224 protein-coding genes, 1 other RNA gene and 1 riboswitch (2 of these 226 only partly in view) are annotated in these 221,929 nt (G+C 68.9%); of the genes, 90 read left to right on the forward strand and 135 right to left on the reverse strand.

Features of this window, described 5'->3' with window-relative positions; all coding sequences use genetic code 11:
• The 6 genes from BOSE46_RS16500 to BOSE46_RS16525 all read left to right on the forward strand — a co-directional run.
• Positions 1-577, forward strand: the 3' portion of a protein-coding gene (locus tag BOSE46_RS16500; protein WP_159541269.1) for a LysR family transcriptional regulator. Its footprint begins 320 nt before the window's first position; only the last 577 of its 897 coding nucleotides appear in the window; its start codon lies off the left edge, out of view; its stop codon occupies positions 575-577.
• A gap of 89 nt (positions 578-666) precedes the next feature.
• The gene (gene dmpI / locus BOSE46_RS16505; protein WP_159541270.1) at positions 667-849 is read left to right on the forward strand and encodes a 4-oxalocrotonate tautomerase DmpI; all 183 of its coding nucleotides are present in this window, start codon (positions 667-669) and stop codon (positions 847-849) included.
• Between the two features lie 8 nt (positions 850-857).
• On the forward strand, positions 858-1,277 hold the full coding sequence (locus BOSE46_RS16510) for a nuclear transport factor 2 family protein (protein ID WP_159541271.1): 420 nt from the start codon (positions 858-860) through the stop codon (positions 1,275-1,277).
• A gap of 35 nt (positions 1,278-1,312) precedes the next feature.
• Positions 1,313-1,497: riboswitch (cobalamin riboswitch) on the forward strand.
• 56 nt (positions 1,498-1,553) lie between these two features.
• Positions 1,554-2,615, forward strand: coding sequence for an ABC transporter substrate-binding protein (locus tag BOSE46_RS16515; RefSeq protein ID WP_201299655.1), 1,062 nt, complete (start codon positions 1,554-1,556; stop codon positions 2,613-2,615).
• On the forward strand, positions 2,612-3,652 hold the full coding sequence (locus tag BOSE46_RS16520; RefSeq protein ID WP_159541272.1) for an iron ABC transporter permease: 1,041 nt from the start codon (positions 2,612-2,614) through the stop codon (positions 3,650-3,652). Before BOSE46_RS16515 ends, BOSE46_RS16520 begins: the two co-directional genes overlap by 4 nt.
• Positions 3,649-4,419, forward strand: a complete 771-nt coding sequence (locus BOSE46_RS16525; protein ID WP_159541273.1) for an ABC transporter ATP-binding protein — start codon at positions 3,649-3,651, stop codon at positions 4,417-4,419. The genes BOSE46_RS16520 and BOSE46_RS16525 overlap by 4 nt, the downstream gene beginning before the upstream one ends.
• A gap of 185 nt (positions 4,420-4,604) precedes the next feature.
• On the opposite strand, the gene ssrA is transcribed toward BOSE46_RS16525, so the two are convergent.
• The 13 genes from ssrA to BOSE46_RS16590 all read right to left on the reverse strand — a co-directional run bounded on the left by ssrA (position 4,605) and on the right by BOSE46_RS16590 (position 16,394).
• Positions 4,605-4,973, reverse strand: a transfer-messenger RNA (tmRNA) gene (gene ssrA, locus BOSE46_RS16530).
• A 111-nt stretch (positions 4,974-5,084) separates the two neighbouring features.
• Complete coding sequence (locus BOSE46_RS16535) at positions 5,085-6,461, reverse strand: MFS transporter (protein WP_159541274.1); 1,377 nt, start codon at positions 6,459-6,461, stop codon at positions 5,085-5,087.
• A 79-nt stretch (positions 6,462-6,540) separates the two neighbouring features.
• Positions 6,541-7,416 carry an amidohydrolase family protein gene (locus BOSE46_RS16540; protein WP_159541275.1) on the reverse strand — a complete coding sequence of 292 codons (876 nt, stop codon included), beginning with the start codon at positions 7,414-7,416 and terminating at the stop codon, positions 6,541-6,543.
• 2 nt (positions 7,417-7,418) lie between these two features.
• Complete coding sequence (smpB, locus tag BOSE46_RS16545) at positions 7,419-7,892, reverse strand: SsrA-binding protein SmpB (RefSeq protein ID WP_159541276.1); 474 nt, start codon at positions 7,890-7,892, stop codon at positions 7,419-7,421.
• Between the two features lie 29 nt (positions 7,893-7,921).
• Positions 7,922-8,398: an SRPBCC family protein gene (locus tag BOSE46_RS16550; protein ID WP_159541277.1), complete on the reverse strand. Its 477-nt coding sequence runs from the start codon at positions 8,396-8,398 to the stop codon at positions 7,922-7,924.
• A 6-nt stretch (positions 8,399-8,404) separates the two neighbouring features.
• A complete protein-coding gene (locus BOSE46_RS16555) occupies positions 8,405-9,652 on the reverse strand; it encodes a M23 family metallopeptidase (RefSeq protein ID WP_159541278.1) in 1,248 nt (415 codons plus the stop codon).
• A gap of 108 nt (positions 9,653-9,760) precedes the next feature.
• Entirely contained in the window at positions 9,761-10,675 is a 915-nt protein-coding gene (gene ftsX, locus BOSE46_RS16560) for a permease-like cell division protein FtsX (protein ID WP_159541279.1), read from the reverse strand.
• A gap of 9 nt (positions 10,676-10,684) precedes the next feature.
• Positions 10,685-11,374 (reverse strand): cell division ATP-binding protein FtsE, encoded by a 690-nt coding sequence (ftsE, locus tag BOSE46_RS16565; RefSeq protein ID WP_159541280.1) that lies wholly within the window; start codon positions 11,372-11,374, stop codon positions 10,685-10,687.
• A gap of 300 nt (positions 11,375-11,674) precedes the next feature.
• Positions 11,675-12,277 (reverse strand): ClpP family protease, encoded by a 603-nt coding sequence (locus tag BOSE46_RS16570; protein ID WP_159541281.1) that lies wholly within the window; start codon positions 12,275-12,277, stop codon positions 11,675-11,677.
• Positions 12,274-12,885 carry a ClpP family protease gene (locus tag BOSE46_RS16575; protein ID WP_159541282.1) on the reverse strand — a complete coding sequence of 204 codons (612 nt, stop codon included), beginning with the start codon at positions 12,883-12,885 and terminating at the stop codon, positions 12,274-12,276. The genes BOSE46_RS16570 and BOSE46_RS16575 overlap by 4 nt, the downstream gene beginning before the upstream one ends.
• A gap of 75 nt (positions 12,886-12,960) precedes the next feature.
• Entirely contained in the window at positions 12,961-13,719 is a 759-nt protein-coding gene (locus tag BOSE46_RS16580) for a 2-phosphosulfolactate phosphatase (RefSeq protein ID WP_159541283.1), read from the reverse strand.
• A 13-nt stretch (positions 13,720-13,732) separates the two neighbouring features.
• Positions 13,733-14,533, reverse strand: coding sequence for a phosphatase PAP2 family protein (locus tag BOSE46_RS16585; protein ID WP_159541284.1), 801 nt, complete (start codon positions 14,531-14,533; stop codon positions 13,733-13,735).
• A 139-nt stretch (positions 14,534-14,672) separates the two neighbouring features.
• Entirely contained in the window at positions 14,673-16,394 is a 1,722-nt protein-coding gene (locus tag BOSE46_RS16590) for a helicase HerA-like domain-containing protein (protein ID WP_159541285.1), read from the reverse strand.
• Positions 16,395-16,442: 48 nt separating this feature from the next.
• Between BOSE46_RS16590 and BOSE46_RS16595 the strand changes: the two genes are divergently transcribed.
• Positions 16,443-16,748, forward strand: a complete 306-nt coding sequence (locus BOSE46_RS16595; RefSeq protein WP_159541286.1) for a type II toxin-antitoxin system VapB family antitoxin — start codon at positions 16,443-16,445, stop codon at positions 16,746-16,748.
• A gap of 79 nt (positions 16,749-16,827) precedes the next feature.
• Positions 16,828-17,343: a LytR C-terminal domain-containing protein gene (locus BOSE46_RS16600; protein ID WP_159541287.1), complete on the forward strand. Its 516-nt coding sequence runs from the start codon at positions 16,828-16,830 to the stop codon at positions 17,341-17,343.
• Positions 17,344-17,449: 106 nt separating this feature from the next.
• Here BOSE46_RS16600 and BOSE46_RS16605 read toward each other — a convergent pair whose 3' ends face one another.
• On the reverse strand, positions 17,450-18,940 hold the full coding sequence (locus BOSE46_RS16605; RefSeq protein ID WP_159541288.1) for a potassium/proton antiporter: 1,491 nt from the start codon (positions 18,938-18,940) through the stop codon (positions 17,450-17,452).
• Between the two features lie 100 nt (positions 18,941-19,040).
• Between BOSE46_RS16605 and BOSE46_RS16610 the strand changes: the two genes are divergently transcribed.
• Positions 19,041-19,760 (forward strand): S9 family peptidase, encoded by a 720-nt coding sequence (locus BOSE46_RS16610; protein WP_159541289.1) that lies wholly within the window; start codon positions 19,041-19,043, stop codon positions 19,758-19,760.
• A 56-nt stretch (positions 19,761-19,816) separates the two neighbouring features.
• Here the strand turns inward: BOSE46_RS16610 and BOSE46_RS16615 are convergent, their stop codons facing one another.
• Genes BOSE46_RS16615 through BOSE46_RS16625 form a run of 3 tightly spaced genes read right to left on the reverse strand, consistent with a single transcriptional unit; the run spans position 19,817 to position 21,667 of the window.
• The gene (locus tag BOSE46_RS16615; protein ID WP_159541290.1) at positions 19,817-19,990 is read right to left on the reverse strand and encodes a CsbD family protein; all 174 of its coding nucleotides are present in this window, start codon (positions 19,988-19,990) and stop codon (positions 19,817-19,819) included.
• A 59-nt stretch (positions 19,991-20,049) separates the two neighbouring features.
• Positions 20,050-20,481 (reverse strand): hypothetical protein, encoded by a 432-nt coding sequence (locus BOSE46_RS16620; protein ID WP_159541291.1) that lies wholly within the window; start codon positions 20,479-20,481, stop codon positions 20,050-20,052.
• A gap of 43 nt (positions 20,482-20,524) precedes the next feature.
• Positions 20,525-21,667 carry a MalY/PatB family protein gene (locus tag BOSE46_RS16625; protein WP_159541292.1) on the reverse strand — a complete coding sequence of 381 codons (1,143 nt, stop codon included), beginning with the start codon at positions 21,665-21,667 and terminating at the stop codon, positions 20,525-20,527.
• A 122-nt stretch (positions 21,668-21,789) separates the two neighbouring features.
• Here BOSE46_RS16625 and BOSE46_RS16630 point away from each other — a divergent pair, with 122 nt between their 5' ends.
• The 3 genes from BOSE46_RS16630 to BOSE46_RS16640 are packed head-to-tail and all read left to right on the forward strand — an operon-like array spanning position 21,790 to position 24,514.
• A complete protein-coding gene (locus tag BOSE46_RS16630) occupies positions 21,790-22,878 on the forward strand; it encodes a ferredoxin reductase (protein ID WP_159541293.1) in 1,089 nt (362 codons plus the stop codon).
• Between the two features lie 32 nt (positions 22,879-22,910).
• A complete protein-coding gene (locus tag BOSE46_RS16635; protein ID WP_159541294.1) occupies positions 22,911-24,098 on the forward strand; it encodes an acyl-CoA desaturase in 1,188 nt (395 codons plus the stop codon).
• Positions 24,095-24,514: a hypothetical protein gene (locus BOSE46_RS16640; protein WP_159541295.1), complete on the forward strand. Its 420-nt coding sequence runs from the start codon at positions 24,095-24,097 to the stop codon at positions 24,512-24,514. The genes BOSE46_RS16635 and BOSE46_RS16640 overlap by 4 nt, the downstream gene beginning before the upstream one ends.
• Positions 24,515-24,525: 11 nt before the next feature.
• Here BOSE46_RS16640 and BOSE46_RS16645 read toward each other — a convergent pair whose 3' ends face one another.
• On the reverse strand, positions 24,526-25,389 hold the full coding sequence (locus BOSE46_RS16645; protein WP_159541296.1) for an aldo/keto reductase: 864 nt from the start codon (positions 25,387-25,389) through the stop codon (positions 24,526-24,528).
• Between the two features lie 84 nt (positions 25,390-25,473).
• Between BOSE46_RS16645 and BOSE46_RS16650 the strand changes: the two genes are divergently transcribed.
• Positions 25,474-26,268, forward strand: coding sequence for an SDR family NAD(P)-dependent oxidoreductase (locus tag BOSE46_RS16650; protein ID WP_159541297.1), 795 nt, complete (start codon positions 25,474-25,476; stop codon positions 26,266-26,268).
• 1 nt (position 26,269) lies between these two features.
• On the opposite strand, the gene BOSE46_RS16655 is transcribed toward BOSE46_RS16650, so the two are convergent.
• Positions 26,270-26,707 (reverse strand): nitroreductase family deazaflavin-dependent oxidoreductase, encoded by a 438-nt coding sequence (locus tag BOSE46_RS16655; protein WP_159541298.1) that lies wholly within the window; start codon positions 26,705-26,707, stop codon positions 26,270-26,272.
• A gap of 61 nt (positions 26,708-26,768) precedes the next feature.
• Between BOSE46_RS16655 and BOSE46_RS16660 the strand changes: the two genes are divergently transcribed.
• From BOSE46_RS16660 to BOSE46_RS16670, 3 genes are all read left to right on the forward strand, one after another.
• Entirely contained in the window at positions 26,769-27,746 is a 978-nt protein-coding gene (locus BOSE46_RS16660; protein ID WP_159541299.1) for an aldo/keto reductase, read from the forward strand.
• A gap of 151 nt (positions 27,747-27,897) precedes the next feature.
• Positions 27,898-28,152 carry a hypothetical protein gene (locus tag BOSE46_RS16665; protein WP_159541300.1) on the forward strand — a complete coding sequence of 85 codons (255 nt, stop codon included), beginning with the start codon at positions 27,898-27,900 and terminating at the stop codon, positions 28,150-28,152.
• 22 nt (positions 28,153-28,174) lie between these two features.
• Positions 28,175-28,831 (forward strand): class I SAM-dependent methyltransferase, encoded by a 657-nt coding sequence (locus BOSE46_RS16670; protein ID WP_236551780.1) that lies wholly within the window; start codon positions 28,175-28,177, stop codon positions 28,829-28,831.
• On the opposite strand, the gene BOSE46_RS16675 is transcribed toward BOSE46_RS16670, so the two are convergent.
• The 20 genes from BOSE46_RS16675 to BOSE46_RS16770 form a co-directional block, all read right to left on the reverse strand.
• A complete protein-coding gene (locus BOSE46_RS16675) occupies positions 28,790-29,866 on the reverse strand; it encodes a prenyltransferase (protein WP_159541301.1) in 1,077 nt (358 codons plus the stop codon). The genes BOSE46_RS16670 and BOSE46_RS16675 overlap by 42 nt on opposite strands.
• Positions 29,866-30,609 carry a class I SAM-dependent methyltransferase gene (locus tag BOSE46_RS16680; RefSeq protein ID WP_159541302.1) on the reverse strand — a complete coding sequence of 248 codons (744 nt, stop codon included), beginning with the start codon at positions 30,607-30,609 and terminating at the stop codon, positions 29,866-29,868. The genes BOSE46_RS16675 and BOSE46_RS16680 overlap by 1 nt, the downstream gene beginning before the upstream one ends.
• Positions 30,596-31,861 (reverse strand): glycosyltransferase family 4 protein, encoded by a 1,266-nt coding sequence (locus BOSE46_RS16685; RefSeq protein WP_159541303.1) that lies wholly within the window; start codon positions 31,859-31,861, stop codon positions 30,596-30,598. The genes BOSE46_RS16680 and BOSE46_RS16685 overlap by 14 nt, the downstream gene beginning before the upstream one ends.
• Before the next feature lie 88 nt (positions 31,862-31,949).
• Positions 31,950-32,729: an SDR family oxidoreductase gene (locus BOSE46_RS16690; RefSeq protein ID WP_159541304.1), complete on the reverse strand. Its 780-nt coding sequence runs from the start codon at positions 32,727-32,729 to the stop codon at positions 31,950-31,952.
• A gap of 23 nt (positions 32,730-32,752) precedes the next feature.
• Positions 32,753-33,646, reverse strand: a complete 894-nt coding sequence (locus BOSE46_RS16695; RefSeq protein WP_159541305.1) for a 3-oxoacyl-ACP reductase — start codon at positions 33,644-33,646, stop codon at positions 32,753-32,755.
• 76 nt (positions 33,647-33,722) lie between these two features.
• Positions 33,723-33,923, reverse strand: coding sequence for a ferredoxin (locus BOSE46_RS16700; protein ID WP_159541306.1), 201 nt, complete (start codon positions 33,921-33,923; stop codon positions 33,723-33,725).
• Between the two features lie 51 nt (positions 33,924-33,974).
• Positions 33,975-34,766 carry a hypothetical protein gene (locus BOSE46_RS16705; RefSeq protein ID WP_159541307.1) on the reverse strand — a complete coding sequence of 264 codons (792 nt, stop codon included), beginning with the start codon at positions 34,764-34,766 and terminating at the stop codon, positions 33,975-33,977.
• 2 nt (positions 34,767-34,768) lie between these two features.
• Positions 34,769-35,275 (reverse strand): hypothetical protein, encoded by a 507-nt coding sequence (locus tag BOSE46_RS16710; protein WP_159541308.1) that lies wholly within the window; start codon positions 35,273-35,275, stop codon positions 34,769-34,771.
• Complete coding sequence (locus BOSE46_RS16715) at positions 35,272-36,405, reverse strand: MCE family protein (RefSeq protein WP_159541309.1); 1,134 nt, start codon at positions 36,403-36,405, stop codon at positions 35,272-35,274. Before BOSE46_RS16715 ends, BOSE46_RS16710 begins: the two co-directional genes overlap by 4 nt.
• Positions 36,402-37,727 (reverse strand): MCE family protein, encoded by a 1,326-nt coding sequence (locus BOSE46_RS16720; protein ID WP_159541310.1) that lies wholly within the window; start codon positions 37,725-37,727, stop codon positions 36,402-36,404. Before BOSE46_RS16720 ends, BOSE46_RS16715 begins: the two co-directional genes overlap by 4 nt.
• Positions 37,727-38,929, reverse strand: coding sequence for an MCE family protein (locus tag BOSE46_RS16725; RefSeq protein ID WP_159541311.1), 1,203 nt, complete (start codon positions 38,927-38,929; stop codon positions 37,727-37,729). The genes BOSE46_RS16720 and BOSE46_RS16725 overlap by 1 nt, the downstream gene beginning before the upstream one ends.
• The gene (locus BOSE46_RS16730; RefSeq protein ID WP_159541312.1) at positions 38,926-39,912 is read right to left on the reverse strand and encodes an MCE family protein; all 987 of its coding nucleotides are present in this window, start codon (positions 39,910-39,912) and stop codon (positions 38,926-38,928) included. Before BOSE46_RS16730 ends, BOSE46_RS16725 begins: the two co-directional genes overlap by 4 nt.
• Complete coding sequence (locus BOSE46_RS16735) at positions 39,912-40,979, reverse strand: MCE family protein (RefSeq protein WP_159541313.1); 1,068 nt, start codon at positions 40,977-40,979, stop codon at positions 39,912-39,914. The genes BOSE46_RS16730 and BOSE46_RS16735 overlap by 1 nt, the downstream gene beginning before the upstream one ends.
• Entirely contained in the window at positions 40,976-42,118 is a 1,143-nt protein-coding gene (locus tag BOSE46_RS16740) for an MCE family protein (protein ID WP_159541314.1), read from the reverse strand. Before BOSE46_RS16740 ends, BOSE46_RS16735 begins: the two co-directional genes overlap by 4 nt.
• Positions 42,119-42,121: 3 nt before the next feature.
• Positions 42,122-42,961, reverse strand: coding sequence for an ABC transporter permease (locus BOSE46_RS16745; protein WP_159541315.1), 840 nt, complete (start codon positions 42,959-42,961; stop codon positions 42,122-42,124).
• The gene (locus BOSE46_RS16750) at positions 42,961-43,683 is read right to left on the reverse strand and encodes an MlaE family ABC transporter permease (RefSeq protein ID WP_371415526.1); all 723 of its coding nucleotides are present in this window, start codon (positions 43,681-43,683) and stop codon (positions 42,961-42,963) included. Before BOSE46_RS16750 ends, BOSE46_RS16745 begins: the two co-directional genes overlap by 1 nt.
• Positions 43,684-43,724: 41 nt before the next feature.
• A complete protein-coding gene (locus BOSE46_RS16755) occupies positions 43,725-45,320 on the reverse strand; it encodes an FAD-binding protein (RefSeq protein ID WP_159541317.1) in 1,596 nt (531 codons plus the stop codon).
• A complete protein-coding gene (locus BOSE46_RS16760) occupies positions 45,317-46,375 on the reverse strand; it encodes a ferredoxin--NADP reductase (RefSeq protein ID WP_159541318.1) in 1,059 nt (352 codons plus the stop codon). Before BOSE46_RS16760 ends, BOSE46_RS16755 begins: the two co-directional genes overlap by 4 nt.
• The gene (locus tag BOSE46_RS16765; RefSeq protein WP_159541319.1) at positions 46,368-46,703 is read right to left on the reverse strand and encodes a hypothetical protein; all 336 of its coding nucleotides are present in this window, start codon (positions 46,701-46,703) and stop codon (positions 46,368-46,370) included. Before BOSE46_RS16765 ends, BOSE46_RS16760 begins: the two co-directional genes overlap by 8 nt.
• Positions 46,703-47,848, reverse strand: a complete 1,146-nt coding sequence (locus tag BOSE46_RS16770; protein WP_159541320.1) for a Rieske 2Fe-2S domain-containing protein — start codon at positions 47,846-47,848, stop codon at positions 46,703-46,705. Before BOSE46_RS16770 ends, BOSE46_RS16765 begins: the two co-directional genes overlap by 1 nt.
• Positions 47,849-47,908: 60 nt before the next feature.
• Between BOSE46_RS16770 and BOSE46_RS16775 the strand changes: the two genes are divergently transcribed.
• From BOSE46_RS16775 to BOSE46_RS16785, 3 genes are read left to right on the forward strand one after another with little or no spacing between them, the layout of a single operon-like run.
• Positions 47,909-49,093: an acyl-CoA dehydrogenase family protein gene (locus BOSE46_RS16775; RefSeq protein ID WP_159541321.1), complete on the forward strand. Its 1,185-nt coding sequence runs from the start codon at positions 47,909-47,911 to the stop codon at positions 49,091-49,093.
• An 8-nt stretch (positions 49,094-49,101) separates the two neighbouring features.
• A complete protein-coding gene (locus BOSE46_RS16780) occupies positions 49,102-50,187 on the forward strand; it encodes an acyl-CoA dehydrogenase family protein (protein ID WP_159541322.1) in 1,086 nt (361 codons plus the stop codon).
• Entirely contained in the window at positions 50,184-51,737 is a 1,554-nt protein-coding gene (locus BOSE46_RS16785) for an AMP-binding protein (protein WP_201299657.1), read from the forward strand. The genes BOSE46_RS16780 and BOSE46_RS16785 overlap by 4 nt, the downstream gene beginning before the upstream one ends.
• Positions 51,738-51,922: 185 nt before the next feature.
• Here BOSE46_RS16785 and BOSE46_RS16790 read toward each other — a convergent pair whose 3' ends face one another.
• Together BOSE46_RS16790 and BOSE46_RS16795 are read right to left on the reverse strand one after the other, a co-directional pair.
• A complete protein-coding gene (locus tag BOSE46_RS16790; RefSeq protein WP_159541324.1) occupies positions 51,923-53,026 on the reverse strand; it encodes a nitronate monooxygenase family protein in 1,104 nt (367 codons plus the stop codon).
• Positions 53,016-54,650 (reverse strand): acyl-CoA synthetase, encoded by a 1,635-nt coding sequence (locus BOSE46_RS16795; protein ID WP_159541325.1) that lies wholly within the window; start codon positions 54,648-54,650, stop codon positions 53,016-53,018. Before BOSE46_RS16795 ends, BOSE46_RS16790 begins: the two co-directional genes overlap by 11 nt.
• Before the next feature lie 46 nt (positions 54,651-54,696).
• On the opposite strand from BOSE46_RS16795, the gene BOSE46_RS16800 reads away from it, so the two are divergent.
• Positions 54,697-55,491 carry a crotonase/enoyl-CoA hydratase family protein gene (locus BOSE46_RS16800; protein ID WP_159541326.1) on the forward strand — a complete coding sequence of 265 codons (795 nt, stop codon included), beginning with the start codon at positions 54,697-54,699 and terminating at the stop codon, positions 55,489-55,491.
• 211 nt (positions 55,492-55,702) lie between these two features.
• Here BOSE46_RS16800 and fadD8 read toward each other — a convergent pair whose 3' ends face one another.
• Genes fadD8 through BOSE46_RS16815 form a run of 3 tightly spaced genes read right to left on the reverse strand, consistent with a single transcriptional unit; the run spans position 55,703 to position 58,580 of the window.
• Positions 55,703-57,271 (reverse strand): fatty-acid--CoA ligase FadD8, encoded by a 1,569-nt coding sequence (gene fadD8 / locus BOSE46_RS16805; RefSeq protein WP_159541327.1) that lies wholly within the window; start codon positions 57,269-57,271, stop codon positions 55,703-55,705.
• A 2-nt stretch (positions 57,272-57,273) separates the two neighbouring features.
• Entirely contained in the window at positions 57,274-58,122 is an 849-nt protein-coding gene (locus BOSE46_RS16810) for an SDR family oxidoreductase (RefSeq protein ID WP_159541328.1), read from the reverse strand.
• Positions 58,119-58,580: a nuclear transport factor 2 family protein gene (locus BOSE46_RS16815; protein WP_159541329.1), complete on the reverse strand. Its 462-nt coding sequence runs from the start codon at positions 58,578-58,580 to the stop codon at positions 58,119-58,121. Before BOSE46_RS16815 ends, BOSE46_RS16810 begins: the two co-directional genes overlap by 4 nt.
• Positions 58,581-58,658: 78 nt before the next feature.
• Here BOSE46_RS16815 and BOSE46_RS16820 point away from each other — a divergent pair, with 78 nt between their 5' ends.
• From BOSE46_RS16820 to BOSE46_RS16830, 3 genes are read left to right on the forward strand one after another with little or no spacing between them, the layout of a single operon-like run.
• Entirely contained in the window at positions 58,659-59,618 is a 960-nt protein-coding gene (locus BOSE46_RS16820) for a Zn-ribbon domain-containing OB-fold protein (protein ID WP_159541330.1), read from the forward strand.
• Positions 59,615-60,673: a thiolase domain-containing protein gene (locus BOSE46_RS16825; protein WP_159541331.1), complete on the forward strand. Its 1,059-nt coding sequence runs from the start codon at positions 59,615-59,617 to the stop codon at positions 60,671-60,673. Before BOSE46_RS16820 ends, BOSE46_RS16825 begins: the two co-directional genes overlap by 4 nt.
• Entirely contained in the window at positions 60,670-61,836 is a 1,167-nt protein-coding gene (locus BOSE46_RS16830) for a thiolase domain-containing protein (protein ID WP_159541332.1), read from the forward strand. The genes BOSE46_RS16825 and BOSE46_RS16830 overlap by 4 nt, the downstream gene beginning before the upstream one ends.
• Positions 61,837-61,938: 102 nt before the next feature.
• Here the strand turns inward: BOSE46_RS16830 and BOSE46_RS16835 are convergent, their stop codons facing one another.
• Positions 61,939-63,183 (reverse strand): cytochrome P450, encoded by a 1,245-nt coding sequence (locus BOSE46_RS16835; protein WP_159541333.1) that lies wholly within the window; start codon positions 63,181-63,183, stop codon positions 61,939-61,941.
• A gap of 102 nt (positions 63,184-63,285) precedes the next feature.
• On the opposite strand from BOSE46_RS16835, the gene BOSE46_RS16840 reads away from it, so the two are divergent.
• From BOSE46_RS16840 to BOSE46_RS16850, 3 genes are read left to right on the forward strand one after another with little or no spacing between them, the layout of a single operon-like run.
• Entirely contained in the window at positions 63,286-64,449 is a 1,164-nt protein-coding gene (locus BOSE46_RS16840) for a steroid 3-ketoacyl-CoA thiolase (protein ID WP_159541334.1), read from the forward strand.
• A 14-nt stretch (positions 64,450-64,463) separates the two neighbouring features.
• A complete protein-coding gene (locus tag BOSE46_RS16845; RefSeq protein WP_159541335.1) occupies positions 64,464-66,083 on the forward strand; it encodes a GMC family oxidoreductase in 1,620 nt (539 codons plus the stop codon).
• Entirely contained in the window at positions 66,080-67,639 is a 1,560-nt protein-coding gene (locus BOSE46_RS16850) for a succinic semialdehyde dehydrogenase (protein WP_159541336.1), read from the forward strand. Before BOSE46_RS16845 ends, BOSE46_RS16850 begins: the two co-directional genes overlap by 4 nt.
• Before the next feature lie 44 nt (positions 67,640-67,683).
• Here the strand turns inward: BOSE46_RS16850 and BOSE46_RS16855 are convergent, their stop codons facing one another.
• From BOSE46_RS16855 to BOSE46_RS16870, 4 genes are read right to left on the reverse strand one after another with little or no spacing between them, the layout of a single operon-like run.
• Positions 67,684-68,151: an SRPBCC domain-containing protein gene (locus tag BOSE46_RS16855; protein WP_159541337.1), complete on the reverse strand. Its 468-nt coding sequence runs from the start codon at positions 68,149-68,151 to the stop codon at positions 67,684-67,686.
• Positions 68,148-68,924 carry an SDR family oxidoreductase gene (locus BOSE46_RS16860; RefSeq protein ID WP_159541338.1) on the reverse strand — a complete coding sequence of 259 codons (777 nt, stop codon included), beginning with the start codon at positions 68,922-68,924 and terminating at the stop codon, positions 68,148-68,150. Before BOSE46_RS16860 ends, BOSE46_RS16855 begins: the two co-directional genes overlap by 4 nt.
• Positions 68,921-70,069, reverse strand: coding sequence for a sulfotransferase (locus BOSE46_RS16865; RefSeq protein ID WP_159541339.1), 1,149 nt, complete (start codon positions 70,067-70,069; stop codon positions 68,921-68,923). Before BOSE46_RS16865 ends, BOSE46_RS16860 begins: the two co-directional genes overlap by 4 nt.
• Entirely contained in the window at positions 70,066-71,157 is a 1,092-nt protein-coding gene (locus BOSE46_RS16870; RefSeq protein ID WP_159541340.1) for a DUF1214 domain-containing protein, read from the reverse strand. The genes BOSE46_RS16865 and BOSE46_RS16870 overlap by 4 nt, the downstream gene beginning before the upstream one ends.
• A gap of 81 nt (positions 71,158-71,238) precedes the next feature.
• Here BOSE46_RS16870 and BOSE46_RS16875 point away from each other — a divergent pair, with 81 nt between their 5' ends.
• Genes BOSE46_RS16875 through BOSE46_RS16885 form a run of 3 tightly spaced genes read left to right on the forward strand, consistent with a single transcriptional unit; the run spans position 71,239 to position 73,301 of the window.
• Positions 71,239-72,024 carry an SDR family NAD(P)-dependent oxidoreductase gene (locus BOSE46_RS16875; RefSeq protein WP_201299658.1) on the forward strand — a complete coding sequence of 262 codons (786 nt, stop codon included), beginning with the start codon at positions 71,239-71,241 and terminating at the stop codon, positions 72,022-72,024.
• A 45-nt stretch (positions 72,025-72,069) separates the two neighbouring features.
• On the forward strand, positions 72,070-72,552 hold the full coding sequence (locus tag BOSE46_RS16880; protein ID WP_159541341.1) for a carboxymuconolactone decarboxylase family protein: 483 nt from the start codon (positions 72,070-72,072) through the stop codon (positions 72,550-72,552).
• Positions 72,549-73,301: an SDR family NAD(P)-dependent oxidoreductase gene (locus BOSE46_RS16885; protein WP_159541342.1), complete on the forward strand. Its 753-nt coding sequence runs from the start codon at positions 72,549-72,551 to the stop codon at positions 73,299-73,301. The genes BOSE46_RS16880 and BOSE46_RS16885 overlap by 4 nt, the downstream gene beginning before the upstream one ends.
• Positions 73,302-73,318: 17 nt before the next feature.
• On the opposite strand, the gene BOSE46_RS16890 is transcribed toward BOSE46_RS16885, so the two are convergent.
• From BOSE46_RS16890 to BOSE46_RS16905, 4 genes are all read right to left on the reverse strand, one after another.
• Positions 73,319-74,707 carry an LCP family protein gene (locus BOSE46_RS16890; protein ID WP_159541343.1) on the reverse strand — a complete coding sequence of 463 codons (1,389 nt, stop codon included), beginning with the start codon at positions 74,705-74,707 and terminating at the stop codon, positions 73,319-73,321.
• A 134-nt stretch (positions 74,708-74,841) separates the two neighbouring features.
• On the reverse strand, positions 74,842-75,312 hold the full coding sequence (locus BOSE46_RS16895) for a nitroreductase family deazaflavin-dependent oxidoreductase (RefSeq protein WP_159541344.1): 471 nt from the start codon (positions 75,310-75,312) through the stop codon (positions 74,842-74,844).
• A 9-nt stretch (positions 75,313-75,321) separates the two neighbouring features.
• Positions 75,322-76,209 carry an SDR family oxidoreductase gene (locus tag BOSE46_RS16900; RefSeq protein WP_159541345.1) on the reverse strand — a complete coding sequence of 296 codons (888 nt, stop codon included), beginning with the start codon at positions 76,207-76,209 and terminating at the stop codon, positions 75,322-75,324.
• Positions 76,206-76,973: an SDR family oxidoreductase gene (locus BOSE46_RS16905; RefSeq protein WP_159541346.1), complete on the reverse strand. Its 768-nt coding sequence runs from the start codon at positions 76,971-76,973 to the stop codon at positions 76,206-76,208. Before BOSE46_RS16905 ends, BOSE46_RS16900 begins: the two co-directional genes overlap by 4 nt.
• 37 nt (positions 76,974-77,010) lie before the next feature.
• On the opposite strand from BOSE46_RS16905, the gene BOSE46_RS16910 reads away from it, so the two are divergent.
• The 5 genes from BOSE46_RS16910 (at position 77,011) to BOSE46_RS21490 (ending at position 81,213) form a co-directional block, all read left to right on the forward strand.
• Entirely contained in the window at positions 77,011-77,793 is a 783-nt protein-coding gene (locus BOSE46_RS16910; protein ID WP_159541347.1) for an enoyl-CoA hydratase family protein, read from the forward strand.
• Entirely contained in the window at positions 77,790-78,662 is an 873-nt protein-coding gene (locus tag BOSE46_RS16915) for a CoA transferase subunit A (protein WP_159541348.1), read from the forward strand. The genes BOSE46_RS16910 and BOSE46_RS16915 overlap by 4 nt, the downstream gene beginning before the upstream one ends.
• Positions 78,659-79,417: a CoA-transferase subunit beta gene (locus BOSE46_RS16920; RefSeq protein ID WP_159541349.1), complete on the forward strand. Its 759-nt coding sequence runs from the start codon at positions 78,659-78,661 to the stop codon at positions 79,415-79,417. The genes BOSE46_RS16915 and BOSE46_RS16920 overlap by 4 nt, the downstream gene beginning before the upstream one ends.
• Positions 79,414-80,481, forward strand: a complete 1,068-nt coding sequence (locus BOSE46_RS16925) for a nitronate monooxygenase family protein (RefSeq protein WP_159541350.1) — start codon at positions 79,414-79,416, stop codon at positions 80,479-80,481. Before BOSE46_RS16920 ends, BOSE46_RS16925 begins: the two co-directional genes overlap by 4 nt.
• Before the next feature lie 369 nt (positions 80,482-80,850).
• The gene (locus tag BOSE46_RS21490) at positions 80,851-81,213 is read left to right on the forward strand and encodes a dihydrofolate reductase family protein (protein WP_236551781.1); all 363 of its coding nucleotides are present in this window, start codon (positions 80,851-80,853) and stop codon (positions 81,211-81,213) included.
• Between the two features lie 7 nt (positions 81,214-81,220).
• On the opposite strand, the gene BOSE46_RS16935 is transcribed toward BOSE46_RS21490, so the two are convergent.
• The 3 genes from BOSE46_RS16935 to cysD are packed head-to-tail and all read right to left on the reverse strand — an operon-like array spanning position 81,221 to position 84,725.
• Positions 81,221-81,979 carry a 3'(2'),5'-bisphosphate nucleotidase CysQ gene (locus tag BOSE46_RS16935; RefSeq protein WP_159541351.1) on the reverse strand — a complete coding sequence of 253 codons (759 nt, stop codon included), beginning with the start codon at positions 81,977-81,979 and terminating at the stop codon, positions 81,221-81,223.
• Positions 81,976-83,814 carry an adenylyl-sulfate kinase gene (gene cysC, locus BOSE46_RS16940; protein ID WP_159541352.1) on the reverse strand — a complete coding sequence of 613 codons (1,839 nt, stop codon included), beginning with the start codon at positions 83,812-83,814 and terminating at the stop codon, positions 81,976-81,978. The genes BOSE46_RS16935 and cysC overlap by 4 nt, the downstream gene beginning before the upstream one ends.
• Complete coding sequence (gene cysD / locus BOSE46_RS16945; protein WP_159541353.1) at positions 83,814-84,725, reverse strand: sulfate adenylyltransferase subunit CysD; 912 nt, start codon at positions 84,723-84,725, stop codon at positions 83,814-83,816. Before cysD ends, cysC begins: the two co-directional genes overlap by 1 nt.
• Before the next feature lie 97 nt (positions 84,726-84,822).
• Here cysD and BOSE46_RS16950 point away from each other — a divergent pair, with 97 nt between their 5' ends.
• On the forward strand, positions 84,823-85,608 hold the full coding sequence (locus tag BOSE46_RS16950; protein WP_159541354.1) for an SDR family oxidoreductase: 786 nt from the start codon (positions 84,823-84,825) through the stop codon (positions 85,606-85,608).
• Here the strand turns inward: BOSE46_RS16950 and BOSE46_RS16955 are convergent.
• Entirely contained in the window at positions 85,605-86,039 is a 435-nt protein-coding gene (locus tag BOSE46_RS16955) for an SRPBCC family protein (protein WP_159541355.1), read from the reverse strand. The genes BOSE46_RS16950 and BOSE46_RS16955 overlap by 4 nt on opposite strands.
• Before the next feature lie 107 nt (positions 86,040-86,146).
• On the opposite strand from BOSE46_RS16955, the gene BOSE46_RS16960 reads away from it, so the two are divergent.
• From BOSE46_RS16960 to BOSE46_RS16970, 3 genes are all read left to right on the forward strand, one after another.
• A complete protein-coding gene (locus BOSE46_RS16960) occupies positions 86,147-86,686 on the forward strand; it encodes a transcriptional regulator (protein WP_159541356.1) in 540 nt (179 codons plus the stop codon).
• Positions 86,683-87,972: an MFS transporter gene (locus BOSE46_RS16965; RefSeq protein WP_201299659.1), complete on the forward strand. Its 1,290-nt coding sequence runs from the start codon at positions 86,683-86,685 to the stop codon at positions 87,970-87,972. The genes BOSE46_RS16960 and BOSE46_RS16965 overlap by 4 nt, the downstream gene beginning before the upstream one ends.
• A gap of 92 nt (positions 87,973-88,064) precedes the next feature.
• Positions 88,065-88,403 carry a hypothetical protein gene (locus BOSE46_RS16970; RefSeq protein ID WP_159541357.1) on the forward strand — a complete coding sequence of 113 codons (339 nt, stop codon included), beginning with the start codon at positions 88,065-88,067 and terminating at the stop codon, positions 88,401-88,403.
• Between the two features lie 119 nt (positions 88,404-88,522).
• On the opposite strand, the gene BOSE46_RS16975 is transcribed toward BOSE46_RS16970, so the two are convergent.
• Genes BOSE46_RS16975 through BOSE46_RS16990 form a run of 4 tightly spaced genes read right to left on the reverse strand, consistent with a single transcriptional unit; the run spans position 88,523 to position 92,244 of the window.
• Positions 88,523-89,677 (reverse strand): acetyl-CoA C-acetyltransferase, encoded by a 1,155-nt coding sequence (locus BOSE46_RS16975; RefSeq protein ID WP_159541358.1) that lies wholly within the window; start codon positions 89,675-89,677, stop codon positions 88,523-88,525.
• Positions 89,674-90,258 carry a TetR/AcrR family transcriptional regulator gene (locus BOSE46_RS16980; protein ID WP_159541359.1) on the reverse strand — a complete coding sequence of 195 codons (585 nt, stop codon included), beginning with the start codon at positions 90,256-90,258 and terminating at the stop codon, positions 89,674-89,676. The genes BOSE46_RS16975 and BOSE46_RS16980 overlap by 4 nt, the downstream gene beginning before the upstream one ends.
• Before the next feature lies 1 nt (position 90,259).
• Positions 90,260-91,063: an SDR family oxidoreductase gene (locus tag BOSE46_RS16985; protein WP_159541360.1), complete on the reverse strand. Its 804-nt coding sequence runs from the start codon at positions 91,061-91,063 to the stop codon at positions 90,260-90,262.
• Entirely contained in the window at positions 91,060-92,244 is a 1,185-nt protein-coding gene (locus BOSE46_RS16990; protein WP_159541361.1) for an acyl-CoA dehydrogenase family protein, read from the reverse strand. The genes BOSE46_RS16985 and BOSE46_RS16990 overlap by 4 nt, the downstream gene beginning before the upstream one ends.
• 92 nt (positions 92,245-92,336) lie before the next feature.
• Between BOSE46_RS16990 and BOSE46_RS16995 the strand changes: the two genes are divergently transcribed.
• The 5 genes from BOSE46_RS16995 to BOSE46_RS17015 are packed head-to-tail and all read left to right on the forward strand — an operon-like array spanning position 92,337 to position 97,876.
• Positions 92,337-93,854: an AMP-binding protein gene (locus BOSE46_RS16995; protein WP_159541362.1), complete on the forward strand. Its 1,518-nt coding sequence runs from the start codon at positions 92,337-92,339 to the stop codon at positions 93,852-93,854.
• The gene (locus tag BOSE46_RS17000) at positions 93,851-94,717 is read left to right on the forward strand and encodes an enoyl-CoA hydratase (protein WP_159541363.1); all 867 of its coding nucleotides are present in this window, start codon (positions 93,851-93,853) and stop codon (positions 94,715-94,717) included. Before BOSE46_RS16995 ends, BOSE46_RS17000 begins: the two co-directional genes overlap by 4 nt.
• Positions 94,714-95,847, forward strand: coding sequence for an acyl-CoA dehydrogenase family protein (locus BOSE46_RS17005; protein WP_159541364.1), 1,134 nt, complete (start codon positions 94,714-94,716; stop codon positions 95,845-95,847). The genes BOSE46_RS17000 and BOSE46_RS17005 overlap by 4 nt, the downstream gene beginning before the upstream one ends.
• On the forward strand, positions 95,844-96,794 hold the full coding sequence (locus BOSE46_RS17010) for an acyl-CoA dehydrogenase family protein (RefSeq protein ID WP_159541365.1): 951 nt from the start codon (positions 95,844-95,846) through the stop codon (positions 96,792-96,794). The genes BOSE46_RS17005 and BOSE46_RS17010 overlap by 4 nt, the downstream gene beginning before the upstream one ends.
• Positions 96,791-97,876, forward strand: a complete 1,086-nt coding sequence (locus BOSE46_RS17015; protein WP_159541366.1) for an acyl-CoA dehydrogenase family protein — start codon at positions 96,791-96,793, stop codon at positions 97,874-97,876. The genes BOSE46_RS17010 and BOSE46_RS17015 overlap by 4 nt, the downstream gene beginning before the upstream one ends.
• A gap of 6 nt (positions 97,877-97,882) precedes the next feature.
• Here the strand turns inward: BOSE46_RS17015 and BOSE46_RS17020 are convergent, their stop codons facing one another.
• The 3 genes from BOSE46_RS17020 to BOSE46_RS17030 are packed head-to-tail and all read right to left on the reverse strand — an operon-like array spanning position 97,883 to position 100,017.
• Entirely contained in the window at positions 97,883-98,614 is a 732-nt protein-coding gene (locus tag BOSE46_RS17020; RefSeq protein WP_159541367.1) for an NADP-dependent oxidoreductase, read from the reverse strand.
• A 48-nt stretch (positions 98,615-98,662) separates the two neighbouring features.
• Positions 98,663-99,058, reverse strand: coding sequence for a DUF6069 family protein (locus BOSE46_RS17025; protein ID WP_159541368.1), 396 nt, complete (start codon positions 99,056-99,058; stop codon positions 98,663-98,665).
• Positions 99,055-100,017, reverse strand: coding sequence for an RNA polymerase subunit sigma-70 (locus BOSE46_RS17030; protein WP_236551782.1), 963 nt, complete (start codon positions 100,015-100,017; stop codon positions 99,055-99,057). Before BOSE46_RS17030 ends, BOSE46_RS17025 begins: the two co-directional genes overlap by 4 nt.
• A gap of 227 nt (positions 100,018-100,244) precedes the next feature.
• Between BOSE46_RS17030 and bglX the strand changes: the two genes are divergently transcribed.
• Complete coding sequence (bglX, locus tag BOSE46_RS17035; RefSeq protein ID WP_159541370.1) at positions 100,245-102,560, forward strand: beta-glucosidase BglX; 2,316 nt, start codon at positions 100,245-100,247, stop codon at positions 102,558-102,560.
• Here the strand turns inward: bglX and BOSE46_RS17040 are convergent.
• Positions 102,532-103,176 carry an alpha/beta family hydrolase gene (locus BOSE46_RS17040; RefSeq protein WP_159541371.1) on the reverse strand — a complete coding sequence of 215 codons (645 nt, stop codon included), beginning with the start codon at positions 103,174-103,176 and terminating at the stop codon, positions 102,532-102,534. The genes bglX and BOSE46_RS17040 overlap by 29 nt on opposite strands.
• A gap of 38 nt (positions 103,177-103,214) precedes the next feature.
• Here BOSE46_RS17040 and BOSE46_RS17045 point away from each other — a divergent pair, with 38 nt between their 5' ends.
• Complete coding sequence (locus tag BOSE46_RS17045; protein ID WP_201299661.1) at positions 103,215-103,706, forward strand: nuclear transport factor 2 family protein; 492 nt, start codon at positions 103,215-103,217, stop codon at positions 103,704-103,706.
• Here the strand turns inward: BOSE46_RS17045 and BOSE46_RS17050 are convergent.
• A complete protein-coding gene (locus BOSE46_RS17050) occupies positions 103,687-104,538 on the reverse strand; it encodes an LLM class F420-dependent oxidoreductase (RefSeq protein WP_159541372.1) in 852 nt (283 codons plus the stop codon). The two genes, BOSE46_RS17045 and BOSE46_RS17050, sit on opposite strands and share 20 nt — an antisense overlap.
• A gap of 35 nt (positions 104,539-104,573) precedes the next feature.
• On the opposite strand from BOSE46_RS17050, the gene BOSE46_RS17055 reads away from it, so the two are divergent.
• Positions 104,574-105,740: an NADH:flavin oxidoreductase gene (locus BOSE46_RS17055; RefSeq protein WP_159541373.1), complete on the forward strand. Its 1,167-nt coding sequence runs from the start codon at positions 104,574-104,576 to the stop codon at positions 105,738-105,740.
• A gap of 33 nt (positions 105,741-105,773) precedes the next feature.
• Here the strand turns inward: BOSE46_RS17055 and BOSE46_RS17060 are convergent, their stop codons facing one another.
• Positions 105,774-106,409, reverse strand: a complete 636-nt coding sequence (locus BOSE46_RS17060; protein ID WP_159541374.1) for a hypothetical protein — start codon at positions 106,407-106,409, stop codon at positions 105,774-105,776.
• Positions 106,410-106,417: 8 nt separating this feature from the next.
• Positions 106,418-107,638, reverse strand: a complete 1,221-nt coding sequence (locus BOSE46_RS17065) for a DUF262 domain-containing protein (protein ID WP_159541375.1) — start codon at positions 107,636-107,638, stop codon at positions 106,418-106,420.
• Positions 107,639-107,794: 156 nt separating this feature from the next.
• On the opposite strand from BOSE46_RS17065, the gene BOSE46_RS17070 reads away from it, so the two are divergent.
• From BOSE46_RS17070 to BOSE46_RS17085, 4 genes are all read left to right on the forward strand, one after another.
• Positions 107,795-108,286 carry a hypothetical protein gene (locus tag BOSE46_RS17070; RefSeq protein ID WP_159541376.1) on the forward strand — a complete coding sequence of 164 codons (492 nt, stop codon included), beginning with the start codon at positions 107,795-107,797 and terminating at the stop codon, positions 108,284-108,286.
• A gap of 244 nt (positions 108,287-108,530) precedes the next feature.
• Positions 108,531-109,019, forward strand: a complete 489-nt coding sequence (locus tag BOSE46_RS17075; protein ID WP_159541377.1) for a hypothetical protein — start codon at positions 108,531-108,533, stop codon at positions 109,017-109,019.
• A 4-nt stretch (positions 109,020-109,023) separates the two neighbouring features.
• Positions 109,024-109,644, forward strand: coding sequence for a hypothetical protein (locus BOSE46_RS17080; RefSeq protein WP_159541378.1), 621 nt, complete (start codon positions 109,024-109,026; stop codon positions 109,642-109,644).
• Between the two features lie 195 nt (positions 109,645-109,839).
• Positions 109,840-110,856, forward strand: coding sequence for a PIN domain-containing protein (locus tag BOSE46_RS17085; RefSeq protein ID WP_159541379.1), 1,017 nt, complete (start codon positions 109,840-109,842; stop codon positions 110,854-110,856).
• On the opposite strand, the gene BOSE46_RS17090 is transcribed toward BOSE46_RS17085, so the two are convergent.
• Positions 110,853-111,236, reverse strand: a complete 384-nt coding sequence (locus BOSE46_RS17090) for a hypothetical protein (protein WP_159541380.1) — start codon at positions 111,234-111,236, stop codon at positions 110,853-110,855. The two genes, BOSE46_RS17085 and BOSE46_RS17090, sit on opposite strands and share 4 nt — an antisense overlap.
• Before the next feature lie 351 nt (positions 111,237-111,587).
• On the opposite strand from BOSE46_RS17090, the gene BOSE46_RS17095 reads away from it, so the two are divergent.
• On the forward strand, positions 111,588-112,046 hold the full coding sequence (locus tag BOSE46_RS17095; protein ID WP_159541381.1) for a MerR family transcriptional regulator: 459 nt from the start codon (positions 111,588-111,590) through the stop codon (positions 112,044-112,046).
• 68 nt (positions 112,047-112,114) lie between these two features.
• A complete protein-coding gene (locus BOSE46_RS17100; protein ID WP_159541382.1) occupies positions 112,115-113,155 on the forward strand; it encodes an NAD(P)-dependent alcohol dehydrogenase in 1,041 nt (346 codons plus the stop codon).
• A gap of 65 nt (positions 113,156-113,220) precedes the next feature.
• Here BOSE46_RS17100 and BOSE46_RS21620 read toward each other — a convergent pair whose 3' ends face one another.
• The 7 genes from BOSE46_RS21620 to hsaA all read right to left on the reverse strand — a co-directional run bounded on the left by BOSE46_RS21620 (position 113,221) and on the right by hsaA (position 120,151).
• Complete coding sequence (locus BOSE46_RS21620; protein ID WP_159541383.1) at positions 113,221-113,868, reverse strand: hypothetical protein; 648 nt, start codon at positions 113,866-113,868, stop codon at positions 113,221-113,223.
• A gap of 95 nt (positions 113,869-113,963) precedes the next feature.
• On the reverse strand, positions 113,964-115,073 hold the full coding sequence (locus BOSE46_RS17110) for a hypothetical protein (RefSeq protein WP_159541384.1): 1,110 nt from the start codon (positions 115,071-115,073) through the stop codon (positions 113,964-113,966).
• On the reverse strand, positions 115,070-116,560 hold the full coding sequence (locus tag BOSE46_RS17115) for an NAD(P)/FAD-dependent oxidoreductase (protein WP_159541385.1): 1,491 nt from the start codon (positions 116,558-116,560) through the stop codon (positions 115,070-115,072). The genes BOSE46_RS17110 and BOSE46_RS17115 overlap by 4 nt, the downstream gene beginning before the upstream one ends.
• 8 nt (positions 116,561-116,568) lie before the next feature.
• Complete coding sequence (locus BOSE46_RS17120) at positions 116,569-117,189, reverse strand: flavin reductase family protein (RefSeq protein WP_236551783.1); 621 nt, start codon at positions 117,187-117,189, stop codon at positions 116,569-116,571.
• Positions 117,190-117,204: 15 nt separating this feature from the next.
• Entirely contained in the window at positions 117,205-118,101 is an 897-nt protein-coding gene (hsaC, locus tag BOSE46_RS17125) for an iron-dependent extradiol dioxygenase HsaC (protein ID WP_159541386.1), read from the reverse strand.
• Positions 118,098-118,985: a 4,5:9,10-diseco-3-hydroxy-5,9,17-trioxoandrosta-1(10),2-diene-4-oate hydrolase gene (hsaD, locus tag BOSE46_RS17130; protein ID WP_159541387.1), complete on the reverse strand. Its 888-nt coding sequence runs from the start codon at positions 118,983-118,985 to the stop codon at positions 118,098-118,100. The genes hsaC and hsaD overlap by 4 nt, the downstream gene beginning before the upstream one ends.
• Positions 118,985-120,151 carry a 3-hydroxy-9,10-secoandrosta-1,3,5(10)-triene-9,17-dione monooxygenase oxygenase subunit gene (gene hsaA / locus BOSE46_RS17135; protein WP_159541388.1) on the reverse strand — a complete coding sequence of 389 codons (1,167 nt, stop codon included), beginning with the start codon at positions 120,149-120,151 and terminating at the stop codon, positions 118,985-118,987. The genes hsaD and hsaA overlap by 1 nt, the downstream gene beginning before the upstream one ends.
• A gap of 130 nt (positions 120,152-120,281) precedes the next feature.
• Here hsaA and BOSE46_RS17140 point away from each other — a divergent pair, with 130 nt between their 5' ends.
• Together BOSE46_RS17140 and BOSE46_RS17145 are read left to right on the forward strand one after the other, a co-directional pair.
• Complete coding sequence (locus BOSE46_RS17140) at positions 120,282-121,181, forward strand: DUF1295 domain-containing protein (RefSeq protein ID WP_159541389.1); 900 nt, start codon at positions 120,282-120,284, stop codon at positions 121,179-121,181.
• Positions 121,178-122,290 (forward strand): NAD(P)/FAD-dependent oxidoreductase, encoded by a 1,113-nt coding sequence (locus tag BOSE46_RS17145; RefSeq protein WP_159541390.1) that lies wholly within the window; start codon positions 121,178-121,180, stop codon positions 122,288-122,290. The genes BOSE46_RS17140 and BOSE46_RS17145 overlap by 4 nt, the downstream gene beginning before the upstream one ends.
• A 381-nt stretch (positions 122,291-122,671) precedes the next feature.
• Here BOSE46_RS17145 and BOSE46_RS17150 read toward each other — a convergent pair whose 3' ends face one another.
• Complete coding sequence (locus BOSE46_RS17150; RefSeq protein ID WP_159541391.1) at positions 122,672-123,928, reverse strand: HNH endonuclease signature motif containing protein; 1,257 nt, start codon at positions 123,926-123,928, stop codon at positions 122,672-122,674.
• A 140-nt stretch (positions 123,929-124,068) separates the two neighbouring features.
• Here BOSE46_RS17150 and BOSE46_RS17155 point away from each other — a divergent pair, with 140 nt between their 5' ends.
• Both BOSE46_RS17155 and BOSE46_RS17160 read left to right on the forward strand, forming a co-directional pair.
• Complete coding sequence (locus BOSE46_RS17155) at positions 124,069-124,857, forward strand: isocitrate lyase/phosphoenolpyruvate mutase family protein (protein WP_159541392.1); 789 nt, start codon at positions 124,069-124,071, stop codon at positions 124,855-124,857.
• A 103-nt stretch (positions 124,858-124,960) separates the two neighbouring features.
• Positions 124,961-125,239, forward strand: coding sequence for a cyclase (locus BOSE46_RS17160; RefSeq protein ID WP_159541393.1), 279 nt, complete (start codon positions 124,961-124,963; stop codon positions 125,237-125,239).
• 1 nt (position 125,240) lies between these two features.
• On the opposite strand, the gene dmpG is transcribed toward BOSE46_RS17160, so the two are convergent.
• The 3 genes from dmpG to BOSE46_RS17175 form a co-directional block, all read right to left on the reverse strand.
• Positions 125,241-126,281 (reverse strand): 4-hydroxy-2-oxovalerate aldolase, encoded by a 1,041-nt coding sequence (dmpG, locus tag BOSE46_RS17165; RefSeq protein ID WP_159542900.1) that lies wholly within the window; start codon positions 126,279-126,281, stop codon positions 125,241-125,243.
• 109 nt (positions 126,282-126,390) lie between these two features.
• The gene (locus BOSE46_RS17170; protein ID WP_159541394.1) at positions 126,391-127,287 is read right to left on the reverse strand and encodes an acetaldehyde dehydrogenase (acetylating); all 897 of its coding nucleotides are present in this window, start codon (positions 127,285-127,287) and stop codon (positions 126,391-126,393) included.
• Positions 127,288-127,291: 4 nt separating this feature from the next.
• Complete coding sequence (locus BOSE46_RS17175) at positions 127,292-128,116, reverse strand: 2-keto-4-pentenoate hydratase (RefSeq protein WP_159541395.1); 825 nt, start codon at positions 128,114-128,116, stop codon at positions 127,292-127,294.
• A gap of 49 nt (positions 128,117-128,165) precedes the next feature.
• On the opposite strand from BOSE46_RS17175, the gene kstD reads away from it, so the two are divergent.
• From kstD to BOSE46_RS17190, 3 genes are all read left to right on the forward strand, one after another.
• Positions 128,166-129,833 carry a 3-oxosteroid 1-dehydrogenase gene (gene kstD, locus BOSE46_RS17180; protein WP_159541396.1) on the forward strand — a complete coding sequence of 556 codons (1,668 nt, stop codon included), beginning with the start codon at positions 128,166-128,168 and terminating at the stop codon, positions 129,831-129,833.
• Positions 129,833-130,702: a MaoC/PaaZ C-terminal domain-containing protein gene (locus BOSE46_RS17185; RefSeq protein ID WP_159541397.1), complete on the forward strand. Its 870-nt coding sequence runs from the start codon at positions 129,833-129,835 to the stop codon at positions 130,700-130,702. The genes kstD and BOSE46_RS17185 overlap by 1 nt, the downstream gene beginning before the upstream one ends.
• Positions 130,703-130,923: 221 nt before the next feature.
• Positions 130,924-131,520, forward strand: coding sequence for a bifunctional 2-polyprenyl-6-hydroxyphenol methylase/3-demethylubiquinol 3-O-methyltransferase UbiG (locus BOSE46_RS17190; RefSeq protein WP_159541398.1), 597 nt, complete (start codon positions 130,924-130,926; stop codon positions 131,518-131,520).
• Here BOSE46_RS17190 and BOSE46_RS17195 read toward each other — a convergent pair.
• The 4 genes from BOSE46_RS17195 to BOSE46_RS17210 form a co-directional block, all read right to left on the reverse strand.
• Positions 131,508-132,008 carry a pyridoxamine 5'-phosphate oxidase family protein gene (locus BOSE46_RS17195; protein ID WP_159541399.1) on the reverse strand — a complete coding sequence of 167 codons (501 nt, stop codon included), beginning with the start codon at positions 132,006-132,008 and terminating at the stop codon, positions 131,508-131,510. The two genes, BOSE46_RS17190 and BOSE46_RS17195, sit on opposite strands and share 13 nt — an antisense overlap.
• A gap of 20 nt (positions 132,009-132,028) precedes the next feature.
• A complete protein-coding gene (locus BOSE46_RS17200) occupies positions 132,029-132,466 on the reverse strand; it encodes a VOC family protein (protein ID WP_159541400.1) in 438 nt (145 codons plus the stop codon).
• A complete protein-coding gene (locus BOSE46_RS17205; RefSeq protein WP_159541401.1) occupies positions 132,463-133,038 on the reverse strand; it encodes a dihydrofolate reductase family protein in 576 nt (191 codons plus the stop codon). Before BOSE46_RS17205 ends, BOSE46_RS17200 begins: the two co-directional genes overlap by 4 nt.
• Positions 133,039-133,171: 133 nt before the next feature.
• Complete coding sequence (locus BOSE46_RS17210; RefSeq protein WP_159541402.1) at positions 133,172-134,419, reverse strand: MFS transporter; 1,248 nt, start codon at positions 134,417-134,419, stop codon at positions 133,172-133,174.
• 73 nt (positions 134,420-134,492) lie between these two features.
• On the opposite strand from BOSE46_RS17210, the gene BOSE46_RS17215 reads away from it, so the two are divergent.
• Positions 134,493-135,356 (forward strand): LysR family transcriptional regulator, encoded by an 864-nt coding sequence (locus BOSE46_RS17215; RefSeq protein WP_159541403.1) that lies wholly within the window; start codon positions 134,493-134,495, stop codon positions 135,354-135,356.
• A 2-nt stretch (positions 135,357-135,358) separates the two neighbouring features.
• Here the strand turns inward: BOSE46_RS17215 and BOSE46_RS17220 are convergent, their stop codons facing one another.
• The 3 genes from BOSE46_RS17220 to BOSE46_RS17230 are packed head-to-tail and all read right to left on the reverse strand — an operon-like array spanning position 135,359 to position 139,994.
• Complete coding sequence (locus BOSE46_RS17220) at positions 135,359-136,525, reverse strand: lipid-transfer protein (protein ID WP_159541404.1); 1,167 nt, start codon at positions 136,523-136,525, stop codon at positions 135,359-135,361.
• Positions 136,522-137,814, reverse strand: a complete 1,293-nt coding sequence (locus BOSE46_RS17225; protein ID WP_159541405.1) for an OB-fold domain-containing protein — start codon at positions 137,812-137,814, stop codon at positions 136,522-136,524. Before BOSE46_RS17225 ends, BOSE46_RS17220 begins: the two co-directional genes overlap by 4 nt.
• Complete coding sequence (locus tag BOSE46_RS17230; protein WP_236551786.1) at positions 137,811-139,994, reverse strand: acyl-CoA dehydrogenase; 2,184 nt, start codon at positions 139,992-139,994, stop codon at positions 137,811-137,813. The genes BOSE46_RS17225 and BOSE46_RS17230 overlap by 4 nt, the downstream gene beginning before the upstream one ends.
• A gap of 87 nt (positions 139,995-140,081) precedes the next feature.
• On the opposite strand from BOSE46_RS17230, the gene BOSE46_RS17235 reads away from it, so the two are divergent.
• Positions 140,082-141,017, forward strand: a complete 936-nt coding sequence (locus BOSE46_RS17235) for an alpha/beta fold hydrolase (protein WP_159541406.1) — start codon at positions 140,082-140,084, stop codon at positions 141,015-141,017.
• A gap of 142 nt (positions 141,018-141,159) precedes the next feature.
• Here BOSE46_RS17235 and BOSE46_RS17240 read toward each other — a convergent pair whose 3' ends face one another.
• Positions 141,160-142,557 carry a wax ester/triacylglycerol synthase family O-acyltransferase gene (locus BOSE46_RS17240; protein WP_159541407.1) on the reverse strand — a complete coding sequence of 466 codons (1,398 nt, stop codon included), beginning with the start codon at positions 142,555-142,557 and terminating at the stop codon, positions 141,160-141,162.
• A gap of 54 nt (positions 142,558-142,611) precedes the next feature.
• Between BOSE46_RS17240 and BOSE46_RS17245 the strand changes: the two genes are divergently transcribed.
• Positions 142,612-143,838: an alpha/beta hydrolase gene (locus BOSE46_RS17245; RefSeq protein WP_159541408.1), complete on the forward strand. Its 1,227-nt coding sequence runs from the start codon at positions 142,612-142,614 to the stop codon at positions 143,836-143,838.
• Positions 143,839-144,027: 189 nt separating this feature from the next.
• Here BOSE46_RS17245 and BOSE46_RS17250 read toward each other — a convergent pair whose 3' ends face one another.
• Entirely contained in the window at positions 144,028-146,073 is a 2,046-nt protein-coding gene (locus tag BOSE46_RS17250) for an acyl-CoA dehydrogenase family protein (protein ID WP_371415517.1), read from the reverse strand.
• A 178-nt stretch (positions 146,074-146,251) separates the two neighbouring features.
• Here BOSE46_RS17250 and BOSE46_RS17255 point away from each other — a divergent pair, with 178 nt between their 5' ends.
• Positions 146,252-146,845: a TetR family transcriptional regulator gene (locus BOSE46_RS17255; protein WP_159541410.1), complete on the forward strand. Its 594-nt coding sequence runs from the start codon at positions 146,252-146,254 to the stop codon at positions 146,843-146,845.
• A 5-nt stretch (positions 146,846-146,850) separates the two neighbouring features.
• Here BOSE46_RS17255 and BOSE46_RS17260 read toward each other — a convergent pair whose 3' ends face one another.
• The 3 genes from BOSE46_RS17260 to BOSE46_RS17270 are packed head-to-tail and all read right to left on the reverse strand — an operon-like array spanning position 146,851 to position 149,179.
• Positions 146,851-147,318, reverse strand: a complete 468-nt coding sequence (locus BOSE46_RS17260; RefSeq protein ID WP_159541411.1) for a hypothetical protein — start codon at positions 147,316-147,318, stop codon at positions 146,851-146,853.
• On the reverse strand, positions 147,315-148,382 hold the full coding sequence (locus BOSE46_RS17265; RefSeq protein ID WP_159541412.1) for a diacylglycerol kinase: 1,068 nt from the start codon (positions 148,380-148,382) through the stop codon (positions 147,315-147,317). The genes BOSE46_RS17260 and BOSE46_RS17265 overlap by 4 nt, the downstream gene beginning before the upstream one ends.
• Positions 148,379-149,179 carry an SDR family oxidoreductase gene (locus tag BOSE46_RS17270; protein WP_159541413.1) on the reverse strand — a complete coding sequence of 267 codons (801 nt, stop codon included), beginning with the start codon at positions 149,177-149,179 and terminating at the stop codon, positions 148,379-148,381. Before BOSE46_RS17270 ends, BOSE46_RS17265 begins: the two co-directional genes overlap by 4 nt.
• Positions 149,180-149,268: 89 nt before the next feature.
• Between BOSE46_RS17270 and BOSE46_RS17275 the strand changes: the two genes are divergently transcribed.
• From BOSE46_RS17275 to BOSE46_RS17285, 3 genes are read left to right on the forward strand one after another with little or no spacing between them, the layout of a single operon-like run.
• Positions 149,269-150,111, forward strand: coding sequence for a thioesterase family protein (locus tag BOSE46_RS17275; RefSeq protein ID WP_159541414.1), 843 nt, complete (start codon positions 149,269-149,271; stop codon positions 150,109-150,111).
• Between the two features lie 34 nt (positions 150,112-150,145).
• The gene (locus BOSE46_RS17280) at positions 150,146-151,174 is read left to right on the forward strand and encodes an alpha/beta fold hydrolase (protein ID WP_159541415.1); all 1,029 of its coding nucleotides are present in this window, start codon (positions 150,146-150,148) and stop codon (positions 151,172-151,174) included.
• A 49-nt stretch (positions 151,175-151,223) separates the two neighbouring features.
• Complete coding sequence (locus BOSE46_RS17285; RefSeq protein WP_159541416.1) at positions 151,224-151,958, forward strand: isoprenylcysteine carboxylmethyltransferase family protein; 735 nt, start codon at positions 151,224-151,226, stop codon at positions 151,956-151,958.
• A gap of 143 nt (positions 151,959-152,101) precedes the next feature.
• On the opposite strand, the gene BOSE46_RS17290 is transcribed toward BOSE46_RS17285, so the two are convergent.
• Positions 152,102-153,175: a HAMP domain-containing sensor histidine kinase gene (locus tag BOSE46_RS17290; RefSeq protein ID WP_159541417.1), complete on the reverse strand. Its 1,074-nt coding sequence runs from the start codon at positions 153,173-153,175 to the stop codon at positions 152,102-152,104.
• Positions 153,168-153,863 carry a response regulator transcription factor gene (locus BOSE46_RS17295; RefSeq protein ID WP_159541418.1) on the reverse strand — a complete coding sequence of 232 codons (696 nt, stop codon included), beginning with the start codon at positions 153,861-153,863 and terminating at the stop codon, positions 153,168-153,170. The genes BOSE46_RS17290 and BOSE46_RS17295 overlap by 8 nt, the downstream gene beginning before the upstream one ends.
• Positions 153,864-153,979: 116 nt before the next feature.
• On the opposite strand from BOSE46_RS17295, the gene BOSE46_RS17300 reads away from it, so the two are divergent.
• A complete protein-coding gene (locus tag BOSE46_RS17300) occupies positions 153,980-155,095 on the forward strand; it encodes a peptidoglycan bridge formation glycyltransferase FemA/FemB family protein (protein ID WP_159542906.1) in 1,116 nt (371 codons plus the stop codon).
• Here the strand turns inward: BOSE46_RS17300 and BOSE46_RS17305 are convergent.
• From BOSE46_RS17305 to BOSE46_RS17325, 5 genes are all read right to left on the reverse strand, one after another.
• Positions 155,092-155,323: integrase core domain-containing protein (locus BOSE46_RS17305; RefSeq protein ID WP_236551787.1), on the reverse strand; the 232-nt coding region annotated here is incomplete at its 5' end. The genes BOSE46_RS17300 and BOSE46_RS17305 overlap by 4 nt on opposite strands.
• 129 nt (positions 155,324-155,452) lie before the next feature.
• Positions 155,453-157,093 (reverse strand): DUF563 domain-containing protein, encoded by a 1,641-nt coding sequence (locus tag BOSE46_RS17310; RefSeq protein WP_159541419.1) that lies wholly within the window; start codon positions 157,091-157,093, stop codon positions 155,453-155,455.
• A 44-nt stretch (positions 157,094-157,137) separates the two neighbouring features.
• Complete coding sequence (gene purH, locus BOSE46_RS17315; protein WP_159541420.1) at positions 157,138-158,691, reverse strand: bifunctional phosphoribosylaminoimidazolecarboxamide formyltransferase/IMP cyclohydrolase; 1,554 nt, start codon at positions 158,689-158,691, stop codon at positions 157,138-157,140.
• Positions 158,684-159,346, reverse strand: a complete 663-nt coding sequence (gene purN / locus BOSE46_RS17320) for a phosphoribosylglycinamide formyltransferase (protein WP_159541421.1) — start codon at positions 159,344-159,346, stop codon at positions 158,684-158,686. The genes purH and purN overlap by 8 nt, the downstream gene beginning before the upstream one ends.
• A complete protein-coding gene (locus BOSE46_RS17325) occupies positions 159,240-160,454 on the reverse strand; it encodes a DUF6350 family protein (protein WP_159541422.1) in 1,215 nt (404 codons plus the stop codon). The genes purN and BOSE46_RS17325 overlap by 107 nt, the downstream gene beginning before the upstream one ends.
• 67 nt (positions 160,455-160,521) lie before the next feature.
• On the opposite strand from BOSE46_RS17325, the gene BOSE46_RS17330 reads away from it, so the two are divergent.
• On the forward strand, positions 160,522-162,333 hold the full coding sequence (locus BOSE46_RS17330; RefSeq protein WP_159541423.1) for an RNA polymerase sigma factor: 1,812 nt from the start codon (positions 160,522-160,524) through the stop codon (positions 162,331-162,333).
• Positions 162,334-162,614: 281 nt separating this feature from the next.
• Here BOSE46_RS17330 and sucD read toward each other — a convergent pair whose 3' ends face one another.
• Together sucD and sucC are read right to left on the reverse strand one after the other, a co-directional pair.
• Positions 162,615-163,511, reverse strand: a complete 897-nt coding sequence (gene sucD, locus BOSE46_RS17335) for a succinate--CoA ligase subunit alpha (RefSeq protein ID WP_159541424.1) — start codon at positions 163,509-163,511, stop codon at positions 162,615-162,617.
• Position 163,512: 1 nt separating this feature from the next.
• Entirely contained in the window at positions 163,513-164,679 is a 1,167-nt protein-coding gene (gene sucC, locus BOSE46_RS17340; protein WP_159541425.1) for an ADP-forming succinate--CoA ligase subunit beta, read from the reverse strand.
• Positions 164,680-164,818: 139 nt separating this feature from the next.
• On the opposite strand from sucC, the gene BOSE46_RS17345 reads away from it, so the two are divergent.
• The gene (locus BOSE46_RS17345) at positions 164,819-165,709 is read left to right on the forward strand and encodes an alpha/beta fold hydrolase (protein ID WP_159541426.1); all 891 of its coding nucleotides are present in this window, start codon (positions 164,819-164,821) and stop codon (positions 165,707-165,709) included.
• Here the strand turns inward: BOSE46_RS17345 and BOSE46_RS17350 are convergent.
• The gene (locus BOSE46_RS17350) at positions 165,666-165,950 is read right to left on the reverse strand and encodes a cobalamin B12-binding domain-containing protein (RefSeq protein ID WP_159541427.1); all 285 of its coding nucleotides are present in this window, start codon (positions 165,948-165,950) and stop codon (positions 165,666-165,668) included. The two genes, BOSE46_RS17345 and BOSE46_RS17350, sit on opposite strands and share 44 nt — an antisense overlap.
• Before the next feature lie 284 nt (positions 165,951-166,234).
• Between BOSE46_RS17350 and BOSE46_RS17355 the strand changes: the two genes are divergently transcribed.
• Positions 166,235-166,909 carry a M23 family metallopeptidase gene (locus BOSE46_RS17355; RefSeq protein WP_159541428.1) on the forward strand — a complete coding sequence of 225 codons (675 nt, stop codon included), beginning with the start codon at positions 166,235-166,237 and terminating at the stop codon, positions 166,907-166,909.
• A gap of 843 nt (positions 166,910-167,752) precedes the next feature.
• Positions 167,753-167,986, forward strand: coding sequence for a hypothetical protein (locus tag BOSE46_RS21750; protein WP_371415527.1), 234 nt, complete (start codon positions 167,753-167,755; stop codon positions 167,984-167,986).
• Positions 167,987-168,052: 66 nt separating this feature from the next.
• On the opposite strand, the gene pcrA is transcribed toward BOSE46_RS21750, so the two are convergent.
• Both pcrA and BOSE46_RS17370 read right to left on the reverse strand, forming a co-directional pair.
• A complete protein-coding gene (gene pcrA / locus BOSE46_RS17365) occupies positions 168,053-170,419 on the reverse strand; it encodes a DNA helicase PcrA (RefSeq protein WP_159541429.1) in 2,367 nt (788 codons plus the stop codon).
• Between the two features lie 58 nt (positions 170,420-170,477).
• Positions 170,478-171,377: a hypothetical protein gene (locus BOSE46_RS17370; protein WP_159541430.1), complete on the reverse strand. Its 900-nt coding sequence runs from the start codon at positions 171,375-171,377 to the stop codon at positions 170,478-170,480.
• 31 nt (positions 171,378-171,408) lie between these two features.
• On the opposite strand from BOSE46_RS17370, the gene BOSE46_RS17375 reads away from it, so the two are divergent.
• Genes BOSE46_RS17375 through BOSE46_RS17385 form a run of 3 tightly spaced genes read left to right on the forward strand, consistent with a single transcriptional unit; the run spans position 171,409 to position 172,437 of the window.
• Positions 171,409-171,876 (forward strand): GNAT family N-acetyltransferase, encoded by a 468-nt coding sequence (locus BOSE46_RS17375; protein ID WP_159541431.1) that lies wholly within the window; start codon positions 171,409-171,411, stop codon positions 171,874-171,876.
• A complete protein-coding gene (locus tag BOSE46_RS17380; RefSeq protein WP_159541432.1) occupies positions 171,873-172,229 on the forward strand; it encodes a GntR family transcriptional regulator in 357 nt (118 codons plus the stop codon). The genes BOSE46_RS17375 and BOSE46_RS17380 overlap by 4 nt, the downstream gene beginning before the upstream one ends.
• A gap of 34 nt (positions 172,230-172,263) precedes the next feature.
• Entirely contained in the window at positions 172,264-172,437 is a 174-nt protein-coding gene (locus BOSE46_RS17385; RefSeq protein ID WP_159541433.1) for a hypothetical protein, read from the forward strand.
• Between the two features lie 3 nt (positions 172,438-172,440).
• Here BOSE46_RS17385 and zwf read toward each other — a convergent pair whose 3' ends face one another.
• Positions 172,441-173,877 carry a glucose-6-phosphate dehydrogenase gene (gene zwf, locus BOSE46_RS17390; RefSeq protein WP_159541434.1) on the reverse strand — a complete coding sequence of 479 codons (1,437 nt, stop codon included), beginning with the start codon at positions 173,875-173,877 and terminating at the stop codon, positions 172,441-172,443.
• Positions 173,878-173,924: 47 nt separating this feature from the next.
• Positions 173,925-175,616 (reverse strand): sodium:proton antiporter, encoded by a 1,692-nt coding sequence (locus BOSE46_RS17395; RefSeq protein ID WP_159541435.1) that lies wholly within the window; start codon positions 175,614-175,616, stop codon positions 173,925-173,927.
• A gap of 104 nt (positions 175,617-175,720) precedes the next feature.
• Here BOSE46_RS17395 and BOSE46_RS17400 point away from each other — a divergent pair, with 104 nt between their 5' ends.
• Together BOSE46_RS17400 and BOSE46_RS17405 are read left to right on the forward strand one after the other, a co-directional pair.
• Positions 175,721-176,698, forward strand: a complete 978-nt coding sequence (locus BOSE46_RS17400) for an ATP-binding cassette domain-containing protein (RefSeq protein WP_159541436.1) — start codon at positions 175,721-175,723, stop codon at positions 176,696-176,698.
• On the forward strand, positions 176,695-177,504 hold the full coding sequence (locus tag BOSE46_RS17405; RefSeq protein ID WP_159541437.1) for an ABC transporter permease: 810 nt from the start codon (positions 176,695-176,697) through the stop codon (positions 177,502-177,504). Before BOSE46_RS17400 ends, BOSE46_RS17405 begins: the two co-directional genes overlap by 4 nt.
• A gap of 56 nt (positions 177,505-177,560) precedes the next feature.
• Here BOSE46_RS17405 and BOSE46_RS17410 read toward each other — a convergent pair whose 3' ends face one another.
• Positions 177,561-180,668 carry a BTAD domain-containing putative transcriptional regulator gene (locus BOSE46_RS17410; protein ID WP_159541438.1) on the reverse strand — a complete coding sequence of 1,036 codons (3,108 nt, stop codon included), beginning with the start codon at positions 180,666-180,668 and terminating at the stop codon, positions 177,561-177,563.
• A 58-nt stretch (positions 180,669-180,726) separates the two neighbouring features.
• Positions 180,727-181,335: a TetR/AcrR family transcriptional regulator gene (locus BOSE46_RS17415; protein WP_159541439.1), complete on the reverse strand. Its 609-nt coding sequence runs from the start codon at positions 181,333-181,335 to the stop codon at positions 180,727-180,729.
• Between the two features lie 56 nt (positions 181,336-181,391).
• Here BOSE46_RS17415 and BOSE46_RS17420 point away from each other — a divergent pair, with 56 nt between their 5' ends.
• Together BOSE46_RS17420 and BOSE46_RS17425 are read left to right on the forward strand one after the other, a co-directional pair.
• The gene (locus BOSE46_RS17420; RefSeq protein ID WP_201299663.1) at positions 181,392-182,435 is read left to right on the forward strand and encodes a DUF3533 domain-containing protein; all 1,044 of its coding nucleotides are present in this window, start codon (positions 181,392-181,394) and stop codon (positions 182,433-182,435) included.
• Complete coding sequence (locus BOSE46_RS17425; RefSeq protein ID WP_159541440.1) at positions 182,425-183,585, forward strand: DUF4185 domain-containing protein; 1,161 nt, start codon at positions 182,425-182,427, stop codon at positions 183,583-183,585. Before BOSE46_RS17420 ends, BOSE46_RS17425 begins: the two co-directional genes overlap by 11 nt.
• Here BOSE46_RS17425 and BOSE46_RS17430 read toward each other — a convergent pair.
• Positions 183,582-184,379 (reverse strand): AraC family transcriptional regulator, encoded by a 798-nt coding sequence (locus BOSE46_RS17430; RefSeq protein ID WP_159541441.1) that lies wholly within the window; start codon positions 184,377-184,379, stop codon positions 183,582-183,584. The two genes, BOSE46_RS17425 and BOSE46_RS17430, sit on opposite strands and share 4 nt — an antisense overlap.
• 49 nt (positions 184,380-184,428) lie before the next feature.
• Between BOSE46_RS17430 and BOSE46_RS17435 the strand changes: the two genes are divergently transcribed.
• On the forward strand, positions 184,429-184,857 hold the full coding sequence (locus tag BOSE46_RS17435) for a DUF2000 domain-containing protein (protein ID WP_159541442.1): 429 nt from the start codon (positions 184,429-184,431) through the stop codon (positions 184,855-184,857).
• 100 nt (positions 184,858-184,957) lie between these two features.
• On the opposite strand, the gene BOSE46_RS17440 is transcribed toward BOSE46_RS17435, so the two are convergent.
• Both BOSE46_RS17440 and BOSE46_RS17445 read right to left on the reverse strand, forming a co-directional pair.
• Positions 184,958-185,599: a response regulator transcription factor gene (locus BOSE46_RS17440; RefSeq protein ID WP_159541443.1), complete on the reverse strand. Its 642-nt coding sequence runs from the start codon at positions 185,597-185,599 to the stop codon at positions 184,958-184,960.
• Positions 185,596-186,858 (reverse strand): ATP-binding protein, encoded by a 1,263-nt coding sequence (locus BOSE46_RS17445; RefSeq protein ID WP_159541444.1) that lies wholly within the window; start codon positions 186,856-186,858, stop codon positions 185,596-185,598. The genes BOSE46_RS17440 and BOSE46_RS17445 overlap by 4 nt, the downstream gene beginning before the upstream one ends.
• A gap of 130 nt (positions 186,859-186,988) precedes the next feature.
• On the opposite strand from BOSE46_RS17445, the gene BOSE46_RS17450 reads away from it, so the two are divergent.
• From BOSE46_RS17450 to BOSE46_RS17460, 3 genes are read left to right on the forward strand one after another with little or no spacing between them, the layout of a single operon-like run.
• Positions 186,989-188,161 carry a PspC domain-containing protein gene (locus BOSE46_RS17450; RefSeq protein WP_159541445.1) on the forward strand — a complete coding sequence of 391 codons (1,173 nt, stop codon included), beginning with the start codon at positions 186,989-186,991 and terminating at the stop codon, positions 188,159-188,161.
• Positions 188,158-188,439, forward strand: a complete 282-nt coding sequence (locus tag BOSE46_RS17455; RefSeq protein WP_159541446.1) for a hypothetical protein — start codon at positions 188,158-188,160, stop codon at positions 188,437-188,439. Before BOSE46_RS17450 ends, BOSE46_RS17455 begins: the two co-directional genes overlap by 4 nt.
• Complete coding sequence (locus BOSE46_RS17460; RefSeq protein WP_159541447.1) at positions 188,414-188,677, forward strand: PspC domain-containing protein; 264 nt, start codon at positions 188,414-188,416, stop codon at positions 188,675-188,677. Before BOSE46_RS17455 ends, BOSE46_RS17460 begins: the two co-directional genes overlap by 26 nt.
• Here BOSE46_RS17460 and BOSE46_RS17465 read toward each other — a convergent pair.
• Together BOSE46_RS17465 and BOSE46_RS17470 are read right to left on the reverse strand one after the other, a co-directional pair.
• Entirely contained in the window at positions 188,628-189,641 is a 1,014-nt protein-coding gene (locus BOSE46_RS17465) for a glycerophosphodiester phosphodiesterase (protein WP_159541448.1), read from the reverse strand. The genes BOSE46_RS17460 and BOSE46_RS17465 overlap by 50 nt on opposite strands.
• 7 nt (positions 189,642-189,648) lie before the next feature.
• On the reverse strand, positions 189,649-191,148 hold the full coding sequence (locus BOSE46_RS17470) for a gamma-glutamyltransferase (protein WP_159541449.1): 1,500 nt from the start codon (positions 191,146-191,148) through the stop codon (positions 189,649-189,651).
• A gap of 102 nt (positions 191,149-191,250) precedes the next feature.
• Here BOSE46_RS17470 and nhaA point away from each other — a divergent pair, with 102 nt between their 5' ends.
• Positions 191,251-192,516 (forward strand): Na+/H+ antiporter NhaA, encoded by a 1,266-nt coding sequence (nhaA, locus tag BOSE46_RS17475; protein WP_159541450.1) that lies wholly within the window; start codon positions 191,251-191,253, stop codon positions 192,514-192,516.
• 159 nt (positions 192,517-192,675) lie between these two features.
• Here the strand turns inward: nhaA and BOSE46_RS17480 are convergent, their stop codons facing one another.
• The 4 genes from BOSE46_RS17480 to BOSE46_RS17495 are packed head-to-tail and all read right to left on the reverse strand — an operon-like array spanning position 192,676 to position 195,041.
• Positions 192,676-192,999, reverse strand: coding sequence for a PRC-barrel domain containing protein (locus BOSE46_RS17480; protein ID WP_159541451.1), 324 nt, complete (start codon positions 192,997-192,999; stop codon positions 192,676-192,678).
• Positions 192,986-193,378 carry a PRC-barrel domain-containing protein gene (locus BOSE46_RS17485; RefSeq protein ID WP_159541452.1) on the reverse strand — a complete coding sequence of 131 codons (393 nt, stop codon included), beginning with the start codon at positions 193,376-193,378 and terminating at the stop codon, positions 192,986-192,988. The genes BOSE46_RS17480 and BOSE46_RS17485 overlap by 14 nt, the downstream gene beginning before the upstream one ends.
• On the reverse strand, positions 193,378-194,607 hold the full coding sequence (locus tag BOSE46_RS17490) for an NRAMP family divalent metal transporter (RefSeq protein WP_159541453.1): 1,230 nt from the start codon (positions 194,605-194,607) through the stop codon (positions 193,378-193,380). The genes BOSE46_RS17485 and BOSE46_RS17490 overlap by 1 nt, the downstream gene beginning before the upstream one ends.
• Entirely contained in the window at positions 194,604-195,041 is a 438-nt protein-coding gene (locus BOSE46_RS17495) for a hypothetical protein (protein WP_159541454.1), read from the reverse strand. Before BOSE46_RS17495 ends, BOSE46_RS17490 begins: the two co-directional genes overlap by 4 nt.
• A 236-nt stretch (positions 195,042-195,277) precedes the next feature.
• Between BOSE46_RS17495 and BOSE46_RS17500 the strand changes: the two genes are divergently transcribed.
• Together BOSE46_RS17500 and BOSE46_RS17505 are read left to right on the forward strand one after the other, a co-directional pair.
• Positions 195,278-196,222, forward strand: coding sequence for an iron-containing redox enzyme family protein (locus BOSE46_RS17500; RefSeq protein ID WP_159541455.1), 945 nt, complete (start codon positions 195,278-195,280; stop codon positions 196,220-196,222).
• A complete protein-coding gene (locus BOSE46_RS17505; protein WP_159541456.1) occupies positions 196,219-196,428 on the forward strand; it encodes a CDGSH iron-sulfur domain-containing protein in 210 nt (69 codons plus the stop codon). Before BOSE46_RS17500 ends, BOSE46_RS17505 begins: the two co-directional genes overlap by 4 nt.
• Here BOSE46_RS17505 and BOSE46_RS17510 read toward each other — a convergent pair.
• Positions 196,425-197,903 (reverse strand): FAD-dependent oxidoreductase, encoded by a 1,479-nt coding sequence (locus tag BOSE46_RS17510; RefSeq protein ID WP_159541457.1) that lies wholly within the window; start codon positions 197,901-197,903, stop codon positions 196,425-196,427. The genes BOSE46_RS17505 and BOSE46_RS17510 overlap by 4 nt on opposite strands.
• A gap of 59 nt (positions 197,904-197,962) precedes the next feature.
• On the opposite strand from BOSE46_RS17510, the gene BOSE46_RS17515 reads away from it, so the two are divergent.
• Positions 197,963-198,796, forward strand: coding sequence for a hypothetical protein (locus BOSE46_RS17515; RefSeq protein WP_159541458.1), 834 nt, complete (start codon positions 197,963-197,965; stop codon positions 198,794-198,796).
• Here BOSE46_RS17515 and BOSE46_RS17520 read toward each other — a convergent pair.
• From BOSE46_RS17520 to BOSE46_RS17535, 4 genes are read right to left on the reverse strand one after another with little or no spacing between them, the layout of a single operon-like run.
• On the reverse strand, positions 198,786-200,384 hold the full coding sequence (locus BOSE46_RS17520; protein WP_159541459.1) for an NAD(P)/FAD-dependent oxidoreductase: 1,599 nt from the start codon (positions 200,382-200,384) through the stop codon (positions 198,786-198,788). The two genes, BOSE46_RS17515 and BOSE46_RS17520, sit on opposite strands and share 11 nt — an antisense overlap.
• Positions 200,381-201,325: an SDR family oxidoreductase gene (locus BOSE46_RS17525; protein WP_159541460.1), complete on the reverse strand. Its 945-nt coding sequence runs from the start codon at positions 201,323-201,325 to the stop codon at positions 200,381-200,383. Before BOSE46_RS17525 ends, BOSE46_RS17520 begins: the two co-directional genes overlap by 4 nt.
• Positions 201,322-202,503, reverse strand: coding sequence for a zinc-dependent alcohol dehydrogenase (locus BOSE46_RS17530; RefSeq protein ID WP_159541461.1), 1,182 nt, complete (start codon positions 202,501-202,503; stop codon positions 201,322-201,324). Before BOSE46_RS17530 ends, BOSE46_RS17525 begins: the two co-directional genes overlap by 4 nt.
• Complete coding sequence (locus tag BOSE46_RS17535) at positions 202,503-202,979, reverse strand: SRPBCC domain-containing protein (RefSeq protein WP_159541462.1); 477 nt, start codon at positions 202,977-202,979, stop codon at positions 202,503-202,505. The genes BOSE46_RS17530 and BOSE46_RS17535 overlap by 1 nt, the downstream gene beginning before the upstream one ends.
• Positions 202,980-203,113: 134 nt before the next feature.
• Here BOSE46_RS17535 and BOSE46_RS17540 point away from each other — a divergent pair, with 134 nt between their 5' ends.
• The 3 genes from BOSE46_RS17540 to BOSE46_RS17550 are packed head-to-tail and all read left to right on the forward strand — an operon-like array spanning position 203,114 to position 205,425.
• Positions 203,114-203,728, forward strand: coding sequence for a flavodoxin family protein (locus tag BOSE46_RS17540; protein ID WP_159541463.1), 615 nt, complete (start codon positions 203,114-203,116; stop codon positions 203,726-203,728).
• A 45-nt stretch (positions 203,729-203,773) separates the two neighbouring features.
• Positions 203,774-204,325, forward strand: a complete 552-nt coding sequence (locus BOSE46_RS17545) for a hemerythrin domain-containing protein (protein ID WP_159541464.1) — start codon at positions 203,774-203,776, stop codon at positions 204,323-204,325.
• 2 nt (positions 204,326-204,327) lie between these two features.
• Entirely contained in the window at positions 204,328-205,425 is a 1,098-nt protein-coding gene (locus BOSE46_RS17550) for a glutamate--cysteine ligase (protein WP_159541465.1), read from the forward strand.
• Here the strand turns inward: BOSE46_RS17550 and BOSE46_RS17555 are convergent.
• The 11 genes from BOSE46_RS17555 to guaB form a co-directional block, all read right to left on the reverse strand.
• A complete protein-coding gene (locus tag BOSE46_RS17555; RefSeq protein ID WP_159541466.1) occupies positions 205,416-206,054 on the reverse strand; it encodes a hypothetical protein in 639 nt (212 codons plus the stop codon). The genes BOSE46_RS17550 and BOSE46_RS17555 overlap by 10 nt on opposite strands.
• Before the next feature lie 48 nt (positions 206,055-206,102).
• The gene (gene guaA / locus BOSE46_RS17560) at positions 206,103-207,662 is read right to left on the reverse strand and encodes a glutamine-hydrolyzing GMP synthase (protein WP_159541467.1); all 1,560 of its coding nucleotides are present in this window, start codon (positions 207,660-207,662) and stop codon (positions 206,103-206,105) included.
• Positions 207,663-208,032: 370 nt separating this feature from the next.
• Positions 208,033-209,724 (reverse strand): GMC oxidoreductase, encoded by a 1,692-nt coding sequence (locus BOSE46_RS17565; RefSeq protein ID WP_159541468.1) that lies wholly within the window; start codon positions 209,722-209,724, stop codon positions 208,033-208,035.
• A gap of 75 nt (positions 209,725-209,799) precedes the next feature.
• Positions 209,800-211,371: a succinic semialdehyde dehydrogenase gene (locus BOSE46_RS17570; protein WP_159541469.1), complete on the reverse strand. Its 1,572-nt coding sequence runs from the start codon at positions 211,369-211,371 to the stop codon at positions 209,800-209,802.
• Between the two features lie 58 nt (positions 211,372-211,429).
• Positions 211,430-212,722, reverse strand: coding sequence for an iron uptake transporter deferrochelatase/peroxidase subunit (gene efeB / locus BOSE46_RS17575; RefSeq protein WP_159541470.1), 1,293 nt, complete (start codon positions 212,720-212,722; stop codon positions 211,430-211,432).
• A gap of 9 nt (positions 212,723-212,731) precedes the next feature.
• Complete coding sequence (gene efeO, locus BOSE46_RS17580) at positions 212,732-213,859, reverse strand: iron uptake system protein EfeO (RefSeq protein WP_159541471.1); 1,128 nt, start codon at positions 213,857-213,859, stop codon at positions 212,732-212,734.
• Positions 213,860-213,976: 117 nt separating this feature from the next.
• Positions 213,977-214,783 carry an MOSC domain-containing protein gene (locus BOSE46_RS17585; protein ID WP_159541472.1) on the reverse strand — a complete coding sequence of 269 codons (807 nt, stop codon included), beginning with the start codon at positions 214,781-214,783 and terminating at the stop codon, positions 213,977-213,979.
• Positions 214,783-215,247 (reverse strand): GNAT family N-acetyltransferase, encoded by a 465-nt coding sequence (locus BOSE46_RS17590; protein ID WP_159541473.1) that lies wholly within the window; start codon positions 215,245-215,247, stop codon positions 214,783-214,785. Before BOSE46_RS17590 ends, BOSE46_RS17585 begins: the two co-directional genes overlap by 1 nt.
• A gap of 92 nt (positions 215,248-215,339) precedes the next feature.
• Complete coding sequence (locus BOSE46_RS17595) at positions 215,340-216,446, reverse strand: GuaB3 family IMP dehydrogenase-related protein (RefSeq protein WP_159541474.1); 1,107 nt, start codon at positions 216,444-216,446, stop codon at positions 215,340-215,342.
• A gap of 35 nt (positions 216,447-216,481) precedes the next feature.
• The gene (locus BOSE46_RS17600; protein ID WP_159541475.1) at positions 216,482-217,588 is read right to left on the reverse strand and encodes an NYN domain-containing protein; all 1,107 of its coding nucleotides are present in this window, start codon (positions 217,586-217,588) and stop codon (positions 216,482-216,484) included.
• A 166-nt stretch (positions 217,589-217,754) separates the two neighbouring features.
• The gene (guaB, locus tag BOSE46_RS17605; protein ID WP_159541476.1) at positions 217,755-219,266 is read right to left on the reverse strand and encodes an IMP dehydrogenase; all 1,512 of its coding nucleotides are present in this window, start codon (positions 219,264-219,266) and stop codon (positions 217,755-217,757) included.
• 111 nt (positions 219,267-219,377) lie between these two features.
• Here guaB and BOSE46_RS17610 point away from each other — a divergent pair, with 111 nt between their 5' ends.
• A complete protein-coding gene (locus BOSE46_RS17610; RefSeq protein ID WP_159541477.1) occupies positions 219,378-219,980 on the forward strand; it encodes a TetR/AcrR family transcriptional regulator in 603 nt (200 codons plus the stop codon).
• Here the strand turns inward: BOSE46_RS17610 and BOSE46_RS17615 are convergent.
• Positions 219,977-220,963, reverse strand: a complete 987-nt coding sequence (locus BOSE46_RS17615) for an ABC transporter substrate-binding protein (protein WP_159541478.1) — start codon at positions 220,961-220,963, stop codon at positions 219,977-219,979. The genes BOSE46_RS17610 and BOSE46_RS17615 overlap by 4 nt on opposite strands.
• A protein-coding gene (locus BOSE46_RS17620; protein WP_159541479.1) for an ABC transporter substrate-binding protein crosses the window boundary here: on the reverse strand, positions 220,960-221,929 show its 3' portion. Its footprint extends 11 nt past the window's final position; 970 of the gene's 981 nt are visible here — the last part of the coding sequence; its start codon lies off the right edge, out of view; the stop codon is at positions 220,960-220,962. Before BOSE46_RS17620 ends, BOSE46_RS17615 begins: the two co-directional genes overlap by 4 nt.

A 221,929-nucleotide genomic window follows, 5' to 3' on the forward strand; every position in this document is an offset into this window, starting at 1 on the left:
GCTGGAGACGTTGAAGCGGACCGATCCCGACATCGCCGTGGAGCTGGGAACGTACGCGACGGCCACCCGGTTCGACCGGGTCCGGACCGGCCAGCTGAACGCGGCGTTCGTCCGTGGGGTTGGCACCGCAGCCGACCTCGACGTCGTTCCGGTCTGGGACGACCCACTGGTGATCGCTGTCCCATCCACGCATCCGACAGCGGGTCAGGACGCGATCGACCTCGCCGACCTCGCGTCGCTGCCGTTGTGGCTCGTGCCACGCAAGGCGAATGCGCCGCTGGTCGACCTCGTCATGTCGGCGTGCGCGGCCGCCGGGTTCGAGCCGACCCTCGGCCCGCACACGTCGAAGCTGCCGGAGACCTTGGCATCGATCGGCAACGGGGATGGCTGGACGATCCTGTACGAACCGCACGCCCAGCAGCTTCGGCACACCCGGGTGGTGTTCCGCCCGGCTCTGCCTGAGCTCTCGATGACGACCTCTGTCGCGGTGCCGGCGGGATCACGCTCTCCCCTGCTGACCCGCCTGCTCGCGGCGTGCGCCGAGGTTCGTACGCACGGCAGCAATCATCGCGCGTGATCGTTGCGATCTGCTGATCGCCATTGATGGTCCTGCGGACCGCACGTGGAATGGGTGGACACAAGAGTCACCCAACCCAAGGAGTCATCATGCCGATCGTCACCGTCCTGCAAGGACCCCGCGCCGTCGAGCAGAAGCGCGCCCTCGTCAAGGACATCACCGACGCATTCGTCGACGGCTACGGGATCCCGGCCGAGACCGTCCAGGTCTGGATCCTCGACACCCCGACCGACAGCTGGGGTGTCGCCGGCACCCTCACCGCGGATCGGTAGGCCGCGACATGACAACCCGCACCTCCGATGCCCGAGCCGTCCTCGAGCGCTACCTCGACGCCCTGACCGAAGGCCGTCTCGACGCGATCGCGGACAGCTTCACCGAAGACGCCACCTGGTGCCTGCACGGCGACCTCCCGCTGTCCGGCATCAGGTGGGGCCGTGAGGACATCATGTCGTTCCTCGTCGGCGCCGGATCCCTGTACGAGCCAGGCACGCAGCAGTTCGACTTCGGCACGCTGATTGCCGAGGGCGACACCGCGGTCCTGGAGTGGCGAGTGCGTGGCATCGCCTCGGCCACGGGACTGCCGTACGACAACGAGTACTGCGGCATCTTCGAGATCGTCGACGGACGCATCTCGGCGGTCCGGGAGTACCTCGACTCGCTGCACGCGTCGGAGGTGCTGTTCACCCCTGAGCGGGTGTGAGTCCCGACCACTGAGCCAACTTAGGCCACCCTTTGCTAGGCTGCGAGCGAACCAGTCGTACCCAGTCGTTTGGGTCAGGGAATCCGGTGAGACTCCGGAGCTGACGCGCAGCGGTGAGGGGGACGGGGGTGGCATCGGCCACTGGATCGTGAGATCTGGGAAGGCGCCACCATCCGGTCGAACCCGAGTCCGAAAACCTGCTGGTTTGCGGCCGACATCTGTCGGCCGGATCATTCGTCAGGCTCCGCGCAAGAGCCTCAGATCACAGGACATCAGATGCCCCTCCCTACCCTCCTACGCCCGGCCGCGTTCCTGGCCACTGCCATGCTGGCCGCCTCGGTCCTGGCCGCCTGCGGAACCAGCGACTCCCCCAGCACCGGGACCACCAAGCTCGCCGCCACCGAAGGCCGTACGACATACCCGCTGACGATCAAGAACAACTGCGGGATGGACGTCACGATCGACAAGGCTCCGCGGCGGGCCGTCTCCGTCAACCAGGGCTCGACCGAGATCCTGCTGTCACTCGGCCTCGAGGACCGCATGGTCGGCACGTCGACCTGGACCGACGCGATCCGCCCCAACCTGGCCAAGGCCAACGCCAAGGTTCCCCGCCTGGGTGACAATGCCGTGTCCTACGAGCGAGTGCTCCAGGAAGAGCCCGACATCGTGACGGCGTCGTTCGGCGGTTCGCTCAACGACGAGGACCCCGACCGCCGCCAGCAGTACGCCAAGCTGGGGGTACCGACGTACGTGGCGCCCTCGCACTGCGACGGCCGTACCGACGAGAGCGGTGACGGGCCCCGCGACCATCCCCTCCAGATGGACGTCATCTATCAGGAGATCACCGAGCTCGCCGAGATCTTCGACGTCCCGTCGCGCGGCGAGAAGCTCATCGCCGACCTGAAGGCCCGGATGACCAAGGCGGCGCAGAACGCACCTGACACCGACGTCTCGGTCGCGTACTGGTTCGCCAACACCGAGCTGCCCTACATGGCCGGCTGCTGCGGCTCGTCGGGCGTCATCTCCCGCACGGTCGGCGTGAAGAACGTCTTCGCCGACACGCACACCGAGTGGCCGCAGGTCAGCTGGGAGACCGTGCTCGACCGCGATCCGACCGTCATCGTGCTCGGCAACCTGCGGCGCAAGTCGCAGACCGGCGACAAGCTCGAGGACAAGATCCGGTTCCTCGAGTCCAACCCGGTCACCAAGCGCCTGACCGCGGTGCGCAAGAAGCGCTACGTCATCATGAACGGCGCTGACATGAACCCCTCGATCCGCACCGTCGACGGCACCGAGAAGCTCGCCAAGGCGCTGGTCGCTCTTGGGCTCACGCGTTGAGCCACGTCGTACGGGCCGCCACGGTCCGGGGTGCCCGAGGGGCGCTCTGGGCCGTGGGCCTGGCGGCGCTGACGCTGTCGGTCGCCGTCGCGATCACGATCGGACCAGCGCAGGTGTCGGTGCGCGACGTGTTCGGCGTCGTCGCGCAGCACCTCGGGTGGGGCGACGCCGGGGTCTCGCGCATACGTGACGGCATCGTGTGGGAGCTGCGCTTGCCGCGTACGCTCCTGGCTGCCGTGTGCGGGGCGGGCCTCGCGATCTGCGGCGCCATCATGCAGTCCCTGCTGCGCAACCCGCTCGCCGATCCGTTCGTGCTCGGCATCTCCTCGGGAGCATCCACTGGTGCCGTGCTCGTCGTGATCCTCGGTGTCGGCGGCGGGGTCATCTCGCTGTCGGCCGGCGCTTTCCTCGGCGCGGTCGTGGCGTTCACGATGGTGCTGCTGCTCGCCGCGGGAGCCGGCGGCACCCCCGACCGCGTCGTGCTCGCGGGAGTCGCCGCGACGCAGCTGTTCTCGGCCCTCACCTCGTTCATCGTCACCTCCTCGGCCGATGCCGAGCAGACCCGTGGCGTGCTGTTCTGGTTGCTCGGGTCGCTCAGCGGCGCCGGCTGGACCGACGTGATCACCTGCGGGATCGTGTGCGGTGTCGGGCTCGTGGTCTGCATCGCCCTCGCGCCCGCACTCGACGCGTTCGCATTCGGCGAGGACGCCGCCGCATCGCTCGGCATCTCCGTGCGATGGGTGCGGCTCGTGCTCCTCGTGGTCACGGCGCTCATCACCGCGACGCTCGTCAGCGCCGCCGGCGCGATCGGCTTCGTGGGGCTCGTGCTGCCGCACGCCGCCCGCGCCGTCGTCGGCCCCGGTCACCGGCTGCTGCTCCCGGCGACAGCGCTCATCGGTGCGATCTTCCTGGTCTGGGTCGACACGGTGGCCCGAACGGTCTTCAGCCCGCAGGAGCTCCCGGTCGGCGTCGTCACCGCGCTGGTCGGAGTGCCCGCGTTCGCCGTGATCCTCTCTCGACGCAGGAGGCCCGTATGAGTCTCGCAACGCGCCACGCATCGTGGAGCGTCGGCGGCCGCCAGGTCGTCCACGACGTCACGCTCGACGTCACACCCGGCACGACGCTGGGCCTGTTGGGGCCCAACGGCTCGGGCAAGTCGTCGCTGCTTCGGCTGCTTGCCGGTGTGCGCAAGCCTGCGAGTGGTCGCGTGCTGCTCGACGGCGCCGACCTGCACGGCATGCGCCGGCGAGACGTCGCCCGGCGGATCGCCGTCGTCGAGCAGCATGCGCAGACCGAGCTCGACCTCACGGTGTCCGATGTCGTGAAGCTCGGGCGCATCCCGCACCGATCGACGTGGGCGGCCGAGGACAGCGACGACCGGGCCGCGGTCGCCGAGGCACTCGCGCGCGTCGAGCTCACTGACCTGGCGGATCGCTCATGGCACACACTGTCCGGCGGCGAACGTCAACGCGTACACATCGCTCGCGCTCTGGCCCAGGCCCCACAGGAGCTGCTGCTCGACGAACCGACCAACCACCTCGACGTGCACCACCAGCTGGATCTCCTGGGCCTGGTGCGCCGTCTTCCGGTCACCTCTGTCGTCGCCCTCCACGACCTCAACCTCGCGGCGATGTTCTGCGACCAGCTCGTCGTGCTGTCTGCTGGCGCGGTGGTGGCCATCGGCGCTCCTTCGGAGGTGCTGACGCCGGATCTGATCGCTGAGGTCTACCGGGTTCACGCCGTCGTCACCCCGGACGGGCCCGGCGGCGTCCCGGCGGTGCGTTTCCTGCCGGGAGCGGCGTAAGGGGCGTTCGGGGATCCCTCGGTGGAGCTGCGCGGATCCTCCGGTGGAGCTGCCGGGATCCCTTGTCCGGCGGCGCCTGACGGCGGCTTCGCCGCGAAAAAGGCGCCGCGTGTCAGGGGCCCACTCGATTCCCGGCAGCTCCACGACGAAGGACCTCCGCCCAGTGGGCGGAGGTCCTGTCTTCGTCGTGGAGCTGCCGGGAATCGAACCCGGGTCCTATGGCGCTGAGTCAGGGCTTCTCCGGGTGCAGTTCGTCTATCGCTTTTCTCGGCCCCGACGCTCGGACGAACGCGTCGCCGACAGGCCCAGTCGCAGAAAAGTCCCGATCACACGCTGCGACGCCGTGTGATCAGCAAGTCCCCTAAATGAGACTGGCGATCCGGAGCGGGAACGCCCCCGGGCCAGCCCTTCACCTATCGCTTAAGCAGCGAGGGCGAAGTCAGTGCGCTTTGAATCGGCACTTGTTGGTTTCCAGAGATCGTTTAAGAGATAACCCTGGATCCTCTACCCGCTTCACCTGAATCGAACGACCTTAGTCGAAACCGATCAGCCCCTCTTGAGTTTTCAAACGCTGCCGAAGCAACGCCACCATCCTACCCCTGTACAACCTCCGGACCGTTCCAGGAATTCCGAAACCACCTGAACATCGGCTGTTCCAAGGCTCGTCAGTCCTCGGCGAGCAGGGCTTCTGGGGTGACGGCCTTGCCGTGGATCAGGGCCGCCGCGCAGGCGCCCGCCACCAGCAGCATGCCGACGCAGATCAGCGTGCCCATGCGGAAGCCCGGGTCGAACACATCCGGGTCAGCGAAGTCCTTGCCGGCGATCCCCGCGATCGGCGGGATCGCGGCGACAGCCAGGAGCGAGGCCGTGCGAGCCACGGCGTTGTTGATGCCCGACGCGATGCCGCTCTGCATGTCGGGCGCTGCCGCCAGCACGGCCGTCGTCAGCGGAGCGACAAGCAGCACCAGGCCGAGGCCGAACACGATCGCACCCGGCAGCACGTCGATCCAGAAGTTGGTGTGCTCGTCGACCATGAGCCAGAGGAGCAACCCGCCGGCCGACACGACAGGTCCGAACGTCATCGGCCAGCGAGGGCCGATCCGGGTGGCGAGCGCACCGGCCTTGGACGAGAACAGAAGCATCAGGATCGTTGCCGGGATCGTCGACAGACCCGCCTCGAGCGGCGAGAACCCGGCGACATACTGCAGCTCGAGCACGAGCAGGAAGCCCGACGCGGCCAAGGCGCCATAGATCGCGAACGTGCAGATGTTGGCGGCGGTGAACACCCGGTTCGCGAACAGTTCGAGCGGCACCAGCGCGTGCGGCGTCAGCTTCTGGTGAACGACGAACGCCGCCAGCACGACGAGCCCGCCGACCGACCACATCCACGACTTCTCAACCAGCCCGTACGTCAGGAAAGCCAGGCCGGCCGCCGTCAGCGCCGCTCCGCCGAGATCGAGCTTCTTCTGCTCGCCGGTCGTCTCCGGCACGTGCTTGATCGACAGCCAGACGACCACCGCGGCGAGCGGCACGTTGATCCAGAAGATCGACCGCCAGCCGACCATGTCGACCAGCCAGCCGCCGACCAGCGGCCCGATCGCCGTCGTCACGCCCGCGAGGCCGGACCACACGCCGATCGCCGGGCCGCGGTCCTCCGGCACGAACGACGCCGAGATGATCGCCAGGCTGCCCGGCGTCAGCAGCGCGGCGCCTATGCCCTGCAGCCCGCGAGCAGCGACGAGCACCTCGATCGTCGGGGCCACGGCGCACAGCACCGACGCCATCGCGAACCAGGTGACCCCCACGACGAACACCTTGCGGCGACCAAGCTGGTCGCCGAGCGACCCGCCCACGAGGATCAGCGCAGCGAGGGTGAGCGTGTAGGCGTTGACCGTCCACTGCTGGCCCGGCAGGCCACCGCCGAGGTCGCGCGTGATCGCCGGCAGCGCGAGGCCGACGATCGAGCCGTCGAGGAACGCCATGCCGGAGCCGAGGATCATCGCGGCCAGCAGCCACTTGCCCTGCGCGCTCGCCAGTCTCATGCCGCCACCCGCAAAAGAAGCTCACGATACGCAGGCGACGGCATGACTGCTGCCACATGATTCCCTCGCTGGCGCTCGGTCATGCGGCAACCCCGAACAGCTTCGCGCCGTTGTGCCACAGCACGTCCTTCATCCAGTCGTCACCGAGGTCGAGCCGCTCCAGCACCTCGACCTGGTGCGCATAGGCGTACGGGATGTTGGGGAAGTCCGTGCCGAACAGGATCTTGTCCTGCAGCGCCGCGAGGCGGGGCACGACGCCGTCGGGGATCGGCAGCCCCCAGAAGTCGACGAATGCCATCGTGGTGTCGAGTCGCATGTTCGGGTAACTCTCTGCAAGGTCGAGGAATTCCGAGATCTCCGGCATGCCGAGGTGCGCGATGATCAGCGCAAGGCTCGGATGCCTCGACATGACGTCGGCAACCGGACTGGGGCCGGTGTGCGTGCCGGGCGCCGGTCCGGACCCGGCATGCAGGACGATCGGCGTCCCGCTCTCGGCGAGCGCGCTCCACACCGGTTCGAGCAGAGGGTCGTTCGGCGCGAAGTCACCGACCTGCACGTGCGCCTTGAACACCTCGACCCCGTCCGCGATGAGCTTGGGCACGTACGTCGCTGCCTCGGGCTCGGGATAGAACGTCGCCGAGCGCAGCGCGTCGGGCGTACGAGCCGCAAACTCGGTCGTCCAGTCGTTCATGAACCCGGCGATGCCGGGCTTGTGGGCGTACGACAGCGCCGAGAACTTCTTGACGCCGATCGCCCGCAGCTGCTCGACGCGTTGGTCGTCGCTGCCCCGATAGGTCACCGGCCACGGCCGCCCGAGCAAGGGTCCGGCCGAGTCGAAGTAGGCCCACACCTTGGCGAGAATCGCCGGCGGCATGAAGTGCGTGTGGACGTCGACGATTCCGGGGATGCCAAGCCTCGCGGCGTACGCCGGCAGGTCGGCATCCTCCCAAGCCACCGCTACATGCCCTTGAGCCGACGCCCGAGATCCCGTTCTGCCTCGCGGGTCGCGTCGCGCTCGGCGATGGCGTGCCGCTTGTCGTACGTCTTCTTGCCCTTGGCCAGCGCGATCTCGACCTTGGCGCGACCATCCTTGAAGTAGAGCGACAGCGGGACGATCGTCAAGCCCTTCTCGGACGTACGCCGCTCGATGCGGTCGATCTCCTGCCGGTTGAGCAGCATCTTGCGCCGCCGGCGGGTCTCGTGATTGGTCCAGGTGCCCTGCGTGTACTCCGGGATGTGGACGTGCAGCAGCCATGCCTCGCCGCGCTCGATCTCGCCGAACCCGTCGACGAGGGATGCGCGACCGGCACGCAACGACTTCACCTCGGTGCCGCTGAGGACCAGTCCGGCCTCAAACGTGTCTTCGATGTGGAAGTCGTGGCGCGCCTTCTTGTTCTGCGCAACGAGCTTGCGCCCGGTTTCCTTGGCCACCCCACCATTGTGACACCCCGGTACGACGTTCAGGCGCGTACGGCCGCCAGCACCACCGGATCGGCACATCCGCGAGCGAATCCGGCGATGCGCCGGTCGATGTCGCGTTGCAGCACCCGCGCCCCGATGCGTTCGGCGATCGGGGCCAGCCACCTCGGCCTGCAGCGGATGTTGTAGCGCCACGTGGCGCGCGTCCCGCCACCCGGTTCGGGCGCGAACCGCCATCCGCCGGCGAACGACTCGAAGAACCACGGCCCGTCGAGCATCTTCATGCCGACGTTGGTCGGCGGGTTGAACGACACGTACTCGCTGGTCATCCGCAACACCTTCAGGCGGTGCCGCGTCGCGGTCCGTACGCCCTTCGCAGGCGTCGTCGCACCGTCGAGCAGGTGCTGCTCGTGGATGAACGGGTCCCACCGCAGCCGGGTCTCACCGGTCGTCTGCGACACGGCGAACGCGGTGGCGTGGTCGACCGCCACGACGACGCTCGACTCGACGACCGGCATGCGCTCCTACAGCCAGCCCATGGGGTTCACGGTCGAGCCGTTGACGAGCACCATGAAGTGCAGGTGGCAGCCGGTCGAGTAGCCGGTCGTGCCGGAGTAGCCGATCGTCTGGCCGCGCTTGACGTGCTGACCGGGGCTGACGATCCAGCGGGTCAGGTGGTTGTACGTCGTGACGACGCCCTTGCCGCGCATCCGGCCGTTGTTGAGGATGATCCGGTTGCCGTAGCCCCCGTTGTAGTACGTCTGCAGGACCGTGCCACCGGCAGCTGCGCGCACCGTCGTCCCGCAGGGGGCGCCGAAGTCGGTGCCGTCGTGGAGCTTCCAGACGTGCAGCACGGGGTGAAAGCGCATCCCGTACGGCGAGGTGATCGGGTATCCGCTGACGGGGTACGACAGCGTGCCGCCGCCGTCACCGCCGGCGTCCTTGACCTGCTTGGGGGTGAGGGCGCGGATGCGGGCCTCGAGGCTGTTGCGCTCGGACTCCAGCGAGGCGAGCTGCTTCTTGTCCTCGGCACGCAGTCTGGCAGCGGTGCTGCGGGCGCCCCGTCGCGCGGTGACGAGCTGCGCCACCTGGGCCCTCTGGGACTCGGCTGCCGCTTCGAGGTTCTGCTTGCGTACGAGGTTGGCGGCGGCGGCTTCGCGCTGCGCCTTGACCTGGTCGCGCAGCTTGGTCACCCGGTCGCGGTTGACCTCGAGGATCACGCGCGTGGCCGCGAGGGTCTGCATCGTCGCGAGCTGGTCGTCGCTGACCGCGTCGTTGAGGCTCATCTGCTCGGAGAACTGGTTGGGGTCCTCGCCCTGCAGGAGGCTGCTGAACGCCCGCATGCCGGGGTCGCCCTGCTCGATGTTCTGCACCGCGAACTGCTCGACCTTGGACTCCGAGCTGCGCAGCTCGGTCTTGCCCTTGCTGAGCCGCGCGACAGCGGCGTCGAGCTCGGCCTCGGTCGAGGTGAGCTTGGCCTGCATCTCGGTGTCGCGGGCCTTGGCCGTCGCGAGGGCACCGCGGGTGTTGCTGAGCTTCGACTGCGCGGCGTCGAGCTTGCCCTGGGCGAGCTTGAGGGCCGCGACGGCGTTGGCATACTTCTTGGTCGAGAGCTCGAGATCCTTCTTGGCGTCGCCGATCTTGCCGCTGACACCCTTCTTCTGCTTCTCGAGGTCGTCCTTCTTGTCGGCGAACGACGGGGTCGCCAATGCGGCGATCAGCGATGCCATCAACAGCACCGCCATGGCGGCCTTGCGGGTGGTGGAAAACATGAACTCGACCTCGGGGAAGAGCCTCCCGAGGGAGGGCGCGTCGGTTGTCTCTTCCGCACCTTACGTCACATGAGTCACACCAAGAAGCATTTCGCCTCCCGGGAGTGGCTAGACGTCGAGGTACTTGCGCGTCATCACGAGGGTCGGGATCAGGGCCAGCACCATGGCGAGCGCCGTCGTCCATCCGACGACGATCACTGCTTCGTGCCAGCCGACCCACGTCGTGAGCGACCCCAGGGTGTGCCGCAGGTACTGGTAGACGACGAAGTACATGAAGGCGGCGAGCCCGGCAGCTGCCAACATGGCCGAGAGCAGCGCCGCGATCAGCGACTCGAGGACGAACGGCAGCTGGATGTGCCAGCTCGATGCGCCGACGAGCCGCATGATGCCGATCTCGCGCCGTCGGGCGTACGCCGTCATGCGGACGGTGTTGGAGACCTGCAGGATCGCCGCGACGATCAGCAGGAGGGCGACACCGATCGATGCCCACTTCATGTTGTTGAGGAAGTCGAACAACGGGCCGAGGAGCTTCTTGAGCGAGTTGACGTTGCCGACACCGTCCATGCCCGAGACCTGGCTGACGACACCGTCGTACTTGTCGGCGTCCTTGAGGGTCACGAAGTACGACTCGGGGAACGACTCGGGGCCGAGGGTCTCGAGCTGCTTGCGGCCGGTGTCGGACTGGCCGAGGAGCGCGCGCGCCCGCTCGTAGTTGTCGTTGGGCGTGCGTACGTCGAACGACTTGACCTCGGGGTTCTCCCGCAAGGCCTGCTGCACGGCCTTCTTCTGGTCATCCGTGGCGACACCGCCGATGCAGTTGGAGCTCGGCGAGTTCTTGGTGCACAGGTTGACCTGCAGCTGGAGCTTGGAGCCGAAGTACTTCTCCGTGCGGTCGGCCTGCTGCTGGATCAGCAGACCCAACGCCACCAGCAGCAGCGAGACGGTCATCGTGACGACCAACGAGATCGTCATGGACTTGTTGCGGGACAGGCTTTGGCGCAGCTCACTCAAGGTGCTTCGCATCGACGTCTCCTAGTTCTGGTAACCGTAGATGCCGCGGGCCTCGTCACGGACGATGAGTCCGTTGTCGAGCTCGATGACGCGCTTGCGCATCTGGTCGACGATCGACGAGTCGTGCGTGGCCATGACCACGGTGGTGTCGGTGCGGTTGATCCGGTCGAGCAGCTTCATGATGCCGACGCTGGTGGCGGGGTCGAGGTTTCCGGTCGGCTCGTCGGCGATGAGGATCATCGGCCGGTTGACGAACGCGCGAGCCACGGCGACGCGCTGCTGCTCGCCACCCGACAGCTCGTCGGGCATGCGGTGCCCCTTGCCCTCGAGGCCGACCATCTCGAGCGTCTCGGGGACGAGCTTGTTGATCTCGCTGCGCGACTTGCCGATGACCTGCAGCGCGAACGCGACGTTCTCGGTCACGGTCTTGTTGGGCAGCAGGCGGAAGTCCTGGAACACCGTGCCGACCTGGCGGCGCAGCTTGGGCACCTTCCAGCTCGACAGCTTGTTGATCTCCTTGCCTGCGACGTAGACGCGCCCGGTCGTGGGGCGGGCCTCGCGGAGGATCAGGCGCAGGAACGTCGACTTGCCCGAACCGGAGGAGCCGACAAGGAAGACGAACTCGCCCTTCTCGATCTCCAGGTCGACGGCGTCGAGCGCAGCGCGCTTCTGGCCGGGGTAGGTCTTGGTGACCTTGTCGAATCGAATCACCCGTCGAGTGTAGGTGGGTGGACCCACCGGGCGTCGGACCCGGCTGCCTAGGTGTACCCGGTCAGGACGTTGGTAGCGGGAATGGCTTGACGTGAACGAGAACCTCCGGGTGGGGTGTGGCTTGTCGAAGGCCCACATCCACCACGGAGGTTCTCGTGTCCCACGGTAATGCTCGCACCGCATTACCGTGGGACACGAGAACCTCCGTGGTGGATGTGGGCCTTCGACAAGCCACACCCCACCCGGAGGTTCTCGTTCACGTCAAGCCATTCCCGCTACCAACGTCCTGACCGGGTACACCTAGGCCGCCACAGCCGTACGCCGTTGCAGCACCTCGTCGGCCAGCCCGTACGCGATGGCCGCCTCAGCGGCGAACACGCGATCGCGGTCTGTGTCGGCACGCAGCGCCTCGACTGTCTGGCCCGTGTGGCTCGACAGGATCGACTCGATCGCGGCGCGGATGCGGACGACCTCGTCGGCTTGCAGGATGAGGTCGGGGATCGCGCCGCGGCCCTGGACCGCAGGCTGGTGGAGGACGACCCTGCTGTGCGGCAGCACCGAGCGGCGCCCGGGCTCACCGGCGGCGAGCAGCACGGCGCCGGCGGCGATGGCCTGACCGACGCAGGTCGTGGCCACCGGAGCCTGGATGAACTGCATCGTGTCGTAGATCGCCAGCATCGCGGTCTCGTCGCCGCCCTCGCAGTTGATGTAGAGGTTGATCTCCTGGCCGGGGCCGTCCGCCTCGAGGTGCAGCAGCTGGGCGATCAAAGCATTGGCGACGCCCGAGTCGATGCCGGTGCCGAGGTAGATGATGCGCTCCGCGAGCAGGTGCGAGTAGACGTCCATGACCCGCTCACCCCGCGGGTGCTGCGCGATGACGTTGGGGATCGTGTAGCTGCTCATGCGTTGACCCCCATCGCGAGGTGCTTCCGGGTCGGCATGACCTGCTCGAAGTTGTCGACGATGGCGTCGACGAAGCCGTAGTCGACAGCCTCCTGGGCGGTGTACCACCGGTCGCGCAGGGAGTCCTCGAAGATCCGCTCGACCGGTTGCCCGGTGTCCTCGGCGATGATCCCGAGCACCGTGTCGCGGGTGTAGCGCAGGTCCTCGGCCTGCAGCTCGACGTCGACCGCGGATCCACCGATGCCGGCCGACCCCTGGTGCATGAGGATCCGCGAGTGCGGCAGGGCGTATCGCTTGCCCTTCGTCCCTGACGACAGCAGGAACTGTCCGGCGCTGCACGCGAGGCCCAGCGCCAGGGTCGCGACGTCGCACGGCACCAGCTTCATGACGTCGCGGATCGCGAGCATCGACGGCACGGAGCCGCCCGGCGAGTGGATCCAGAGCACCGCATCCGCGACCGGGTCCTCAGCCGCCAGCGAGAGCAGCTGGGTCGCCAGGAGCGTGCCGTTGTCGTCGTCGAGGGCCCCATCGAGCACAAGGACGCGTCGGTGCAGCAGCTGTTGCCGCATCTGTCCGGAGAAGAGAGTGGTCTTGTCGTTGTCAGCCATGTGACCATCGTGCGGACCCGCGAGACCCGGCAAAAGGTTTGCTGCTGCAGGCGGATCAGCCCAGAGCAGACGCCGTCAGGGGGCGGCGATGAAGCCGCGGTCGCTCAGCAGCGGGACCGTGCGGCTCGAGCCGACCTCGGCGGCCACCGCGACGTCGGCGGCGAAGCCCGCGCCGACCAGCTCCTGCCCGCCGGCGCAGGCCATCAGGTGCGACTCCTCGCGACCCGCGATCAACCGGTAGGCGTCGGCCGCCTGCGCCGCCTCGGGCGACAGGCCTGGCCAGTCGTGGTCCTCGAGCGCGGCGAGGACCGCACCGGCGCCCCACAGGTCCTCGACGGCCGGGCGCAAGGAGCCGTCGGGCCACCGTTCGCCGGCAGCGACCACCGCGATCGACGCCGACTCGGCGTCGTGCTCGCGGGCGATCCAGTCAGCGACCGCGGCGGCGTTGCGCAACGACGCCCCCACGACCGTAGTGACGGCCGACGCCAGGTCGACCGAGATGGCCGAGCCGTTGGGCGACGGCAGCACGAGCCGCTCCATGGGTGCGGCCGCTCGTATGCTGGCCGGCGAGAGGCTCACCTCCCCCGGCTGCGCGACGCTGCGACCCACCGCCAGCGTCGCGCGATGCTGTGCGGCGTAGGTCGGCGCGTCCTCGGCCTCCCAGGGATAGGCCAGCACGACGATGCCGAGGTCAGCGGCGACGCTGAGTGAGGTCGAGAACGACAGCACGTCGACCACGACCGCGACGTCAGCTCCATCGGCGATCGCCCGGCCGCCCGTCGCACCCCAGTCGAACCTGACTCCGTGCGAGGACTGGTGGAGGACAGAGTTCACAGGGTCGACTGTGTCAGACCGGGATGTGTGCGTCCTCGTGGGCGACGACCGGACTTCGTCTCTCCCATGCGATGACGCCACCGAAGGCAGCGAGGACGACGATCCAGCCGACGATCGCGTCGAGGACCCAGTGGTTGCCGGTGCCGACGATCACGATCGTCATGATGCCGGCGTAGGCCAGCCCGAGGGCCTGGATGATCTTGTGGACGTTGGCGCGGATCAGCACGATCGCGACCCACAACGCCCAGCCGGCGTGCAGCGAGGGGAATGCCGCGAGCTCGTTGGTCATGCCGCCGAGTCCCTTGGGCGCCGATGCGTCGGTGCTCCACCAACCGGCCGCCGAGTGCAGGCTGAGCACGTCGACGTACATGCCGCTGATCATGCGCGGCGGCGCTGTCGGCATCACGAGGTAGAACGACAGGCCCATGATCGTCGCGAACACCAGAGCACGGCGAGCCGTGACGTATTCCGAGGCGCTGCGGCGGTAGATCCAGATCAGGACCACGGCGGTGACGATGTAGTGCGTCGTGGCGTACCAGTAGCTGCCGAACAGGCCGAGCCAGTCATATTGCACGAACTTGTCGTTGAGCCACGACTCGGCGTCGATGCGCCACGACTTCTCGAACGCGAGCACGTCGAGCGCACGGCCGCGGGCCGGGGCAAAGTCGTTGGAGGCAAGCAGTCGCGAGGCGCTGTAGCCGACGTAGAGGATCGCAAGGAACGTCAGCTCGATCGCGCCGCGCTTGAGGCCGAGGGGCAGACCAGATCGGCGCACGACTTCGGTACGCCCTGTCTGCTGTGACGACTGCGTCATCACGCCTCCTGCACCTCTTTGCCCGGCCTGAGCCCGGCAGAAGGCGCCCAGGTGCGCCTTCGTTTATTCACTCTGTATGTCTGCTGTCACCTGTGGCAACCAGAGACAACCCTGATTTCTTCCCTGAGACTACCGTCGATCACCGACGTTTTTTGAACAAGTTCTTGATGAGCTCGCGGGCCAACGTGCGGCTCGCCTCGCCCACGGCGCGATCCACGGGCGACATCCGCCGCGATCTGGGCCTGCTCGGAGCCTTCTGCCTCGCCAGGCGATCGGCCTCCTTCTGAAGGCGCTCGGCCTCCTTCTGCTCCCACTGCTTGCTGGTCTCCTCCGCCGAGGCGGCCACCTCCGCGTCAGCCTTCGCGCCGAGAATCTCGCTGGCCGACTGAGGATTGACTGCCGTGCCGTACTTGGCCAGCAGGGGTGATGCCGTGACGGCGGCCTGAATCTGGTCGGCCGGCGTCGGGTCCATCGAACCCTGTGGCGCCCTGAGCCGCGTCCACGCGACGGGAGTCGGCGCACCCTTGTCGCTCATCACGGTCACGATCGCCTCACCGATGCCGAGGGACGTCAAGACCTCCTCGAGGTCGTACGTCGTGTTCGGATACGTCGAGACGGTCGCCTTGAGCGCCTTCGCGGCATCGGGGGTGTGCGCCCGCAGCTGGTGCTGCACCCGCGATCCCAGCTGCGCCAACACGTCGCTGGGTACGTCCTTGGGGGTCTGCGTGACGAAGAAGATGCCGACGCCCTTGGACCGGATCAGGCGTACGGTCTGCGTGATCGTCTCCAGGAAGTCGTCCGACGCATCGGCGAACAGCAGGTGCGCCTCGTCGAAGAAGAAGACCAGCCTGGGCTTGTCGGCGTCGCCGACCTCGGGCAGCTCGGTGAACAGCTGCTTGAGCAGATACATGAGGAACGTCGAGAACAGCGCCGGCTTGTCCTGCACCCCGGGCACCTCGAGGAGCGACACGATGCCGCGGCCGTCGGGCGCCGTGCGCAGGAAGTCGGACACGACGATCTCCGGCTGGCCGAAGAACTGGTCGGCGCCCTCGTCGGCGAATGCGATCAGCTCGCGGAGGATCACGCCGACCGTGGCGGCGGACAGGCCCCCGAGGTTCTTGAGCTCGGCCTTGCCCTCGTCGCCCGTGAGGTGCGTCAGGACGTCGCGCAGGTCGTTGAGGTCGACCAGCGGCAGCGAGGCGTTGCGGGCGTAGTGGAACACCAGTCCCAGGGACGACTCCTGGGTGGCGTTGAGGCCCAGCACCTTCGACAGCAGGGTCGGGCCGAACCCGTCGATCGTGGCGCGCACGGGCAGGCCCATGCCGATGCCGCCGAGGGCGAAGTACTCCGTCGGGGTGGCGACGGACTGCCAGTCCTGGCCGATGCTCCTGGTCCGTTCGAGCAGCTTGTCGTTCGACGTTCCGGGCGTCGCGATGCCGGACAGGTCACCCTTGATGTCGGCCGCGAACACCGGTACGCCGTTGGCGGCGATCTGCTCGGCGAGCACCTGCAGCGTCTTGGTCTTGCCCGTGCCGGTGGCGCCAGCGACGAGTCCGTGCCGGTTGAGCATGGCGAGCGGTATGCATACCTGGGCCTCGGGGACTGGGGTGCCGTCGACCAGGGCGCCCATCTCGATCGCGGTGCCCTCGAAGGCGTAGCCGGCCTTGATGATCTCGACGATCTCGCTGGCTGCGGGACTCGCCTTGGGCTCCTCGGCCTCGGCCTCGCTCGCCACAGCCTCGCGCGCTGCGGCCGCGAGCTCGTCGGCCTTCTTCTGCGCCGCGTCCGCCTCGGCCTGGGCCTCCTGAGCCGCCTTCGCAGCCTCTGCGGCGGCCGTCTGAGCGTCGTCGTCGGTCGTCATGGCCATACGCTACCTCCGGCCATCGGGCAGCCTGTCTACACTGACCGGGTGATCTTCAGGAGGGTGAGCGAGGGACGCCCCTATCCGGACCACGGGCTGACTCAGAGCACGTGGGCCGAGATCTCGCCTTCGCAGGTGCGGCTCGACGATCTGACGACCACCAAGACCCAGCTCGACCTCGAGCACCTGCTGGATGACGACTCGACCTACTTCGGCGACCTGTTCGCCCACGTCGTGAGCTGGCGGGGCGAGCTGTTCCTCGAGGATGGCCTGCACCGCGCGCTGCGCGCCGCCCTCCAGCAGCGCAACATGCTGCATGCCCGCGTCCACTCGATCGACAAGTCGGCGACCTGATGAGCGAGCGCAGCGAGCGAAGCAACAGCGCACTCATGACGGCACCTCCGTATCGTGGCTTTTTCACGGAGGTGACGCCATGAGCCGCGCATACCGGGTGCTGACGCTGGTCGTCGCCGCTGGCATCTTCGCCTTCGGCGGCATCACGGGCTTCCGTCTCCTGACGTCGAGCGCCGACACTGTCGATGCGGCCCCCACCTGCACCAACAAGACGGTCAAGAAGGGCGAGAAGCTCGACAGCAACCTCGTCACGGTCAACGTCTTCAACTCGTCGACCCGCTCGGGCCTGGCCAACCGCGTCACGATCAACCTGCAGACCAACGGCTTCCTCGGCGGCGTGATCGGCAACAACGAGAGCGCCACCAAGCCGAGCCGCGTGGCGATCCTGACCGACGACCCGAGGGATCCGCGCGTACGCCTGGTGGCGAGCCAGTTCAAGGACAAGGTCGCCTATCGCAAGCCCGACGTGACGGTCGACGGCGGCGTCGTCGTCATCGTGGGCGACGACTACGCGGGCCTGCGCAAGAAGGCCCCGACCCGCATCACGTCAGACCGCGAGATCACGGCCTGCGTCCCCACGACGCCCCTGCCGTAGGAACCCTCCCCACGTCAGCGGGTCGACTCACGAGGTTTCGTCATCGGGCGGCTTCGCCGCGATCGCTCAACCTGGGTTCGGCGCTCGGCCGCGGGCGGCCTCGACCTCACCCACCCTCGATGCCCCAGCCGGCCAGCCGGCCGTGGCGGCCGACAGCCCGCAGGCGGTTCTCGGCCTGCTCGCGTACGGCTCGGTCGGCGACGATCAGCAGGTCGTCGTGGATCGCGATCCGGTCGGTGCGATGCGGTACGAACGTCGCCCCGTCACGGACCACCAACGACACCGAGGCGCCCACCGGCAGCCGCAGCTCGCCGATCTCGACGCCGGCGAGCTTGGAGCCGCTCGGCACCCGGATCTGGAGCAGGTCGGCCGAGACGCGCTCGAGCGGCGCCGCCTCGACCTCGACGTCGCGCGCCTCGTCACTGAGCACCCCGCACCAGGCGGCCAGCCGGGCGAGCGGAGCGGCCTGCACCAGCGTGTAGACGACGACCGCGACGAAGACCACGTTGAACAGGTCGCGCGATCCGTCCACGTCGGCCGCGAGCGGGATCGTGGCGAGCACGATCGGCACGGCGCCGCGCAGGCCGGCCCAACCGATGAACAGCTGCTCGCGGAGATCGCGTTTGAACCACACCGCGCAGGCGAAGACCGACAGCGGACGCGCGACGAACGTGACGATCGCCCCGGCCGCGAGCCCGTGCCAGACGTGCCACCAGCGCAGCTCGTCCGGCGTGGCCAGCAGGCCGAGCATCACGAACAGGCCGATCTGGGCGAGCCAGCCGATGCCCTCGACGAACGACCGCGTGGCGACGCGGTGCGGGAGCTCGGTATTGCCGAGCACGAGCGCCGCGACGTAGACCGCCGCGAACCCGCTGGCGTGCAGGTAGGCGGCCGAGCCGTACGCCAGCACTGCGAACGCGAACACCACGAGGGGATAGAGGCCGGATGCCGGCAGGGCGACTCGGCGCAGGCCGTTGGCGCCGATCCAGCCGATCGCGAAGCCGATGAGACCGCCGGCGATGAGCTCGAAGACGATCAGCCCGATCAGGGCCAGCACCCCGTGATCGAGCGCATCGTGGGCGCTGATCGCGACGACCAGCACCACGATGGGGGCGTCGTTGAGGCCGGACTCGGCCTCGAGCGTGCCGGTCACCGAGTGGCGCAAGGGGACCGTGCGCAGGACCGAGAACACCGCCGCGGCATCCGTCGGTGTCAGCACCGCCGCCAGCAGGATCGAGAGCTCCCAGTCGAGGTCGAGCAGGAAGTGCGCGCCTGTGGCGACCACCGTGACGCTGATGACCGAGCCGAGAGTCGCCAGCAGCAGGCCGTAGCCGAGGTTGGGTCTGACGTGCTCCCACTTGGTCGTCAGACCACCCTCGGCGAGGATCAGCACCAGCCCGCCGAATCCCAGCGCGTGCGCGAGGTCGGCATCCGCGAACTGGATGCCGAATCCGGAGCTGCCGAGCAGCAGGCCGAGGAACAGGTAGACGAGCAGCGACGGGAGCCCGGCCGTGACCGAGACGCGCACCGCGAGAATCGCCAGCACCAGGACGCCGGAACCGATCAGGAGGACCTGGTCGAGCTGGTCGGCATCCACGAAAGGTTCCTCCCAGGGTGTCGACGGACCCTGATTCTATCGGTCCTCGAGCGTGCACCTGACCGCTCGCATACGATGCGGGACGACGAAGGAGGCCGGCGTGGAACACGTCCGCTACGGCGACGATGACTCACAGTTCGGCGAGCTGACCCGTGCCGCCGGCCCGGCCAAGGGAGTCGTCGTCGTGATCCACGGCGGATTCTGGCGGGCCGCGTACGACCTGGCGCTCGGCCGCCCGCTTGTCGCGTCACTCGTGGAGCACGGCTGGACGGCGTACAACCTGGAGTACCGCCGCGTCGGCAACGGCGGCGGCTACCCGCAGACACTCGACGACGTCGCGGCCGGCATCGACGCGCTCGCGACCGTCGCGGGCCTCGACACCACGACGGTGATCACGCTCGGGCACTCCGCCGGCGGGCATCTCGCCGTCTGGGCCGCCGGCCGGCCGAAGCTGACCGGTACGTCGTGGGCAGACCCGGCGGTGCCGGTGACCGCGGCGATCTCGCAGGCGGGCGTCCTCGACTTCCACACCGCCGTGCATCTCGGTAGCGGGGCCGCAGCGGCATTCATGGGCGACCACGACGAGATCGCGTATGCCGATCCGACCGCCCAGATCCCCCTCGACGTACCGGTGCGCTGTGTCCACGCCGCCGACGACGACACCGTGCCGATCAGCCAGTCGATCGAGTACGCCGACCGCACCAACGCGACCGGCGGCGACGCAGAGCTGGTGGAGGTCACGGGAGGTCACTTCGACGGGATCGACCCCTCGTCGGCCGCATGGGCCCGGACCTTGCAGGTCGTGGACGACCTGCGCTGACACACAGAAGGAGTGCCCCGACCGATGGTCGAGGCACTCCCTGTGTGAGCGGGTGCTCAGTGCTTGAAGGCGTCCTTGACGTTCTCGGCCGCATCCTTGAGATCGGCCTTCGCCTGGTCGCCCTTGCCTTGGCGCTCCAGCTCTTCGTCGTCTGTGGCTCCGCCGACGGCCTCCTTGGCCTTGCCCTTGGCGTCCTCGGCGGCGTTGCTCAGCTTGTCATCCAGTCCCATGAGGAACTCCTTTCATCGGCTACCGGTCGACGTACCCGGTTCGCGGCGTCGTAACCACCTCAGTCGGGTGTCGCCTCGTGGTGCCGGCGGCCGTGCGTACGGCGCTCCTCCTTCATCTCCGCCTCGAACAGGTGCGTGCGGCCGTCCGCGAGGGCCTCGCGTGCTGAGCGCTCGTGCTCCCGGAACGCGGCGTAGTAGCCCGCGTCGTACTCCTCGATGACCTGGAACGTCCAGCGACCCTCCAGCACGTTGCGGCCGATGAGCTCGGTGTCGAGGCGGTCGGCGATCTCGTCATGACCAGCCTTGCGGAACAGGTCGACGGCCCCGTCGAGCGCCAGGTCGGCTTCGCCCGTACGGCGGTGGAACGTGTAGAGCTGGCCGCGCGCCTCCTCGATGATCTCGAGTGCCTCGCTGAGCTTGCCGAGCGCCTCGACCGTGACATCGTCGACGCCGTCGGGCCGCGTGTGCTCAGGCTTCGGTTGATCTCCCATGGAGCCACGCTAGAACGGCGGCCCGACCTCGGCACGTCGAGCGCTACGCCCTCCCGACGACCCGGCCCATCCGCTCCAGCGCCTCCGCGAGTATCTCCGGGGTCGTACCGAAGTTGAGCCGTACGTGCCCCTCGCCATGGTGGAACGGCAGGCCGGAGTTGACCGCGACCCGGCCGTGCTCGAGGAAGGCGGCCGCGGGGTCGTCGCCGAGCCCCAGCTCGCGGCAGTCGATCCAGGCCAGGAACGTCCCGGGACCGCCGCCCCAACGGGCGTCGGGCAGGTGCTTCGCCAGCAGGTCGGCCAGCAGGACCCGATTGGCCGCGAGGTCGGTGTGCAGCGCGTCGAGCCATGCTCCGCCCTCGCGGTACGCCGTGGTGTGTGCCAGGACGCCGAAGTGGCTGGGCCCGTGACCCACGACCTCGGGCAGTCGAGCGAGGTCAGCAGCCGCATCCTCACCGGCCACGAGCAGCGCAGCCTTCATGCCGGCGAGGTTCCACGCCTTCGACGCCGAGACCAAGGCGAACGCGTTTCCCGTCCCGTCGAGGCTCAGATAGGGCACGAACCCGTCCGCCACCAGCGGGCCGTGGATCTCGTCGACCACGACCCTCACGTCGTACGTCTGCGCGAGGGCCGCGACACCACGGAGCTCCTCGGTCGTGTGGACGATCGCGGTCGGGTTCTGCGGGTTGCACAGCAGGTACGTCACCGGGCGGCCGCCGGAACGGGCGTGGATGAAGGCAGCCTCCAGCGCGTCGAGATCGAGTCGGCCACCCTCACCGAGCGGCGCCTCGACGACCTCACGGCCGGCGTGCTCGACGAACCCGAAGAACGGGGGGTAGACCGGTGGGTTGACCACGACCGGATCGCCGGGCGAGGACACCACGCCGAGCGCCTCGACGATGCCCGTCATGACGTCGGCGACCAAGGACGTACGGCTCGGGTCGACGCCGCCCCACGACCACCGCTCGGCGGCGAACGCAGCGAAGGCCTCGGCATAAGCCGTGCCGTGCGGATAGCCGGTGTCGCCCTCGGCCACCGCTTGCGACACCGCACGCGCGATGGGGTCGGCGAGGCGTACGTCCATCTCAGCCACCCACAGGGGCAGCACATCCGGGTCGTGCTCCCGCCACTTGATGCTCGTGCGGCGCCGCAGGTCCTCGAGGGTCAGCTCACGGAGGGGATGCATGTAGCCATCATGGTCGGCTGCACGCAATGCGCATCACACGGCCGTATCCCTTGCGGGTTCAGTGAACACGTGTGACCCTAGAAATGTAACCCAGAGTTACACCCTCGATCCGGAGAGTCCCGATGCCCGAGCCACTCACCGAACGAACCCCCGCGCTGCAACGTCTGCGCAGGGTCGCCGCGACCCTCACCACGCCGCTGGCCCCCGACGACTACCTCAAGCTGATCAACCCGCTGTGGTCCCAGCGCGAGCTGCGCGGCCGGGTCGAGAAGGTCATCCCGGAGACCGAGCGCGCCGCCACCTTGGTGATCAAGCCCGGATGGGGCTGGTCCTGGGATCATCACCCCGGCCAGTACATCGGCATCGGCGTCGAGCTCGACGGCCGCTTCCACTGGCGGTCGTACTCGCTGTCGTCGGTCCCGCTCAAGGAGAACGGCACGGTCAGCATCACCGTCAAGGCCATGCCGGAGGGATTCCTCTCCGAGCACCTGGTCAACGGCCTCGCGCCGGGCACGATCGTGCGCCTCGCGGCGCCGCAGGGCGACTTCGTGCTGCCCGACCCGCCACCGGAGAAGGCCCTGTTCCTCGTCGGAGGCAGCGGCATCACCCCGGTCATGTCGATCATCCGGACCCTCGACCGTCGTGGCTCGATGCCTGATGTCGTGCTGGCCTACTCCGCGGTGCACCCCGAGGACATGATGTTCCGCGACGAGCTGCGACAGCTCGCCGAGACCCACGAGAGCTTCGCCCTGTACGAGCGGTTCACCGACACCGACGGCATCCTCACCCCGGAGCAGCTCGACGACGTGTGCCACGACTGGATGGACCGCGAGACCTGGGCCTGCGGCCCCGGCCCGATGCTCGACGCGTTCACCGATCACTACAAGCGCCTCGGCCGCGACGAGCACATCCACGTCGAGCGCTTCACCCTCAACACCGCCGGCGGCGAGGCCTCGGGCGGCACCGTGACGTTCGGCGTCGGCGGGCCCTCGATCGAGGTCGACGGCGCCACCACATTGCTCGAGGCGGGCGAGCAGGCCGGCGTCAACATGCTGTTCGGCTGCCGCATGGGCATCTGCCACACGTGCGACGTCCCCCTGGCCTCCGGCCGCATCCGCGACCTGCGCAGCGGCGAGGAGCACGACAACCCCAACGAGTACATCCAGACCTGCATCTCGGTCGCCGCCGGCGACTGCACCCTGACCCTCTAGCCGGCCCACCCTCCACACAGAAGGAGAGACACATGGCATTCGCAGACGTACGTGAGTACACCCACCTGACCGACGAGGAGATCGAGGCCATCGGCCGCGAGCTCGACGAGATCCGCGCCGAGGTCGAGGCCGACCGCGGCCAGGCCGACCGTGACTACGTCACCCGCATCATCACGCTCCAGCGGCGCCTGGCCGCCGCAGGCCGCATCACGCTGTTCGCGAGCTTCTTCCCGCCGGCCTGGCTCCTCGGCACTGCGATGCTCGGCTCGGCCAAGATCCTGGAGAACATGGAGATCGGCCACAACACGATGCACGGCCAGTGGGACTGGATGAACGACCCCGAGATCCACTCCAGCAACTGGGAGTGGGACACCACCCAGCCCGCCGAGCAGTGGAAGCACTCGCACAACTACATCCACCACCAGTTCACCAACGTGCTGGGCCACGACAACGACATCGGGTACGGCATCCTGCGGATGTCGCGCGACCAGAAGTGGACGCCCTACAACCTGGGCCAGCCGGTCTACAACTTCCTGCTCGCCGCGTTCTTCGAGTGGGGCGTCGCCCTGCACGACCTCGACATCGAGGCGATCCGCAAGGGCAAGAAGGACCCCAAGCTGCTCAAGAAGCAGCTCAAGCAGATCGGCGAGAAGGTCGGCAAGCAGGGCTTCAAGGACTACCTCATGTATCCCCTGCTTACGGGTCCGTCGTTCTTCAGCACGCTGAGCGCCAACTTCACGGCCAACCTCATGCGCAACTTCTGGTCGTACATGATCATCTTCTGCGGCCACTTCCCCGACGGGGCGGTGCACTTCACCGAGGAGGAGCTCGAGGACGAGACCCGCGCGGAGTGGTACCTGCGCCAGATGCTCGGCTCGGCCAACTTCGAGGGCGGCAAGCTCCTGCACGTCATGAGCGGACAGCTCGGCTACCAGATCGAGCACCACCTGTTCCCCGACCTGCCCAGCAACCGCTACGCCCACATCGCCGTCAAGGTGCGCGACATCTGCAAGCGGTACGACATCCCCTACACGACCGGTCCGCTCCACAAGCAGTACGGACAGACGCTGCGGACGATCATGAAGCTGTCACTGCCCAACCGGCGCACGAGCGACAACCCGGCCCCGCTGTCGCCCCGCAAGCGTCGTCGGCTCGACGATGCCGAGCGCCCGGTACGCCGCACGGAGCTCGGCAAGTGGTCGGGCGCGGCCTCGGCATGAGCACGCTGCTCGACGGCCGCCCGAAGGCCGGCGGGCTGCCCGTGCCGTTCGCGTGCGAGGACGACGGCGGGGCGCTCGACCACTCCCGGGTGGTCAAGCGCCGCGCCATCCGCTGTGCACTGAGCCGGATCTGCGGGATCTGCGGCGAGACCCTGTCCCGGCCCGTCACGTTCATCGGTCCGGAGGCAGAGGCGGCCGACGGGTTCTTCACCTTCCCGCCGACCCACCTCGCGTGCGCCGAGGCCGCGCTGGCGCTGTTCGTGCCGATCGGAGGACGCCACCTGGGTCAGTCCGAGGTGCCGCTGCGGTGGTCGCTCGTCACGACCGGCGGCTTCGACCTGGTCAGGCCCGACGACCGCGGGGGCGTCGTGCGGTTCCGTCCCAACTCCGTGCTGGAGACCAGGACGTACGACTGACGCCCGCCGCGTCAGACGGCGTCGGACAGGGCGCGGAACTGCTCGTCGGTCAGCTCGATGCCGGCGGCACCGACGTTGTCCTCGAGGTGCGAGACGGTCGACGTGCCGGGGATCGGCAGCACGACCGGGGAACGCTTGAGCAGCCAGGCGAGCGCGAGCTGCGACGGAGTCGCACCCTGCTCCTTGGCGATCTCGGCAAGCGGTCCGCCGTCCTCGACGAGGCCACCGGTCGCGAGCGGGAACCACGGGATGAAGCCGATGCCCTTCGCCTCGGCGTGGTCGAGGAGCGCCTCGGCCCGGCGGTCGGCGAGGTTGTAGAGGTTCTGGACCGACACGATCTCGGCGGTCTTCTGCGCCTCCTTGAGCTCGTCGACGGTGACCTCGCTCAGGCCGATGTGGCGCACCTTGCCCTGCTTCTGGAGGTCCGCGAACGCGCCGACCTGCTCGGCCACCGGCACCTGCGGGTCGATGCGGTGCAGCTGGATCAGGTCGATGCGCTCGACACCGAGGCGGCGGAGGCTGAGCTCGACCTGCTGCTTGAGGTACGCGGGCCGGCCGACCGAGATCCACGCTCCCGGACCGGTGCGCACGAGGCCCGCCTTCGTCGCGACGACGACGTCATCGGCGTACGGGTGGAGGGCCTCGCGGATGATCTCCTCGGACACGTTGGGGCCGTAGGAGTCCGCCGTGTCGATGAACGTCACGCCGAGCTCGACCGCCCGGCGCAGCACGCGGATCGCCTCGTCGCGGTCGCGTGGCTCACCCCACACCCCGGTCCCGGTGATCTGCATGGCGCCGTAGCCGAGGCGGGTGACGGGCAGGTCGCCGCCGATCTGGAACGTGCCGGACGTGGTTGCGGAGAGTGAGGAAGTCATGCCGTGATCAAGGAGCGCCGATGCCGGCTTATTCCGCTCACCATCCGTGGGGGGCCGTTGTCGTGGCGTGCCAGAGTGGTTCGCATGCAGATCGACCTCGGCGGACGCACCGCTCTCGTGACCGGATCGACGCAGGGCATCGGCCTGGCGATCGCCACTGCCCTCGCCAGTGCCGGAGCGCGGGTGGGGGTGAACGGTCGCAGCGACGAGTCCGTCTCCCGCGCCGTCGCCGAGATCCGCGAGTCGTTGCCGGACGCCGATCTCGTCGGCGTCGCCGCCGACGTCACCACGGAGGCCGGTGTGGCCCACGTCGTCTCGCTGCTGCCCGAGATCGACATCCTCACCAACAACCTCGGCATCTTCGAGGCCCGCCCGGCGCTCGAGATCACCGACGAGGAGTGGCAGCGCTACTTCGACGTCAACGTCATGAGCGCGGTCCGCCTCATCCGTACCTATCTGCCCGGCATGATGGCGCGAGGCTGGGGACGCGTGCAGAACATCGCCAGCGACTCCGCCGTCGTGATCCCGGTCGAGATGGTGCACTACGGGATGTCCAAGACCGCGCTCCTGGCCGTCTCGCGTGGGTTCGCCAAGGAGGCGGCCGGCTCCGGCGTCACGGTCAACTCCGTCATCGCCGGGCCGACGCACACGGGCGGCGTCGAGGACTTCGTCCGGTCCCTGGTCGGCGACGACCTGCCATGGGACGAGGCGCAGGCCGAGTTCATGCGGGTCCACCGCCCGCAGTCACTGCTGCAGCGTCTGATCGAGCCCGAGGAGATCGGCAACCTCGTCGCCTACCTCAGCTCGCCGCTGGCATCGGCGACCACGGGTGCTGCCGTACGCGTCGACGGTGGCTACGTCGACTCGATCGTGCCCTGACTCAGTCCACCGGGGTGAGCAGGATGACGGGGATGAGCCGCTCGGTCCTGGTCTGGTAGTCCGCATAGTCCGGCCAGGTCTCGACGGCCCGCTTCCACCAGATCTCGCGCTCCTCGCCGCTGAGCTCGCGCGGCGCGTAGTCCTTGCGCACCGGGCCGTCCTGGAGCTCGACGAACGGTGCGCCGACGACGTTGTGATACCAGGTCGGGTGCTTCGGCGCCCCGCCGCGCGACGCGACGATGGCGTACTCGCCGTTGTGCTCGACCCGCATCAGCGGGGTCTTGCGGAGCTTGCCCGACGAGGCGCCGATCGACGTCATCAGGACGATCGGCCGACCCTCCAGGGTGTTGCCCTCCGCGCCGTTGGTTCGTTCGAACAGCTCGGCCTGCTCGCGGGCCCAGTCGGACTGGCTTGGTGCGTACTCTCCGGTCAATGGCATGCCTCAAGCCTGTCAGAGACCTCCCAGCCCTCCGCGTGCCGTCTCACGGCATGATCGAGTCATGGACCACGTGAAGCTGGGCACCAGCGATCTCGACGTCTCGGCGATCATCCTCGGCTGCATGAGCTACGGCGACCCGGACCGCGGCACGCATCCATGGACGCTCCCGGAGGAGCAGAGCCGGCCGTTCATCCAGCAGGCCATCGAGGCCGGCATCACGACGTTCGACACCGCCAACATGTACTCCGACGGCAGCAGCGAGGAGATCATCGGCCGCGCGCTCTCCGACTTCGCCCGACGCGAGGACGTGGTCATCGCGACCAAGCTGTTCTACCCGATGGGCGACGATCCGCAGAGCGGTGGCCTGTCGCGCGGAGCCGTACGCACGCAGATCGACGCGAGCCTCCGCCGGCTCGGCACGGACTACGTCGATCTCTACCAGATCCACCGCTGGGACCCGGACGTCCCGATCGAGGAGACGATGGAGGCGCTCGACGAGGTGGTCCAGGCCGGCAAGGCGCGCTTCATCGGCGCGTCCTCGATGTATGCCTGGCAGCTCGCGCAGGCGCAGCACGCGGCCGACCTCAACGGCTGGACGCCGTTCATCTCGATGCAGGACCAGTACAACCTCGTCCAGCGCGAGGAGGAGCGCGAGATGCACCCGTTCTGCCTCGACGAGGGCATCGGCGTCATCCCGTGGAGCCCGCTCGCCCGCGGCCGCCTGACCCGCGACTGGGACGACCTGAGCACGAGCCGCAGCGCCGGCGATGCCGTCGCCAAGGGCTACTACCAGCAGGCCGAGGACTCCGACCGTGCCATCTCCGCGGCGGTCGGCGAGATCGCCACCGAACGCGGGGTGTCACGCGCGCAGGTCGCCCTCGCGTGGGTGCGTCAGCACGAGGTCGTCACCGCGCCGATCGTCGGCGCCACGAAGGCCCTGCACCTCACGGACGCGGTCGCCTCGCTCGAGATCACCCTCAGCGACGACGAGATCGCCAGGCTCGAGGCCCCGTACGTCCCCCGGCAGCCCGAGTTCTGACGATCGTCACCCTGCGACCCCGTCCGTTGGTGTGATCTTCGGCCCAAGTTCGGCAGTCCGCCTCCATGGACGGGCAGCATGAAGCACACTTGTGCCGGGAGGGTTTGAAGGGGCGAGCCATGCTTGCAGTCGTGACACCTGGCGGTCGACGATGCGCTATTACGTCCTGACGGCACCCGGCGGCGAGGAAGTCGTCCGCGTCAGCCAGGGAACCTCGATGTACTTCGACGCAAGGACCGGCCGCTGGGTCCCCGATCCACTTCTGGCGCTCGAGGTGCGGATGAGCACCGACTGGCGCGAGGTCGCCTCGCACGAGCTCCCCCTCGGCCTGGCCCATGGCGGCGAAGGGGACACCCGGACGCGGAGGTTCGGCGCGATCCGCCGCGGCCGTCACTCGCGCAAGTGACGCGGACGGCAGACTGTCCCTCATGACCTCGGCGATGCCCCCAGACCTGCTCACGCACGCCCTCGCCGCCAAAGGGTTCATGCCCGCGGACGAGGGTGAGTTCCTGCATCGCACGGCCCGCGAGCGACTCCCCCATGGACCGGCGCTGGAGATCGGGACCTACTGCGGGAAGTCCGCGATCTACCTCGGCGCCGCTGCGCGCGAGGTCGGCGGCGCGGTGCTCACGGTCGACCACCATCGCGGATCCGAGGAGAACCAGGCCGGCTGGGAGCACCACGACGCGACGCTCGTCGACGACGAGCTGGGGCTCATGGACACGCTTCCGGTGTTCCGGGCGACGATCGCGCGCGCAGGCCTCGAGGACCACGTGACTGCCGTGATCGGCCGCTCGACCAGTGTCGCGACCTGGTGGCGCACCCCGGTGAGCCTGCTGTTCATCGACGGCGGGCACGCCGAGGTGCACGCGCAGGGTGACTACTCCGGGTTCGCGCACTGGCTCATGGCCGGCGGCATCCTGGTGATCCACGACGTCTTCGAGCGACCCGAGGACGGCGGCCAGGCCCCGTTCCACGTGTGGCAGCGCGCCGTCGAGTCGGGCTGCTTCGAGCCGCGCGAGACGGTCGGCTCGATGCGGACGCTAGTGCGTACCCGGGGAGATGCCGGCGAACCGGTCGGATGACGAGCAGCCGCACTCGAGCATGATCTCGCCGAAGTCCACGCCGATCTCGTGTCCGGTCATCACGCCGGCGCCGGGGGTCGTCCCGGTCAGGACGTCCCAGGCGAGGATCACCGCGGCCGCGGTGTAGGTCGTGTGCTCGGCCGGCCAGTTGACGTTCTCGGGGAAGACGAAGCCGGTCCAGTAGGCACCGCCGTCGCCGCGCAGGTGCTGCATGTCCGCGAACAGCTGCTCGGCACGAGGATCTCCGACGGCCTTCAACGCCATCACCAGCTCACAGGTCTCCGCACCGGTGACCCACGGATTGGTGCTGACGCATCGGATGCCCAGCCCGTCGACGACGAACGTGTCCCACTCCGAGGCGATCATGGTGTCGGCGGCTGCTCCGCGCACGGCGCCACCCAGCACCGGGTAGTACCAGTCCATCGAGAATGTCGACTTGTCGAGGAACTGGTCACGGTGCTCGCGCAGCGCGTGCCCGAGCCGGCCGCCGGCGAGCTCCCACTCCGGCTGCGGCTCCCCCACCAGCTCGGCGAGCGCGACGCCGCACCGCAGGGCCTGATGGATGCTGGAGCTGCCCGCGAGCAGTGCTTCGCGATTGATCGTGGCCGGACCGTTGGCGTCCCACTCCCGCGACCAGGCGATGCCGCCGAACGGCAGTTGCAGGTCGACGACCAGGTCGAGCGCGCGCCGGACGACCGGCCACATGCGCTGGAGGAAGGCCCGGTCCTGCCGGATGCGCCAGTGGTGCAGCACGCCGACGGCGATGTAGGCGGCCATGTTGGACTCGGTGCTCGAGTCGTCGATGCGACCCTGCACGATCTTCATCGGCCACGAGCCATCAGGCCGCTGGGTGCGGGCACACCAGTCGTACGCCGCCTCAGCCGCAGCTAGCTCGCCGCCCACCACGAGCGCCATCGCGCCCTCGACGTGGTTCCACGCGTCGGTGTGCTCGCCGGTGGTCCAGGGAATGGCGCCGTCCGGCTCCTGCATCGCGGCGATGCTGGCCGCCGTCTCGGCGACCTGGTCCGGCGTCATCAAGCGTCGTCTCCGGGCGGCACCATCGGCTTGCGGAGGTAGAGCACCATGCTCTTGCCGATCAGCGGGTTCAGCGCGCGCTCGGCCAGCCGCGTCGCGGTGCTGTAGCCACGGGTCTTCATGATGTCCCAGACCAGGACCTGGTGGTACGCCTTGACGAGCGGGTTGTCGTCGTTCTTGACGCCAACAGCGCACTTGAGCCACCAGTAGGGCGAGTGCAGGCCGTGTGCGTAGTCGATGCCGTCGAACGTCATGCCGGCGTTCTCGAGCTTGCCGATCAGCTCCTTGTCGGAGTAGATCCTGATGTGGCCGCCCGGCGTGTTGTGGTAGTCGTCGGACAGCTTCCAGCACACGATCTCCGGCAGCCAGCGAGGCACCGTGACCGCCATCGTGCCGCCGGGACGCAGGACCCGGACGAGCTCGTTGATCGCCTGGATGTCGGCCGGTATGTGCTCCAGCACCTCCGACGCGACGACGCGGTCGAACTCGCCGTCGGCGAACGGCAGCGCGAGGGCGTCGCCCTCCTTGATGTCGGCGGAGGCACCCTCGGGGACCTCGCCGGCCTCCTTCATCGCGCCGAACAGGTCCAGCACGTTGGAGAGCTCGTCGGCGTCCTGGTCGAACGCGATGACGTCGGCGCCGCGGCGGTACATCTCGAACGCGTGCCGGCCGGCGCCGCAGCCCATGTCGATGACCCGGTCGCCGGGACGCAGTCCCAACCGGTCGAAATCAACGGTCAGCATGGTTCTTCTCCTCTGGTGCGGACGCCGCACTCGCAGCGATCACTTCTTCGTACGCCGCGGCGGTGGCAGCCGCCACCGCACGCCAGCTGAACATCTCCAGGACTCGCTGACGGCCGGCGCGGCCCATCGCGGTGCGCCGCTCCGGGTCGTCCAGCAGCTCCACGATCGCGGCCTCGAGCTCGCCGACGTCGCCGGGCGGCACGAGGATCGCGCACGCGCCGTCGTCGCCGACGACCTCGGGGATCGCGCCGGCCCGGCTGACGACCAGGGGGGTCTCGCAGGCCATGAGCTCGGCGGTCGGGAGCGAGAAGCCTTCGTACAGCGACGGCACGCAGGCGACCTCGGCCGAACCCATGACGTCGACGAGCTCGGCGTCGCTGATGCCGTTGACGAACCTGACGTCGTCGGCGATGCCCAACTCGTCGATGAGCCGCTCGGTGCGGCCACCGGGCTTGAGCGTCGTGACGAGCAGCAGCTCGACGTCGCGCTCGGTTCGCAGCTTGGCGAACGCCTCCAGCAACGTGGCGATGCCCTTCATCGGGGCATCGGCGCTGGCCATCGCGACGATCCGTCCGGGCACGCGAGGGGCGGTCGGCGGGACGAACACGTCGTCGACGCCCAGCGTGATGACCTCGAGCCGCGACGGGTCGACCCCGAAGTCGGTGATGATGTCGCGCCGGCTGGACTCCGACACCGTGAGGATCTTGGGGAGCTGCCGGGCGACCTTCTTCTGCATGCCCAGGAAGCCGTACCAGCGACGCAGGCTGAGCTTCTTGCGCAGCGTCGGCGCGTTGGCGATGTCGATGCGGCGGTCGAACGTGATCGGGTGATGGATCGTGGTGATCAGCGGGAAGCCCTGCTCGGCGATGTCGAGCATGCCGAAGCCGACGGTCTGGTTGTCGTGCACGATGTCGAAGTCGCCGCGGCGGCCCTTGAGGAGTCGCGCCACGCGCTTGCTGAACGTCTTGGGCTCGGGGAAGCCGGCGGTCCACATCGTCAGGACCTCTTCGACGTCGATGAGGTCGCGGAACTCCTTGGGTCGCGGCGTGCGGAACGGATCGGGCTCGCGGTAGAGGTCCAGCGAGGGGACCTTGGTCAGCGCGACCCCTTCGTCGAGCTCCGGATAGGGCTGGCCGGAGAACACCTCGACGGTATGACCGAGGGCCACCAGCTCACGACTGAGGTGGCGGACGTAGACGCCCTGACCGCCGCAGTGTGGCTTGCTGCGGTAGGACATGAGTGCGATGCGCAAGTGCCGCCTCCGGTTACTGGCTGGTAGTGAAGTTGTATCACCCGGCGCCGCATCAGCGATGACGCGCCTTGTCGAGGACGCCGTCATCTCACGAGCGAGCGCCCTGGCCGCTGTTGCCGGGATAGAAGGAGTGGGTCGCGGTGACGCCGCCGTCGACCGCGAACTCGCCGCCGGTGGTGTAGCCGCTCTCGTCGCCGGCCAGGTAGACGTACAGCGGCGCGACGTCGTCGGGGGTGCCGACCCGCTCGAGCGGGACTCGGGTCGCGCCCCACTGCATCGCGGCCTCGCCGCCGACCTCGCGGGTCATGCCCGTGTCGATCATGCCGGGGTGCACCGAGTTGACCCGCACGCCGTACGCCCCGAGCTCGACCGCGGCCGCCTTGGTCATGCCGCGGATCGCGAACTTCGTCCCGGTGTATGCCGTGAGGGACGCCATGCCGGCCAGGCCCTCGACCGACGAGCAGTTGATGATCGACCCCTGCCGGTGCTGCTTCATCGACGCCGCTACAGCCCGCATGCCGAGGAAGCAGCCGCGCATGTTGACGTTGATCAGCAGGTCGAGATCGTCGAGCGGCATCGTGTCGACCTCGCCGAAGCGCAGGACGCCGGCGTTGTTGACGAGCACGTTTATCGGCGCGCCGAGCTGCGCCTCGGCCTCGGCTACCAGCCGGTCCCACGACGCCGGGTCGCTGACGTCGTGGTGGCTGTACGACGCCGCGTCGCCCAGCTCGTCGGCGAGGGCAGATCCGTCCGCGACGTCGGCGATGACGACCCGCGCACCCTCGGCGACGAACGCGCGGGCGATCGCCGCGCCCTGTCCTTGGGCGGCGCCCGTGATGATGGCGTGCTTGTCCTTGAGGCGAGACATCGTTCTCCTTGTGCGTACGGGGGTCAGAGCGTGAGGATCGAGTCGGCAGCGAACGAGACCTCTGGATCGCGGCCGGCGAAGAAGTCGCCGAGGGACCGGTCGAGCTCGGCGGTCGACCAGACATCGGCCTCGGTGTCGAACCGGCGCTCGACGACCGGAGCGGCCAGGACCGCCACCATCCCGCCGTAGACGACGAACACCTGTCCGCTGATGCGCGCCGCAGCCGGCGAGGCGAGGTAGGCGACCAGGGGCGCCACGTGGTCGGGGCTGTAGGGATCGATCGCGCTGCCGGACTCGTCGGGGCCGAACACGTCGGCGGTCATCGCCGTGCGGGCTCGCGGGCAGATGGCGTTGGCGCGTACGCCGATGCGGGACAGCCCGCGTGCGGTCGACAGGGTCAGCGCGGTGATGCCGCCCTTGGCCGCCGCGTAGTTGGCCTGACCGGGCGAGCCGGTGAGGAACGCCTCGGAGGCGGTGTTGACCACGCTTGCGTCGACGCTCGTGCCGGTCTCCTTGGCGACCTGGCGCCAGTGCGCTGCGGCGTTGCGCGAGAGCAGGAAGTGACCGCGCAGGTGGATGCGGATGACGAGGTCGAACTCCTCGTCCGACATGTTGAACAGCATCCGGTCACGAGTGACGCCGGCGTTGTTGACGAGGATGTCGATGGCCCCATACGTCTCGAGGGCGGTCTGCATGATCAGGTCCGCGGTCGACCGCTCGCCGACGTCACCTGCTGCGACGGCCACCTCGGCGCCCAGCGCCTTGATCTCCGCAGCGGTCTCGTCAGCGGCGCCCGGCAGGTCGTTCAGCACGATCCGGGCACCCGCCCCGGCGAGCGCGAGGGCCTCGGCACGGCCGAGTCCTGCACCTGCGCCGGTGACGACGGCGACCTTGCCGTCGAGCGACGTCGAAGTCATGCCGTCACCTCCGTCAAAAAGGCACCGTACGGACGCAACGGCATGACAGCCTCTCGTTTCGCTCGCTGGCGCTCGCTCATGCGCCGTCGGCGATGCGCAGGGCCGACTTCGGGCACGACGCGACTGCCCGCTCGACGCGTGAGCGGTTCTCGTCGGTCACCGTCGGGTCCTCGACCTGCAGCTGGTCGTCGTCATCGACGAAGAACATGTCCGGTGCCGTCGCCTCGCACAAGGCGTTCGCCTCGCAGACGTCGTAGTCGACCTCAACCCTTGCCATCAGTGACCCGCCTCCTCGCTCGCTGAGCGTAGAACTAGAACGTGTTCTAGCCTAGCCCAGGGCGGTGAGTTTGGATATGGCCCAGTCGCCATCTCCCCTGGTGAGCGTGACGACCAGGCTGTTGCGGCTCGTCTGCTGGTTGGCCTTCTTGCCCGTCCCGGCCGTCGTCGTCTGGTTGAGGAACACCAGGACCTTGGCCCGGTGCTCGGTCGCCTTGATGATCGCCGAGGACACCGCGACGGCCTGAAGCACGATCTTGTTCTTGGTCGTGTTGGCCCGCACCTGGCTCATCGTGGAGTCGTACTGCTTGCGGAACGTCGGTGTCATCCGGGCGCGCGCGACCTCCATGTCGTTCGCGAGCGTCTTGTAGTCGTACGAGAGGGTCCGCTGCGCGAGATCGGCGGCGGTGACCAGCACCTCGGTGCGGGCGTCCTCGCCGACCAGGACGCCGCCCGGAGCGACCGACGCCGAACCCTGCTCGGCGTGCCACCACGCCAGGCCGACGCCCGCTCCGGCGAGCAGGACCAGCACCGCCAGCACCAAGGTCAGCCGGCGCAGCACGAACGAGCGGACGTCGCCGAGGCTCGGCACGGCCACGCCCCGGCGACCGGTGGACTCCTCGACGAGCTCGGTCTCAGGTTCGGTCTCGAGCTCGTCCGGCTCCGACACGGGCTCGGGCTGCGCGGGGGCCTTCGAGCGGACCTTCGGCTCGGGCCGGGCCTCCGGCTCGGGCCGCAGGACCGGGGTCACGTTCGAGTGGCAGAACCGGCAGCGTGTGGCGGCAGCCTTGATCGTCTCGGCACAAAAGGGGCAGACGCGCTCGTCGCGCTTCAGCTTCGCCATGATCAGCCCACGAACTCGAGCTGGGAGATGAGCCAACGGCTGCCTTGTTTGACCATGGTCAGCTTGATGCGCCAGAACCGGTCCTCGACCTTGCCCTTGGTGCCCTTGTTCTGCACCTTGCTGCCCGCCGCCACGAACACGGTCGCCGAGCTCGGCTCGACCTCGCTCAATCCGATCTCGTCGACCCGCCCCTTGGAGATCGACTCCTGGCTGACCGCGGTCTCCTTGAGCGACTTGAGCGAGGCCTTGTACTGCTTCTTGAAGGTCCCCGTCGCGCCGGACAGCACCCGATCGGTCAGCTCGTCCATCTTGGTGTGGTCGACCGCCAGGAACGCCAGCGTCTCGGCGCGCGCCGCGCGGGTGACATCGGAGTAGCGGCCGGCAAGCTCCTCGGTCGGCGTGCTGCCGGGCGCGGCCTCGCTGCCTCGTACGGCGAAGAGCACCAGCCACGCCAGCAGGCCCACGAGGGCGACCCCGAGCGCAGCGTTGATCGCGGACGTACGGTTCACGAGTTCCCTCCGGCCGACGCGCCCCTCCAGTCGTAGAGCGGCGGCGCATACTTCATACCACGCATGTTCACGGGTGATCCGGACGTGCACTCGGCGGGGTAGTACGGCACGAAGCTCTCCTGTGTGGTGGGGCGCCACTGCCCGGGCGGCAGGTAGCCCTCGGTGCAGGCGGGCGGGGTCTGGTTCAGGTTGAGGTGGACCCGGCCGAACTTCTGGTCGCCCGGTGTCAGGGCCGACGGGCCGGCCGAGATCAGTCGCGGGAACGTGACCAGCAGCTGTTCGAGGGCCGGCAGACGCGCGTCGAGGACCTCGGTCACGTTGACGAGGTGCAGCAGCATCGGCGGCAGCACGGTGCGCAGCGTGCTGACCAGCTTCGTCAGCTCATGGGCCGCAGGGCCGGCGCGGTCGAGGATGCGCTCGACGTCGGCGTTCGAGTCGGCCAGCGTGCCGGTCACGTCGGCGAGGTCGCGGGCGAAGCCGCGGATGTTCGCGGCGTTGTCCTGCTGGGTCTGCAGGACCGTCTTGGCGTTGTCGAGCAGGGCGATCGTCGACGACTCGTTGGCGGCGGCCGCATCGACGAACTTCTGCGTGCTATCGACCATCGAGCGCAGCGGGTTCGCGTTGTCGCGGAACATCGTGCCGAGCTCGCTCACGACGGTGTTGAGCTCGGTGCCGTCCAGGCTCGAGACGAAGCGGCTGAGATCCTGCAGGAGCACGTCCTCCCCGAGCGGGATGCTGTCCTTGTTGCCGCGGACGGTGTCGCCGTCCTTGAGCATCGGGCCCTTCTTGGAGCCGGGCTCGAACGAGATGTACTGCTCGCCCACGACGCTGAGGTTGTGCACGAAGACCGGTGAGTCCGCCGGTACGTGGGTGTCGTCCTCGAGCGCGACGTCGACCCGCAGGCCATCGGCGTCGACGTCCATCGCGGACACCTTGCCGATCTTGACGCCGCGATAGGTGACCTCGCTGCCCTGGTAGAGACCGCCGGACTCCGGCAGGAGCACGTGGACCGTGTAGCCACGGCCCAGCGCCTGGTCGACGAACCCGAGGTAGGACGCACCGACGTAGACCATGCCCATGGCGCTCAGGATCACGAAGGCGAGCAGCCTGACCTTGATTCCGCGCCTCATGACGAGCCACCCCCCAGCAGACCCGTGAGCAGCTGGACCAGCGGATCGTCCGATCCGCTGCCCGTCGCATCGGGCGGTGGTGTGGTCGTGGCGTCCTTGTCAGGTGTGGACGGCGGGGTCGTCGAGCCGCCCGGCGTCTCGAGCTTGCCGAGGGTGTCGGCCACCTCGTCGACGGTCGACTCCTTGCACAACGGCAACGTGCCGAGCAGGGCACAGATCTGCTCGACCGCATCGCCAGCAGGTGAGCAGATGGGCGCCGCCGGTGTTGCCTTGCACAGCGTTACGAGGTCCTGCAGCGTCGTCGGCAGGAGTCCGCCCTGGCTGACCGGCGTGAGCTTGATCTGCAGCTTGAAGATGACGTTGGCGAAGTCGCCCTTGATGGCATCCGCCGCGTCGATCGGGAACGGGTAGCTGGCCGCCGCGACCAGGCCGGGCACCAACGAGTCGCCGCTGTCGGACAGCTCGCGGAGCACGGGCTCGAGGTGGCGCAGCTCGGCGATCAGGTCGTCCTTGGTCTCGTTGACGACCCGCGTGCCGACGCTTCCCAGCTTGTCGAGCTCCGACAGCATGCCGACGAGCTGCGTGTGCTGGTCGCGCAGCACGGTGATCGCGGGGCCGGCGGCATCCAGCGCGTCGCCGATGGTCTTCTTCTCCGCGACGAGCGTCCCGGTCAGCCCGTTGAGGGACTCCAGCGCCTGCACGATGTCGCCCTTCTGGGAGTCGAGCGTGCTCACGAGGGTGTTGACCTGGCTGAGGACGTCACGGATCTTGCCGGTACGCCCGTCCATCATCTCGTTGAGCTCGTGCGTGATGGTCTGGATCTGGCCGACGCCGCCGCCGGTCAGCACGAGTGACAAGGCGCCGAGAACCTCTTCGACCTCTGGGTTGCGGCCCGTGCGGTCCATCGGGATCACGTCGCCGGGTCCGAGTCGCCCGGTGCCGGCGGTCTTGGTGCTCGCACTCGTGGCGCCGGCGGTCGCCGTCGGCGCCGACAGCTCGACGTACTTCTCACCGAGCAGGCTGGTCTGGCGGATCTCGGCCTTGGCGTCGGCCGGCAGCACCACGTCCTTGCGGATGAGCATCTTGATCCGGGCGTGCCAGCCGACACGGGTCACGGACACGACCTGCCCGACGGGCACGTCGGCCACCATGACCGAGGAGCGCGGCACCAGGTTGAGGGCGTCGGCGAAGTCGGCACTGACCTCGAAGCCGTTGTCGGCACTGACCTTGTTGCCGGGCAGCGGCAGGTCGTAGACGCCGTTGAACGTGCAGCCGCTCACCAGGAGCAGCAGCACCGTCCCGACCACCATGCGGAGCCGCATCACAGCGCACCACCGCCGAGCAGGTCGAGAAGGGTCGGCAGCTTGCCCGTCTCGCCGGACGGCGCCGGGTTGGCGGAGGTCTCCGGCACGACGGGAGCGGTCGTGCCCGGCTGCGGCACGCTGGCGGCCGGGGCCGACGACGCGGGCAGCAACGGCTTGAGCAGGTCGGTGAGCATCGTGCAGGCCGCCTCCGGGGTGCCGATGCTGACCAGCGTCTGGCACAGGAACTGATCCGGACGGAACTGGAGGCCCGGGGTGATCTGCACGCGCGACCCGTACGTGCCGGTGCTCGAGTCGAACGCCAGGGCGAGGTTGCCCATCGCGAGCGAGCCCTTCTGGACGATCAGGCCGAGGGCGTCCTTCTGGTTGTCGACCCGCTCGAGCAGGCTGCTCAGCAGCTTGACATCCTTGCCGAGGACCGCCCGGTTCTCGTGCACGAAGCCCTTGACCGTGCCGAGCACCTTCGCCAGGGAGGCGAGCACGTCGCGCAGCTCGTCACGCTCTCCCGCGAACTGGCCGGACACCGAGGACAGCTCCTTGAGGAACGCCTGGACGGTCTTGTCGTTCTCCGCCAGCGTGTCGGTGATGTTGGCGAGCGAACGGACGTTGTCGAACAGCGGGCCGCGGTTGTCCGCGAACACCTCCGCCGCCTGCGACAGGTCTCGGATCACCCTGGACCCCGCCTCGCCGTTGCCGCCGAGGGCCTTCGCGCTCGCCGAGAGCAGGTTGTCCAGCGCGCCGCTGGTGGAGCCTGCCTTGGGGCCGAGCGTCGTGGCGAGGTCGTCGAGCGACTTGAACATGCGGTCCAGCTCGATGGGTGTCTTGGTGCGCGACATCGGGATGTCGGCGTGGTCCCGCATGACCGGGCCCGTGGAGTACGCCGGGAAGATCTGCACGTAGCGGTCCGCCACCAGCGTGGGCGTGACGACCGCGGCGCCGGCATCGGCCGGCAGCTTGTACTCCTTGTCGTACGTCATCTCGACGCGAACGCTGTCGCCTTCGGGCACGACCGAGGTGACCTCGCCGACGCGGACTCCCATGACTCTGAGGTGGGTGCCGGGATAGACCGCGACGGCCCGGTCGAAGTGCGCCGTGACGGTCTGCGACCCGCCCTCGCGGGGATAGACCAGGAAGGTCAGCAGCAACAGCGCGACGGGCACGGCCGCCGCGATCCATTGAGCCCTTCTGCTCCAGCCGGTCATCCGCCACCTCCCGGCTTGTTGAGGCCGAACTCGCCCGTGAAGACACCGGTGATGTTGGGGACGTAGGCGTCGAACCATGGCCCGCTGCCCACGATGTTGCCGAGGATGCTGACGTACGGGCCGTAGTTGTGCAGGAGCGTCTCGATCTGGTCCTCCCGCGCGTGCAGGAAGGACAGCACGTTCTCGAGCTTGTCCAGCGTCGGGCGCAGCTGCTCGCGGTTGTCCTTGACCACGCCCTGGAGCTCGACCGCCAGCTTGTTGGCGTTGACCAGGAGCTCGTGGATCGTCTGCTTGCGCTGGTTGAGCTCCTGGAAAATCAGGTCGGCCTTCTTCATCAAAGTCACCAGGTCGCCCTTGCGCTCGTCGAGCAGCTGGGTGACGTTGCTGGAGCGCCGCAGCAGCTTCTCGATCTCCTCGTCGCGCGAGGCGATCGTCGTCGACAGGCGGGACAGTCCGCTGAAGCTCGAGCGCACCTCGGGCGCGGCCGAGTCGACGACCTCGGCCAGCGAGTCGAGCGCCTTGGTGAGATTGGCCTTGTTGGTCTCCTCGGTCTGCGTCGTCAGCTCGCCGAGCGTCCCGACGATGTCGAACGTGACGTCGGTGCGGGACATCGGAATCGTGGCACCGGCCGCCATCGTGCCGGAGCCTTCCGGCTTGATGTTGAGGAACTTCTCGCCCAGGAGGCTCTTGACCTCGACGCTGGCGCGGGTCGAGCGGCCGAGGGTCGCGCCGGAGACGTCGAAGTCCGCGATGACCTTGGTCTTGCCGATCCGCAGCTTGTTGACCCGGCCAACCCGGACGCCCGCGACCTGGACCTCACTCCCGGTGCGCAGGCCGCTCGCGTCGCTCAGCTCGGCGTGATAGGTCGTGCCGCGGAGCCAGGGCAGCTTCTGGATGTTGAACGAGCCGACCATCACGAGCAGCAGCAACGCCAGCGAGATGATGCCCATCTGCAGGATCTGCGAGTCGCTTCGACGTGCCATCAGCGGCACCTCTTGGCATTGCTGTAGAGCGTGAAGTCCGACATCTGCTTCTGGACGTCCGCCGGCAGGGTGTCCATCAGTGCGCTGGGCAGCACGACGCCGCCGTGGAACTCGCAGAGGTAGTAGTTGTACCAGGAGCCGTAGACGCCGATCCGGGTCTGCTTGGCGAGCATCGACGGGAGCAGGTCGAGCGTCTCGTCGAGGTACGCCTTGTTCTCCGGCTTGGCCAGGACCGTGAACAGGCGCCGCAGCTGGGCGACGTCCGCCTTCAGCAGCGGGCGGCCCTCGGTCAGCAGGTCGGCGACCGACTTGGTGACCTGGGAGATGTTGGTGAGGGACGAGCCGATGACCTTGCGGTCCTTGGCCAGATCGCCGAACCAGGACCGCATGCTCGTGAGCAATTCGTCGAGCTGCTGGTGGTGGTCGTCGACCGTCGTCATCAGCGAGGTGAGGTTGGTGATGACGTCGCCGATGAGCTCGTCGCGATCGGCGAGCGTGCTGGTGAGGGAAGCGGTGTGGGAGAGCAGCTCCTGCACCGTGCCGCCTTCGCCCTGGAGCACCTGGATCAGGTTGAGCGAGAGCTTGTTGACGTCCTCGGGCCGCAGCGCCGCGAACAACGGCTGGAAGCCCTGGAACAGCTCGGTCAGGTTGAGCGCCGGGGTCGTGCGGTTGAGCTGCAGGGTCGAGCCGGGCTTGAGCCGTGGCGAACCTTCCTTGCCCTGCTCCAAGGACATGTAGCGGTCACCGATCAGGTTGAGGAAGCGGATGCTCGCCCGGGAGTCCTGCGTGAGCGGCACCCCGTCCTTGACCTTGAAGGTCACCATGGCCTCGGTGCGGTGGTGGATCTTGACGTCCTTGACCTTGCCGACCACCACACCCGCGATGCGTACCTGGTCGCCGGCCGTCAGCTCCGACGCGCTGGAGAACACGGCCTTGTACTCGGTCTGGGAGCCGAGCCCGAACCCGCCCATGATCACGACGAGCATGCCCGTCACGATCACCGAGACGAGGGTGAAGATGCCGAGCTTGATGGCCGCGACGGTGAACGCGGTGTCCCGAGAGTTCATCCGAGACCGCCGTCGGGATCGTCCTTGTCGGACCCGTCCTTCAAGGGCTCGAACGGGGCCGGTACGTCGTAGTTGTCCGGCAGACCGAGGCACCAGGGTCCGTGGCCGACCTCGCCGAACTCGGGGGCGTCCGCCTCGGTGTAGGCGCCGCGCTGGGGCGCGCCGAGCTCGAGGGTCTGGTGGATGATGCCGCCGTTGAAGACGTTGCTGGCATTGGGTCGCTGCCGGTCGAGGCCGACCAGCACGCACTTGAGCTCCGGCGAGTACGTGTCGAGGAGCGACAGCAGCGGCCGGCCCGACCGGGTCTGGGCGATCAACGCGTCCTCGTTCTCCGACAGGGTCACGCGGGTCGTGCGCGCCAGGCCGGTCAGGCTGCCGAGCGCCCGGTTGAGGTCACCCTGCTTCTGGGTGAGGGTGCGCGCGGTGACCGTGGCGTTGCGCAACAGCCGGATCAGGTCGGGGGCGGCCATGTCGTACGTGTTCGCGACCTGCGACAACAGCTTGAGGTCGGTGCGCAGCGTCGGCAGCTCGACATTCATCCGGTTGAGGTAGTCGTCCAGCGTCTCGAGGGTGTCGCCGAGCTGCTTGCCCTTGCCCTGGAGGGCGTGCGAGAGCGCGTACAGCGTGGAGTTGAGGTCGGCGGGACGCACCGAGCGCAGCAGCGGGAACAAATTGGCGAGGATGCTCTGCAGCTCGACGTTGGTCGTGACCCGGTTCGCCGGGATGATCGAGCCGTCGCGCAGGGTGCCGCCGGCGGACACCCCGGACTTGGGCGGGACCAGCTCGAGGTAGTTCTGGCCGAAGAGCGTCGTCGGCAGGATCTGCACCGCGACGTCGCCGGGGATCGTCCGGGCCGCGTCCGGCTTGAGCGACAGCGTGATCCTGGCCCGCTTGCCGTCGCTCTCGATGCCCTTGACGTAGCCCACCAGCGCGCCGTGGAGCCGCACGTCGCCGAACCGGGCCAGCTGAAGGCCCGCGCGATCGGCCATGACCGTGACATCGGTGCTCGACGTGAACTTCTTCTCGTACATCGCGATGCACAGCCAGATCAGCAGGCTGACCGACAGGAGGTACGCGATCCCGGCGAACCACAGTCGGTGATGTTCGCGCGGGGTGTCGTGGACGAGGCTCGCGAGCATCGGCTACCCCGTGATCCGCACGGTGGTCGTCGATCCCCAGATGGCGAAGCTCAGGAAGAAGTTGACGACGACGACCGTGACGATCGATGAGCGGATGGCGCGCCCGACGGCGACGCCCACGCCGGCCGGGCCGCCGGAAGCGGTGTAGCCGTAGTAGCAGTGGATCAAGATGATCAGGACCGCCAGGACGATCATCTTGCCGAACGACCAGAGGATGTCGACGGGCGGCAGGAACTGGCGGAAGTAGTGGTCGTACGTGCCGACGGACTCGCCGTAGACCATCGTGGTGATGAGTCGTGGCGAGAGGTAGGACGCGAGCAGCGCGACCGTGTAGAGCGGGATCACCGAGACGAATCCCGCGATCATCCGCGTCGTCACCAGGAACGGGATCGAGGGCACGCCCATGACCTCGAGGGCGTCGATCTCCTCGGAGATCCGCATGGCGCCGAGCCGCGCGGTGTAGCCGCAGCCGACCGTGGCGGCCAGCGCGATCGAGGACACCAGGGGCGCCACCTCGCGGGTGTTGAAGTACGCCGAGATGAACGCCGTGAACTTCGCGACGCCGATCTGGCTCAGCGAGGCGTAGCCCTGCAGCCCGACCTCGGTGCCGGCGAAGAACGCGAGGAAGGCGATGACGCCGACCGTGCCGGCGATGACGGAGAGGGCACCGACACCGAACACGACCTCCGCGAGGGTCTTGGCGACCTCCTTGCGGTAGCTGCGCAGCACGTGCGGGATCGACCCCAGTGCCTTGGCGTAGAACAGCAGCTGGTCGCCCATCGTCTCCAGGCGGGTGCGCCCGGACTTGACGGCCGAGGTGCCGAGCTCGGTAAGGACGCTCATCACAGGCCTGCCTGGGGGACGAACTGGAAGTAGAGCGCCGTGATGATCGAGTTGAGCAGGAACAGCAGCATGAACGAGAGGATGACCGACTCGTTGACCGCGCGGCCGACACCGGCGGGGCCGCCGCCTGCGCTGAGTCCCTTGTAGGACCCGACGATCGCCGCGAGGAAGCCGAACGTCGCAGCCTTGATCATCGAGACGTAGATGTCGGGCAGGGTCGCCAGCGCGGTGAACGAGGCGAGGAAGGCACCGGCGGAGCCGCCCTGCACGATCACCGTGAAGTAGTAGCCGCCCGCGATGCCGGCCGTGATGACGATGCCGTTCATCAGCATCGCCACCGTGACGGTCGCCAGTGCGCGCGGCACGACGAGTCGCGCGATCGGGTCGATGCCCAACGTCTCCATCGCATCGATCTCCTCGCGCATCTTGCGTGCGCCGAGGTCCGAGCAGATCGCCGAGCCGGCCGCGCCCGCGATGATGAGGGCCGCGGCGATCGGTGCCGCCTCTCGCACCGTAGCGAGCACCGCGGTGGCACCGGCGAACGACTGGGCACCGAGCTGACCAGTGAGGTTGCCGACCTGCAGCGCGATGACCGCGCCGAACGGGATCGACACCAGGATCGTCGGCATCAGCGTGACGCTGGCGACGAACCAGGCCTGCTCGACGAACTCGCGCAGCTGGAAGCGGGTCGTGAAGGTGAGCTTCGCGACGTCCCACGACATCGCGGCGACCTGACCGGGGCCGCGCACCACCGAGGCAAGACTCAGGCCCATGTCTCCTCCTGGTGGCCATCGACTCCGCTGCGACGGGACCCTGGCGGGGCAACGTGTGTCTTTTCGGCGGCCGGCGTGACTTCAGAAGAGTAACGACCCGGTGTGATCTGCGTTACGTTTTCAGGGGTTCTGGTGGCGGCATGCCGCCCGGCACGACGGCCGAAGAACGACGCCTCCCCGAGCTGGGTGCCCGAGGCGTAGCCACGCCCGTCGACCGCGATGTTGGAGGCGCAGGCGCCCGCGGCGTACAGGCCGTCGACGGCCGAGCGGTCCTCGCGCAGCACGCGACCATCGGGGTCGACGGCGAGTCCACCGCACGTGAACCCCGAGTAGAAAGCGTGGCCGGGGGTCAGGTCGTACGCGCCGTAGGGCGGGACGTCGAGCGGCACGACGTACTCCGCGGCCTTGCGGAACGCCGGGTCGGCACCGTCGCGGGCTGCCGCGTTGTAGTCGTCGAGCGTGCGGGCCAGCGATCCGGCCGGCACGCCGAGCCCGACCTCCATCTCGGCGACCGTCTCCCACCCGTCGACCAGTGGCTGCAGCCCGTATGCCGGCTCGGCCATCTGCACCGAGTCCAGGATCAGCCACGCCTTCTGGCCGGGCTGGTCGAAGACGAAGGCCGACGTGCGGGAGTGGTAGGAGTCCTCCGCGACGAACCGCTCGCCGTGGCTGTTGACGCAGATCCCCGAGACGAGATGACCGGGCGGGTAGAACGGGGCGGTCAGGAACGCGCCGTCCATGTGCTCGGTCGCGGCACCGACCGACTCGCCGAGCCGGATCCCGAGCCCGTCGTCGTACGTGTTGCCGAGCGCCATGCCCCGGGCCAGCAAGGCCTCGAGGGGCGACGCGAACGCATGCACCATCTCCGGGTTCATGACGAAGCCCCCGGCGGCGATGACCACGGCTCCCGCACGAACGGCGCCGGTCTCGCTGAAGCGCTTCCAGGTCACCCCGACCACCCGGTCACCGTCGGTCACGAGCGCCGTCGCGCCGGTGTCGAAGCGGACCTCGACGCCGAGCTCGTCGAGCCGCTTCAGGGCCAGGTCGAGCACGAGCGCACCGCCGCCGGAGTCACCCACGACAGGTGGCTGGTGGCCACGGGGCGCCGGCTTCGCGATGTCGTGGAACGGCCACACCTTCTCGTTGCCGGTGAACATCACGCCCTGCGTGCCCGGCGCCATGACGCTCTTGTCCGGGTAGAACGAGCGCTCGAACTCGAAGCCGAGCGACTCGAGCCAGCCGAAGTGCTCGACGCTGCCCTCGCTGTAGAGCCGGATCTTCTCCGGGTCGCACTCGGGCGAGACGGCCTGGAGATACTTCGCCATCTCCTCGGGGGTGTCCTCGTAGCCGCTGACCTCCTGGCAGGGCGTGCCACCGCCGAGGTAGAAGTGTCCTCCGGCCATCGCGCTGGTGGCCGACAGTCGGCCACCGCGGTCGACGACCAGCACCCGCGCGCCCGCAGTCGCCGCCTCGATCGCAGCGGCTGTGCCGGCCATGCCGGCGCCGATGACGAGCACGTCGACCTCGTCGGACCACGAGGCGACCTCGTCGGCCGGCACCTGATCCGGGATGTCCATCGCGGTCATGAGTACGTCACCCGGACCTTCTCGGACGCCGGCTCGCTCTGGCACCCCAGACGTATGCCGTCGGCCAGGTCCTCGTCCTCGAGCACGTCGTTGGCGCGCATCGTGACCTCGCCCTCGAGCAGGCGGATCGCGCAGGCCGAGCACTCGCCCTCGCGGCAGGAGTATGGCGCCTTCACGCCTTTGCTCTCCAGGTGCTCCAGCAGGGTCGTGCCGGGCCGCCAGTCGTCGTACTCGTAGTCGACACCATCGAGCTCGACCTGCAGGTGCACCGAGGGACCCGCCGGAGCGGCGGCCGGCTCGTCCTCGTCGGCGCCGGGCTCGCGCTCGGCGGCCGTCTCGAACGGGTTGCCGCCCAGCGATACGAACTTCTCCTGGTGACGGCGGTCCCGGGGGAACTCGAGCTCCTTCAGTGCGGCCACGGTTGCCGCCATGAACGGCGCCGGTCCGCAGACGAATGCGTCGCGCTCGACGTACTGGGCGGCGAACGCACGCAGCTGGTCCTGCGAGGGCAACCCCTGCACCGACTCGAGCCAGTGGACGACCTGCAGGCGGTCGGGGTGCTCGGCCGCGAGCTCCTTGAGCGCTGCGCCGAAGATCACCGAGCGCTCGTCGCGGTTGGCGTAGAACAGCACGATCCGGCCCGACCCGCGGGCCAGGGACGTACGGATGATCGACATGACAGGCGTGATGCCGCTGCCGCCGGCGAACAGCAGCAGGTCGGCGTCGAGGTCCTTGGGCGTGAAGATGCCGCTCGGCGGTAGCACCCGGAGCCGGTCGCCCGGCCGCAGCTCGGAGCAGATCCAGCCCGAGGCGTAGCCGTCGGGTGTGCGCTTGACCGTGATCGTCAGGGGTCCGTCGTCGACCGGCGTCGAGGAGAGCGAATAGCTGCGCGCCACCAGGCCCGTACGGTCGCTCGGCACGGCGACGGTGAGGAACTGTCCCGGCGTGTAGGCGAAGTGCTCCCGGTGCTCGCCCGGGTCGAGGACGACCGAGCGCGCGTCGCCGGTCTCCTCGATGACGTCGAGCACCTCGAGCTCGAAGGAACTCTCACTCATGGGAGTTGCGGTCCCGGTCCAGTCCGACCGGATCGACTCCTGCGCCGACCGTGACCATGCCTTCACTGACGGCGTACTCGATCGACGCCAGCAGCTGGGGGCAGGCCGAGTGGACCGGCCGGCCGTCGTCCTGCTGGTCGAGCTCGGAGAAGACCGCACAGGTCTCGACGGCTTCCCGCGTCCACTGGATCGACGTGTGGTGCTCGCTGTTCTTGCGCACCATGACCTGTGCCTGGCACTGCCGGCAGGTCACGTCCGACAGGTTGCCCTGCGTGTAGAGCTCGCGGTCATCGAGCGTCTCCGCCCGCGTCGGGACGATGTACGCCATCAGGCGTCCGCCGTCTCGGCCTGGCGGTCCTCCGCCGCCTTGCGGGCAAGGTTCTCGGCGACCTCGGCGCGCCAGTTCTCGTTGGCCTTGGTCGTGTCGACCTCGAACTCGAACCGTTCGACCATCTCGGGCTCGACGTCGGCCTTGTCGACGTAGAACTGCTCGTACCAGCGGCGCAGCTGGTAGACCGGGCCGTCCTCCTCGCACAGCAGGGGGTTCTGCACCGGCGCCTTGTTCTGCCAGATCGCGACATCCTGCAGGAAGCCCTGCTCGAACGTCTCGGCGTACTTGTCGCCGATGTACTTCGCCGTGGCCTCGTCGACGCCCTCCGGCTTCTCGACGCACAGGCCGTACTGCAGGTTGAACGAGTTGGGGCCGGTCGGGATGTGGCAGTTGATCAAGATGACCTTGGTCAGGAAGCCCTTGTAGTCGGTGTCGAGCCAGTTGATCATGTACGACGGCCCGAAGTACGTCGCCTCGGACTTGAGCACGAGGTCCTCGTCGCCGTAGCCCTCGGCCTTCATGTCCGGGCGCCCGGTGGACTCCATGAACTGGGTCGCCTTGTCGCCCTCGAAGACATTGCGGAAGTTGGTGGGGAACGCGAAGTGGATGTAGAAGAAGTGCGCCATGTCGACGACGTTGTCGATGATCTCGCGGCAGTGGGCGTTGTCGACCTCGATGACGTTCCAGGTCCACTCGGTGTACTTGTCGGTGCCGACGCCCTCGAGCTCGGGCGGCAACGCGTCCAGGTCGGCCGGGCTGCCCTCGGGGTCGTGCCAGATCATCAGCATGCCGTTGCGGACGACGCTCTCGTAGCGCTGAGTGCGGGCTCGCAACGGGACGCGCTTGGCGTACGGGATGGCCTTGCACTTGCCGTCGCCGCCCCAGCGCCAGTCGTGGAACGGGCAGGCGATCTCGTCGCCCTTGACGGTGCCCTGCGTCAGGTCGCCGCCCATGTGCCGGCAGTAGCCGTCGAGCACGTGCAGCGCACCCTCCGAGTCGCTCCACACCACGAGCTTGCCGCCGAACGCCTGCACCGAGTGTGGCTTGCCGTCGGTGAAGTCCCGCTCGAGGCCGAGGCAGTGCCAGCCACGGGCGAATCGCTCCGGGACGGTGCCGATGTCGAGAACGCGGGTCTCACTCACGATTGCCTCCGATTGCGGTCCATGGTGGACCAAAACGAGAACACGTTATAGTTTTACCACATGTACGTCGCCCTGACAGCCGACCAGCTTCGCCTTCGTGACGAGCTGAAGGGCTACTTCTCCGAGCTGGTCACCCCCGAGCGCCGGGCCGCCCTCGCCGCCTCCTCCGGGGAGTTCGGCGACGCCACGGTCTACAAGGACGTGATCCGCCAGCTCGGCGCCGACGGCTGGCTCGGCATGGGCTGGCCCGAGGAGTGGGGCGGGCAGAACCGCTCGATGGTCGACGAGCTGATCTTCACCAATGTCGCGGCCGTCGCCGGGGTGCCGATCCCCTACCTGACGCTCAACACCGTCGGCCCGACGATCATGAAGTACGGCACCCAGGAGCAGAAGGAGTACTTCCTCCCCCGGATCGTCCAGGGCGAGCTGCACTTCTCGATCGGCTACTCGGAGCCGGGGTCCGGCACCGACCTGGCCTCGTTGCGTACGCGCGCCGAGCTCGACGAGTCGACCGGCGAGTGGGTCGTCAACGGCCAGAAGATGTGGACCTCCCTGATCCAGTACGCCGACTGGATCTGGATGGCGTGCCGCACCGACCCCGACCTGCCCCGGCACAAGGGCCTGTCGATGATCCTCGTCCCGGCCGACGCCGAGGGCTTCTCCTACACGCCGGTGCACACGATCGCGGGCGTCGGCACGAGCGCGACCTACTACGACAACGTCCGGGTGCCGGCCGACAACCTCATCGGCGGTCGCGGCGGCGGCTGGGCGCTGATCACCAACCAGCTCAACCGCGAGCGGGTCGCGCTGACCTCGTCGGCGCCGCTCGTCCACTCGATCGAGCTCGTCACCGACTGGGCGCGGCAGACCAAGGACGCCAACGGCGTACGCGTGATCGACCAGCAGTGGGTGCAGATCCTGCTCGGCCGGGCGCAGGCCCGTACCGAGGCGCTGACCCTCATGGGCTGGAAGCTCGCCACCGAGATCGACACCCTCTCGCCCGCCGATGCGTCGGCCATCAAGGTCTACGGATCCGAGCTGGCGATCGAGGTCTACCGATCATTGATGGAGGTCGTCGGGCCCGCAGCCGGCATCGCGGCGGACTCGGCCGGCGCCGTGCTCGCCGGCCGGCTGGAGCGTTACTTCCGCTCGTCGCTCGTCATGACGTTCGGCGGCGGCACGAACGAGATCCAGCGGGACATCATCGGCTACGTCGGGCTCGGCCTGCCGGCAGCGAAGCGTTAGGGACTGCCATGGACTTCACGTTCTCCCCCGAGGCCGACGACGCCGCTGCCCTGGCGGCGACGATCCTGGGCGACCACACCAAGCCGGCCCGGCTGGCAGAGGTCGAGGCCGCAGGCAACCGCTTCGATCCCGAGCTCTGGGCCGCGCTGCGCAGTGCGGGGCTGTTGACCCTGACGACGCTCGAGGCGCACGACGGCGCGGGCCTCGGCTTCGTCGAGCTGTGCCGCGTGCTGGTCGAGGCCGGCCGCACGGTCGCTCCGGTGCCGCTGGCCGCGGACTCCGTCGCACGTCTGTGGCTCGGCGAGCACGGCAGCGACGAGCAGCAGCGCATCGGGTTCGCCTCCGACGTGCTGAGCTGTGCGATCGCCGAGGAGCACGAGCACGCCCCGACCACACCGACGACCACCGCGGCCGACGACGGCGGCACGTACGTGCTGACCGGCACCAAGTACCTCGTCCCAGCCGCCACGGTCGCCACCGCCTTCCTGGTGACCGCGACGACGACCGCCGGGACCGCCGTCTTCCTCGTCGACGTCAACGAGGTGGGCGTTCGCGAGCAACGCCTCAGTGACGGCGACGTCACCGGCATGATCGAGCTCGAGGGCGTACGGGTGGCCGCGGACCGGCGCGTCGGCGATTCCGCTGCGGCGCAGCGACTGCTGGACCTGCTGACCGTGGCCTCGTGCGCCGTGCAGCTCGGCATCACCGAAGGCGCCGTCGCGCTGACGGCGGAGTACGCCAAGACGCGCGAGCAGTTCGACCGGCCCGTCGCCACGTTCCAGGCCGTCTCGCAGCGCCTCGCCGACGGCTACATCGACACCCGCTTCCTGGCGCTGACGGTCTGGCAGGCGGCATGGCGACTCGCCGAGCACCTGCCGGCGGAGGAGGCCGTCGCCACGGCCAAGCTCTGGGCCGCCGATGCCGGCCACCGCATCGCGCACACGACGGTGCACATCCACGGTGGTGTCGGCGTCGACCTCGACGGGGTGGCGCACCGCTACTTCACCGCGGCCACGCGCTACGAGTTCCAGTACGGCGGCGCGACGGAGCAGGCGCTGCGCCTCGGCCGGCGCCTCGCAGCAGAACCCGCGTGACGATCCGGGACCTCCTCCTGGCCCGCGCCGAGCAGGACACGCCGGCACTGCTGACCCACGGGCGTACGTGGTCATGGCGCGAGCTCGTCGCCGACGCGTCGGCCCGCGCTGCCGCGGTCGGTCGTCTGCTGGACCCGGAGCGGCCGCCGCACGTCGGGCTGCTGATGGACAACACCGCCGAGATGCTGCTCGGGCTCGCCGCCGCGGGCCTCGGCGGGCACGTCGCGGTCGGCGTCAACAGCACCCGCCGCGGTGAGGCACTCGTGGCAGACCTGCGCCGCGCCGATGTTCAGGTGCTGCTGACCGACGCGACGCAGCATGGGCTGCTGGAGGGCCTCGACCTGACGGGCATACAGGTCGTCGACGCTGATGACCTTTCGACAAGCTCAAGGACCGACATGGCCGGTGAGGCTCCTGACGCGTCGCTGGCTGACGACTCTCTCTTCATGCTGATCTTCACCTCGGGGACGAGCGGCCGGCCCAAGGCCGTGCGCATCACCCACGAGAAGGTGACCTACCCCGGCGCGTACCTCAGCGAGCGCTTCGGCCTCACGGGCGACGACGTGCACTACGTCGCGATGCCGCTGTTCCACTCCAACGCCGTGATGGCGGGGTGGGCGCCGGCGCTCGTGACCGGTGCCGCAGTGGCGCTGCGCGAGAAGTTCTCGGCGTCGGAGTTCCTGTCGGACGTACGCCGGTTCGGTGCGACGTATGCGTCATACGTCGGCAAGCCGCTGACGTACGTCCTGGCCACGCCCGAGCTTCCCGACGACGCGGACAACCCGCTGAGACTCGTCTTCGGCAACGAGGCCGGCGACCGCGACATCCGCGCATTCGCGGAGCGCTTCGGCTGCACCGTGATCGACGGGTTCGGCTCGACCGAGAACGCTGTCGTCGTCAGCAAGCTCCCCGGCACGCCGTCCGGCGCCCTGGGCTGGCCGGCCGACGGGGTTGCCGTGCACGACCCCGAGACCGGTGCGGAGTGCGTACGCGCTGAGGTCGACGCGGCCGGGCGGGTGGTCAACCTCGACGAGTGCGTCGGCGAGCTCGTCAACACCACCGGCGCAGGGCAGTTCGCCGGCTACTACAACGATGACGAGGCAACCGCGGAGCGCATGCGCGGCGGCATGTACTGGTCCGGCGACCTCGCCTACCGGGATGCCGAGGGGTGGGTCTGGTTCGCCGGGCGTACGGCCGCCTGGCTTCGCGTCGACGGCGAGAACCTCGCCTGCGCGCCGATCGAGCAGATCCTGCTGCGGCATCCCGCGATCGACCAGGTCGCGGTCTACGCGGTGCCCGACGAGCGCTCCGGCGACCAGGTCGCGGCCGCGCTGGTGCTGCGGGACGAGCTGGGGCCGGACGACCTCGAGCGCTTCCTCGACGAGCAGGCCGACCTGTCGCCCAAGGCGCGGCCGCGCTATGTCCGCATCGTCGATGCGCTGCCCCGCACGGCGACGCACAAGGTGCTCCACCGCGAGCTCACGGCAGCCAGCATCGCCGACGCCACCTGGACAAGAGCAGAACGCGGAACGGCCTATTCCGCTCCCTAGCGACGAGCTCTGCTGGGGGTCCCCCCACGAGCTCTGCGAGTAGGGGGCGGAGCGGGAGGGAGCGCCAGCGACCGAAGGGGCGTGCGACGAGAGGCTCGAGCGATCCTGCAACCTCACTACCCTTCGCTCGCAGAGCTCGCTCCCGGTCGGCCGCTGGCGGCCTCCCTAGGGGGCGGGTTCCCTCGTTACAGCGACGACAGGCGCTTCACGGTTTCTTCGTATTCGTTGATCAGGTCGGCCATGACGTCGGCGACGGGGCGCACGGAGTTCATCGAGCCGACGATCTGGCCCACCGGCATCGAGATGACGTCGGGGTTGCCGGCTGAGTTCATCCGGCTGTGCGCGTCGGCCACGAGCAGGTTCTGCAACGGCATCGGCAGCGGCGAGGGCGCCTCCTCGGTGTCCCAGGCCTGGGTCCACTTGGTCTTGAGCAGCCGCGCCGGCTTGCCCGTATATATACGTGTCCGCACGGTGTCCGCGCTGGATGCCCGGAGGAACGCCTCGGTCATGCCGGCGTTGGTGTTGAGCTCCTGGTACTCCTCGGTCGTCAGCCACACCGAACCGGTCCAGACTCCTTGCGCGCCGAGGGCGAGAGACGCGGCGACCTGCCGGCCGCGACCGATCCCACCGGCACCCAGCACGGCGACGTCGGGTCCGACCGCGTCCACGATCTCCGGGGTCAGCACCATGCTGGCGATCTCGCCCGTGTGACCGCCGGCCTCGTAGCCCTGCGCGATGATGATGTCGACGCCGTTGGCGACGTGCGACAGCGCGTGCTTCGCCGCTCCGGCCAGCGCGGCGACCTGCACACCTGCTTCGTGGGCCTGGTCGATGATGTCCTTCGGCGGCGAGCCGAGGGCGTTGGCGATCAGCACCGGCCGGTGCTTGCCGCTCAGCGCCACGTCGACGTGCGAGCGGGCGACCGAGTGCAGCCAGCCCAGGACGCCGGCGCGACCCTCTCCCTCGGGCAGCGGCGGTACGCCGAGCTGCTGCAGGGTCCGCTCCACGAACGAGACGTGCTCCTCGGGGATCATCGCCTGCAAGTCGATGGCCTTGCCCTCGGTCGGCACCTTCATCGGCATCACGACGTCGACGCCGTACGGCTTGCCGTCCGTGTTGTCGTCGAGCCAGTCGAGGGTGCGGTCGAGCTCGTCGGCCTCGTTGAACCGGACGCAGCCCAGCACGCCCAGACCGCCGGCGCGCGAGACCGCGGCGGCGACGTGCTCGGACGGGGTGAACGCGAAGATCGGGTACTGGATCCCGAACCGGTCGCAGAGCTCAGTGTGCATCGGCGACGGCTCCCCGGTGAGTGGCTTCGGCGATCTCCTTGGCGGCGGGGTAGTTCGCCTTGCCCGTCGCGGTGCGCGGGATCTCGTCGACGTACGCGACGGAGCGCGGCAGCTTGTAGCCCGAGAGCAGCTTGCGCAGGTGCGTCTGCAGGTCCTCGAGGGTCGGCGGCTCGGTGGACCGCGACTGGATCACGGCCGAGACGTGGTGGCCCCACTTCTCGTCGGGCAGGCCGACGACGAGCGCGTCATAGACGTCGGGATGGCTCTTGAGCGCCATCTCGACCTCCTCGGGGTAGACCTTCTCACCGCCGGTGTTGATGCAGTTGGAGCCTCGGCCCAGCAGCGTCACCTTGTTGTCCTGCTCGATGCGCGCGTAGTCGCCCGGCACCGAGTAGCGCTTGCCGTCGACCTCGAGGAACGTACGCGCCGACTTCTCGGGATCGCGGTAGTAGCCGATCGGCACGCTGCCGGAGCGGGCGAGCCGGCCGATCGCGCCGACGTTGGCCGAGTCGATGACCTGGTTGTGGTCGTCGAGCACCACGGTCTCGGCGCCGAGCGCGACGACGGGGCCCTGGCCCTGGATGTTCTCGCTGTCCTGCAGGCCGGTGCCGGAGAACCCGGTCTCCGACGAGCCGATCGAGTCGGTGAAGAACGCGTTGGGGAACGCCTTCATCCAGACCTCCTTGACCGGGCGGCTGAAGATCGCGGCGCTGCTGGCGACGGCGACGAGTGAGCTGCCGTCGTAGCTGCCGGTCTCGTACGCCTCGATCAGCGGTCGCGCCATCGCATCGCCGGTCATGAAGATCAGCTGGACCTTCTCGCGGTCGATGATGCGCCACGTCTCCTCGGGGTTGAACCCGGGCTCGAGGATCGTCAGGTGCCCGGCGAACAGGTGCATCAGCATCGCCGCCTGTGCGCCGCCGTGCATCAGCGGGCTGAGCGGGAACGTCACCATCGGGTCGGTGGTCTTGGCGGTCTCGGACTGCGTGAACTCCTCGATGCGGTTGCCCGTCATGAAGTCGATGCCACCGCCGAGCACGCGCCAGAAGTCCTCATGGCGCCACATCACGCCCTTGGGGAAGCCGGTCGTGCCGCCGGTGTAGACGATGTAGAGGTCGTCGCCGCTGCGTGCGCCGAAGTCGCGCTCGGCACTCTGCCCGGCCAGCGCCTCGTCCCAGGTCATCCCGCCGAACAGCGAGAGGTCGGCGTCGCTGTCGGGCGCCGTCGGGTCGGGCATCGCCACGATCGTCTTGAGCGCCGGGTGCTGCGGGGCGGTGGCCGCGACCATCTCGGCGTACGGGCGCTCGTGCAGCAGCGCGACCATGTCGGAGTTCTCGATGAGGTAGCTGAGCTCGGCCTCGACGTACCGGTAGTTCACGTTGATCGCGACGGCCCGGATTTTGAAGATCGCGAGCAGCGCCACGACGTGCTCGATGCTGTTCTTGGCGTAGATCCCGACGTGGTCGCCGGCCCCGATGCCCCGCCAGGCGAGGAAGTGCGCGAGCTGGTTGGACTGCGCCTCCAGCTCGGCGTATGTCATCTTGCGGCTCCCGACCTGGAGGATCGGGCGGTCGGGTACGGCATCGACGGCGTGCTCGAACAAGTCGGCAATGTTCAGTGGCATGCGCCCAAGACTAGAACACGTTCTCGTTTTTGACTACGCTCTCCTCATGTCCACCAACGCTGCCCACTGCCTCGTCGAGCTCCACGGCAACACTCTCGTCGTCACGATGAACCGGCCCGAGGCGCGCAACGCCCTGTCCGGCGAGATGCTCGGGATCATGGGCGAGGCCTGGGACCGGACCAACTCCGACCCCGATGTCAAGGTCGTGATCCTGACCGGGGCGGGCGGCTACTTCTGCGCCGGCGCCGACCTCAAGTCGATGTCGTCCTCCTCGCCCTCGGACAAGTTCGAGTCCGGCGAGTTCGACCCCACGATCATCAAGCCGCTGCTCAAGGGCTTCCGGCTGACCAAGCCGCTCATCGCGGCCGTCGAGGGACCGGCGATCGCCGGTGGCACCGAGATCCTGCAGGCCACCGACATCCGCGTCGCGGGCGAGTCCGCCCGGTTCGGCGTCTCCGAGCCGAAGTGGGGCCTCTATCCCCTGGGCGGTTCGGCCGTACGCCTGCCGCGCCAGCTCCCGTACACCGTGGCGGCCGACCTGCTGCTGACCGGCCGGCACATCAAGGCGCCGGAGGCCAAGGAGATCGGGCTCATCGGACACGTCGTGCCGGACGGCGAAGCGCTCGCCAAGGCGCACGAGATCGCCGACCTGATCGCCGCCAACGGACCGCTCGCGGTGCAGGCCGTGCTCAAGACGATCCGCGACTCCGAGGGCAAGCACGAGGACGACTGCTGGAAGGCCGATGCCGAGGTCGGCGCCGCGGTGTTCGCGTCCGAGGACGCCAAGGAAGGCCCCCGCGCCTTCGCCGAAAGACGTACCCCCAACTTCCAGGGCCGCTAACCGCTCGCTAGGCCCGGCCCCTAGCGACGAGCTCTGCTGGGGGTCCCCCCACGAGGTCTGCGAGTAGGGGGAGGAGCGGGAGCGAAGCGAAGGGGCGCATGGCGAGAGGCTCACTCGAGCCATCGAGGTCACTACGCTTCGGTCGCTCGTTCCTCGCTCCCTCCCGTTCGGCCGCGGGCGGCCTCACTAGCGAGCGAGTGGGGTAGCCGGTCTAGCCGACGTGGCGGTCTCCGGTCCAGAACTGGGCTCGCAGGGCCTTCTTGTCGGGCTTGCCCAGCGCGGTCAGCGGCAGTGAGTCCGCGACGATGACCTCCTTGGGCGACTGCACCGCGCCCTTGCGCTCCTTGACCGAGGCCTGGATCTCCGTCTTCAGCTGGCTGAGCGAACGACCGTCGCGCTTCGCGTCCTCGCGGAGCACGACGATCGCGGTGACGGCCTCGCCGAACTTCTCGTGCGGCGTGCCGATCACGCCGACCTGGGCGACGGCCGGATGCTCGGCGATGACGTCCTCGACCTCCCGCGGGAAGACGTTGAAGCCACCGCTGACGATCATGTCCTTGACCCGGTCGACGATGAACCAGAAGCCGTCCTCGTCCTCGCGGGCGATGTCGCCGGTGTGCAGCCAGCCGTCGTGGAACGCCTCCGCGGTCTCCTCCGGCTTGTTGAGGTAGCCGCCCGCGAGCACCGGCCCGGCGACGCAGATCTCGCCGGGCTCACCAGGAGCCACAGGCTTGCCATCCTCGCCCAGCAGGGCCGTACGCAGGAAGGCACTCGGGCGGCCGCAGCTGGCCAAGCGCTCGGGTGTGTGATCGGCCTTGGCGAGGTAGGAGATCACCATGGGGCACTCGGACTGGCCGAAGAACTGCGCGAAGATCGGCCCGAACCGCTCGATCGCCTCGGCCAGACGCGTCGGGTTGATCGGCGCCGCGCCGTAATAGACGGTCTCGAGGCTCGACAGGTCACGTGTGTGCGAGTCCGGGTGGTCCATGAGGGCGTAGAGCATGCTCGGCACCAGCATCGTCGCGCTGATCTTCTGCTCCTCGATCGTGCGCAGCACCGTCGCCGGGTCGAAGCCGGGCAGCACGACCAGCCGGCCACCCTTGGCCACGGTCGGCGCGAAGAACGCGGCGCCGGCGTGGGACAACGGCGTGCAGATGAGGAACGTCGGCGTCTCCGGCCACTCCCACTCGGCGAGCTGCACCTGCGTCATCGCGGCGATGCTCGAGGCCGTGCCGATCACGCCCTTGGGCTTGCCGGTCGTGCCGCCGGTGTACGTGATGCCGACGACGTGGTCTGGCGCCAGCTCCTTGGCCACCAGCGGCTGGGCGTCGTACGTCGCCGCCTTGGCGGCCAGGTCGTCGATCGTGATGACGGTCTCGAGCGACGGCACCTTGTCCTTCAGCGCCTCGGCCCGCTCGAGGAACGTCGGGATGTTGTCGACGATCAGCGCCGTCGCGCCGGCGTCGTCGAGCACGTACGCGTGATCGTCGAGCGAGCCGAGCGGGTGCAGCGCGGTACGCCGGTAGCCCTGGGTCTGCCCGGCGCCGATCAGGAAGAGCACCTCCGGGCGGTTGGCTGCCAGCAGGCCCACAGCCGCACCTGTGCCAGCGCCCAGCTCCTCCAGCGCGCGGACGTACCGGCTCATCTGGTCGGCCATCTCCTGGCCGGTGATGCTGCGGTCTCCGAGCTGGAGCACGGGGACGTCACGGTGCCGCTTGAGCGATCCGAGGAGCATCTCCCCCGAGTGTGGTCCGCGGTGGATGTCGGCGTCGAGTGTCATGTCTAGCGTGCTCCCTTGCCCGGGCCCTTGACCCGCGGATCGTCCTTGAAGTTGATCGCGTCGCGCTCCGAAGCGCCCACGGTGTTGATCGTGATGCCGCCGTCGACGTCGAGGATCGTGCCGGTGACGTACGACGACGCGTCCGAGGCGAGGAACAGCGCGGCGTCGGCGATGTCGGCGTGCGTGCCCCAGCGGCGCAGCGGCGTTGATGCGGTGATGTGCTCCTTGATGCCGGGCATCGTGGCGATGACGTTGTCCATGCCCCAGGTGTCCTCGATCGGGCCGGGGCTGATGCCGTTGACACGTACGCCTGCAGGGCCCCACTCGATCGCGAGGCACTTGGTCAGCATGTTGACCGCTGCCTTGGACGCGCAGACGTGACTCTGGAATGCGAGCGGCTTGACCGCCTCCGGGGCGGTGATCGCGATCAGCGACGCACCTGGTGCGCGGAGGTGCTCGAAGCTCGCGCGGTAGAGGTTGAACGTGCCCATGAGGTCGATGTCGACGACGGACTGGAACGCCTTGGACGACATGCCGAGCGCCGGCGCGTAGAAGTTGCCGGCCTGGCCCGCCACGACGATGTCGATGCCGCCGAACGTGTCGGCGGTCTCCTGCATCGTCTCGGCGATCCGGTCGTAGTCACGCGCATCGGCGGGGAGCCCGAGGGCCTCGCCGCCCGCCTCCGTGATCTCCTTGGCGGCCGAGGCGCAGCGCTCGACGTCGCGGCTCATCACCACGACCTTGGCGCCCTGCTCGGCATACCGCTTGGCGATCGCCAGGTTGAAGCCGCGCGTGCCACCGGCGACGTACGCGACCTTGCCCTCGAGGATGTTCTCTCCGAAGACCGTCATGCCGACTCCCCTTTGGTGAAGGAGGCCATCGCGCGTTCGGGTTCCCAGTACGCCTTCATCGACGCCACCCGTCCGTCGTCGTGCACGACGTAGACCATGATCAGGTCGGTCGTGCTGTGGCTGCCGTCACCGAACGTCGTCCTGATCCGGCCGATGTTGGCGCAGGTGTTGCTCCCCGGGTTGGCGAACGAGTCGTTGATCTCGAACGCGAACCGGTCGATCGGGGCGATCGCGGCCTCCCAGAACGCGCGTATGCCGTCGTGGCCGCGGTGGCCCTTGCCGTCCGGGTCGAACATCGACGGGCCGACCGGGTCCTCGATCACGGCATCCTCGGCATACACCGTGAGCCACTCGTCGAGGTCACCCTTGGCGACGGCGGAGTACGAGCGTTGCGAGGCGGCGCGGGCGGGATGCGGGTCGTTGGGGGCGTTCCAGGTGATGGCGTCCGACGAGATCATGTCCGCGATTCTAGAACGTGTTCCACTTTGAGCGATAGGGCTCTTGCAGGCAAAACTAGAACATGTTTCACTTTCACCATGACAGACGTCGGGACCCTGCACGCGCCCATGAAGGTCGAGTTCGACTACACGAGGTCCCTCGGGCCCACCCTTTCGGAGTTCATGACCGGCCTCAAGCGTCGTCAGATCCTCGGCGGCACGCTCTCCGACGGGACGGTCGCCGTCCCTCCGCCGGAGTACGACCCACACACGTACGACCCGGTCACCGGGCTGGTGCCGGTCAGCGACGAGGGCGTCGTGCAGACCTGGGCCTGGGTGCCCGAGCCGGTCCCGGGCCAGCCGCTCGACCGGCCGTTCGCGTTCGCGCAGGTCGTGCTCGACGGCGCCGACCGGCCCCTCCTGCACGCGGTCGCAGTCGACTCGGCCGACCAGATCGAGACCGGCATGCGCGTGCGAGCGCGCTGGGCCGACGAGACCCTCGGCGCGATCACGGACATCCGCTGGTTCGAGCCGCTCGACGACTCCCCCGCCATGACGCCCGACGCCGAGAGTGGCGAGCCGGTCACCGGCATCATCTCCCCGGTGCACCTCGCGTACGACTTCGCCGCGTCGCCCGAGGAGTCCGCGTTCTTCCGCGGTCTCGCCGAGGGGCGCATCCTCGGCCAGCGCTGCCCGGTGTGCGAGAAGGTCTACGTGCCGCCGCGTGGTGCCTGCCCCGTCGACGGGGTGCCGACGACGACCGTCGTCGAGGTGCCCGACACCGGCATCGTCACGACATTCTGCATCGTCAACGTGCCGTTCCTCGGCCAGAAGATCACGCCGCCGTACGTGTCGGCGTACATGTTGCTCGACGGCGCCGACATCGCGTTCCTGCACCTGTTGCTCGGAGTCGACCCCGCCGACGTACGCATGGGGATGCGGGTCAAGGCGGTCTGGAAGCCACGGGACGAGTGGGGCACGACGATCGAGAACATCAGCCACTTCGAGCCGACCGGGGAACCGGACGCCGACTTCGAGACGTACAAGGTGCACCTATGAGAGACGTAGCGGTTGTCGGCTTCGCCCAGCGGCAGATGAAGGAGTTCGACGGCTCCCCCACGTGTGTCGAGCTGCTCGTGCCGATCTTCGCGGAGCTGTTCGAGCAGACCGGCTGGACCAAGTCCGACATCGGGTTCTGGTGCTCGGGGTCGAGCGACTACCTCGCCGGGCGCTCGTTCTCGTTCGTCTCGGCGGTCGACGCGATCGGCGCGCTGCCGCCGGTCATGGAGTCGCACGTCGAGATGGACGCCGCCTGGGCGCTCTACGAGGCCTGGGTCAAGATCCAGACCGGCCTCGTCGACACCGCTCTCGTCTACGGCTTCGGCAAGTCCAGCGCGGGCCAGCTGCGCCGCATCATGTCCCTGCAGATGGACCCCTACACCGTCACCCCGCTCTGGGCCGACGCCGTGTCGGTCGCCGCGATGCAGGCCCGGTCGGGCCTGGAGTCCGGCGCCTGGGACCAGGACCAGATGGCCGCCGTCGTCGCCCGCTCGATGAGCGACGCAGCCGACAACCAGCACGCGATCCGGTCCCGGACCACGTCCGTCGAGGACGTCCTGGACCAGCCGATATATGCCGACCCGTTGCGCCGCTGGGACTGCGCCCCGGTGTCGGACGGCGCCGCGGCGATCGTCATCTCGGCGGCTGACGCACCTGGCTTCGACCGGCTGCCGGGGCAGGCGGCGTGGATCACCGGCTTCGAGCACCGCATCGAGCCGGGCGCGCTCAACACCCGCGACCTCACGGTGTCGGAGAGCACGAAGGCGGCCGGCGTCGCCGCCGGTGTCGACGGCGTCGACCTCGCCGAGCTGCACGCGCCGTTCTCCCACCAGGAGCTGATCCTCGGCTCGGCGCTCGGCCTCGGCGACGACGTACGGATCAACCCGTCGGGTGGAGCGCTCACCGCCAACCCCATGTTCACCGCCGGGCTCAACCGGATCGGCGAGGCCGCACGACAGGTGTGGTCGGGCTCGTCGCAACGAGCGCTCGCGCACGCCACGTCCGGGCCGGCGCTCCAACAGAACCTCGTACTCACGATGGAAGGACGGGCATGAGCACCTTGGCTGCTGTGGTCGGTGTCGGCCAGACGCACCACCGGGCCAAGCGCGGCGACGTGTCGATGGCCGGGCTCCTGAGGGAGGCGGTCGACCGCGCCCTGGCCGACGCCGAGCTGACCTTCGCCGACATCGACGCGATCGTCATCGGCAAGGCCCCTGACCTGTTCGAGGGCGTCATGATGCCCGAGCTCTACCTCGCCGAGGCGCTCGGAGCGCCCGGCAAGCCGCTGCTGCGGGTGCACACGGCCGGCTCGGTCGGCGGCTCCACCGCGATCGTCGCGGCGTCCCTGGTCGAGGCCGGCATCCACGAGCGCGTCCTCACGGTGGCGTTCGAGAAGCAGTCGGAGTCCAACGCGATGTGGGCGCTGTCGATTGCGGTGCCGTTCATCATGCCGGTGCATGCCGGGGCCGGTGGCTACTTCGCGCCCCACGTACGTTCGTACATCCGGCGGTCCGGCGCGCCCACCCACATCGGCGCGATCGTCGCCGCGAAGGACCGGCAGAACGCGCTCAAGAATCCGTACGCCCACCTGCAGAACCCCGACACGACGGTCGACTCCGTGCTGGCGTCGCAAATGCTGTGGGACCCCATCCGGTATGACGAGACGTGCCCGTCCTCCGACGGCGCGTGCGCCCTAGTCATCGCGTCCGAAGCGGCCGTCGAACGGTCCGGCATCACGAACCCGGCCTGGATCCACGGCACCCAGATGCGCAGCGAGCCCACCACCGCTGCCGAGCGCGACCAGGTCAACCCGCACGCCGGACGCGAAGCTGCGGCCGCGCTCTGGAAGCAGGCCGGCATCACCTCACCGATCGACGAGATCGACTGCGCCGAGATCTACGTGCCGTTCTCCTGGTTCGAGCCGATGTGGCTGGAGAACCTCGGCTTCGCCGAGCAGGGCGGCGGGTGGAAGCTCACCGAGGCCGGCGAGACCGCCATCGGAGGCCGCATCCCGGTCAACATGAGCGGTGGCGTGCTGTCGTCCAACCCGATCGGCGCCAGCGGCATGCTCCGCTTCGGTGAAGCTGCGCTTCAGGTCATGGGCGAGGCCGGCGAGCACCAGGTCGACGGTGCCCGCAAGGCCCTCGGTCACGCGTACGGCGGCGGCTCGCAGTTCTTCGCGATGTGGGTCGTCGGCGCCGACAAACCGGATCACTAGGTCAGAGGGTCACGGCCCCTAAACCAAGAAATGGCCACTGATCAACCGAAATCGCGCTCCAATTGGAGGGAAACGGTTGATCTGCGGCCAGATCTTGGAGGGTCAGACGTACTGGACCGGGAGCTCCTTGATGCCGTTGATCCAGCCGTGGCGGAGGCGCTTGGCCTCGCCCAGCTGTTTGATGTCGGGCAGCCGGTCGGCCAGCGTGTTGAACATGATCTCGACCTCGAGGCGGGCGAGGTTGGCGCCGATGCAGTAGTGCGCGCCGTGGCCGCCGAACGAGAGGTGTGGGTTGGGGCTGCGGGTGATGTCGAACGTGCCCGGATCGGTGAAGACGTCCTCGTCGTGGTTGGCGCTGGCGTAGTAGAGACCGACGCGCTCGCCCTTCTTGACCTCGACGTCGCCGACCATCACGTCGTTGATCGCGGTGCGCTGGAAGGTCGTCACCGGCGTGGCCCAGCGGATGACCTCGTCGACCATCGTCGACGGGCGCTCGGCCTTCCACAGCTCCCACTGGTCGGGGTGCTGGAAGAACGCGTTCATGCCGTGCGTGATCGCGTTGCGGGTCGTCTCGTTGCCGGCCACGGCAAGCATGATGACGAAGTAGCCGAACTCGTCCTCGCCGAGCTGCCCGTGCCCGTCGACGTCAGCGGTGATGAGCTTGGTGATGATGTCGTCCTGCGGGTTCTTGCGCCGCTCCTCCGCCAGGCCCATCGCGTAGACGAGGATCTCGGCGGCGGCCTCGTCCGGGTTGCCCTCGAAGTCGGGGTCGTCGAACGACATCATCGTGTTGGACCAGTCGAAGAGCTTGCCGCGATCCTCCTGCGGTACGCCCATGAGGTCCGCGATCGCCTGCAGCGGCAGCTCGGAGGCGACCTCGTTGACGAAGTCGCCGGAGCCCTTGGCGATCGCCTCGTCGACGATGTTGTTGGCCCGCTGGACGAGGACGTCGTGCTGGGCGTTGATCGACCGCGGAGTGAAGCCGCGGCTGATGATCTGGCGGATCTTGGTGTGGTCCGGCGGATCCTGGTTGATCAGCATGATGCCCTGCAGCTCGACCTGGTCGCGGGTCATGTCGGGGGCGAACCGGATGATCGCGCCGTTCTCCTGGCTCGAGAAGTTCTTGCTGTCCTTGGACACCGCGGACACGTCGGCGTGCTTGCTGATCGCCCAGAAGCCCTCGCCGTTGAAGCCGGCTCGCGACTCCTGCGGCTGCTCGACCCACCAGACGGGGGCCGTGCGCCGGAGCTCCGCGAACTCGTCAAGCGGGACGCCGGCCTGGCACAGATCGGGGTCGGTCGGGTCGAATCCGCTGGGAATGGCGGGGGCGGCGGGCGTCGTGGTCACATGGGCTCCTTGATTTCTGTAACACGTTCTAGTTCATCCTGACACGACTTCTGGCGTTTCGGAAGGCTTGTGCAAGACGAGAACGTGTTCTAGTTTTACCTCATGGGCACCCCCGTGATCGTCGACGCTGTCCGCACGCCCCAAGGCAAGCGGAACGGCGTGCTGGCCGGTCTCCACCCCGCCGTGCTCCTCGGGATGACCCAGGCCGAGGTGATCTCCCGCGCCGGCATCGACGCCGAGATCGTCGACCAGGTCATCGGTGGCTGCGTGACCCAGGCCGGCGAGCAGTCCAACAACATGGTGCGTCGCGCCTGGATGCACGCCGGGCTCCCCAACGCGACCGCGTCGACCGAGATCGACGCGCAGTGCTCGTCGGCGCAACAGGCCACCCACCTCATCCACGCCATGATCGGCGCCGGGCTCATCAAGGCCGGCATCGCGTGCGGCGTCGAGTCGATGTCGCGGGTCCCGCTCGGCGCCAACGTCCCGCCCGGCACGGGTTCACCCCGGCCGGACGACTGGTCGATCGACCTGCCCAACCAGTTCGAGGGCGCCGACCGCATCGTCCGCGACCGCGGCTTCTCCCGTGCCGAGGTCGACGCCTTCGGCCTCTGGTCGCAGGAGAAGGCCCGTACGGCCCGCGATGAGGGCCGGTTCGCGCGCGAGATCTTCGCGATCAAGGCGCCGGTGCTCGGCGAGGACGGCCAGCCCACGGGCGACACGCAGCTCGTCGACACCGACCAAGGCATCCGCGAGACCTCCCTCGAACGGCTCGCCGCCCTCAACCCCGTGCTGCCTGACGGCACTCACACGGCCGGTACGTCCTCGCAGATCTCCGACGGCTCGTCGGCGTTGCTGCTCATGGATTCCAACCTCGCCGACTCCCTCGGCCTCACCCCCCGCGCCCGGATCGTCACGTCGTGCCTCGTCGGCGCCGACCCGTACTACCACCTCGACGGCCCGGTGCAGGCGACCGAGAAGCTCCTCGCCGACAGCGGTATGTCCATCGGCGACATCGACATCTGCGAGGTCAACGAGGCGTTCGCCGGCGTCGTGATGTCGTGGGCCAAGGTGCACGCGGTGCCCGAGGACAAGATCAACGTGAACGGCGGCGCGATCGCGCTGGGCCACCCCGTCGGCTCGACCGGCACCCGACTGCTGACCACCGCCCTGCACGAGCTCGAGCGCAGGGACGCGAGCACCGCCCTCATCTCGATGTGCGCTGGTGGAGCGCAGGCATCCGGCACCATCATCGAACGCATCTGATCAGAAGGACGGCCATGACCGACAACAAGACACTGCGCGACGAAGCCGACTACGTCGTCGTCGGGGCCGGCAGCGCGGGGGCCGCCGCCGCATCACGACTGGCCGCATCGGGCGCGTCGGTGATTCTGCTCGAGGCGGGCAAGAAGGACACCTCGATGCTGGTCACCAAGCCCGGCATGATCGGGCCGATGCACGCGGATCCCAGCATCAAGAAGCGCGTCGACTGGGGCTACTACACGACACCGCAGAAGCACATGAACAACCGCGTCATCCCGCAGACCCGCGGCAAGGTCGTCGGCGGATCGAGCTCGATCAACGGACTGCTGTGGGTGCGCGGCAACCGCGCCAACTACGACTCGTGGGCCGCCGAGGGCAACACCGGCTGGGACGCCGACTCGGTCAACGAGGTCTACAAGCGGGTCGAGGACTTCGAGGACGGCGCCAACGACTACCGCGGCGCAGGCGGCCCGATCAAGGTCACCCGGCACACCCAGCGGACCGAGGCCGCCGAGCAGTTCGAGCAGGCCACCGCGGACACCCTCGGCGTCAAGATCCTCAAGGACTACAACGCCGCCGAGCAGGAGGGCATCAGCCACTTCCAGCAGAGTGCGTTCGGTGGCAAGCGCTACTCGTCGTCGCGCGGCTACATCACCAACGGCGACGTCCCCACGCTCCAGGTGCAGCCCCAGGTCCTCGTCCGCAAGGTCGTGATCGAGAACGGTCGAGCGACCGGTGTCGAGGTCACCGACAAGGGCGGCAACCGTCGCGTGGTCCGCGCCGGCAAGGAGGTCATCCTCTCGGCCGGTGTGTTCGGCTCCGCACAGATCCTCATGCTGTCGGGCGTCGGCCCGGCCGCCCACCTCGCCGAGCACGGCATCGAGGTCAAGGCCGACCTCCCCGTGGGCGACAACCTGCACGACCACCTCTTCGTGCCGACCACGTGGATCATGCCCAACGCCGTCCACCGCGGCAAGGCGTCCTACTTCGCCCGCGGGCTCGCCAAGGAGCTCACGGTCGGCCACTCGTTCCTCGAGAACTCGGTCTTCGAGACCGTTGGCTTCGTCCGCACGTCGTTGGCGACCGACGTGCCCGACCTGCAGATCCACGTGCTGCCCTGGGCGTACCCGTCGCCCAACCAGGACGCGCCCGTACGTCACAAGGTCGACAAGCGGCGCGCGTTGACCGTGATGTCGACGCTGATCTATCCCCGCAGCCGCGGCACGTTGAGGCTCGCGTCGAGCGACCCGTCGGCGGCACCCCTGATCGACATGAACTACCTCGCGGAACCCGGCGACCAGCAGGTCCTCGCCGAGGGTGTGGAGATGATCAGGGAGATCATGAAGTCGGCAGCCTTCGGCAACAACGTCACCGCCGAGCTGCACCCCGGCCCGGAGTACGACGCAGCCAACATGAAGGCCGAGGTGCTCAACCGGGCCACGACGGTCTATCACGGTGTCGGCACCTGCCGGATGGGCGTCGACGAGCGAGCCGTGGTGGGACCTGACCTCAAGGTCCGCGGCATCGAGGGCCTGCGGGTCGCCGATGCCTCGATCATGCCGTCGATCATCGGCGGCAACACCAACGCGCCATCCATCATGATCGGCGACAAGGCAGCGGAGCTGATTCTGGGATGACCACGACACGACCGGCAAGCCTGACCCCGGAGTTCCTCGACGGGCTCGTCCAACGCGTTCCCGGCACCACCGGCAACACCTGGAAGCTGACCGAGGTCTACACCGGCGACCTGCTCGTCGAGCTGCCGCAGTCCTCGCCGAGCGACATCGCGGGTGCGTTCGACGCCGCCCGCGCGGCCCAGCAGATCTGGGGCTCGTGGTCACTGCGCAAGCGGCTCAAGGTGCTCAAGAAGTTCCACGCGCTCGTGCTGGACAACCAGTACCTCATCACCGACCTCATCCAGGCCGAGAGCGGCAAGAACCGGCGCATGGCGTTCGAGGAGTCGTGTGACGTGCCGATGGGCACGAGCCACTACATCAAGCGCGCCCCGTCCGTCCTCAAGGACCGCAAGCACGCCGGCCCCGTGCCGGTGCTCTCGCACTCGACCGAGGTGCGCCGGCCCAAGGGCGTCGTCGCGATCATCGCGCCGTGGAACTTCCCGTTCGCGACCGGCATCTCCGACACGATCCCTGCGCTGATCGCGGGCAACGGTGTCGTGGTCAAGCCTGACAACAAGACCGCGCTCTCGCCACTGTTCGGCGCACGTCTGCTGGAGCAGGCCGGCATGCCGAAGGGCCTCGTGCAGGTCATCTGCGGTGAGGGCCCCGACGTGGGTGGCCCGATGCTCGAGAACGCCGACTACGTCATGTTCACCGGGTCGACGGCCACGGGCCGGATCATCGGCGAGCTCGCTGGCAAGCACCTGATCGGCGCGTGCCTCGAGCTCGGCGGCAAGAACCCCATGCTGGTCCTCGAGGACGCGAACGTCGACGAGGCCGTGCACGCGGCGCTGTTCGGCGGGTTCGGCAACTCCGGCCAGATCTGCATGCACATCGAGCGGCTCTACATCCATGACTCGATCTATGAGGAGTTCCGCGACAAGTTCGTCGCTGCCACCGAGGCGATGAAGATCGGTGCGACGTACGACTTCGGTCCCGACATCGGCTCACTCGTGTCGGTGGACCACAAGGACCGCGTCGCCTCGCACGTCGATGACGCCCGGGCCAAGGGCGCCACGGTGCTCACCGGCGGCAAGGCACGGCCCGACCTCGGCCCTGCGTTCTACGAGCCGACGATCCTGGAGGGTGTCACCAAGGACATGCTGGCCGGATCGACCGAGACGTTCGGTCCCGTCGTCGGGCTCTATCGCTTCTCGAGCGAGGACGAGGCGATCGCGCTCGCCAACGACACGGACTACGGCCTCAACGCGAGCGTCTGGAGCGCCGATACCAAGCACGGCCTCGCGGTGGCACGGCGCATCGACTCGGGCAACGTCAACGTCAACGACATCCTCGCCACGGCGTACGCCTCCAAGGGCTCGCCGTCGGGCGGCCTCAAGCAGTCCGGCGTCGGCGCCCGGCACGGCGACCAGGGACTGCTCAAGTACACCGATGCGCAGAACATCGCACTGCTCAAGAAGCAGGTCATGGAGCCGAAGGCCGGTCAGTCGTACGAGGCGTACGCCAAGCAGACCCAGATGTCGCTCAAGCTGATGCGGAAGACGCGACTGCGCTAGACGGTGCGGTGAGTCAGCGACGTGTCTGGGGCGTTGAAAGGTCGCTAAGTCACCGCTCCGACGTGCAGCTGCTCGGCGCGGGCCTTCAGGGCGTACGCCACGGAGTCGAAGCCGGCCTTGACCCAGTCGCCGTTGAGCTCCATCACCAGCTCCGCGTGCTCTCCGCTCAGGGTGTCGGTCGTGAAGTAGGCGCAGCGATCGGGCCCGAGCTCGGAGACGTACTGGTCGCGGATCGCGAAGATCCCCTCCATCTCGTCGCCGGTGTCGTAGCGGAGATGGTGCGGCGGGTCGACGATGCGGATGTACTCGCGATTGACGAACGTACCCTCCGAGCCGTCGGGGTTCGGCAGCGTCAAGTCGATCTGCTCGCCGAGCTCGAGGCTCGTCGCGGCCGCGATCGTGTAGGGGTTCCACTCCGGGTAGCGCGGATAGTCGACCAGGACGTCCCACACGAACGCGGCCGGCGCCTCGATCTCCACCGTCACCGAGGTGATCACGAACGGAGCAGTCATGCCGGCATGTACTCCCCGCCGTTGACGTCGAGCACCGCACCGGTGACCTCCGACGCCAGGTCCGACAGCAGGTAGAGGATCGCCCCAGCACACGCTTCGTCGGTCGGGATCCGGCCCAGCGGGTTGCGCGACGCGATGTCGTCGTAGACCTCCTGCTCGGTGATCCCCTTCTCCTCGGCCGTCATGGTCAGGTAGAAGCGCACGCCCGGGCCGTCGAGCCACCCCATGATCGCCTGGTTGACCCGGATGCCCTTCTCGCCGAGCTCGAGGGCCATGTACTGGGATGCGCATCCCATCGCCGCCTTGGCCATCGCGTATCCGCCCTCGCCACGCATCGGCACACGCGTGGACATCGTGCCGACGTTGACGATCGAACCGCCGCCCGTCATGTGTGGGACGACGGCGCGGCTCATCCCCAGCGATCCGTGGAGAATGATGTCCATCGCCCGGCGCAGCGCCTGGTCGGGAGTGTCGAGCAGATTGGTGAAGCCAGGGTGGCCGTACGCGCTGTTGACCAGCCCGGTGACCTTGCCGTAGCGCTCGACGGCGGTGGCCACGACGCGCTCGACGTCCTCCTCCTTGCGTACGTCGCACTGCACGGCCACTGCGTCGCCACCGGCCGCGATGATCTCCTTGACCACCTGTCCGGTCACCCCGTCGGACCGCGCAGCGAGCACGACCTTGGCGCCCTCAGACGCGGCGCGCGCCGACAGCTTCGCGCCGAGTCCTGCACCGACGCCCGACACGATGACCACCTGGTCCTTGAGGATCACGACATCTCCTTCTCGTAGAACGCGAAGTCCTGCTCCAGCCCGGCCTCGGTGAGTCCGAAGTCCTCGGCGGTGTACGTGTGCGAGCCGTGGCGTTGCGCCTGATTGCGGGCCATGTAGGCCTCCAGCGCGTCACGGTCCGCCGGCAGGCCCAGCTCGCCCATGACCTTCGTGGCCGTATCGACCGGGGCGGAGACGGTGTCCTTGAACGTGACGTCGACGAACCGGTCGGGCCGCTTGGCCCGGACCTCGGCATACTGCCCGAGCGCCGTCACGAACCGGTCGCGCCAGTAAGGGCCCACCGCCTTCGGGTCGACCTCGTCGCTGTACTGGCCCGAGATCGCGCAGACCATCGAGGCGTACGACGGCACGGCGCTGGTCGGCGACCGGTGCGTCATGACGATCTTGCAGCCGGCGAACGTGTCGAGGACCGTGTCGACAGCCGTGAGGTGGTGCGGAGACTTGAGGATCCAGGGCTTGCCGTCGCGGTCGGGGCTCTGCCACTGCAGGACCTGCAGCCACTCCTTGAGGTCGCGGTAGGCCGGCGCCTGGTCGAACTCGCGCAGCCAGAGACCGTATGTCGGGACCCAGTAGAACGAGTCGTAGCTCATCGACGTGAAGGTGCGGTCGAGCAGGATGACGTCCTCCTCGGGCCCGTCCCACTCGATCGTGTGGATGTCGCCGAAGTCGGGCGCCATCTCCAGGAACATCTCGTAGCGATCGCGGGCGCGCTTCTTGCGCAGCTCGGCGTCGGGGCTCTCGCCGGGGAACGGCAGCGGGTACGACGTCTCCCACGACAGCGTCGAGGTGACCTCGGGCGACGAGGCGAGGAGCCGGTGCAGCAGCGTCGATCCCGTGCGGGGCAGGCCGCAGATCTCGGCGGCGACCACCACCTCCTCGTCGAGGATCTCCGGGTGCTCGGCCTGCAGCTGCCTGAGCCGCAGGCGATCGGCCAGCGACGCGACGAGGCGGCGACGAGTCAGGTCGAGGCCCAGCTCCGACAGCTTCGCCTCGTCGGCGAGCGCAGTCGTCAGCACCGAGAGCGGCTCGACGAACCAGTCGTCGCCGTAGTCGTCGAGCCCCGTCTTGTCCCGAGCCGCGGCGAGCAGGTCGTTGACCTCCAACGCGCTCGCGGTCTCGATGGTCATGGTGCCTCCAGGTCGATTTGCCCACGATCAAGCACAGTGCACTCCGGCAAGGGGTGGTCGTCGGCGCCGAGCCAGCGCAGCAACGCCGTCCCGCTCGTGTGCCCGCAGGTGTCGATCCAGTTGCCCCAGCCCGGATCCTTGTCGGCGACGACGATCGTGAGCCGGCCGTCGTCGAGCGTCGCGGTGTGCTTGTTGATCGTGATCCTGCGCTCGTGGTCGAGCGACTCCATCCACCAGTTGTCGAGCTGGAAGTTCCAGTAGGGGCAGTCCGGAACCTCGGTCTCGATGACCCAGGCCTGTCCGGGCTCGAGCGTCCAGTAGCCGTGCAGGTAGAAGATCTCGGGATCGCCGCCGGCCTTCTGGAACATCTCCTGACCGAAGTCGGGCATCTCGTTGGGCCGCGTCATGAACATCTCGGTCCAGCTCGCGAACAGGGCCGCGGTGCCGTGCAGCGAGAACGCGGCCGTCGCGAGCGCCTTGGCCAGGTGCGCCGGGTCGAGCTCCTTGCGCTCGACGGGGTCACCGATGCGTTCGATGTGCCACTGGCCGGGTACCTCGGTCGTACGGTCGAGGTACGTCTGGCGGACCACGAGGCCGGTCGAGTCGGGGGCGAGCGGCAGCCAGTTCTTGTCGTGAGGTGTGGCGCTCGCGATGATCTCGACCGTCCCGTCCGGCTCCACCACGAGGTCACGATCGGAGATCTCGCCGGTCGACGCCATGGTGCCGTCGATCGCGTACCGGTTGGCCTTGGAGCCGATGCTGAAGTAGGCGATCGAGCCGCGCGTGCCGGTGATCCGGTACGACCGGTCGCCGCGGATGTTGGCCGACAGGTAGACGTTGTCGGGGTTGTCCGCGCCGAGCTTGACCCGGTCCAGCTCGTGCAGCCGCGGGAAGTCGGGGTCGGCGTTCTCGACGGTCGTGTAGAGCATCTCCCTCAGCAGGCGCGTCAGGTAGCGATAGCCCTCGGCCCGGTCGAGCGGCGTGTCGGGCGCGGTGTCCCGCAGGACGACCTCGCCCGCCTGCTCCAACGCACGGCAGAAATCGGTCCATGCCTGCCCAGAGGACGCCTCTGCGGCTCCGTCGCCCATGCCACCTCCACGGTGAAATCTAGAACACGTTCTACCAGTTTCGCACACATCGGACAACCGGTCGGTAGAGTTCGGCACCTCATGAGCAACGACCTCTCGACCGACTTCGCGGGCCTGCCCGGTGCCGCCCTCGTGGTCGGCGGCAGCGGCGGCCTGGGCGCCGAGATCGTGCGCCTTCTCGCGGTTCGGGGCAGCGATGTCGCCCTGACCTACCGCGGCAGTGCCGAGGCCGGCAACGCGGTCGCCAAGGCTGCGGCCGACCTCGGCGTACGCTCGTCCGCCCACCAGCTGGACGTCACGTCAGCCGAGGACGCAGCCGCTCTGCTGGCCGAGATCGCTCAGACGTACGGCGGGCTGCACACGCTCGTGCACGCCGCCGGCCCGCACGTGCCGATGGTGCACCTGTCGGGGGTCTCACCGACCGACTTCGCCGAGCAGCTCCGACAGGACGCCGTCGGGTTCTTCAACGTGGCCCACCCGGCCCTGCCGTTGCTGCGGGAGACCAAGGGCTCGATCGTCGCGGTCACCACGGCAGCGACCGCCCGCTTCCCTGTACGCGATGGTCTCTCGTCGGCCCCCAAGGGCGCCGTCGAGCAGCTCGTACGCGGGCTTGCCGCCGAGGAGGGTCGTTTCGGCGTGCGGGTCAATGCCGTCGGGCCCGGAATGCTCACCGATGGCATGGCTGCGCGGCTCATCGAGTCGGGCGAGCTCGACGACGAGGCGCTCGCCATCACCCGTCGCAACATCCCGCTGAGGCGCTTCGGCAATGCCGCTGACATCGCCGAGGCCGTGTGCTTCCTGGCCTCGAGCCGTGCCGGATTCATCACGGGACAGAAGCTCGACATCGACGGCGGCTACACCGTCTGAGCGTGAGCCCTTCTCAGAAACTGGAACACGTTCTAGATTGGCTGCATGATCATCGACGTGCCCGAGGGCAAGGATCCGATCGGTTACGTCTGGGGTGAGCTGGTCCCCGGCATCGGCGGTGCGGCCGCAACGTTCGCGCTGAAGGTCTACTCCGACTCCACGCTCGGGCTGCGCGAGTTCGAGGCGGCGCGCCTGCGGATCGCGCAGATCAACGGCTGCCTGTTCTGCCAGGACTGGCGCACCGAGCGCGACGGCCAGAAGGTCGAGGACACGTTCGACGAAGCAGTGCGCGAGTGGCGGACCACCGACGCGTTCGACGAACGTACGCGGCTGGCCGCCGAGTACGCCGAGCTGTACGCGACCGACCATCACAGCATCGACGACGCGTTCTGGCAGCGGATGCTCGCCGCGTACGACCAGCGCGAGGTCGTCGAGCTCAGCATGTGCCTCGGCTCGTGGCTCTCCTTCGGCCGGCTCAACCGGGTGCTCGGGCTCGACACCGCCTGCGTCCTCCCCTCGCACCTATGAACACGTTCGCCGGACGCAGCGTCCTGGTCACCGGAGCGTCGTCAGGGCTGGGGGCGGCCGCCGTACGCCGGTTCGCCGCCGCAGGTGGTCTCGTCCACGCCGCCTCACGGGACCAGGAGAAGCTCGCCGAGGTTGCCGCGTCTTGCGCGGACCTGCCGGGCGAGGTCCGGTTCGGCCCGCTCGACGTCACGTCTGCCGCCGACTGCCGAGCCGCGGTCGCCACCACCGTCGATGCGTACGGGCGCCTCGACGTGCTGGTCAACAACGCGGGCCGGCACGACTTCCGGGTGACGACCGACGTGACCGAGGAGCAGTGGGACGCCGACATCGCCCTCAACCTCAGCGGTGCGTTCCACCTGAGCCAGGCCGCGATCCCGCACCTGCTCGAGACCGGTGGCAACATCGTCAACGTCGCCTCGGTGGCCGGCGTGATGGGCGAGGCCTACTCAGCGGCGTACACGGCTGCGAAGCACGGGATCGTGGGGCTCACGAAGGCCCTGGCGATCGAGTACCTCGACACGCCGCTGCGGGTGAACTGCATCTGCCCCGGCGGCATGGACACCCCGCAGGCGCAGACCATCAGCGTGCCCGACAGCGCGGACTGGGAGCTGATCATGCGGGTCGCTGCAAAGCGCGGGCTGATGGATGCCGACAGCGTCGCGGCGGTCATCACGTTCCTGGCGTCCGACGAGGCGTCCTCGATCCACGGCAGCATCCAGATGGTCGACCTCGGCCACCTCGCCGGCTGAGCCTCAGCCGCCGGCCGTCAGGTGCAGATCGAGTCGCTGGCCGTGCGGGTCGTCGCCTTGACGGCGTCGGGGGTGGCCGGCTCGAAGCCCGCGTTGACCCGGTCGGTCCCCACGATCAGCCAGACGCCCGTCATGCCGCTGGGCTGCTCGACGATCTCGGCCTTGAAGCCGAACTTCTTGTCGAGCGCCTTGGCGGTCTTGAGCGCCTCAGGCGTGCTGTCGACGAAGATGCGGGTCCGCGCCGAGTTCTTCTGCGCCGTCTCGACGCCAGAGACCACGTAGCCCTCCTTGACCAGCGCGGCCTGTGCTGCGGAGGCGAGGCCCTGCGTGCCGGCGGCGTTGAGCACCTTGACCGGGGTCTTGGGTGCCGTGGTGGTCTCGGTGTCGTTGCTCTCGACCGGGACCTCGCGGTCCTTGGCGATCGAGGCGAAGATCGTGTCCGCGTCGGCAGTCTTGACGACCCGGTTGGGGTCGGTCGGCGCGGCACCGTTGGGCATCGTGATGAACCGGATCTTGGAGTCCGGCACGGCCCTGGCCCGCTTGGCGAGGCCCGTGAGCTTCGAGATCGACGAGATGCCCTCGTCGACCGTGATCGAGGAGGTCAGGGCGTTGAGGAACTTGAACAGCCGGTCGGGACGGGTCAGGACGCCCGCGCTCCGCGCCCGGCCGATGATCGACGACATCACGACCTGCTGGTGACCGAGCCGGCCGATGTCGCTGCCGTCGCCGACAGCGTGGCGCGTACGTGCCAGGGCCAGGGCGTTCTTGCCGTCGAGCTTCTGCTTGCCGGCCGGCAGGTCGAGCTTCGCATCCGGGTCGACCATGGGCTTGTCGAGGCACACGTTGACGCCGCCGAGGGCGTTGACCATCGAGGCGAAGCCGTCGAAGTCGAGCTGCACGAAGTGATCGATGTGGACGTTGCTCAGAGTCTCGACCGCGCGCACCGAGCAGGCCGGGCCGCCGGCCAGCGCCGAGTTGATCATCAGGTTGGTGCCGCCGGGGAAGGCCCCGCTGCCGGTGTCCTTGCAGGCGGGCAGGTTCGTGAGCGTGTCGCGCGGGATCTGGACCGCCTCGACGCGCTTGTTGTCCTTGGCGAAGTGCACCAGCATCAGGGCGTCGCTGCGCTGTCCGGCCTCGTTGCCGTAGCCCTTGGACTTGAGCTTGCGGGAGTCCGAGCCGATGAACAAGATGTTGGTCGCACCCTTGGGGGTGTCGTCCTTGACGACGTGATCGTTGTCGTCCAGCGAGGCCGACGCGATGTTGCCGTTGAGCTTCCAGAACGCCGCCGCACCGCCGATGCCGAGCACCAGCGCGAACACGCCGACCCCGATCACGAGGCGTCGCCAGACCCGCTTCGGGCGGCGTCGTGCTCGCCTGGGCGTGGGTGGCGTGTCAGTGCTCGTCACGGGGCGGATCTCCTGCGGGGTCGAGGACCGGTCATGGACCGGCAGAATTCCCTAGGATACGAGCCGGACCTGAGAGAACCGTGTGAAGGCGACGTGACGCTCCCCACGGCTCGGCCCGCGAGCGCGACGGTTGCTCAGGGCTTGGCGGTCAGCAGGAAGAGCTTGATCTTCCGGTTCGTCCGCGCCTCGTACTTGGCGAAGTTGGGCCACATGTCGAGCAGGTGGGCCCAGGCGGCCTCGCGCTCGTCACCCTGCAGGCGGCGGACCAGCATCGTCGACGTACGGCGCCGGAACCGCACCGTCACCTCGGGGTTGGCCTCGATGTTCTTGACCCACATCGGCTCCTTGTCGCTGCCGAAGTTGGAGCCGGCGATGAGGATGTCCGACCCGTACGGCGAGCAGAGCAGCGGGGTGTCGCGCGGGATCCCGCTCTTGCGGCCGATCGCCGTGAGCATCAGGTTGGGCAGCCCCGCGATGTCGAGCAGCGTGAGGCGGCCGCCGGTCAGCCGCTGGAGGGCCTTGTCCAGCCACATGATCTGCGGCAGGAAGCGCGGCAGCCACGGGATGGCACCGACGCGGATGGCGAGTGGAGTGAGCAGGCCCATGGCGGAAGACTACGGCGCAACCGTCGTGCCGTAGACGGGTTCAGGATCTGCGGCCTCGGCGATCAGGTCGCGCAGCGCGGGTCCGATCTCGTCGGCGGCCCAGCGTCGGCCGGCGTCCCGCCGCGGCCCGTGGGTCCAGCCCTGCTCGAGGCAGATCTGGCCGCCCTCGATCTCGATGACCCGTCCGGTCACATCCTTGGCATCGACTGACGCGAGCCACGCGACGAGAGGTGAGTTGTCCTCCGGCTCGGCCATCGCCGACGTGTCGAACGCACCCTCGGTCATGCGCGTCCGGGCCACCGGGGCGATCGCGTTGACCGTGACGCCGTAGCGGCCCATCTCGGCAGCAGCGACCAGGGTCATGCCGGCGATGCCTGCCTTGGCCGCGGAGTACGTCGTCTGGCCGATCGAGCCCTGGAGCCCGGCGCCGGACGACGTGTTGATCACGCGCGCGGCACGCTGCCGGCCCTCCTTGGACTCCGTCCGCCAGTACGCCCCGGCGTGGCGCAGCGGGGCGAAGTGACCCTTGAGGTGCACCCGGATCACCGAGTCCCACTCCTCCTCGGACGTGTTGACCAGCATCCGGTCGCGGACGAATCCGGCGTTGTTGACGAGGATGTCGAGTCCGCCGAACGTGTCGATCGCCTGCCGGACCATCGACTCGGCCTGGGCGAAGTCGGCCACGTCGGCACCATTGGTCACGGCCTCGCCGCCGAGCGCTCTGATCTCGGCCACCACCGCGTCCGCCGGCGACTCCTCCTTCTCCCCCGCGAGCGAGACGCCGAAGTCGTTGACCACGACCTTCGCGCCCTGCCGGGCCAGCTCGAGCGCGTGCGCCCGGCCGATGCCCCGGCCCGCTCCGGTGACGATCGCGATGCGGCCCTCGAGAAGGGTCATGACTGCTCCTTGGTGACGACGTGCAGGAAGACGGGTGGCTCGCCGCCGCCGTGACAGGCGACGGTGGCTCCCGAGACGTACGACGCGAGGTCGGACGCCAGGAACGCGACGACCCGGCCGACCTCCTCTGGCTCGGCCATGCGGCCCAGCGGGATCGTGGCCTCGACCGCGGCAACCGTCGCGTCGTCGCCGTAGTGGTCGGCGGTCTGCTCGGTGCGGCACAGGCCGACGTCGATGCTGTTGACGCGGACTCGAGGTCCCCACTCGACGGCGAGCGTCCTGGTCAGCGAGTCGACCCCGGCTTTGGCCGCGCCGTACGACGCGGTGCCGGGCGAGGGCCGCAGCGCCGAGACCGACGAGATGTTGACGATGACGCCGCCGTCCGGCTGCTCCTGCATGACGGCGTTGGCCGCCTTGGACACCGTCAGCACGGCCGAGAGGTTGAGGCCGAGGATCTTGTCGTCGAGCCGCGAGCTCGAGTCGGCCGCGAGGGCGTACGGGGCACCGCCGGCGTTGTTGACGACGAGGTCGAGGCGACCGTGGCTCGCGACGATGCCGGCGATCAGAGAGGCGACGGCTTCGGGGTCTCGCACGTCGCAGACCCGGTGCTCGGTGCCGCTCACCGGATCGTCGGCGTCCGACCGGCCGCAGGTGACCACGCTGGCGCCTGCCTCGACGAGAACCGCCGCGATGCCACGGCCGATCCCGCGCGAGCCGCCGGTCACCAGCGCGACACGTCCGGAGAGGTCCAAAGCCAGAGTCATGCTGACAGGCTACCAAGCAAATGTTAGGTTGGCAGCCATGAGCCTACGTTCCGAGCTGCGTGACGACGGCATCCGCGTCGTCACGATGGATCATCCGCCGGTCAACGCGCTGCCCGTGCAGGGCTGGTACGACGTGGCGGATGCGATGGACGAGGCCGGCGCAGACCCGGCCACCAAGGTCGTCGTCCTCCGTGCCGAGGGCAAGGGCTTCAACGCCGGCGTGGACATCAAGGAGATGCAGAACACCACGGGCTTCGACGCGCTCATCGGCGCCAACAAGGGTTGCTACGCCGCGTTCAAGGCCGTCTACGAGTGCGCGGTGCCGGTGATCGCCGCGGTGCACGGGTTCTGCCTCGGTGGGGGTGTCGGCCTGGTCGGCAACTCCGACATCGTGGTGGCCAGCGACGACGCGTACTTCGGCGTGCCCGAGGTCAACCAGGGTGCGCTCGGTGCGGCCACCCACCTCGCCCGTCTCGTGCCTCAGCACCTGATGCGAACCCTCTACTTCACCGCTCGTGCGATCCCGGCGGCCGACCTCGTGCAGCACGGCTCGGTCTATGCCGTCGTGCCGCGCGACGAGCTCGACGACGTCGCGCTGGGCCTCGCCGCGGAGATCGCGGCCAAGGACACCCGGGTCATCCGCGCCGCCAAGGAGGCGCTCAACGGCATCGACCCGGTCGACGTCAACACCAGCTATCGCTTCGAGCAGGGATTCACGATGGAGCTCAACCTGATGGGCGTGAGCGACGAGCTCCGCGATGACTTCGCCGGAACGGCGAAAAGCGGGCAGAGTGCGGGCACCGACAAGGCCCGGAAGTGAAGGCGCCGTCGAAGGAGCTGACGATCGACGAGGTCGTCGGCCGCATCGAGAGCGGCATGACCGTCGGCATCGGCGGCTGGGGCTCGCGCCGCAAGCCGATGGCGCTCGTGCGCGCGATCCTGCGCAGCGACCTGACCGACCTGCACGTCGTCTCGTACGCCGGCCCGGACGTCGGGCTGCTGCTGTCCGCAGGCAAGGCGAGCCGCGTGACGTACGCGTTCGCGACCCTGGACTCGATTCCGCTCGAGCCGTTGTTCAGCAAGGCTCGCGTCGACCGCACGGCGGAGTTCCGCGAGTGGGACGAGGGGATGTTCCAGACCGGCTTGCGCGCTGCGGCTCAACGCGTCCCGTTCCTGCCGATGCGTGCCGGCCTCGGCTCGGCCGTGCTCGAGAACGATCCCGACCTCCGCACGGTGGTCTCGCCGTACGACGACGGTGAGGAGCTCGTCGCCGTGCCAGCGCTCAGCCTCGATGTCGCCTTGGTGCACATGAACCGCGCGGACACGCAGGGCAACGCGCAGTACCTCGGCCCCGACCCCTACTTCGACGACCTGTTCTGCATGGCGGCGCGCGAGGCGTACGTGTCGACCGAGCAGATCATCGACACCGCCGGGCTGACCGTCGACGCACCGCTGCAGAGCCTGCTGCTCAACCGCACGATGGTGACCGGGGTCGTCGAGACGCCGAACGGCGCACACTTCACCGACTGCACCCCGACGTACGGGCGCGACGAGGCGTTCCAGAAGGCGTACGCCACGGCGGCGAAGACAGCGGAGGACTGGGCCGTTTTCCACGACCGGTTCCTGTCCGGCGACGAGGCGGCCTATCAAGCCGCGGTCACCGTGTTCCACCAGGAGGCCTCGGCATGACCGTCACCCGCTCGGAGTACTGCGCCGTCGCCATCGCCGACTGCTTCGCCGACGACGGCGAGATCATGGGCAGCCCCATGGGCCTGCTGCCCACGCTGGGCGCCCGGCTTGCCAAGAACACCTCCAACCCGTTGCTGCTGCTGACGGACGGCGAGGCGCGGATCCTGCGGGGCACGCCTCCGCTCGGGCAGACGGCAGACGTCACCGAGGGCTGGATGCCGTTCCGGCTCGTGCTCGAGTCCGTCGTCCCGTACGGCAAGCGTCACGTCATGATGGGCGCCACCCAGATCGACCGGCAGGGCAACCAGAACATCTCGGCGATCGGCCCGTGGGACCAGCCCACCCGCCAGCTGCTGGGCGTACGCGGTGCGCCCGGCAACACCGTCAACAACCGGACGTCGTACTGGGTCCCCAAGCACTCCCCGCGGGTCGTGGTCGAGCAGGTCGACATCGTCTCGGGTATCGGCCGCACCCGGGCCGAGGCCGCCGGACCGGCAGCCACCCGGTTCCACGACGTGCACCGACTCGTCACCAACCTCGGCGTGTTCGACTTCGGCGGACCCGGCCACACCATGCGTTTCGTCTCGGTCCACCCCGGCGTGACCGTCGATGACGTACGCGACGCGAGCGGGTGCGAGATCCACGCGGACGGCAACGTGCCCGAGACGCGTACGCCCACCGACGGTGAGCTGGTGCTGATCCGGGAGCTCCTCGATCCCAAGGGTCTGCGCGAGCGGGAAGTGCCGACACCGTGATCGAGCAGCTGCTGTCGACTCCGCTCACCCTGCTGACCGGCGTACGCCATCCCGTCGTCCAGACCGGCATGGGCTGGGTCGCCGGCCCGAGCCTCGTCAGCGGCACCGCCAACGCCGGAGGTCTCGGCATCCTCGCCTCGGCCACCATGACGATCGCCGAGCTCGAGCAAGCCATCATCGAGGTCAAGGAGCGCACCGACGCACCGTTCGGGGTCAACCTGCGCGCCGACGCCGCGGACGCGGCAGCGCGCTGCGACCTGCTCATCGCGTACGGCGTCAAGGTCGCCTCGTTCGCGCTGGCACCCAAGCCGGACCTGATCGCACGCCTCAAGGTGCACGACATCGTCGTGATCCCCAGCGTCGGCCTGCCCAAGCACGCCGTGAAGGTCGCCTCGTGGGGCGCCGACGCGGTGATGATCCAAGGCGGCGAGGGCGGCGGCCACACCGGCTCGGTGCCGACCACCCTGCTGCTGCCGACGGTCCTCGACGCCGTCGACATCCCGGTCATCGCGGCAGGTGGGTTCTTCGACGGTCGCGGGCTCGCTGCCGCCCTGTCGTACGGCGCGGCCGGCGTCGGCATGGGCACCCGGTTCCTGCTCACGGCCGACAGCCGCGTGCCGGATGCCGTGAAGCAGCGCTACCTGGCGGCGAGCCTCGACGACACCGTGGTGACCAGGAAGGTCGACGGCATGCCGCACCGGATGCTCCGCACCGACCTCGTCGAGCAGGTCGAGGCCGGCTCCGGCATACGGCGCCTGGTGCCGACCGCTCGACGGACGCTGGAGTTCAAGCGCATGGCCGGCGTGACGTGGAAGCAGCTCGCCGTCGACGGTCGGGCGATGCGCAAGGAGCAGGGCCGCACCCTCGGCCAGCTCGCGCTCGCCGCGAACACCCCGATGATGCTCAAGGCGGGACTCGTCGACGGCGATGCGACCGCCGGCGTGCTCGCCTCGGGTCAGGTGGTGGGCGTCATCGACGACCTGCCCACGTGCGAGCAGCTGATCGACCGGGTCGTCACCGAGGCCGCCGCAGCGCTGAAGCGGGCCTCCGGCCACCTGGTCTGAATTCTTGGACAGGTTGGCGCGATCGACGCTGGACGGCCCGGACCCGCTGATTCATGCTGGGTGAGTCACCCGCAGGAAGGCCGTCTCGATGTCCCTCGTCCGGATCCACAACTTCGCCATCTCCCTCGACGGCTTCGGGGCCGGTGAGCCTCAGACAGCCGAGACGCCGTTCGGCCACGCCGGCGAACGCCTGCACGAGTGGATGTTCGTCACGCAGTTCTTCCGCCAGATGGGCGGTGAGCCCGGCGGCACGACCGGTGTCGACGACGCATTCGCGCGCGGGCACGAGGTCAACATCGGCGCCGAGATCATGGGCGCCAACAAGTTCGGTCCTCCGGGCTGGCACGACGACCCGGACTGGAAGGGCTGGTGGGGTCCCAACCCGCCGTTCCACACGCCTGTCATCGTGCTCACGCACCGGGAGCGTGCTTCCGTCGAGATGGAAGGCGGCACGACGTATCACTTCCTGAACGTCTCGCCCGCCGAGGCACGCGACGCCGCACGCGAGGCGGCGGGCTGGACGTACGCATCGGCGGCGGGGCCACCGTCATCAAGGACTTCCTCACCGCAGGCCTCGTCGACCACATGCATCTCGTCCAGGTCCCGATCGTGCTCGGCCGGGGGACGCGGGTCTGGGACGGGCAGGAGGCGCTCGAGGACACGTACGACATCGAGGCGGTCTCGACGCCCAGCGGCGTGACCCACCTGACCTTCACCAGGAAGAGCCGCTGAAGCCTGCCTAGCTCGCCGCAGCGATGGCCGTGAGCACCTTGTCGGCGAGGTCGGCGCGGCAGATGACGAGGTCGGGCAGGTAGGGGTGCTCTGCGTTGTAGGTCAGCGTCGAACCGTCGACCCGCGACGCGTGCAGCCCGGCGGCCAGCGCGACGCCCACCGGCGCCGCCGAGTCCCACTCCCACTGGCCACCCGCGTGCAGGTACGCGTCAGCGTCGCCGCGCAGGACCGCCATCGCCTTGGCCCCGGCTGATCCCATGGGTCGCAGCTCCGCGTCCAGGGCCTCGGCGACCTCGGCGGCGAACACCGGAGGACGGCTGTCGCTCACCAGGAAGATCGGGTCGGAGTGCGGGCCTCGTACGACCGAGGACCTGGTGGTCGAGTAGACCATCGACAACGCCGGCTGTGCGACCGCCGCGGCCGTGATCGCCGAGCCAGGGGCGCCCCGCTCCCACAGCGCTACGTGGACGGCCCAGTCGCTGCGGTCCGCCATGCCGTACTCGCGCGTGCCGTCGAGCGGGTCGATGATCCACACCCGGTCGGCGGTCAGGCGCTCGGGCGAGTCGGCCGACTCCTCCGACAGCACGGCATCACCGGGTCGCCGCTCGGCCAGCAGGGCGAGCAACAGCTCGTTGGACTTCTCGTCTCCGGCCTTGCCGAGCTCCTTGCCGGTGAGGCCAGAGGTGCGCTTCAGGTCGAGCAGCAGTGCTCCGGCCCGCTCGGCCAGCTCGGCAGCCAGTGCCGCATCGCGCTCCTGCTCTGTCATGTCTGCTCCACTCGATCGATGACGATTCCCGCGAGCGTACCGGCGTCTCCGTCGCTGGGCCGCAGCAACAGGTCAGGTCGCAACGGTGCCTCGTACGGCGCGTTGATGCCGGTGAAGTCCTTGATCTCGCCGGCGCGCGCCTTGGCATAGAGGCCCTTGGTGTCCCGCGCCTCGGCGACCTCGAGCGGGGTGTCCATGAAGATCTCCAGGAACGGGATCTCGTCGGCATCATGAGCCGCGCGGGCCGCATCGCGATCCGCGCGATAGGGGCTGACGAGCGAGACGATCGCGACCACGCCTGCGTCGGCCATGAGCCTGGCGACCTGGGTCACCCGGCGGACGTTCTCCTGCCGGTCCTCCGGGCTGAACCCGAGGTCGGAGTTGAGCCCGTGCCGCAGGTTGTCGCCGTCGAGGATGTACGCAGGCTGACCCGCCGCGACGAGGCGGCGCTCGATCTCGACGGCCACGCTCGACTTGCCCGAGCCGGACAGGCCGGTCAGCCACAGCGTCATGCCCCTGGTCCGTCGATGCTCGCGCGTCACGGCGCCGCTGTGCCAGACGATGTTGGGCTCGTTCTGGCTGGGACCGAGGATCATGCCGGCGGCGACCGTGTTGTTGGTGGCCTCGTCGATCAGCACGAAGCTGCCGGTGTCGCGGTTGCGCCGGTACGCGTCGAAGTGCAGCGGCTTCTGCGTGCGCAGCCGCACGCGGCCGATCTCGTTGAGCCCGAGGCTCGGCGCCTCCTCGACGCGGTGCAGCGTGTTGATGTCGAGGCGGTACTCGAGCTCCTTGACCGACACGCGGGTGTCGCGGGTCGTGTGCAGCATTGTGTACGTCGCGTCGGTCGCCAGCGTCAGGTCGCTGTCCATCCAGCAGATCATCGCGTCGACGTCCTGCGTGCTGACCGGCCGGTTGTTGGGACGGCAGAGCATGTCCCCTCGGCTGATGTCGAGGTTGTCGGCCAGCTCGATCGTCACGGCCTGACCCGTGAACGCCTCGTCGAGCTTCGTCCCGCCGGGACCCCAGACATTGGTGACCATGGTCGAGAAGCCTGACGGCAGCACGACGACCTCGTCGCCCGGCCGGAACACGCCACCGGCGACCGTGCCGGCGTATCCACGGAAGTCGTGGAAGTCGGCCTGCTGGGGGCGGATGACGTACTGCACCGGCATACGCGCGTCGATGAGGTTGCGGTCGGAGGCAACGTGCAGCTCCTCGAGATAGCCAAGGAGAGCGGGACCCTCGTACCAGGGCATCGCCGCACTCGGCGTCACGACGTTGTCGCCCGTCAGCGCCGAGACGGGGATGAACGTCAGGTCGCGGACCTCGAGCTTGGACGCGAACGCCTCGAACTCCGTGCGGATCTCGTTGAACCGCTCCTGCGAGTAGTCGACGAGGTCCATCTTGTTGACGCACAGCACGAGGTGCGGGATGCCCAGCAGGGTCGCGAGGAACGCGTGGCGCCGCGACTGCTCCAGTACGCCGTTGCGCGCGTCGATCAGGATCAGCGCGACGTCGGCGGTCGAGGCGCCGGTGACCATGTTGCGCGTGTACTGGATGTGGCCCGGGGTGTCGGCGATGATGAACTTGCGCTTGGGGGTCGCGAAGTAGCGGTAGGCCACGTCGATCGTGATGCCCTGCTCCCGCTCGGCGCGCAGGCCGTCGGTGAACAGCGCGAGGTCCGGCCCGTCGAAGCCGCGGGCGGCGCTCGCTGTCTCGATGGCGCCGAGCTGGTCCTCGAAGATCGCCTTGCCGTCGAACAGGAGCCGGCCGATCAGGGTGGACTTGCCGTCGTCGACGCTGCCGGCCGTCGCGATGCGGAGGAGCTGCGACATCAGAAGTAGCCCTCCTTCTTGCGGTCTTCCATGCCGGCCTCGGAGATCGCGTCGTCGGCGCGCGTGGCACCTCGCTCGGTGATGCGCGCTGCGGCGACCTCGGCGACGACCGCCTCACGCGTCGCGGCCGCTGACTCGACGCAGCCCGTGCAGGTCGCGTCGCCGATCGTGCGGAACCGGACCGTCGCCTCGAACGGCTGCTCCCCCGGCCCCGGCTCGATGAACCGGTTGACCACGAACAGCATGTTGTCGCGCTCGACGACGGTGCGCTGGTGCGCGTAGTAGAGGTCGGGCAGGTCGATCTGCTCGCGGAGGATGTAGTTCCAGATGTCGAGCTCGGTCCAGTTCGAGAGCGGGAAGACCCGCATGTTCTCGCCCTTGTGGTGCCGGCCGTTGTAGAGGCTCCACAGCTCCGGTCGCTGGTTCTTGGGGTCCCACTGGCCGAACTCGTCGCGGAAGCTGAAGACGCGCTCCTTGGCGCGGGCCTTCTCCTCGTCGCGGCGCGCCCCGCCGAAGACGGCACCGAACTGGTTCTCCTTGATGCCGCGCAGGAGCGACACGGTCTGCAGCTTGTTGCGGGGTCCGAGGGGACCGCCGATCTCGGCGACCCGGCCGGCGTCGATGTCGTCCTGGACGCTGGCGACGATCAGCCGCAGCCCGAAGCGCTCGACCGTGCGGTCACGGAACTCGATGACCTCGTCGAAGTTCTGTCCGGTGTCGATGTGCATGACCGGGAACGGCACGGGCGCGGGCCAGAACGCCTTGGCCGCCAGGTGCAGCATGACGACAGAGTCCTTGCCGCCCGAGAACAGCAGGGCCGGTCGCTCGATCGTCGCCGCCACCTCACGGAAGATGTGGACGGCCTCGGCCTCGAGCTTGTCCAGATCGGTCAGCACGTACGTCTGGGTCATCGCGAGCCTTCACGCACGGCACGACTGAAATAGAACATGTTCTAGTTTTGCAGGCGATGTCCAGAACTGCAACCACTTCACGCCTTAGAGTCGGCTCGTGAAGACGTACGTCGTCAGTGGGGCTGCGAGCGGGATCGGTGCCGCCACCACCGCGTTGCTGCGCGCCCAGGGCGAGCGGGTGATCACGGTCGACCTCCGCGACGCCGACGTCGTGGCCGATCTGTCGACGCCTGCTGGCCGGGCCGAGGCGGTCGCCGGCGTCCAGGGCCTGACCGACGTCGTCCACGGCGTCGTGCCGTGCGCCGGCATCGCGGGCGCCACCGGCGTCGACTCCGCCCTCGTGGTGTCGGTCAACTTCTTCGGAGCCGTCGCGCTCGTCCGCGGGCTCCACGCCGAGCTGACCGCGGCCAAGGGCGCCAGCGTGGTCCTGCTGGCATCCAACTCCATCACCGGCATGCCCGGGTGGCGCGCCTCGGTGGCCGAGCACTGCCTCGCCGATGACGAGCCGACTGCGCGCGCCGACGCTGACCTGGCCGAGTCGGTCATGGTCTATCCCGCGACCAAGGCGGCGCTGGCGTGGTGGGCTCGCCGCGAGGGCATCACGGACGAATGGATCGGCCGCGGAATCCGGCTCAACGCGGTTGCTCCCGGCATGATCGCGAGCCCGATGACGGACCGGCTGCTCGCCGACACCGAGATCGGACCACTGGTCGAGGCGTACCCCACGGCGATCGGCCGCCTCGGCCGGCCCGCCGAGATCGCGAGCCTGATCGCCTTCCTGCTGTCCGACGCGAGCAGCCTGCTGGTCGGCTCGGTCGTGTACGCCGACGGTGGCACCGACGCGATGCTGCACCCGAAGGCACCCGAGGGCTGGGACGTCTAGCGACCTTCGACGTACGCCTTGAAGCTCTTGCTGCCGGTGTCGAGGGCGCTCTTGAGCACACGCTTCAGGACGAAGCCAGGCATCGGCACCTTGACGCCGATCTCGAGGTCGAGCGTGACGTGCGTGCCGGTGTCGGTCGGCGTCAGCGTGTAGGTCGCGACCTGCTTGGACTGCACCGAGCTCTCGGCCAGGGTCCAGGTCACCGAGTGCGGCTCGTCCCACGAGTAGTCGGTGACCTCTTCGTCAGTGAACCCGGCTGCGGCGACCTTGGCTCGTACGCGTTTGGGCCGGCCGTCGTCGTGGCGGGACTCGACGGTCGCGGACTTGTGCGCGCTCGACCGCTGCGGGAGGTCCTCGATCGCAGCCACGGCGTCGAAGACCTGCTCGGGCGTGGCGGCGACGTCGAACTCGGTGCTGCCAGATACGGCCATGCGCGGAACAGTATCGAGTCTCGGCGCACGTGTCCGGGCGAAGCCGAAATCGCGTACGCGGTGGCCAGACTTCACGCAATGGTCAAGAATCGTCGACCATTACGGTCATGTCATCCGACGACCTCCTCGACACGTTCCACGTCACCACCGACGAGCAGCTGCGCGCCGTCTCGAATCTCACGCGTCACCGGATCATGGCGCTGCTCCGCTTCGAGCCCGCGACCATCACGCAGATCGCCGAACGCCTGGGAGTGGCAAAGGGAAGCTCCAGCTATCACATGCGGCTGCTCGAGCGGGCCGGCCTGGTGAAGGTCGTACGGACCCGGAAGGTCCGAGGGGTCATGGAGCGGTACTACGCCATGGCCGCCCGCTCGATCGTGCTGCCGGATGCGGGTGAGAACGGGCCGGACGTGCTGATGCGGCATGCCCTGGCCGACCTCGAGGCAGCGCCGGTGGATCGCGAGCGACACGTTCGGATGGCACACCTTCGGCTCACCGAGGCGCAGTTCGAGGAGCTGGGGGCGCGGCTGCAGGCCCTCGCGGACGAGTACCGCGAGCTGTCCGACCCCTCACTGCCGGACGCCTCGCTCGTGTTCGCGCTGTTCCACCCGGCAACGCCCGAGCCGGCCCGAGGAGACGCCGCGTGACCCGATCCGCAACGGCGTTGCCGCCCGGCTTCGGCCGGCTGTGGACCGCGCAGACCGTGTCCTCGCTCGGCGACGGCGTGTCGCACGCCGCGCTGCCGCTGCTCGCCCTGACGTTGACTCACGATCCGATGGCGCTCGCCTTCGTCACGGCCGCCGGAACGCTGCCGTGGCTGCTCTTCGGGGTGCTCGGCGGCGCCTTGGTGGACCGCTGGGACCGTCGGCGCACGATGTGGGTCATGGACGCGGCGCGTGCGGTGCTGTTCGCGATACCGGCGGCAGCGGCGGTGCTCGACGTGCTGAGCATCCCGCTGCTCGCGGCCGTCGCCTTCCTGCTCGGCCTCGGCGGGCTCTTCTTCGACACGGCCGCCACGGCGTACCTGCCGGATCTGGTTGGCCGCGACCCCGCTCTCCTGGAGCGCGCCAACACCCGCCTGCGCGCAACCCAGACCGCCGCGTCCGGCTTCGGCGGCCCGCCGTTGGGCAGCGCCCTGCTCGCGCTCGGCCGGGCCGTTCCACTGCTCGCCGACGCGGTGTCGTTCGCGTTCTCAGCGCTGCTCGTGCGGTCCCTGCCTGCCGCATCCCGGACCGTGTCCCAGACCCGGGAGTCACTGCTGCGACAGGCGCGGGCCGGCGCCTCCTACGTGTTCCGGGACCGGTTGCTGCTCGGGCTCGCGCTGCGTCCGGCGGTCGGCAACATCGCGTTCGTCGCCGTCGAGACCATTCTCGCGCTCTTCGCACACGAACGCCTGGGCATCGCCGCCTTCGGCTTCGGCCTGCTCCTCACGGCCGAGGCCACCGGTGGCCTGGTCGGCGCGGGCATCGCCTCCTCCCTCCGACGACGAATCGGGACCGGGGCCGCCCTGACCACCACCGCCGCGGTCGAGGGACTCGCCATCCTGGGCCTTGCGGTCGCCCCCAACCCGTACGTCGCCGGGCTCGCGCTCGCCGTCTGCGGAGCGGGCATGGGCGCCACGATGGTGCTCGGCCCCTCCCTCCGGCAGGCGATCGTCCCCGCCCATCTGATGGGCCGGGTCGCCTCCACCTCCCGCATGCTCGCCATGTGCGCCGCCCCGTTCGGCGCCTTCCTCGGCGGCTGGCTGGCCAGCGCCTACGGCATCCGCACCCCGCTCTACGCCGCGGCGGGGCTCCTGCTCACGATGACCGCCGTCACGTCGACCATGACCAACAACCGGCGGGTCGAGGCAGCGCTGCGCGCTGCCGCCGCCGGGACCGATGGTCCAGGCCACCTGGACTCCCGGTCCCCGGTTCAGGAGGGTGCCGTCTAGGACTACGCACGATCGTCGGCGTTGACAGGCGATTCGGCGGCGCGCGAGGGTGGTCGCGCAGTGACCGCACCGAGCATCGAGGGGACCGCATCATGGGGGCACCGATCACCGACGAGCAGATCCAGGACCTGGCGGCGACGGCCAGGCCGTTCACGGTGGCACTCCTGTGGTGGGGACCCGAGCGGCATCAGGACGGCGCCGCGGCGATCGAGCTGGAGCATCAACGCCGCATGGTGTCGCTGCGCGTCGACGGGACGATCGCGGTGCTCTGCCCTGGAGGCGACGACACGTTGGCCGGAGTCGCGGTCATGACGGTGTCGCCCGAGGAGGCGGAGCAGGTCATGGCCGGCGACCCGTGCGTGCAGGCCGGCATGATCCGCGTCGAGGTGCACCCCGGCGCGGGGTTCCCCGGCGACACCGTCCCCGGCTGAGCCCCACCGGTGGTTGAGGTGCGTAGGCCGCCCGCGGCCGGAGCCTCGAAACCGCCTCGACGAGTGCTGGTTTCGAGGCTGCGCTCGCAGAGCTCGCTTCGCACCTCAACCAGCGGGCGCTAGAGGCGTTCGATGATCGTGACGTTGGCCTGGCCGCCGCCCTCGCACATGACCTGCAGGCCGTAACGGCCACTCGTACGCTCGAGCTCGTTCAGCAGCGTCGTCATGAGGCGAGTCCCGGTCGCTCCGATCGGGTGGCCCAGGGCGATGCCGCCGCCGTTGACGTTGACCTTCTCGTGCGGCACGTCCAGCTCCTGCATCCACGCCAGCACGACCGAGGCGAACGCCTCGTTGCACTCGAACAGGTCGATGTCGGCGACCGCCATGCCCGCCTTGCCCAGGGCGTGCCTCGTCGCGCTGATCGGGCCCGTCAGCATCCAGATCGGGTCGTCAGCGCGTACGGACAGGTGGTGCACGCGGGCTCGCGGCGTGAGCTGATGGTCCGCGACCGCCTGCTCCGAGGCGATGAGCATCGCGCTCGCTGCATCGCTGATCTGGGACGCGACGGCCGCAGTGATCCGGCCGCCGGGTGCCAACGGCTGCAGGGCTGCCATCTTCTCCAGGGACGTCTCGCGGGGGCACTCGTCCGTCGTGAACTCGCCGACCGGCACGACCTGGCTGTCGAACCGGCCCTGGGCGATCGCCGCGCGGGCACGCTCGTGCGACGCGAGGGCGAACTCCTCCATCTGTTCGCGGCTGATGCCCCACTTCTCGGCGATCATCTCGGCGGACTTGAACTGGCTGACCTCCTGGTCGCCGTAGCGCGCCAGCCAGCCGGGCGACTCCGCGAACGGCGTCGTGAAGCCGTACTGGTCGGCCACGAGCATCGCCGCGGAGATCGGGATCGCGCTCATGTTCTGCAGGCCACCGGCGACGACGAGGTCCTGGGTCCCGGACATCACGCCCTGGGCGGCGAAGTGCACGGCCTGCTGCGACGAGCCGCACTGCCGGTCGATCGTCACGCCCGGCACGTGGTCGGGCAGCCCTGCGACGAGCCACGCCGTACGCGCGACGTCCCCGGCCTGCGAGCCGATCGTGTCGCAGCAGCCCATGATCACGTCGTCGACCGCACCCGGGTCGATGCCGGTGCGATCCATCAGAGCTCGTAGGACGTGCCCGCCGAAGTCGGCCGAGTGCATGCCGGCGAGCGACCCGCCGCGCCTGCCGACCGGCGTGCGGACGGCATCGACGATGTAGGCGCTGGGAAGAGTCATGTGGTGATCCCGTCGAGCAGGATGGTGAGGTACTGGTCGGCCACGTCGTGGTGGCTGAGCTTGCCTCCGGGCCGGTACCACCGCACCGCGACCCATACCGTGTCGCGAATGAACCGGTAGACCAGCTCGACGTCGAGATCCTTGCGCAGCGCACCTGAGGACACGCCCTCGCGCAGCAGCGTCAGCCACACGTCGCGTGACTGCTGGTTGCGGTCCGCCAGGTAAGAGAACCGGTCGAAGGTGCCGAGGTAGTCGGCCTCGTTCTGGAAGATCGCCACCTCGTCGCGGTGGTGATCGATCGCCTCGAACGACACCCGGACGGCCGCCTCGAGCTTGGCGCGGGGATCGTCGGTGCCGGCCAGGATGCCGGCGTACGCGCCGAACAACTCCTCCTGGAACGACGACAGGATCTCGTCGACCATCGACTCCTTGGAGTCGAAGTGGTGATAGAGCGAACCGCTCAGGATGCCGGCCGCGTCGGCGATGTCGCGGACCGTCGTGTTCTTGAAGCCCTTGGTGGCGAACAGCTCCGCCGCGATCTGCAGCAGCTCCTCGCGCCGGGTCTGCGTCGTCTCGGCCATCTCAGGCTCGCTGACTCGACACGGAGATGACCTCACCGGTCAGGTAGGAGGAGTAGTCCGACGCCAGGAACACCATCACGTTCGCCACTTCCCACGGCTCGGCCGCGCGGCCGAACGCCTCTCGTTGCTTGAGCTCGGCCAGCAGGTCATCGCTCGTGACCTTGGCCAGGAACGGGTGCATCGCCAGCGACGGGGCCACCGCATTCACCCGGATACCGTACGGCGCGACGTCGAGCGCAGCGCACCGGGTCAACGCCATCACTCCGGCCTTCGCTGCGGCGTAGTGCGCCTGCCCTTCCTGCGCGCGCCAGCCGATCACCGAGGCGTTGTTGACGATCACACCGCCCTTGCCGGCCGCCCGCATGCGGTTGCCCGCGGCTCGTACGCACCGGAACGTGCCGGTCAGGGTGATGTCGAGTACCTTCGACCACTCGTCGTCCGTCATCTCCAGCACGTCGGCGGTGCCGCCGAGGCCGGCGTTGTTGATCATGATGTCGACGCCACCGCGCTCGTCGGCGAGGTCGAGCAACGCCTGCACCTGGGCCTCGTCGGTCACGTCGACGGCGAGTGCGCGTACGCGGTCGTCACCGAACTCCGCGGCGAGCGCGTCACGCGCCTCGCCGAGCCGCCGCTCGTGCGTGTCGCTGATGACCACCGTGCCTGCGGACTCCTCGAGGGCACGTCGAGCCACGGCTGCGCCGATGCCGGCACCGGCGGCGGCTGTCACCACGACGACCTTGCCCGCCAGCAGGCCGTGGCCGGGTACGTAGTCGGGTGTCGGTTGCTCGGGTCTGGTCACCGTCATCCGCGGGCCTCTTTCGGAAGGCCGAGCACGCGCTCGGCGAGGATGTTGCGTTGGATCTCGTCGCTGCCGCCGTACAGGGTGTCCGCGCGAGAGAAGAGGAAGAGCCGCTGCCAGCGGTCCAGGTCGTACGTGGCTTCGACGGCCTCAATCTGCGAGGACGCCGCGGTGAGCGCTCCGGCTCCGCAGACCTCCATGGCCAGCTCGCCGAGCCGGCGGTGCCAGCCGGCCCACACGAGCTTGGCGACGTTGTCGGCGCCCGGCGTCGCCTCGGTCAGTGACCGCACGGCGTTGACGCGCATGACCTCGAACTCCGCGCTGTGCGCTGCGAGGCGGTCGCGGATGACGGGATCGTCGATCGTCCCGTTGCTGCGGGCCAGGTCGATCAGGTCGTCGAGCTCGCGCTCGAAGGCCACCTGCTGGCCCAGCACCGACACGCCGCGCTCGAAGCCCAGCAGGGCCATCGCGACCCGCCACCCGTCGCCGGGCGCGCCGACGATCATCCCGGCAGGCGTGCGGGCGCCGGAGAAGAAGACCTCGTTGAACTCCGAGCCGCCCGTGATCTGCTCGATGGGCCGGATCTCGACGCCGTCCTGGTCGAGCGGCACCAGCAGGAACGACAGCCCGTGGTGACGCGACGATCCCGGCTCGGTGCGCGCGATGACGAAGATCCAGTCGGCCTCGTGGGCCCACGAGGTCCACACCTTCTGGCCGTCGATGACCCACTCGTCTGCGGCCTCGTCCAGCACCGCGCGGGTGCTCACCGCCGCGAGGTCGGAGCCAGCACCCGGCTCGGAGTAGCCCTGGCACCACAGCTCGTCGACGGCCTTGATGCCCGGCAGGAACCGGGCCTTCTGCTCGTCCGTGCCGAGCTCGATGAGCGTGGGACCCAGCAGCTGCTCGCCCAAGTGGTTGACGGTGCCCGGGGCGTCCGCGCGGGCGTACTCCTCGTGGAAGATCGCCTGCTGCGTCAGGCTCAGCGCCCGGCCACCGTGCTCCACCGGCCAGCCGAGACAGGTCCAGCCGTGCTCGGCCAGGAGCCGGTTCCAGGCCAGTCGTTCCTCGTACGCTTCATGGCCGCTGCCCGAGCCGCCGAGACCCCGCAGCGCGGCCCATTCACCCGTGAGATGGTCGGCAAGCCAGGCGCGCACCTCCTCGCGGAAGGCTTCGTCGTCGGGGCTCATATGAGGTAGCCTACCAAGCACTTGCTTGGGCATCGACAAGATCAGCCGGCGAGGTTTCGACAGGCTCAACCGGCGAAGGGAAGGAGGATCTCGTGACCGACACCGTCCCGGGCCTCGTGCGCCGCGCCGCCGAGGAGTACGGCGACGCCGTGGCCTGCGCCATGGACGGCCGCAGCCTGACCTTCACCGAGCTGCACGACCGCGTTCGCCACACCGCCGCGGCCTATCTGAAGCACCGGATGCCCGGCGGCCGCGTGGTCCTCTGGGCACCCAACAGCATCGACTGGATCGTCGCGGCCCTCGCGGTGACGTACGCCGGCGGCACGCTCGTGCCGGCCAACTCGCGCTACACGGCTCACGAGGTCGCTGATCTCGTCGACCGCACGGGCGCAGCCCTGGTGATCGTCGCGGACGGGTTCCTCGGGCGTACCCAGATCACCGACCTGCGGGCACTCTCGCCCACCGCGCGGATCATCGACCTCGCCGACGTCGGCATCCTCGCCGAAGGTGTCGACGAGCTGGACCTGGCAACGGTCGAGGCGGTTGCCGACGCAGTCGCGCCCGACGACATCGCCGACATCCTCTTCACGTCCGGCACGAGCGGACGCCCCAAGGGCGTGCTCAGCGCACATCGCCAGACCGTCGCCGCGGCCGCCGCGTGGAGCGCCGTCGGCGAGGTGACCCGCGCCGATCGCTACCTCGTGATCAGCCCGTTCTTCCATTCGTACGGCTACAAGGTCGGCGTGCTCGTCGGCCTGCTGCACGGGTGCGCTCTGTTCCCGATGGCGACGTTCGACCCCGAGGCTGCACTGGGCCTGATCGAGTCCGAGCGGATCACGATGGTGCCCGGCGCTCCCGCGATCTTCCTGGGCCTGCTCGAGTCGCCGGCGTTCCCGGCCACCGACACGTCATCGCTGCGCTTCGCCAACACCGGTGCCGCGAACGTCCCGGTGACCCTCGTCGAGCGGCTGCAGCGCGAGCTCAGCTTCGACCTCGTGGTCACGGCGTTCGGGATGACCGAGTGCGTCGTCGCCACGATGTGTCGCCGCGGCGACAGCGACGAGACCGTCGCGACGACCTGCGGCCGGGCGATCGACGGGATGGAGACCGCGATCGCCGACCCCGAGACCGGTGAGCACCTGCCGCCGGGCACCGAGGGCGAGCTGCTGCTGCGCGGCTCGCAGGTCATGCAGGGCTATCTCGACGACCCCGCCGCCACCGCCGAGGCGATCGACGCCGCCGGCTGGCTGCACACCGGCGACGTCGGGGTGCTGGACGCCGACGGCTACCTGCGCATCACCGATCGCCTCAAGGACATGTACATATGCGGCGGCTTCAACGTCTACCCGGCCGAGGTCGAGCAGGCCCTCGGCCGCCTCGACGGCGTGGTCGACGTGGCGGTGGTCGGCGCGCCCGACGAGCGGCTCGGCGAGGTCGGCAAGGCGTTCGTCGTACGCCGTGAAGGTGGCCCGGACGCCGACGCCGTGATCACGTACGCCCGGGAGCGGCTGGCCAACTTCAAGGTGCCGCGCGAGGTCGTCTTCGTCGACGCCCTGCCCCGCAACCTGTCCGGAAAAGTCCTGAAGACCGAGCTGAGGAGCGCATCGTGACCACTGTGCCGTCTGGAGAAGTGGACGTCGTGACGTACGAGGTGGTCGACGAGGTCGCTCGCATCACGCTCAACCGGCCGGAGTACCGCAACGCCCAGAACTCCAAGATGACGTACGCACTCGATGCCGCGTTCCAGCGCGCCACCGACGACGACGCGGTCAAGGTCATCGTGCTGGCCGGCAACGGCAAGCACTTCTGCGCCGGCCACGACATCGGCACGCCGGGCCGCGACGTGGACCAGACGTTCGAGCGCAAGGCCGTGATCTGGTGGGACCACGCCGACAAGGAGGGCGGCGACCAGCGCTTCGCCCGGGAGTCGGAGGTCTACCTCGGCATGTGCCGGCGCTGGCGCGAGATCCCGAAGCCGGTCATCGCCATGGTGCACGGCGCCTGCATCGCCGGCGGGCTGATGCTCGCCTGGGCGTGCGACTTCATCATCGCGTCGGACGACGCGTTCTTCTCCGACCCCGTCGTACGCATGGGGATCCCGGGGGTCGAGTACTTCGCGCACCCCTGGGTCATGAACCCGCGCGCGGCCAAGGAGTTCCTCTACTCCGGTGATCGCTTCACAGCCGATCGCGCGCTGGCGCTCGGCATGGTCAACCAGGTCGTACCGGCCGACGATCTCGAGCCGACCGTGCTGGCGCTGGCCGGCCGGATCGCTCAGATGCCGCGGTTCGGGCTGGCGCTGACCAAGAAGGCGGTCAACCAGGCCGAGGACCTGCAGGGCATGCGCGCCGGCATGGACTCGGTGTTCGGCCTGCACCACTTCGCGCACGCCCACAACGCCGAGACCTCGGACGACTCCCTCGGCGGGCTCGACGCCAAGTCGATGGCGGCGAAGAACAAAGAGCAGACGTGAACCTCGACTTCAGCCCCGGGGAGCTTGCCTTTCGCGACGAGGCCCGCGCGTGGCTGGCCGCGAACGTACCGGCGGAGGCGTTGCCATCGATGGACACCGCCGACGGGTTCGCCGCGCACCAGCAGTGGGAGCGCCGGCTTGCCGACGCGCGCTGGTCGGTGGTCTCGTGGCCCGAGGAGTTCGGCGGTCGCGGCGCGTCGCTCGTCGAATGGGTGATCTTCGAGGAGGAGTACTACCGGGCAGGAGCACCGGGCCGCGTCTCGCAGAACGGCATCTTCCTGCTCGCGCCGATCATCTTCGACCACGGCACCGCGGAGCAGCAGCGACGGTGGCTGCCGTCGATGGCGACCGGCGAGACGATCTGGGCCCAGGCCTGGTCAGAGCCCGAGGCTGGGTCCGACCTGGCCTCGCTGAGGTCCACTGCCACTGCGGTCGACGGTGGCTGGCTGCTCAACGGGCAGAAGACCTGGTCGTCCCGCGCCGCGTACGCGCACCAGGGGTTCGGCCTCTTCCGCTCCGACCCCGAGGCCGAGCGGCATCGCGGACTGACCTACTTCTGCTTCCCGCTCGACGCGGACGGCGTGACCGTACGCCCGATCGCCCAGCTGGACGGCGAGGCAGGCTTCGCCGAGCTGTTCTTCGACTACGTCTTCGTGCCCGACGCCGACGTGCTCGGCGATCCCGGCGACGGCTGGCGCGTGGCGATGAGCACGGCGGGCAACGAGCGCGGCCTGTCGCTGCGCTCGCCGGGTCGTTTCTGCGCCTCGGCCGACCGGCTCCTCGACCTGTACGCCGACAAACCGGACCCGGCGCTCTCCGCGCCGGTGGTCGATGCGTGGGTTCGCGCCGAGGCGTACCGGCTCTTCACGTGGGGCACGGTCACCCGGCTCGCCGACGGCGGCGACATCGGCGCGGCCGGCTCGGTCAACAAGGTCTGGTGGAGCGAGCTCGACGTCGCCCTCCACGAGACGGCGCTCGACCTGCTGGGGCCCGAGGCCGAGGTCGCCTCCGCCTGGACCGACGGCTACCTGTTCTCACTGTCGGGGCCGATCTATGCCGGCACCAACGAGATCCAGCGCAACATCGTCGCCGAACGCATCCTCGGTCTCCCCAAGGAGGCCCGGGGATGAAGTTCGAGCTGACCTCCGAGCAGACCGGGTTCGCCCGGTCCCTCGACGACCTGCTGTCCCGCGCCGACACCGCTTCGGTGAACCGGGCCTGGGCTGCCGGTGACCACGAGCCCGGCCTCAAGCTCTGGTCGCGGCTGGCCGAGGTCGGCGTGACGTCGCTCGCCGCCGAGGCGACGCCGGTCGAGGTGGCCATCGGATTCGAGGCGATCGGGCGCCACGCCGTCCCCGGGCCCTGGGTCGAGTCGGCCGCGTACCTTCCTGTCGCGCTGCCCGATGTCGACCTCGCCGAGTCACGCGCAACGATCGCGATGCCGTACGCCCTCGACGCCGACATCGCGCACGACGTCTTCGTGCTCGTCGACGGTGAGCTGCACCGCGCCACCGCCGGCGACGCCGTGACCTCAGTGGATCCGAGCCGTCACCTCTTCGACGTCACGGCGGGCGCGCCGGTGGAGCACGGCGACCTCGATGCCGCCTTCGACCTCGCCGTCCTCGCGACTGCTGCCGAGCTGCTCGGCGCGGGTGAGCGGGTGCTGGCCGACTCCGTGACGTACGTGAAGCAGCGCACCCAGTTCGGCCGCGCGATCGGCTCGTACCAGGCCATCAAGCACCAGCTCGCGGACGTACGCATCGCGCTCGACTTCGCCCGTCCGCTGGTCCTCGGCGCGGCCGCAGAACCGTCCCTCCGTTCCTTCTCGGCGGCGAAAATCCAGGCTGCGAGCGCCGCCAACCTCGCGGCCCGCGTCGGCCTGCAGGTCCACGGTGCGATCGGCTACACCGAGGAGCACGACCTCAGCCTGTGGCTGCTCCGCATCCGTGCGCTGCAATCGGCGTGGGGCTCGACGGCGTTCCACCGCGACCGCCTGCTCACCGGCCTCTTGGCAAACCGGTCGTTGAGCTTGTCGAAACGATCCTCTCGACAAGCTCAAGGAACGAGCCCCGCATGACGGACCTGGCGCCCACCCGCGAGCACGCCGAGCTCGCCGCGTCCGTGCGCAACCTGCTCGAGCGTCGGTCCGACAGCCAGGCGGTTCGGCGCGCGATTGAGCAGCCGGCCGGATTCGACCCCGAGCTCTGGGCAACGCTGTGCGACCAGATCGGGGTCGCCGCGCTGGCCATTCCCGAGGAGCGAGGCGGGGCCGGCTTCAGCCTCGTCGAGACGTACGTCGTGCTCGAGGAGCTCGGCCGCGCGCTCACCCCCTCGCCGCTGCTGGCGTCGGTCGTCGCCTGCGCCGCCCTGCTTCACCCACGGTCCTCGAGCTTGTCGAAAGGACCTGATCCCCTCGAACGCATCGCAGCCGGCACCGTTGCCACCCTCGCGTGGTCCGGGGTCACCGGTCCCGCCGACGCTGCCGTCGGCGTCACGTGGAGCGACGGTGCGCTGACCGGCTCGGTCTCCCCCGTCCTGCACGGCGACACCGCCGAGATCCTGCTCGTCGTCGGGCAGCACGACGAGGGGCTCGGGCTCTTCAGCGTCGATCCGGCCGCTACGGGGCTGACCCGTACGCGGGTGCCGGGCATGGACCCGACGCTCACCTTCGCCCACATCGAGCTCGACAACGTCAAGGCCGAGACGATCACTCTGGACGCCAGCGAGCTCTTGGCGACGGTCCACCGCGTCGGCACTCTCGCCACCGCTGCCCTGCAGGTCGGCTGCGCCCAGCGCGGGCTCGACATGACGGTCGACTACACCAAGCAGCGCGAGCAGTTCGGGCGACCGATCGGCTCGTTCCAGGCGCTCAAGCACCGGATGGCCGACCTGCTCGTCCAGGTGCAGATGTCACGGTCGGCCGCCTGGGCCGCGGTCCAGGCGGCCGTCGAAGGCGCTGCCAACGCCGAGCGTCTCGCCGCCGCAGCCGGGTCGTACTGCGCGGAAGCAGCAATGGCGGTCGCCGCCGAGACGGTCCAGCTGCACGGCGGCATCGCGATCACGTGGGAGCACGACGCGCACCTCGTGCTCAAGCGAGCGCAGGCACTCAACCAGCTCTTCGGGCTCCCCCACCAGCAACGTGCAGCGCTGATCCCCTGACGACGGTCAGGTGGCGACGCTCAGGACGACCTTGCCGCGCTTGCCGCGCTGCTCGAGACGCGCGAACGCCGCTTCGAAGTCCTCCAACGCGAAGACGCTGTCGACCTGCGGCTGAAGCTCCGGCAGCGCCGCGAGCTGCTCGCCATCCGGTTCGACGATGAAGTAGTCGGCTCCCGGCGCCTCGGCGGCAACCGTCACGATGCGTTGGGCGCCACCAGCGTTGCGGGTGAGCGGCTCGCCGCCGATGGTGTCGAACAGCAGGTCGCAGGTCTCGCCGTCCCCGACGACGACGGCACCGAGCCGACCGGCGAGCTGCACGGCGATGTGCCCCACGCCACCGCCCGCACCAGTCACCAGAACCCGTTGACCCTCGCTGAGCTCGCCATGGACGACCAATGCCTGCCACGCAGTCAACCCGGGCATCGGGAGCGCTGCAGCCTCCTGATGGTTCAGCCCGGCGGGCTTGGGAGCGAGCACGGATCGCGGCACGATCGCCCACTCGGCGGCAACGCCGTCGCGGTCGAACGGGGTCAGCGCGATGACCTCTTCACCGGTGTCCTCGACGACACCCGACAGCTCGTACGACGGGGTGGCCGGCAGCCGGTCGGTCGGCCAGGTCAGCTCGTCGCGAGTGATCGCGGCGGCATGGACGCGTACGAGGACGTCGTCCGGCCCGGGCTCGGGGCGTGGGATCTCCTCGAGTCGTAGCCCATCGGGGTGCAGACGTACGGACTTCATGAATCCTCCTCGTTGCCGGGATGTCCTCGACGCTATCGCGGATCCGGGTTACACGGCGAGGCGCTCAGCAGCGCTCATCCGCCGCGCCAAGGCCGGGATCATCACTGCCGCAGCGACGAGGTGCAGCGCAATCAGGGCGACGGCCGTGGTGGTGTTCGCCGCGGCCAGGACGGGCGGGACCAGCGAGACCGCGGTCAGCGACACCGTCGACCACACGAATCGTTCGGCGGGGCGCGCGCTCCACCGCTGCAGCACGAGCGCGATCACGATGCCGATCAGCGAGAAGAAGCCGGTCACCACCGCCACACCTGACACCGGGATCGTCTCGTCGCTCCCGGACACCGCGAAGTCGACGCCTGCTGCCCGGGCGGCTGCGGCCCCGAGGGCTGTGGCGGCCATTGCCGCCAGTGCGGCGACAACACCCGTCACGGCGAGGCGCTTCATGACGCGTCCGCCGGCAGCCGCTCCGGCAACCCGAGCAGCGGGAACTGGTCGGCGTGGAAGATCACGATCTCGGTGACCGCCCCGCCGCTGATGCGCAGGACGTCGATCGTCAGCGGCAGGTACGCACGCTCGCGCTCCTGCCACAGGTAGAACGCGATGGCCGGCTGCCGGTTGACCGAGGTGAGGACCGTACGCATGTCACCGAGGTCCTCGAACCCGTCGCCGATCCAGTCGGCCAGCACCGCGTCTCGGCCGACGTAGAGGCCAGGCGTGGGCGGCATCGAGTAGCGGACGTCATCGCGCAGCATCGTGGTGATCGCGTCGATGTCCTTGGCCACGCTGGCATCTGTGAAGCTGCGCACCAGCTCGCGGGTCTCGGCGTCCTCGTCGCCGCCGGTCCAGTCCTGCCGCTCGGCCGGCAGGTGCTCCCGCATGCCGGCGCGGGCTCGCTGCAGCGCGCTGTTGACGGAGTTGACCGAGTCGCCGAGCAGCTCCGCGACGTCCTTCGCCGGCCAGCCCAGCACGTCTCGCAGGATCAGCGCGGCTCGCGGGCGGGGCGCGAGGTGCTGGACCGCAACGACGTACGCCAGCTCGATCGTCTCCCGGGCGACGGCGAGGGCCTCCGGCTCCTCCGAGTCGTCCGCACGCAACTCGTCGAGCAGCCGGTCCGGATAGGGCTGCAGCCACAGCACCTCGCCCCCGGTCGCCGGATCGGGGCGGCGCTTGGCCAGCAGGTCGAGGCAGGCGTTGGTCGCGATCCGGTAGAGCCAGGCCCGGAACGTCGACCGGCCTTCGAAGGTCTCGCGCCGGCGCCACGCACGCAGGAACGTCTCCTGGACAGTGTCCTCCGCGTCCTCGAACGACCCCAGCATCCGATAGCAGTGCACGTGCAGCTCCCGCCGGTGCGGCTCGGCCAGCTCCGAGAACGCTGCCTCGCCGACCTCACCCAGATCGCTCACGCCCAGCTCCTCCAGTTGCATGTCCACACTCATCACATCAGCCTTCCGTCTCGTCGTGTTGCTTTCGTACGTATGACGGCGGCGCGCCAGAGAACTCATCACTCGGGTCGAGGACGGGGCTAAACATCGTCGCCCATGAAGCGTAGGTTGTGGCGTGGATCACAGTTCCAGGACGGGTGGCCTGCATCGCGATGTGAGCGACCCGGCAATCGCACGGGGGGCAGGGCATGAAGAAATTCGTGGTGGTGGCAGTCGCCGGGCCGTTGGTGGCCGGCAGCCTGATGGCCGGCAGCGTGCTGGCGAACGACGGAGGGGCGGCCGACGAACGGGCTCTGGCTGCCGACCGTGGGGCGCCCAGTCGGTCGGTCGAGCAACGAGTCGACCGGTTGCTGGCCAAGATGACGACCGAGGAGAAGCTGCAACAGGTGCAGCTGCTCTCCGACGGGCAGATCACCGACGCGGACGCCAAGGCCGGGGTCGGAGGCGTCTTCAGCCTGACCGATCCGGCGAAGATCGACCACTTCCAGAAGATCGCGATGACGAAGTCGCGGCTGCACATCCCGATCCTGTTCGCGTACGACACGATCCACGGCTATCGCACGATCTTCCCGGTGCCGCTAGGCGCCGCCAGCTCCTTCGACCCCGACGTCGCACGCGCCGACGCCAAGATCGGCGCCCGCGAGTCGACGACGGTCGGCATCAAGCAGATCTACAGCCCGATGGTCGACGTCTCCCACGAGCCGCGATGGGGCCGGATCGTCGAGGGCAACGGTGAGGATCCCTACCTCGGCTCGGTGTTCGCCGCCGCCAGGGTCAAGGGCGCCCAGGGCGATGACTACAGCAAGCCCGATCGGGCCGTCACCAGCGTCAAGCACTTCGTGGCGTACGGCGATCCCGAGGGCGGTCGCGACTACGGCACCACCGACCTGTCGGAGCAGACGCTGCGCAACCTCTACCTGCCGCCGTTCAAGGCCGCTGTCGATGCCGGCGCCGACACCGTGATGTGCTCGTTCAACGCGATCAACGGCGTGCCGGGCTGCGCCAACTCATACACCGAGACGCAGATCCTCAAGAAGGAGTGGGGCTTCGACGGCTTCATCGAGAGTGACTACACAGCGGTCGCCGAGACCCGCGCCTGCCCGCCGAAGAAGCCCGACGAGGGCTCGTGCGGCCACGGCACTGCGGCCGACGGACCCGACGCCGGAGCCAAGGCATTGATGGCCGGCACCGACTCGGAGATGGTCAGCACCAACATCCGCGACTACGGCAAGCAGCTGCTCGCCGACGGCCGCATCTCCAAGAAGCGCCTCGACGACGCCGTCCGCCGCATCCTGCGCGTCAAGTTCCGCGCCGGCCTGTTCGAGCGCCCGTACGTCGACCAGGCGAAGGCCACCGACCCCGCCAGCTTCCTCACCGCCGCCGACCGCAAGGCGGCGCGCAACGCTGCGAGCCGTTCGATGGTGCTGCTGCAGAACAAGGGCAAGACCCTCCCGCTCGACCCCGCGAAGAAGACCGCCGTGATCGGTCCGCTCGGCGACAGCCCGCACGACATGCTCGGTGCGTGGTGGGGCAAGGGCGAGGACGGCGACGCCGTCAGCGTGCTCAAGGGCATCACCGACGGCTCGTCGGCCACCACGACGTACGCCCAGGGCTGCGCGCTGAGCAACGAGGAGCCTCCGGCGTACGACCCGAATGACGACTGCCCGTCGGATGCCGGCTTCGCCAAGGCCGTGGCCGCCGCGAAGGCTGCGGACCAGGTGGTGCTTGCCGTCGGTGAGACCCGCGAGATGAGCGGCGAGGCGACGAGCCGGTCGACCCTCGACCTGCCCGGCAAGCAGCAGGAGCTGATCGACGCGATCGCGGCGACCGGCAAGCCGTTCGTCGTCGTGCTCTTCAACGGCCGTCCGCTGACCCTCTCCAAGGTGGTCGGCTCGGCGCCGGCCGTCCTCGAGGCGTGGTTCCCCGGCGTCGAGGCCGGCAACGCGGTTGCCGACGTCGTGTTCGGCAAGGTCAACCCGGGCGGCAAGCTCCCGGTGTCCTTCCCGCAGCGGCTCGGCCAGGTGCCGATCTACTACAACCACGAGCCGACGGGCCGGCCGTGCGACGTCGAGCAGAAGTACGACTCGCGCTACCGCGACCTGCGCACCTGCGACCCGCTCTTCCCGTTCGGCTTCGGGCTGAGCTACTCGACGTTCAAGGTGTCGGACCTCAGCCTGAGCAAGTCCACGGTCTCCCGCAAGGGCAGCGTGGTGGTGTCGATGAAGGTGACCAACACCGGTGACGTGGCCGGCGACGACGTCGCGCAGGTCTACATCCACGACCCGGTTGCCAGCATCTCCCAGCCGGTGCGTCGCCTGCGCGGCTTCGAACGGGTGACGCTGAAGCCTGGCGCGTCCACGACCGTGCGGTTCACCCTTGACGCGAGCGACTTCGGCTTCTACGACAACCGCGGGAAGTTCGTCGTCGAGCCGGGAGCGATCCAGGTGTACGCCGGCGACGACTCGACGGCGAGCCTCACGAAGACGTTCCAGGTGACGGGGTGAGCACCATGCCGAGCCAAGAGGCAATGGCAGCGCGGATCGCGGGGGCGTCCTTCTTGAGGGAGTGATCACCCGACACCACGACGAGCGTGTGCCCGTCCGGCAGCGTCGCTGAGTCCGGCACGCCGAACGGGTCACGCTCGCCCTGGATGACTAGCGTCGGCACCGTCACGGCGGTGAGCTCAGGGAGCCGGGTCTTCTCGGGACGACCCGGTGGGTGTAGCGGGAACGCCAGGCACAGCACCCCGACGGCCCCGACATCGGCGGACGTACGACAGGCGACGCGACCGCCGAACGAGCGGCCCCCGGTGATCAGCGGCAGGTCAGCGAGCTCGCCGGAGTGAACGTGCTCGGCGACAGTGCGCCACGCGGCATCGACCTGAGCCGGCGGCGCGGGCGCTCGCCGTCCGGCGACCCGATAGGGCTGCTCGACCAGGGCGACCACGAGACCCGCGCCCAGCGCCACGGCGGTGGCGAGCTGCAGGTCGTGGGCGGTCACGCCGCCACCTGCCCCATGGCCGAGCATCATGAGTCCGCGGGGATCACCGGGCGGCCGAGCCACGTGCGCCCGCGCGTCACCGTGCGGCGTCGGCACGAGGGATTCCGCGACGTCGGTCATACCGAGAACCGTATGACCAGATGTGGTTGGGTGTCGGTGTGACCGAGAACGAGAACATGTTGCAGTCGGCGTTCGACCGCTACGCCACGCGCGTCGACGAGATCGCCGGGACCCGGGACTGGTCGGCGTTCGCCGACATGTTCACCGAAGACGCGACCTATCGCGAGCACGCGTACGGCGACTTCACCGGCCGCGAGGAGATCCGCGCGTGGGTCGTGAGGACGATGAACGAGTTCCCGGCCACCGAGATGATCGCGTTCCCGGCGGCCTGGTCGGTCGTCGATGCGGCCACCAACCGGGTCATCTGCGACATTCGCAACGTCATGCGCGACCCGGGCGACGGATCGGTCCACGAGGCCTCGAACATCACGATCCTGACGTTCGACGACGACGGCAACCTGATCCGCGAGGAGGACATCTACAACCCGCAGAAGTTCGCCGACATGACCCGCGAGTGGTGCCGGGTGGCGGAGGCGCACGGCACCCTGAGCGACGCCGGCCGGAAGATGCTCAGCGCGCTGGGTGGATGACCCGCGACGCCAGCTTGTCGAGATAGCCCAGCACCTTGTCCTCGTCGGAGTCGGGCACACCCCAGATCAGCTCCGAGGCCCCGGCGGACATCCAGTCGGCGAAGTCCTGCTCGGTCGGCTTCTTCGCGACCAGGATCCGGATGTCGGGCTCGCCCTCGCGACCCGCGTCGGCCCACTCCTTGCGGAGCAGCTCGGCCTTCGCGGCAGTGTCGGTCTCGATGGGGGTCGTCATCCAACCGTCGGCGTTCTGGGCGATCCACTTGATCGTCTTGGGCCCACCACCAGCGCCGATGATGACCGGGATCCGGCCCTGCGGCGGCTTGGGATAGGCCCAGCTCGGACCGAACGACACGAACTGTCCGTCGTACGACGCCTCGTCCTCGGTCCACAGGGCGCGCATCGCCTCGAGGTACTCCTTGAGGACAGTCCGGCGCTTGTTGGCCGGCACGTGGTGGTCCGTGAGCTCGTCGGTGTTCCAGCCGAACCCGGCGCCGATCGTCAGCCGACCCCCGGAGAGGTGGTCGAGGGTCGCCAGCGTCTTGGCCAGGGTGATCGGGTCGGACTCGACGGGCAGGCACACCGCCGTCGACAACCCGATCGTCTCGGTCACCGCGGCGCAGGTCGCCAGGGTCGTCCACGGATCGAGCGTGCGCATGTAGCGGTCATCCGGCAGCTCCTCGCCGCCCGTGGGATGCAGCGCCTCGCGCTTCACCGGGATGTGCGTGTGCTCGGGCACGTAGAACGTGTCGAACCCGCGCTCTTCCGCAGCCTGGGCGAGAGCCGCCGGCTTGATGCCGCGGTCAGAGGTGAAGAGCACGATTCCGTTGCGCATGCCACCAATGTAGAACGTGTTCTACCATGAGCGCCATGGTCAACCGCGTCTTCGAGCCTGCCGATCTCGGTCCCGTACGGCTGCGGAACCGGACCGTGAAGGCCGCGACGTTCGAGGGACGCACTCCCCACGGCCTGGTCACCGACGAGCTGATCGACTATCACCTGGCTCCGGCCCGCGGCGGTGTCGGGCTCACGACCGTCGCCTACCTTGCCGTGTCGCCCGAAGGACGAACGCAGAAGGAGGTCATCGTCGTCAACGCCGAGTCGGCGCCCGGCCTCGCTCGGCTGACCGAGGCGATCCACGAGACCGGCGCGAAGGTCGCGGGCCAGCTCGGGCACGCAGGACCGGTCGCCAACGGCCGGTCGAACGGCGTGCACGCCCTCGCCGCCTCGAGGATGCCGTCACCGCTGAGCATGCAGATGATCCGCTCGGCCACCGCCGCGGACATCGCCCGGATCACCCGGGACTACGTGCGTACGGCGCGGATCATGGTCGACGCCGGCTTCGACGTGCTCGAGATCCACATGGCGCACGGCTATCTGCTCAGCTCGTTCCTCGCGCCGGGGCAGAACCGACGCAAGGACGGATGGGGCGGGTCACTCGACAACCGCGCGACGTTCGCCCGCGACGTGGCACGGGTCGTACGCGAGGAGGTCGGCGACAGAGTCGCGGTCACCGCCAAGATCGGCATGACCGAGGGCTCGTCGCGCGGATTCTCGATGCCGGAGACGGTGGAGTTCGCGCAGATGCTGGAGGCCGACGGCCACCTCGACGCGCTGGAGCTCAGCGCCGGCAGCTCGCTGCTCAATCCGATGTATCTCTTCCGTGGTGACGTCCCGCTCAAGGAGTTCGCTGCCAACATGCCCCTGCCCGTACGCCTGGGGCTGCGGACGCCGATGGGCAAGGCGTTCTTCAAGGCGTACCCCTTCGAGGAGGCCTACCTGCGCGAGAAGGCGCTCGCCTTCCGCGCAGGGCTGTCGATGCCGCTGATCATGCTCGGCGGAATCAACGACCGGGCCACGATGGACCGGGCGATGACCGAGGGCTTCGAGTTCGTCGCGATGGGCCGCGCACTGCTCCGTGAACCCGACCTGGTCAATCGCATGCAGACAGGCGAGACCACCCACGGCCTCTGCATCCACTGCAACCAGTGCATGCCGACGATCTACAGCGGCACCCGCTGCACGGTCCTGGGGTAGGTGCACAAATTGCGATGCACCTACTCGACCCAGTCACAGGTGATCAACGGGGAAGGTCTCCGAGACAGTTCGAAGATCGTCGTCTAGTTGCCGAAGGGGCGTGAGAATCTGCTCAATAGTCGCGACTTCCAGCGCCGGCTCCGTCTGCGACCTGGCACGGTTCACATAGGTGTGCGACGCGGGATTCCGCTTCTCTGCCAACGCGTCGAGCGAGGTTGTCAGGACCTCAGGCACCTGGTTCTCTCGCAGTCCGAGTGGAAAAACGAGAGCGCGAAGATCATCTCCACTGACTCCGTGGCTCCTTCTGACGCTTTTAATGTAGGCCTCGAGCGCCTTGTTCGCCCGACTGGAATAGAGATGCGGGTCGTTCTCGTGGATCAGAAACGGGCCGGCCGATACCCACCGATCGTGCGTGCTGTGCCACAACATCAGCGCCCGGCCCGTGGCAGTTGGCTGGGTCTTGCCAAGCCGTTCACAGCCTGTCGTAGCAATTTCAACGCATCGAGCTTCGACATAGTTCTCAAGCGCAGCGCTCGCAAGCAACCTGTATGCAAGCGCCTTAAGGTGATCGTCGGCGATGTAGTCGCCATAGTCATCCCTGCGAACGATAAAACACTTCTCGAGGTCAGAAAGCCTCTGCTCAAGGCTTACAAATAGTGGCGAGGACATGCGGCCGCTTACGGGCGATTCAGTAGAGTTTCGGCGCGCGGGACTATAGAAAGTTCGTGTCCCAAGATGTCGCCGACGGCTCGACCGTACTTCGATATCCGAAGTCCAGTAGCCACAATTGACTTCGTCGTGGTCACGAGGCTTTCCGCAAAATCCCGGTCCGTCCTGCACAGTTCTTTGAACGCCTCAGAAAGCGCTTCGTGATGCTGCACGAACTCCGCGTCGGTTATGGAGTCATCGCCCAGCACTGCGGTCATCAGGTCGTACACGGCGATGTTGAATCGGCGGATGAACGCCTGATCCTCAAATCTCAAAAAGGAATCTTTCACTCCAAATGCGAGAATCGTGCGGTTGATGGCATGCTCGCATCGCGTAGCTAGCTTCTCGAAATACTGTTGGCCGTCGGTCTTCCATCGCTCTGAGCCCTGAATGCAGGCGTCGTCGAGAAACTTTCGCAGGTTGCCACGATAGTCCTCAATTGATTCGTGGAAAGCGATCGTCCGAAGGAGCATTTCTGCATCTCGCATTCGGAAGTCTTCGCGCTTGATCCGTCGAGCCGCTTGGATTGGGTGACTCTGAGCGGAACGGTCATTGACCCACTTCGTGAACTCGCTCGGATAGAGCGCCTGACGCAGTTCCTGCGGGGAGAGTGACAAACTCCCCTGATTGAGGCGGACGAACACTTGGTACAAGACTGCTGGATTCTTCCAGTTTCGAACAACGATTGTCCGAATCGGCTGGGCCAAAAAATTCTCGGCGTGCTCTTGCGCAGTCAGGGATGCCTGCATGTCTGCGAACGTCATGCCTTCCAACTCCGTTGCAAACTCCATCTTTCGCAGTTTGAACGAGCGAAAGTTGTCGTCGGGCGCTGCGAACTGCTTCATAGTGACAAGTCGCTGCTTGCCGTCCAGAACGATGAATCGTCCTTTGCGCGAGGGATCCTCCGCCAACACGATCTGCGGGACGGGTAATCCGAGAACGAGAGACTCGACATAGAGACTCTTCCGCTCGATAGTCCAGGCATCGCGACGTTGAAACGTCGGAGCGATGTCGAAGGTTGTACCGATTCGTTCGAGTAGCGACTGGACGCTCCAGTCGAGCGTGTACAGCACTAGGTCCGACAACTCGGCGGTTGTCAGACCCTCCTCCTCTGTCAGGTCGTAGTCCGGAGATTCGTCCGGTATCTCTTCGACTTCGAAGTTAGAATCCGTCGCGTCTGTTTCCGTCATGCAATGCAGCGTAGTGCTGCTCGGGATGCTGGAAATTCGGCCGGCGATCTGGCCGCGCAGCCTGAGGTGATTCTGCAACTCGTTTAGGTTCTATGCCGGTTCTGCTCGTGAGTCTTCGAACCACCTGCCCCAAGAGGGCCCAAGTAGGCTCCGGCCGTGACCTTCCTACAGTCAGCAGCCGACACGGCGGAAGCGGCAGCCGGCACATCGGATATCGCAATAGCCCTCGTCGGCCTTGGCGGCGCCATCATCGGAGGACTGGCCACCTTCCTCGGCATCTGGTTTCAAAGCGCCCGTGAGACGCAGCAGGCGCGGCGCGACAGGCTTGCGATGCTAAGCGATAGCGCGATCGAAGCTCGCTGGCAAGTTTGGACCTTGGCCCGCAAGTTAGAGAAAGCCGGTGAGGATGCGGCGTCTGATGCGCTGCGAGACGAACTACACGAACTTGAGATATCGCTGATGAGGGCTGTCACCCAAATGCGACTTCATGCCTCAAAACGAATGTCCGATGCCTACTTCCGAACACTGAACCTCATGCCTCAGGACGATCTGATGCGCTCTTTGAATGTGTTCGCAACCGTGGTCCGTGGTGAGGTTTCTCCGTCATGGCGTGAGCGTAGGAAGATCCGCGCTAAGACGCTGGACTAGGGCCGATGACCGCCCGAGCAACGCTATTTGCAGATGAAATTCGCATTCCCGCGGAGCGAAACCAGTTTACTCGGCTGGCGTTGAACCAACGCGGCCAGACGATCAGGTCCCTGCTGGCCCCGATACTGCTAGTCGGACGCGAACGGTAGGTTGCTGCACCATGAGTCCGGAGGAGCATGCGCGAAAGCTCGCCGCCGAGATCTGCGATCGAGCCAGGAGTTCCGAGCCAGCTATCACGACTCGCATGCAAGAGATCGCCGCCGTGTGCGATGCGACCCTCACTCGCTTGGATTGCAGGGTCAAGAGCGAGGACTCCTTGACCCGAAAATTGATCGGTGATCCAGAGAAGCCGAACATTGCACGCAACTTGCGGCGCATTAATGACGCCATCCGCTACACGTTCGTCGCGCACGCTCAAGACTATTGGGCGGCGCATGACAACATTCTCAGCCAGCTCTCGGAGGACGGATACGTCGTTGTTGCTGACCCTCGAGGATGGAAGCGAACGGGATATCGCGGTATCAATCTGACGGTCCGCGCACCAGACGGACATCAGTTCGAGGTCCAGCTTCACACCGAAGCATCGCTCGCGGTGTCAGAGGCCACTCACAGTCTGTATGAAGAGAAGCGAGTGCTTGAACCCTTCTCGCATGAGTGGACTGAACTGGATGTACGAATTGCAGCGATTTATTCCACCGTCCCACTGCCGCCCGGGGTTCCGTGGCTATCATGAGGCTATGAGGTACTACCAGTATCCGCTCAACGACGGAGGCGTGGAAATCGCCCGTCGAGATTCGGATGCGGGCACGGCTGAATACTTTGACGAGTCTTCACACGAATGGGTTCAGGACACGCAGCTGCTTGTCGACATTGACCAGAGCGGAACCTGGACTCCAGCCTCTGCGCCGTTGGTACAGCGAGTAACTGGCCAGTTCGTTGATCCCGGGGCTAACAAAGCGGAATCTTCGATCGTGAGGAACTTCGCTCCAAAGATCCAAGCGATGATCACCTCCGATGTGCGATCGGCGATCGACGCTAAGTTCAAGACCATCCTTGGTTTTGGCACCTCACCTGTCCACAAAATCCCGGACCAGATCGTGGCGAGACGTGAACGGAAGATTGTCCGTCGGAAGCGGCTTCATCCAACGAAGGAAGTCGTCATCTGGAAGAAGTCGGACTCGCGAGACACCGCCTCCGGGATCGCTGGCGTCGTAAAGGGCGGCAAGTTTGTGAAGGTCGTCGACGAGCACGGGGCCGGCCCCGGCAAGTATCAGCGGACGGGCCCGGCGTACGAGATCGTATCGATCAAGTCGGGATCCAAATCGTCCAAAAAAAAGAAGGACCGCAGCTCCACCTAGTCGACTCCGACGGTCTGAGCGGTGCCCCTGTGGCGTCAAACCCTCGCCAGTCGTCTCGCCTCCTCGTATCCCGAATCGGCGAGTCAGACTTTATGTCGTCACGGTGGACCAACTACTACCGTGTGGGTGCTGCACTCAGCGGTCTGCACTACGCAGAAGTCGTCACCCCCCTCAATCGTGCGGCACCATCGAAGCGTGCGCATCCTTCTTGACACGAATGTCTGGTCACGCCTTGCGGATCATCGAGAGCAGCGCATGTTGCACGAACTGGTTCTGGGGTCCGGGTCAGAGATCGTGGTAAGTCCGGCCACGCTTCTAGAGGTGCTGTCCGGTCGAGCTCGAAAGTCGCGTCAGTCACGAATCAATCTCATGGCTCGTAGCCGCTGGACCCGACTACCTACCGAGGCCTTCATGGAGTCAGCCGAATTGATTCTTGAAGTACAGCGACTTCGACCCGAGTGGGTCAGTTGTCTGAAACCAGGCGATGACTACCGACGATACGAACGATTCTGGGCACTGGACATCTGGGAGCGGGCCCGCCGCGGGGAGAACGAGATTCCAGACCACGCTCGTGCGGGCTCACGAGCGGACTCGAACTCAATCGCAGAAACGCAGCGCCGCATGCAAAGTGCGATGAGAGAAGCCGGCGGGGCTCAGTCTGTGGAGGCACTGGGGCATTTCCTAACAACCGCACGCGCCTTGCCCGATCCAGGTCTCTCAGTCCGCGACGCTGCCGCCCGGGGATGGTTGCCCAACGAGCCGGTTGAGCCTTGGCGTATCGAGACTCTCGGGTTCTTCTGGAGAGCGATCAACCAAGTGAACGGGGACGGGTACGGCGACTCGACCTATATCGATTGGTTGAGACCATTCGTCGATTTGCAGCTACTTCGGGAGAATGAATCTAGCTTCGGGCGCATGCTGCTCTACGAAGTCGACGAGACTCTGATGGTTCGCAATTGGCTGCGTTGGGCAGTGCGTTTCCTGCAGAACTCGGCCCGAATTCAGCTCTCGAATGGAGTAGATGAGCAAATCGCCTCCTACATGCCGGATGCAGACCTCTTCTTCACTGCTGACAAAACGCTGTTCCGAGTTCTTTGCGCAACGACAAGCAGCGCTCCGGCGCAGTGCGCCACTCCTTACCTGATCGATCCGATCGGACATGGACCAATCACGTCGCAAATCCAAGCAGTCATCGACAGTCACGACGTCTAGACTTTGCGGTCAGGTCGATTCCTGCTGTGATTTCCGGGACAAGGAGACATTTTGAGTCCGAACCCCCTCCAGTCGACATGAGCCTTGGCGCGGCCGGCGTGGAGCACGGCCGAGGCGGCGATGGCACAGGCGATTGTGTAGAGGCCGCTGCCGATGGGAGTGCCGTCGCTCGTGAGTCCGTCCTTTGCGTCGAGGAACGCGGGGAACGCGGTCAGCCAGAGCACGGCCATGACCGCCAGATACGCAGCCGGATAGATCCGCGCGAACGGAGTCACCGGCTCCGGCTTCTCGCCACGGCGTAGATGCGTGACGAGGATCCATGCACCGACGACCCAGATCAGTCCCAGCACGATGCCGAGCACCCAGGCCTGGGCCGTCACGTTGGGGGTGTCACCTCCGAAGATGCTCGACGGGATGCCGAACAGGCCGATCGCCGGAGGAGCCAGCGCATCGGCGAATACGATGCGCCGGGTCAGCGACCAGCCGCGGCGCGGCTCGCCACCGACGGGCGTACCGACCAGACGTAGGACCAGCCGTCATCACGCCGAATGAGACCGAGGCGAACAGCGCCATGCTGTTCATCGGCACCAACGCAAACCTTGGGCGTGATGTCGTCGTTGCTCGCGCCGGCGGCCGGCAGGTCGAGAATCTCGCGTGCGGCGAGGCCGGCCAGAGAATGTGACCCAACGAGCCTTTGACTTCAAGTACTTGAAGTTCCTACCGTTGCTGGAGTGAGTCAACAAACCACCCATCGGACCTACACGATCAAGGAAGCAGCCGCGCTGACCGGACTGCCGGCGAGCACGCTGCGCTACTACGAGACGATTGGTGTGATCGCGCCGATCAGCCGCGGGGCGAGCAGCAAGCACCGCGTGTATGCCGAGGACGACCTCGACCAGCTGATGTGGATCGCGTGCCTCGCGGCCACCGGCATGTCGGTCAGCAACATGCGTCGATACATCGCCAACGGTCACCAAGGGCCGGACGCCGCCGCCGGCCAGATCGAGCTGCTGTCGAACCAGGCAGAGAGGCTCGCAGCAGAGGCCGAGCACCTCGCCGTACGGCAGCGGTATGTCGGTCTCAAGATCGACTACTGGCGCGCGGTCGAAGCCGGCGACACCGAGCGCGCCGCGCTCATCAGCGATGAGGCCGGCAAGCTCGCCGACGCCCTCAGGCGCGCAAAGAACTGACCAACCCGGAGCACACCCGCCGATCCGGCGGGCGCCAACCCACGAGTTCCATCACCACAAGGAGATCCATGCAGGTCAACGCCTACGCCGCCCCCGAGGCCGGCGCCCCACTCGCCCTCACCACGATCGACCGGCGAGCCGTCGGAGAGAACGATGTCCTCATCACCATCGAGTACGCCGGCATCTGCCACTCCGACATCCACACCGTTAACGGCGACTGGGGCCCGCAGCCCTTCCCCGTCGTCCCGGGCCACGAGATCGTCGGCACCGTCGCAGAGGTCGGCTCCGGGGTGACCCGCCACCAGGTCGGCGACCGCGTCGGAGTCGGCTGCATGGTCAACGCGTGCCGCGAGTGCGTCAACTGCCTGCGTGGCGAGGAGCAGTACTGCGTCAACGGGATGGTCGGCACGTACGCCGCCACCGATCGCGACGGCACCACGACGCAGGGCGGCTACTCCACCCACGTCGTCGTGGACGCCAACTTCGTGCTCTCGGTCCCCGAAGGGCTCGACCCGGCCGCAGCAGCGCCGCTGCTCTGCGCGGGCATCACGACGTACACCCCGCTCAGGCACTGGAACGCGGGCCCCGGCACCAAGGTCGCCGTCGTCGGCCTCGGCGGACTCGGCCACATGGCGGTCAAGATCGCCCACGCCCTCGGCGCCGAGGTCACGGTGCTCTCGCAGTCGCTGAAGAAGCAGGAGGACGGCCTCCGCCTGGGCGCCGACCACTACTACGCCACCTCCGACCCAGACACGTTCGCCGTCCTGGCCAGTCAGTTCGACCTGATCATCAACACGGTCAGCGCGTCGATCAACGTCGACGCCTACCTCAGCCTGCTCGCCGTCGACGGCACCCTGGTCAATGTCGGCGCTCCCCCGACACCGTTCCGGGTCAACGCGATGTCGCTCATCGGCGGCCGTCGCTCATTCGCCGGCTCGATGATCGGTGGCATCGCCATGACCCAGGAGATGCTCGATTTCTGTGCAGAGCACGGCATCGCGTCCGAGATCGAGGTCATCGCCGCGGACCAGATCAACGCGGCGTACGAACGCGTGCTCGCCTCCGACGTGCGATACCGGTTCGTCATCGACGCCAGCACCCTGAGCTGACGCTCCAGCCCCGGTCGGGCCACGGCTCGACCGGGGCCGGGTCAGTGCCCGCTGGCCGGTGGCGTTCAGAACAGGGCCGACAGCACGGGCTGGCCGCTCTTGCCGAACAGCAGACCGCCGGAGCCACCGGTGCCACCCGCGCCGGTGGAGCCGCCGTTGCCGATCAGGAAGCCGGCCGCGCCGCCCTTGCCCGCGCCGCCCGCTGACCCGCCGTTGCCGGCCAACACCCCGCCGTTGCCGCCCGTACCGCCGGTGCCGCCCGCCCCTCCGCTACCGATGATGCCGGCCGATCCACCGGTGCCGCCCGAGCCGCCGACACCGCCCGACCCGCCGCTGCCGGCCACGACGCCGCCGCTGCCTCCGGTGCCGCCCTGACCAGCCGTGCCGCCCGTGCCGATCAACCCGGCGTTGCCGCCCTTGCCGCCGGCGCCGGCCGATCCGCCGTTGCCGATCAACAGCCCACCATTGCCGCCCGTACCGCCGGCGCCGGCCGAACCGCCGTTGCCGATCAGCAGCCCGCCGTTGCCACCCTGGCCGCCGGTCCCGGCCGGCGCGCCGTTGCCGATCAGGAGGCCGAGGAGACCAGCGACCGGACTCGGCTTCGGCTTGGCGGTGGGTGTGACCACCGGGTCAGCAGGGGCAGGGAGCGACGTCACCCACCCCGCCGCCAGCACCAGGACCAACACGGACAGAACTCTCGCCAGCAGCTTCATAGCCATTCCATTCGTCAACCGGGAGCATCCCCTGCTCCACCTCGCCGAAAATATCCAGTGGCGGACAGGCTGTCAATGGTTGATTGACGGGCTCATCAGCTTCCGGTCGCCCCAACGGGAACACGACGGTTCGCGTTGAGCGCCGCCAGCACCGCCGTCGCGCCGATGAAGCAGGCGATCGTGTAGAGGCCGCTGCCGATCGGGGTGCCGTCGCTGGTGATGCCGTCCTTGGCGTCCAGGAACGCCGGGAGTGCCGACACCCAGAGCACCGCCATGACCGCCAGATATGCGGCCGGGTAGATCTTGGCGAACGGGGTCAGCGGCTCCGGCTCTTCTCGACGGCGTAGGTGCGTGACGAGGATCCATGCCCCGGCAATCCAGATGAGGCCGAGCTCGATGCCCAGCACCCAGGCCTGCGCCGTCACGTTGGGAGTGTCGCCGCCGAAGATGCTCGACGGGATGCCGAACAGGCTCATCGCCGGAGGCGCCAGCACGCCGGCGAGCACGATGCGCCAGGTCAGCGACCAGCCGCGACGGGACTCCGCACCGGTCGTCGCACCGACAAGACGTACGACGAGCCACGTCATCACCCCGAACGAGACCGAGGCGAACAGGACCATGCTGTTCATCGGCACCGACGCGAACATCGGATGGTTGACGTCCTGGTTGGCGTCGTTCCACGCCCACCACTTGAGCTGCGGGCCGAGCTGGTCGAAGACCTCGTAGAACACCTGGCAGACGAACGCGACGGCGATCGAGCCGGCGAGGGCGCCGCGCCGGAAGACTCCAAGCACCCGCACCAGCTCGTACGCCAGCTGGGTCAGGGCGGGATAGATCGCGATGATGTAGAGCGGCAGGCGGTCCCACATGAACTGCACCGTGAAGAGGTTGTGGGCGAAGATGAAGCCGAACTGCTGGTCGAGCCCGAACCACTCGGGGAAGTACAGCGGGGGCTCGGTGACGAAGAGGTAGACCAGCGGCGCGAACCACAGGGCCAGGTTGATCGGGTCGCCGCCGCGGAACCTGCGGACGGCGTGCACGAGGGCAAAGATGGCGCCGACGATGATCAGCAGCTCGAGCACCGGCATCGTCCAGCTGGCCAGGTCGAACGGATTGCGGACCGAGATGACCGGGCTGACGTCGTGGCAGTCGAAGCCCAGCTGCCGGGTGACCTGCTCGGCCGCGTCGTCGCAGGTCGCGCTCACGCGAGAGCGCCTTCGCGAGCATCCGCGCCTGGGGTCCAGTCCTTGCCGGGGGGTGCGAGCTGGGAGTCGAAGCCGTACGGGAAAGTGAGGCGGCCCAGCGCCGACCTGACCTTGAACCGCAGCAGCGCCCACAGCACCCGGGGGTTGCGCATCATCTGGCCGATCGACTCGTCGAGGTTGAAGACGCGCGCGAAGTGCTCGTCGACGACCGGGTACTCGCGCGACGCGCCCGTGATGACGTTGAACATCGGCCAGGTCATCGCAGCCAGGATCCGGCGCTGCCAAGCCGGTACGGTCTCGGTGCCGGTCGCGCACTCGTAGCCACGGTCGCGAGCCATCGCCATGCCCCACGCGACCTTGAGGTTCTTGCGCTGCGCTGCGAGCAGGCCCTTGGCGAACGACTGGTCGAGCGTCGTCGCCGACCGCAGCGCGTCCCGCAGGAGCACGGCCGACATCGCGGCGGCGCTCATGCCCTGGCCGTAGAACGGGTTGAACCCGCAGATCGCGTCGCCGACGAACGCGATGCCTTCGGGCGCCGTGGGCAGCAGGTCGTAGCGCCGCCACTTGTTGCCGGTGGAGCGCGTCAGGTGCACCTCGGACGTCGGCGTCGACGCGGCCATCGCGGCGGCGAACTGCGGGGTCCGCAGGCGCTCGGCCGAGGCGGTGAAGTCCTCGACGGTGCGCGGCATGTCGATGCCCCACGACCCCATGCAGGCGATCGAGCGGTTGCCCTCCATCGGGAAGAAGTTGACCAGAAACTCGTGCTCGGGCGGATGCTCGCCCTTGTCCTGCGTCGGCATGAGCACCATGTGCTGCCACCACCAGGCGTCCGAGCGCTCCGCCGGGCTCGGCAGGTCGTACCAACGCGAGACGTACGTGACCTTGGCGTCGAGGGTCTTGACCGGCGTCTCCGGCCAGCCGGCCGCGACGAGCCAGTCCGATACGGACGAGCCGCGACCAAGGGCGTCGACCACCAGGTCGGCGTCCAGCTGCTCGTCGCCATCAGGCGTGGAGAACCGCACCCCGGTCACCCGGCCGTGGGGCGTGCCGCCGCCCGTCGTGTCGATGCCGGTCACCGACGCCCCCTCGCGAACCGTCGCATTGGGCAGCTGCCGCACCCGGTCTCGCAGCACCCGCTCGATCAGGATCCGCGAGGCGTAGACCATCGACAGTGCGCCCTGCTTGCGCGGCGTCCAGCCGGGTCCTTCGAGGTATGCGGTGTCCATCGACGCCACGAGCGGCATGCCGCCGGCGGCGATGAGGTCCGCCTCGAACCCTGGAAACAGCGCGTCGATCGCACGTCGCCCGGAGTTGAGCAGGAAGTGCGGGTGCTTGCTCTGCGGCACGCCGCGCCGGTGGCGGGCATCCGGTGGCAGCTCGTCACGCTCGAGCACGACGACCTCGTCGACGTACGGCGCCACGGCTCCCGCGGCGCACAGCCCGGCGACGCTGCCGCCCATCACGACGGCTCTACGACCCAGAGTCATGGAGTCTCCTAGTCGGCGGTGCGGTAGCGCCCGCGATGGAACAGCAGCGGGTTCTCGGCGTCGCCGTGCCCGAGGTCCTCGACCCGGCCGATCACGAGGTAGTGGTCGCCGGCCTCGTGGACGTCCTGCACCGTGCAGTCGACCCACCCCACGGTGCCGTCGATCAGGGGCATGCCGTTGCTCGTCGGCTGCCACGTGATGTCGGCGAACTTGTCGTCGGCCAGCGACGCGAACGTGTTGGACACGTCGGCCTGCTCGGCGGCCAGGAAGTTGACGCAGAACCGGCGCGACATGCGAATGGCGGCGAACGCCCGCGAGGTCTTCATCGGCAGGAAGGCGACGAGCGGCGGGTCGAGCGAGACGCTCGTGAACGACTGACAGGTCATCCCGACGGGCACACCGTCGAGCACCGTGGTCACGACCGTGACGCCGCTGGCGTACTGGCCGAGCACGTCGCGGTACGCCCGAGCGGCGGCTTGGGCCGCGTCACCGTCGATCTCGACGATCTCGCCCGGCCGCCACGCGAACATCTCGTGGGTGCCACCGAGATAGGACTCGATCAGCTCACGCGACGGCCAGGTGGTCTGGGCGTCGGAGCTCATGCCCTCAGGCAGGTCTGCGTTGGTCACGGCGCCCACGTCGACCTAGCCCGACTGTCCGAAGGCGTGGCCCCAGTACGACACCGCGGTCGACTCCCGCGCCACCCAGCGCTTGTCGTCGACGGTCAGCCCCTCGCAGCCGAACTCGATGTCGAAGCCGCCCGGCGAGCGTACGTAGAACGACACCATCTCGTCGTTCATGTGGCGGCCGAGGGTCGCCGACAGCGGAGCCTTGTGCTTGCGCACCCGCTCGAGGGCGCGGCCCACGTCGTCGAGCTTCTCGACCTCGAACATGATGTGCACGCAGCGGCTCGGGTTGGGCATCGGCAGGAACGCCAGCGAGTGGTGCCGCGGGTTGACGCCGAGGAAGCGCAGCCAGACCTTGGAGCCGGGCTCCTTGCCGACGAACTCACCCGGCATCGACATCGAGTCGCGCAGCCGGAATCCCAGCACGTCGCGGTAGAACCGGAGAGCCTCGACGTCGTCGTCGACGGGGATCACGACGTGGCCCATACCCTGGTCGCCGGTGACGAACTTCGCGGCGTATGGGGTGACGACCGGGCGCGACTCGTAGGTGATGCCGTGGAACAGCTCGAAGACGTTGGCGAACGGATCGGTGAACCGGATCATCTCCTGGACCCGCCGCTCGGCGAGCTCCTCGGAGCTGCCCTCGACGAAGTCGACGCCGGCCTTGGTCAGGTGCTCGCGGGCGCCCTGCAACGCGTCGTGGTCGGCGAGCTCCCAGCCGACGCACTCCAGCCGATCCTCATCGGACGGGAAGACGATCAGGCGGCTCGAGACCTCGTCGATGCGGAAGTAGAGGTTCTCCTCGGTGGGGCCGCGCCCTTCGGCCAGCCCGAGCACCTTGGAGCCGAAGTGCCGCCACGCGTCGAGGTCGGTGGAGGCGACCCGCGCATAGCCCATCGAACGGATGTCGATCATGAGCGCTTCCTCTCGACGTGACGGGCGAGGTATGCCGTGCAGATCTCGCGGAACTCGTCGGCAGCCTCGATCTGTGCCCAGTGCCCACAGTTGGGGAACACATGCAGCGATGCCCGGGGGATCATCTTGAGCGCCACGAAGGCACCGTCGAGCGGGTTGACCCGGTCCTCGCGACCCCAGGTCAGCAGCGTCGGCCGCTTGATCAGGTGCGCGTCGCGCCAGACCAGGCCGTCCTCGTAGCTGTCGGGGTTCCAGAACGACATGCCCATCGAGCGCATGGCCTCCAGGGCGCCGGGCGCGGTCGCATCGGCGTACCGCTCCTCGACGAGCTCATCGGTGACGAGGTCCTGGTTGACGACCATGCTGGAGATGAACGCCCGCAGCGCCTCCTTGGACGGCGCCGCCGAGAAGTCCATGAGCCGCTTGACGCCCTCGGTCGGGTCGGCGTGGAACAGGCTGAGGTTGAGCCCGCCAGGTCCCATCAGGACGAGTCGCGCGACGCGTTCGGGATAGAGGAGGGCAAACCGAGCCGCCGTACCGCCACCCAGGCTGTTGCCGAGCAGGTGGATGCGGTCGATGCCGAGCTCGTCGAGCAGCAGCTTGACCGCCTCGGCCGCGAACCGGAAGTAGTTGCCCACGACCGGCGGCTTGTCGCTCTGGCCGAAGCCGGGCTGGTCGACCAGCAACGTACGGAAGTTCTCGGCGAAGCCCGGCAGGGCCGAGCCGAAGTTGGACCACGCCGACGCGCCGGGTCCGCCGCCGTGCAGCATGACGAGCGGCAGCCCGCCACCGACAGCGGTGGGCTCGCCGGCCTCGTAGTAGTTGAGGGTCAGGTCGCCGGCCTTGGCGGACCGCCGAGTCGACTCGCGATCAAGGCTCGGCATCAGTACATTCCCGGGTCGACCTTGTGCCCGAACTCCGCCATGCCGAACATCTGCAGCGCGCGCTCGGGATCGTTCGCGGCGTGCACCCGGCCGGCATGCGCGTCGCGCCACGCCCGCTGGAGATAGGTGCCCTGCGCCAGAGCGCGCCCACCGGACGCCTCGAAGAGGTCGTCGATTGCGTCGATCGCCCGCTGGGTGCCGAGCACCTGGTCGCGGCGCACCTTGAGCCGCAGCGAGATCGGGATCTTCTCGCCCTTGGCGACCAGCGCCTGCTCCTCGCGGATGTTGGCCATCGTCAGCGCCCAGGCCGCGTCGATCTCGCTGCCGGCCCGCGCGATGCGCACCGCTGCGAACGGATCGGACGACGCCTTCTCACCGAGATAGGCCGCACGTACGCGCTTCTGCTGCATCTCGACGTGCTCGGCGTACGCACCGCGGGCCATGCCGATGATCGGCGTGCTGATCGTGGTGGTGAACAGGGAGTGGAACGGCAGCTTGTAGAGCTCGCTGGGGTTCTGCTCCTGGCCGGGGCCGAAGCAGCGACCGGTGTCGCCCATCGAGAGGGTGAACTCCTCAGGGATGAAGGTCTCCTCGACCACGATGTCGTTGGAGCCCGTGCCGGACAGCCCGACGACGTTCCAGACGTCGACGACCTCGTACTTGTCGCGCGGCACCATGAAGGTCTTGAAGTCGACGATCTGGCCCTCGGCGTTGGAGACGAGCCCGCCGAGCAGCACCCACGTCGCGTGCGCGGAGCCGGACGAGAAGCTCCAGCGGCCCTGCAGCATGTAGCCGCCGTCAGCGACGACAGCCTTGCCGGTCGGGGCGTACGAGGAGCTCAGCCGGGTCGACGTGTCGTCGCCCCACACGGCCTGCTGCGCGGTGTCGTCGAACAGTGCGACCTGCCAGGGGTGGACGCCGAGGACCGAGGAGATCCAGCCGGTCGAGCCGCAAGCGGAGGCGATCAGGCTGATCGCGGTGTAGAAGTCGACCGGGTCGGCCTCGAGCCCGTCGAAGCGCTTGGGCTGCAGCATGCGGAAGAACCCGGTGTCCTCCAGCTCCTTGACCGACGCGTCAGGAACCTGCCGCAACCTCTCGGTCTCGTCCGCGCGCTCGCGGAACGCCGGAAGTAGGTCACGTACGGCGTCCAGCACGGCCTGGGTCATCACAGCTCCTTGGGAGTTCGATCTGACCCAATACTAGAACACGTTCTAGTGCTACGTCCATTGGAGCGGCCAGGTATCGGGAATCCAAAACCGCTGGCAACTGGAACGTGTTCTAGGTACGGTCTGCGGCATGACCACAGCGCAGGCGAGCCGGACCGAGTCCATGGTGCGGGTCACCGTCGCATACGTCATCGCGTTCGGTGCGGGCGCCGCGTGGTTTGCGTGGGGCCCGGAGACCGAGTGGCTGTGGCTGGACGGGCTGATCGCGGACCTCATCGCGACGGTCGTGATCTTCGGCGCCAGCCGCATGCACCACAACTCGAGCTTCTACGACGCGTACTGGAGTGTCCTCCCGCCACTGCTGATGCTCGCCTGGTGGATCGAATCCGACGCGCCGGCAGATGACACGAGGTCATGGCTCGTCATGGTCGTCATCGTGCTGTGGGCGGTGCGGCTGACCGTCAACTGGATCCAGACGTTCCCGGGCCTGCACCACGAGGACTGGCGCTATCCGATGGTCCGGGAGCGGGCAGGCAAGGCCGAGGCGGTCGCCGACCTGATGGGCATCCACGTCTTCCCGACGCTGCAGGTGTTCCTCGGCATGCTGCCGGCGTACGTCGTGGTCACGCGCACGGGTCGGGACGTCGGATGGCTCGACGTCGTCGCCGTGGTGGTCGGCATCGGCGCCGTCACGATCGAGCTGACCGCCGACATCCAGATGCACCGGTTCATCCGGACGCGCCAGCCAGGACAGGTCATGGACCAGGGGCTGTGGGCGTGGTCCCGGCACCCGAACTACTTCGGCGAGGTCAGCTTCTGGGTCTCGCTGGCGCTGTTCGGCCTCGCCGCGGATCCCGATGCCTGGTGGGTCTTCGCCGGCGCCGCGTGCATGTACGCGATGTTCCAGCTCGCGAGCATCCCGATGATGGAGCAACGCAGTCTTGAGCGCCGGCCGGCGTACGCGGAGGTCGTCTCCCGCGTGCCGCGCTTCGTGCCGCGGCCGCCACGGCGTGGTCGCGCCGACGTATGACCCGACCTCGGGTGGTGATCGCCGGGCTCGGCGACAGCGGCCTGCTCACGGCGATCCACCTCTCGCACCACGCCGACATCATCGGCATCTCGTCGCGACCGGGGCTGGTCAGCGGCAAGGAGCTCGGCACGCGGCTGACCCAGCCCGACGAGTGGGCCCGCGACCACTGGATCTCGTTCGACCGCTACCGGCGTCTCGATAGCGTGCGTACGGTCCACGGCACGCTGACCGGCGTCGACCTCGACGCGCGACACGTCCAGGTGTTGGCCGCCGACGGAACAGCGACCGAGGAGCCGTACGACGTGCTGGTCATCTCGACGGGCGTGACCAACGGGTTCTGGCGGCCGGCCGGGCTGCTGTCTGCCGACGAGGTGGCCGCCTCGTTGGCGGCAGACCACGCGAGGCTGGCGGGCGCCGCTTCGATCGCGGTGATCGGTGGCGGCCCGGCGGCAGTGAGCAGCGCGCTCAACACGGCGACGACCTGGCCGGGCACCCGCGTCGACCTGTACTTCCCTGGCGAGCGACCGCTCCCCCACCACCACCCGCGGGCAGCGCGTACGTTGCTGGGTCGGCTCTCCGAGCTCGGCGTCGGGGTGCACCCGGACCATCGCGCTGTCGTGCCGGACGGGTTCGCGTGCGACCGGATCACCGATGCTCCGGTCGCGTGGACGACGGGCCAGGACCCCGTACGCGCGGATGTCGTGCTGTGGACGATCGGCCGGGTGCAGCCCAACACATCGTGGCTGCCCCATGAGCTGCTCGACGAGCGCGGGTTCGTGACCGTCGACCCGAGTCTCCAGGTGTCGGGGCATCCTGGCGTGTTCGCAGTTGGCGACGTCGCTGCGACTGACCCGCTCCGCACCTCGGCCCGCAACCGGGCCGACAAGCTGCTGGCTCACAACATCCGGGCCGAGCTGAAGGGCAAGCGGCTGCGTGACTATCGCCCGCGCCGAGGCCTGTGGGGATCGGTCGTCGGGGTGCAGCCCAACGGCTTGGAGGTCTTCGCCCCCAACGGCAGGGCGTTCCGCTTCCCGGCCTGGACCATCCGGGGCCTGCTGCAGGGCCTGATCGTCGAACGCGGCATCTACCGCGGAGTGCGCCGCTCCTAGGCAGCGATCACCGTCCCCGCGGAGCGGTGAGCCTAAGTAGTGTCCGACGGATTCCAGCCTAGTTCGGCCGGCGAAGGGTGGGCCGGCGATTGCGACCACCACCTCCGCCCCCCGTCGATCCATGCCTGGCGAAGCTCGAGGTGACGTCCGTGACGCTCGACTTCATCGGGCGGGTCCTCATACCCAATTCGATACCGCACGAAGGGCATATCTCCCACGACGGATGATCTCCCTCAGACCCCCACGGCTCTTCGGTCAGGGCTGGGTATCCGCACACTGGGCAGACGTACCTGGTCATGGACAAGGGTCCCACGCTGGTTGCCCAGCCGTACTGCTTGTCCGCCATCCCTCGGCGTGCCGGTGGGCCGCCGGACGTCAGGGTCAGGCGGCTTGACGGTAGGGGCTTCGTCGTCGTTTGCGCAACGACCGACCCCGAAAGTTGGTGAACTCAAAGCCGTCGACGGCGTCGCCCGTGATGGCCAGTCGCCCGCGGTGGAGCAGATGGTGGCATCTGGTGCAGAGGCCGATGAGGAGGTCCAGGTCGGTGGGTCCGCCCATGGACCAGAAGATCGTGTGATGAATTTCCAGATGTGTGTGGTTGCAGCCGGGTGTGGCGCACACGCCCTTCTGCCGGGCGATCACAGCTCGCCTTTGCAAGATGTTGGGCTGGTACTTGGCGGTGCCGGCGTTGAGGACCTGCGCCTGCCGCTGACCCCCGCGGTCCTCCATGAGGAAGGCGGTGAGCTCGGACACGCACAGGAAGTACATGAGCAGGCTGGGTCCGATGGGTCCGTGGCCGGCGAGTGTGGCCGGCTCGGTCGCAGGCGTGGGGTCGGGGCGTGTGAAGGGTTTCTCGGCGGCGTTCTTTGCCCGCTGGGCGGCGGCTTCGAGGGTGTCGGCGTCGACGAACACCGACAGGTGGGGTTTGACACCTTTGTCAGAGGGCAGCCCGTTGGCCAGGATCGACGACAGCAGGTCGTCGAGTCCTTGGACCCGGCGTTCGGACCCGGGACGGTCGTCGTCCTTGTCCCGGGGTGCTGAGACGGAGTCGAGGACCTTCTTGAGCTTCGCACCAGTCACGGTGTTCAAGAACCCGGTGATGTGGAAGCCCTCAGGTAGGGCGTCGACATTGATGTCTTCCTTGTCCATCCCACGCTCGTAGGCGTCGTCGAGATCCTGGGGGTGCAGGAGACCTTGAAGGTGCTTGATCGATTCGAACAGCTCGGCCGGTTCGTGCTCCAACGCCACAGCGAGAAGGACATCCTCGTGCTGGCGCATCGGGTCCAGACCCACATGCTTGAGGCCGTAGACGAACGCCCGGACGTGCGCGGCGCTGACTTGGCCACTGAACGCGGCTTCAGCCACCAAGGGAAGGTCCCGCAGCACGATCGCGTTGCGGACCAGCGCGTTGGCCGGGCCGGCGTTCATCCGCAGCTCGTTGCGGACCCACGTGTTCAACGTCGACGCGCCGTCCAGCTCGAACTCCTTGGACGCCTCCAGCTCAGCCAGCAACGCAGCCTGAGCGGCGTCGATCGCGTACTGCACAGACTGCAACGCATGCAGCTTCTCCCGCACGTCACCGGTCCGAAGCGTGTGCGCGGCGGTGCGCATCGCGTCGATCGTGACCCCCGGATTCATACACGCATTCTACTCGAACAGGTGTTCGATGACAATAGGTAATTCACTGAAACGGCGGACTAAATCGGATGTCAGACCCTTGTGCAAGAATGACCAGCCGGCCCTGCCTCTCAGGCAACAATCCTGCGAGACTGGCGCTCATGACGAACACCGACCGCGCCGCCGCCTTCCTCGCCCTGCACCGACCCGGCGCGGGCTTCCTCCTGCCGAACGCATGGGACGGTGGATCGGCCCGGATCCTCGAGCAGGTCGGGTTCAGCGCGATCGCCACGACCAGCGCCGGCATTGCGTTCAGCCTCGGCCGCGCCGACGCCCACATGGAAGGCGCCGAGATGCTTGACTGCATCGTCGAGGCCGTCGACTGCCCGGTGACGGCCGACCTGGAGTCCGGCTACGGCCCCAACGCCGAGGACGTCGCCAAGGCCGTCCGCGTCGGCGTCGTCGGATGCAACCTCGAGGACGCGATCCAGCCTGGCGAGCTCATCCCGGTCGAAGCAGGCCGAGAGCGCATCGAAGCGGCGCGCAGCAGTGCGCCCAAGGGCACCTTCGTGCTCAACGCCCGCACCGACACGTACATGGCCAAGCACCCCGACGCGTACGCCGAGACGATCCGGCGAGCCCAGGAGTATGTGGACGCCGGAGCCGACTGCATCTTCGTGCCCGGCGTCAGCGACGCCGACGAGATCGGCCGCCTGACCGCCGAGATCGACGCACCCGTGAACGTGGTCGCCGGACTGGTCGAGCCCGTCCTGGACGCCGCGACCCTGCGCGAGCTCGGCGTCGCCCGCATCAGCATCGGCGGCACCCTGACCCGTGCGGCGCTCACCCTCGTCGAGAACGCCGGCCGGGAGATGCTCGAGCACGGCACGTTCGGCTTCGCCGACGGCGCCATCTCCTACGGCGACTTCCAGCAGCGCTTCAGCAGCTGACGCACTCAAGACGTAGTCAAGGACGGGATGCAGGCCTATCGTCAGTGCTACGTGACCTCGGAGTCTGGCTGACGAACGCATCCAACCCCGAAGGAGCACCACCATGTACGTGATGGCCATCAACCACGACGTCGAGGACTACGACACCTGGAAGACCGCCTTCGACGCGTTCCCGCCCGCGAGGGGCGGCGCCCGCTTCCACCGGCTCAACCGCAACGTCGACAACGGCAACAACATCACCATCGTCGCGGGTTTCGACACGGCGGAAGCCGCCCAGCAGTTCCGGGACGACCCCGAGCTCAAGAACGTCATGAGCGAGGCCGGCGTCGTGGGCGTACCCCGCTTCGAGATCTTCGACGAGGTCGAGTCGGTCCAGTACTGACCTAGGCGTTCGCGTCGTTCTTCGCCTTGAGCATCAGGGCTATGTCGATCAGCTGGTCCTCCTGGCCGCCGATCAGCTTGCGCCGGCCGGCCTCCAGGAGGATCTGCGCGCCCGAGACGTCATAGCGCTCGGCGGCGTTGCCGGCGTGCTTGAGGAACGAGGAGTAGACCCCGGCGTAGCCCATCATCAGCGTCATCCGGTTGAGCGTGCACTCCTCGGGCATCGCCGGGCGTACGACATCCTCCGCGGCGTCGACGATCTGCAGGAAGTCGACGCCGGTGCGCCAGCCGAGCTTGTCGGCGACGCCGATGAACGCCTCGAGTGGCGTGTTGCCGGCCCCGGCACCGAACCGGCGTACGGAACCGTCGATCTGGGTCGCTCCGGCACGCGCGGCGATGACGGTGTTGGCGACACCGAGCCCGAGGTTCTCGTGACCGTGGAAGCCGACGGTGGCCTCGCGGCCGATCTCGTCGACGATCGCGGCGACCCGGTCGGCGACGCCTTCCATGATCAGCGCGCCGGCCGAGTCGACGACGTACACGCACTGGCAGCCGGCGTCGACCATGATGCGCGCCTGCCGGGCCAGCACCTCGGGCGGCTGGGTGTGGCTCATCATGAGGAAGCCGACCGTCTCGAGCCCGAGCTCGCGAGCGAGGCCGAAGTGCTGCCCCGAGGTGTCGGCCTCGGTGCAGTGCGTCGCGATGCGGCAGATCTGCCCGCCGTTGTCCTGCGCGGCACGGATGTCGTCCTTGGTGCCGACGCCGGGAAGCATGAGGAACGCGATGCGGGCACGGGTCGCCGTCTCGGCCGCCAGCTTGATGAGCTCCTGCTCGGGAGTCCTCGAGAAGCCGTAGTTGAACGACGAGCCGCCGAGCCCGTCGCCGTGCGTCACCTCGATGACCGGTATGCCCGCAGCGTCGAGCGCTGCGACGATGCCGCGAACCTCGTCGGGCACGAACTGGTGCCGCTTGTGGTGCGAGCCGTCACGCAGGCACGTGTCGGTGAGTCGGAGGTCGAGGCCGCTCTCAGGGTCGGTCTGCATCCAGGTGCGGGCCAGGACGTCGATGGCCGGGTCGATGCCCGACACGGGGGTGATGGTCATCTGGGGCCCCCGGGAAAGCGCGAGCTTGCGAGCGGTTTTTCGGGGTGTCTCATCGGGCGATCTCCTTCGCGATCGACTCGCCGACCCGCGTGGCGGCGGCGGTCATGATGTCGAGGTTGCCTGCGTAGGGCGGCAGGTAGTCACCGGCGCCTTCGACCTCGACGAAGATGCTGACCTTGGTCAGGCCCATCGTCGCGTCGGAGGCGTCATCGAACTGCGGATCCTGGAGCAACCGGTAGCCGGGGACGTACTCCTGCACCTGCCGCGCCATGCGTACGACCGACTCGGAGATCGCGTCGCGGTCGGCGTCGGCGCTGACACCGCAGAAGATCGTGTCGCGCATGATCATCGGCGGCTCGGCCGGGTTGAGGATGATGATCGCCTTGCCCCGCTCGGCACCGCCGATCGTCTCCACTCCCGCGCTGGTCGTGCGGGTGAACTCGTCGATGTTGGCGCGGGTGCCGGGCCCGGCCGACGCGCTCGACACCGAGGCGACGATCTCGGCGTACGGCACGGGGGTCACCCGCGAGACGGCGTGCACCATCGGGATCGTGGCCTGCCCGCCGCACGTGATCATGTTGACGTTGTCGGCGCCGAGGTGCTCCTCGCCGTTGACGGGAGGGATGACCGCGGGACCGACGGCGGCGGGAGTCAGGTCGATCGCGCGGATGCCGGCCTCGGCATAGCGCGGGGCGTACTCGCGGTGCACGTACGCCGAGGTGGCCTCGAAGATCAGCTCGGGCAGCTCGTCCTGCTTGAGCAGCCAGTCGACACCCTCGTGCGAGGCCTCGACGCCACGCTGGCGCGCCAGCTCGAGCCCCTCGGACGCAGGGTCGACGCCGATCATCCAGCGGGGCTCGATCAGGTCGCTGCGGAGCAGCTTGTAGAGCAGGTCGGTGCCGATGTTGCCGGGTCCGACGATGGCCGCGGTGACCTTGTTGGGCATGGTCTTACTCCTCGAAGGAGACGGTCAGCGGTGCGAACCCGCTGATGGACGCCGTGACGCGGTCACCCGCGGCGAACGGCACGAAGGGCCCGAGAGCCCCGGACAGGATCAGGTTGCCCGCACGCAGCGGGTCGCCGAAGCGGGCGGCCTGGACGGCGAGCCATCGCAGCGCCTCGAGCGGGTCGCCGAGACACGCGGCTCCGTTGCCGGACGACCGCTCCTCGCCGTTGATGGTCAGGCTCATCTCGACGTCCCGCGGCTCGATCTCGCTCAGCGGGAGCCCCGCGTCGCCCACGACGTACAGGCCGCTGGACGCGTTGTCGGCGACCGTGTCGGTGAAGGTGATGTCCCAGCCCTCGATGCGCGAGTCGACGATCTCCAGCGCGGGGATCGCCACGTCGACGGCCTCACGGACCAGGTCGATCGTGATCTGCTCCTCGGGCACGTCGATGTCGTGTCTCAACCGGAAGGCGACCTCCGCCTCGACCCGGGGCTGCAGGAGGGTGCGCATCGAGATCGGTGTGCCATCCGTGCCGTGGCTGACGTCCATGTCGCTGAGCAGGTAACCGAAGTCGGGCTGGTCGACACCGAGCTGGTTCTGCACCGCCTCGGAGGTCGCGCCGATCTTGCGGCCGACGACGGTCACACCCCCGTCAAGCCGCCGTTGGACGAGTCCCTGCTGCACGGCGTACGCCGCCGGCAGGTCGTCGGTCCCGATCAGGTCACGGACCGCTGCGCACGGCACTCGGGACTCCAGTGCCTGCGCGAGCCGCCCGGTCGCCGCAGCGATGGCGGCGGGATCAGCCTTGGTGGAGGTCACGCTCGCCATACTAGAACCTGTTACAGTTTTGCGGTAGTCAGCCCTGACCGGAGGTCCGATGGAACAGACGTGTGACGTCGTTGTCGTGGGTGCCGGAGGCGCCGGTATGACGGCCGCTCTCGCCGCTGCGCAGCATGGTCTCGACACCGTCGTGATCGAGAAGAGTGCGTACTTCGGCGGGTCGACCGCGCGCTCCGGTGGCGGCGTGTGGATCCCCGGCAACCGGGCGCTCCGGGATGCCGGGCAGGTCGACGCCGACGACGCGCAGCAGGCTAGGACGTACCTCGACTCGATCGTCGGTGACGACGTTCCCAAGGAGCGCCGGGACACCTTCCTCGACCGCGGCCCCGAGGTCATCGACTTCCTCCTCGACAACACCCCGGTGCAGCTGAAGTGGGTCCCGGAGTACTCCGACTACCTGCCCGAGCAGCCCGGCGGACGGCCGCGTGGACGCAGCGTCGAGCCGGTCCCGATGGACGGCCGCATCCTCGGCACTGAGCTCGACCGGTTGCACCCGCCGTACGCCAAGGCGCCTGCCAACCTCATCGTCACGCAGGCCGACTTCCGCAAGATCAGCCTCGGCCTGCGCACCATCCGCGGACCGCTGACGATGATGCGGGTCGTGCTCAAGCGGATGATCAGCACGTTCCGCGGCCGTCGCATGTACGCGATGGGCAACGCCCTCACGATCAGCCTGCGCAAGGGATTGATGGATGCCGGTGTGCCGGTCCACTACGAGACCCCGCTGACCGGCCTGTTGATCGAGGGCGGCCGGGTCGTCGGCGTCCGGGCTGAGCAGGACGGCGCCGAGATCGTCATCCGCGCGCGCCGCGGCGTGATCCTCGGCTCCGGCGGATTCGAGCAGAACGACACGCTGCGCGGGAAATACCTGCCGAGCCCCACCGAGGCAGCCTGGAGCACCGGCGCGGCCACCAACACCGGTGCCGGCATCGAGGCCGGCGTCGCGATCGGTGCAGCCACCGACCTGATGGATGACGCGTGGTGGGGACCGACGATCCCGCTGCCCTCGGGCCCGTGGTTCTGCCTCGCCGAGCGCAACCTCCCCGGCTCGATCATCGTCAACTCCGCCGGCCAACGGTTCATGAACGAGGCGCTGCCGTACGTCGAGGCGACGCATGCCATCTATGCGGGCGAGGCCACCGGCGTCTCGCACGTACCCGCGTGGCTCGTCATGGACCAGCGCTATCGCAACCGCTACCTGTTCGCCGGCCTCTCGCCGCGGCAACCGTTCCCCGGTCGCTGGTTCAAGTTCGGCACGGTGCGCAAGGCCGCTTCGCTGAGCGAACTCGCGGCCGAGATCGACGTTCCCGCGGAGGCGCTGGCGGAGACCGTGCGCCGGTTCAACGGCTTCGCGGAGACGGGCAACGACGAGGACTTCCACCGCGGCGACAGCGCGTACGACCGCTACTACGCCGACCCGCGCGTGAAGCCGAACCCGTCGCTGCACCGCATCGACCACGGGCCCTACTACGCCGTCAAGATCGTGCCCGGCGACCTCGGCACCAAGGGCGGCATCGTCACCGACGAGCGGGCCCGGGCGCTGCGCCCCGACGGGTCGGTCATCGAGGGGCTCTACGCCGCGGGCAACTGCTCGTCGGCCGTCATGGGCCACACGTACGCCGGCCCGGGCGCGACGATCGGGCCCGCGATGACGTTCGGCTACCTCGCCGCGGAGGACATCGCGCGTACGGGGAGCAACGACTGATGCCGATCGACCCCAAGGTCGCCATCGGAGCCGAGACCGGAACGAGCGAGTTCTCGTGGACCAGCAGCGACGTGCTGCTCTATCACCTGGCGGTCGGCGCCGGCTCGAGCCCGGGCGACAACGTCTCGACCGACGCCCTGCGCTGGACCCTCGACGACCCCCGTTTGCAGGTGCTGCCGACCTTCGCCGTGGTCGCCCCGTCGTTCCACGAGACCAACCCTCCGACGCTCGACCTGCCGGGCTGCGACATCAACCTGGCCCAGGTCGTCCACGGCGCACAGGAGGTCCGGGTCATCGGCCCGCTGCCCGCCACGGGCACGGCCCGGCTCACGACCCGCATCACCGACATCTGGGACAAGGACCGGGCCGCCGTGATCTGGCAGGAAGGCGTCGCCACCGGGCCGGGCGGCACCGAGCTGTGGCGCGTACGGTCGTCGATCTTCGTCAAGGGCGAGGGCGGCTGGGGCGGCAACCGGGGCGAGAGCACTGCCGTGCCGGTGCCCGACCGCGAGCCGGACGCCGCCACGACGTACACCGTCACCCCGCAGCAGGCGTTGCTCTACCGGCTCTGCGGCGACCGCAACCCGTTGCACGCCGACCCCGAGTTCGCCAAGGCAGCGGGGTTCCCGGCGCCGATCCTCCACGGCCTTGCAACGTACGGCATCGTGCTGCGCGAGGTCATCGACCTGATGCTCGGCGGCGAGGCGGCCGCGGTCCGGGGCTTCAGCGCCAGGTTCGCCGGCGTCGTCTTCCCCGGCGAGACCCTGTCGATCGCCGCGTGGGACGAGCCCGAGGGCATCGTCGTGACCGCGACGGTCGGCGACGACCAGCGCCCAGCCTTGGCCGACTGCCTCGTGACGCGCCGCTAAGTCCCGTGCCTTCAAGGCCCGAACCCGGCCCCTAAGGAGGCCGCCAGCGGCCGACTGGGAGGGAGCGCCAGCGACCGAAGGGGCGAACGGCGACAGGCTCGAGCGAGCGTTCGACTCACGACGCTTCGGGGCCTCGTTCCTCGGCCCCTCCCGTTCGGCCGCGGGCGGCCTCACTAGCGAGCGGGACCGCTTGTACACCAACGGAGGCCTAGGCTCCCGGCATGGAGCCCGACACCAACAACGCGCGCACGGTCGAGTCGTACGAGCTGATCGCCGATGACTATGCCCGCGAGACGGCCGGCAGCCGGGTCATGGCCGGAGCACTCGATCGGCTGGCAGAAGCGGTCCCCGGCGGTCACGTCCTCGAGATCGGCTCCGGCCCGGGCTGGGATGCCGACCAGCTCGAGGAGGCCGGGGTGTCAGTACGCCGCACCGACATCACGCAGGCCTTCATCGACCAGCAGCGTGCGCGCGGCAAGGAGGTCGACCGGCTCGACGCGATCAACGATGACCTCGGCGGCCCCTACGACGCTGTCGTCGCCATCCATGTCCTCCAGCACGTCGAGCCTGACGACTTCACCGCGGTCCTCTCGAAGGTTGCCGGCGCCTTGCGGCCCGGAGGCCGCTTCCTCGTCTCCATCCCCATCGGCGAGGGGACGAGCTGGGAGGAGGGAGACTCCGGCCGGCCCTACTACCGGGTGCTCCGATCCGAGGACGACCTGCTTGCTGAGCTGAAGCGCGCCGGACTGACTCCGGCGTGGACCGAACGATCCGCTCACGAGGACGGCTGGGTCTGTGTCCTGGCTCAGTTGCGCTGACGCGCCTCCCGTTGCTGGAGCAGCTCCTCGACCGCGATCGGCAGCGTCGTCTCGAAGTCGATGAGCTTCGCCCAGGTCGGCGTCACCACGATCCGGACCATTCCGTCGTAGTAGATCGAACGCACTTCTTTCTCCCACTCGACTCGCTGCTCAGAGGTCATCTCGTAGGTGCTCGTCGTCTGGAGGTACTCGTCGGGGATGTCGTCGACGTGGTCCAGCTCGGCCCACCCCCGGATGAGCAGGATCTTGGGCGGGTGCACCTCGGTGTCGATCGTCAGGGCGACCATCGGGTTCGCGCTCAACGCCCGCAGCTTCGGAGCGTTCTTGGCCGTGCACATCACGATCGTCGTGCCGTTCCAGGCGAACGCGATGGGCACGTTGCGTGGCGTCCCGTCCTTGGCGACGTACGCCAGTCGCGTGATGTCGCGGGCCAACAGCTCCTGGCTGATCGGCCGGTCCAGGATCTCGGTGACCTCGTCCGGGTGCATGATCGTTCCTCCCCTTGTCATCAGCTGAGCTCTTGGACCAGCCCGATGATGACGCCGGCAGGACCGCGGGCATAGCCGTAGCGGTAGTAGGTCTCGTACTCCGCGATCTCGCCCACGAGCTCGGCCCCGTGCGGGCGCAGGCGTTCGAAGGTGTCATCAACGTTGTCGACGACGAACGCGAGGCGCGGGATGCCGGGGACGTTGACCGGCGGCGACGGTTGAGCGTTGGTCGCCACGGGCCGCTCGAACGTCGAGAGCTCGACCCGGCTGTGACCGTCCGGGGTCTTCAGCATCGCCATGTCCGCCCTGGCATCCTCCAGGGCGATGAGCTGGTCGACCCACTCGCCCTCGACCGTCGCCCGGCCCTCGAGCTCCATGCCGAGCTCGACGAAGAACCCGATCGCCGCGTCGAGGTCCTCGACGACGATGCCGGCGTGATCCATCCGCACGATGCTCATGCGACGACCGCGTAGCGCATCAGGGCGATCCCGTTGTCGAAGCCGGTCGCCTCGACCAGCTTCAGGTCGCGCCGGTCCTCGAAGATGTGCCTCCCCGCGCCGCGGGACGCCGGGCAGACCAGCATCCGGACCTCGTCGATGACACCCGCCTCGATCAGGGACTGCATCAGCGTCAGGCTGCCCCAGAGCCAGATGTCCTTGCCGTCCTGCGCCTTGAGCTCCTTGAGCGTCGCGACCGGGTCGCTGGTCACGGTGGCGGCAGGGAAGTCGCCCCACGGCGCCTCGTCCAGGTTCGACGAGGCGACGTACTTGGTCAGGTTGTTGAGCTTGCGTCCCCACTCGCCCTGGTCCTCGGCGTGCGGCCAGTAGCCGACGCTCTGGGCGTACGTGTTGGCGCCGAGGATCATGGTGTCGAGCGAGTCCATGAAGCTCATCAAGCTCGTCTGGAACGGGGTGGGGGCGTCGTCGTCGAACGGCTCAGGAGACACGAAGCTGAGTCCGCCGTCCTCCTCCGCAGCGATGTTGTCGACGGTGACCCATTGCTGGACGATGAGCTTGCGGGTGGTGGTCATGCTGGTGCTTCTCCTCTGGTTGGTGATGTGTTCGAGATGGAGCGGACGACGGTCTCGAGTCTTGGTCGGATCGACGCACAGGTCCAATGCCAATCGCCGATGGAACGCATCGAGATCGTCAATACGTACGTGGTCAGGGCCTCCTTGCTGTGGTCGCGACCATGGTTCCGACCGTCCAGTGGTGCTGGATCGGCCGAGTCTGGGTGGCCCGTACGAGCGGGCGGGTGAGGGCCGCGGAGACCAGCAGGGAGACCACACCGAGCAGGGCGATCGTCACCCCGGGGGCGATTCCCTCGGCCAACGCCCCGGCGAGGAGCGCGCCGAAACCTTGGCAGGTGGCCCGCGCGGCCGACTCTGCGCCGAGCACCTGGCCGGACAGATGCGGCGGGGTCAGCTCGACGAGCATTTCCTGCTGCGCGAGCGTGGCCGCGTACCCGATGCAGGCGCAGCCGGCCAGGAGGGCGGCCAGCGAAGTGCCCGGGCGCAGCGCGAAGAACAGGAACGGCACCGCCAGCCACCAACGCAGCCACGTCGCCGATGCCCGTCGATGCGGTCCGGAGAGGACCCGGCCGACCATCACGTCACCGAGGAGCATGCCGGCGGCGCCGGCGACGAAGAGGGCCGCCGCCGCGTCACCGGCGTACGGGACGAACAGCGCCTCGCACCCGGCAATCAGTCCGTTGGGGACCGTCAACGCAATCAGCAACGGCCGAGTGGACGGGAGCGTCAACAGGGCGCGGTTGCCGCGCCAGGTCTCGCGGAGCCCGGCCCGTCCCGTACGCCGTGCGCGGCGGTCGCTCACACCGGTCCAGGTGATCGGGACCGCCACGGCGGCAAGTGCCGCGGCGACCCAGAGCACCTGCTCGACGGGGAGCAGCCGCAGCAGCGATCCGCCGATCGCGAAGCCCAGCACCTGCATCACGCCGACCGAGATGTTCATCGCCGAACGCGCAAGTGCGTACTGACCCTGCGGCAGCACCTCCGCCAGGAGCCCCCAGCGCACACCGTTGCCGATCGACATGGCGAACGCCACCGCGAGGGCGACGAGCAGCCGGACCCACGGAGCGAGCGGCAGGGCGGCCTGCAGCGCGAGCCCGATCGTCGTGGCGACGCACACCGCGGTCAGGGCGTGTCGCGGCCGCACGGTGTCGGCGGCGGACATCAGCGTGCCGGCGCCGGCGAGCTGCACGAGCGACGGCCCGAACATCGCGGCCGAGGCCAGCAGGGGCGATCCGGTCTGCGCGTAGATCAGCGTTCCCAGGCTCAGGCCGGCCACCGTGCCCGCGGCCACGCCCAGGGCGCTGCCTGTCCAGAGCGCGCAGAACTCGCGGCGTCGGAACAGGTCGACGTACCGGCTCGCGACCTGCGGCTGGATGTCCATGACTCGATGCTGTCAACGAGGCTCACATCGATCAAGGTGGGAAATCGCGCGAACTCATCGATATGCTCGATGGATGGATGTGAACCGGCTTCGCGTCATCGACGCGATCGCCCGCACCGGCTCGATCACGGCCGCCGCCGAGGAGCTGCACTACGCGCAGGCGTCGGTCAGTCATCATCTGGCCAGGCTCCAGGAGCAGGTCGGTGCGACCCTGACTCGCCGTGTCGGCCGGGGCATCGTGCTCACACCGGAGGGCGAGCTGCTCGCCAGCCGGGCCAGGGAGATCCTCCGGCGCATCGGGGATGCCGAGTCCGAGGTCGGCGCACTCAGCCGCCAGCTGCACGGCCGCTTGCGGATCGCCGCGTTCCAGTCCGCCCTGCTCTCGCTCGTGCCGCCCGCACTCGCGTCCGTCCGGGCGACGCACTCGGACATCGAGCTCGAGCTCCGCGAGAGTCACCCGGAGGACTCGCTGGTGCTCGTACGCGCGAACGAGATCGATGTCGGGATCGTCCACCGCCCTGACGACCTGCCACCGGCGGATGACCTGCTCGCCGTCAAGCTCTACGAGGACCCCATCTATCTGCTGAGCACGACACCCGACGACACCGTGGAGGCGCATCGCGACTCCAGCTGGATCGCCGGATGCGACCGGTGCCGCCAGGGCATCGAGACGCTGTGCCTGGCGGCCGGGTTCGAGCCGCGGATCGCCCTGCGCACCGAGGACATCTACGTGCAGGCGTCGTTCGTGGCCGAAGGTCTCGGCGTCATCACGATGCCGGGCACCGCGCTCCGCTCGCTCGACATGGCCACCCTGCATGCCAGCGTTCTCCCCGCTGCAAGGCGACGCGTGTGGGCCGTGGCGTCCCACGCGTCCGGCTCGGACATCGTCCACGAGTTCATCGCGGCCCTCAGGACCGCGTCGACGTCGCTCCCCTGAGGTCAGCCGCCGAGGATCAGACCCGAGGTCGGCACGCCGGTGCCGGCCGTCACCAGCACGTGCTGGGCGCCGTCGACCTGGTTGACCGATGTGCCGCGCAGCTGACGTACGGCCTCGGCGATGCCGTTCATGCCGTGGATGTACGCCTCGCCGAGCTGGCCGCCGTGCGTGTTGAGCGGCAGCCGGCCGCCGATCTCGATCGCGCCGCCGGCAATGAAGTCCTTGGCCTCGCCCCGCCCGCAGAAGCCGAGCTCCTCCAGCTGCATCAGCACGTACGGCGTGAAGTGGTCGTAGAGCACCGCGGTCTCGATGTCGGCCGGCGACAGTCCCGACTGACGCCACAGGTCGCGGCCGACGACGCCGATCTCGGGGATCCCGATGTCGTCGCGGTAGTACGACGTCATGACGAACTGGTCCGTCGCGCTGCCCTGTGCAGCCGCGACGATCGGCACCGCACCGGCCTTGAGGTCGCGCGCGCGTTCGGTCGAGGTCACGACGATCGCCACCGCGCCGTCGCTCTCCTGGCAGCAGTCGAGCAGGCGCAGCGGGTCGGCGATCATCCGCGAGGCCTGGTGGTCCTCGATCGTGATGGGCTTCTCGTGGAAGAACGCGTTGGGGTTGGTCGCCGCGTGCCGGCGGTCCGCGACGGCGACGGCGCCGAAGTCGGCCGAGGTGGCGCCGTACTCGTGCATGTAGCGACGGGCCTGCATCGCCACGGTCGCTGCGGGCGTGGACAGGCCGTGCGGGTACGACCACGCGTTGTCGAGGCCGTTGGTGTTGACCTGCTCGGCGGCCCACTTCTGCACCTGGCCGAAACGCTGGCCGGACCGCTCGTTGAAGCCGCGATAGGCCACCACGACGTCGGCCATGCCGGTCGCCACCGCCATCGCCGCCTGCTGCACCGTCGCGCAGGCCGCGCCGCCGCCGTAGTTGATCCGGCTGAAAAACCGCAGGTCACCCATGCCGAGCTCACGCGCGAGGGCGATCTCGGACGTCGAGTCCATCGTGAACGTGACGAGCCCGTCGACGTCGGCCGCTGTGAGCCCCGCATCGGCGATTGCGGCGAGCGTTGCCTCCGCCGACAGCTGCAGCTCGGAGCGGCCGGACTCCTTGGAGAACTCGGTCGCACCGATCCCGGCGATCGCCGCCGCACCGCTGAATCCGCTCATGGGAGTCGCACCTCCAGCCGTGCGTTGGCGTGCATCCCGATCGACACCGCCGCGGCGACGTCGATCGTGGTCACCCCGTCCTGCTCCGACACGATCGTCCCGCTGAAGCGCAGAGTGTCGTACGGATGTGCCGGCGCGCCGAGCCGCAGCGCGCACGACAGGATCTGCGTCTGCGGTCCGGCCCAGTCGGTGACATAGCGCTGCACCAGCCCGTTCGTGCTGAGGATGTTGATGAAGATGTCCTTGCTGCCGTGCCCGATCGAGCGGTCGCGGTCGTGGTGCACGTCCTGGAAGTCGCGCGTGGCGAGCGCCGTCGAGACCACGAGCGTCGGGGTGATCGGCAGCTCCCACACCGGTATGTCCGACGGCTCGGGCTCCGGCTCGGGCTCCACGGCCTGCGTGCCCGAGGGCCTCCACTTCGCGAGCGTGACCTCGTCGTCGATCGGGTCGAACCAGACCTCGACGTCATCGCCGATCGCGACCTCCCCGTCGACCTCGCCGATCATCCGGACGCCCTCCTCGAGGTCGACCAGAGCCAACGTCAGAGGCAGCTTCTTGCCCGGCACGGCCGGAGCGTGGTGGACCAGGAAGGAGTGCACCGTGCCACGGCCCGACGCCACGACGTACCCGCGATCCATCGCGTGGCAGACCGGGCACACCGGCCCCGGCGGGTGCCGCAGCTCGCCGCAGGCGTTGCACGTCTGGATGCGCAGCTCGCCGGCCGCGGTGCCGGCCCAGAAGAACTCCGTGTCGCGGTTGATCATCGGCCGGGCCGACTTCGTCTTGTCGACCGAGGCGCGACCCGTGCCTGGCTTGAACTTGAGGACGCGAAACGTCATCGTCGCGACCCCCTCGTCGCCGACGGTCCAGATGCTCTTCGTCGTGATGAACCAGCCCTCGCCGACGCCGGTGACCTTGGGGCCGACGACCTCGTCGAGCCGCGTGCTGATCGCGACGCGCTCACCGGGTCGCAGCGCTCGCGCGTACGTCTGGTCGCAGTTGGTGCCGAGCACGGACGTGTAGCCCGCCTCGTCGAAGATGCTCATGGTGTCGGGCAGCGGGTCGCCGGGCATGCGTTCGGGGTTGAGCCCGTACATCGTCCACACCTGCGCCATCGCCGGCGGCGCCTCGGTGTCGGGTCCGGGCGCCCACCGCGGGTTGGCGTCGCCGATCGCCTCGGCCCAGTGCCGGATCATCGGTACGTTGACCGGGTCGAGCGCCTCACGGGCCGGACTGTTGCCGCGCGCCTTGATCTCCTCGACCCGCTCGAGGATCTCCTCGGGAGTCATCGGGGCACCCTCGGCAGGTCGAGCCCGAACATCGCGATCAGCTCGCGCTGCACCTCATTGACCCCGCCGCCGAAGGTCAGCACGAGGTTGCGCTTGCTCGTCGCGTCGAGGTACTCCACGAGCCGCCCGGTCTCGGGATCGGCCGGATCGCCGTACGTCGTGACGACATCCATCAGCGCGAGCCCGAGGCGCTGCACCTCGTCGCTCGCCAGCACCTTCGACGTCGACGCATCAGCCACGGTCGCGCGCTCGGACGAGCCGCCACGCGCGACGGCCCAGTTGAGCAGCTCGTTGACGCGGAACGACGCGGTGGCGCGTGCGAGTGTGTCGTGGACCAGCGGCACCTCGAGCAATGGCGTGCCGTCGCGGTCGACCCGGTCCTGCGCCCATTCGCGCACGATGTCGCGCAGGCCCTCGATGCGGCCAGCGGGACCGAGCATGACGCGCTCGTGGTTGAGCTGCGTCGTGATGAGCTGCCAGCCGCGGTTCTCCTCGCCGACGAGCATGTCGACCGGCACGCGTACGTCGTTGTAGTACGTCGCGTTCGTGTGGTGCGAGTGGTCGCTCGTGACGATCGGCGTCGACGAGAAGCCGGGATCGCGGGTGTCGACGATCAGCACCGAGATGCCGCGGTGCGGTGGCGCGTCGGGATCGGTGCGCACGGCGAGCCATACGTAGTCGGCGACGTGGCCGCCGGTCGTCCACATCTTCTGCCCGTTGACGACGTAGTGGTCGCCGTCCCGCCGGGCGCTGGTGCGCATCGACGCCAGGTCGGTGCCGGCGTCGGGCTCGCTGTAGCCGATCGCGAAGTGCACGTCGCCCGTCACGATGTCGGCGAGGAACATGTCCTTCTGCTTCTGCGTGCCGTACGCCTGCAGCGTCGGCCCGACGGTCTGCAGGGTCACCGACGGCAGGTGAACATCCGCGCGCGATGCCTCGTTGACGAACACCTGCTGCTCGATGACGCCGCGACCCTGGCCGCCGTACTCCTTCGGCCAGCCGACGCCCATCCAGCCGTCGGCGCCCATCTGCTTGATGATGCGGTGGTACGCCGGACCGTGGCGGTCGATCCGCATCTCATCACGATCAGCGTCGCTGACCAGGCCGGACAGATAGGCGCGCGCCTCCTGCTTGAACGCGCGTTCTTCGGCAGTCAGCTCGGCGTTCTTGCCGTCGGACTCGGTGACCGGTACGTCCGCGAGAGCGGCCGGGCCACCCAGGTGCCGGGCTGCATCGCGTACGCCCGAGAAGTAGCGGTTGAGCGGATAGGTGATGTCGACGCCCATGCCGCCGTGCAGGTGCTGGCAGGTCTGCAGCACGGCCGGCGCGCGGTCGGCGAACCAGTGCGCGGCGACGGCCAGGTCGTCGGCCGCCGGTTCGCCCGCGTCGAGGCGCCGGGCGAGCTCGCCGGCGGTCAGCGTGAACGTACGGGACGCGATGTAGACGTCGGCGATCTGCTGCGCGACGGACTGGAACTCGGCGAGCGCGCGGCCGAACTGCCGGCGGTCGCGGATGTAGCCGGCGGTGAGGTCGCGGGCGCCCTCGACGAGTCCGGCACCCAGCGCGGCCAGCCCGGCGATGGCGTGGCTGCGCACCACATCGGCATCCAGGACGCCGAGCGCGGGGGCCGCAGCGAAGATGTACGTCGCCTCGGCCGCACCGCGTGAGGTGGAGGTGTCGACGCGACTCACGCCAGGGCCTTCGGGATCGACCATGGCGACGACGACTTCACCGCTCCCTGAGCTTGTCGAAGGGACGAGCAGAAGGGTCCTCCGGTCCAGCACCGGCACACCGATCTTGGTGCCGGTCACGGCGTCGCCCTCGTACGTCGTGGCGGGATCGCGCGGCAGTGCGGACCCGGGTTCTCCGAGCGCCGGTGCCAGCAGCAGGTCGCCGGCCAGCACCTGCGGGACCAGGTCGGCCTGCAAAGCGTCGGAGCCCGATCGCACGAGCGGCAGCAGGCCGCAGGCGACGGTCTCCCACACCGGGAGGTCGGAGGCGCGACGGCCGACCTCGTGCAGCAGCACGGCGACCTCGGCCATGCCCAGGCCCTCACCGCCGTGCTCCTGGGGGGCGACCAGCGCGAGCAGCCCGGACTCCTGGAGGGCGCGCCACGACCCGTCGCCTCGGTCGAGCACATCGCCGATGACGGAGCGCACCTCGTCGAGCACCGAGTCCACGCAGATCCCCAATCCTTCGAGTGGCAGACTTCCCGTGCAAAACTATAACGTGTTCTAATCCGTCGAGGTTGATCCAGAGGAGGACGTGTGCGGAACCCGCTGAAGCTGCCGCTGTCAGTCGTACGGCACCTGCTGCCCGACCCGTCCACGTGGGACCTGTTCGACCTGCCACCCGTCGACCTGCCTGAGGGCCGCTGGCTGGACCTTCCTCGTCGCGGTCGTACGTGGCTGACCGACGTGCCAGGGCCGACCCCGGATGCCCCGGCGATCGTGCTGCTGCACGCGGTCGGCTGCACCGGGCAGCTGACCTGGTTCCCGGCGATCCCCCGGCTGGCCGAGCACTACCGCGTCATCACGTTCGACCAGCGCTGGCACGGCCGCGGCATCACGTCGGAGCGGTTCCTGATCTCGGACTGCGCCGACGACGTGGCAGCCGTGATCGACGCGCTCGACCTTGGCCGGCCGATCATCGCGGGCTACTCGATGGGCTCGGTCATCGCCCAGCGCGTGTGGCGGCAGCACCCCGACGTCGTCGGCGGGTTGGTCCTCGCTGCCAGCACGGCGCACTTCCGCACGAACGGCCGCGAGCGGGTCTTCCACACCGGCATGGCGCTGGGCATGGGACTGACCGCGACGCTGTCGCGCTCACGAGTGGTGAGACGCGCCAGCACGGCAGCCGTCGAGGAGATCGAGGCCGGCAGCTCCGACACCGCAGGGTGGGCCATGAAGCAGTGGCGGTCGAGCAGCCCATGGGCCGTCGGCCAGGCGGTCGCGTCGCTCGGGCGTCACCACTCGACGCTGTGGCTGGAGCGCGTGGACGTACCGACGGCGGTCGTGGTGACCACGAACGACCACGTGATCCCGCCCGACCGCCAGCGCGACCTCGCCGCCCGGGTCCCTGGCGCGACGGTGCACGAGGCGGCGTGCGGGCATGCCGGCTGCGTGCTGGAGCACCAGACCTTCGTCCCGGCGCTGCTCGAAGCCGCCCGAGCGGTGTCAGCCCGGATGGTCTCCGTTCCCTAAGGAGGCCGCCCGCGGCCGACTGGGAGCGAGCCCTGCGAGCGAAGGGACGTGAGGCAGCGTGCTCGCTCGAGCCTCTCGTCGTACGCCCCTTCGCTTCGCTCCCGCTCCTCGCAGAGCTCGTCGCTAGGGGCCGGGTGACGACTCAGCCCAGGACGGACTTCTTCATCGCTTCCAGCTCGACCGGGAACTGGTCGACCAGGTCCCAGACGTTCGGCATCAGCTCGCGGCAGGCGATCGCGCCGATGTGCATCTGGCCGTTGTTGCTCATCACCGTGATGTTGAGGCCGGCACCGTGGAAGATCGGGCCGAGCGGATAGAGCGCATCGATGCGCGCGCCGACGAAGTACAGCGGCACCGGCGGCCCGGGCACGTTCGAGATCACCAGGTTGTGGATGACCGGGGTCTTCTCGGCGAGCCGGAGGTCCGACACCATGCGCACGGCCAGGCCGAACGTACGCGGGGCGGCGAACTCGGCCCACTCCTGCAGCGTGTCGGCCGGTACGGCGGTGTGGTGGTCCTTGGCGTGGGCGTTGGCCACCGACATCTCCGTGATCCGTTCGAGCGGGTCCTCGACGTCGGTGCCGAGCCGGCAGAAGATCGTCGAGACCTTGTTGCGGCCGCCGCTCCTCGTCGACTCGTTGCGCACCGACACCGGGACGCTCGCGAGCAGTGACGTGTCCGGCAGCTCGCCGCGGTCCTGCAGGTAGCGCCGAAGCGCACCACCGCTCAGCGCGAGCACGACGTCGTTGACCGTCGCGCCGGGGACCGCGTGCTTGATCTGCTTGATGTCGTCCAGCGAGACATCCGTGAGGGCGATCGAGCGGTGACCCGTGATCGTGCCGTTGAAGGACGTACGCGGAGCGGTCAGCGGCGCTGCCATCGCAGTGCCCTGCCGCGCCCGGCTGGCCGTCTCCACGAGCGTGCGTACGGTCGGCGTCACGAGCTTCGCGAGCTGCCACGGCTTCGTCGCGGTGGCGAGCAGTCCACGACCGACGAGCTCCAGGTCTGACGGGGCGCGCTGGTGATCGCCGGCGCCCTCGCCTGAGTCGAGCGGCGGCGCATCGGCCTCGAGGCTGCACAGGTACGAGATCATGTTGGAGCCCGAGACCCCGTCGACCGAGGCGTGGTGCATCTTGGAGAACACCGCGATCTTGCCGTTCGCCAGGCCCTCGATGACGTGCATCTCCCACAGCGGACGCGACCGGTCCAGCGGAATGCCGGCCAGATGCCCGGCGACCTCGGTCAGCTCGCGCTCGCTGCCCGGCGCCGGCGCCGCCATGCGGTGGACGTGCCGGTCGATGTCGAACTCGTCGTCCGTCACCCAGATCGGGAAGTCGATGCGACCCGGCACGAACTTGAGCTTGCGGTTGAACATCGGGATGCCCGAGACCCGCTGCGACAGCTCTTCCTTGAACCGGGCGAAGTCGTAGCCGCCGGGGATCGTCGCCGGGTCCACGACGATCACCCCGCACACGTGCATCAGCTGCGTACCGCTCTCCAGGTACAGGAAGCTGGCGTCGAGTCCACTGAGTCGATCCATGGCCGTATCCTAGACCCGCCTAGAACATGTTCTACCCGCTTGAGGAGATCGCCCATGTCCGCCGGGTTCACCCGACGCCAGCTCACCCTTGCGGCTCTGGCCTTCAACGCCGTACGTCCGCAGCGACGCGGCTGGTCGGCGCTGCCCAGCTTCGCCCTCGGCTGGCCCACGAGCGAGCTGGCTCCGCACCTGCTGGGCGCCGCTGCCCTCGACACCGCGGCCGAGCTGACCGTACGGCGGGGCAAGCCGTCCCGGCTGGGACTCGTCGCGGCCGCCGCGGCCGCAGGACTCCTCACCCATACGATCGCCGGCGCGAGACGTACCGGCACCCAGCTCGACGAGGCGCTGCGCGAGGGCATCGGCGACGGCTACCTCGACGAGATCGACCTGCCCGGACCCATCGACCTCCGGCTCCCCCGCGGTTCGGTCGTCCGGCCGTTCAACTTCCGCGCCCGCGACATCGAGGTGCTGCGCAACGTGCCCTACACCGAGGGCGGCCGCCGGGCACACCTCGACATCCGGCGGCCCAAGGACCGCGACCTGAGCAAGGCTCCCGTGCTGATCCAGATCCACGGCGGCGGCTGGACGATCGGCAACAAGGAGCAGCAGGGCCTCCTGCTGATGAACCGCATGGCCCAGCAGGGCTGGGTGTGCGTTTCGGCGAACTACCGGCTCGCACCGAAGCACCGCTTCCCGGCCCAGATCGTCGACGTCAAGCGCGCCATCGCCTGGGTGCACGAGAACATCGCCGACTACGGCGGCGACCCGTCGTACGTCGTCATCACGGGTGGCTCGGCCGGCGGTCACCTCGCGTCCCTCGCGGCGCTGACGCCCGGGCTCGCGGACTATCAACCGGACTTCGAGGACTCCGACACCTCCGTGTCCGGGTGCGTGCCCTTCTACGGCGTCTACGACCTCGGCGGCATCACCGAGCACCGATCGGCCGTCGACATGCGCGACCGTTTTCTCGGCCCGCGGGTGTTCGGCAAGGACCCGCGTACGCACCTCGACCACTTCGTCCAGGCCTCGCCGTTGGCGCAGGTCGGCGAGCACGCGCCCGACTTCTTCGTGATCCACGGCAGCAACGACACCGTCGTCTCGGTCAAGCAGGCCCGCGCGTTCGTCACAGCCCTCAGGGAGAAGTCGGACGCCTCCGTCACGTACGCCGAGCTGCCCGGCGCACAGCACGCGTTCGACGTGTTCTCGTCGATCCGAAGCCAGCACACGATCGCGGCCGTGCAGCGCTGGCTCCAATGGCACCGCGCACGGAACCAGAACTAGCCCGGCTTTCTGGCGGTCGAGTAGCCCGCGAGCTCTGCGAGCCGGCGTATCGAGACCACGTACGTCGCAAAGCTCGCTCGAGCCATCAACCTCACGAGGTCTCGATACGGCTCGGCCGCGGCCGGCCTCCCCACTCGACCGGCAACGTGGGTGCGACTGCCTTGGAGCAAGCGCGAAGCGAGCGGAGCCTCAGCTGCGAGGGAGGCCCAGCACGCGTTCGGCGACGACGTTGCGGAGGATCTGGGTCGTGCCGCCGGCGATCGACAGGCACCGCGTCAGCAACATCTCGTGCACGTCCGGATCGTCAGGCGCAAACAACGCAGCTGGCCCGAGCATGCGTACGACCAGCTCGGAGGCCTCCTGCCGATTGCGTACGCCCAGCAGCTTCGCGACGCTCGACTCCGGCCCCGGCCCACGCCCGGCGATCGATCGCAATGTCGAACGTACGCCGAGCAGCTGGCACACCGAGGCCAGCGCGACCTGGTGACCGACCAGCGCGGCATCGGTCTCGGACTCGCGACCGGCCAACAGCTCGACCGCGCGCTCGGTGCTCATGCCGAGCTTGCTGCCGGCCATGGCGACACGTTCGTTGGCCAAGGTCGTGCGGGCGAGCTTCCAGCCCTCGTTGACCTCACCGACGACGCACTCGTCGGGCACGAAGACCTCGTCGAGGAACACCTCGTTGAACATCGCGTCACCGGTCAGCTCGCGCAGCGGCCGGATGTCGATGCCGGCCGATGTCATGTCGACCAGGAAGTAGGTGATCCCGCGATGCGGCGGGGCGTCCCGGTCCGTACGCGCGAGGCAGATCGCCCAGTGGGCCTCACGCGCCCGCGAGGTCCAGACCTTCTGACCCGTGAGCTGCCAGCCACCCTCGACACGTACGGCACGCGTGCTCAGCGAGGCGAGGTCGGAGCCCGCCCCGGGCTCGCTGAACAGCTGGCACCACCTCAGGTCACCGAGCAACGTGGGCATGACGAACCGCTCGGCCTGCTCGGGGGTGCCGTGCCCGATGATCGTCGGCACGGCCCAACCGCCGATCGCGATGTCGGGCCGGCTCAGCCCCGCGCGGGTCAGCTCCTCGTCCACGACCAGCTGCTCAACCGGCCCGGCGTCCAGGCCGTACGGGCGCGGCCAGTGCGGCGTCAGGTAGCCGGCCTGGGCGAGCGCGGCTCGATGCTCGTCCGAGGGCAGCTCGGCGATCGCCGCCATCTGTCGGCGGATCACGTCCCGGAGCTCCGCGTCCGTCTCCCCGAAGTCGATCTCAGGCACGCGTCGCTGACCGGTGCCGGCGCGCCGGGCCAGGCGGGCGGCCGACTGCTCGGCGCCTCCGGTCAGCGAGGCGACGGCGAGACTCAGGGCGATCGCCCGGCGGAGGTAGAGGTGCGCATCGTGCTCGAACGTGAAGCCGATGCCGCCGAGCACCTGGATGCAGTCCTGCGCGACCGACACGGCACCGTCGAACGCCACCGTCGCGGCGACGTCAGCGGCATAGGCCGCCTCGCCATCAGGTACGTCCGCCCGTGCGCTGGCGCCGGCGTCCCAGGCGACGGCCGCCACCGACTCGGTGGTCTCGAGCATCTGGGAGCAGAGGTGCTTGATCGCCTGGAACGAGCCGATCGGCGCACCGAACTGCTCGCGCACCTTGGCGTACGCCACCGCGGTGTCGAGGCACCACTGCGCCAGGCCCGCAGCCTCGGCCGCCGCCAGCGCGACGAGGGTCCGGCGGACCGACTCGGTGCTCACCCCCGGCAGCTCAACGATCTGGTCACTCGTCGCCGCAACGCGTACGGACCCGCCGCGGCGCGAGAGGTCGAGCCCCTCCTCGGGCTGGGCCGTGAAGCTGCCGGCGTCGATCAGCACCCACGAATCGTCCGTCGTACGCGTCACAAGCCAGCGCGCGCCGACCACGTCGAGCACGACGTCGAGGTCCCCGCGGGCACCATCGGCATCGACCCTCACTGCGCCCTGCAGAGCGACTGCCGCACTGTCGCCACGGGTGATCCCGCTGAGCACGTCGGCATCCCCCGCGAGCTGGCCGACAAGCACCGCGCCCAGCAGCGGCCCGGGCACCAAGGCGTAAGCGGCCGACTCAAGCGCGACCATCTGGTCGAGCAGGTCGCCGCCGCCACCGCCGTGATGCTCGTCGATCGCGATGCCGGTCAGGCCCGCTTCGACGACGGACTGCCAGCTCTTGGCGAACCCGGCGGCGGCATCGCTCTCGGCTTCTCGCACCGCGGATGCCCCGCTCAGGCCGACGGCCCAGGCCCGTAAACTGGTACTCAGTTCTAGGTGATCACGAGTCACGCCGACCGGCATCAGTGTCGCCTCCAAATCTAGAACGTGTTTCAATCATACCGAGGGTCGGCGCAGTCACTCTGAGCCCAACGACCCGGACAGGAGACGATGCGCGATGGCGACCACCACCGAGACGGCCGGCTCCAACGCCCAGCGCGAGCGCCGGCGCCGCATCCTCGATGCCACGATCGCCCTGGCCGACACCGGCGGCTTCGATGCCGTGCAGATGCGGGCGGTCGCGGACAACGCCGATGTCGCCCTCGGCACGCTCTACCGCTACTTCCCGTCCAAGATCCACCTGCTGGTCACCGCCCTCGGCCGCGAGTTCGAGCGCGCCGAGGCACAGTCGCGCACCCGCGCGGTGCCCGGCGACACCCCCCACCAACGCGTCATGCACGTCCTCGGCGTCACCACGACGGCCCTGCAGAAGCAGCCTCAGCTGACCGAGGCCCTGACCCGCGCGTTCATGTTCGCCGACGCGTCGGTGGCCGACGAGATCCACCTCGTCGGCATCAAGCTGACGGCCATGATCACGCACGCGATCGACGGCACCGACGAGGCCCGCGAGCCCACCACCGAGGACATGGCGATCGTCCGGGTCATCGGCGACGTGTGGTTGTCGGCGCTCATGGGCTGGGTCACCGGCCGTACGTCCGCAGATGACGTCACGAAGTCGATGGATGTCGCGGTCAAGCTCCTGCTGCGCTGAGTCGCTCAAGCGGCCGGTTCGATCGTGAACGTCGCGTCGATCCGCTTGATCGTGCAGGCCGCGGTCAGCGTGAAGTCCTCGTCGACCGTCGAGCTCGCGAGCGACACCCCGCCCAGCCCGACCGGTATGTCGTAGTGCGCGTTGATGACGTCCTGCCGGCCATCCGGCTGCCACGTCCACACCACGTTCTCGATCGATGTGAAGACCGAGTACTGGACGTGCAGATGGAGCTGCAGCTTGAGGTCGAGGGCCGACACCGAGGTGGGCAGCCCGTTCTCGATCCGCAGCACGAACGGGTCGAGCGGGATCGACCAGGCGGCGTTGCGGTCGACGAGTGCGTCGAGGTACTTCTGCGCCGCTGCCTGCGAGCTGGGCTGTGAGCATCCGGTCGCGGCATGAGCGGTCGCCGGCGAGGCGATGAGCGTTGCGGCGACCGTGACGGCAGCCAGCAGGCGGCCGATGCGGGCGCTCACGTGACCACGAGTCCCCGGCCCGTGACCAGCGGCAGGTCGAGGGCCGTGACGAGGCCGGGCTTCGCGCCGACGACCGCAGGGACGGCGTTGACCAGCCGCATCGCGGTGGCCTTGAGACCCGCGGTGTTGTGGTCGCCGTCGGTGCCGAGCAGCTGCAGGTCGAGCGTGTAGTTGGGCTCGCCCTTGATCTCGACGCGGTAGCAACCGTGCCCCGCCGGCTGCGGCCAGTCCGGGCCGATGTCGTCGTGCACCCGCGTCACGTGCTCGAGCACCACGACGGCCTTGTCGCCGACCTTGCCGCGTACCTCGAAGTGCAGTCCCGCGACAGTGCCCTCCTCGATGCGTCCGCAGTCGATGTCGAACGACTCGGTCGCCGGGAGCCGCTCATAGAACTCCTCGACGTCGTCCAGCTCGACCCCGAGCCCGGCGGCGATCTGGTGCACGACGCTGCCCCACGCCATCGTGAGGATGCCCGGCTCGAGCAGCATCGGGACGTGGTCCATGGGCTTGCCGAAGCCCATGACGTCGAACACGATCATCCCCTGGTCGTACGTGTTGTAGTTGAGCACCTCCGAGCAGCGCACCTGGTCGATCCGCTCGCTGATGCTCGTCAGCGACAGTGGCAACCAGTCGTTGGCGAAGCCCGGGTCGATGCCGTTGACGTACAGCGACACACCGCCCTCAGCCGCCGCCTGCTTGACCCCTTCGGCCATGTCGACGACGGGACCGGACGGGAACTGCAGGAAGACCGGCCCGCTCGAGACCACGTTGATGCCGGCTCGCAGCAGTCGCTCGAGGTCGGCCATCGCCTCGAACAGCCGGTCGTCGGCCATCGCCGAGTGCACGACACAGTCGGGCTTGAGCGCGATGATCGCCTCGACGTCGTTGGTGGCGAGGACGCCGAGGTCACGGTCGAGCCCCGCGAGCCGGCCGGCGTCCTTGCCGACCTTGTCGGGGTTGGACACCCAGAGGCCGACGAGATCGAGGTCGGGCCGGGCGTCGATGCCGGCCAGCACGTGCCGGCCGACGTTGCCCGTGCTCCATGCGGCGACTTTGATGCTCATTGCTCTTCTCCCAGGTCAGGCAGTGCCATGTCGAGGTTGGGCTGGTCGATCCCGCCGTCGACCTCCAGCACTTTGCCGGTGAGGTAGCCGCCGGCAGGGCTCGCGAGGAACAACACCGTGGCGGCGATGTCGTCGGGGTCGCCGATCCGGCGCAGCGGGGTGTTGGCCTCCATCTGGGCCGTCAGCCCCTCGTCGCCGGTGACGATCTCCAGCGCCGAGGTGGCCACCGATCCGACCGCGATCGCATTCACGCGTACGCGTGGCGCGAGGTCTCGCGCCGCCAGCCGGGTCCAGTGCGCCAGCGCGGCCTTGGCTGTTCCGTACGCCAGATAGCCGCGTCCGCTGACCCGCCCCATCACCGACGAGATGTTGACGACGGCGCCACCGTCGCTCTTCAACAGGTGCGGCAGCGCGGCCCGGGTGAGGGCGTGCGCCGTCGAGACGTTGAAGTGGAACGCGCCCTCGAGCGCGGCCACGTTCGTGCGTACGAACTCCTTGGGCATCGAGCCGCCGACGTTGTTGACCACCACGTCGAGCCGGCCGAACGCCTCGACGGCGGTCTGCGCGAGCGCCGCCACCTGGTCGAGGTCGGACAGGTCGGCGGGCACGACGAGCGCCTTGCGACCCAGCGCCTCGACCTGCGCGGCGACCTCTCTCAGCTGGTCCTCCGTACGCGCGGCGAGGACGATGTCGGCGCCGGCCTCGGCGAGAGCGAGGGCGCTGGCGGCCCCGATCCCACGGCCTGCACCGGTGACGACGGCAACCCGGTCGTCGAGGCGGAATCTTTCGAGCACCATGGCCGGGACAGTAGCGCAAAACTGGAACACGTTCTAGTCTTGGGGACCCAGGCCGCCTCGTTGCCTGGCGCACCTGACAGGCTGCACCCATGTCCTTGGCCATGTTCACCCTCGAGGACGACCACCTCGTCCCCGCCGAGATCGCCCGCAGCCTGTGGAAGCACGACCAGATGCACGGCGTCGCCGTGAGTGGCGCCCTTGCCCGGGCGCTCGAGCACCGCCTCACCGAGCTGGGGCGTGACGACCTGCGACCGGCCCGCTACACCGTCGACCTGTTCCAGCCGGCCAAGATGGCGCCCTGCACGGTCGAGACCGAGGTCGTACGAGAGGGCCGTCGCATCTGTCTGATCGACGCAGTCCTGCTCCAGGACGGCGAGCGAGTGGCCCGCGCCAGCTGCATCTTCCTGCTGGCGACCGAGTCGCCCAAGGGTGAGGTGTGGACGCCGGGCGACCACCCGCAGCCGCCGCCGGAGGACGTCGCTCCGCCGAGCGACGAGCCCCGGGTGCCGCACTTCAGCAGCGAGTCGCCGTGGTCCCAGTCGTTCCCCGACCACCAGAACGCGGGCCGCAAGCAGACGTGGCAGGCCGGGCTGCCGGTCGTCGAAGGCGAGGTGGGTACGCCGTTCCAGTCCGTCGCCAGCATCGCCGACGGCACCAGCATGGTCGTCAACTGGGGCACGGAGGGCGTCAAGTTCATCAACACCGACATCACCCTCGCCCTGGCCCGACGGCCCGTCAGCCGCGAGATCGGCCTGTCGGCGACCGACCGCGTCGAGCACGACGGCATCGCCGTCGGCACGGTCGAGGTCTTCGACCGGGCTGGCCCGCTGGGCACCGCGATGGTCACCGCGCTGGCCAATGCCTCGCGGCCGATCGACTTCGGCGACATGGAGTTCGAGGACGACGGCAGCCGCAAGCCCGCTCGCGACTGACCAACTGACGGGCGCGCTGGGGTTGAATGGCCTGATGACGGCGCGGGAGCAGCGGCTGGGCACGGCGGATCTCGCTGGCAGGCAGGTGGCCTACGCCGTGACCGGCACCGGGCCGTACCTCTTGGTCGTCCCCGGCTGGCTCAGCCACCTCGAGCTGGGCTGGGCCATCCCGGCCGAGCGCATGTTCCACGAGTCACTGGCCGAGGGCCGGACGCTGGTGCGCTACGACCGGCCCGGCTGTGGGCTGTCCGATCCGTACGACGGCCCGCGCACGATGGCGCTCGAGCTGGACACCATCGCGGCCGTGACCGACGCGCTGGGCATGACGCGGTTCGACGTCCTCGGCTTCTCGTTGGGCGCGGCGGTCGCCGCGCAATGGGCGGCGGAGCACCCGGACACGGTCTCGCGCCTCGTGCTGTACGGCGGCTGGCCGGCCGGTGCCGAGATCGGGGACGATGACAGCCGGCGCCACGTGCTCGGGCTGATCTCGACCCACTGGGGACTGGGCTCCGACCTGCTCGCCAACCTGTTCGCGCCGGAGGCCGATGCCGGCACCCGGCTGGCGTTCGCGGACTACCAACGCGCTGCCTCGTCGGCCGAGACGGCGGCGGCGCTGCTCGGTCTGGCCTACGACCTCGACGTACGCCTAGCGCTGCCGCGGATACAGGCGCCGACCCTCGTGCTGCACCGGCGCGAGGACCAGGCTGCACCGATCGCGCTGGGCAGGGACCTGGCCGCCGGCATCCCAGGGGCCGAGCTCGTGGAGCTCGACGGTCGTTCCCACCTGCCGGCGATCGGCGACTCCGGCGCGGTCGTCGCGGAGGTGCGCAGGTTCTTGGGACTGCCACCACCGCGGCGGTCCGTGCCCACCGGACTCACGCCCCGGCAGTCAGAGGTCGCCGCACTGGTGGCCGAGGGCCTCACCAACCGCGACATCGCCGCCCGCCTGACGATCACCGAGAGGTCGGCCGAGTCCCACGTCGAGCGGATCAGGTTGCGTCTGGGCTTCCGCTCGCGCTCGCAGATAGCGGCCTGGCACGTCGCGACGGGTCCACACAAGTGAGGTAGTTCCACGGCTGCTTCTGCGCACCGTGCCCCACAGCATGGAGGACATGTCCCGACGTCCTCTGCATCTCGTCCTGTCCGCGGCCGGCTGGCTCGGCTTCCAAGCGACCGTCGTGTGGACCATGGCCTTCCTCGCCGAGGTGGTCGTACCGCACACCGTCGACGGCCCGGCCCGCATGGCCACGCCCGCCGCGATCGGTATCGACGCGGCGCTCCTGCTGCTGTTCGCGGTCCAGCACTCGGTCATGGCACGCCGGTCGGTCAAGGCGTGGCTCGGCCGGCGCATACCGGCGCCGCTGGAGCGCGCGACGTACGTGCTGGCCACCGACGCCTGCCTCGTGCTGATGCTGGTGTTCTGGCAGCCCTGGGGTGGCACGATCTGGCACGTCCACGGTGCAGCCGCGATCGCGCTGTGGGCGGCGTGCGGAGCCGGCTGGCTCCTGGCGATCGCCTCGACGTACGCGGTCGACAACCTCGAGCTCGTCGGACTCCGGCAGGCCGGGTGGGCCGGACCCAGGGACGACACCGCCACGACGCTCCAGGTCAAAGGCCTGCACGCCGTCGTCCGGCACCCGCTGATGACCGGGCTGCTGCTGGCGTTCTGGGCGACGCCGCACATGGGCGCCTCGCACCTGTTCTTCGCCCTGGCGACGAGCGGCTACCTCGCGATCGGGCTGGCGTTCGAGGAGCGCGACCTGCGGCGTACGTTCGGCGCGGCGTACGACGACTACGCCGCCCGCGTTCCTGCCCTCATCCCCTCGCTGTCTCGCACGACCGGGTGACCACGCAGGAAGGCGGCCAGCTGTTGGCTCAACCGACCGCCCCGGCGCCGAAGCGCCTGCCGTTGAGCGAGCAGGTGCACCTGTTCGTTCAACCCGCGGCACGTACCCGCTCGGCGAGGTATGAAGCACTCGGGCTCACAGGCTCACTCCGCGACGGGCAACTGGACCGTGACGCTGAGGCCCCCGCCGTCGCGGGGTGCGAGCGTCAAGGTGCCGCCGTGGGCGTGCACGATGCTCTTGACGATCGCCAGCCCGAGACCGACGCCGGCGTGATCCGTGCGTACGCGTTGGGTGCCCCGCTGGAACGGTTCGGTGAACGTGGAGACGAGCTGCGCGGACACGATCGCACCGGTGTTCTCGACCCGGAGCACCGCGGTGTCGGCATGTGCCTCGGTGGCGACCCACACGGTGCCGCGATCAGGCGAGTTGTGGACGATCGCGTTGTGCACGAGGTTCGTCACCATCTGCAGCAGGAGCGGGTGCGAGCCCGTCGTGACGACTACCTCCCCTGAGGTCTCGATCGTGATGCCGCCCTTCTCTGCGAGGGGGAGCAGCGTCTCGGTGGCCTCTTCCACGACGAGCGACAGGTCGACGGGAGCTCGCGTGAACGACTGCTGATCGGCGCGACTCAGCAGGAGCAGCGCCTCGGTGAGGTCGATCGCCCGCGTGTTGACGAAGTGCAGCCGCTCGATCAGCTCGGCGGTGTTGGGGTTCGGATCGGTGCGGGCGACCTCGAGCAGCGTCTGGGTGATGGCCAGCGGCGTACGCAGCTCGTGGGAGGCGTTGGCCGCGAACCTCTGCTGCTCCGCGTCGTGCGCCTCGAGCCTGGTCAGCATGGCGTCGAAGTCGTCGGCGAGGTCGCGGAACTCGTCCTTGCGGCCCTCCAGCCGAATCCGGTGCGAGAGCGATCCGTCCGCGACGAGTCGGGTCGCGTTGGTGATCCGCGTCAGGGGCGCGAGCATGCTGCCGGCCAGGATCCAGCCTCCGACCAGGCCGAAGACCAGCAGGCACACCAGCATGATGGCCACCTTGGGGGCGAAGGCATCCATCAGGTCGGAGCGGTCGGGTCCACTCGCGGGGCCGAACATCACCTCAGGGACGTACCGCAGCAGGAAGACCCACACGACCGCGAGCAGCATGACGCCCGCGATCATGATGAACCCGGCATAGCTGAGGGTCAGCTTGAGGCGGACGCTCAGCCCGGGCTGCCTATCCACGATCGCGGCCCTCGGCCGGTACGTGCGCAGGGTCGTCGATCCGGTAGCCGACGCCGGGCACCGTCGCGATGATCCAGGGCTCGCCGAGCCGCTTGCGCAGCGCGGAGACCGTGATGCGTACGGCGTTGGTGAACGGATCGGCGTTCTCGTCCCACGCCTGCTCCAGCAGCTGCTCGGCGCTGACGACACCGCCTTCGGCCGCGACGAGCACCTCGAGCACCGCGAACTGCTTGCGGGTGAGCGCAACGTAGCGGCCGTCGCGATAGACCTCACGGCGGAACGGGTCGAGCCGGAGGCCGGCGATCTCTCGCACGGGTGGCCGGTTGTGGGGGCGCCGGCGATCGAGGGCCCGGAGGCGGAGCACCAGCTCCCGGAGGTCGAATGGCTTGGTCAGGTAGTCGTCCGCGCCCAGCTCGAACCCGGTCGCCTTGTCGTCGAGACGATCGGCGGCGGTCAGCATGAGGATCGGCATGCCGCTGCCGGAGGCGACGATGCGCGTGGCGATCTCGTCGCCGGTGGGCCCGGGGACGTCACGGTCGAGGACCGCGATGTCGTACGTGTTGATGCTCAGCAGCTCGAGGGCCGTGTCACCATCACCGGCGATGTCGGCGGCGATCGCCTCGAGCCGCAACCCGTCGCGGATCGCCTCAGCCATGTAGGGCTCGTCCTCGACGATCAGCACACGCACACCATCGATGCTACGAGTCCGCGCGTATCGCCGGCGTATCCAAAACCACATACTCACCGGCAACATCACGCTGCCTTGACTGGCCGCATGCCTCCCACTGCACCCGCACCGGCGACATCCCGGTGCTGACCGTCAGCCCGATCAGCGCCGGGGAGCACCTCGCGTTCGTACGGGCACAGGAGTCGGCCAGCTTCCTGCAGACCCCGGCCTGGGGACAGGTCAAGACCGAGTGGCGCAGCGAGTCCCTCGGCTGGTTCGACGGCGGACAGCTGGTCGGCGCCGGGCTCGTCCTGCACCGGCCGGTGCCGCGGCTCGAGCGCTTCACCCTCGCCTACCTGCCCGAGGGTCCGGTCATCGACTGGACCGGCGACATCGGCGCGTGGCTCGACCCGCTGGCGGCGTACCTCAAGGCTCGCGGCGCATTCGCGATCCGGCTCGGCCCGCCCGTACGCACGGACAGCTGGAGCTCGGCGCAGGTCAAGCAGGGCATCGCCGACCCGGGCATCACGCGACTCACGGACCTGCCCAGCCAGGAGTTCAACGAGGTCGGCGCCCGGGTGACCAGCCAGCTCACCGCCGCGGGATGGCTGCCGCAGAGCCCTGAGCATGGCTTCGGGACGGGGCACCCGCAGTTCACCTACGAGCTGCCGCTGGTCGGCCGGACCGAGGACGACCTGCTGGCCGGCATGAACCAGTTGTGGCGCCGCAACATCAGGAAGGCAGCGAAGGCGGGCGTCGAGGTCAGCGTCGGCGACGACCTGAAGGCGTTCCACGACCTCTACGTCCACACCGCCGAGCGCGACCGGTTCACCCCGCGACCGCTGCGCTACTTCGAGACCATGTTCGCTGCGCTGGACGCCGAGGACCCCGGACGCATCAGGCTCCACCTTGCACGGCACGAGGGCACTCTCGTCGCCGCGGCCATCATGGCGCGGGTCGGCACGCGCGCCTGGTACGCGTACGGCGCCTCGTCGAGCGAGAAGCGGGAGGTCCGCGGTTCGAACGCGTGCCAGTGGGCGATGATCCGCGACGCACTCGCGGCCGGTTCCGACGTCTACAGCCTGCGCGGGATCACCCCGACGCTCGACACCACCGACCCGCACGTCGGCCTCGTCCAGTTCAAGGTCGGCACCGGCGGCGAGGCCGTCAGGTACGTCGGCGAGTGGGACCTGCCGCTGCGGCCGATGCTCTATCGCGCCTTCGACCTCTACATGCGGCGGCGCGGGCGCTAGCTGTGATGCCCAGCCAGGTTGTCCAATCTGGTGATGGGCGCTTTCTGCCCGACTGCTGAGTGGGGCCGGTGGTGGTTGTATTCGTGGATCCATGATGGCAGCGCTGCGAGTCGTGCTGATTCGGAGTTGTAGAACTTCTTGAAAGCCCAGCCCTCGGCCAGTGTGCGGTGGAAGCGTTCGATCTTGCCGTTGGTCTGGGGCCGGTAGGGCCGGGTCTTCTTCGGAGTGNGGTGCGAGCATTACCGTGGGACACGAGAACCTCCGTGGTGGATGTGGGCCTTCGACAAGCCACACCCCACCCGGAGGTTCTCGTTCACGTCAAGCCATTCCCGCTACCAACGTCCTGACCGGGTACAACTAGGCGAGCGTCTCGACCAGGGCCGCCCGGTGCTCGTCGAGGTCGAAGGTCCACGCCGACTTGTAGGCCTCGACGGAGAAGCCCCCGGCGGGCTGGTCGACCTCGGCCGGCGCCCAGAAGTAGTGGATCTCATGACCCAGGGCCGCGGCGAAGAGGTACTCGTTGGCGGCCACATAGCTGCGGCTCGACAAGATGACGACCTTGGCCTGCGGGTTGAGCATCATGTTGAACAACGCGCTGCCCGCGAACCCCGCGATGACCTTGGCCGCCCGGAACGCGTGCGCCTGCTCGGCGTACGGCATCGTCTCCGGGTGCATGATCGTGAAGCCCTGGTCCGCCATGAACGACTCGATCTCGGGGGTGTTGACGCACCAGCGCTGCGACTTCGTGCGCCGTGACAGGAAGATCTTCTCCGGCCGGTCGTGCGGGTGCGGGTCCGGGCCGAGCCCGCCGTAGAGCGTCTCCCACGCCTCGCCCAGCGCAGGATCGGCGTAGAAGGGGTTCTCCAGCTGCGGCATCGCCGCGACCAACGACCCCACCCGCACCGACTCGTCCTGCGTGACCCACATGATGTCGTCGACCGGGACGCCGAGCGCGGCCAGGATCTGCGCCTTCCACGACGGCAGCCGGTCGCGCTGCGGCTGGTGCGTCATGATGACGCGGAGGTCGGGATTGTCGGCACGGGCGATCTGCCAGCCCCAGTGCTTGGAGATCGTCTCGGTCATGAGGTGGCCGAAGTGGGTGGGGAACGCCGAGTCGAAGCTGAAGAACTCACCCGGCTCGTACCGCACCGCGGCCCGCTGGATCCGGTCCTCGAGACGCCCGAACCACGCCGTCGCGGGAATGATCTTCTTGTGGAACAGGCGCGAGGCGTTGCCGTGGCGGAACGAGTCGGGCAGCACGAGGTTGCCCCGGGTCACGATCTCGCGGACGTGGCACGTCGCGTCGGCATAGCGGCGGACCGCGAGGGACGGCACGGCGATCGTGCGCTGCTTCTCGCGGGGCGCGGGCTCGCCGTGCATCACGAGGGTCGCGCGCGACTCGTACTCGTACGCCTCGCGGCGTGCGATGACCTCGCCCCACTCGGGTCCGAACTGCTCGACGAGCACGTCCTCGACCACACGATGCCTCAGCGTGAAGTGGTGGTTCCCCCGCTTGCGCACGACGGCGAGCCGCCGGTCGCTCGGCAGGATCTCGACCGAGGCGCTCAGCTCCTGCCGCCTGCGCGCCGCAGCGGCGGGCTCGCCGTCGCGCGCCTCGACGGCCACGGCCAGGTCGCGGCCCACGGTGCGACCCGTCGCCACGTACGTTCCACCGTCGCGCACGGCCCAGACCGCCGCCCGCAGCAGGGCGAGCTTGTCGCCGCGCGTCGTGGCGTCAACGACCGCGGCCGGCCGCGGCATCGATCGCAGCCAGACGATCGCGTCGTCCCGCGAGCCGACGACGTACGAGCGCACGTCCGCGGCCGGGAGGCGGGCCGACAGGGCCGGGACGAAGTCGTCGTCCGGGTCACTGAGGAACACCGTGACGAGCTCGCCGGCACCCGTGTGAGCCGCCACGGCGTCGGCGACCTGCCGGACCACCGCACTCGGCCTGACCCGGCCGAGGCGCCTGACGGCACGAACTCGCAGGCTCGTCACCGTACGAGTCCGCGTCTGCGCATCATGTGCCGCTCAGTCCTCGATCAGTGGAAGAAGTGCCGGGTGCCGGTGACGTACATCGTCACTCCGGCGGCCTGGGCCGCCTCGATGACGGCATCGTCGCGGATCGAGCCGCCCGGCTGCACGATCGCACGCACACCCGCGGCGATCAGGATCTCCGGACCGTCCGGGAACGGGAAGAACGCGTCGGACGCGGCCACCGAGCCGGTGGCGCGCTCCGCGCCCGCACGCTCGACGGCGAGCTTGCACGAGTCGACCCGGTTGACCTGTCCCATGCCGACGCCGACCGAGGCGCCGTCCTTGGCCAGCAGGATCGCGTTGGACTTGACGGCTCGCACCGCGGTCCAGGCGAAGTCGAGATCGGCGAGCGTACGCTCGTCGGCCGGCTCTCCCGCGACGAGCGTCCAGGTCGACGGGTCGTCGCCGGGCGCATCGACGTGGTCGACGACCTGCACGAGCACGCCGCCGCTGATGCCGCGGAACTCGATGGGATCGGGGTGCTCGTCGGCGGGGACGCGCAGGATGCGGATGTTCTTCTTGGCCTGCAGCACCTCGAGGGCGCCGTCCTCGTAGTCGGGCGCGACGATGACCTCGGTGAACACCTCGGCCACCTGCGCGGCCATCGCCACGCTGACGGGGCGGTTGACCGCGATCACTCCGCCGTAGGCCGAGACCGGGTCGCACGCGTGCGCCCGGGCGTGGGCCTCGGCGACGTCGGCGCCGACCGCGATGCCGCACGGGTTGGCGTGCTTGATGATCGCCACGGCCGGCAGCTCGAAGTCGTACGCCGCCCGGCGGGCCGCATCGGTGTCGACGTAGTTGTTGTAGGACATCTCCTTGCCGTGCAGCTGCTCGGCGGCAGCCAGGCCACCGCGCCAGTGCTGGTAGAGCGCAGCAGGCTGGTGCGGGTTCTCGCCGTAGCGCAGCACCGCCGACTTGTCCCACGTCGCGCCGGTGAACTCCGGCCAGCCGTCCTCGGACGGGGCGTACGTGCTGGCGAACCACGAAGCCACTGCCACGTCGTACGCCGCGGTGTGCGCGAACGCCTGCGCGGCGAGCTGCTTGCGCTGGTCGAACGTGAACCCGCCGGCGGCGATCGCCGCGCGCACGCCGTCGTACGCCGAGGGGCTGACGACGACCGCGACGCTGGGGTGGTTCTTGGCCGCGGCGCGAACCATCGAGGGGCCGCCGATGTCGATCTGCTCGACGCACTCGTCAGGGGTCGCGCCGGACTGGACGGTCTCGCGGAACGGGTAGAGGTTGACGATCACCAGGTCGAACGGCTCGATCTCGAGGTCGGCGAGCTGCTGGACGTGATCGTCGAGCCGCAGGTCGGCGAGGATGCCGGCGTGGACGCGCGGGTGCAGGGTCTTGACCCGGCCGTCGAGGCACTCGGGGAATCCCGTGAGCTCCTCGACCGGGGTCACCGGGACGCCGGCCGACTCGATCGTCTTGGCGGTCGAACCGGTCGAGACGATCGCAATGCCGGCGGCATGCAGATCGCGGGCGAGCTCCTCGAGCCCGGTCTTGTCGTAGACCGAGACGAGGGCGCGCTTGAGGGGACGGAGGTCAGTCATCTGCCATCTTTCGTGGAGTCGAGCTGCCGAGCACGACGGCCCGGTCATCGAGGTGGAAGTCTTCGCGCGCGAGGGTGCCGACCCACTCGACGAGCATCGCGCGCTCGCTCGTCTTGATGCGTTCGTGGAGCGTGGCCTCGTCGTCGCCGTCGAGCACAGGCACCGCGACCTGCGCGACGATCGGCCCTGTGTCGACGCCTTCGTCGACGACGAACAGCGTCGCGCCGGTGACCTTGACGCCGTACGCCAGCGCGTCCCGCGGCCCGTGCATGCCCGGGAACGCCGGCGAGAGCGCCGGGTGGGTGTTGAGCGTGCGCCCCCCGAACCGGGCCAGGAACGCCGGCCCGGTGAGCTTCATGAACCCGGCCAGCACCACGAGGTCGGGGTCGTACGCCGCAACGGTCTCGGCGAGCGCCTGGTCCCACGCGGCCCGATCGGCGTACGCGGACGTCGTGAGCACGAACGTCGGTATGCCGTGCCTCTCGGCACGGGCGAGCCCTTCGATGCCGTCGCGGTCGGCGCCGACGGCAACGATCTGGGCGCCGTAGTCAGGACTCGTCGACGAGTCGATCAGGGCCTGGAGATTGGTGCCGCTTCCAGAGACGAGGACGACCAGTCGAGCTGGCGTCCGAGGGCTGCGGGGCACGGCCTCCACGATAGTGCTTGAGCACCGCGCCGAGCGCGCCGCCCACCGCCATGACAGGCACCGCGAGCAGCAACGGCGTGAAAGCCGGCGGTCCGGTGTCGGCCATGCGCCCCGGACCGATTCCCCCACCGGAGAGCCCGATGAGGATGCCGAGCAGGAATCCGGCGATCCCGCCGGACGCGGCGCCGAGCGCCACGCGAGCCAGCAGTCCCTCCCGTGACCCGAGCTCGACGCGCCAGCCCGACACCATGCCGGCCAGCAGCGGCACGAGACCGAGCACGAAGACCCACCCCGGGAACTCCCCCGGCGACGGCAGGGCAGCCAGCAGCGGGAAGCCCGGCACGTTGCCCAGCTGCGAGCCGGTGAGGTCGACCGATGTGTTCGTGCCGAGCATGAAACCGGGGCCGATCAGCGCCGATGCGGTCCAGAGGACCAGCGTCGGCGCGGCCAGGACGCACGCCAGCGCCAGCGCGATGCCGCCGCCGCGGCCGGGATCGAGCTGGGCCCAGATGTCGCCGGCTCGCGACATGTTGCGCAGGAACTGCACGATCACGACCGCACCGGCGGCCGCGAGCACCACGAGCAGGCCCGGGATCGCGGCCCGCGTGGCGAGGCGGATGTCGTCCGATGCCGTGAACCACAGGCGCTCACCCTGGCCGTGACGCCGGATGACACCCCACGCCGCACCCAGGCCGCCGACGACGAACGCGCCGAACGCGGCCCGGATGACCGAGGTGTGCACGCCGTCCGCGGCCGACGCAGCAGACGCGATGCCGGCGATGACGCCGTACGCGCCGGCCGCGGTCGCCACGAACGCGGGCAGCTCGTCGACCGGCTCGGCCACGACCCAGGACGCCGTCAGTGCCACCAGGGCGACGCACACCAGCGTCGCGCCCACGGGGATCAGCCCGAACGTCACCGAGCCGGTGTCGATGCCCGAGCCGAGCGACACGAGCCACGTACGCACCGCCGCGCGTACGAAGGCGGCCAACGGCGGGTCGGCCGAGCCCTGGGCGACCAGCACCAGGCCCGCCGACACGGCGAGCGACAAGATCGCGGCCAGCATTGCGGTGAGGAATGCCGGCCTGAGGTAGGGGGTCTCGACGGGGGCGGGCACCAGTTCATCCTCCCTGTAAAGTTGCGGCGTTGCACACAGGCACGCCGGACGTCAGAGGAGGCTGGACATGACTCGCGTCGACGAGTTCAACAGCTTCTACTCCTCGACCTTCGCAGACGCCGTCCAGGTCACCTATGCGGTCTGCGGTGACCGCCAGGTCGCCTTCGAGGCCACGGTCGACGCCTACCGCCGGGCGTGGCGCGACTGGACCAAGATCCGCAACCACCATCCGCTCGGCTGGGTCCGCAACGAGGCATGGAAGCTGACGGCGCTGAGCCGCAGCACCCACCCGCTGCGCCGCAAGCACGAGGAGGACAGCGACACCCAGCTGCTCGAGGCCCTCGCCGAGCTCAGCGTCGACGACCGCCGTCTGATCGTGCTCATGACCCTGGGCAACACCGACCTCGAGGAGGCTTCCCGCGAGGTCGGCGTCCCTGCCGAGGAGGGCATCGAGAACGTCACGACGGCCCTGGCGAGCCTCGAAGGCGGCCTGCGCCAGAGCATCGACACGATCGAGCGGCGCATGCACAGCCTCGCCGCCGCCACGGACTCGCTCACGGTCCCGCCGGCCGCGACGGTGCGCACCGCCGCCAAGCGCGGCCGTCAGCGCAACACCGTCCTGCTCGTCGCCGCCGCGGTCGTCGTGATCCTCGGTGGTGGCTTCGTCGCGACCGAGGGCGATGCGCTGGCGACCAGCAGCGCGCTGCCACAGCGCCAGAAGATCGGTGCTGAGCGCCCCGACGTCCTGCTGGACGCCGAGAAGATCGACACCGGCAACCTGCTCTCGTCGGCGCAGGTCAGCGAGCTCGACCCCGAGAGCACGTGGAAGATCGACGGCACCGACGAGAACGTCGACAACACGACTCCATACGCGACGTGCCCGACCAAGCGTTACGCCGACAAGGACCCGCTCAAGGTCTTCGTCCGCACGTTCAACGCCGACGGCGTCACGGACGAGCGCGTGGCGCAGGCCATCGAGGTCTCCCGCAGCGAGGACACGGCCTCCAAGACGTACGAGCGGCTGGTGCAGTGGTACTCCGACTGCGAGCACCCCCGCGTGCAGCTCGTCGCGGCCTACACCGTGCAGCGCCCGTTCGGCGACTTCCAGATCCTGCGGCTGCGCTCGCACCGGTCCCCCGAACGTACGTTCACGGTCGGCTTCAGCCACTCCGGCACGGTCACCAGCACCTTGGTGCACGAGGCCGACGGAGCCAGCGGGCCCAGCATCCAGGCCTTCGCCCGTACGCTCAACGACTCGGTCGCCAAGGTCTGCAAGGACAGCGGCGGCGAGTGCACCGACGCCATCACGGTGAGGCGCACCGACCCGCCGCCGACCTCGGAGGCCCCGTCGTTCCTGGGCATCGTCGACCTGCCGCCGATCCGCAACGTCGACAAGGTGTGGGCCGGCGCATCCGTGTCGGCGAAGACCAACCCCGCTGCGACGCAGTGCGACAACGCGGCCTTCAGGGGCAAGGACGTGACCCGCGCCCAGGCCCGCATCTACGTGCTCTACCAGGCGACCACGCTGCCCAAGCAGTTCGGCGTCGCCGAGACCGTCGGCCGGTTCTCCTCACCCGCCAAGGCCAAGGCGTTCGTCGCGAGCGTCACGAAGCGCCTCGACGGGTGCAGCGACCGCAACCTCTCGGCCAAGATCGACCAGCACGAGGAGTTCAAGGGCACCGGCTACTCCGGCGACGTGTGGCGGGTCGGTGTCGAGGTCACCAAGGGCAACCGGGCCTACTACCGCATGTCGTTGATCCGCCGTGGCGCCGACGTGGCCCAGGTGACCTTCACCCCGGCCGGCACCTACGACATCACCCAGAAGGCCTTCGAAGCCATGGCAACGCGCGCAGCAACGCGCCTGAAGTACGCCAAGTAACCCGCGCCGGGAAGGTGACTCCGCGACGCAACCAGACGCCCTGAGGTCAAAGGACTGTTGCGGGAGGGCGCCGAGCTGAGGGGTCTGTTGAGGCCCGTCGACGAGCCGGCGACGCAACGCGAGGCGGACGACGAACGACGCTTGTCGATGGGCCTCAACTGACCCGTCAGCGCAGGTGACGACGACACCACGAAGGCCGAAAAGCAAAACGCGGTAGCACTGAAAAACATAAAAAAGGAGCCCCCTCCCGCCAAAGGCGAGAGGGGGCTCCTGCAGCAGGACTACAGACCCTTGAGGATCTCCCGCATGAGCTCGGCTGTCTCGGACGGCGTCTTGCCGACCTTGACGCCCGCAGCCTCGAGGGCTTCCTTCTTGCCCTGCGCGGTGCCCGCACCGTCGGCGACGATGGCGCCGGCGTGGCCCATCGTCTTGCCCTCAGGAGCGGTGAACCCGGCGACGTACCCGACGACGGGCTTGGTGACGTGCGCCTGGATGTAGGCCGCGGCCTTCTCCTCCGCGTCGCCGCCGATCTCGCCGATCATGACGATCGCCTTGGTGTCGGGGTCCGCCTCGAATGCCTCGAGCGCGTCGATGTGCGTCGTCCCGATGATGGGGTCGCCGCCGATGCCGATCGCGGTGGTGAAGCCGTAGTCGCGCAGCTCGAACATCATCTGGTAGGTCAGCGTGCCCGACTTCGAGACGAGGCCGATCGGGCCGGAACCGGAGATCGTCGCCGGCGTGATGCCCGCGAGCGCCTCGCCCGGCGTGATGATGCCGGGGCAGTTGGGGCCGATGATCCGCGTCTTCTTGCCCTGGGCGTACGCCCAGAACTCGGCGCTGTCCTGAACCGGCACACCCTCGGTGATGATGACCAGCAGGCCGATCTCGGCGTCGATGGCCTCGATGACGGCGTCCTTGGTGAACGCCGGCGGGACGAAGGCGACCGAGACGTCGGCGCCCGTCTTCTCGATGGCCTCGGCGACGGTGCCGAACACGGGGAGCTCGACGGTGTTGCCGTCGGGGTCCGTGTGCTCGACGGTCGTGCCGGCCTTGCGGGCGTTGACGCCGCCGACCACGTTGGTGCCGGCCTTGAGCATCAGGGCGGTGTGCTTGGTGCCTTCACCGCCGGTGATGCCCTGGACGATGACCTTGGAGTCCTTGTTGAGGAAGATCGACATGTCAGGCTCCTTCGTTCGCGAGCTCGGCGGCGCGGTCGGCCGCACCGTCCATCGTGTCGACGAGTGTCACCAGTGGGTGATTCTTCTCGTTGAGGATCCGGCGACCCTCTTCGACGTTGTTGCCGTCAAGGCGTACGACGAGCGGCTTGGAGGCCTCGTCGCCGAGGATGTCCAGTGCGCCGACGATGCCGTTGGCAACCGCGTCGCAAGACGTGATGCCGCCGAAGACGTTGACGAACACGCTCTTGACCTGCGCGTCGTTGAGGATCACGTCGAGGCCGTCGGCCATGACCTGCGCCGAGGCGCCGCCACCGATGTCGAGGAAGTTGGCCGGCTTGACGTTGCCGTGCTTCTCACCGGCGTACGCGACGACGTCGAGGGTGCTCATGACGAGTCCTGCGCCGTTGCCGATGATGCCCACCTCGCCGTCGAGCTTGACGTAGTTGAGGCCCTTCTCCTTGGCCTTGGCCTCGAGGGGGTCGGCCGCGGCCTTGTCCTCGAACGCGGCGTGGTCCTCGTGACGGAACTCGGCGTTCTCGTCGAGCGAGACCTTGCCGTCGAGCGCCTCGAGGATGTCGCCCTCGAGCCGCGCGAGCGGGTTGACCTCGACCAGCGTCGCGTCCTCCTCGACGAAGACCTTCCAGAGCGTCAGGACCGTCGTGACGGCCTGCTCCACGAGGGCTTCGGGGAAGCCGGCCTCGGCGACGATCGAGCGCGCCTTGGCCTCGTCGACACCCGTGCCGGCGTCGATCGGGATCTGCTTGACGGCGTCGGGGTTGGTCTTGGCGACCTCTTCGATCTCGACACCACCCTCGACGCTCGCGATGCACAGGTAACTGCGGTTGGCGCGGTCGAGCAGGAAGGAGAAGTAGTACTCCTCCTCGATGCTGGCCGCCGGTGCGATGAGCACCCGGTTGACCGTCAGGCCCTTGATCTCCATGCCCAGGATGTTCGACGCGTGCTCGTAAGCCTCGTCGGGGGTCTTGGCGAGCTTGACGCCGCCGGCCTTGCCGCGACCGCCGGCCTTGACCTGTGCCTTGACGACGACGACGCCGAGCTGCTCGGCAGCGACCTTCGCCTCGTCCGGTGTGTTGGCAACGATGCCCAGGGTGACCGGTACATCGTGCTTGGCGAAGAGCTCCTTCGCCTGGTATTCCATCAAATCCACGGTGGAGTCCGTCCTCTGTTGACGTCCGATACGCTCAGCAGCCGGCCGGAGGCCGACACCAATTGAGCCTTTGCGACTCTAGCCCTTAACCATGCGTTAACGCGCGTTGGCTTCGTCACACACCGCCTTGGGGGACCCGATGAGCACTCACACGATCACGTCGTCCGACGTCCGGCTGCGCGTACGCGTCACCGGCAACGCCGAGGGTCCGGTCGTCGTCCTGGTCCACGGCTTCCCCGACAGCCAGCAGGTGTGGGACCACGTCGTCCCGCTGCTCACGCCGGATCACCGCGTCGTGACCTACGACGTACGAGGTGCCGGTGGGTCGACCGCGCCGGCAACACGTTCGGGCTATCGCATGAGCAAGCTCGTGGGCGATCTTGCGGCGGTGATCGAGCACGTACGTCCTGATGGCGGCCCGGTGCACCTCGTCGGCCACGACTGGGGCTCGATCCAGTCCTGGAGCGCGGTGCTGCGCGAGTCGTCCGACGCCCGGCTCACCAACCGGATCGCGTCCTTCACGTCGATCAGCGGGCCGGGCCTCGAGATCGTCGGCAACTTCCTGCGTGACGGCCTCGCTCGCCGGCGGTTCGCGGCAGTCGGCCGCCAGCTCGCCCAGTCCTGGTACGTCGTCGCGTTCCAGACCCCCGCGCTGCCCGAGCTGGTCGCCGGCCGGTTCACGCGCCAGCTCCGCGCGGCCATGGCCCGGGCGCAGCGCCTCGACGACCACCACTGGGGTGACACGTTCGCGGACGACTTCCGCAACGGCCTCAACCTCTACCGAGCGAACGGCCTGAGCTTCCGGCGCGGCACCACAGCCGTGCCCGTGCAGCTCGTCGTGCCGACCAAGGACTCCTCCGTGTCCCCCGCGGTCTACGTCGACATCGCTGCGTTCGCTCCCGACGTACGCCGGGTGGACGTGGTCGCCGGCCACTGGGTCGTGCAGTCGCAGCCCGGTGTCGTCGCCGACGCCGTCCGCGCGTTCATCACCGAGATCGAGGCCCAGGGCGAGCTTCGTCGAGAGGCGTGACGACCACACCGTCGGCGCCCAGCTGGGCGCAGAGGTCGGCGATGCGGGACAGCGCCCCGGGGTCGCCGTCGACCACGATCGCCGACGCGTCCTCCGCGATCGACGTGCGTACGAGCTGCTCGGGGGTCTGCTCTCCGCCGACGTAGATGACCTCCCGGCCGCCGTCACGGAGCTGTCGCGCCACCTGGGCGGCTCGCTGGCCATCGCCGATCGCACCCAGAACGACACGCTGTCTTACCATGCCAACGATGCTCCCACAACCGTGAAGGTCGTCACACATTGTCGACTTTTCACGCGGGATTCCCCGTATTTGTTGTTCAGTCCGCGAATTCGGTTTCGCTCGGGCCATGCCTTCGGCTAGGCTTCCGGAGTCCTGTCGTCACTTCTCCGGAGGTTTTTTGCGTGTCTTCGTCCGCGCCTAAACGCCGACTGGATGTACGCCAGGAGACCCCCACGCGAACACCGGGCAAGCGGACCGCTCAGCGGCGCAAGACCCGCAGGCGCAGCTTCACCCCTACCCCAGCCATGGCCGGTGCATTCATCCTGGTCCTGGCTGCTTTTGGTTCCACGATCCTCGGCAACACGTCCGACGGTGACTCGCTGGCCAACGACAAGTACCAGACGATCTCGCAGAGCTACATCGGTCCCGACGACGCAGCCGCCAACGGCCAGGTCGACGTCAGCCGCAGCTTCGACCGGGCGCTGACCACCAAGCAGGTCAAGCTCCAGGCCCAGCAGGTGCTCCAGGCCCAGGCAGACATCAAGCAGGACGTCAGCAAGCTCGCCAAGGAGACCAAGGCGAACCAGTGGGTTCTCCCCGTCACCGGCTACCACCTGACGGCACGGTTCGGACAGCGCAGCGGCCTGTGGTCCACGGTTCACACGGGCCTCGACTTCGCCGGCCCGTCCGGCTCGACCATCGTCTCGGTCGCCGCGGGCGTCGTGAAGTCGACCGGCTACGAAGGCGCCTACGGCAACCGCACCGTCATCAAGCTGACCGACGGCACCGACATCTGGTACTGCCACCAGAGCCGCATCGGGGTCAAGGTCGGTCAGACCGTGGCGCCCGGTGAGACGATCGGCTTCACCGGCTCGACCGGCAACGTGACCGGCCCGCACCTGCACCTCGAGGTTCATCCCCACGGCGGCGCGGCCGTCGACCCTGAGCCGGTCCTGCGCGAGCACGGAGTCACCCCGTAGCACCCGCGATCGCCCCCCGCGATTTGTGAGGTTGAAGGCCTACCGGCTCGACGTAGCGCCCACAAGTCGACGAATCGCGTTGGTATGTCCACAGGTCGTCGCCAGCCTTCTCCCTCGAACGTTCGATCGTCGCCATCGTGGGGCCCATGCCCCGCCGACCGCAGATTCCACATGAGCTTCGGGGTGCCGTCTTCACGACGAAGCAGGCTGCCAAGGTCGGCGTTTCGGCGTCGATGCTCCGCGGGACGCATTTCGTCAGCGTGCACCGCGGGGTCTGGCGCCTGACCGACACCGATCTCACCTTCGGTCTGTCCGTACGGGCAGCAGCGCTCGCGCTTCCTCCCGGTTCGGCCGTGAGTCACGTGACCGCCCTGCAATGGATGGGCGTAGGGGTGGGCCGACGCACGCCGCTTCACTTCTCGATCTGTTCGACCGCCCAAGTCATGCATGAGATCGTCCTGCACCGCCGACTCGGGCGGCTGGCTCCACGCGAACTGCGCGGTCTGTCCGTGCTCGGCCCGGACCGCTCGTTTGTCGACAGCGCGACGTTGCTCAGTGTGCGCGACCTCGTACGGGCCGGCGATGCACTGGTGCGCGCGGGCCTGACCTCGACCGAGCAGCTGCTGGACTACACGAAGTCCAGCCACCTCGACGGGGTCGTCCGGGCCAGGGAGGCAGCGCTGCTCGTGCGGGGGCGCGTGGACTCTCCACGGGAGACCGACGTCCGGCTAGTTCTGGTGCTTGCCGGCTTGCCGGAGCCGCTGATCAACGTCAACGTCTTCGACGATGCAGGGAGCTGGCTCGCACGAGGTGATCTGGTGATCCCCGAGCTCCGAGCTGATCATCGAGCACGATGGCTGGCACCACGAACGCGATGCGGAGCAGCGGCAGAAGGACCACCTCCGGCGCGAACGCATCGAGGCAGCCGGCTGGACACTCATCGTCATCACAGCAGCCGATTTCCAGCACCCCATTGCGATCGTGGCCCGCGTGTACGAGGCGATGGTTCGATGCGGCTACGCCAGGCCTCCCCCCTTCTTCACCGCGCAGTGGCACCGCATCGCCCGCAATTTGTGAGGTTGTAGGCGCTACGCGCGACTTTTAACGCCTCCAAGTCCACAAATCGCGGAGAGCTGGCGGGGGTCAGAGCTTTTCGACGGGGGCGTAGCGCAGCAGCAGGCGCTTGACGCCTTGCGAGCCGAAGTCGACCGAGGCGACGGACTTGTCGCCCTGCCCCTCGACCGCCACGACGGTGCCGAGGCCGAAGCTGTCGTGGCTGACCCGGTCGCCCGGCGACAGGGACACGACCTCGCGGGTCGCCCGCTTGGACCTGGCCGCGACGTTGGACGAGCGGAACGACGACTGGGTCGCCGACGGCGAGCTGGGGGTCCACTGCGTCGGCGGTGAGGCAAGGCGGCGCCAGTCGAGCAGGGCCTCGGGCAGCTCGTCAAGGAACCGCGACGGTGGGTTGTAGGAGGGCGCCCCCCAGGCCGAGCGGGTCGCGGCGCGGGTGACGTAGAGGCGCGTACGAGCGCGGGTGATGCCCACGTAGGCCAGCCGGCGCTCCTCCTCGAGCTCCTTGCTGTCGGCGAGCGACCGCATGTGCGGGAAGACGCCGTCCTCGAGACCGGTGAGGAACACCACCGGGAACTCCAGGCCCTTGGCGGTGTGCAGCGTCATCAGCGTGACGACGCCGTCGCCCTCGTCGGGGATCTGGTCGGCGTCGGCCACCAGCGCGACCTGCTCGAGGAACGCGCCGAGCGAGCCGGCGGCGAGGTCGGGTTCGTCGGAGATCGCGTCGACGGCCTCGGAGGGCTCCTCGTCGACGACCTCCACACCCTGCTCCTGCAGGAGGCCGTCGGCCACCGTGCTCGCGCCGACCACGAACTCGCGGGCGACCGCGACGAGCTCGGCGAGGTTCTCGACCCGGGTCTCGTCCTGGGGGTCGGTGCTCTGCTCGAGCGTCGAGAGGTAGCCGCTGCGGGTCAGCGCCGCCTCGAGGACCGCATCGGCCGGGGCGCCCGACTCGGCCATCGCCATGAGCTCGGACATCACCGCGGTGAACGACTGGATCGCGTTGAGGGATCGGGTCGCGAGATCGGTCGCCTCCTCGGCCCGGGTCAAGGCTTCCCAGAAGCTGATGTCCTCGGCTGTGGCCAAGCGCTGGATCGCCGCCTCGGCCCGCTCGCCGATGCCCCGCTTGGGCTCGTTGATGATGCGGCGCAGCGAGACCGCGTCGCGCGGGTTGATCAGCACCCGGACGTACGCCAGCGCGTCCTTGATCTCCTTGCGCTCGTAGAAGCGGACACCTCCGACGACGCGATAGGGCAGGCCGACGCGGATGAACACCTCCTCGAACACGCGGCTCTGGGCGTTGGTGCGGTAGAAGATCGCGACGTCCTTGGCGGCCGCGACGCCGGCGTCGCCGAGCTTGTCGATCTCGTCGGCGATGAACTGGGCCTCGTCGCGCTCGTCGTCACCGACGTAGCCGACGATCTTCTCGCCATCGCCCTCGGCGGACCACAGCTGCTTGTCCTTGCGGCCCTCGTTGCGGCTGATGACGGCATTGGCGGCCGACAGGATCGTCTGGGTCGACCGGTAGTTCTGCTCCAGCAGGATCGTCGCGGCGTTGGGGAAGTCGTCCTCGAACTCCAGGATGTTGCGGATGTTGGCGCCACGGAACGCGTAGATCGACTGGTCGGAGTCACCGACGACCAGCAGGTCGGACTCCTCGTCGGTCAGCTCCTTGATGAGCTGGTACTGCGCGTGGTTGGTGTCTTGGTACTCGTCGACCAGGATGTGCCGGAACCGCCGCCGGTATGTCTCACGGACGTCGGGCCAGCCCTGGAACAGGTGGACGGTGTTCATGATGAGGTCGTCGAAGTCCATCGCGTTGGCCGCCTGGAGGCGCGCCTGATAGGTCTTGTAGGCCTCGGCGTAGATCTCCTCGGTCGGGTTGTCCGCCTTGCCGGCCGCCGACTCGTGGTCGATCAGCTCGTTCTTGAGGTTGGAGATCCAGTTGAGCACCGCCCGCGGGTTGATGCGCTTGGGGTCGAGGTCCATGTCGCGGCACACCAACGTCATGAGCCGGCGCTGGTCGGCCGCGTCATAGATCGTGAACGACGAGGTGAACCCGAACTTGCTCGCCTCGCGGCGCAGGATGCGTACGCATGCGGAGTGGAACGTCGAGACCCACATCATGCGGGCCCGCGGCCCGACGAGGTCGGCGACGCGTTCGCGCATCTCGGCGGCCGCCTTGTTGGTGAACGTGATGGCCAGGATCGAGCCGGGATGTGCGCCCCGGGCGGCGATCAACCAGGCGATGCGACGCGTCAGTACCCGGGTCTTGCCTGATCCGGCACCGGCCACGACGAGCAGCGGCCCACCGGGGTGGGACACGGCGGCCTGCTGGGCGTCGTTGAGTCCCTCGAGCAGGGTCTCCGAGCGGGGACGCCTCTTGTCGGCGGACTTCTCGGGCGCAGCGGCAGGCACTGGGAACGGCAACGTCATCGTGCCTCCCAGCCTAGTTGCCGGAGCCGACATCGCCGCGGCCGGAGGTGGTGGCGGGTTAGGCGTCGGAGAAGTCCGGTGCCGCCGCGTCGGGCGAGCACAACGAGTCCGGTGCCTCCACCTTGAACGAGTCCTTCATGTCGCCCAGGTCGAGGTGCCCGCGCGGCTTGCCGGCGCGGATCTCGGCGAGGTCGGGCAGGTCGGCGGCGTCACCGAGTCCGGCGTCGTCGAGGGCGTCCAGCACCGGTACGAGGTCGAAGTCGATCGCGGTCACCTCGCTGCCGGAGAGGTAGAGGTCGACGTTCATCTTCTCCTTGATGCCCTTGACGTCGTACGCGAACTGGCCGGTCACGGCGGGCATCGCGTGGCGCATGACGTCGAGGACGGACGACCGGATCCGTACGATCCGCAGGCTGGGATAGTCCGGATCGGGGCGGATCGACACCGCCCGGCCCCTCGCCATCAGCTTCGCGAACGCCGAGCCCTTCTCGAGGTCGTACGCGAACGGTATGCCCGGCAGTGACTTGAACTCCTTGACGGAGGTGCGATACCAGCACGGGGTGGGCCCGCCGTCGGACGCGACCTTGATGTAGACGCCGTCCGACTCCAGGATGCGCACCTTGACCGTGCCGCCGGACACCTCGATCGTGGACGCGACCATGCCGCGCGACAGGTCGTACTGCGTCTTGGTCCGCGTGAAGTACGTACGCTTCGAGGAGCCGGACTCCTTGGCCGTGAGCCACAGTGTGTAGCTGCCCTCGTTGACCACCGTGAGCCGCTTGACGGCTGCGGCGAGCGCGACCCGCGCCGTCGCGACGTCCGGCGAGCGGGGTGTCGCGGTCTTCGTCGGTGACGTCGACGAGTCGTCGGAGGGGACGAGTGCCGGGACGAACACGCAGCCGGCCAGGGAGGTGGCGGCAATCGCCAGCGCAGCGAAGCGCAGAGCCCGAGTCATCACTCAGGAAGCCTAGATGGTGACAGGCGCCATCGTGACTGGAACCGTAGACTCGCCTGGCATGGACGGCACGGTCAGCATCCGGACGGCGCACGAATCCGATTTCGACGACCTGACCGACCTCTGGGAGCGCTCCGCCAGGTCGAGCCACGCCTTCATGGCCGACGACGAGTTCGTCGAGCTCAAGCCCCACATCCGCGACCTGCTGCTCCCGTCGATGGACGTATGGGTCGCCGAATCGGCCGGCGAGAAGCTCGGGTTCGTCGGCGCCCGCGGTGAGCACGTCGAGCTGCTCTACGTCGCGCCGGAGGCACAAGGTCGCGGCGTCGGCCCGCAGCTCCTCGCGCACATCACCGAAGGCGGTGCGCGGAGCGTCGAGGTGTACGCCCGCAACGCCGTCGGCCTCGGGTTCTACCTGTCGCAGGGATTCCGCGAGACCCGCCGCGACCCCACCGATGCGGCCGGCCGCAGCTTCGAGATCGTCCACCTGGAGCGGGCATGAGCCTCGTCGCGGTCGACCCTGATGGCACCGAGCCGCCGTACGAGCAGGTGCGCCGGCAGATCGCCGACGGCGCGGCGTCGGGCGTGCTCGCCGCGGGGCACAAGCTGCCGACCGTGCGCCAGCTGGCGACCGACCTCGGGCTGGCCGCCAACACCGTCGCCAAGGCCTACCGCGCGCTCGAGGTCGACGGCGTGATCGAGACCCACGGAAGGCGCGGCACGTTCATCGCGAGCCGCAGGCTCGCCGACGCCGAGGCCGAGTCGGGCGCGCAGACGTACGCCCGGCTGGCCCGCACCCAGGGCCTCTCGCTGGACGAGGCGATCCGGCTGGTCGAGAAGAGCTGGACTCCCTGAGAGTCGTCTCAGTCTCCGGAGATACCGTTGCATCGTGCATCCGTTGTCCCATGGCCACTTCACGCTTCTCGTCGCCCTGCTGTTCGTCGCCGGCATCACCCTGATGGGTCTCGCGCTCAGCGGCTACGGCAGCAGCGACCGCTCGCGTCAGCACCCGCCCCGCCTGCCGGGCCACGACACCCCGGACAGGCTGAACAACCCCGAGTAGGCGTCACTCCGCCATCGTGTTGGGCCGGCGCCACGTACGTTCGAACGGCAGCCGCCAGGCGCGCGGCGCGATGAGCTGGTGCACGGCGTTGGGCCCCCACGTGCCACCCGAGTAGGGCCGCACCGGCGGCTGGTCGTTGAGCAGCGGCTCGGAGATCTCCCACAGCCGCTCGATGCCCTCGGCGGTCGTGAACAGCGTGCGCTCGCCCCGCATCGCGTCGTAGATCAGCCGCTCGTACGCCTCGAGGACCTCGCCGGCACGTTCGGTCTCCTGCATCGCGAACTGCATGCTGAGCTTGTCGAGCCGCATGCCCGGCCCGGGGCGCTTGCCGTAGAACGACAGCGACATCTTCGAGGAGTCGGCGAGGTCGAACGTCAGGTGGTCAGGTCCGGCGAGCCCGACGCCGGAGCCGGCCGGGAACATGCTCTTGGGCGGCTCGCGGAACGCGATCGAGATGATGCGGGCGCCCTCGGCGAGCTTCTTGCCCGTACGCAGGTAGAAGGGCACGCCGGCCCAGCGCCAGTTGTCGATCTCGGCCTTGAGCGCAACGAACGTGTCGGTCTCGGAGTCGGCCGCCACGCCCTCCTCCTCGCGGTAGCCCTGGTACTGCCCGCGTACGACGTGGTGCGGGTCGAGCGGCAGCATCTGGCGGAAGACCTTGTTCTTCTCCTCGCTGATCGAGTCCGAGTCGAGTGACGTCGGCGGCTCCATCGCCATGAAGGCCAGGACCTGGAACAGGTGCGTCACGACCATGTCCTTGAACGCGCCGGTGCCCTCGTAGAACGCCGAGCGTCCCTCGACGGACAGCGTCTCGGGCACGTCGATCTGGACGTGGTCGATGAAGTTGCGGTTCCAGATCGGCTCGAACAGGCCGTTGGCGAAGCGGAACGCCAGGATGTTGAGCGCGGCCTCCTTGCCGAGGAAGTGGTCGATGCGGAAGATCTGCTCCTCGGCGAACACCTCGTGCAGCTGCGAGTTGAGCGACTTCGCGCTGGCCAGGTCGGTGCCGAACGGCTTCTCCATGATGATCCGCGAGCGCTCGACCAGGTTGGCCGCGTCGAGGGTGTGCACGACGTCGAGGGCGGCCTTGGGCGGGACGCTGAGGTAGTGCAGGCGCCGCGGCGTGCCGCCGAGCTCGGCCTCGAGCCCCGCCGCGGCCTCGGCCAGCGCCTCGGGGCCCGCCTTGACGTTGACGTACGACAGCTTGGCGGCGAACTCGTTCCACTGCTGGTCGTTGAGCGGGCGGGTCGTGAACTCGCGGCACGCCTTCTCGGCGAACGTACGGAAGCTCTCGTCGTCGAAGTCGTCGAGCGAGACGCCGATGATCCGCGACTCCGAGACGAGGTCCGACTCGAGCAGGTGCATGATGCCGGGCAGCAGCTTGCGGCGGGCGAGGTCGCCGGTGGCACCGAAGAGCACGATCAGGTGTGGCTCGTTCATTCCCACAGGCTAGACCTGTGAGGTTGCCGATGCATGAACTCCGGTCGTCACTCCAAGGCTGCGAGCGAGAGCTCACCCGAGTCGACCCGTCGGAGCATCTCGCCGATGGCCGCCGAGTCGTAGCGTCCCTCGGCCCGGGCCTCCATCAACGCGTCTCGCTGGTCCGACAGCACGGACTGACGCAGCTCCCGGTACGTCTCGAGGCGGCGCTCACGCTCCTCGCCGTCCGGGCCCGCCCACCGCGTGAACTTGTCCGGGGCGCTCTGGGCCCGTGCCTGGGCGACGACGACGGGGTCGAGCTCGGGCGCCTCCTCGTCGATCCGGGCCTCCGCGACATCCATCAGCAGGTGCGAGAGCGAGGCGATCTCGTCGCGCCTGACCTGGCTGCGGTCGGACTCGACACCGAGGCGCCGCACGAGCCACGCCAAGGTGCCGCCCTGCAGGACGAGCGTCGACACCGCCACGGCAAGCGCGACCAGCACGAGGAGCGGGCGTTGCTCGGTCGACGCCGGCAGCGTCTGGGCCGCAGCGAGCGTGACGCTGCCACGCATGCCGGCCCACACCAGGACCCCACCGTCACGCGCCGTGAGCTTCTCGCGCTCGTAGAACGCGATGTCGGCCTGGTTGCGCGCGACCATCTGGTGGATGGCCTTGCGGCGGCGCTCCGACATCCGCCGCGCTCTCGGCGACTCCAGCAGCAGCCGGACGTTCTCCGGGTCGAGCCTCGACCGCCCCGCGGTCATCTGCTGGCGGTCGTGGCGCAGGTCGAGCAGCACGTAGACCACGAAGACCGCGCGCACGACGAGCAGGATGACCAAGGCGGCCACGGTGACGATCGCCAAGCGGGTCCACTCGCCACCGTCGGCGCGGAAGTCGTCGACCAGCCCCGGCGCCTCGAGGCCCACGAGGAGGAACACCCCGCCCTCGAGCAGGAATGCGATGGTCCGCCAGTTGACGTCCTCGGCCCGGCGGTCCTGCGGTCGGAGGTACTTCTGCCCCCAATAGCCGGTGACCAGTCCGGTGACGACCACGGCGACCAGTCCGGACGCACCGACGTGCTCGGCCGGGGTGTAGGCCGCGAACGGCACCACGAACGAGATCGCCGTGTTGAGCGTCGCGTCGTGCACCCTCCTGCGGACCACGAGGCTGGCGAACCCGATGACGAACCCGAGCAGGACCGCCAGGGCCACAGCCTTCACGAAGTCCCCCGCGACGCCCCAGATCGAGACGCCCGCGCCGGTGGCCGCGATGGCCGATCGCAGCAGGACCAGCGCGGACGCGTCGTTGAGCATGCTCTCGCCGTCAAGCAAGGTCACCAGGCGGGGAGCGACACCCGTACGCTTCACGATCGACGTCGCGACGGCGTCGGTCGGGCTCAGGACCGCGCCCAGCGCGATGCCCTGGGCGAGCCCGATGCCAGGTATCAGCCGGTCGAACACCAGGCCGCACAGCACCGACGAGGCGAGCACCACGACGACCGAGAGCCCCCCGATGGACTTGAGGTCACGACGAAAGTCGACGACCGGCATGTTGACGGCCGCTGCGTACAGGAGCGGGGGCAGCACGCCGGCGAGGATGACCTCGGGCTCGAGCTCGAAAGCGGGCACGCCCGGCAGGTACGACAGCCCGACCCCGGCGACGACGAGCGACAGGGGCGCCGCGATTCCCAGCTTGGGCGACAGCCCGGAGACGGCGACGATCACGAGCACGCCGATGATCGCGAGAAGGGTCAGGTCCATACGAGCATCGTTCCATCGGCCGGCCGCAGCGGACTGTCAGCCGCTGTCAGGGCCGCCAGTGCGATGACAGCGACCTGCAAGCCGCGCCGACCACGATGGTCGACATGACCAACTACGCCATCAAAGCCGAAGGGCTCACGAAGCACTACGGCGACACCATCGCTCTCGACGGCATCGACCTTGCCGTTCCCGAAGGCTCCGTCCTCGGAGTCCTCGGGCCCAATGGTGCGGGCAAGACCACTGCCGTCCGCATCCTCGCGACGCTGCTGCAGCCCGACGCCGGTCACGCGACCGTCGCAGGCCACGACGTCCTGCGCGATCCCACTGCTGTACGCCGCTCGATCGGCCTCACGGGGCAGTACGCCTCGGTCGACGAGCAGCTGACCGGCCGGGAGAACCTCGAGCTGTTCGCCCGCCTGTTGGACTTCAGCCGGCCCGATGCCCGAGCACGGGCGACGGAGCTGCTGGGCCAGTTCGGGCTCACCGAGGCGGCCGACCGGCGCATCAAGACGTACTCCGGCGGCATGCGCCGGCGCCTCGACCTGGCCGCGAGCCTGGTCGGCCGGCCCGAGGTGATCTTCCTCGACGAGCCCACCACCGGACTCGACCCCAGCAAGCGGGACGACGTCTGGAACCTGGTGCGCATGCTGACCGCCGAGGGCACGAGCGTCCTGCTCACCACGCAGTACCTCGAGGAGGCCGACGCCCTCGCCGACGCGATCACCGTGATCGATCTCGGCAAGGTCATCGCCCACGGCACCGCCGCCGAGCTCAAGCAGATCGTCGGCGGCCGCTCCCTCCAGGTGCGCCCGACCAACCCCCGCGACACCGCGGACATCCGAGCCGTCCTGAGCCGTATCACCGGCCGACCGGTCGAGGAGCCCACTCGTGGGCTGCTCACGACACCGATCGAGGACGAGAAGGACTTCACCGACGTCGTCGTCGACCTGGCCGCCCGCGGCATCCCCGTCACGGAGATCGCCCTCAAGCTGCCGAGCCTCGACGAGGTCTTCTTCACCCTCACCGGCAAGGGCGTCCCCGATGACGCGCCTGCCGACCTCGACAAGGAGCCCGTCTCATGACTTCCACCATCACCCTTCCCGACGCGATCGAGCAGCGCCCGGCGTCCTCGATGCCGTGGGTGCGTCACTCCTGGACGCTCGCCGGCCGCTCGGTCAAGAAGATGATGCGCCACCCCGAGCAGTTCTTCGACGTGACGCTGCAGCCCGTGCTGTTCCTGATGATCTTCGTGTACGTCCTCGGCGGCGCGATCGCCGGATCGACGCACGACTACCTGCAGTTCGTGCTGCCCGGCATCTTGATCCAGACCGTCCTGTTCAGCACGGTGTCGATCGGGGTCAACCTCAACACCGACATCAAGGAGGGCGTCTTCGACCGGTTCAAGTCACTGCCGATCGCCCGGTCGGCGCCTCTCGTCGGCGCCACGATCGCGGAGTGCCTCCGCTACAGCATCACGATCGGCATCAGCCTGATCGCCGGCTTCGTGATGGGCTACCGGACCAGCACCTCGATCCTCGACGTCCTCGCCGCGTGCCTGCTCGTCCTGGTCTTCGCCTGGTGCCTGTGCTGGATCGCGATCTGGCTCGGCATGATCTCCCGCGAGGCGGGTTCGGTGCAGGGCATCGGCTTCATGGCCCTGTTCCCGCTGACGTTCGGCTCCAGCATGTTCGCCTCGGCGGACACCATGCCCGGCTGGCTCCGGGCCTGGGTCAACGTCAACCCCGTCACCCACCTGACCGACGCGGTGCGCGGCCTGCTCACCGGCGGTCCGGTCGCCGAGGACGCCTTCATCGCACTCGGCACCGCCGGGCTGATCCTCGCGGTGTTCGCACCGCTGGCCGTCAGGGCGTACCGCACCAAGGCCTGATCCCTCTCCGGGGCGGTGACCTGGGGCCCACGTGCACGTACGCACTGGGCCCTGGGTCACCGCTCAGACGGGAGGGCGAGGGCGATGGCCTCATCGCGTACGAGCGAGCGTCCGGCAGCGTGCAGCTCCTCGTACCGCCCGTCGCCCAGCGAGGCGCGCAGGCCCTCCCGAAGCAGGCGGACGTCGCGGTTCATGTGATCTGCCATGCCGCGGATCGCCTCCGCCGCGCCCAGGACCTCCGCCGCCCGCTCGTCGTCGCCGTCCAGATGCGTCAGGATCGCCGCCGACGCCGCGACGTGGGCGATGATCGGCATGTCCCGCGTCCGGACGCCGACCGCCGCCGCCTCGGCCAGCGCTGCCTTTGCCGCCCCGAGGTCGCCCGCCGAGGCCGTGTAGACCGCGAGGCTCGATCGAAGCGCTGCCTCCATCTGGCCGCTGCCGAAGGACGACGACGTGTCCGCATGGCGAAGGACGTAGTCGATGTCGTCGATCGCCGCCTCGTCGTCACCCATGCAGTGCTCCAGGTGCGCCAGGTTCATGCGTGCCATGAGCTCGGCGCGCCGGTTGCCGTCGCGAGCCGCGTCCGCGATCGCCGCTCGGAGGTCCTGCTCGAGATCGCCCAGCTGGTCGTCATCGGCGAGGGCCACGCGCAGGCTTTCAATCTGCATGGTCGTGATGTCCGCGTCCTCCAGCGCCCCGAGCTCGCGGAGCAACGGAACGGCCTCCTGCCACGACACGAGCGCCTCCTCGAACCTGCCTTCGAGAGACCTGACCATCCCGAGCTGGGACAGTGACATCGCGAGGCCCCAGCGATCGCCCAGCTCGCGGAAGTCCTGCACGATCGGCTCGAGGCGGTCGACGGTCTCCCCGATCCGGCCCTCGTTGTCGAGGAGCACGAGCCGCATGAAGCCGATCATCGACCTCGTCCAGCGGTCCTGGACGTCGCGCAGCTCGCGGTCGCCGATCACGTCGAAGAAGTCCATGGTCGCCAGGACGAGGTCGACGACCTGGTGCTCCGGACGATGGGCGTCCCAAAGGGCGAGGATGCGATCCACCGGCTCGTGCCACGCCGGCGCGGTGTCACGATCCTGGTTGGCCAGCACCAGGATGCCGGTCAGCGACAACGCCCCGATGCAGATCTCGCTCGCGGGGTCGGCCTCACCCGGCAGCGCGAGGACGGCGTCGGCCCAGGTGCAGGCCTCGACGTGCTGACTGCGGATCGACCAGTACCAGGCCAGTGCGGAGACCAGGTCTGCCGCGCGGGGACGGTCCTGACGGTCGATCGCGAAGCGCAGCGCAGCCATGATGTTGGCACGTTCGAGGTCCAACGCCTTGACCGCCGCGACCTGGTCGCCACCGCGCAACCGCGCACCCTCCCGCTCGGCAACCTCGAGGAAGTAGCGCAGGTGCGCCTCCCTGACCGCCTCGGCCGTGCCATGCTCCACCAGCCGCTCCACGCCGTACTCGCGAAGCGTCTCCAGCATCCTGAATCGCGGGGTGTCGCCGCGCACCGCCACCAGCAATGACTTGTCGGCGAGGGACTCCAGCAGCTCCTCGGTGCGGTCGCCGGCCTCAGCGACAGCTGTCGCGCTCTCGACGGTCACCCCACCGGGGAAAACCGCAAGCCGCTCGGCGAGGTCGCGCTCCGCGTCGTCGAGCAGGTCCCAGCTCCACTCGACGACGGCGCGCAGTGTCCGGTGCCGCGGCAGCGCCGTTCGGCTGCCACCCGTGAGCAGGCGGAACCGGTCCGACAGCCGGGCCGCCACCTGCGAAGCCGTCAACGTGCGGAGACGCGCGGCGGCGAGCTCGATCGCCAGCGGCTGGCCGTCGAGGCGCTGGCAGATCTCCAGCACCGCCGGCAGGGTCTCGGCCGTGAGCGCGAACGACTGGTCGACGGCCTGGGCCCGGAGCACGAACAGCTGGATCGCGCTGTGCTCCATCGCCTCGTCGATCGTGCTGCCCGCGTGCGGCATCGTCAGCGAGCTCAGCTGATAGCCGAACTCACCGATGATGCGCAGCGGTTCGCGGCTCGTCGCGAGGATCCGCAGCTTCGGCGCGTGCGCCAGGACGTCCTCGGCGATCTCGGCGACCGCACCGATCAGGTGCTCACAGTTGTCGAGCAGGAGCAGGCCCTCGACGTCGTGGACCGCGTCGATGAGCCTCGTACGCTCATCGGGCCGCGGCGCGGACGAGGGCCGGTCGAGGACCGAGACCTCCAGCAGGCCCATCGCCGAGAGGATCGCTTGCAGGATGCCGTCGGTGCCGGTCACCGGTGCCAGCTCGGTCAGCCAGACCTCCTCGAACCGGCCGAGCGCTGCGCGTGCGGTCTCGACCGCCAGGCGGGTCTTGCCGGCTCCCCCGGGCCCGAGGATCGTCACGAGGCGATGATCGCCGAGCGCCGCCTGCAGGTCGTCGATCGCACCTTCTCGCCCGACGAACGTCGTCAGGGCCGACGGCAGGGCCGGGTGGGTGCGGCGCACGCCGTGCTCACCGCGGAGGATGGAGAGGTGCAGGTCCTGCAGCTCCGGCGAGGGGTCGGCGCCCAGCTCGTCGGCGAGCTGCTTGCGCAGCCGCTCGTACGCCGTCAGCGCCTCGTTGGCCCGGCCGTGGGCCGCGAGCGCCGACAGGTAGAGGACCCAGAAGCCGTCGCGATAGGGACGAGCCGTCGTGAGGTCGGCGAGCTCGGCAACGACGGCGAGGTCGTCACCGGAGCGGACCCGGTCGCGCAGGCTCGACTCGACGGCGGCGAGCCGCAGCTCGCCGAGCCGATGTGCTGCTGCGGGAGCGAACGGGAACTCGGCGACGTCGGCCAGCGCGTCTCCGCGCCAGCGTGCCAGCGCCTCGTCGACCCGGCCCGCCGCTACGAGGCGCTCGAACTCCACGGCGTCGACCGATGCGCACTGCAGGACGTACCCGGCGGGGGTCGACTCGAGGGCACCGGGCGGCAGCCGCCGACGGGTGCGGGACACGATCGACTGCAGCGCGTTGGTCGCATCGGCCGGCACGTCGAGGCCCCAGAGGTCGTCGATCAGCGTCGTCGCGGCGACCGGACGCCCGGCATCGAGGGCCAGACGAGCCACGAGGGCGCGGTTGCGCGGCCCGCCGAGATCGATCTCCTGATCGTCGGCGCGCACCCGCAACGGACCGAGGACGTCAACCTGCACAGCCATCATTCTGCCGCAGTGTCTCGTATGCCCGTGGCGTCTCTCCAGCCCCGGGCCCTCAGACCTCGTGCGTCGAGCCCCGCAGCACGGCGGCCATCACGCGCGCGGTCGCGTGCTCGTCGCCGCCGACCCACCGCGCCGCTGCGGTGGCCTCGTAGACCGCCAGCAGGTCGGCGGTCAGCTGCTCGGGGTCATCGTCGGGCGTACGGCCGATGGCCGCTAGGCTCGACTCCACGACCGGGGTCAGCGCCGCGACGATCGCGACGCGGTCGGCGTTGCGGGACGCCGCCAGCTCCGGGCTGCGCATCGCTGCGAGGGTCAGCTCGCTCATGATGACGTGCCACGGGCGGTCGTCGGGCAGGTGGGCCAGCAGCCGCTCGATGACGCCCTCGAGGTCCTCGGCGACCTCGCCCTGGATGTCCGCGAGGCCGGCCGAGAGCTCGGCGATGGACTCCTGCGACCGGCTGGCGTAGATCGCGGCGAACAGCTCGTCGAGCGACGCGAAGTTGCTGTAGAAGGCCCCCCGGGTGAAGCCGGCCCGCTCACAGATCAGCTCGATCGTCGTGCCGTGCATCCCGCGCTCGACGAACAGGTCGAGCGCTGCCTCGATCAACCGGGCCCGGGTCTGGGCCCGGCGCCTGGTGGGCCCCTGACTTGTCTCGCTCATGCCTTCACGATACATTACGTATTGAGATACAAAACGTATTGAAACGAGGAAGCCTGATGAAGAGCCGCCTGACCAGGACGTCGATCAGCGAGGTCGTCACGACCCGCGCCGTCGTGATGCTGCTGGGGGTGTTCGTCCTGCAGCTGGGGTTCATCGCGAGCTACATCGGCGCCTTCCACTCCCCCGCGCCGCGGCACATCCCCGTCGCCGTGGTGGCTCCGGCCGGTGCATCCCCGACGACGGCCAAGCAGGTCGCCGAGCAGCTCGACGCGCTCAAGGGGCACCCGCTCGACGCGAGTGTCGCCACCTCGGAGTCGGCCGGCCGTCGGCAGCTCGAGGACCGCGATGTCGCCGGCGTCCTCCTGCTCGGCGCGGACACCAAGGACCGGCTCCTCGTCGCGAGCGCAGGCGGCGGAGCGCTGGCTGATGCCCTGACGAAGATCGCCGACTCGGTCGAGGAGCAGCAGGGTCGCACCGTCACCGTCACCGATGCCATCGCGGCCGACGCCAAGGATGCCCGCGGCCTGAGCGCGTTCTACCTCGCGGTCGGGTGGGTCGTCGGCGGCTACCTCGCATCGGCGATCCTCGGCATCAGTGGTGGCGCCAAGCCGGGCAACCGCACTCGCGCGTCGGCTCGCCTGATCGGCCTCGCGGCGTACGCCGTGCTGTCCGGCCTCGGCGGTGCACTGATCGCCGAGACGATGTTCGCGGCGTTCAGCGGCAGCTTCTGGACGCTCGCCGGTCTCGGCGCGCTCACGGTGTTCGCGGTCGGCGCGTTCTCGATGGCGTTGCAGGTCTGGCTGGGCCTGATCGGCATCGGCGTCGCGATCCTGCTGTTCGTCGTCCTCGGCAACCCCAGTGCCGGCGGCGCCTATCCAGCACCCCTGCTGCCACCGTTCTGGGCCGCCATCGGCTCGTGGCTGCCACCTGGCGCCGCGACGAGCGCGGTCCGCGGCATCATCTACTTCGGCAATGCCGGTCTCGCTCCCGCGGCAGGAGTCCTCGCGGCGTACGCGGCGGTGGGTGTCGGCCTGACGTACGCCGGGACGCCACGCCGGCTGCCCGAGGTGCTCGAGGTCGGCGCGCAGGATGACGACTGAGCTCCACCCCACCCTGCGGCGGCACCCTCGTGTCGCCGCATTGGCGCTCGCGCTCGTCCTGGCCGCGAGTCTTCTCGTCTGGTCCCCTTGGCGCCACGACGTCGAGCGGTCCACGCCGCCGGACCTCGCGAGCACTCGGTGCCTGCCCTTCGACGAGCCCCGCAGCGTCGCCGACCTCAACCGGATCGTTGCGGGCTATCGCACGACGAAGGAGTTCCAGGGCGGTGACGTCGGCGCCGACGTGACGCTCCAGGACGGGCGCCAGCTGTACGTCTTCGGGGACACCCTGCGGGCCCCGTCGTACGGCGGAGAGCGCTTCGTCCGCAACTCGATGCTGGTGTTCGGGCCGCACTGCGCCGGCATCGTGTCACGGGCCGACCACGGCGCGATGATCCCCGACCGCTCCGACGGCGTCGGCTACTGGCCGATGTCGATCGCCAAGGTCACTCGCGGCTCGTACGACCTCGTCGGCGTCATGGCCCAGCGCGTACGCACGACCGGGCCGCAGCACTTCGAGAACCTCGGCTCCTCGCTCGCCGTGTTCCGGGTCGATCGCGGGGCGTCGCCGCAGCTCGTGAAGGTCACCGACCTCGGACCCGACGACGCCCACCGCACTCGTACGACGTGGGGTGCCGCGGCCGTCGTCAAGGGCGACTGGGTCTACCTCTACGGCACCGCAAACCCCGAGAAGCGGCTCGTCTTCGGCTGGTCGTTGCGCGTCGCACGGACGCGCATCGACGACCTCGCCGAGCCGAGCAGGTGGCAGTACTTCGACGGCACCCGCTGGCAGGCCGACCCCGCCAAGGCGTCCACCCTGATCCCCGCCGAGGGCGGCGTGTCCCAGACCTTGAGCGTCTTCGAGTCCGGCGGCCGCTGGTACGCCCTCAGCAAGCGTGACGACTTCGTCGGCAAGGATCTCGTGGTGTGGAGCGCGCCCGGTCCCGCCGGCCCCTTCACCCCCAGCCGCCCGCTCGCGTCGATCCCCTCGCACGGCGCCCGGCTCCAGTACATGCCGCTCGCACATCCCGACGTGCTCACCCAGCGAGGCACGGTCGTCGTCTCGGTCAGCCACAACACGACCGACGCCGGGCTCCTCGAGCAGGACCCCTACCTCTACCGCCCGACGTTCCTCCGGGTGAAGCTGCCCTAGGCGGCGTGCCGGGCGTACGCGCCGGGGGTCACGCCGAGCGTCGCACGGAAGTGCCGCGTCAGGTGCGCCTGGTCGTAGAACCCGACCTCGGCCGCGACCTCCGCCGGCGGCACCCGGTCCAGCAGCAGCGCCCGGGCCCGGTCGACCCGCCGGCCCGTGACGTAGCGGTGCGGCGGCAGGCCGTACTCGCGGCCGAACGCCCGGATGAGCTGCGTCGGATGGGCGTCGAGCTCGGCGGCCAGCGACTCCAACGTGGGTACGTTCGTGAGATCGCGGTCGAGCACCTCGCGCACGCGCCGGGCCAGCTTCGGCTCGGCACGAGCGGGCCGCGGCTCGACCGAGCTGTCGAGGTGGTGCACCATCCGCTCGCTGATGACGGCCAGCTGCGACTCGGCCTCGAGCTCGTCCCCGGGCGACGCCAGCGAGCGGTGGAGGTGTCCGACAGCCGCGACCAGCTCGTCATCGACCAGGGTCGGATCGCGCACCGCCGCTCCGGTGAGGTCGAGCGGCAGCCACCGCTCATCGAGGTAGACGACGCGCTTGTCGAAGCCGCCGGCCACCGCGGCCTTGCCGTCGTGCGGCACGTGCGGTGGCAGCAGGGTCAACGAGCGCGGCGACGCATCGTGGGGCGTGCGCTCCAGCTCGTACGAGACACCGCCTGTGTCGATCAGCAGGACGGTCCAGTACGCGTGGGTGTGCGCCGGGTAGGCGTGCTCGGTGAAATGCGCGTGGAGCACCTCGCCGACGCCCGGGACCGCGGGTCGCCAGGCGCGGACACGCTCTTCAGCACTCATGTCAGGAACGTACAAGACCTGCACCAACCCAACGTACGACTCTTGGCACATGGACGACACCCTCGAACCGATCCGATTCGACACCAAGGTCGCGGTGCTGCTGCACGAGGACCTCGCGAGCTGGCAGGCGCTCAACGTCACGGCATTCCTCATCAGCGGCATCGCGACCGACAAGGAGCTCATCGGCGACCCCTACGAGGACGGCGACGGGACGGAGTACCTGCCGATGATCCGCCAGCCCATCGTGGTGTTCGCCGGCGACTCGGCGCAGCTCAAGGCGGTGCACGCCAAGGCGGTGTCCCGCGAGCTCGCCATGACGGTCTACACCCGCGAGATGTTCGCCACCGGCAATGACCGCGACAACCGGGCCGCCGTACGCGCCGTGCGTCGCGACGACCTCGACCTCGTCGGCATCGCCGTGCACGGGCCCAAGAACGGCGTCGACAAGGCGTTCAAGGGCGCCCAGCTCCACCCCTGACGCCGGATGTCGGTGGTTGAGGTGCGGAGCGAAGCGGAGCCTCGAAACCACCCGGTGGTTTCGAGACGCTCGTACCTCGCTCCGCAACCACCGAAGAGGGTCAGATCAGGCGGCGGTCGTTGGCCCAGCGGGTCAGCTCGTGGCGGCTCGAGAGCTGCAGCTTGCGGAGCACGCTGGAGACGTGCGTCTCGACGGTCTTGATCGAGATGAACAGCTCCTTGGCGACCTCCTTGTAGGCATAGCCGCGGGCGATCAGCCGCATGACCTCGCGCTCGCGCTCCGTCAGCCGGTCGATCTCCTCGTCGACCTGTGCGACCTCGATCGTGCCGGCGAACGCGTCGAGGACGAACCCCGCGAGCCGCGGCGAGAACACCGCGTCGCCCTGCGCGACCCGGTTGATCGCGTCGAGCAGCTCGGGGCCGGAGATGTTCTTGGTGACGTAACCGCGGGCGCCCGCCCGGATGATGCCGATGACGTCCTCGGCCGCGTCGCTGACCGACAGGGCCAGGAACTTGGTGTCGGGGTGCCGCAGGTGCAGCCGACGGATGACCTCGAGGCCGCCTCCGCCGGGCATGTGCACGTCGAGCAGCACGACGTCGGGACGGGTCTCGGCGATCACCGTGACCGCGCTGTCGACGTCCTCGGCCTCGGCGACGATGTCGACCGGCCCGTCGATCTCGGCCCGGACGCCGGTGCGGAACATCGCATGGTCGTCGACGATCGCGACGCGCAGTGTGGTCATGGGCTCACTTCTTCTGTCGGTACAGGTGCGGTGGGAGGTTCGGCCTGGTTGGTGTCGCCGCGGACGGGCACGCTCAGGGCGACCTCGGTGCCCTCGCCCGGCCTGCTGCGGATCGTGGCGGTGCCACCGTGGCGCTCGACGCGCCCGATGATCGAGCCTCGCACACCCATCCGGTCCTCGGCGATCGTGTCGGTGTCGAACCCGACGCCCCGGTCCCGGACGAACACCTCGACGGTACGTCCGTCGGTCTCGGCGTAGACGTCGACGCGGTCGACGCGCGCATGCTTGGCAGCGTTGATCATGGCCTCGCGGGCGGCCTTGGCGATCGCGGCGACATCAGGATCGAGCGCGGCGTCACCGACCGCGATGACCTCGACCGGTACGCGATGCGCGTCCTCGACGTCGGCGGCCGATGCCCGCAGCGCCGCGACGAGCGAGTCGCCGGGCTTCTCGTCGTTGCCGTAGAGCCAGGCCCGCAGCTCGCGCTCCTGCCGGCGGGCCAGCGTCGCGACGACCGCCGAGTCGCCGGCGTTCTTCTGCAGCAGCGCAAGGGTCTGCAGCACCGAGTCGTGCAGGTGCGCAGCGACGTCGGCGCGTTCCTGCGAACGTACGCGCTCGCGCCGTTCGTCCGACAGGTCACCGAGCAGCTTGGTGATCCACGGCCCGAGGATCAGCAGCAGGCCGAGGCCCGCGACCGCGACAGCGGAGGCCAGATCGACGATCGCGCTCCAGCCACGCTCCTGGCTCAGGAAGTAGATGCCGGCCGACGCGACGAGCACTGCCCCGGCGCCGACGCGCAGCGCGAACCCGAGACCGCGGGTCTGGCGCATCCAGCGCCCCCACGCGGCGTCGTCGAACTGGCGCCAGATCACGGCCAGGCCGATCACGCCGATCAGCAGCGGCGCGAACAGACCACCGGCGATGCCACGCCCGCTGGCCTGGATCATGAACATCACGCCGATGCCGACGGCGCCCAGGGCGATCGTCTGGAACACCTCGAACGCGCCGGGCCGGCCGCTCGTACGCAGCCCGCGGCGGGTGGCCGACTCGAGACCGGGTGAGAGGTCCGGCTGGCGCAGGGGCAGGAACCGCCAGAGCAACAGGTAGGCGATGACGCCCATGCCGTGGAACCACGTCGCCACGATGAAGGCCAGCCGGACATAGAGCACGGGGACGCCGAAGTGCCCGGCGACACCGGTCGCCACACCGCCGACGAGCCGGCGATCGGCCGGTCGGTAGGCACGGCGGTATTCGGTCACCCCATGATCGTCACACGTACGCGTGCACGCGCGCCATCAGGAACGTCCCTCCCGCACCCTGACTGGTCCCGGGTGGGATTCAGGGTCGTACCCGATGTGCCACAGGCCCGCCCTCGGACACGATGGGGGCATGAATGCAGAAGACACCCGCACCGTGCCGCCCGAAGGCGACTTCGAGCCGCACCGGATGCGCACCATCACCGACATGAAGCGGTCGAAGGACGACCGCCTCCTCGGCGGTGTGTGCGCCGGCGCCGCGAAGCACCTGAACATCGACCCCGTCATCGTGCGCGTCGTGATCGCGGTGCTGACGGTCGCCGGATTCGCCGGCGTCATCATCTACGCCGCCGCGTGGTTCCTGCTGCCGGCCGAGGGTGACGACAAGAGCGTCGCCGCCGACTGGTTCCACCTCGACAAGAACGAGGAGCAGGTACGCGTTGCGGGTCTCGTCGGCGCCGTCGTCCTGTCGGTGCTGGCCATCATCGGCGACGGTGGCTGGTTCTGGGACGGGGCGCCGTGGATCCTCGTGCCGATCGCGTTCGTCTACTACCTGATCGTGGTCCGTCCCCGCCGTCGCCGCCAGGCCGAGACCGCGCTCGCCGCGCAGTACGCCCCACCGGGTGTCGATCCCGCCGACGAGGCGGCTCGCGGCCCCGAGTTCGCCGCCGCCAAGGCGGGCCTCGTGGCGCGCGGCAAGCAGGACAAGGCGGGCCGCGACCGGTCGTGGACCCTCACCTGGCTGACCCTGTCGGTCGCCGCCATCGCCACCGCCGCGACGGGCATCTACGACGCGTACAACGACGGGCCGCACTGGACGGCATACGTCGCGGTCGCACTGGGCGTCGTGGCGGTCGGCCTGCTGGTCAGCACGCTGATCGGCAACGGCGGACCGCTGATCGGCTTCGGAGTCCTCCTGGCGATCGTCCTCGCGATCGGCTCGCTGCTGCCTCGCGGCGAGATCGGTGAACAGACCCCGAGGCCCGCGAACGCCACACAGGTCGAGTCGCACTACCGGCACGGCATCGGCCGGATCGAGCTCGATCTCACCGGGCTCAGCAACCCGCAGGCGCTGCTGGGCCGGACGATCAAGATCGACACCGGCATCGGCGAGACCAAGGTCATCGTGCCCACCGGAGTCAACGTCCGGGTCCTGTCCGACATCGACGCCGGCGAGATCCGCGTGTTCGACCGCAAGACGAACGGCACCGACACAGACCTCACCTATCCCGCGGCAGAAGCGGGCGCCGCCGTGACGATCGACATCAATCAACGCATCGGAGACATCGAGGTGATCCGCAGATGACCAGACACTCATTCCGCTGGGAAGGCCTGGCCTTCGGGCTGTTCTTCCTCTCCGCCATCGGCAACTGGGCGGTGTGGAAGCAGGACCTCATGTCGCCCCGCCAGCTCGGGCTCACAGCCTCGGCGGTCCTGATCGCGCTCGGACTGCTGGGCGTCGCCGCGACCGTGTGGCAGACCCGCCCGGCCAACCGCGCCCGCACGATTCCCGCCCACGACACCACGACAGACACCACCACCCCGGAAGGACCAGAAGATGAAGCAGCTCACCCGCAGCCGTGACGACAAGTGGGTCGGAGGCGTGTGCGGAGGCATCGCGACCTACACCGGCCTCGACGCCAACCTGATCCGCATCATGGTCGCCGTCGGCACCGTGCTCGGCTTCGGCTCACTGATCGTGGCGTACGTCGTCGCGTGGATCCTGATGCCCGCCGCACAGCCCGCCGGCCAGCAGACCGTGTGGGCGCAGGCTACTGACGTGCCGACCACTGAGAGCGTGCCAGCACCGCCGTCTGCGTGAAGTCGGAGAAGACGCCGTCGACCCCGGCGTCGAAGAACGCAAGGTACTCGCCCACGGCATCGCCGTGGGCGGCCTTGTCGTTGCCGGTCCGCAGGTTGGTCGGCAGGAAGTTGTTCTCGTTGCGCATCGTCCAGATGTGTACCATCAGCCCGGCGTCGTGAGCGTCGCGGACCAGCGCTGTCTGGCCGGCCAACCGGTACTTCTTGTCGCGGGCGATGACCTGGCTCTTGTTGGGCCCGATCCCGTCGGCGTACGTCGCGATCGTGGCCAGCTCCCGCGGTGCCACCAGGTCGGCGTACGTTCGCCGGTCGCGAGCCTCGATCAGGTCGTACGGCGCACCCTGCCGGTCCATCAGCTGGATCAGGGTCAGCGGCGTGCGGTCGCGGAGCCGGCGCAGGTTGCCGGTCTCCATCGACTGGATGATGATCTTGGCGCCGTCGTGGTTGACCCGCCGGCGCTCGAGGTTGGCGATCAGCAGGTCGTTGAGGTCGTGCCCGATGCCGGCGAAGTACGTCGGGTGCTTGGTCTCGACGTAGACGCCGATCGGCTCGTCGCGGCCCTCGCTCGCGTCCTCGGCGATGTTGAGCACCTCGTCGAACGTCAGGATCTTCTCGACGCCCTCCAGCGGGATGTTCTGCGGTCGCAGGGCCGGGAGCCGCTCGCGCACCCGGAGGGTCTTGATCTCCTCGAGCGTGAAGTCCTCGGTGAACCAGCCCGTGTGCGGGACGCCGTCGATGAACTTCGAGACCTTGCGGTCAGCGAACTCGGGGCGACTCGCGACATCGGTCGTGCCACCGATCTCGTTCTCGTGCCGGACGACGAGCACGCCGTCCTTGGTGCTGACGACGTCGGGCTCGATGTAGTCGGCGCCCTGCTCTACCGCCAGGAGGTACGAGGGGCGCGTGTGCTCGAGTCGCTCGCCGGGGACGCCGCGGTGGGCGATGACGATGGGTGCCGGGGACACATGTCAATCAAACCGCATGCGTGCCCGGTCGCGGGTCGGCGCGCACGAGACGTACGGCACCATCGCGGCGGGGATCGGCGGCCGCCACGAGGTGTCCGTCGTGCCGCCGGAGCGTCGCGGCGACGCCGCCGTAGTACATCGTCAGGTCGGTCTCGGTCTTGACGACCTCTTCCGGGCGGCCGGCGCGGTGCACGTGGACGCGCGGATGGTTGATCGCCTGCTGGAGGCCGAGCCGGCCGTTGACGAACCCGGCGAGCGCCTGGACGATCGCCGTCGTGATGCGGTCGGCCCCCGGCGAGCCGATGGCGATCGCGGAACCGTCGACGTGGTGGCCGACCGTCGGCGCCATGTTGGACAGCAGGCGGGTGCCCGGCGGGAGACCGTGCAGGCCGCGGGCGTTGAGCTCCTGCTCGCCGAGGCAGTTGTTGAGCCAGATGCCGGTGCCCTTCGCGATCATCCCCGAGCTGTAGCCCGACGACACCGTCACCGAGCACGCGCCGCCGTCGCTGTCGGTCGCCGACACGTGCGCGGTCGACCCGGACTCGAGCACCGCGAGATGGTCGTGGTCGACGAGTGCCAGGAACTCCGCTGCGTCCCGCTCGAGGTCGTCGGTGTGGTCCAGCACCCTGAGCCGGTGCCCCAGCACGGCGCGCTGCACGCGGATGAGGTGCTCGACGTCGTCGCTGTCCCACTCGGCGTACGGGCGGCCGTCGAGCATACGCAGCATCGCCGTCACGCACACCCCGCCGACGGACGGTGGCGGGTTGGTGCCGAACGTCCAGTCGCCGACCGTGCTCAGCAGCGACGGACGTACGACGGGCCGGTATGCCGCAAGGTCGTCGGGTCCCAGCACGCCGCCGCGGGCGATGACGTCCGCGCTGATGAGCCGGGCCAGGTCGCCGGTGTGGAGTGCGCTGGGTCCCTCGTCGGCGATCAGCTCGAGCGAGCCGACGAGATCGGGCATCACGATCAGGTCGGTCGTGACCTGTCCGTCCTCGTCGTGCAACGCGGCGTCGCTCTCGTCGTCCCAGCCGAAGATCAGGTCGTGGACGTGCTCGAGGTAGTAGCGCGATGCCGAGCCGAGCCGGAAGCCACCGCGAGCCACGTCGACCGACGGTGCGACGATCTCGCGCCACGGCAGGTGTCCCCAGCGCGCGTGGGCTGCGCCGAAGGCCGCGACGGACCCGTGCGCGGCGACCGAGCCGGGGCCGATCGTCGCGGTGACCCCGTCGCCGTAGTCGGTGTGGATGTCCCACGTGCCGCCGCCGAGGTCACGGCCGCGCCCCGGCATCTCCATCCAGCCGTCGACGGTCTGCGGCGCGCTGCCGTTCTGCGGCTGGACCGTGATGAACCCACCCGAGCTCAGCGACACGATCCCGATCTCGTTGACCATCGTCACGAGCACGGCTGCGAGTGCCGCGTCGACGGCATTGCCCCCGCTGCGGGCGATCTGCTCGCCGGCATCGGCTGCGGCCTCGTTGGGCGCGGCGATCGCGACGTCCGGCATCCCCGCAGGCTACTAGGCCTACGGAGCATGACCGGTAGAGTTCGGCGAAGGTGAGCCGGGAAGTCTGGTCGGCACGTTGTCGCCGACCCACCAGGAGCGCTTGTGTCCAAACCCCCTCCCCGCCTCTTTCAGCGCGGATCGTGGCCTGAAGCCTCGCGCATCGCCGACATCCTCCGCCAGGAGACGATCGGCGGGGCGCTGCTGATCGGGGCTGCCGTCATCGCGCTGGTGGCGGCGAACCTCGGAGACGGCTACGCCGATCTGCGCGACACCGTCGTGGGCCCGTCAGCCCTGCACCTGGACCTGAGCCTCGGGACGTGGGCCGCCGACGGACTGCTGGCGATCTTCTTCTTCATCGCCGGGCTCGAGCTCAAGCGGGAGTTCGTGGCCGGCGACCTCCGCGATCCCAGGCGAGCTGCCATTCCCGTCCTCGCAGCAGTGGGGGGCATGGCCGTGCCCGCGCTGCTCTTCACCCTGGTCAACGCGGGAGGTGCACTGCGCGGCTGGGCGATCCCGACGGCCACCGACATCGCGTTCGCGCTTGCCGTGCTCGCGGTCATCAGCACCCATCTGCCGTCGGGCCTGCGGACGTTTCTGTTGACGCTGGCGATCGTCGACGACCTGCTGGCCATCATGATCATCGCGATCTTCTACACCGACGACCTGCAGCCCATGTGGCTCCTCGTCGCCGCCGTCCCGCTCGCGGCCTTCACCGTGTTGGTCCAGCGACGGGTGCGAACGTGGTGGATCCTGCTCCCGCTCGCAGCACTGGCGTGGGGATGCGTGCATGCTTCGGGCATCCACGCCACTGTTGCCGGCGTCCTGCTGGGCTTCGCAGTGCCGGTCCTCCGGCGCGACGGCTCGGACGGTCCGGGGCTCGCCGAGCACTTCGAGCACGTCTTCCGGCCGCTCTCCTCGGCGGTTGCCGTCCCGATCTTCGCCTTCTTCTCCGCCGGCGTGGCAGTCGGCGGGTGGGACGGATTCAGTGGCGCGCTCAGCGATCCCATCACGATCGGCATCATCGTCGGCCTGTTCGTCGGCAAGTCTCTGGGGATCTTCGGCGCCACCTGGCTGGCAGCCCGCTTCACACGCGCAGACCTCGACGAAGATCTGGCCTGGATCGACGTCCTGGGTCTTGCGATGCTCGCCGGCGTCGGCTTCACGGTGTCGCTGCTGATCGGCGAGCTCGCCTACGGTGCCGGCAGCCTCGCCGACGAGCACGTCAAGGTCGGGGTCCTCCTCGGCTCCTTGGTGTCCGCTCTTGCAGCGGCCGTGGTGCTTCGCGCGCGCAACCGGCACTACCGACTGGTCGAGGAGCGGGAACGCGTCGACGACGACAACGACGGAATCCCCGACGCCTTCCAGTGAGCGCGCGTCGCGATGCGGACCGCCGTCTCACCCTGTGACCCAGGTCACAAGTGACTACCTGTCTAGTCCTAAAGAACTATATGCACACTCTGTGGGTAACTCTGTGAACATCGACACACCTGCAATTGCAGCGGATCCGCCGATTCGCTCTCCGCGACGTCACAGCGTCGCCGACCAACGGGTGTAGCCAGGACGCACCCGGACCACGTCGTCGATCGACTCGATGTCCTCCCACAGGACGAGGAACGACCCTCGCTGGCGCCGTTCGAACCACCACGCGAGCGGTGCCGGCGACCTGACAGACGTACGTTCGTAGCCGAGGAAGCCGTGCCGGTGCTTGCCGGCGACGATCAGCCCGACCAGCTGCGCATCCGCCAGCAACGGGCCGGGCGAGCCGTCGATGGCGAACCGGCAGTCCGCGACGTAGCCGAGGCGCCCTTCGGGGCCCACGACCGGCAGGCTCAAGATGTCATTCAGGAGCATGACGGCCTCCTGGGATGCGGGCTATCACATGGTCGCGGACCCAGCGCTCGGACCAGGTCACGTCGAACGAGGCTCCCGGTTCGCCGAGCTCGATCGCGGTGCCCACGTTCCGGACTGCGGACCACGGCACGCGATGCAACCGCGACGCCGGCGGCCGGCCGCCGAACATACGGGGCAGGATCCCCGAGTTGAGCACGAGATTCGTCACGACGGGCGGCGACGCCGGATCCAGCTCACGGCCCGGCTCGATGCCGTCGACCTCGATGTTGTCGACGTGGCCGATCGGCACGTCGTCACGGTCGAGGACCTGGCGGTCGAGGATGTGCAGCTCGACGTCCAGCACCTGGCCGGGCGACTCGTGCTGGGGCAGATCGGGCATCAGGCACCGGCTTTCGTCAGGATCATCAGCGGGATCGCCGCGATCGCGGCCACCAGGATCAGCGCGAGGTAGACCGTCGACACCGCGTTCATCAGCCGGCCGTTGACGTGCTCGCCGACGTACTGCGGATCGTTCGCGACGACCAGGATCGGCAGGTACGTCAGAGGCAGGGCGATGGCGGAGAAGACGACGGAGTACTCCGTCACGAGGATCGGGTCGACCCCGGTGAGCAGCACGAGCACCGCGACGACGAGGCAGATGATCATCGTCAGGTGGAAGCGTGCGGCCTCGGCGGGCCGGCGGAACTTGCCCCACGACCAGCCGTTGAACTGGGCCAGCGCGTAGCCCGCCGACAGGCCGGTCTCGAGCGCGGCGCCGAAGGTCGCGGCGACGACACCGAGGATCACAACCGCCAGGCCGAGCTGGCCGGCGCCCATCGCCACCGGGAACACGGTCTGCGACAGTGCGTCGACGTCGATGCCACGAGGCAGCAGGACGGTCGCCGCGCAGCCGGCGATGCACAGCGACAGCAGCCCGCCCAGCGGAAAGCCGACCAGGACGTTGGCCCGCGAGGTGACGAGGTCCTCCTCGGTCCACTTCTCCTCGACCCCGCCTGAGGAGAAGAAGAACACCTCGTACGGCGTCATGGCGGCGCCGAACAGCGCGATCGCGTAGTACCAGTACGTCAGCGGCGTCTCCCGTGGGTGCGACGTCTGCTGCAGGGCCTGGGTCTTGAGGTCGCCCCAGTCCGGGCCCAGCAGGAACAGGCTGACGCCGAACACGACGAGGGCCAGCCCGAGCAGGCCGGCGACGTTCTCCATGACCGAGAACTTGACCCGCCAGATCACGAGCCACACCGCGAACGCTGCCAGCGGGATCCACAACAGGGGTTGGACGCCACTGGCGAGCTGAAGCGCCAGCGCGACGCCGCCGACCTCGGCTGTGAGGGTCATGACCGTGATCAGCACCGACGCGCCCAGGTTGGCCGCGCCCGCCCGGGGGCCGAGCCGCTCACGGATGATCTCGAACGTGGCCCGGCCACTGATTGCGGCGACCCGACCGGACATCTGCGCGAACAGGCAGATCCCGACGACTCCGACCACGACGACCCAGGCCAGGGACATCCCGAACCGTGACCCGACGACGGCATTGGTGACGAGGTCGCCGATGTCGACGAACCCGCCGATCGCGGTGAGGATGCCGAGCGCGACGGCGAAGTACTTCTTCATCGCGGAGCCTCGAGGTTGCCGGCGAGATCCCCGAGGTCCGTCGCGACCGTCTCCAGCTCGTCGAGCGCGTCGCGGACGCTCGGGGCGCCGGGAAATCCGGCCAGCGCCTCGCTCGCGTGCCGGATCGCGGTGTCGGCATCGCCCAAGGCCTTGGTCACGGCCTCGAGCTGCGCGGCAGTGCGCCGGTCGGTGGGCTTGAACGCCGAGGCCGTGCTCGATGCGGACGACAGGCGGGTGCCGGCCTCGTCGACCATCGCCTCGGCGAAGCTGCCCGTCGTGTCGCCGTCCTCCGACGAGGTGAGCGCGAGCCTGGCCGTGCCGACCGCCGACTGCGCCTCACGCACGCCCATCGACATGTCCCGGGGGCTGCCGGAGCATCCTGACACGAGCAACGCGATCGCCCCGATCGTGGCAACCACCACTCGCAAGCGCATCACGATCCTTTCGCCCGTGCGCAGATTCACGCCACTGGTCGACATACCCACTGGTCAGCGCGTCAAACGCGCGTTTGTCACAGCCCGTCAGGGGTATGTGGGCCGCGACATGAATCCACAGGTCCTGAGCCCTCACCCGCACGATGCGCGGCCCGATCCCACAGAGCGGCCGCGCCCACGCCGAGGGTTCCTCGACTGCCGGGGCGAGTGGCAGGACCTCGACGACAAGGATGACGATGCTGCTCCCTAAGGCACGCGGCGAGCTGAGCGAAGCGCTGTACGACGCCCTCCGCTCGGAGACCGGCGAGGTCGGGAGCCTGCACCTGCAGCCGACGGACGGCGATGACGCGCAGATCGCCCTCTGGGCGATGTACGAGCTCCACTACGCCGGCTTCGAGGATGCCGGCGACGAGATGGAGTGGCACCCGGACGTGCTGCGGCTGCGACGGAGGCTCGAACGCGACTTCGAGGCCGAGCTGCGGGCTCGCCACACCGCCACCACCCTCGACGAGCCGTTCGCCGAGTCGCTGTTCTCGTTCATCGCCGACCACGACGGGCCGTCCCTTGCCGCATACGTCCAGCGCAAGGCCGATCGCGAGCAGGTGCTCGAGCTGCTGCGGCACCGCTCGATCTACCACCTCAAGGAGTCCGACCCGATTGCGTGGGTCGTGCCCAGGCTTCCGACGGCGCCCAAGGCGGCGTTGATGGAGCTGCAGTTCGACGAGTACGGCGACGGCGACCCCAACCGGCTGCATGCCCACCTGTTCGCCCTGGGCCTCGAGGCCGCCGGGCTGCGCCCGGACCTGTATGCATACATCGACGACGTGCCCGTGGAGATCCTCGAGCTCAACAACGCCATGTCCCTGTTCGGGCTGCACCGCCGACTGCGTGCTGCGGCACTGGGCCACCTCGCTGCGTTCGAGGCGACCAGCTCGTTACCGTCCCGTCGGATGGCGCAGGGACTCGCGAGGCTGGAGCTCCCGCCCGAGATGATCGCCTACTACGAGGAGCACGTCGAGGCCGACGCGGTGCACGAACAGCTCGCCGTCCGTACGATCTGCGGATCCCTCGTCGCCGAGGAGCCTCAGCTCGTCGACGACGTCGTGTTCGGGGCGTTCACGTGCCTCGACCTCGAGGACCGCTACGCGCAGCGGATGCTGGACGAGTGGGCGGCGGCATGACGGAGCACGGCTTCGAGCACCCCGACGTCATCGTGTGCCCCGGTGGCCCGTTGCTGCTGCGCGGCGAGCACGTCGTCGAGGACGCGGACGGCAACACGCACGCGACCCAGCGCCCGGTGAGCGCCGTGTGCCGGTGCGGCAAGTCCGCCGACCAGCCCTGGTGCGACGGCACGCACAAGGTGCTGCCGGCCCGCGACCGTCCCTAAGGGCGGTGCAGGGTTCGGGTCGCCGGGCCTTCCAGCACCTCGCCCTCGGGGGTGAACCTCGAGCCGTGCAGCGGGCAGTCCCAGCTCTTCTCCTGGTCGTTCCACGAGAGGATCCCGCCGAGGTGTGTGCAGACGGCGCGCACGGCACACGTACGCCCGTCGACGGTCGAGACGCCGGTCGGCAGGACACCGTCGCGGCCGACCTCGCCGCTGCCCTCCGGCGGCGACTCCGGCGCGGTCTGCAGCTCGGCCTGCACGATCCCCTTGGCCAGCTCCACACCGACACCGAGGTTGAGCTCCGCGATCTTCGCCGCTCCTTGGGGCCGGGTGATCCGGCGCGACATCGGCTTCGACCAGGACACCGGCTCACCCAGCAGGCTCGAGGTCAGGTTGCGAGCCGCCGCGACGGCGTTCGTCATGCCCCACTTGTCGAAGCCCGTCGCGACGTGGATGTGCCCGCCACCGCGCGGCAGCTTGCCGACGTACGGGATGCCGTCGTGCGACTGGTAGTCCTGGGCCGACCACACGTGCGTCTCGACCGCGCCGGCGAAGTACTTTGCCGTCCACTCCCGCAGCTCGTCGACGTGCCTGGCCTCGGAGTCCGTACGTCCGACGGTGTGCCCGTTGCCGCCGATCATGAGCTTCGTCGTCCCGTCGCCGCGCGGCACGTCGCGGATCGATCGTGAGGGCTGGCCGGCCGACAGGCTCATCGGCAGCGGTGTCGTCGCGAAGTCGAACGCCAGCGCGTAGGACCGCAGCGGCTCGAGCTTGGCGAAGTAGAAGCCGCGATCGAGGATCGGGGTGCCGGTCGCCAGGACGATGTCGTCGGCGGACAGCTCGGTGCCGTCGTCGAGCCGCACGGTCGGGCGGCCGGTCTTGCTGGCGCTGACGACCCGGTGACCCTCGTGGATCGTGCCGCCGTGCTCACGCACCTGGCTCGCCAGTGCGGTGAGCACGTCGACGGGGTCGAACTGGTACTGGCCCGGGAGCACCGTGCCCCCGTGGTTGGGGAACGGCAGGTCGAGATCGTCGTGCCACTGCACGTCGAGTCCCAGCGACCGGGCGGCGTCGTGCTCGCTCCGTGCTGCGTCGACCTGGTGGATCTCGGCCGCGTACGTGATCGCGTCGCGCGCCTGCACCGGTACGTCGTGATCCGCACAGAAACGCACCAGCCACTGCTGGCCCTCGAGGTTGCCGTCGACGTACGCCTGCGCGACCTGGTGCGACTGCTTCTGCAGGATCGTGGACAGCTTGGTGCCCTGCAGCAGCGAGAGCTTCGCGGTCGTGTTGCCCGTGGCCAGGGCGCCCACGTGCCGGGCCTCGACGACCGCCACCCGGCAACCTGCGCGGGCCAGGAGCAGGGCGGTCGTGAGGCCGGTCAAGCCGGCGCCGATCACCAGGTCGTGGAGCTCCTCGTCCACCGGGAGGGTGTCGGTCTCGGGCAGGTCGGGGCGGTCGAGCCACAGCGAGGTCATGCCTCGGCCATACCCGTCGGGTTCGCGCGACAAACCCGCGACAGCTCTAGTCTGGGCGCATGGCTGACCTGCGTTCGATCGCCCAGGAGCTCTACGGGCGTCCGCTGTCGGAGTTCATCGCCGCCCGCAAGGAGGCCGCCGACGACGCCGGCAGCAAGGAGCTGGCCAAGCAGGTCAAGGAGCTCCGCAAGCCGAGCGCGGCGGCGTGGGCGGTCAATGCGCTCGCGCGGGAGCGCGCCGAGCTGGTCGAGGAGGTCGTCGAGCTCGGTGAGCAGCTGCGCGACGCGCAGGCAGACTCCGACGGCTCACGCACGCGACTGCTCGATCGTGCGCGTCGAGACCTCACCCGGCAGGCCGTCGACGAGGCCGCCGAGCTCGCCAAGGCCTCGGGCGGCACGCTGAGCGGCCCGGCCGCCGCCGGCGTCGAGGAGACCCTGCGCGCGGCCATGACCGACCCCGATGCGGCCAACGCGGTGCAGGACGGACTGCTCGTCGCCACGTTCGCCGCCAGCCCGTTCGAGCCGGTCGACTTGACCGATGTCGTCGCGATCCCGCCGGAGGGTGCCCGACCTCGTACGAAGAAGGTCAAGCAGGGCCCCACCCAGCTGGAGCGCAAGCGCCTCGAGGTGGCCGAGGCCAAGGTCGAGAAGGCGCGCCGCAAGGCCAAGACGGCGGCAGACGAGCTGGAGTCGCTGGTCGAGGAACGCGACGAGATCCAGGCGGAGCTCGCGGAGCTTCGCAAGAAGGCCAAGGAGATCGAGCGAGAGATCGCAGACACCGAGCGTGCCCTCGACCGCGCCGACACGGAGGCCGACAAGGCCGAGGAGGCCGAGCGCAGCGCCCAGGAGGCGCTGGAGGACGCCGAGGCCGAGCTGGAGCGCCTCAACGCCTGAGCGCCGCAGGGAGCAGCTCTCGTACGCGGGTGTGGGCGATCGCCGCACGCGCTGCGTTCATGCCGCAGGCGCCGTGCACCCCGCCGCCGGGGTGCGCGGACGCGGACGCCAGGTAGAGCCCACGGATGGCGGTCTCGGCGCGACCCAGGCCTGGGACGGGCCGGAAGATCAGCTCCTGGTGGAGCTGTGCCGTGCCCCCGTTGATCGCCCCACCGATCAGGTTGGCATCGCGCTGCTCCATCTCGCGCGGGCCCAGCACCCGGCGGGCGATGATGCGCGACCCGAACCCCGGAGCCACCTCCTCGATCCGCGCCTGCATGCGGTCGGCGAACCGTTCGCAGTCGTCCCGGTCCCAGACCCCGCGGATGCCGTCCTCCCCCGCGTCGCGGATCGCGTCCTGCGGTACGTGCGTGTATGCCCACAGCGCCTCGGTCCCGGCCGGCGAGCGCGTCGGATCAGTCGTCGACATCTGGCCCGCGAGCATGAACGGCGCCGCCGGGATCGCTCGCGCCGACACCTGCCCCAGCGCCTCGGTCATCTGCTCGACCGAGTCGGCGATGTGGAAGGTGCCCGGATCATGTGGCGGCGGCTTGGCCCACGGCACTCCGCCGTCGAGGGCCCAGTCGACCTTGACCGTGCCCGGGTCGAGCTCGAATGACGTCATCGCGCGGACGACCCGCTCGGGCAGGTCCGCGGCAGGCACGAGCTTGCCGTAGAGGTTGGGCGCCGCGACATCGGCGAGGACGGCCCGACGTGCGGCGAAGTGCTCGCCGTCCGTCGTGCGTACGCCGACCGCCCGGCGGTCCGCGATCGTGATCCGGGAGACCTCGGACGAGCAGTGGATCTCCCCGCCGAGTGACTCGAACCGGCGCGCCAGCGCCTTGGTCAGCTCGCCCGCGCCACCTTGGGGCACGGGAAACCCGACGGTCTGGCCCAGCATGACCAGCAGGACGCCCATCAGGCCGGATCCCGGCGCGTGCAACGGGATGTCCGCATGGCCGGCGTTGCCGGCGATCAGCAACCGGGGTGACACGCCGCCGAAGCGCGCGAGCCCCAGCTCGGCGGCGGGGGTCAGCATCGTGCGGACGAACTCGAGCCCACCGACGCTGCGGAGGCGGGCGAGCGCGCCGAGCCCGTTCTTGACCGGCGGGAACGGCGACAGCAAGGCCTTGACCAGGTGGTCGCCGATCCGGTCCCACTGCTCGCAGAGCGCCAGCCACGACGCTCCGTCGCCAGGATGCTGCTCGTCCATCAGCGTGGCGGTGATGTCGCGGTCGCGGTGCAGCATCGCCCACTGCCCGTCCCTGGTCGGATGACCGAGCACCGCGGGCGCGTGCTGCCACACCAGGCCGTGCTCCTCGAGGTGGAACGACCGGATCGTCGGCGACGCCTCGGCCAACGGGTAGAACGCGCTGAACGTGTCGTGCACGAACCCAGGATGGACGTCCTCGGCGCTGCGCACCGCTCCCCCGACCTCCGGCTGCGCCTCGAGCACGAGGACCGACCACCCGGCGTCGGCGAGGTGGTTGGCGGCGACGAGCCCGTTGGGCCCCGCCCCGACGACGACGGCGTCGTACGTACGCGTCACGCCGGCGAGTCCTTGCCGGTCAGCCGCGCGACCACGTTGCGGCCGAGCCCGATCAGCGCATTGCCCTGCGCACCGTGCAGCCGGTTGCCGGCGAAGTGGGACTCGAGCACGTTGCCCTCGGTCGGCTCGACCCGCGTCGTACGGTCGGACGCCATGACGCGGAACAACGGCCCGACCAGCATGTCGAAGGCCCACGGCACCGCGTTGAAGCCGAAGCGCATGAGGTCGTTGGCGACGCCGACCTGCGTACGCGCGCGGTGGTTGTCCAGGCGGCGCAGTGCGATCCGCGCGACCCGCTCGGGTGACAGCACGGGCGGCGGCGGCCGGCCGGCGAAGCCGTCGTAGTTGGCGGCCTGCTCGTAGATCGGGGTGTCGACCCCGCCCGGTGCGACATAGGCGATTGTCACGTCGGAGAGGTCGCGGTTCTCCAGCTGCAGCTGCCGGGCGAGCGCCCGGACGCCCCACTTGCTCAGCACGTACGCGCTCATGCCCGGCACGCTGATGTGGCCGATGACCGAGCCGAAAAGCACGAGCGAGCCCTCGCGCTGGCGGCGCAGGACCGGGATCACGTGTCGTGCCACGTTGACGGCGCCTGTCAGGTTGGTGCGCAGCACGCCCTCGAAGACGTCGACCGGCACCTCCTCGGTACGTCCGTAGGCCACGACGCCCGCGCAGTTGACGACCGCATCGATGCGCCCGTGCTGCGAGGTCACCGCCGTCACCAGCTTCTCGACCTCGGCGTCGTCACCGACGTCGGTCGGCAGGACGAGCGTCGATGCCGCGCCGGCCGCCTCGCACTCGCGCGCGACCTGCTGCAGTGGCGGCTCGCCGCGGGCCACCAGCACGACGTGGTCACCGGCCGCCGCCGACTGCAGCGCGACGGCCCGGCCGATGCCGCTCGACGCGCCCGTGACGACCAGGACCCGGGCGCCCGAGGTCACGGCTTGAGCACCACCTTGATGCAGCCGTCCTGCTTCTTCTGGAACATCTCGTACGCCGCCGGTGCCTCCTCGAGCGGCACGTGGTGCGTCGCGAGGGACTCGACGCCCAACAGGTCGCCGTCCTTCTGGAGCACCTTGGTGATGTCGTCGGTCCACCGCTTGACGTGGCACTGGCCCAGCCGCATCGTGATGCCGCGGTCGAACATCTCCATCATGGGCATCGGGTCGACCTCACCGCCGTACACGCCGCTCACCGAGACCGTGCCGCCACGGCGTACGGACTTGATGCAGGCGATCAACGCAGCCAGCCGGTCGATCGCGAACTTGTCGGTCAGGGGCCTGGCCAAGGCGTCGGGGAGCATGCCCACGGCACTGATCGCGGTCTTGGCGATCGGTGAGCCGTGCGCCTCCATGCCGACCGCGTCGACCGTGCCGTCGGCGCCGCGACCCGACGTCAGGTCGAAGATCGCCTCTGCGATCTCGTCGACGGTGTCGAGGTCGATGACCTCGACTCCGTACGAGCGGGCGAGATCGAGCCGCTCGGCGACCCGGTCGACGCCGATCACCCGGCGCCCCGCGTTGAGCGCGATCCGCGCGGTCAGCTGACCGACCGGGCCGAGCCCGAACACCGCGAGGGTGCCGCCTTCGGGGACGTCGGCGAACTCGAACGCCTGCCAGGCCGTCGGCAGGATGTCGGACAGGTAGAGGTATCGCTCGTCGGGCGCTCCCTCGGGCACCTTGATCGGCCCGAACTGCGCCTCGGGCACCCGGAGGTACTCCGCCTGCCCGCCGGGCACCGAGCCGTACAGCTCGGTGTAGCCGAACAGCGACGCACCCTTGCCGGTCTTCTCGTTCTGCGTCGTCTCGCACTGCGCGAACAAGCCGCGCGAGCACATCCAGCAGTGGCCGCACGAGATGTTGAACGGGATGACGACGCGATCGCCGACCTTGAGGTCACCCGCCTCGGGGCCGACCTCCTGCACGACGCCCATGGTCTCGTGTCCGAGCACGTCCCCGGGGTGCAGGAACGGGCCGAGCACCTCGTAGAGGTGCAGGTCGGAGCCGCAGATCGCGGTCGACGTCACCTTGATGATGGCGTCGTTGGGCTGCTGGATGACGGGGTCCGGGACCGTCTCGACGGCGACCGATCGTCGCCCCTGCCAGGTGAGTGCGCGCATCAGTTCTCCTTCGTGGATCGTGGTGTGGATGGCTGGTCGTTCGTGTGGCGGCCTTCGGCGATGAAGGCCAGACGGCGGAGCGTCTCGACGTTGCGCCACTTGAGCGTGATGCCCTTGAACGGCTCGGGCACCAGCACGCCGGGACCGGCCGTCGCGTCCTCCTCGATGACGACCTCGGTCTGGGCGCCGACGTCGCTGAGCCTGATGTGGACCTTGGCCTCGCCGACCGGCCAGGCGCGGGCCTGCAGGGTGATCGACCGTCCGGGGACGACCTCGAGCACCTCGGTGTGGTCGTTGATCAGCAACGGCCAGACACCGACCGAGTGGTGGATGCGGCTGCCCTTCTCGGGCCAGTTGCTGTCGACGTCGCGCATACGAGTAGCGCCGACCACCCACAGCGGGTAGAGCCAGCCGTCGGCGAGCACGTTCCACACCTCGTCGGGGGTCGCGGCGACGAGGCGGGTGTTGACACTCACGTGATGTCCTGCCGGTTCAAGGGGTTCATTGGCCTGTCCTACCCCCGCCCCGCGCAGACAAACGGCCGAGCGCGCGCCACGGTTTCGTGGGCGGTCCGTCGGGTATGCGTACGGTTCCCGACCCAAGGAGAACCATGGCGCCCACACCACTCACCGTCCTCGCGATCAACTGCTCCCTGAAGCCAAGTCCCGAGGCATCGAGCGGCGACCTGATGGCGCACCAGTTCCTGGACGCCTTCGCCGAGAAGGGGGTGACCGGGACGGTCGTGCGACCGGTCGACCACACGATCAAGCCCGGTGTCGAGGCGGACATGGGCGACGGTGACGACTGGCCCGCCCTGCGGGACCAGGTGCTGGCGGCTGATGTCCTCGTGTTCGTGTCACCGACGTGGCTGGGACACATGTCCAGCGTCGCCCAGCGCGTGCTCGAGCGGCTGGATGCCGAGCTCTCCAGCGAGGGCGACGACGGCAACCCGATCCTCTACGGCAAGGTCGCGGTCGTCGGCGTCGTCGGCAACGAGGACGGCGCCCACAAGGTCACCGCCGACCTCTACCAGGCGCTCAACGACGTGGGCTTCACGATCGCGGCGCAGGGCGGGACGTACTGGAACGGCGAGGCCATGCAGACGACCGACTACCGCGAGCTCGAGCAGACCCCGGAGCCCGTGGCGTCCGCGATGTCGGCCGCCGTCGCGAACGCGGCGCACCTGGCCCGCGCGCTCAAGGTGTCGGCCTACCCCGCGTCCTGACGCCGAGCGGGATTGACCGCTGCTTCGCCGGGGTAGGTGCATCGCATGACGACGATTGACCTGGGCCGGCCCGAATCGGGCGACGTGATCGACCTCATCATCGAGGACCATCGACGGTTCGAGGCGCTGCTTCGCGACCTCCGCAACTCCGAGAGCGACCGCGAACGCGTACGAGCGGCGTTCTCGGCCCTGCACGTGGCACACGCCGAGGCCGAGGAGAGGCACGTCTACCCGGCGCTGCGCCGCAAGACCTCCGCGGACGCCGAGGAGGTCGACCACGGCGAGGAGGAGCATGCCGAGGGCAACGAGGCGTTGCTGGCGCTGCTGGAGTGCTCGGGCACCGACACGCAGAAGTTCGACGACGCCCTGGAGAAGCTCGCCGAGCTCGTCAACCACCACCTCACGGAGGAGGAGCTGACGATCCTCAACCCAGCCCGAGAGGACGTCGGGGAGCCGACGCGGATGGACCTCGGCAAGCAGTTCGCCGCCGAGCGCAATCGGCAGATCGACGCCGACTGCGGCAGCATCTCCAACGTACGCCGGATCGTTCAGCAGGCTCGCAAGGAAGGACTCCTGGACGACGCAGAAGAGGAGTGACCGTGCGTGAGGTGGGCGTCGAGGAGGAGATGTTCCTGGTCGATCCCAGCACCAGGCGGCTCATGCCGGTCTCTGACCGGGTGATCCACTCGACCCGCACCGCCGAGGACGACCTCGACCAGGAGCTGTTCCTCCAGCAGATCGAGATCCACACGCAGCCGCGCACTGACCTCACCACCCTCCGGGACGACCTGGTCGTGGAGCGTCGCCTGGCGGCGGAGTCGGCGGAGTCCGCGGGCGCCCGGCTGGTGTCGGTGGCGACGCCGGTCCTGCCGCACACGATCGGTCGCACCACGCCCAAGCATCGTTACGTGACGATGCTCGAGGCGTACGGCAAGGTGCTGGGGCAGGCCGGTCTCGTGTGCGGGACCCACGTCCACGTGCACGTCGAGCAGGCCGAGGCAGTCGGCATCGTCGACGAGATCCAGCCGTGGCTGCCTCTCGTCGCCGCGATGTCGGTCAACTCGCCGTTCTACCTCGGCGAGGACACCGGCTACGCGAGCTGGCGTCGTCAGCTCTACGACGGCTGGCCGAGCGCCGGGCCGGTCGAGCCGTTCGGCGACTCGGCTGGGTACGAGGAGGCCGTCCGCGAGCTGATCGCCTCGGGCGCTGCGCTGGACGAGGGGATGATCTACTTCGACGCGCGGCTGTCCCGCAACTTCCCGACGATCGAGATCAGGGTCGCGGACGCGTGCACCGACCTCGACACCACGGTGCTCATCGCCGAGGTGGCTCGCGCCCTGGTGGAGACCGCCGCCCGGTCCCGAGCCGCCGGCGAGAGCTCCACGCCATGGCGGATCGACCTGCTGCGAGCCGCTCGCTGGCGGGCGCGCCGCAACGGACTGGCGGAGTCGCTGATGGATCCGGTCACCCGCGCGGTCGTGCCGGCCGAGAAGGCGCTGGCCCGCTTGCTCGAGCACGTGCGGCCCGTGCTCGAGGAGCACGGCACGACGGCGCTGGTCGAGGACGGCATACGACGCCTCCTGGCCGGTGGCACCGGAGCCGACGCTCAGCGTGCCGTCGCGACCCGCTCCTCGGACCTGACCGCGGTGGTCGACGACCTCATCGAGCGCACCGGCGCGTCATTCGCTCAGTCGTAGTCGGACTCGTTGTCGAGCGAGATCCAGTCCCTCGACTTCTGCTCCGACGCCGAGCCGTCCTTCTTGACGATCAGCGTGCCGTTGTAGCCCAGCACCGCGTACGACGTGCCGTCCTTCTTGGCGACGAACGCGTCGCGCTGCGGGTCATAGCTGCCGGGCAGGTCGACGACGTCACCACCGCTGGGCTTGGTGACGAAGCGGAACGACTCACCGGAGGCGTCCTTGCCGCAGATCGAGGTCTTGGCGTCGGTCGTCGTGGTCTTGTAGAGGATGACGGGGTAGGAGCCGCCGCACGCCAGGCCAAGGCCCTTCTTCTTCTGCTCCGTGCGCGTCACCGGGGTCGTGCCGCAGTCGGGCAGGAGGCTCTCCTGCTCGGTGCCCTCGACGTTGAACTGGGTGTCAGCCCCCTCGCACGAGGCCTTGGGCGTGGGCTTGGTCTTGGTCGGCTCGGTCGTGGGGGCCGTCGTCGTTGCGGTGTCCGAGGTCGAGTCCGATCCGGTCGCCAGCGGCTTGGTGGGGTCGTCGTCACCCATGAGGCGCCATCCGGCGAAGGCGATGACGGCCAGCACCGCGATCGCGAACAGGATCACGAACACCCGCTTGGGCCGCTGGGAGGCGGTCTTGCTCACAGGTGTTCCCCTTCGATCGACTCCGGAGAGCCTAACAAGACAGGGCGACTACTCCCACTCGATCGTGCCGGGCGGCTTGCTCGTGATGTCGAGCACGACCCGGTTGACCTCGTCGACCTCGTTGGTGATGCGGGTCGAGATGCGCTCCAGCACGTCGTACGGCAGGCGGCTCCAGTCGGCGGTCATGGCGTCCTCGCTCGACACCGGGCGCAGCACGATCGGGTGTCCGTACGTACGACCGTCGCCCTGCACGCCGACCGAGCGCACGTCGGCCAGCAGCACGACGGGGAACTGCCAGATCTCGCCGTCGAGACCGGCGGTCGTGGTCTCCTCGCGGACGATCGCGTCGGCCCGGCGCAGGATGCGCAGGCGTTCGGCGTCGACTGCGCCGACGATGCGGATCGCGAGCCCGGGCCCCGGGAAGGGGTGGCGCCCGACGATCGCCTCGGGGATGCCGAGCTGGCGGCCGACGTCGCGTACCTCGTCCTTGAACAGGGTGCGCAGCGGCTCGATCAGGCTGAACACGAGGTCGTCGGGGAGCCCGCCGACGTTGTGGTGGCTCTTGATGTTGGCCGCTCCCTCGCCGCCGCCGGACTCGACGACGTCGGGATAGAGCGTGCCCTGCACGAGGAACTTGACCGGCGGGCCGGGGGTTGCGAGCACCTCGCGCTCGGCTGCCTCGAAGACCCGGATGAACTCGCGGCCGATGATCTTGCGCTTCTCCTCGGGGTCGGAGACGCCGGCGAGGAAGCCGAGGAACTGATCCCGCGCGTCGACGACCTTGAGGTCGACACCGGTGGCCTCGACGTAGTCCTTCTCGACCTGCTCGGCCTCGCCCTCGCGGAGCAGCCCGTGGTCGACGAACACCGCGGTCAACTGGTCGCCGATGGCCCGGTGCACCAGTGCCGTCGACACGGCCGAGTCGACGCCGCCGGACAGGGCCGAGATGACGCGGGCGTCGCCGACCTGCGCGCGGATCAGCTCGACCTGCTCGTCGACGATGTTGCTGCTGGTCCAGGTCTGGCGGCAGCCGGCGATGTTGACCAGGAACGCCTCGAGGATGCGCTGGCCGTGCTCGCTGTGCAGCACCTCGGGGTGCCACTGCACGCCGGCGAGCCTGCGGTCGGTGTGCTCGAACGCGGCGACTGTGGCGCGGGGCGAGTTGGCGTTGACGACGAAGCCCTCAGGCGCGGCGACGACCTCGTCGCCGTGGGACATCCAGGACGTGAGCGTCGCGGGCAGTCCGGCGAGCAGGCGGCCGGGCTCGGCGATGCTGACCGACGTACGGCCGTACTCACGCTGACCCGTGTGGGCGACATCGCCGCCGAGGACCTTGGCCATGGCCTGGAAGCCGTAGCAGATGCCGAACACCGGAACCTCGGCGTCGAACAGCGACGCATCGAGCTGTGGGGCACCGGCCTCGTACACCGACGACGGTCCGCCGGAGAGGATGATCGCGGCCGGCTGCTTGGCCAGCATCTCGCTGATCGGCATGGTGTGCGGCACGATCTCGGAGTAGACCCGCGCCTCACGCACCCGGCGGGCTATCAGCTGGGCGTATTGCGCCCCGAAATCGACGACGAGAACAAGGTCATGATCAGGGGTCACGCGCCCATCCTATCGGCCAAAAAATATCTTCAGGAACGTGCGTAACCCCTTGTGACCGCGGTCGTTTTACAGGGTGGATCTAACAACACTCCCTCCCGTTAGATCATGTGCTGCTCCTCGTGGCACAACAGGGCCCGACCCGTGAGCTCCCTCCCGGTCGGGCTCTGTGCATTCCGGGACCTTTTAGGAGCAACCCGACCCACGCCCACGGCGGAAGGGTGCCGAGCTGACGAGGCCGTTGTGGCCCGTCGACGAGCGGACCACGCAGCGCAAGCAGACGACGCAACGACGCTTGTCGATGGGCGACAGGTGACTTGTCAGCGCTCGTGCCCAGCAAGAAGAGGCGAGGTCACGACGTAATCAAAAGCCCCTAGCTCACCCCGACGATCGGGAGGCGCAGGGCGGCTGGGGCGTCCGCAGGGACGACGGGGTTCTTCGGCGGCACGGGCTGCAGCTTGCGGTACGCCTCACCGACGGCCGGGCGTGCGTCCTCCTCGCCCTTGTTGGGCCAGTAGGAGATCGCGCGCTCGGCCTGCGCCGTGATGGTCAGGGAGGGGTTCACGCCGAGGTTGGCGCTGATCGCCGAGCCGTCGACGACGTGCAAGCCCTCGTGGCCGAACAACCGCTGGTACGGGTCGATGACACCGGTCTCCGGCGAGTCGCCGATGGCACAGCCGCCCATGAAGTGAGCCGTGAGCGGCACGTTGAACGGCTCGCCGATCGTGCCGCCGGGCGTACCGTCCATGTGCTCGGCCATCCGCTGCACGGCTTCGTGCGCCGGCGGGATGAAGGAGGGGTTGGGCGCACCATGGCCCTGCTTCGACGTCAGCTTGCGGCGGCCGGTGATGCCTCGCTTGGTGTACGTCGTGATGGAGTTGTCGTGGGTCTGCATGACCAGGGCGATGACCGTGCGCTCCGACCAGTGCCGCAGGTCGTACAGCTTGAAGATGCTGAACTTCTGTCGCCACATCTCCTTGAGCCACACCCGCCAGCGCGGCTTGCCGGTGCTGCCGTCGGTCAGCACGGTCTGCATCAGCGACATCGCGTTGGAGCCCTTGCCGTAGCGCACGGGCTCGACGTGGGTGTGCTCGTCGGGGTGGAACGACGACGTGATCGCGGCGCCGTGGCTGTAGTCGACCTCGCGGCCGTCGGCGATCGCACCCAGCAGGGCCTCGGAGTTGGTACGCGTGAGGAGCCCGAGCCGGTCGGAGACTCCCGGAAGCGCGCCGCGGTCCTTCATCTTGTGCAGCAGCTTCTGGGTGCCCATCGTGCTGGCCGAGAAGATGACCTGCTCGGCGGTGATCTTCTTGTGCGGGCGGAAGCGCCGGTTGGTGCGGCGGGTCTCGATCTCGTAGCCGCCTCCGGGGAGCGGCGTGACCGAGGTGACCGTCGTGAGCGGGTGGACCTCGGCGCCACCCTTCTCGGCGAGGTAGAGGTAGTTCTTGACCAGCGTGTTCTTGGCGTTGTGACGGCAGCCGGTCATGCACTCGCCGCAGTGCAGGCAGCCTGCCCGGTCGGGCCCGGCGCCACCGAAGTAGGGGTCCGCGACCGTCTCACCGGGGTCGGCGCCGAAGAAGACCCCGACGGGCGTGTGGTGGAACGTGCCGCCGACGCCCATGTCCTCGGCGACCTGCTTGATGATCTTGTCGGCAGCGGTCTCGATCGGGTAGACCTCGACGCCCAGCATCCGCTTGGCCTGGTCGTAGTAGGGCGCGAGCTCCGCCCGCCAGTCGGTGATGTGGCCCCACGCCGGGTCCTTGTAGAACGGGTCGAGCGGCTCGTAGAGCGTGTTGGCGTACACCAGCGAGCCACCGCCGACACCCGCGCCGGACAGGATGAGGACGTCCTTTAGCTTGTCGATGCGCTGGATGCCGTAGCAGCCGAGCTGGGGCATCCAGAGGAACTTGCGCAGGCGCCAGGAGTTCTTGGCGAAGTCCTTGTCCTCGTAGCGCTTGCCGGCCTCGAGCACGGCGACCTTGTAGCCCTTCTCGGTCAGCCGCAGCGCCGAGACGCTCCCGCCGAACCCCGATCCGATGACGACGACGTCATAGTCAAATGTCATGCCGCCACCTCCGTGAGAAAGCCACGGTACGGAGATGTCAGCATGACGACTCCACTGTTCACTCGCTGCGCTCGCTCATGCACGCGGGGTCCTCCTCAGGATCCTCAGTCCGGCGGTGAGCACTTTGGCGTACGTCCGGGGTTGCAGGAACGACGGGCCGGCGACCGGGAAGCCGCGTTGCACGCCGACCGCCTGGGGCTCGGTGTAGCGGAGGATGCCCTCGGCGCCCTGCCTGCGGCCGAGACCCGACTGGCGCATGCCGCCCATCGGGGCGTCGACGCTGCCGAACGTCGCCGAGAAGCCCTCGTTGATGTTGATCGTGCCGGCCTTGATGCGGGCGGCGATGGCGCGCGCCTCGCGCGGCTTGCCCCAGATGCTCGCGTTGAGTCCGTACTCCCCCTGGTTGGCGAGCGAGATGGCGTCGTCGACCGTCTTGTAGGGATACAGAGAGACCAGGGGTCCGAAGGTCTCCCCCGCGAAGCACTCAGCGTCCGCGGTGACGCCTTCTAGGACGGTCGGCTCGTAGAAGTACGGACCGATGTCCGGCCTGGGCTTGCCGCCGACCAGCACGGTGGCGCCGTGGGCGACGGCATCCTTGACGTGGTTCGTCACGGTGTCGAGCTGGGCCTGCGAGACGAGCGATCCGATGTCGGCGTCCCAGTCGAGGGCGGCACCGAGTGCGAGGTGCTCGACCCGCGAGACGAACGCGGCCTTGAACTCCTCGAACCGCGAATCCGGTACGTACAGGCGCTCGATCGAGACACAGAGCTGGCCGGCGGACGAGAAGCACGCCTGCACGGCGCCGGCCGCGGCCTTGTCGATGTCGGCGCTGGGCAGCACGATCATGGGGTTCTTGCCGCCGAGCTCGAGCGAGCAGCTGATGAGGCGCGCTGCGGCCTGCTGCGCGATGAGCTTGCCCGTCGCGGTCGACCCGGTGAAGCAGACGTAGTCGGCGCGCTCGATGATCGCGGTGCCGACGACGGAGCCGGCGCCGCTGACGACCTGCCACACGTCGGCGGGAATGCCGGCCTTGCGCATCAGTTCGACGCCCGCGAGGGCGATCAGCGGGCTCTGGCTGTCCGGCTTGTGCACCACGGCATTGCCGGCCGCGATGGCCGGGATGCCGTCGGAGATCGCCATCGTGAGCGGGTAGTTCCAGGGACTGATGATGCCGACGACACCCTTGGGCACCTGGTTGACAGTGATGGAGGTCAGTCCCGGCAGCGCACCGTTGCGGCGGCGCGTGCCGATCTGCTTCTTGAGCCGCCGGGCGTAGAAACGCGCCGTGAGGGCCAGGTGCGCGACCTCGTCGAAGGCGTGCGCGCGGCTCTTGCCGGACTCGACCTGGATCAGGTCGAGCAGCTCGTCCTGGTGCTCGAGGACCAGGTCGTGCAGACGCAGCAGGGCCTTCTTGCGAGCCCGGAGCGAGGTCTTCGACCATGCCTCCTGCGCGACGCGCGCGGTCGCGAATGCCTCGTCGACGTCGGCGATGCTCGACACCGGGATGTCCGCAACCGGGTCGCCGGTCAGCGGCGAGTGGGTCGTCCGGTGCTCACCGGAGGTCGTACGGACGAGGCTCGTGAGCTCGGCAGCACGTGCCGAGGACACGGGCGACGAGGTCTGCGCAGGTGAGTCGAGCGTGGTCATACCCTGAGTATGACATTGCTCGTGTCACATGACTACCGGCGAGTAACGAGACTCACGCTCAGGTGAAGAGCCCTTCGCCCCAGAAGCCCTTGCGGCCGACACCGGGCGGGCAGGCGAACAGGCCCGAGCTCACGTGCACGATGTACTCGTTGAGCAGGTCGTTCTGCGAACCGGCGAGCGAGCGCTGGACCTGGACGAACTGCTTCTCGGGATCCCGCTGGTACGCGATGAAGAACAGCCCGGCCGAGAGCTGGCCGAGGCCGTCCGAGCCGTCGACGAAGTTGTAGCCACGCCGCAGCAGCTTCGCGCCGTGGTTGAAGTCGGGGTGCGCCAGGCGTACGTGCGACTTCTTGTCGATGACCGGTGCCCCGCGGTCGTTCTTCTGGGTGAAGTCGAGCTTGGCGAACTCGTCGCCGCCCGACAGCGGGCCGCCGGAGCCCTTGGCGCGGCCGATGATGTTCTCCTGGCCCTCGAGCGGCTCGCGGTCCCAGATCTCGATGCGCATGTTGATCTTGCGGCTGACCAGGTATGAGCCGCCGACGAGCCAGTCGGGGCCGTCCTCCTTGGGCACCCAGACGAAGTCCTGGACGTCCTTCTTGTCCTCGACCTTGATGTTGGCGGTGCCGTCCTTGAAGCCGAGCATGTTGCGGGCCGTGACCTGCGCGGACGACGTCGAGGACGTACGCCCGAAGCCCATCTGGGAGTAACGCACTGACGCGCGACCGAAGGCGATGCGTACGAGGTTGCGCACCGCGTGGACCGCGACCTGCGGGTCGTTGGCACAGGCCTGGATCGCCAGGTCCCCGTCGCTGATCGCCGGATCGAGCTGGTCGCCGGAGAACGCCGGCAGCTGCTTGAGCTTGTCGGGCAGCTTGCCGTCGAGACCGAACCGGGCCTTGCCCTTGGCATCGACGAACAGGCCGCGACCGAAGCCCACCGTGATGGTGAGCCCCGACGGCGGCAGGCCCAGCGCCTCGCCGGTGTCCTCCGGCGGTGCGAACGGCGAGCCGGACACCGCGCCGAACTTGCCGACGTCGTTGCCCTGCGTCATCTGCCGCGCCGCTTCGGTCCAGTCCTTGAGCAGCGAGATCAGGTCGGCGCGCTCCTCGCTCGTCATGTCCAGCGCGACGAAGTAGAGGCGGTCCTGCGCCGGCGTGACGATGCCGGCCTGGTGCGCACCCTCGAAAGGGATCGGCTTCGCGTCGGGATCGGCGACCCCTGCGGGGCTCTCGTCACCCTGGCGGCCGACGGCATAGCCGCCGCCGGCACCGACCGCGAGCGCACCGATCCCGGCCGCGCCGATCAGCTTGCGGCGGGAGAGGCCCGACGTGGACTCGTTCTGCTCAGACATCAGTTCAGGCTACGCAGACTCGGCAACCACGGCGGCGACGCGGCTGATCGGTTCACTGACGGCGGCCACCAGGTCGGACAGGCGCTTGACCTGAGCCTTGGTGAGCTTGTCGTAGAACGTCCAGTCGCCGTTGTCGTCCTGGTACTGGTCGAGGTCGTCGTCGAGCGCCTTGAACTTGGCGTCGAGCTCCTTGACGAGGGCCGGGTCCTGCTTCTCCAGCACCGGGCGGAGCGCCGCGATGGCAGCCTCGGAGCCTTCGATGTTCGCCTTGAAGTCCCAGAGGTCGGTGTGGCTGAACTCGTCCTCCTCGCCGGTGATCTTGCTGGTCGCGACCTCGTCCAGCAGGCCCTTGGAGCCCTGCGCGAGCTCGAGCGCCGTCAGCGGGGCGTCCTTGCCGAGCGCCACGATCTTCTTGACGTTGGTGAGCAGGTCGTCGGCGTACGGCGCCATGCCCTCGGTGTTGTTGTCGACCCACAGCTGCTTCTCGATGCGGTGCCAGCCGGTGAAGTCGCGCTTCTCGGCCTTCGCGTCGGCCTCGCGACCGTCGGTCAGCGGGTCGAGGTCGCCGAACTTCTCGGCCACCGGCTCGATGCGCTCCCAGTACGTACGGGCGATCGGGTAGAGCTTCTTGGCCTCCGTGACGTCGCCGTCCTTGACCGCAGTGACGAACTCATCCGTCTTGGCGATCAGCGCGACGGTCTGGGAGTTGACGTAGCGCTCGTACGACGTCGCGGCGGCCTTGAGCTCCTGGGAGTCGGACAGCTTCTTGGCTGCCTCGCCCGTGACCGTGAGCTTCTGGCGGATACCGTCACCGACCATGCCGGGCTTGCAGGCGCCTTCGTACGAGCCCTTGGGCAGGTCGACGACCAGGTTGCGGGTCAGGCCGGGTCCGACGTTCTCGACCTCGCCCATGATGCGGTCGCCGTCGGCGTAGACGTAGAACTCGGTGACCTTGCTGCCCTTGTTGGTGACCTTGAACGTCGACGGGCCGGCCTTGAGGTCGGTCTGCGAGACGCTGCACTTGGAGTCCGTGGCTTCGACCGTGAGGCCGCCGGAGGACGACTTGGGGTCGTCGGCACAGGCCGTCAAGCTCAGGGCGGCGATCGTCAGCACGCCGAGCGTGGCAAGAGGCTTCATTGCAGGGAATTCCTTCGGGGAGGTCGGGCTCGGCCTCGATATAAGGCTAGCCTCACCATGCTAAGGCACCCCTGACCCAGCAGGCCAGTGGCCCCGGGTGTGATGTGTTCGACGGGCCTACGCGACCGTGACCTCGTCGCCGACCGACACCTTGCCGGTCGCAAGCGGGACGATGCGGATGCCGAACCACGTCTTGCCGGCCCACTTGCGGTGGCGCGCGAGCGTACGGATCGGCTCCTTGCCGTGGGCCAATGTCAGCGGGTCGATCGTCGTCACGACACAGCGGTCGCAGTGCTCGGCGAAGCGGTAGGGCACGTCGCCGATGTGGAGGCCGCGCCAGTCGTCCTCGGCGAACGGGACGTCCGAGCCCTCGACGACGACGTTGGGACGGAAACGCCGCATCACCATGGGCTGCGGCTCGTGCTCCGCTGCGATCCAGGCGTCGAGCTGCGCCAGCGACGACGTGGTGGTGAGCAGCAGCGGCCCGGTGTCGGCCAGGCTGAGCGGCTCGGCACCCAGGCCACCGTGCTTGTCCGAGATCGGCCGTCGGGCCGGGTCGTCCTGCCACACCAGCCGGACCGGCTCGTCCAGGACCTGGCTGAACCACGTAGCCGCATCGTCACCGGCGTCGACCATCGACGCGAGCCTCGTGACGTTGACCGGAACCATGGGGCCTCCGATGGGTACGGCCACCGCGAGCGGCCGCTGGTCCGGAGCCGTGAGGGTCAGCGCACCCGACTCGTCCGGAGTCGCCGTGACCGTCAGCAGCCGGCCGTGTGTCGTCGCGTTGAGCCTGACGCCCTGCGGGTCGACGACGGCCCAGCGCCGGTCGTCGCGCAGTCCGGCGAGCTCGACACGGGCAGAGGCCAGGTCGACCGGTGCCGTCGCCTTGACCGGGTAGACGTGGAGCGACTCGACCCGCATCAGAGCAGCTTCTCGAAGCACAGCGAGTAGGTGACCTCTTCGTACGGCGGGTAGACCGGGATCGAGGTGTAGCCGTGGCGGTCGTAGAACTTCAGCGCGGCATGCTGGCGGTCGCCGGTGTGGATGATGACCCGACGCGCACCCTCGTCACGCGCGGCCTGCTCCATGGCGGCCAACAGGTCGTCGGCGATGCCGGTTCCGCGGCTGCTCGGCACGACGTACATGCGCTTGATCTCGAGCTCGCCGTCCAGCTGCCGCAGGCACGCGTGGCCCACCGGACCCTCCTCGCCGTACGCCACGACGGTGGCGACGACCGATGACGGCTCGATGCCCTCTGACCCGGACCGGTGCAGGGACGCCGGGTCTGATGCGTAGAGCTGGTTGCCGTAGGCCACGTGCTCGTCACGCAGCGCCACGGCGTCGGGATGCCCGAAGGGCACGCGCTCAAGCCTGAATTTGATCACTGATTCTCCTGCTGCCTCGGGGCCCCCGCGAAATCGTGAGCCCTTTCGACATGCACACCTTGACGTGTGGCGAGCGGTTTCGTGGGGTGAGGTCAGCCGACGACGACCTCGACCCGCTGGAACTCCTTGAGGTCGGTGTAGCCCGTCGTCGCCATGGCTCGGCGCAGGGCACCGATGAGGTTCATGGTGCCGTCGGGGACGGACGAGGGGCCGAACAGCACCGACTCGAGGTCGCCGACGGTGCCCATCTCGACGCGGGCGCCGCGCGGGAGGTCGGGGTGCCAGGCCTCGGCGCCCCAGTGGAATCCGCGACCGGGGGCCTCGACGGCGCGGGCGAAGGGAGAACCGATCATGACGGCATCGGCGCCGCAGGCGATGGCCTTGGCGATGTCACCGCTGCGACCGATCGAGCCGTCGGCGATGACGTGCACGTAGCGGCCGCCGGACTCGTCGAGGTAGTCACGCCGGGCCGCTGCGACGTCAGCGACCGCAGAAGCCATCGGCACCGCGACGCCCAGCACGCTGCGGGTCGTGTGCGCGGCACCGCCACCGAACCCGACGAGCACGCCGGCGGCGCCCGTGCGCATCAGGTGCAGCGCCGCCTGGTAGGTCGCGCAGCCACCGACGATGACCGGGACGTCGAGCTCGTAGATGAACTCCTTGAGGTTGAGCGGCTCGGTCTGCCCCGAGACGTGCTCGGCCGACACCGTGGTGCCGCGGATGACGAACAGGTCGACGCCCGCATCGACGACGGCGTCGGCGAACTGCTTGGTGCGCTGCGGCGACAGCGCGCCGGCCACGGTGACCCCCGAGTCGCGCATCTGCTTCAGGCGCGCGGTGATGAGCTCCGCCTTGATGGGCTCGGCGTAGATCTCCTGCAGGCGCTTGGTGGCCAGTGGGCCGTCGATGCCGGCGACCTCCTCGAGCAGCTTCTCGGGATCCTCGTAGCGCGTCCACAGTCCTTCGAGGTCCAGCACACCGAGTCCGCCGTGCTTGCCCAGGGCGATCGCCGTCTCGGGACTCATGACCGAGTCCATCGGGGCGGCGATGACCGGGAGCTCGAACCGGTAGGCGTCGATCTGCCACGCGGTCGAGACCTCTTCGGGGTCTCGCGTACGCCGGCTCGGGACGATCGCGATGTCGTCGAAGGAGTACGCACGTCGGCCGCGCTTTGCCGTGCCGATCTCGATGTCTGCCATGCGTACAGCCTAGTGCGATGGAGGGACCGGGTGACCTACTGGACGCCCCGCTGGATGTCGTCGAGCGACAGGTCGGGGAGCATCCCGGCCGGCTTGCTCGAACGCCGCACGAGCACGGGCTGGACGTCGTCGCTCTGGCGCGCCAAGGCGTACGGCGTCCCGGCGAGCGCGAAGCGGAGCGCGCGCGACAGGGTGCTGACCTTGGCGTCCGACGGGCTGACCTGCGGCGCTGCGGCCTTGATCGCCATCGCGAGGATCGGCAGCGTGCCGCCGTGGTTGGCGAGCTGGTCGAGATAGCTGCGGACCTTGGGCTCGGTCAGCACCTTCTTCATGATCGCCTTGTAGTCGTCGGGCGACGATGCGCGACCCTCGTGGACGACGGGGATCTGTGAGGCGATCTTGTGCCACTCGGGCTTGCCGCCGGCCCGCGGCGGATTCTTGTCCGGCGCCGGTTCCTGCTTCTTGGCCGTCTTCTTCGCGGTCTTCTTGGCGGCCGCCTCCTTCTTGGCGGGCGCCTCCTTCTTGGCGGGCGCCTCCTTCACCGGCGGAGGCTCCACGACCTTCTTCGCGGCGGCCTTGCGAGGAGCAGCCGACTTCTTGGCCGGCTCCCCGGCGGAGAACACCGGCTGCAGCGCTGCCGCAGGCGGGACCGGGGTGACCTTGAGGCCGACGTACTGGTCGACCTCCTTCTCCAGCACCGAGTTGACCGGGTGGTTGGACAGCGTGGCGCCCACGACGTACTTGTCGAGCTCGTGCAGCCTGCGCACCAGCGGCACGAAGTCGCCGTCGGCCGACACCAGGACGAACACCTCGATGTGGTCCAGATCGGCGGCGACCCGCAGGCAGTCGACGACCAGGACGATGTCGGCGGCGTTCTTCTCGGCCTTGCCCACCGAGAAGACCTGGACGGTCTCGACCCGGCTCCGCTCGACGTCGCGGCGGTAGTCCTCGAGGCCCAGCGCGTTCCAGTCGGCGTACGCCCGGGCGACCGCGATGCCGTTGGCGCCGGCCTCCTGCGAGGCGGCCTTGTCGATCTGGTTGAGGATGTCCTCCATCGACACGTCGGGGATGTCGAGCTTGCCGTAACCCTTGAACAGGTTCTCGGCGTCGATGAAGACGGCGACGTTCTTGCGGATGCTCACCCCACGAGGCTAACGGTGCTCACGCTGAGGAGTCCCCGCACCACGCTTCGGTCGCTGGCGCTCCCTCCCGGCGCTCCGCGCCTAGCGAGCGAGTGCTCCGGTTCCTAGCGAGGCCGCCCGCGGCCGAGCGGGAGCGAGCTCTGCGAGCGAAGGACGCTGGAGCGAATCATCGCGACGAATAGTTGGGCGCCTCGGCGGTCATCTGGATGTCGTGCGGGTGGCTCTCCTTGAGCGACGCCGACGTGATCCGGACGAACCGGCCCTTGTCCTGCAGCTCGGGGATCGTGCGCGCCCCGACGTAGAACATCGACTGGTTGAGCCCGCCGATCAGCTGGTGCGCGACCGCCGACAACGGGCCGCGGTAGGCGACCTGGCCCTCGACGCCCTCGGGCACGATCTGGTCGTCGCTGGTGATCTCGGCCTGGAAGTAGCGGTCCTTGGAGTACGACTTCTTGCCGCGGCTGCTCATCGCACCGAGCGAACCCATGCCGCGGTAGGCCTTGAACTGCTTGCCGTTGACGAACACGACCTCGCCCGGGGACTCCTCGACACCGGCCAGCATCGATCCGATCATGACGGTCTCGGCACCGGCGACCAGGGCCTTGGCGATGTCGCCCGACTGCTGCAGGCCGCCGTCGGCGATGACCGGCACGCCAGCGGGCTTGGCCGCCAGGGACGCCTCGTAGACCGCGGTGATCTGGGGCACCCCGCACCCGGTGACGACCCGGGTCGTGCAGATCGAGCCGGGGCCGAAGCCCACCTTGACCGCGTCCGAGCCGGCGTCAACGAACGCCTGAGCTCCTTCGCGGGTCGCGACGTTGCCGCCGATGACCTGGACGTGCCGCGTGGCCGGGTCGGTCTTGAGCCGCTTGACGATGTCGAGGAGCATCCGCACGTGACCGTGGGCGGTGTCGGCGACCAGGACGTCGACGCCGGCGTCGATCAGGGTCGTCGCGCGCTGCCAGGCGTCACCGAAGTAGCCGATCGCCGCACCGACCATCAGGCGACCATCGGCGTCCTTGGTGGCGTGGGGGAACTGCTCGGACTTCACGAAGTCCTTGACCGTGATGAGGCCCGCCAGGCGGCCCTCGTCGTCGACCAGCGGGAGCCGCTCGCGCTTGTGCTTGCGCAGCAGCAGGGTCGCGTCCTCACGACTGATGCCGTCGTGACCGGTGATCAACGGCATCGGGGTCATGACCTCGTCGACCTTGGTGGTGGCCCACTCGGCGACCGGCGTGAACCTCAGGTCGCGGTTGGTGATGATGCCGAGCAGCCGGTTGTCGGTGTCGACGACGGGGAGCCCGGAGACGCGGTACTCGCCACAGATGCGGTCGAGCTCCTCGAGCGTCGCGTCGGGGCCGATCGTCACGGGGTTGGAGATGATGCCGGTCTGGGTGCGCTTGACGAGGTCGACCTGGTAGGCCTGGTCCTCCAGCGACAGGTTGCGGTGCAGCACGCCGATGCCACCCTGGCGCGCCATCGCGATCGCCATGCGCGACTCGGTGACGGTGTCCATCGCGGCGCTGATCAGCGGGATCCGGAGGTTGATCTCGCGCGTCAGCCGCGACGTCGTGTCGATCTCGCTGGGATTGAGGTCGGAGAACCCGGGGAGCAGAAGGACGTCGTCGTACGTGAGTCCGAGCGACGCAAACTTGTCAGGAATGCCGGTGTTCTCCATGGCGTTATCCTATCGTCCCGGGGGAAGGCGACCCGTCGCTGCGGCGGCCCTGTGCGACACCGCATCACAGAAGATCGGACATTGCACCCGTACCCGCAGTATGATGCCCCCATGGACCGCAAGCCAGGGCGCCCGAGGGCACTCACTGTCGACGTCATCGCGCAGGCTGCGCTTGACGACGGAATCGCCACATTCAGCATGCCGTCGGTCGCCCGACGGCTCGGGGTCGCTCATTCCGGTCTGTACCGCTACGTCGAAGATCGCGATGACCTGCTCCTCCGCGCGCTCGACAAGGCGATCGTCGCCGCCAGCTGGCCAGACGCCGACCTGCCGTGGCAGGAGCTGCTCAAGGGCATCGGCGAGACGATCTGGCAGATGTGCGAGGACCACCCGGGCCTCGACACCGCCGCACTCGGCGCACCGAAGTCTCCGCGTGCCGTCGAGGACCGCATCGAGAAGTACATCGACTCGCTGCAGCGCCAGGGCTACAAGCTCGAGGACGCCACGGTCGCCGTGGAGTTCGTCGTCACCCTCGCCCTGACGGCCTCCGCCGAGATGCGCCGACTCAAGGCGATCGAGAAGGCGCACGTCGACGGGCCGCGGATGCCGGTGCTCAAGGCGTACGACACCGAAGAGGTCTGGCGCGGCCACGGCTGGTATGACCGCAAGCTCGACATCGTGCTGGCCGGACTCGAGCAGCGCCGCTCGTCCTAGGACGCATACTTCTCGAGGTCGTCGGCGAGGCGGTTCATGATGTCCGCGTATGCCCGATAGCTGGGCGGCGCGACCGACGTCCACGGGATGTACGCCTTGTCCTTCGCAGCCTGCAGCGTCTGGAACACCGGCTGGTCGTCGAACAGTGCGAGCCCGGCCTTGCCGACCCGGTCGTCGTACAGGAGCACGTCGGCGGGATAGAGGTCGGCCTTCTCCCAGCTCAGCGTCTGGAAGTAGCCACCCTTGTCTGGCTTGGTCGGCACGACGATCGGCAGCTTGAGCTTGTCGCGCCAATACATCAGGTCGGGGCTGACCTTGGGGTTGGAGACGTAGAAGACGTCCTGCGCGGGTGAGCCGACCAGGATCTTCTTGGTGCCGAGGTCCTTGCCGGCCTGCTCCACGCGCTTCGCTGCAGCCGCGAAGTCGCCGTGCGCCTTCGTGACGGTCGCGGAGTCGAGGTCGGCGCCCAGGGCCTTGGCCGCCCGTTCGGTGGAGTCCAGCATGCCGGGCAGGGTCTTGCCGTCGAAGCTCACGACCATGATCGGCGCGAGCTGCTTGAGCTTCTTGGCCGTCGCGTCGTTGACGTACCAGAGATCGCTCTTGAGGTACGCGCTCGTGACGACGAGGTCGGGCTTGAGGCTCGCGGCCTTCTCGAGGTCGATCGAGCCGTACTCGCCGCCTCCGGTGACGTCCGGCACCTTGCCGATGTCGAGGCCGGCGACCTGCGAGTCCGGTCCGCCGTCAGCGTTCTTGAGCGGACCGAACGTGCCGACGATCTCGTCTCCGAGGCCGAGGTCGGTCAGCGCTGCGGCGACCGACGACTGCACGAGCAGCCGCTGCGGCTTCGCGTCCAGGCTGATCTTCGTGCCCAGATCGTCCTTGTACGTCCATGGGCCGGCCCCCGCGTCGTCCGATGCCGACGTGCCGCACGCGGCCACCATCATCAGTGATGCCGCGGCCAGCGCCGCTCCGAGCCGCTTCACAGCTTCTTCCCGAGATCGCTCGCGAGGGTGTCGATGACGCGGGTGTACGCCTCGTAGCCGGGTGGCGTGACGGCGGCCCACGGGACGTACGCATCGTTCTTGGCACCCGTGATCGTGCTGAAGACGGGCTGCGCCTTGAGGGTCTTCAGGCCGCCCTGACCCATGCGGTCGTCCCACAGGATGACGTCGGAGTCGTACTTGTCCGACTTCTCCCAGCTGAGCTCGTCCCAGTAGGAGTCCTTCTTCGCCTTCACCGGCGCGATGGGCAGGCCGATCGACTGGTAGTAGGCGATGTCGGGGAACTGCGCCGGGTCGCCGGCGTAGAACAGGTCCGCTGTCGCACTGGCCGGCAGGACGGTCTTGCTGCCCAGCTGCTCGCCGACCGCGGCGAGCCGCTTGCTGGCGGCGTCGAACGCCTTGCGCGCCTCGACGGCGTCGTCGTCCTTCAGGTCCGCACCCAGCTTGCCGGCGACCTTCTCGACCGAGTCCAGCGTCTCGACCAGGTCGAGGCCCTGGAAGTTGATCGCGAGGATCGGGGCGAGCTTCTCGACCCGCTTCGCGGTAGCGTCGCTGAGGTACCAGAGGTCCGGCTTGATGTACATGTTGGTGATGATGAGGTCGGGCTCGAGCGCGGCGACCTTCTCGAGGTCGAGCGAGCCGTACTCGCCGCCGCCGGTGACGTCCGTGACGTCCTCGGGGTCCAGGCCGGCGGCCTGCGGGTCGACCGACCCGTCCTTGAGCTTCAGCGGTCCGAACGTGCCGACGATCTGGTCGTCGAGGCCCAGCTCGGCCAGCGCCGCTGCGACGGAGGACTGGGCCACGATGCGGCGAGGTGTGCTGTCGACCGAGATCTCGGTGCCGCGGTCGTCCGTGTACGTCCACGGGCCGGCGCCGGCGTCGTCGGATGCGGAGGTCCCGCAGGCAGTCAGGGTCGTGAGGGCGATCGCGGCAAAGGCTGCGAGGAGT

The sequence above is a fragment of the Aeromicrobium sp. 9AM genome (genome assembly GCF_902506105.1).
GTDB lineage: Bacteria > Actinomycetota > Actinomycetes > Propionibacteriales > Nocardioidaceae > Aeromicrobium.

Bases quoted from the DNA above. Each gene is read 5' to 3' on its own strand.
- dmpI (WP_159541270.1), top strand. From the start codon at position 667: ATGCCGATCGTCACCGTCCTGCAAGGACCCCGCGCCGTCGAGCAGAAG.
- BOSE46_RS16510 (WP_159541271.1), top strand. From the start codon at position 858: ATGACAACCCGCACCTCCGATGCCCGAGCCGTCCTCGAGCGCTACCTC.
- BOSE46_RS16515 (WP_201299655.1), top strand. From the start codon at position 1,554: ATGCCCCTCCCTACCCTCCTACGCCCGGCCGCGTTCCTGGCCACTGCC.
- BOSE46_RS16525 (WP_159541273.1), top strand. From the start codon at position 3,649: ATGAGTCTCGCAACGCGCCACGCATCGTGGAGCGTCGGCGGCCGCCAG.
- BOSE46_RS16535 (WP_159541274.1), bottom strand. From the start codon at position 6,461: ATGAGACTGGCGAGCGCGCAGGGCAAGTGGCTGCTGGCCGCGATGATC.
- BOSE46_RS16550 (WP_159541277.1), bottom strand. From the start codon at position 8,398: ATGCCGGTCGTCGAGTCGAGCGTCGTCGTGGCGGTCGACCACGCCACC.
- BOSE46_RS16555 (WP_159541278.1), bottom strand. From the start codon at position 9,652: ATGTTTTCCACCACCCGCAAGGCCGCCATGGCGGTGCTGTTGATGGCA.
- ftsX (WP_159541279.1), bottom strand. From the start codon at position 10,675: ATGCGAAGCACCTTGAGTGAGCTGCGCCAAAGCCTGTCCCGCAACAAG.
- BOSE46_RS16570 (WP_159541281.1), bottom strand. From the start codon at position 12,277: ATGAGCAGCTACACGATCCCCAACGTCATCGCGCAGCACCCGCGGGGT.
- BOSE46_RS16575 (WP_159541282.1), bottom strand. From the start codon at position 12,885: ATGGCTGACAACGACAAGACCACTCTCTTCTCCGGACAGATGCGGCAA.
- BOSE46_RS16585 (WP_159541284.1), bottom strand. From the start codon at position 14,533: ATGACGCAGTCGTCACAGCAGACAGGGCGTACCGAAGTCGTGCGCCGA.
- BOSE46_RS16590 (WP_159541285.1), bottom strand. From the start codon at position 16,394: ATGACGACCGACGACGACGCTCAGACGGCCGCCGCAGAGGCTGCGAAG.
- BOSE46_RS16600 (WP_159541287.1), top strand. From the start codon at position 16,828: ATGAGCCGCGCATACCGGGTGCTGACGCTGGTCGTCGCCGCTGGCATC.
- BOSE46_RS16615 (WP_159541290.1), bottom strand. From the start codon at position 19,990: ATGGGACTGGATGACAAGCTGAGCAACGCCGCCGAGGACGCCAAGGGC.
- BOSE46_RS16620 (WP_159541291.1), bottom strand. From the start codon at position 20,481: ATGGGAGATCAACCGAAGCCTGAGCACACGCGGCCCGACGGCGTCGAC.
- BOSE46_RS16625 (WP_159541292.1), bottom strand. From the start codon at position 21,667: ATGCATCCCCTCCGTGAGCTGACCCTCGAGGACCTGCGGCGCCGCACG.
- BOSE46_RS16630 (WP_159541293.1), top strand. From the start codon at position 21,790: ATGCCCGAGCCACTCACCGAACGAACCCCCGCGCTGCAACGTCTGCGC.
- BOSE46_RS16635 (WP_159541294.1), top strand. From the start codon at position 22,911: ATGGCATTCGCAGACGTACGTGAGTACACCCACCTGACCGACGAGGAG.
- BOSE46_RS16640 (WP_159541295.1), top strand. From the start codon at position 24,095: ATGAGCACGCTGCTCGACGGCCGCCCGAAGGCCGGCGGGCTGCCCGTG.
- BOSE46_RS16645 (WP_159541296.1), bottom strand. From the start codon at position 25,389: ATGACTTCCTCACTCTCCGCAACCACGTCCGGCACGTTCCAGATCGGC.
- BOSE46_RS16650 (WP_159541297.1), top strand. From the start codon at position 25,474: ATGCAGATCGACCTCGGCGGACGCACCGCTCTCGTGACCGGATCGACG.
- BOSE46_RS16655 (WP_159541298.1), bottom strand. From the start codon at position 26,707: ATGCCATTGACCGGAGAGTACGCACCAAGCCAGTCCGACTGGGCCCGC.
- BOSE46_RS16660 (WP_159541299.1), top strand. From the start codon at position 26,769: ATGGACCACGTGAAGCTGGGCACCAGCGATCTCGACGTCTCGGCGATC.
- BOSE46_RS16665 (WP_159541300.1), top strand. From the start codon at position 27,898: ATGCGCTATTACGTCCTGACGGCACCCGGCGGCGAGGAAGTCGTCCGC.
- BOSE46_RS16670 (WP_236551780.1), top strand. From the start codon at position 28,175: ATGACCTCGGCGATGCCCCCAGACCTGCTCACGCACGCCCTCGCCGCC.
- BOSE46_RS16675 (WP_159541301.1), bottom strand. From the start codon at position 29,866: ATGACGCCGGACCAGGTCGCCGAGACGGCGGCCAGCATCGCCGCGATG.
- BOSE46_RS16680 (WP_159541302.1), bottom strand. From the start codon at position 30,609: ATGCTGACCGTTGATTTCGACCGGTTGGGACTGCGTCCCGGCGACCGG.
- BOSE46_RS16690 (WP_159541304.1), bottom strand. From the start codon at position 32,729: ATGTCTCGCCTCAAGGACAAGCACGCCATCATCACGGGCGCCGCCCAA.
- BOSE46_RS16695 (WP_159541305.1), bottom strand. From the start codon at position 33,646: ATGACTTCGACGTCGCTCGACGGCAAGGTCGCCGTCGTCACCGGCGCA.
- BOSE46_RS16700 (WP_159541306.1), bottom strand. From the start codon at position 33,923: ATGGCAAGGGTTGAGGTCGACTACGACGTCTGCGAGGCGAACGCCTTG.
- BOSE46_RS16705 (WP_159541307.1), bottom strand. From the start codon at position 34,766: ATGGCGAAGCTGAAGCGCGACGAGCGCGTCTGCCCCTTTTGTGCCGAG.
- BOSE46_RS16715 (WP_159541309.1), bottom strand. From the start codon at position 36,405: ATGAGGCGCGGAATCAAGGTCAGGCTGCTCGCCTTCGTGATCCTGAGC.
- BOSE46_RS16720 (WP_159541310.1), bottom strand. From the start codon at position 37,727: ATGCGGCTCCGCATGGTGGTCGGGACGGTGCTGCTGCTCCTGGTGAGC.
- BOSE46_RS16725 (WP_159541311.1), bottom strand. From the start codon at position 38,929: ATGACCGGCTGGAGCAGAAGGGCTCAATGGATCGCGGCGGCCGTGCCC.
- BOSE46_RS16730 (WP_159541312.1), bottom strand. From the start codon at position 39,912: ATGGCACGTCGAAGCGACTCGCAGATCCTGCAGATGGGCATCATCTCG.
- BOSE46_RS16735 (WP_159541313.1), bottom strand. From the start codon at position 40,979: ATGAACTCTCGGGACACCGCGTTCACCGTCGCGGCCATCAAGCTCGGC.
- BOSE46_RS16740 (WP_159541314.1), bottom strand. From the start codon at position 42,118: ATGCTCGCGAGCCTCGTCCACGACACCCCGCGCGAACATCACCGACTG.
- BOSE46_RS16745 (WP_159541315.1), bottom strand. From the start codon at position 42,961: ATGAGCGTCCTTACCGAGCTCGGCACCTCGGCCGTCAAGTCCGGGCGC.
- BOSE46_RS16750 (WP_371415526.1), bottom strand. From the start codon at position 43,683: ATGTCGTGGGACGTCGCGAAGCTCACCTTCACGACCCGCTTCCAGCTG.
- BOSE46_RS16755 (WP_159541317.1), bottom strand. From the start codon at position 45,320: ATGACCGCGATGGACATCCCGGATCAGGTGCCGGCCGACGAGGTCGCC.
- BOSE46_RS16760 (WP_159541318.1), bottom strand. From the start codon at position 46,375: ATGAGTGAGAGTTCCTTCGAGCTCGAGGTGCTCGACGTCATCGAGGAG.
- BOSE46_RS16765 (WP_159541319.1), bottom strand. From the start codon at position 46,703: ATGGCGTACATCGTCCCGACGCGGGCGGAGACGCTCGATGACCGCGAG.
- BOSE46_RS16775 (WP_159541321.1), top strand. From the start codon at position 47,909: ATGTACGTCGCCCTGACAGCCGACCAGCTTCGCCTTCGTGACGAGCTG.
- BOSE46_RS16780 (WP_159541322.1), top strand. From the start codon at position 49,102: ATGGACTTCACGTTCTCCCCCGAGGCCGACGACGCCGCTGCCCTGGCG.
- BOSE46_RS16790 (WP_159541324.1), bottom strand. From the start codon at position 53,026: ATGCACACTGAGCTCTGCGACCGGTTCGGGATCCAGTACCCGATCTTC.
- BOSE46_RS16795 (WP_159541325.1), bottom strand. From the start codon at position 54,650: ATGCCACTGAACATTGCCGACTTGTTCGAGCACGCCGTCGATGCCGTA.
- BOSE46_RS16800 (WP_159541326.1), top strand. From the start codon at position 54,697: ATGTCCACCAACGCTGCCCACTGCCTCGTCGAGCTCCACGGCAACACT.
- fadD8 (WP_159541327.1), bottom strand. From the start codon at position 57,271: ATGACACTCGACGCCGACATCCACCGCGGACCACACTCGGGGGAGATG.
- BOSE46_RS16810 (WP_159541328.1), bottom strand. From the start codon at position 58,122: ATGACGGTCTTCGGAGAGAACATCCTCGAGGGCAAGGTCGCGTACGTC.
- BOSE46_RS16815 (WP_159541329.1), bottom strand. From the start codon at position 58,580: ATGATCTCGTCGGACGCCATCACCTGGAACGCCCCCAACGACCCGCAT.
- BOSE46_RS16820 (WP_159541330.1), top strand. From the start codon at position 58,659: ATGACAGACGTCGGGACCCTGCACGCGCCCATGAAGGTCGAGTTCGAC.
- BOSE46_RS16825 (WP_159541331.1), top strand. From the start codon at position 59,615: ATGAGAGACGTAGCGGTTGTCGGCTTCGCCCAGCGGCAGATGAAGGAG.
- BOSE46_RS16830 (WP_159541332.1), top strand. From the start codon at position 60,670: ATGAGCACCTTGGCTGCTGTGGTCGGTGTCGGCCAGACGCACCACCGG.
- BOSE46_RS16840 (WP_159541334.1), top strand. From the start codon at position 63,286: ATGGGCACCCCCGTGATCGTCGACGCTGTCCGCACGCCCCAAGGCAAG.
- BOSE46_RS16845 (WP_159541335.1), top strand. From the start codon at position 64,464: ATGACCGACAACAAGACACTGCGCGACGAAGCCGACTACGTCGTCGTC.
- BOSE46_RS16850 (WP_159541336.1), top strand. From the start codon at position 66,080: ATGACCACGACACGACCGGCAAGCCTGACCCCGGAGTTCCTCGACGGG.
- BOSE46_RS16855 (WP_159541337.1), bottom strand. From the start codon at position 68,151: ATGACTGCTCCGTTCGTGATCACCTCGGTGACGGTGGAGATCGAGGCG.
- BOSE46_RS16865 (WP_159541339.1), bottom strand. From the start codon at position 70,069: ATGACCATCGAGACCGCGAGCGCGTTGGAGGTCAACGACCTGCTCGCC.
- BOSE46_RS16870 (WP_159541340.1), bottom strand. From the start codon at position 71,157: ATGGGCGACGGAGCCGCAGAGGCGTCCTCTGGGCAGGCATGGACCGAT.
- BOSE46_RS16875 (WP_201299658.1), top strand. From the start codon at position 71,239: ATGAGCAACGACCTCTCGACCGACTTCGCGGGCCTGCCCGGTGCCGCC.
- BOSE46_RS16880 (WP_159541341.1), top strand. From the start codon at position 72,070: ATGATCATCGACGTGCCCGAGGGCAAGGATCCGATCGGTTACGTCTGG.
- BOSE46_RS16885 (WP_159541342.1), top strand. From the start codon at position 72,549: ATGAACACGTTCGCCGGACGCAGCGTCCTGGTCACCGGAGCGTCGTCA.
- BOSE46_RS16895 (WP_159541344.1), bottom strand. From the start codon at position 75,312: ATGGGCCTGCTCACTCCACTCGCCATCCGCGTCGGTGCCATCCCGTGG.
- BOSE46_RS16900 (WP_159541345.1), bottom strand. From the start codon at position 76,209: ATGACCCTTCTCGAGGGCCGCATCGCGATCGTCACCGGAGCGGGCCGG.
- BOSE46_RS16905 (WP_159541346.1), bottom strand. From the start codon at position 76,973: ATGACTCTGGCTTTGGACCTCTCCGGACGTGTCGCGCTGGTGACCGGC.
- BOSE46_RS16910 (WP_159541347.1), top strand. From the start codon at position 77,011: ATGAGCCTACGTTCCGAGCTGCGTGACGACGGCATCCGCGTCGTCACG.
- BOSE46_RS16920 (WP_159541349.1), top strand. From the start codon at position 78,659: ATGACCGTCACCCGCTCGGAGTACTGCGCCGTCGCCATCGCCGACTGC.
- BOSE46_RS16935 (WP_159541351.1), bottom strand. From the start codon at position 81,979: ATGACAGAGCAGGAGCGCGATGCGGCACTGGCTGCCGAGCTGGCCGAG.
- cysC (WP_159541352.1), bottom strand. From the start codon at position 83,814: ATGTCGCAGCTCCTCCGCATCGCGACGGCCGGCAGCGTCGACGACGGC.
- cysD (WP_159541353.1), bottom strand. From the start codon at position 84,725: ATGACCCAGACGTACGTGCTGACCGATCTGGACAAGCTCGAGGCCGAG.
- BOSE46_RS16955 (WP_159541355.1), bottom strand. From the start codon at position 86,039: ATGGCCGTATCTGGCAGCACCGAGTTCGACGTCGCCGCCACGCCCGAG.
- BOSE46_RS16960 (WP_159541356.1), top strand. From the start codon at position 86,147: ATGTCATCCGACGACCTCCTCGACACGTTCCACGTCACCACCGACGAG.
- BOSE46_RS16970 (WP_159541357.1), top strand. From the start codon at position 88,065: ATGGGGGCACCGATCACCGACGAGCAGATCCAGGACCTGGCGGCGACG.
- BOSE46_RS16975 (WP_159541358.1), bottom strand. From the start codon at position 89,677: ATGACTCTTCCCAGCGCCTACATCGTCGATGCCGTCCGCACGCCGGTC.
- BOSE46_RS16980 (WP_159541359.1), bottom strand. From the start codon at position 90,258: ATGGCCGAGACGACGCAGACCCGGCGCGAGGAGCTGCTGCAGATCGCG.
- BOSE46_RS16985 (WP_159541360.1), bottom strand. From the start codon at position 91,063: ATGACGGTGACCAGACCCGAGCAACCGACACCCGACTACGTACCCGGC.
- BOSE46_RS16990 (WP_159541361.1), bottom strand. From the start codon at position 92,244: ATGAGCCCCGACGACGAAGCCTTCCGCGAGGAGGTGCGCGCCTGGCTT.
- BOSE46_RS17010 (WP_159541365.1), top strand. From the start codon at position 95,844: ATGAAGTTCGAGCTGACCTCCGAGCAGACCGGGTTCGCCCGGTCCCTC.
- BOSE46_RS17015 (WP_159541366.1), top strand. From the start codon at position 96,791: ATGACGGACCTGGCGCCCACCCGCGAGCACGCCGAGCTCGCCGCGTCC.
- BOSE46_RS17020 (WP_159541367.1), bottom strand. From the start codon at position 98,614: ATGAAGTCCGTACGTCTGCACCCCGATGGGCTACGACTCGAGGAGATC.
- BOSE46_RS17025 (WP_159541368.1), bottom strand. From the start codon at position 99,058: ATGAAGCGCCTCGCCGTGACGGGTGTTGTCGCCGCACTGGCGGCAATG.
- bglX (WP_159541370.1), top strand. From the start codon at position 100,245: ATGAAGAAATTCGTGGTGGTGGCAGTCGCCGGGCCGTTGGTGGCCGGC.
- BOSE46_RS17040 (WP_159541371.1), bottom strand. From the start codon at position 103,176: ATGACCGACGTCGCGGAATCCCTCGTGCCGACGCCGCACGGTGACGCG.
- BOSE46_RS17050 (WP_159541372.1), bottom strand. From the start codon at position 104,538: ATGCGCAACGGAATCGTGCTCTTCACCTCTGACCGCGGCATCAAGCCG.
- BOSE46_RS17055 (WP_159541373.1), top strand. From the start codon at position 104,574: ATGGTCAACCGCGTCTTCGAGCCTGCCGATCTCGGTCCCGTACGGCTG.
- BOSE46_RS17060 (WP_159541374.1), bottom strand. From the start codon at position 106,409: ATGTCCTCGCCACTATTTGTAAGCCTTGAGCAGAGGCTTTCTGACCTC.
- BOSE46_RS17065 (WP_159541375.1), bottom strand. From the start codon at position 107,638: ATGACGGAAACAGACGCGACGGATTCTAACTTCGAAGTCGAAGAGATA.
- BOSE46_RS17075 (WP_159541377.1), top strand. From the start codon at position 108,531: ATGCAAGAGATCGCCGCCGTGTGCGATGCGACCCTCACTCGCTTGGAT.
- BOSE46_RS17080 (WP_159541378.1), top strand. From the start codon at position 109,024: ATGAGGTACTACCAGTATCCGCTCAACGACGGAGGCGTGGAAATCGCC.
- BOSE46_RS17100 (WP_159541382.1), top strand. From the start codon at position 112,115: ATGCAGGTCAACGCCTACGCCGCCCCCGAGGCCGGCGCCCCACTCGCC.
- BOSE46_RS21620 (WP_159541383.1), bottom strand. From the start codon at position 113,868: ATGAAGCTGCTGGCGAGAGTTCTGTCCGTGTTGGTCCTGGTGCTGGCG.
- BOSE46_RS17115 (WP_159541385.1), bottom strand. From the start codon at position 116,560: ATGACTCTGGGTCGTAGAGCCGTCGTGATGGGCGGCAGCGTCGCCGGG.
- hsaC (WP_159541386.1), bottom strand. From the start codon at position 118,101: ATGATCGACATCCGTTCGATGGGCTATGCGCGGGTCGCCTCCACCGAC.
- hsaD (WP_159541387.1), bottom strand. From the start codon at position 118,985: ATGCCGAGCCTTGATCGCGAGTCGACTCGGCGGTCCGCCAAGGCCGGC.
- hsaA (WP_159541388.1), bottom strand. From the start codon at position 120,151: ATGACCCAGGCCGTGCTGGACGCCGTACGTGACCTACTTCCGGCGTTC.
- BOSE46_RS17140 (WP_159541389.1), top strand. From the start codon at position 120,282: ATGACCACAGCGCAGGCGAGCCGGACCGAGTCCATGGTGCGGGTCACC.
- BOSE46_RS17145 (WP_159541390.1), top strand. From the start codon at position 121,178: ATGACCCGACCTCGGGTGGTGATCGCCGGGCTCGGCGACAGCGGCCTG.
- BOSE46_RS17150 (WP_159541391.1), bottom strand. From the start codon at position 123,928: ATGAATCCGGGGGTCACGATCGACGCGATGCGCACCGCCGCGCACACG.
- BOSE46_RS17155 (WP_159541392.1), top strand. From the start codon at position 124,069: ATGACGAACACCGACCGCGCCGCCGCCTTCCTCGCCCTGCACCGACCC.
- BOSE46_RS17160 (WP_159541393.1), top strand. From the start codon at position 124,961: ATGTACGTGATGGCCATCAACCACGACGTCGAGGACTACGACACCTGG.
- dmpG (WP_159542900.1), bottom strand. From the start codon at position 126,281: ATGCAGACCGACCCTGAGAGCGGCCTCGACCTCCGACTCACCGACACG.
- BOSE46_RS17170 (WP_159541394.1), bottom strand. From the start codon at position 127,287: ATGCCCAACAAGGTCACCGCGGCCATCGTCGGACCCGGCAACATCGGC.
- BOSE46_RS17175 (WP_159541395.1), bottom strand. From the start codon at position 128,116: ATGGCGAGCGTGACCTCCACCAAGGCTGATCCCGCCGCCATCGCTGCG.
- kstD (WP_159541396.1), top strand. From the start codon at position 128,166: ATGGAACAGACGTGTGACGTCGTTGTCGTGGGTGCCGGAGGCGCCGGT.
- BOSE46_RS17185 (WP_159541397.1), top strand. From the start codon at position 129,833: ATGCCGATCGACCCCAAGGTCGCCATCGGAGCCGAGACCGGAACGAGC.
- BOSE46_RS17190 (WP_159541398.1), top strand. From the start codon at position 130,924: ATGGAGCCCGACACCAACAACGCGCGCACGGTCGAGTCGTACGAGCTG.
- BOSE46_RS17195 (WP_159541399.1), bottom strand. From the start codon at position 132,008: ATGCACCCGGACGAGGTCACCGAGATCCTGGACCGGCCGATCAGCCAG.
- BOSE46_RS17200 (WP_159541400.1), bottom strand. From the start codon at position 132,466: ATGAGCATCGTGCGGATGGATCACGCCGGCATCGTCGTCGAGGACCTC.
- BOSE46_RS17205 (WP_159541401.1), bottom strand. From the start codon at position 133,038: ATGACCACCACCCGCAAGCTCATCGTCCAGCAATGGGTCACCGTCGAC.
- BOSE46_RS17210 (WP_159541402.1), bottom strand. From the start codon at position 134,419: ATGGACATCCAGCCGCAGGTCGCGAGCCGGTACGTCGACCTGTTCCGA.
- BOSE46_RS17215 (WP_159541403.1), top strand. From the start codon at position 134,493: ATGGATGTGAACCGGCTTCGCGTCATCGACGCGATCGCCCGCACCGGC.
- BOSE46_RS17220 (WP_159541404.1), bottom strand. From the start codon at position 136,525: ATGAGCGGATTCAGCGGTGCGGCGGCGATCGCCGGGATCGGTGCGACC.
- BOSE46_RS17225 (WP_159541405.1), bottom strand. From the start codon at position 137,814: ATGACTCCCGAGGAGATCCTCGAGCGGGTCGAGGAGATCAAGGCGCGC.
- BOSE46_RS17240 (WP_159541407.1), bottom strand. From the start codon at position 142,557: ATGGATCGACTCAGTGGACTCGACGCCAGCTTCCTGTACCTGGAGAGC.
- BOSE46_RS17245 (WP_159541408.1), top strand. From the start codon at position 142,612: ATGTCCGCCGGGTTCACCCGACGCCAGCTCACCCTTGCGGCTCTGGCC.
- BOSE46_RS17255 (WP_159541410.1), top strand. From the start codon at position 146,252: ATGGCGACCACCACCGAGACGGCCGGCTCCAACGCCCAGCGCGAGCGC.
- BOSE46_RS17265 (WP_159541412.1), bottom strand. From the start codon at position 148,382: ATGAGCATCAAAGTCGCCGCATGGAGCACGGGCAACGTCGGCCGGCAC.
- BOSE46_RS17270 (WP_159541413.1), bottom strand. From the start codon at position 149,179: ATGGTGCTCGAAAGATTCCGCCTCGACGACCGGGTTGCCGTCGTCACC.
- BOSE46_RS17275 (WP_159541414.1), top strand. From the start codon at position 149,269: ATGTCCTTGGCCATGTTCACCCTCGAGGACGACCACCTCGTCCCCGCC.
- BOSE46_RS17280 (WP_159541415.1), top strand. From the start codon at position 150,146: ATGACGGCGCGGGAGCAGCGGCTGGGCACGGCGGATCTCGCTGGCAGG.
- BOSE46_RS17285 (WP_159541416.1), top strand. From the start codon at position 151,224: ATGTCCCGACGTCCTCTGCATCTCGTCCTGTCCGCGGCCGGCTGGCTC.
- purH (WP_159541420.1), bottom strand. From the start codon at position 158,691: ATGACTGACCTCCGTCCCCTCAAGCGCGCCCTCGTCTCGGTCTACGAC.
- BOSE46_RS17330 (WP_159541423.1), top strand. From the start codon at position 160,522: ATGACTCGCGTCGACGAGTTCAACAGCTTCTACTCCTCGACCTTCGCA.
- sucD (WP_159541424.1), bottom strand. From the start codon at position 163,511: ATGTCGATCTTCCTCAACAAGGACTCCAAGGTCATCGTCCAGGGCATC.
- BOSE46_RS17345 (WP_159541426.1), top strand. From the start codon at position 164,819: ATGAGCACTCACACGATCACGTCGTCCGACGTCCGGCTGCGCGTACGC.
- BOSE46_RS17350 (WP_159541427.1), bottom strand. From the start codon at position 165,950: ATGGTAAGACAGCGTGTCGTTCTGGGTGCGATCGGCGATGGCCAGCGA.
- BOSE46_RS17355 (WP_159541428.1), top strand. From the start codon at position 166,235: ATGGCCGGTGCATTCATCCTGGTCCTGGCTGCTTTTGGTTCCACGATC.
- pcrA (WP_159541429.1), bottom strand. From the start codon at position 170,419: ATGACGTTGCCGTTCCCAGTGCCTGCCGCTGCGCCCGAGAAGTCCGCC.
- BOSE46_RS17380 (WP_159541432.1), top strand. From the start codon at position 171,873: ATGAGCCTCGTCGCGGTCGACCCTGATGGCACCGAGCCGCCGTACGAG.
- zwf (WP_159541434.1), bottom strand. From the start codon at position 173,877: ATGAACGAGCCACACCTGATCGTGCTCTTCGGTGCCACCGGCGACCTC.
- BOSE46_RS17395 (WP_159541435.1), bottom strand. From the start codon at position 175,616: ATGGACCTGACCCTTCTCGCGATCATCGGCGTGCTCGTGATCGTCGCC.
- BOSE46_RS17400 (WP_159541436.1), top strand. From the start codon at position 175,721: ATGACCAACTACGCCATCAAAGCCGAAGGGCTCACGAAGCACTACGGC.
- BOSE46_RS17405 (WP_159541437.1), top strand. From the start codon at position 176,695: ATGACTTCCACCATCACCCTTCCCGACGCGATCGAGCAGCGCCCGGCG.
- BOSE46_RS17415 (WP_159541439.1), bottom strand. From the start codon at position 181,335: ATGAGCGAGACAAGTCAGGGGCCCACCAGGCGCCGGGCCCAGACCCGG.
- BOSE46_RS17420 (WP_201299663.1), top strand. From the start codon at position 181,392: ATGAAGAGCCGCCTGACCAGGACGTCGATCAGCGAGGTCGTCACGACC.
- BOSE46_RS17425 (WP_159541440.1), top strand. From the start codon at position 182,425: ATGACGACTGAGCTCCACCCCACCCTGCGGCGGCACCCTCGTGTCGCC.
- BOSE46_RS17430 (WP_159541441.1), bottom strand. From the start codon at position 184,379: ATGAGTGCTGAAGAGCGTGTCCGCGCCTGGCGACCCGCGGTCCCGGGC.
- BOSE46_RS17435 (WP_159541442.1), top strand. From the start codon at position 184,429: ATGGACGACACCCTCGAACCGATCCGATTCGACACCAAGGTCGCGGTG.
- BOSE46_RS17440 (WP_159541443.1), bottom strand. From the start codon at position 185,599: ATGACCACACTGCGCGTCGCGATCGTCGACGACCATGCGATGTTCCGC.
- BOSE46_RS17450 (WP_159541445.1), top strand. From the start codon at position 186,989: ATGAATGCAGAAGACACCCGCACCGTGCCGCCCGAAGGCGACTTCGAG.
- BOSE46_RS17455 (WP_159541446.1), top strand. From the start codon at position 188,158: ATGACCAGACACTCATTCCGCTGGGAAGGCCTGGCCTTCGGGCTGTTC.
- BOSE46_RS17460 (WP_159541447.1), top strand. From the start codon at position 188,414: ATGAAGCAGCTCACCCGCAGCCGTGACGACAAGTGGGTCGGAGGCGTG.
- BOSE46_RS17470 (WP_159541449.1), bottom strand. From the start codon at position 191,148: ATGCCGGACGTCGCGATCGCCGCGCCCAACGAGGCCGCAGCCGATGCC.
- BOSE46_RS17480 (WP_159541451.1), bottom strand. From the start codon at position 192,999: ATGCTCCTGAATGACATCTTGAGCCTGCCGGTCGTGGGCCCCGAAGGG.
- BOSE46_RS17485 (WP_159541452.1), bottom strand. From the start codon at position 193,378: ATGCCCGATCTGCCCCAGCACGAGTCGCCCGGCCAGGTGCTGGACGTC.
- BOSE46_RS17490 (WP_159541453.1), bottom strand. From the start codon at position 194,607: ATGAAGAAGTACTTCGCCGTCGCGCTCGGCATCCTCACCGCGATCGGC.
- BOSE46_RS17495 (WP_159541454.1), bottom strand. From the start codon at position 195,041: ATGCGCTTGCGAGTGGTGGTTGCCACGATCGGGGCGATCGCGTTGCTC.
- BOSE46_RS17500 (WP_159541455.1), top strand. From the start codon at position 195,278: ATGCTGCTCCCTAAGGCACGCGGCGAGCTGAGCGAAGCGCTGTACGAC.
- BOSE46_RS17505 (WP_159541456.1), top strand. From the start codon at position 196,219: ATGACGGAGCACGGCTTCGAGCACCCCGACGTCATCGTGTGCCCCGGT.
- BOSE46_RS17510 (WP_159541457.1), bottom strand. From the start codon at position 197,903: ATGACCTCGCTGTGGCTCGACCGCCCCGACCTGCCCGAGACCGACACC.
- BOSE46_RS17515 (WP_159541458.1), top strand. From the start codon at position 197,963: ATGGCTGACCTGCGTTCGATCGCCCAGGAGCTCTACGGGCGTCCGCTG.
- BOSE46_RS17530 (WP_159541461.1), bottom strand. From the start codon at position 202,503: ATGCGCGCACTCACCTGGCAGGGGCGACGATCGGTCGCCGTCGAGACG.
- BOSE46_RS17540 (WP_159541463.1), top strand. From the start codon at position 203,114: ATGGCGCCCACACCACTCACCGTCCTCGCGATCAACTGCTCCCTGAAG.
- BOSE46_RS17545 (WP_159541464.1), top strand. From the start codon at position 203,774: ATGACGACGATTGACCTGGGCCGGCCCGAATCGGGCGACGTGATCGAC.
- BOSE46_RS17565 (WP_159541468.1), bottom strand. From the start codon at position 209,724: ATGACATTTGACTATGACGTCGTCGTCATCGGATCGGGGTTCGGCGGG.
- BOSE46_RS17570 (WP_159541469.1), bottom strand. From the start codon at position 211,371: ATGACCACGCTCGACTCACCTGCGCAGACCTCGTCGCCCGTGTCCTCG.
- efeB (WP_159541470.1), bottom strand. From the start codon at position 212,722: ATGTCTGAGCAGAACGAGTCCACGTCGGGCCTCTCCCGCCGCAAGCTG.
- efeO (WP_159541471.1), bottom strand. From the start codon at position 213,859: ATGAAGCCTCTTGCCACGCTCGGCGTGCTGACGATCGCCGCCCTGAGC.
- BOSE46_RS17585 (WP_159541472.1), bottom strand. From the start codon at position 214,783: ATGCGGGTCGAGTCGCTCCACGTCTACCCGGTCAAGGCGACGGCACCG.
- BOSE46_RS17595 (WP_159541474.1), bottom strand. From the start codon at position 216,446: ATGGCAGACATCGAGATCGGCACGGCAAAGCGCGGCCGACGTGCGTAC.
- guaB (WP_159541476.1), bottom strand. From the start codon at position 219,266: ATGGAGAACACCGGCATTCCTGACAAGTTTGCGTCGCTCGGACTCACG.
- BOSE46_RS17610 (WP_159541477.1), top strand. From the start codon at position 219,378: ATGGACCGCAAGCCAGGGCGCCCGAGGGCACTCACTGTCGACGTCATC.